A 168,709-nucleotide genomic window follows, 5' to 3' on the forward strand; every position below is an offset into this window, starting at 1 on the left:
GTTTTGTCTTTGTGGGCCGAAAGTTTCCTGCAAGGCGGGCATAAAAAAACCACCTTGGGAGGTGGTTTTCAGATATGTCACTGTCAGCTCAGTCGCCGTAATACTCGCAGCCACTGGTGCAGGTCTCATGGATACGCACCTTGCTCAGTTCTGGCAGCAATGGCTTGACCTGGTCCCAGATCCATTTGGCAATCACTTCGCTGGTCGGGTTCTCCAGGCCAGGGATGTCATTGAGGTAGTTGTGGTCTAGCTGCTCGTACAGCGGCTTGAAAATCGCCTTGATCTCCGAGAAGTCGCGAATCCAGCCGGTATGCGGATCCAGCTGGCCGGTCAGGTGCAAGGCAACCTTGAAGGAGTGGCCGTGCAGGCGCCCGCATTTGTGCCCGGCGGGCACATTCGGCAAGCGGTGGGCCGATTCGAAGGTGAACTCTTTGAAAATTTCCACGGTATCTTAGAACTCTGAAAACCAATGCTGACCGGCAGTTTAACAGCAAGCCTACTTCAACGGTTGCAGATGCTGGTGCAGCTTGCCGGTTTCCACCAGTTCCAGAAACTCGTCGCCCAGCCGCTGGCTTTCGCTCATGGCGGTACGCCAGTAACGTTGGCGGTTACCGGCATCGCCCATGAAGCGCTTGAAGTCGCTGCGATCCGGCAGCTTGCCGTAGGGCAGGCGGGCCAGGTACTGCGGCGAGGGTGCCAGCAACAGCACGTTCTGCAGGTACTGCGCATTGCTGCGCCGCCAGGGCAGGGCCTTGTCGAACCACCCCGGCACCACCTTGTGGGTGAAGTGAGGGTAAAGCACGATGTCCTCGCCGCTGTAGGGCAGGTCGAGGTGATAGTCGAGTAAGCCACCATCCCGGTAGGTGCCCGCCCCGACCCCCGGAATGTCCCGCACGCCTTCCATCACCATGGGAATGGAGCCTGAAGCGAGCAGGGCATGACGCAGGTTGTCGACCGCCAGCGGCAGGCAGCGCGAAGGGAAGTCCGTGAGGGGGTTCAACGGCGGTGCGCAGCGTGCGTCATGCAGGATCACGCGTTCGAAGTGCCGGGCCAGCCGCGAACGGCTCACGAGGTTGTCGGCAATCACCGACGACAGGCCTACGCCCAGTCGGCCTCGATGATCGTGCTGAAGCAGGCCGTGGCTTCTGACCAGCATGATGTTGAGCCGATAGTGGGGGTTGTCGAGAATGCGAGCATCCTGGCCCTCCAGCAGGTCATCGAGCATGCGACGACAGCTCTGGCTGACCTGGGCCTGGGTCACGCCCTTGGCGAAATCCTGCTCGGTATACAGATGGCCCAGGCGCAGCAGGGCCTGGGCGGGCTCGGGCAGGCAGGCACTGGCGAAGCGCCAGGAGCCGATCGATGCCCCGATCAGCGAGCGCGCGCGCGGTGCTGTGGGCAGCCACTGGCCGAACAGCGCCAGGTCGATACCCTGGATACCCAGCGCCTTGGGGCCGCCTGCAGCGCCCGGTAGCACCCCCACGTCTGCAGCCTGCAGACCGCGTTCGTGTACATGGGCGAACGCCCGCGTGCCGGCCTTGAGTGTCAGCGCTGGAAACTTGATCTGGATTGAGCTCATAAGGGCCTCGTTGTCCTGGATCAACGATTATAGAGAAGCGTGGACGGAACAGGGGCGCGCCTGAGCTATCATGGCGCCAGTTGTTTTCAGTTTCAGTTAAGTTCGGTTCGGTATTCTGAACCCGTAAGCAAGATTGATCCTAAATGGAGAGACACGATGAAAACATTGACTGCCCTGTTCGCCACCGCCGCCCTTGCCCTGAGCGCCAACGTTGCGCTGGCTAAAGACATCCCCACCAATGAAGTCGTGCAGCTGGTCCAGGCCAAGACCATCCTGTCGCTGGATGACCTCAACGCAAAAGCGCTGGCCAAGCATCCGGGTGCCACCATCAAGGACTCCGAGCTCGAGGACGTGTACGGCCGTTATGTGTACAAGGTCGAACTGCGTGACGCGCAGAACGTCGAATGGGACGTGGACCTTGATGCCAAGACCGGTGAAGTACTCAAGGACGCCAAGGACACCTGATGACTGCACGCAAGCGAACGGCACCGTGGCTGTTCCTCGCATTGCTGGTCTTCTGTACGCCGGCCCTGGCCCGCGACCTCGATCAGGATGAAGCCCTGGAGCTACGTCAGAAGGGCATCATCCTGCCGCTGGAGCAATTGTTGAACTCCGCCCTGGGGCGTTACCCCGGGGCGAAGTTGCTTGAGGCGGAGCTGGAAGAGAAGCACAACCGCTACGAGTACGAAGTCGAGCTGGTCACCCCGCAAGGGGTCGTGCGTGAAATCAAGTTCGATGCACGCACGGGTGTGCTGATCAAAGATGAGGAAGATGACTGATGCGCCTGTTACTGGTCGAGGACAACGTCCCGCTGGCCGATGAACTCACCCAGAGCCTGCAGCGCCAGGGCTACGCCATCGACTGGCTGGCCGACGGCCGAGATGCGGTGTACCAGGGTAGCAGCGAGCCCTATGACCTGATTATCCTGGACCTGGGGCTGCCCGGCCTGCCCGGCCTCGAGGTGCTGGCCCAATGGCGCGCCGGCGGGCTGTCGACCCCGGTGCTGATCCTGACCGCACGGGGTTCCTGGGCCGAGCGCATCGAGGGCCTCAAGGCCGGTGCCGACGATTACCTGAGCAAACCCTTTCACCCCGAAGAGCTGCAACTGCGCATCCAGTCGCTGCTGCGCCGCGCCCGTGGCCTGGCCAACCAGCCGACCCTGCAGGCCGCCGGCCTGCACCTGGACGAAGGCCGCCAGTGCGTGAGCCGCGACGGACAGGACGTGCAACTGACCGCCGCCGAGTTTCGCCTGCTGCGCTACTTCATGTTGCACCCGCAGCAGATCCTTTCCAAAAGCCACCTGGCCGAGCACCTCTACAACGGCGAAACCGAACGCGACTCGAATGTGCTCGAAGTACACGTCAACCACCTGCGCCGCAAGCTGGGGCGCAGCGTGATCGAAACCCATCGCGGCCAGGGCTATCGCTTTGGCGGAGTGGTCGAGTGAAGTCGATCCAGGCGCGCCTGAGCCTGGGGCTGGTCGGTGTACTGGTGGTGGTCGGCCTGGCCCTGGCGCAGATCAGCCTGTGGCTGTTCGAGGTCGGGTTGCAGCGCTACCTGGAGACGGGGTTGCGCAAGGAAAGCGAAAACCTGCTGGTGGCGCTGGTGCGCGGCCACAGCGGCCTCGAACTGGACGAGCGACGCCTGTCGTCGGCGTACCAGCGGCCGTTTTCCGGCTACTACTTCCGTATCGATTTCGAAGGGGGCAGTTGGCGTTCCCGCTCGCTCTGGGACATGGACATGCCCCGTCCGCCAACTCCCGGCCTGCACGCGGGCCTGGAGCTGGGCCCGGCTGGCCAGCAACTGCTGGTGCTGCGTGCCGACTACCGGCGCCTGGGCCAGGCGATCTCGATCAGCGTGGCGCAGGACTATACCCCCGTGCGCGACGGCTTCCGGCGCATGCAGCAGCTCGGCCTTGGCCTGGGGCTGGTGGCGCTGCTGTTGATTCTGGTGCTGCAACGCATCACGGTCACACGCTCCCTGCGCCCACTGGAACGCACGCGCGAACAGATCGCCCAACTGCAGCAGGGCAAGCGCTCGCAGCTCGACAGTGAGGTGCCTGTCGAACTTGAGCCCCTGGTGGCGCAGATCAACCACCTGCTGGCACACACCGAAGACAGCCTCAGGCGTTCACGCAACGCGCTGGGCAACCTGGGGCATGCCCTGAAGACCCCCCTGGCGGTGCTGATGAGCCTGGCGTCGAGCGAGCGCCTGAACGACCTGCCCGAGGTTCGCGCCCAGTTGCAGGCTCAGCTGGAGCAGATCCAGCAACGCCTGAGCCGCGAACTCAATCGCGCCCGGCTGGCCGGCGATGCCCTGCCGGGGGCGCATTTCGATTGCGCCACCGAACTGCCGGGCCTGCTATCGACCCTGGGCATGATTCACGGCGATCACCTGCTCATCCGCCATCAGGTGCCCGATGGGCTGTCCTTGCCCTGGGACCGCGAAGACCTGCTCGAGCTGCTGGGCAACCTGCTGGACAACGCCTGCAAGTGGGCCGACAGCGAGGTCTGCCTGAGCATCGAGCAAGAGGGCGGGGTGTATCGCTTGTGGGTGGACGATGATGGCCCGGGCATCCCCGAAAATGCCAGGGCCGGGGTGCTGGAGCGCGGTGCGCGGCTCGACGAACAGGTCGATGGCCATGGGCTTGGCCTGGGCATCGTTCGCGATATCGCCGAAGCCTGGGGTGGGCAGATGAGGTTGCTGGAAAGCCCGCTGGGCGGGCTGCGGGTGAGCATCGAGCTACCCCGCAGGGCAGCCCGATAACACCATCAGACGCGGAACTGGTCCATCAGCCCCTGCTGCTGGTTGGCCAGGCTGTTCAGCGACTGGCTGACCCGCGCCGACTCATTGGCCTGCTCCGAGAGTGACTCGGTCACATCGCGAATGGTCGCCACGTTGTTGTTGATTTCCTCGGCCACCGCGCTCTGCTCTTCGGCGGCACTGGCAATCTGCAGGTTCATGTCGCTGATCACGGTGACGGCCTCGCCGATCTGGCGCAGCGCAGTCACCGCCTGACCGACCTGGTCGACGCTACCCTGGGCCTGGCGGTGGCTGCTGTCCATGGCGCCCACCACCTCGCGGGTGCCGGCCTGCAGTTGCTCGATCACCTGACGGGTCTCCTCCACCGACTCCTGGGTGCGTCGGGCCAGGTTGCGCACCTCGTCGGCCACCACCGCAAAGCCGCGCCCGGCTTCCCCGGCACGGGCCGCCTCGATGGCGGCATTGAGCGCCAGCAGGTTGGTCTGCTCGGCGATGGAGCGGATCACTTCCAGTACCGAACCGATCTTCTCGCTGTTGTCGGCCAACCCTTCGACCTGGGCCATGGCGGTGTTCATGTCGGCTGCCAGGGTATCGATGCTGGTGGTGGTGCGGTCGATCACCGCCAGGCCCTGACGGGTCGCCTGGTCGGCGTCACGCGCCGCCTGGGCCGCTTGCGCAGCACTGCGCGCCACATCCTGGGCGGTGGCGCTCATTTCGTGGGACGCCGTGGCCACCTGGTCGACCTGACGGTACTGCTGCTCCATGCCGGCGCTGGTCTGCGAGGCAATCGCCGAAGACTGGTCGGCAGTGTCGCGCGCCGCCTGCACCGAGCGTTTGACCTCGGCGATGATCGGCTGCAGCTTGTCGAGGAAGCGGTTGAACCAGCCGGCCAGTTCCCCCAGCTCGTCGCGCTTGTCGTAGTTCAGGCGGCGGGTCAGGTCGCCTTCGCCGCTGGCGATGTCCTTGAGCATGGCGGCCACGCCCAGGATGGGGCGGGTCACACTGCGCGCCATCACCCAGATCAGCAGCAGCCCCACGATCGCGGCCAGCACACCCAGGCCCAGCTCGATCAGGGTGCCACTGGTATTGCGCTGGTCGAGCTCGTTCTTGAGGGTCTCGGCCGGGCCGGTCAGGGCGCTTTGCGGCACATCCAGCAGCACGCCCCAGGGCTTGCCCCCCGGAATCGGTGCAAACGATGCCAGCACCTTCAGGCGCTCGTCCTTGTGGAGGCTCTGCAGGGGCGTGCCGCTGCTCAGCAGGCCTATCAGCTCCTTGCCGCTGGTGCTGTCGACCTGGTCGAAGCGTTGCGCCAGCTTGCCCGCATCCGGGCTGTAGCCGGCCAGCAGGCCGACCGGGCTGATGATGCCGATGCGGGTCTGGCCCTGGTACAGGTTCTGGCTGGCCTGCTGGCTCAGCGCCTGCAGGCTGTTCAGGTTGATGTCGATCGACAGGGTGGCGACCACCTTGTCGGCCACGATCAGCGGGAACACGATGCTGGTCATCAGCACCCGCTGACCGGCGATGTCATAGAAGTAGGGTTCGATCACGCAGGTATTGCGCGTGGTACGCGGGCACACCGACCAGGTGTTGGCCGGCTCGCCGCTGGGGCCGATGCTGGTGTCGGTCATGTCCTTTTCGGGCAGCGCCATCGAGGTCAGCTTGCCGGGCGTGGGCTGCGACCAGTACAGGGCAAAGCGGCCGGCCTCGTTGCTGCCCAGCTCGGCCTGGTTGGCGAACAGGGCATCCTTGTTGTCCAGGGCGTTGGGCTCGAACACCAGCGACAGCCCCAGCAGGTCGGGGTTGGCCTGCAGCGCGGCGCGCACCTGGCGGGTCATGTCCTCGCGCAGGTCGAAGGCGTCCAGAAAGCGCTTTTCGGCCTGCTCGCGCAAAAACAGCACCTGGCGCGCAAAGCCTGCACCGTACTGGTAGGCATCCATGAACTGGCGGCGGATGCTCAAGGCCTGGACTTCGCCCTGGGACTCGATACGCGACTGGGCCGCTTCGGTCAGCATCTGCATGCTGCTGGCCTTGACCAGCTCGGAGTTGTGCTCCATGCGGTACAGCGAAAGGCCCACCAGCAGCGTAACGATGCTGGCCAGGCAGAGCCCGGCCAGCAGGGTGATTTTCCACTGGATGGAAAGTTGTCTCGACGACATGACGAAGTCCTTTGATCCAAAAAAAGATTGAGGCTGACGACTGTAACGGCCAGGCGCAGTTTTTCTTTATTCAAACGTTCAATTGAAATGCGTCGTTTTCAGTCATGCATGCGACCCGCGTGCAGCCGTCTAGCCCCGTACTTTGACAAGTGGCGGGTGCTGCTTCAGAGTGTGCGCCCTCCCATAAAAACACCTGTCGTTCGGCCACTGCGCTCGCAGTCTGTCGCCGCAGCGCAAGCTTTGTCTGGTTTCTAGAGGTCATGAAATGAATGCAGTAATTGCCGCGGTCGGCATCATGCTGATATTGAGCCTGGCCCGTGTGCACGTGGTCATCGCCCTCATCATCGGCGCGCTCGCCGGCGGCCTGGTGGGCGGCCTGGGTATCGAAGGCACGCTCAAGGCGTTCAACGGCGGCCTGGGTGGCGGTGCCACGGTGGCATTGTCGTATGCGCTGCTGGGCGCATTCGCCGTGGCCATCGCCAAGTCCGGGCTGGCCCATGCGCTGGCCGATCGCGCCCTGTCGATGTTCCATGGTCAGCGCAATGCCGAAGGCGGCAAGATCAAGTGGCTGCTGATCGGCCTGTTGCTGGTGGTGGCGATCTCGTCGCAGAACATCCTGCCCATTCATATCGCCTTCATTCCGCTGCTGGTGCCGCCACTGCTGTACGTGCTGACTCGCCTGCAGATCGATCGGCGCCTGGTGGCATGCGTGATGACTTTCGGCCTGATCACCCCCTACATGTTCCTGCCAGTGGGGTTCGGCAACATCTTCCTCAATCAGATCCTGCTGGCCAACGTCAGCCGTAGCGGGGTGGACGTCAGCGGCGTCAACGTGACCCAGGCCATGGCGATACCGGCGGCGGGCATGCTGTTCGGGTTGCTGCTGGCGGTGTTCTTCAGCTACCGCAAAAAGCGCGTGTACGACGTGGCAAAGATCGAGCAGGTCGAGCAGGTGGCTGTCAGCTACAACCCGTTGACGCTGATGGTGGCCGGCTGTGCGATCGCCGCGGCGTTCATCATCCAGCTGTGGCTGGACTCGATGATCATCGGTGCGATGGCGGGCTTTCTGATCTTCTCGCTGTCGGGCATCGTGCGCTGGAAGGACACCGATGACCTGTTCACCGAAGGCATGAAGATGATGGCCATGATCGGCTTCATCATGATCGCCGCGTCCGGCTTTGCCGAGGTCATGAAGGCCACCGGCGAAGTGAAGACCCTGGTGGAGGCCTCGGCCGGCTGGATCGACCACAGCAAGGCGGTCGGGGCGCTGCTGATGCTGCTGGTGGGCCTGCTGGTGACCATGGGTATCGGTTCGTCGTTCTCCACGGTGCCGATCCTGGCGGCGATCTTCGTGCCGCTGTGCGTGCAACTGGGCTTCGACCCGCTGGCCACCGTGTGCATCGTCGGCACTGCCGGCGCGTTGGGTGATGCCGGCTCACCGGCGTCGGACTCGACCCTGGGCCCGACCTCGGGCCTGAACGTCGATGGCCAGCACCATCACATCTGGGACACGGTGGTGCCGACCTTCCTGCATTACAACCTGCCGTTGCTGGCGTTCGGCTGGGTAGCGGCGATGGTGCTGTAGCGCGCCAGGGCGCAGGAGCTGGGCGCGAGGCTCAGCTTTTTCGCGGGGGCGGCGAGATGCGGTTGAGCACCGTATCGCCGTTCTTGTTGCGCGTCAGGTACACCGGCAGCACCTTGGGCATGTTGCTCACCAGGCGATTGACCTCGGTGGTGTTGTAGATGCCGCTGATGCGGATGCTGCCGGTACTGGCGTCCGCCAGCAGCAACGGCGTTTCCAGGTAGCGGTTGATCAGCGGCAGGGCCTGGTCCAGTGGCAGATTGTCGAGGATCAGCTTGCCGCCGCGCCAGGCCAGGCTGGTGTCGTGGGCATAGGTCTGGCTGAGGGCCGGCTCGTAGTCGCCGCGACGGTAGCTGGCCTGCATGCCGGGGCCCAGGCGATAGCCGCTGTCCGGGTCGCTGCTGTTGCTGCTGACCAGCACCGAACCTTCCACCAGGGTGACCTTCACCTGGTCCTGGTACTTCCACACGTTGAACTGGGTACCGGTCACCCGGGTCTGGCCCTTGCCGGCACGCACCACGAACGGGTGCTGGGTATCGTGCTGCACCTTGAAGAAGGCCTCGCCGTTGACCAGCGTCACCCGTCGTTCGTCCTTGTAGTTGGCGTAGCGCAGGGTGGTGTTGAGGTTCAACTCCACCTCGCTGCCATCCGGCAGCACCGCGCGGGCGATGGCATTGCCGCTTTCAACGCGCTCATAGCTGTTGGGCAGCCAGCCCTGTTCCCAGCCCACCCAGGCGCCAATCGGCAGCGCCACCAGCGCCACGGCCGCAGCCGAGGCCAGCCGACGCAAGGCGCGCCCGCGGGGCCTGGCTGACAGGGTGATTACCGGGGCAGCAGGGCGGGGCAGGTGGTCGGCGGTCTGCCAGATCTCCTGCATGGCCTGGAATTCCTGCTCGTGCAGTGGGTCGGCTGCGCGCCATTGCGCGCAGGCGGCACGTTCCTGTTCACTGCAGTCCTCAGCATGCAGGCGCATGCACCAGTGCGCAGCGGCATCGGTGATGGCATCAAGTTCGGCTGCGCTGAGGCTGGTTTGGTTCATTGATACTCCCGGTTTTGGCCATTCTACCCTTGGCAGGTGGCCAACGAGAACCGAGTTCATCGTGAATGACTATCAGTTGTAAGAAATATTTGAACGAAAAACCACGCAAATGCGTGGTTTTTATCGTTTAAGCACCCGCCTGGAGCGTTGCGCGGCTCAGAACAGCTCGGCTGGCAACTGGTACAGCGGCGCACTGCCTGCGCGGATGCTGGCCTGCAACGACAGTACCCTGGGCAGCAGACGCTCGAAGTAGAAGGTAGCCGTGGCCAGCTTGGCCTCGTAGAACGCCGGCTCCTGCTCGCGCCGTTCGCGGGCAGTGGCCGCCATGCGCGACCACATGTAGGCGTAGGCCACATAGCCGAACAGGTGCAGGTACTCCACCGACGCCGCGCCCACGGCATTGGCATCACCGGTGGCCTGCTCGCGTACCCAATGGCTCACGCTTTCCAGCTGCGCCAGGGCATGCAGCAGCGGTTCGCACAGGGGCGGACGGGTTTCACAGAAGCTGCGGATCTCGTTGGCGAACAGCGCCAGCGACTGTCCGCCATCGGCCACCACCTTGCGCCCCAGCAGGTCCAGCGCCTGGATGCCGTTGGTACCTTCGTAGATCTGCGCGATGCGAACATCGCGCACCAGCTGTTCCTGGCCCCATTCGCGAATGTAGCCATGCCCGCCGAACACCTGCTGGCCCAGCACGCAGCTTTCCAGGCCCATGTCGGTGAAAAACGCCTTGGCCACCGGTGTCAGCAAGGCCACCAGGCGCTGCGCGGCCTCGCGCTCCTCCGGCTGCTCGGCGTACTTGGCGATATCCAGCTGCAGGCCGACATAGGTGGCGAACGCCCGGCCGCCTTCGGTCAGGGCGCGCATGCTCAGCAGCATGCGCCGTACATCGGCATGTACGATGATCGGGTCGGCCACCTTGTCGCTGGCCAGCGGCCCGGTGGCGGCGCGGCTTTGCAGGCGGTCCCGGGCGTAGCGTACGGCGTTCTGGTACGACGCCTCGGCGCAGCCGATGCCCTGGATGCCGATGGACAGGCGCTCGTAGTTCATCATGGTGAACATCGCCGCCAGGCCGCGGTTGGGTTCGCCCACCAGGTAGCCCACGGCGCCATCGAAGTTCATCACGCAGGTGGCCGAGGCCTTGATGCCCATCTTGTGCTCGATCGATCCACAGCTCACCGCGTTGGTTTCACCCAGGCTGCCGTCCTCGCCCACCAGGCGCTTGGGCACCAGAAACAGCGAGATGCCCTTGGGCCCGGCCGGCGCGTCGGGCAGCTTGGCCAGCACCAGGTGCACGATGTTCTCGGTCAGGTCCTGGTCGCCGCCGGTGATGAAGATCTTGGTGCCGCTGACCCGGTAGCTGCCATCGGCCTGGGGTTCGGCCTTGCTGCGGATGATCCCCAGGTCGGTACCTGCATGCGGTTCGGTCAGGCACATGGTGCCGGCCCACTGCCCGCTGTACAGCGCCGGCAGGTACGTGGCCTTCAATGCATCGCTGGCGTGCGCGTCGATGGCCAGGCAGCAGCCGGCGCTCAGCGCCGAATACAGGCTGAAGCTGCAGTTGGCGGCGTAGAGCATTTCCTCGAACTGCACCGCGAGCATCTTGGGCATGCCCAGGCCGCCGTACTCGGGGTTGCCCGCCAGCCCGACCCAGCCGCCTTCGCGGTAGGTCTGCCAGGCCTGCACGAACCCCTGCGCAGTGGTGACCCGACCCTGCGCAAAGTGCACGCCTTCCTCATCGCCGCTGCGGTTGAGCGGGGCGATCAGCTGGCCGGTGATCTTGGCCGCCTCTTCCAGTATCGCATCGGCGGTATCGCCGTCGACGCTGGCCGCCAGCGCCGGCAGGCGTGCCCACAGGGCCGGGCCCTGGAACACTTCGTGAAGAACAAAACGCATGTCGCGCAGCGGTGCATTGAACTCAGGCATAACGGTTTCCGAATAAAGGTGAAAAAAGGTCAGAGCGCCTTGGCCCAGTCGCGCAACAGGTACTTCTGGATCTTGCCCGTGGAGGTTTTCGGCAGTTCGCTGAACACCACGGTCTTGGGCAGCTTGAAGCCGGCCAGATGCTCGCGGCAGAAGGCGATGATGTCCGCCTCGCGGGTACCTTCGAAACCGGCCTTGAGGGTGACGTAGGCACAGGGGGTTTCGCCCCATTTTTCATCCGGGCGGGCGACCACCGCAGCCTCGAGCACGGCCGGGTGGCGGTACAGCGTGTCTTCGACCTCGATGGTCGAGATGTTCTCGCCTCCGGAAATGATGATGTCCTTGAGCCGGTCCTTGATCTCCACATAGCCGTCGGCATGCCACACTGCCAGGTCGCCGGTATGGAACCAGCCGCCTCGGAAGGCTTCGGCGGTGGCCTCGGGGTTCTTCAGGTAGCCCTTCATCACGGTGTTGCCGCGCATGAAGATCTCGCCCAGCGTGTTGCCGTCGCGGGCCACCGGTTCAAGCGTTTGCGGGTCGGCCACCATCAGCCCCTCGAGGGTAGGGTAGCGCACGCCCTGGCGCGACTTGATGCGGGCCCGCTCCTCCAGCGGCTGCGCGTCCCATTCGGCATGCCAGGCACACACCGTCACCGGGCCGTAGACCTCGGTCAGGCCGTAGACGTGGGTCACCTTGATGCCCATTTCCTCCACCGCGCCGATCACCTTGGCGGGTGGCGCCGCCCCGGCCACCATCGCGTTCACGGGGTGGTCGATGGCGGCCTTGGCCGAGTCGGGCATGTTGATCAGCGCATTGAGCACGATCGGTGCGCCGCACAGGTGGGTGACCTGGTGCTCGCGAATCAGGGTCAGGATCTTCTGCGGGTCGACCCGGCGCAGGAACACATGGGTGCCGGCCAGGGCCGTCACGGTCCACGGGTAGCACCAGCCATTGCAGTGGAACATCGGCAGGGTCCACAGGTACACCGGGTGGTTGCCCATGGCCCAGGTCATCTGGTTGCCCAGTGCGTTCAGGTAGGCGCCGCGGTGGTGATAGACCACCCCCTTGGGGTTGCCGGTGGTGCCGGAGGTGTAGCTCAACGAGATCGCTTGCCACTCGTCCTCGGGCCAGTGCCACACGAACTCGGGGTCGCCCTCGGCCAGGAAGGCTTCGTAATCCAGGTCGCTGACGGCGCGGCCCTCGCCGTACTCCGGGTCGTCCACATCGATCACCAGCGGCGGGTGGGCCATCAGGCCCAGCGCTGCTTCGATCACCTTGTGGAATTCGCGGTCGGTGATCAGCACCTTGGCTTCCCCGTGCTCGAGCATGAACGCGATGGCTTCGGCATCCAGGCGCACGTTCAGGGCGTTGAGCACCGCACCGATCATCGGCACACCGAAATGCGCCTCGAGCATGGCCGGAATGTTGGGCAGCATCACCGCCACCGTATCGCCCAGCCCGATGCCGCGGCCGGCCAGGGCGCTGGCCAGGCGGCGGGAGCGCTGGTAGGTTTCCTGCCAGTTGCGGCGGATGGCACCATGGATCACCGCCGGGTAATCGCCATAGACCGCAGCCGTGCGTTCGATGAAACTCAGCGGGGAAAGGGCGACATGGTTGACGGGGGCGGGCTGCAGGCCCTGGGAGAAGATCGACATGAACGGTTCCTGTGCAGGAGGCAGCCGCGATCAGGCGCTGGCTGAAACCTCCGATGGCTGATTGTTAGCTCTGATCAGGTTTCTGGAAGGCGGTACGTATACCGACTTCGGTGTTTCATTTTTACGCTGTTCTCCATATTACTTGGAAGATAGACTATAGCAATATGGTATAAATACTATAAAAAGCCGGAGCCCCAAGTGACCTTTCCTCCCTCGGCCTTGCTCGACAAGGACCCGCAACCCACCGTGCTGCTCGATGCCGCCGCCCAGGTGGTGGCCGCCAACCCGGCGGTGCAGGGGTTGTTTGACACCTGGCCCAAGCCGCCCGTCGGCAGCCTGCTGCCTGCCAACTACAAGGCGCTGGTGAGCGCCTGCCTGCACCAGCAGCGGGCGATTGCCGAGGTCGAGGCCCTGGTGCAACAGCGTATCCTGTTGTGGACCTTCGTCCCGCTGGAGGGCGGCCTGCAGGTGCTGGCCCGCTGCCGCGACGCCACGGTTGAGCGCCTGGCCGAGCGCGAGGCCAGCCAGGCACGTCGGTTGTACCGCCTGATCACCGAAAACACCACCGACCTGATCTCGCGCCATACCCCCGACGGGTGTTTCCTGGATGCTTCGCCGGCCTCCTATCGCCTGCTGGGCTACTGGCCGGAAGAGTTGCGCGGGGTGGCGGTGCAGTCGCTGTTTCACCCCCAGGACCGCCAGCAATCGCTGCTGCAGGCCTCCCAGGCGCTGGAGCAGGACGGCTACCAGACCATGACCTGCCGCGTGCGCCATCGCGATGGCCGCGACCTGTGGTTCGAGATCGCCAGCCGCGCCATCCGCGAAACCTACACCGGTGCGGTGGTCGAGATCGTCAGCGTGTCACGCGACATCACCGTGCGCATCGAAGCCCAGGAAAACCGCCGGCGCCTGGCCGAGGTGGTCGAGGCCAACACCGACCTGGTGCTGTTCACCGACCCCGCCGGCCAGCTCACCTACCTCAACCGTTCGGCCCGGCGTGCACTGGGCCTGCTGGAGGTGCAGGCCGTGCCGCCCCTGCGCGAGCTGCTGGACGAAGAAGCCCTGCAACGCCTCGACGAAGAGGGCTGGGCCTGCGCCGAGCGCGAAGGGGTGTGGCAATGCGAGGCGCGGCTGGCGCCCTACAACGGCTCGGCGCCGTTCCCGGTGTCGCTGGTACTGCTGGCGCACCGGGCCGCAGGTGGCGAGCGCTACTACTCGCTGGTGGCTCGCGACATGACCGAGCGCGAGCTGCGTGAACGCCAGCAGCGCCGGCACCAGGATGAACTGGCGCACACCGCGCGGCTGGTCACCCTGGGCGAGCTGGCCTCCGGCATCGCCCACGAGATCAACCAACCGCTGGCAGCGGTGGTCAACTATGCCAGTGCCAGCCAGCGCTACCTGCTGGCGGTGGAGCGTGACCCGCAGGCGGCCGGGCGGGTCGCCCAGGGCCTGCAGCGCATCACCGAGCAGGCCACCCATGCCGCCGAAGTGATCAAGCGCCTGCGCTCGTTCCTGCGCAAGGAGCCGCGCCGCTTGCAGGCGCTCAACGTGGCCGATGTATCGCGCGAGGCCGTGCGCCTGTGTGCCTGGGAGGCGGCGCAGGCCCAGGTGACCATCGAGCAGCACATGGTGTACAACCTGCCGCCGGTATACGCCGACCGTGTCTTGCTCGAACAGGTCCTGCTCAACCTGTTGCGCAACGCCATCGACGCCAACCGCGAGCAGCATGCCGGGGCGCCTTCGCGCGTGCTGATCAGCGCCGACCAGCAGGCCGGTTGGCTGCGTATCCAGGTGGCCGACCAGGGCCCCGGGGTGGCCGCCGAGCAGCTGGACGGCATCTTCACCCCGTTTACCACCAGCAAGCCCGAAGGGCTGGGGCTGGGCTTGAGCATGAGCCGCAGCATCGTCGAAGGGTTCGGCGGTACCTTGCAGGCGCACCCGGGTGATACCGGCGGATTGATTTTGTGCTGTCGGCTGGCGCCGGTGGCCAGTGCATGAACAAGGGGATTTCCATGCAGGAACCGAAGGTCTACGTGGTCGACGACGATCAGGGCATGCTCGACTCCACCGTCTGGCTGCTGGAGTCGGTGGGCCTGCAGGCGCTGCCGTTCACCAGTGGCCAGGCTTTTCTGGAGGCCTGCGATGCGGCGTTGCCGGCGTGCGTGCTGCTGGATGTGCGCATGCCCGGCATGGGTGGGCTGAGCGTGCAGGAAGCCTTGCGCGCCCGGGGCGTGCAGGTGCCGGTGATCTTTGTCAGCGGGCATGCCGATGTGCCGATCGTGGTACGCGCCTTCAAGGCCGGGGCCATCGATTTCATCGAGAAGCCCTACAACGACCAGTTGCTGCTCGACAGCGTGCAGGATGCCTTGGGGCGCTCGTCACGGGTTCAGGTCAGCAGTCGCCAGCGCGATGAAGTGCAGGGGCGCATCGACAGCCTCACCCCGCGTGAGCGCGACGTGTTCGTGCCCCTGGTGCAGGGCTATACCAATCGGGAGATTGCCGAGCAGTTACAGGTCAGCGTGAAGACCGTGGACCTGTACCGTTCGCGGGTGATGAAGCGCATGCAGGCCGAACACCTGCCGGACCTGGTGGGGATGGCGATTGCGTGTGGGGTGGTGGACCCCTTGAAACTGCGTTGAATGCATCGCGGGTCAAGCCCGCTCCCACAGGTACAGTGCAAGCCTGTGGGAGCGGGCTTGACCCGCGATTGGGTGTCAGGAACGACGTCCCAGCAACAACCCGACCACCAGCCCGAAGCCGGCCGAAATCGCCACGGTCTGCCACGGGTGGCCGCCAATGTAATCCTCGGTGGCATCCACCGCCGGCTTGGCCTTTTCACGCACGCCGCCCACCGCATCCAGGGCCTGCTTGAGCTTGAGTCCCACCTGTGCGCGCAGGGTCTCGGCTTCTTCGCCCACCAGGGTGGAGCTGTCCTTGAGCAGCTTGTCAGACTCTTCGATCAGCGCCTGCAGTTCGCTGAAGGCCTGGTCCTTGATTTGTTCGGCATCGGCTTTAAGGGTGCTTTTCCTGGCCATGTACGCTTCCTCGTTGAATGATGGTCACTGTATCAATGGATGCCTGAGCGCGCCGAAAGTTGCAGCGCCTTGGCGGCGCTCGGTGGCTACAGTGTAAGATAGCCCCCATTTTCAAGTGGCAGGAATCCCCATGAGTTTCAATCTGGCCAACATGAGCTTCGCCGAGCGGGCACAGATCGAGGACGAGAAGTCGCGACTGTTCGAGCTCTGGCAATCGAACCTGGGCAAGGCCAAGGCCGAAGCCGCGCGGCTGATCAGCGAGAAGCCGCGGCGCAAGGGCAAATGGGCCGAGTGGGTGCGGGCCGAGCTCGACGGCATGTCGCCGCCGGAGTTCGCCAACATGGTGCGCAGCGAAGTCAACAAGCTGATGGCGGCTGCCAAGTAGCCGACCCCCAGCGCTACCACGCCGTATCGGTGGGCTTGGGCAGCGCCAGCCGCCCGCTGTCGGTGAAGCGCATCGTGCCGAAGGCGCCCCCGGCCAGCTTGCCGCGCAGCACATAGGGCATGCCATCCAGGTTGCTCACCCGGCTCAGGCCCACGGCCTGGCGCAGCATCGAGAAGGCGGTGATGCTCACCGGAATGCTCAGTACCGCTTCGTCATAGCGCCCGATGCTGCCGTGCTGATCGCTGACCCCGGTTGCCAGCGGCTGGCCATTGACCTCCAGGTTGAGCGCCACGCCGTTGTAGTCGATGGGCGTTTCATTGGGGTTCTGCACCCGCAGTTTCACCGCCATGCGCATTTCCAGGTCCTGGCCGGGCAGCGGCTCGATGCCGATCACGCTGATGGTCAACGGGTCGCGCCCCTGCAGCAACGCGCAGGCGCTCAGGCTCAGGGCCAGCAGCAGGCCCAGGCCGACACGCAGGGTATGACGCAGGAAACAGGGCATGGGGCTTGGCTCCGGACAAATGTCTCTGCAGTGTGGCAAATGCCCGGCGCGGTTGAAAGTGGCGCAAGCAGCGTAACAATCTGAATCATCTCCGGCCCGGCAACGGGTTTCGTCGCGAACCTCTCGCGCCGTAGGCTATCCAACGCCTGGGGCCACTGACGTTGTGCAGGAGATGAACGCGATGAACCGATGGTTGCCGGCACTGACCGGCGCAGCACTGAGCCTGATACTGGGCATGCCTGTTCAGGCCGCCGACGCAGGCAATCCCTACAACGACCCGGTACGCCGCGCCAACCCCAATTCCCAGCAGGGCACCGTGCGTTCCACGCCACCGCCGCGCGGGCCTTCCACCCAGCCGCTGCCGCGCCCACCCACCCTCGACAATGGCGGCATCGGCAACGGCCAGAACCTGCGCCGTGAACAGGTGCCGCCGCGCCTGGACCCCTCCCGCCCGCCGCGCGAATCGACGCGTACGCCCTGATCGCCGTTGGCCCACTGCAAGGAACCCTGCATGTCATCACGTACCTGGCTACTCTCCCTCTGCGCTGCGGCGCTGTTGCCGCTGACCGCCACCGCCGCCCCCGAGCGCACCTTCCCCAGCGAAGAAGGCCAGCTCACCGTCAGTACCCTGGCCGAGGGGCTGAAGAACCCATGGGCGCTGGCGTTCCTGCCCGACGGGCAGGGCATGCTGGTGACCGAGCGCCAGGGCAACCTGCGCATCATCAGTGCCGACGGCAAGGTCGGTTCGCCGTTGAGCGGCGTGCCGCAGGTGTGGGCCAAGGGGCAGGGCGGGTTGCTCGACGTGGCGCTGTCGCCGCAGTTCAAGCAGGACCGCATGGTCTACCTCTCGTATGCCGAAGGCGGGGGTGATGGCGACACGGCCGGTACTACCGTGGGGCGCGGCCGCCTGTCGAGCGACAACCTGCGCCTGGACGACTTCAACGTGATCTTCCGTCAGCAGCCCAAGCTGTCCAGCGGCAACCACTTCGGTTCGCGGCTGGTGTTCGACCGCGACGGCTACCTGTTCATCGCCCTGGGCGAGAACAACCAGCGGCCCACCGCCCAGGACCTGGACAAGCTGCAGGGCAAGGTGGTGCGCATCCTGCCCGACGGCCAGGTGCCCAAGGACAACCCCTTTGTCGGCCAGAGCAACGTGCGCCCCGAGATCTGGTCGTATGGCCATCGCAACCAGCAGGGCGCGGCATTGAACCCGTGGACAGGCGAACTGTGGACCAACGAGCACGGGCCTCGCGGCGGCGACGAGATCAACATTCCCAAGCCGGGCAAGAACTACGGCTGGCCCCTGGCGACCCACGGCATCAACTACTCGCTGCTGCCGATACCCGAGGCCAAGGGCAAGCGCGTCGAGGGCGCGGTGGACCCGCTGCACGTGTGGGAGAAGTCCCCGGCCATCAGCGGCATGGCGTTCTACGACAACCCGCGTTTCAAGGCCTGGGACCACAACCTGTTCATCGGCGCGCTGGCCGCCCAGGAGCTGATCCGCCTGCAACTGGATGGCGACAAGGTGGTGCATGAAGAGCGCCTGCTGGGGCAGTTGAATGCGCGTATTCGCGATGTGCGGGTGGGGCCGGACGGCTTTCTCTATGTGCTGACCGACGAGAGTGACGGTGCGCTGCTGAAGGTGGGCCTGACGCAGTAAGCGGCGGCGCGTCCTTCGCCGGCAAGGCCGGCTGCTGCAGGCGAAGCACGCCCCGCAAACCTCACTGATGCTACCCTTGGCCTTTTTCCGCACAGGCCCCCGGCATGTCCAGCCTCACCCCGCTGTCGTTGTACCAGCAATCCATCGAGCTCAATGGCTTTGTCCCCGACGCTGCGCAGCAGCATGCCGTCGACTGCCTTCAAGCCTGCTTCGAGGCTCTTGAGCGCGGCGAGGTGGCGCGTGGGGTATACCTGTGGGGCCCGGTCGGGCGCGGCAAGACCTGGCTCATGGACCAGTTCCACCGCTGCCTGCAGGTGCCCGCCCGCCGCCAGCACTTTCACCACTTCATGCGCTGGGTGCATCAGCGCCTGTTCCAGCTCAACGGCACCGCCGACCCCTTGCAGGCCCTTGCCCACGGCCTGGCCGAAGAGATCCGCGTGCTGTGCTTCGACGAACTGTTCGTCAACGACATCGGTGACGCCATCATTCTCGGTCGCCTGTTCCAGGTGCTGTTCGACAGCGGCGTGGTCATCGTCGCCACCTCCAACCAGCCGCCGGCGCAGCTCTACGCCGACGGTTTCAATCGCGAACGCTTCGTGCCGGCGATTGCCGCCATCGAGCGGCACATGCACGTAGTGGCGGTGGACGGCGGCCAGGACCATCGCCTGCATCCCGGTGCCGAACTGCAACGCTACTGGGTGCGCCAGCCGGGCCAGCCCAGCGCGCTGGCCCGGGTGTTCGAGCAGTCGAGCGCGGGTGAACCGGTCACCCGCGAGGACCTGAGCCTGGGCTACCGCACGGTCAAGGTGGTGCGACGCAGCACCTCGGCGGTGTGGTGCACTTACAACGAACTGTGCGAGCAGCCCCTGGCCGCCATGGACTTCATGGCCCTGTGTGATCGCTTCAAGGTCATTCTGCTGGGCGAAGTGCCTGCACTCGGGGCCCGGCAACGACCGGGCAGAATCGCCCGCGGCACCGAGGACGGCGCCGAGCGGGTAGTGGCGGGGGATCGCGAACTGCCGCAGCTGTCGATTCACGACGACAGCGTGCGGCGCTTCATCGCGCTGGTCGATGAATGCTATGACCGCCGCGTGGCGCTGTACGTGGAGGCCGAGGTGGCACTCGAGGCGCTGTATACCGAAGGCTACCTGGAGTTCCCGTTCCGTCGCACCCTCAGCCGGCTGCGCGAGATGCAACTGCAACGCTTCTGCTGAAGCCGCTCAGCTGTGCACCCAGCCCAGGGTCAACAGCACCAGCACCAGGTAACGCCCGGCCTTGGCCACGGTCACCAGCAGTATGAAACGCCAGAATGGCTCGCGCATGATCCCGGCGATCAGCGTCAGCGGGTCGCCGATCACCGGCATCCAGCTCAACAGCAGCGACCACTGGCCATAGCGCTGGTAGCGCTGCTGGGCCTTGTCCAGCTGGGCCTGGCTGAACGGAAACCAGCGCTTGTCGCGCAAGTGCTCGATACCCCGGCCCAGCAGCCAGTTGACCACCGAGCCCAGTACATTGCCGGCGGTGGCAATCGCCAGCAGCAGCAACCAGGCATCAGGTTCGTGCAGCAGCAGCCCGACCAATACCGCCTCGGACTGCAACGGCAGCAGGGTGGCGGCGCCAAAGGCGCTGAGGAACAGCCCCCAGTCGCTCAGCATGGCGCCGTGCTCACGGGTAGTTGGCGACCACTTCGTCGGTGCCGTCGCGGGTCAGGCCGATGACCTGGTAGGCATCCTTGTGATCGCCCATTTCCATGCCTGGCGAGCCCATCGGCATGCCCGGCACGGCCAGGCCGCGCAGGTCGGGACGCTTGGCCAGCAGCTGGATCTGCTCGGCCGGCACATGGCCCTCGACGAACTTGCCGTCGATCACCCCGGTGTGGCACGACGCCAGGCGCGGCGCCACGCCCAGGCGCTGCTTGACTGCACTCATGTTCGGCTCCACATGGTCATTCACGCTAAAGCCGTTGTCGCGCAGGTGGCTGATCCATTCCTTGCAGCAACCGCAGTTGGGGTCGCGGTACACATCGATGGTCTGGCCGGCCTGGGCCAGCGCACTCATGGCCAGCAGGCCGAAGGCAACGAAATTCTTTTTCAGCATCGTGGATCTCCGGGGCCGCCGTCAGGGCAACCCGCGTCTCGAATGATCGGTGGTCGGTCAGTGCAACAGGGTAACCGGGCTCATGGCTGGAGCATAGCCGGGTGAACCTGTCGCCAGACTGAGCGCTGCATTACAGATTTGTAAGGTAGGACACTGCCTGCGTGACCTGTGGGAGCACTCGCTCCTCTAACCCCAAACGATGGCGTCGTGCCTGGTCAGGGCGACCATCGGTGATGGAGTACCACAGTCAATCAAGGAAACATGACCCATGCAGGCACTCAAGGCCTACTTCAAGCGTCACGGGCACGAGCCGTTCCGGTTCGGTGAAGGGCGTATCAGCGGCTACCTGTCGGCCATGCTCGGCTTGCTCAGCCTGCTGGCGGTGCTGTGCTTTCTGTTCCCGCAGTGGCTGACCTTCGGCGAGTTCCGCAAGGTCTACAGCGAGCAGTTCGCCCGCACCCTGCTGCTGGCCGGGCTGGTGCTGGCGTTCAGCCTGGGCACCCTCAACATCCTGCTCAACCGGCGCAAGCGCCTGGGCGTCACCGGCATCAGCGCGGCGGGCCTGGCCGTGTTTCTGGGCGGCACCAACATTCAGACCGAAACCATCGGTCAAACCCCGTATTCCCTTGGCCTTGACTGGTTCGTGCTGGCGCTGCTGGTTTCGGCGATCATCTTCATCCCGCTGGAAAAGCTCTACGCCAAGGACCCACAGCAGAACATCCTGCGCCCGCAGTGGCGCACCGACCTGAGCTACTTCTTCGTCAGCCACATGCTGGTGCAGTTCATCCTGATCTTCGTCACCGCCTCGTCCACCTGGCTGGCCGGCTGGGTGGTGTCCGAAACGCTGCAGGCCAAGGTGCAGAGCCTGCCGATCGTGGTGCAGTTCGTGCTGGCGGTGTTCGTCGCCGACCTGGGGCAGTACTGGCTGCACCGCCTGTACCACGTGGTGCCGTGGATGTGGCGCTTCCATGCGGTGCACCATTCCAGCACCGCGATGGACTGGCTGGCCGGCTCGCGCATCCATTTCGCCGAAATCCTGCTGACCCGCACCGGTGTGCTGGTACCGCTGATCCTGCTGGGCTTCTCGCCGCAGGCGATGAATGCCTACGTGATCCTGGTGGGCGTGCAGGCGGTGCTGGCGCATGCCAACGTGCGAATCGACGGCGGGTGGCTGAACTACGTGCTGGTGATGCCGCGCTACCACCACTGGCACCATGCCCGGCACAAGGACTACATCTACAAGAACTACGCGATCCACCTGCCCTTGGTCGACATGCTGTTCGGCACCTTCAAGCTGCCGCGCAAGGAATGGCCGACCCGCTACGGCGTGTTCGGCAAGGACCTGCCCGAAGGCATCGTGCGCCAGCACCTGTACCCGCTGCAAAAGCCCGAGCCCAAGGCCTGATAGCCCTTTGCCCGCTGCCCCATGCTGCGTTAGCCTTGCCGGGTGAACGGCATTGGGGCCAGGAGTATCCATGGACAACGTGATCATCATTACCGGCGCCGGTCGCGGCATTGGCGCGGCCACTGCGCTGGCCGCTGCGCGGGCCGGCTACCGCATCTGCATCAACTACCTTGCCGATGACGCCTCGGCCCATCGCGTGCTGGAGCAGGTGCGCGCGCTGGGTGCCGAGGCGATCACGGTGCGCGCCGATGTCAGCGTCGAGGATGAAATCATCCAGCTGTTCCAGCGTGTCGACAAGGAACTGGGCCGGGTCACGGCGCTGGTCAACAACGCCGGCACCATCGGCCACCAGAGCCGGGTGGAAGAGATGTCCGAGTTTCGCCTGCTCAAGCTGATGAAAACCAACGTGGTGGGGCCGATGCTGTGCGCCAGGCATGCGCTGCAACGCATGTCGACCCGCCATGGCGGGCCGGGCGGTGCCATCGTCAACGTGTCATCGGTGGCCGCGCGGTTGGGTTCGCCCAACGAGTATGTCGACTACGCCGCCTCCAAGGGCGCGCTGGACACCTTCACCCTGGGCCTGGCCAAGGAAGTGGCGGGCGAGGGCGTGCGTGTCAATGGCGTACGGCCGGGCTACATCTTCACCGACTTCCATGCCCTCAGCGGCGATGCCGAGCGGGTCCGCAAGCTGGAACCGGGCATCCCCATGGGCCGTGGCGGGCAGGCGGCCGAAGTGGCCGAAGCGATCCTGTGGCTGCTGTCGGACAAGGCCTCCTACACCACCGGCAGCTTCATCGACCTGGGCGGTGGGCGCTGAGCGCGCAGCATGGCCAAGGATATCGACAACCCGTGCATCTCGGCGTGCAAGCTCAGCGGCGAGCTGTGCGTGAGCTGCGGGCGCAGCAAGGACGAGATCAAGCAGTGGAAGCGCATGAAGCGGCCCGAGAAAATGGCCACGGTGGAGCGGGCGGCCAAGCGCCTGAAGGCCCTGAAGAAGAAAAACAAGCGCTAGGCCGCAGGTAGCGCGCCATCCTGACGCGCCCCCAGCGGTGGTCAGTGGGTGTTGACCAGGTCCTCTTCCTCCAGCCCGCGCGAGGCGCGGCCGACCAGCAACGGGTCGGGCTGGTGGGCGACTTTCGGGTCCTTGTCGGGGTAGTCCAGCGTGTGCAGGAAGTGGCGGATGCAGTTCAGGCGCGCCCGCTTCTTGTCGTCCGACTTGATCACGGTCCACGGTGCATCGGCAGTATCGGTGTGGAAGTACATCGCCTCCTTGGCGGCGGTGTACTCGTCCCACTTGTCCAGCGACTTGATGTCGATGGGCGAGAGCTTCCAGTGCTTGAGCGGGTCGTCACGGCGCGAGATGAACCGGCGCAGTTGCTCTTCGCGGTTCACCGAGAACCAGAACTTGAACAGCAGGATGCCGCTGTTGCACAGCATGCGTTCAAGCTCCGGGGTCTGACGCATGAACTCCAGGTACTGCATCGGCGTGCAGAAGTCCATCACCCGCTCGACGCCGGCGCGGTTGTACCAGGAGCGGTCGAAGAAGACCATTTCACCGGCGGTGGGCAGGTGCTGGATATAGCGCTGGAAGTACCACTGGCCCTTCTCCTGGTCGGAAGGTTTTTCCAGGGCCACGATACGTGCGCCACGCGGGTTCAGGTGCTCCATGAAGCGCTTGATGGTGCCGCCCTTGCCGGCGGCATCGCGGCCTTCGAACAGCACCACGATGCGCTGGCCGGTGGCTTTTACCCAGTTCTGTACCTTCAGCAGCTCTATCTGCAGCTCATGCTTGGCCTTTTCGTACTCGGCGCGGCGCATGCGGTTGCGGTAGGGGTAATTGGCGGGCAGGGCGGCAGACACGCTGTCTTCGTTGGAGCCGCGACGCGGCGCACTGGCCACCTGCAGCGCGGCAGGCTCGTGGCTGATGGCACTGATTTCGATTTCGGCAGGGATCACCTGAGCAGGCTTGCGCGGGGCGCGTGGGCGGCGCGAACGAGTGACGGCCGCTTTGGGCGTGGCCGGCGAGCTGCTGTCGTTGGACGAGGCGGATGGCAGGGGCAGGGGGTGTACGGTGGATTCTTCGCTCATGGTGGGCCTGTTTTGCGTTCTGATTTCCTCTATCTAGTGTAGGAGTGTGATTTTGCGATCTGTTGATCCTGGTCAATAGCGTGGAGGCAAGTGGCCATATATCACGCGGTAACGGTGGTGCTGCAATCGCGGGTCAAGCCCGCTCCCACAGAAACCGTCGAACCTGTGGGAGCGGGCTTGACCCGCGATTGCAGACGGCACGGTCTCAGATCTGCACCAACCGCCCCGCATGCTCGGCCGGCAACCGATCCCCACGCCCGAACAGCTTGTGGCGCAAGGTGCCCGCCTCATACTCGGTGCGATAGCGCCCGCGCCGCTGCAGTTCCGGCACCACCGTGTCGACCACCGCCTGCAGGTCATCCGGCACCACCGCGTAGGTGAGGTTGAAGCCGTCGATGCCGGTGGCATCCAGCCACTGCTCCAGCTGGTCGGCAATCTCCACCGGCGACCCCAGCAGCACCGGGCCACGCCCGCCCAGGCTGACGAACTCCGCCGCCTCGCGCACGGTCCAGCGCCGGTTCGGGTCTGACCTGGTAAAGGCGGCCAGCGCCGTGCGCCCGGCATCGTTTTCGATGTACTCGATCAGCGCATCCGGCTCCAGGTTGGAAAAATCGATGCCGGTCCAGCCCGACAGCAAGGCCAGCGCCGCCTCGATATCCACGTACTGGCGGTACTCGTCCAGCCTGGCCTGGGCCGCTTCGCGCGTGTCACCCACGATCAGCAGCGCCTGCGCGTATATCAGCACCTCGCCTTCCTGGCGCCCGGCCTCGCGCGTGGCCTGGCGAATGCCGTCCACATAGCTGCGCAGTACCGTCTGGGTCGGGCCGCTGATGAACACGCATTCGGCATGGGTAGCGGCAAAGCGCTGCCCGCGTGCCGAGGCGCCGGCCTGGAACAGCACCGGGGTGCGTTGTGGCGATGGTTCGCTCAGGTGCACGCCAGGCACCTGGAAGTGCGCACCGGCATGCCCGATCGGGTGCACCCGCGCAGGCTCCACGAACACCCCGCGGGCCCGGTCGCGGACCACCGCATTGTCGTCCCAGCTCTTCTCCCACAGCTTGTAGAGCACCTGCAGGTACTCCTCGGCCAGCTCGTAACGCTCGTCGTGGGCCAGCTGCCGGGCCAGCCCCAGGTTGCGCGCGGCGCTGTCCAGGTAGCCGGTGACGATGTTCCAGCCCACCCGCCCGTCGCTCAGGTGATCGAGGGTCGACATGCGCCGGGCGAACGGGTACGGGTGCTCATAGGTGAGGCTGAAGGTGATGCCGAAGCCCAGGTGCTCGGTGACCCCGGCCATGGCCGGCACGATCAGCAACGGATCGTTCACCGGTACCTGCACGCCGCCGCGCAGGGCTGCGTCGTGGCTGCCCTGGTACACGTCGTACACGCCCAGCACATCCGCGATGAACAGCGCGTCGAAACGTCCGCGCTCCAGCAGCCTGGCCAGCCCGGTCCAGTAGCTCAGGCGATTGAAATCGCTGCTGGTGTTGCGTGGGTGGCGCCACAGCCCCGGCGACTGGTGCGTGGCGGCGTTCATGCTGAAGGCGTTGAAACGGATGGGCTTGGACATGCTCGAATCGCTCGCGGTCAAGGCAGTACGGAGACGGGGTACACGGCGTCGGCGACCTTGAGCGGCTTGGGAATCAGGCCCAGGCCCTGGAAGGTGTCCGCCAGCTTCTGCTGTTCGGCCGTGATCTCGGGGGTGATGGCCACTGCGTTGTAGTTGCGACGCTCGCTGGCCACTTCCAGCACGTCGGCGCCGATACCCAGTTGCGGAGCCAGCAGGGCCGCCACTTCCTTGGGTTTTGCGTTGGCCCAGTTGCTGACCTTGCCCAGCTCGGTGAAGAAGGTCTTGAGCACACCACGGTTCTCGTCGGCAAAGGCTGGCGAAGACAGGTAGAAGGTGCGGTTGTTGGTCAGCCCGGTGCCGTCGCGCAGGGTCTTGAGGCCGGGTTGTTTTTCCGCTGCGGCGAGGAAGGGGTCCCACAGGGTCACGGCCTTGACGCTGCCCGATTGCAGGGCGGCCACGGCATCGGCGGCGTTGTTGACGTAGGCCGGGTCGATGTCCTTGTAGCTCAGGCCGGTGTCCTGCAGGGCCACGGCCAGCAGATACTGGGCATTCCAGCCGCGACCGGTGGCCACGCGCTGGCCCTTGAGGGCGGCGATATCGGCGACCTTGTCCTGCTCGCGCACCACAATGCCGATGCCGCGCGGGTAGGGCTGTTCGGCGGCCAGGTACACCACCGACTTGCCCGATGCCTGGGCGAACACCGAGGGCGCATCGGCGGCGTGCCCCAGGTCGATGGCGCCGGTGCTCAGGGCCTCGAGCAACTGCGGGCCGGCGGCGAACTCGTACCAGCTGACCTTGATGCCTTGCGGTGCCAGGGCTTTTTCCAGGGCGCCGGAGCCCTTGAGAATGTTGACGCTGTTGAACTTCTGGTAGCCGATACGCAGGTTCTTGGTTGGCTCGGCGTAGGCGGCCGGGCCAGGCAGTACCAGGCTGGCGAGCGCGGCAAAGGCACCGCCAAGCAGCAGGCGGCGCAGGGTCGAAGGAGGTTTGTTGGACATGGTGAGGGCTCCGCAGGCGGGTTCGTCAGGTGTTTTCTGGTAGGGCCTGAAAGTAAAGGCTGATGCCCGCGGAGTGCAATTTTTTTATTACTTTTAGTTAGAACAAATAGTTATTTTTATATCCTTTTTGAATTTATCGGCCGTGCCAGTCGCCCACAAAAAAGCCCCCGACGGGTCGGGGGCTTTGTGTGTGCATCAATGCATGAACAAGGCGATCAGAATGATGATCGGGATAGGCACACCGAGGAAGAACAGCAGTATCGAGCGCATGGTGAATCTCCTGTCAGAGGGTACGGGCAGTGGTGGGGTCGACGCGCACCGGGTCGGCCGTCAGGAACACGGCGGCATCACGGCGACGGCCACCCCAGATGGCGAACAGGCTGGCGAAGAACGCGCCGCACAGCAGCGCCACGAACATCCACAGCGCAGAGGCGGCAGCGGCCTTGCGTGCGGCGTCGGCCAGTTGCTTGGCCTCTTCGATGGCCTGGCGGGCTTCGGCGAACACGGTGTCGATGCGCTGTTCGGCTTCTGCCTGGCTGATCTGGGTGCGCTGGGCAATCACGTTGGCCAGGTAGGCACGGTCTTCGGCGTTCAGCTGGCCGTCGGCCAGGCCACGCACGAAGATGCGCGCGGCAATGCCGTGGGCCGCGTCATCGGTGACCGCCACCGGGCGTTCGTCACGGAACAACATGTCGATGAAGTAGGCCGAATCGTCATTGCTCGCCTTGCTGCTGTTGGCAGCCGCGCCGGCACCGGCCGCAGCCACGCCAGAGGCCGCCATCGCGCCGGCCTGGACGCCGCCGCTCACCACCGAGCTCACCGAACCCACCACCAGCACCGCAGTTACCAGCGTGGCAAAGGCCCAGGCCAGGAAACCGTGGGCGGTATCGCGGAAATACACTTCATCGCCATGCAGGTTGGCCCATTTGACCCGCAGCCGCCCGGCGATGTAGCCGCCCAGGCCCGAGGCAATGATCTGCGTCAGCGCCAGCCACACGATGCTCGAAATACCCAGTTGCTTGGCCGTGGCGCCATCACCCGGCCACGGCGAGACAGCCGAGAACCCCAGGCCGAAGCCCAGCACGATAAGGATCAGCGACAGTGCGGCGGCACCGGTGGCACCGGCGAAGATGGCCGCCCAGGACACCCCTGAGTGGCTGGAGGTGTCCCCCGCGGGGACGGCGTAGGTATCGGCACTTGTAATCATTGTTGGTGCTCCAGTCATGAAATGGGTCTTCCCCCTCCTGTAGAGCAGTTGCTGTGCCAAATGCTACGAAATATTTATCCTTTCAAAATCAATCAGTTGTAAAACCGAACCGTCCTAAGGCCATGCAGCCTGCATGAGTGCCCGTTTTGCCTCATGCAAATTGCAACCTTGTGCCCGACGGGGATTCCCCACACCCCGCCTGGTGGCTTACCCTAGCCGCCGGTTGGCGCCAGTGGGCGTCACGCATTCCTGCCGTTGGAGCTCTAGCATGTATCAAGACACCGCCACCGTGACCGTCAGCGCCGAATACGCAGGCAAGGAGACCGAGGCCGTGGACAATGCCAATGTGTTGATCGGGTTGAAGGTCGATGGCGAAACCCGCTTCACGGTCGAGTTCAACGGCAAGCTGGACGCCCCGCAGGACCCCACCCACATCTGCGTCACCCTGAGCAACGGCCTGTCCTATCACGGCGAGATCACCGATGGCAGGGCCGATGAAGTGGGTGGCTACATCGCCTTCGACTGCGATGGCATCGACCCGGCACTGCTTGGCTGATTCGGCCGTTCAGGCCCGGTCAGCGGCAGGAGCGCAGCCTTGCGCTCCTGCCAGAACCCTCCCGCCGGCTCATCCAGCAAAATAATTGCACTCAAGCTGCATTTTTTTGCGTTGGAGCCCATCCCCGCTTTTGTTCAGACTGCGCGCATCCGAACCCCCGGATTTCCATCTCCAGGGACGGAGCCCTTTGCGTATTGCCCCCTCGCGATACAAAGCCCCCTCGTCTTGGGCGGGCTTCTTTTATTTCAACAGGTACCAGGTCGTCGCATGTCCACCCGCCGTCTGAACAACTGGCTCGATCGCTTCATCCCCGCCGCGTTGCATATCCCGCCCAAAGAGTGGCTGCGGGCCGGCCTTGGCGCCGTGCTCGGCCTGCTGGTGGCCGGCGGACTGTGCAGCGTGCTGTTCGGCAACGCCGTCACCCTGCACCTGATGGCCCCGCTGGCTGCGTCGGCGGTGCTGCTGTTCGGGGTGTCCTCGGGCGCACTGTCGCAGCCCTGGCCGCTGCTGGGCAGCTACAGCTGCGCGATGCTGGTGGGCCTGGTGCTGCACCACTGGCTGGGCGCGAGCCTGGTGGTGGTGTGCATGGCGCTGGTGCTGGTGGTGCTGCTGATGTGCCTGCTGCGCTGTCTGCACCCGCCGGGCGCGGCACTGGCGGTCAGCCTGGCGATGGCCGACCCGTCGCTGGCGAGCCTGGGCGCCCAGGTGGTCGAGCCGGTGCTGCTCAATGCCCTGTGCCTGCTGCTGGTGGCAGTGGTGTACAACCGCCTGACTGGCGTGCGCTACCCCAAGATCGTCGCCCCGCGGCCCGACCTGCACCGTACCCAGGATGCGCCCGTGAGCGAGCGGGTAGGGGTGAGTGCCGGCGACCTGGACCGCGCATTGAATGAACTGGGCGAGTTCGTCGACGTGACCCGTGATGACCTGGAGCGCATCATCCTGGCCACCGAGCGCCATGCCTTGCAGCGCAGCCTGGGCGGCATGACGGCTGCCCGGGTGATGTCGCGCGACGTGCAGTCCGCCAGCCCGGACACCACGCTTGAGCAAGCCTTCAAGATGCTGGGCGAGCATCGCCTGAAGATCCTCCCCGTGCTCGACGAGGCGCGCCAGCTGGTGGGTATCGTCAGCGTCGGCGACCTGCTCGATTCGGCAATGGCCGCACGCCGTTTCAGCTGGCGCGCGCTGTTCGGCCGGCGCCGCCCGGTGCGCCTGGAACAGGTCATGACCAAACCGGTACGCAGCGTGAACAGCGACGAACCGGCGGTGGCCCTGATCCCGCTGCTGTGCGACCAGGGCCTGCATTGCCTGCCGGTGCTCGAAGCCGGGCAACTGGTCGGGGTGGTCACCCAGACCGACCTGATCGGCGCGCTGCACCAGCAACTGCTGCAGCGCGAGCAGGCCGGTCTAGATCAGCGGGTCCCAGCGCTGGGACCAGTCACTGTCCCCCGCGACCACGCCGCGTAACAGGCCAAACGCCTGTTGCAGCGCTGCAGAGTCGCGCTCGCGGGCGTACACCAGGTAGGTCGGGTAGGTGAATTCCGGCGCCTGCAATACCCGTTCGAGCACGCCGCAGTCCAGGTAGCTCTGCACCACGCGGGCGCGAAAGTAGCCGCTGCCGCCGTGTTCGAGGATGTACTGCAAGGCCATCGGGCCGAGGTTGAAGCTCAAGGCAGGGCGCGCGTGCTCGGGCAGCGCCGCGTCATGCTGGCGGCGGAACGCCTCGCCCCAGTCGATGTAGATATACGGCTCGGGCTGGCCGGCACGGCGCACGCACACCAGCTTCTCTTCCAGCAATTGCTCCACCTGCACCCCCGGGCCGTACCCCGGCTGGTACACCAGCGCGGCATCCAGCAGGCCCATGTCCAGTTTGCGCAGCAGCGTGTCGCTGTCGCCCACCTCGCTGCGGATGGCATGGCTGGGCACCTCCTGATGCAGTACGCGAACCCAGTCCAGCAGCAGCGGGTTGCACAGGCTGACCTCGCCGCCGATGTGCAGCACCTGGTAGCCGCCGGCGGGCAACGGCAGGTCGCGGCGCGCCGCCTCCCAGGTGTGCACCAGCTGGTTGGCGTAGGCCACGAAGCCCTTGCCGTCGGCGGTCAGGCTGGCGCCGTTGCGGCTGCGCACGAACAATTGGCAGCCGAGCAACTGCTCGAGCTTCTGCACCCGCGCGCTGATTGCGGTCTGGGTCACGTGCAGGTGCTCTGCGGCGGCCACCAGGCTGCCGCTACGCACGATTTCGATGAAGGTACGCGCCAGGTCGATATCCATGGGGGCCTCGTGTTCTACCAGTGCACAGTCTAGAGCTTTCAGTGCCCTTGTAGGAGCCGGCCTTGCCGGCGAAGGCCACGCAACGGATTTTGCATCAGGTACAAAACCCCTTAGCCTAGGGCGACTACACCGCCGGAGCGCGCCTTGAACCCCACCTTCGCCTCGTTGAGCCTTGCGCACCTGCGTACCCTCGACACGCTGTTGCAGCTCAAGAACCTCAGCCATGCCGCCGAGCGCCTGGGCAGCAGCCAGTCGGTGCTCAGCCGCCAGCTGGCGCACATGCGCGAAGCCTTCGACGACCCGCTGCTGGTTCGCCAGGGCCGCGGCTATGTACTCAGCGAACGGGCCCAGGCGCTGGTGCTGCCCCTGCGCCAGGTACTGGGCGAGCTCGACGCCCTGCGCCAACCCGAGGCCTTCAGCCCGCAGCGCTGCGAGCGGCGCTTCTGTCTGGCCGCCTCCGACTACATCGCCGAACACATGCTGCCATTGCTGGTCAGCCGCCTGGCCGAGCAGGCGCCGGGGGTGTCGATCGACTACCGCAGCTGGTCGCCGGACCAGTTCGAACGCCTGGCCAGCGGTGAAATCGACCTGGCCACCACGCTGTTCGACAGCGCCCCGGCCAACCTGCACGGGCGCATGCTCGGCGAGGATCGCGCGGTGTGCCTGATGCACCGCGAACACCCGCTGGCCCGGCACGCCGAGCTGAGCCAGGACGACTACCTGGCCTGGGGGCACGTGCGCATCTGTGGCGGCGGCGACAAGGACAGCTTCATCGACCGCCACCTGCGCGGCCAGGGCCTTGCCCGGCGCATAACCCTGCAGGTGCCGTTCTTCTCGGCGGCGGTGCAGGTGGTGTGCGCCAGCCAGACACTGGTCACCGTGCCCGAACACATCGCCCGCCAGCTCAGCCGCCTGCACCCGGTGGTGTGGTGCCCGCTGGCGTTCGTCGAACACACCCAGCGCTACTGGGTGGTGTGGCACCAGCGCCTGCAGGCTTCGGCCGAGCACCGCTGGTTTCGTGCGCAGGTGTTCGAGCTGTGGCAGCAGTCGCAGTTCGGCGTCACCGGCAGCTATGTGGATTCGCCATAGCAGCTATGCGCGGCGCGGCGTGTTTCAGCGGCCAGCCAGCGCCTAGACTCGCTGGCACTGCAATCACCCCCACAGGAGCCAGCGCGTGAGCCCAGAAGAATTTCGCCAGCAAGGTCACCAACTGATCGACCGCATCGCCGATTACCGTGCCAATGTCGCCAGCCGGCCGGTCATGGCCCAGGTCGAGCCGGGCTACCTGAAGAATGCCTTGCCCCAGGCCGCGCCGCAGCAGGGCGAGCCCTTCGAGCAGATCCTCGCCGACGTGGACCAGCTGGTGATGCCCGGCCTGTCGCACTGGCAGCACCCGGACTTCTTCGGCTACTTCCCCTCCAACGGCACGCTGTCTTCGGTGCTGGGCGACTTTCTCAGCACCGGCCTGGGCGTGCTCGGCCTGTCGTGGCAGTCGAGCCCGGCGCTGAGCGAGCTGGAGGAAACCACGGTCGACTGGCTGCGCCAGATGATCGGCCTGTCCGGTGCCTGGAGTGGGGTGATCCAGGACACCGCCTCCAGCAGCACGCTGGTGGCGCTGATCTGCGCCCGCGAGCGCGCCAGCGACTACGCGCTGGTCAAGGGTGGCCTGCAAGCGCAGGCCCGGCCGCTGATGATCTACACCAGCGCCCAGGCTCACAGCTCGGTAGACAAGGCCGCGCTGCTGGCCGGCTTCGGCAAGGACAACATCCGCTACATCGAAGTCGACGAAGCCTTCGCCATGCGCCCTGAAGCGCTGGCAGCGGCCATCGAGCAGGACCTTGCCGCAGGGCTGCAACCGTGCGCGGTGGTCGCCACCACCGGCACCACGGCCACCACCGCCCTCGACCCGCTCGAACCGATCGGCCGCATCGCCCGCGCCCATGGCCTGTGGCTGCATGTGGACTCGGCCATGGCCGGTTCGGCGATGATCCTGCCCGAATGCCGCTGGATGTGGACCGGCATCGAGCAGGCCGACTCCATCGTGGTCAATGCGCACAAATGGCTGGGGGTGGCGTTCGACTGCTCGCTGTATTTCGTGCGTGACCCGCAGCACCTGATCCGTGTGATGAGCACCAACCCCAGCTACCTGCAGTCGGCGGTCGATGGCGAAGTGAAGAACCTGCGCGACTGGGGCATCCCGCTGGGGCGCAGGTTCCGTGCGTTGAAGCTGTGGTTCATGTTGCGCAGCGAAGGCGTGGAAGGCTTGCAGCAACGCCTGCGCCGCGACCTGGGCAATGCTCGCTGGCTTGAACAGCAGGTAGATGCGGCCCCGGGCTGGGAGGTGCTGGCGCCGGTGCAGTTGCAGACCCTGTGCATTCGTCACCAGCCTGGCGGGCTGGAAGGCGAGGCACTGGACCGCCACACCCGCGCCTGGGCCGACCGGCTCAATGCTTCGGGCGCGGCGTATGTGACCCCGGCGACGTTGAACGGGCAGTGGATGGTGCGGGTGTCGGTGGGCGCGTTGCCCACCGAGCGCGAGCATGTGGCAAGGCTGTGGGAGGGGTTGCAGCAGGTGGTCAAGGGCTGATCCCTGCGGCCCCTTCGCCGGCAAGGCCGGCTCTTACCGATAGCAGGCGCCTGCCTTGCTGGCGAAGAGGCCCATGAAAAGTACAACCTTGCCTCTGGAAGGTGCATTTTCCCCCCGTCACACCCATCCCATACTGGCCCTGCATCCGCCGCCAGCTGCCCACCTCGCAGCCCGGCCCGGACATCCAATAATAAGCAGGGCCCTCCATGAAAAAGCCAAACCCGCTGCTTGAAGACCTCAAGCCACTGTTGCCGACCATCGCTGCCAACGCCGCCCGTGCCGAGCAGGATCGCCAGGTACCCGCCGAAAACATCGCGCTGCTCAAGGGCATCGGCCTGCACCGCGCCTTCCAGCCCAAGCTGTATGGCGGCCTGGAAATTTCCCTGCCCGAATTCGCCGACTGCATCGCCGCGCTTGCCGGTGCCTGTGCCAGTACTGCCTGGGCCATGAGCCTGCTGTGCACCCACAGCCACCAGCTGGCGATGTTCCCGGCCCGGTTGCAGGAAGAGATCTGGGGCACCGACCGCGACGCCACTGCCAGCAGCAGCATCGCGCCGTTCGGGCGTATCGAGGAGGTCGAGGGCGGCCTGCTGTTCAGCGGCGAGATGGGCTGGAGCAGCGGCAGCGACCATGCCGAATGGGCCATCGTCGGCTGTCGCCGCGCCAACGCCGAAGGCACCCAGGACTACTGCTTCGCCGTGCTGCCGCGCAGCGACTACGTGATCCGCGACGACTGGCACGCTGCGGGCATGAAGGGCAGCGGCACCAAGACCCTGCTCATCGACAAGGCCTTCGTGCCCGAGTACCGCATCCAGAAAGCCAAGGACATGATGGAAGGCAAGTCCGCCGGCTTCGGCCTGTACCCGGACAGCAAGGTGTTCTATTCGCCGTACCGGCCGTACTTCGCCAGTGGCTTTTCCACGGTCAGCCTGGGGGTGGCCGAGCGCATGCTCCAGGCCTTCCGCGAGAAGACCGCCAACCGCGTGCGCGCCTACACCGGTGCCGCGGTTGGCGCAGCCACCCCCGCATTGATGCGCCTGGCCGAGTCCACCCACCAGGTGGCCGCCGCGCGGGCCTTTCTCGAAAAAACCTGGCAGGAGCACGCCGACCACAGCGCCCGCCACCAGTACCCCAGCCGCGAGACCCTGGCGTTCTGGCGCACCAACCAGGGCTACGCGGTGAAGATGTGCATCCAGGCCGTGGATCGCCTGTTCGAAGCCGCGGGTGGCACCGCCTGGTTCGAGGCCAACGAGATGCAGCGCCTGTGGCGCGACTCGCACATGACCGGCGCCCATGCCTACACCGACTACGACGTCTGCGCGCAGATCCTCGGTCGCGAGCTGATGGGCCTGGAGCCCGACCCGAGCATGGTGTGAACACCGCGCCCTGCCCATAACAACAACGTACGGCTGCCCTGGCGGCAGCCGGGGAGTCTTGCATGTCTACTGAACCTGCCGTGGCCTTCGACAGCCGCGCGTTCCGCCGCGCCCTGGGCAACTTCGCCACCGGCGTCACCGTGGTCACCGCCGCCGATGCCGCGGGCAACAAGGTCGGGGTCACGGCCAACAGCTTCAATTCGGTCTCGCTGGACCCGCCGCTGATCCTCTGGAGCCTGGACAAGCGCTCCAGCAGCCTCGCGGTGTTCGAGGCCGCCAGCCACTTTGCGGTGAACATCTTGGCCGCCGACCAGATCGAGCTGTCGAACAACTTCGCCAAGCCACGGGAGGACCGCTTTGCCGGCATCGAGCACCGGGCGGGCGAGGGGGGCGCACCGCTGCTGGCCGATTGCGCCGCGTGCTTCCAGTGCGAACGCCATCAACTGCTCGACGGCGGTGACCACTGGATCATGCTGGGCAAAGTGGTAGCGTTCGACGATGGCGGGCGTTCGCCGTTGCTCTACCACCAGGGTGCGTACTCGATGGTGCTGCCGCACACCCGCATGACCCGACGCGAAGAGGGGCAGGCCCCCAGCAGCCATTTTCAGGGGCGCCTGAGCCACAACCTGTACTACCTGATGACCCAGGCGCTGCGTGCCTACCAAGCCAGTTACCAGCCGCGCCAGCTGTCCAGTGGCTTGCGCACCAGCGAGGCGCGCATGCTGATGGTGCTGGAGAACGATGCGGGGTTGAACCTGGCCGACCTGCAGCGCGAGGTGGCGATGCCGGCGCGAGAGATCGACGAGGCGGTGGCCAACCTTAAGCGCAAGGGGCTGGTGTGCGACAGCGAGGCGGCCGGGCATGTGCGCCTGAGCGTGGCCGGCATCGACCAGACCGAGGCCCTGTGGACGATTGCGCGCGAGCAGCAGGACACGGTGTTTGCCGCGTTCAGCGACGAGCAGATCGAGACGTTCAAGACGGTGCTCAAGGCGGTGATTCGCGCGTGAGCCAAAGGCTTTGCCAGCAAGTACGGCCCCTGTAGGCGCCAGCCTTGCTGGCCAAGCGCTTTCAACCCATTGGCGAGCACAGCTCCACCAGCACCCCGGCCGGGCAGCGCAAGTAGGAAACCGTCTGGCCCCAGGGCTTGCTCTGCGGCGCCCTGATTTCCTCGGCGCCGTTGACCAGGGCATTGGCGTGGGCCGCCACGACCTTCTCGGTCACCAGCGCGATCTCCATGCCCAGGGGCTTGTGGCTGTTGCTGGCGGCAACGAAACCTTCCGGGAAATTCGACTCGCCCAGTTCCAGCGACGCGAAGGCCAGGGTGGTTGGCCCGGTGTCCAGCTCGCCGTAATCGCCGGACTCATGCAGAAAACGACGCTTCAGGCCGAAGGCATTCTCGAAGAAGCTCAACGATGCCTCGACATCGGGTACATAAACGATGGTGTAGCCCAGTTTCATACACATTCCTTGTCGGTGGTTTCTGTAGGGGCCGGCCTTGCCGGCGAAGCAGCCGGCATGGGCCTAAGCCCCGGTTTTTTTCGCTTTGGTGGCACGGGGTCGCTTGCCGGCCGTGGCGCTGCTCTTGCGCTTCTTCTTCCACGGCGCGCCGCCGCGTCCGGCCGGCACCGGCGGCCCTGAAATGCGCAGGCTCATGCCCGAGCAGCGCTCCACCTGCTTGCTCATCCACGCCGACTGCTTGGCCACGAACGCTTCCAGGCTCATTTCGCCGCTCTGCACCATGTCCAGCGCCTGCTCCCAGATCGCCGTGGTGCCAGGGTCGGCAATCGCCCTTGGCACCGCGTCGATCAGGCTGAACGCCGCCGGCGTGGCCGACAGCGCCTTGCCCTGCTTGACCAGGTAGCCCCGGTCGAGCAGGCCCTGGATGATCCCGGCGCGGGTCGCTTCGGTGCCGATGCCGGTGGTGTCCTTGAGCTTCTGTTTAAGGCGCGGGTCGTCCACCAGCTTGGCGACGTTCTTCATCGCCTTGATCAGGTCGCCTTCGGTGAAGGGCTTGGGCGGTTGGGTCCACAGGTCCTTGAGGTTGACCCCGGCCACCTCGCACAGCTGACCCTCGTGCAATGCCGGCAGCACTTGCGCCACCGGCGCCTCGCGGCCCTTGGGCGGGGTCAGGGCTTCGGGCAGCGCGCGGCGCCAGCCCGGCTCGACGATCTGCTTGCCCACCGCACGCAGCGCCTGCCCGGCGCAATCGAAGTCGGCCTGGGTGCGGTCGTATTCATGGTTGGGCAGAAACTGCGCCAGGTAACGTGCCCGAATCAGCACGTACACCGACTTGTGCTTGGGCGGCAGGCGCGCCGGGTCGAGCGCGGCGGCGGTGGGGATGATGCCGTGGTGGGCGCTGACCTTGGCGTCGTTCCACGCGCGTGAGCGGCGTTGCGCCTGCAGGTACGGCTGCAAGGGCGCCAGGCTCGGGTCGGCGCGCCCCAGCGCGGCAAGAATCGCCGGCGCCTCGGCGTGCTGGCTCAGGGGCAGGTAGCCACAGTCGCTGCGCGGATAGGTGATGACCTTGTGGGTTTCGTACAGCGCCTGGGCGATGTCGAGGGTTTCCTGGGCGCCCAGGCCGAATTTCTTCGAGCACAGCTCCTGCAGGGTGCCCAGGTCGAAGGGCAGCGGCGCTGCCTCGCGCACGCGCTCGGTGGTCAGCGTCAAAAGGCGCGCCGTGGGCGCCGCCTGGATGGCCGCAGCCGCCTGCTGCGCGAACGCCTGGTTCAGGCAGCGGCCCTGGTCGTCGCACAGCTCGTCGGGCGCACGCCACTGGGCATTGAACACCTCGCCGGCGCTGCGCAACTGCACATCGATGGCCCAGAACGGCACCGGCACGAAATCGGCGATGCTGCGGTCGCGGTCCACCACCAGGCGCAGTGTCGGGGTTTGCACCCGGCCCACCGGCAACACGCCCTGATAGCCGGACTGGCGGCCGAGCAGGGTGAACAGCCGGCTCATGTTCATGCCGATCAGCCAGTCGGCACGCGAGCGGCCCAGGGCCGAGTGGTACAGGTTGAAGGTGGCGGCGCCGGGCCTGAGGGCGGCCAGGGCCTTGCGGATCGAGGCGTCGTCCAGCGCCGACAGCCACAGGCGCTGGATCGGCCCGCGATAGCGGCAGTGCTCCACCAGCTCGCGGGCGATCATTTCGCCCTCGCGGTCGGCGTCGGTGGCAATCACCAGTTCGGCCGCCTCGCCGAGCAGGCGCTTGACCGCCTTGAACTGGGCGGCCGTCCTGGGTTTTACCAGCATTTTCCATTGCGCCGGGATGATCGGCAGGTCGGCCAGCGACCAGCGCTTGTAACGGGCATCGTAGGCGTCGGGCGGGGCGGTTTCGAGCAGGTGGCCGATGCACCAGGTCACCGTGACGCCCGTGCCGACCCAGCAACCGTCGCCGCGGCGGCTGGCGCCAAGGACCTTGGCGATGTCCTTGGCCTGGGAGGGTTTTTCGCAGAGGTACAGGCGCATGGCCGAGTGAGCTCTTGGTCGGGCTGTGATGAGCCCTAGAATGCGCAGGATTGGCGATGCAGGCAAGGTTTATCTGTATGGATATACAGATGAATGTGTAGCGCTTGCCTGCCCGCCGATGCCTCAGCCGCGCGACGCTTCCAGTGCCTGGGCCAGGTCGGCCAGGATGTCGTCGCTGTGTTCGATGCCGATCGACAGGCGCACCATGTCACGCGGCACGCCGGCCTTTTCCAGCTCTTCGTCGTTCAACTGGCGATGGGTGGTGGAGGCCGGGTGGCAGGCCAGCGACTTGGCATCGCCGATGTTCACCAGGCGCACCACCAGCTTGAGTGCGTCGATGAAGCGTGCACCGGCCTCCTGGCCGCCCTTGATCCCGAACGACAGGATCGACGCCGGCTTGCCCTCGGTGTAGCGCAGCGCCAGCGCGTGCTCGGGGTGGTCCGGCAGGCCGGCGTACTTGACCCACGCCACCTGCTCGTGACCCTGCAGGTAGTGGGCCACCTTCAGGGCGTTCTCGGTGTGACGCTCCATGCGCAGGGCCAGGGTCTCCAGTCCCTGCAGGATCAGGAAGGCGTTGAACGGCGACAGCGCCGCGCCGGTGTTGCGCAGCGGCACCACGCGGCAGCGCCCGATGAACGCCGCCGGGCCGAAGGCCTCGGTGTAGGTCACGCCGTGGTAGGACGGGTCGGGGGTGTTGAGCAGGGCGAAGCGCTGCTTGTGGTCGGCCCACGGAAAGTTGCCCGAGTCGATCACGATGCCGCCGATGCTGGTGCCGTGGCCGCCGATGTACTTGGTCAGCGAGTGCACCACCACGTCGGCGCCGTGCTCGAACGGGCGGCACAGGATCGGCGTGGCCACGGTGTTGTCGACGATCAGCGGCACGCCATGGCGGTGCGCGGCATCGGCCAGCGCGCGCAGGTCGACGATGTTGCCGGCCGGGTTGCCGATCGACTCGCAGAACACCGCCTTGGTCTTGTCGTCGATCAGTGCCTCGAGGGCGGCGATGTCGTCATGGGCGGCGAAGCGGGTCTGGATGCCGAAGCGCGGCAGGGTATGGGCCAGCAGGTTGTAGGTGCCGCCATACAGCTTGGCCACCGAGACGATGTTGTCGCCGGCCTCTGCCACGGTCTGGATGGCGTAGGTGATCGCCGCCATGCCCGAGGCCACCGCCAGTGCGCCCACGCCGCCTTCCAGCGCGGCCATGCGCTGTTCCAGCACATCGTTGGTGGGGTTCATGATGCGGCTGTAGATGTTGCCGGCCACCTTGAGGTCGAACAGGTCGGCACCATGCTGGGTGTCATCGAAGGCGAACGAGGTGGTCTGGTAGATCGGCACCGCAACCGCTTTGGTGGTCGGATCGGGGCTGAAGCCCGCATGGATCGCCAAGGTTTCCAGCTTCATGATGCAGTCGTTCCTTGAAAGTCGTGGAGGCCGAAGCATGCGCGGGGCGCAAACGCGGGGTCAAGCCTTGCCCCGCTGAACGATGACCTGCGCCAGCCGGTCGGATGGTCATTGCCTGCCACCCTGCAACGGAGTCGCCCATGCTGCCCCACCTGATTGCACCCGGTTTCGCCCTGCTGGCCCTGGCCAGCACCCTTGCCATCGCCGCCGAGCCCTTGCGCATCACCGGCCTGCAGCGCTGTGGCGATGTGCTGAGCGCGGTGCAGCAGCAGTGGTGCGTGAACACCCGCGGCCTGGCGCAGGGCACGCCCGGGGTGCATCTGGACGGGCACGTGCTGCCCGCCGCCCGTGTCACCCGCGATGGCGATACGCTGCGCCTGAACCTCGATACGGCGCGGTTGGACAGCGGCCCGTTGTGGCTGCAGGACGCGGGCGGCCAGGCCAGCAACCCGGTGTGGCTGTCGCTCAAGGCCAGCCATGTGGTGCCCGCCGGGCCGGGCGAGGTGGCGAAGAACATGGACGGCCTGACCACCTATGTCGACCTGGTCAGCCTGCTGATCGAAGAGCGCCACGACGGCCTGCAGGAGGCCCGGCGCCTGGCCGACAAGTACGGCGCCAAGGTGGTGGGTGCGATCGCGCCGCTGAACGTCTACCAGCTGCGCCTGCCGGTCAGTGACCTGGTGCAGCGCGATGCCATGGTGTTGCGCCTGGGCAGCGAGGTCAGCGTGGACGCCGTGGTGATCGAGGAGTCCGCGCCGGAAAAGGGCGAGGAGCGCGAACCCGCAGATGCGCAGGCCCGGCCCGGCGGCGAGGAGTGGGCCGCCAACCGTTTCATGGACGCGGTCAACTTCTACCAGCGGCGCATCCCTGCCCGCGATGCGGCGGTACCGGTCAGCCCGGTACGCATCGGCGTGATCGAGCGCGACGTGGATTTCGACGCCCCCGATTTCGCCGATTACCTGGGCCCGTGCCGTGGCGAGCGACCACGCACCTGCCTGTACGCGCGTGACGCCGACAAGCCCGACGGGCATGGCAGCACGGTGGCCGGGGTGCTCGCCGCGCGCTGGGAGCAGGGCGGCAACACCGGTTTTCTGCGCGGGCTCGACCCGGCCAGCCCCGGCTTCGAGGTGATCGTGGAGCGCAATTCCGACGCCGGCATCACCGCCAACATCGCCGCCTCGGTCAACCTGGTGGAGGACGGCGTGCGGGTGCTGAACTGGAGCTGGGGCATCCACCGGGTGGGGGCGAAGAACGTCGAGGGCGACGAGGTCGACTCGCTGGTGCGCTCGGGCCTGGCCATGAGCGGCTATGAAGAGCTGCTGGAGGAGTTCTTCCTGTGGCTGCGCAAGGAGCACCCGGACGTGGTGGTGATCAACTCGGCGGGCAATGGCGCGTCGTACTCGGGTACCGACGAATACCGCCTGCCGTCCTCGTTCGTCACCGAGCAGTTGCTGGTGGTGGGCGGGCACCAGCGCAGCGAGCGCCCGGTGGCGGTGGATGATCCGGCCTATGTGGTCAAGCGCGCCGCCTCCAACATCGACGCGCGCGTGGACATCACCGCCGCCGCCTGCGTGCAGGCGTCCACTGCGCAGGCCGACCAGCGCGGCGAGGTGCACTGCGGTACCTCCTATGCCACGCCGATGGTGGCCGGGGTGGTGGCGGCCATGCTCTCGATCAACCCGCACCTGCAGCCCGAGCAATTGCGCCTGTTGCTGCGCCGCAGCGCCATGACCCTGGGCGGCGAGGGCGACTTCGAGCCGATGGACGCCGAAGACCTGACCGCGCCGATCCTGCCGTCCGAGCGCAACTACCAGCTCAATGACAAGGACGTCGGCCGCTCGGCGCGGCTGGACATGCACAAGGCCCTGGACCTGGCGGTGCAGAGCCGCGACCGGGTGCGATGAGGGTGTCGCCTTCATCGCGGCTCCAGCCCGCTCTGCACAGTCCTGTGGGAGCGGGCTTGCCCCGCGATGGCTGCGACGCCGTTTGTGTTTGAGGTAAGCTAGCCAACCTTTTGCACCCCCTCGATGCCCTGTCACCCCCGCAGGCGATGCCCTGCCGATTGGAACCCCGATGCAGCCCACACGCAAACCCTTCCGCCTCGCCCCCGTGCGCGCCGACGTGCTCGCCGGCCTCACCACCGCCTTCGCCCTGGTGCCCGAGTGCATCGCCTTCGCCCTGGTTGCGCACCTGAACCCGCTGATGGGCCTGTACGGCGCCTTCATCATCTGCACCCTGACCGCACTGTTCGGTGGGCGCCCGGGCATGGTTTCCGGCGCCGCCGGCTCGATGGCGGTGGTGATCGTCGCGCTGGTGGTGCAGCACGGCGTGCAATACCTGCTGGCCACGGTGCTGCTGGGCGGGCTGGTGATGCTGCTGTTCGGCCTGCTGCGCCTGGGCAAGCTGGTGCGCCTGGTGCCGTACCCGGTGATGCTCGGCTTCGTCAACGGCCTGGCCATCGTGATTGCCCTGGCCCAGCTCGAACACTTCAAGTCCGGCCAGGCCTGGCTTGCCGGCAATGCGCTGTACCTGATGCTCGGCCTGGTGGCACTGACCATGGCCATCGTCTACGTGCTGCCACGCCTGACCCGCGCCGTGCCGCCGGCGCTGGTGGCGATTCTCGGCGTGGGCCTGCTGGTGTACCTGTTCGACCTGCCCACCCGCACCCTGGGCGACATGGCGCACATTGCCGGCGGCCTGCCGGGCCTGGCCCTGCCCGAGGTGCCATGGACCCTCGACACCCTGCGCATCATCGCGCCATATGCAGTACTGATGGCCATGGTCGGCCTGCTCGAAACCCTGCTCACCCTCAACCTCACCGACGAAATCACCGAGAGCCGCGGCCACCCCGACCGCGAATGCGTGGCGCTGGGCGCGGCCAACATGGTCTCGGGCCTATGCGGCGGCATGGGCGGCTGCGCGATGATCGGGCAGACCGTGATCAACCTCGGCTCCGGCGGGCGCGGTCGGCTGTCGGGCGTCGTGGCCGGGGTGATGATCCTGATGTTCGTGCTGTTTCTCGCGCCGCTGATCGAACGCATTCCGCTGGCGGCACTGGTGGGGGTGATGTTCGTGGTGGCGCAGCAGACCTTCGCCTGGGCATCGCTGCGGGTGCTGCACAAGGTGCCGGTGAACGACGTGCTGACCATCGTGGCGGTCACCGTGGTCACGGTGTTCACCGACCTGGCGGCTGCCGTGATGTTCGGCATCATCATCGCCGCCCTGAACTTTGCCTGGCAGCAGGCCCGCGAGCTGTACGCCGACAGCGACGTGCACGCCGACGGCAGCAAGCTGTACCGCGTGCACGGCACCCTGTTCTTTGCGTCGGTCACCACCTTTCTGAACCAGTTCACCCCGGCCGACGACCCGGCCGAGGTGACCCTGGACTGCGCCCACCTGCGGGTGGTCGACTACTCGGCGATCGCTGCCATCAAGACCCTGCGCGAGCGCTATGCCAAGGCCGGCAAGCACCTGCGCGTGGTGCACCTGACCGAGCGCTGCAAGCAACTGCTCAGGCGCGCGGGGGAGCAGCACACCGCCTGAGCCCACGCGCATTTTTAAGGATCTGCTGATGGTCCGCGCTGCGGCATGTGCCTGAACATTGGCCTGTCACGGGAGTGACGTTCTCTGACGGCAAGCCTGTTGATTGGAGGAGTCTTTCGAAGCGGTGGATGGGCTATGGCACGCCTGCGTGGGAGGGGTGAGTGATGAATCAGTCGGCGCTTTACGTGGTCTCGACGCCCGTCGCGAGTACGTCGTTGCAGTCGGACCTCGGAAGGGCCCTGGAGCGGGATCAGTTCGAACTGCATTATCAACCGCTCTACCGCGTCGATCAGGGCCGCCCCTACATCGCGGGTGTCGAGGCGCTGCTGCGCTGGCGATCTGCCGGGCAACTGGTGCCGCCGCTGGCGTTCATCCCCACCCTTGAAGCCACCGGGCAGATCGTACCGGTTGGCGAGTGGGTGCTGCAGCGCGCCTGTCGACAGGTCCGCGACTGGCAACTGGCCGGGCAGGGGCAGCTGCACTGTTCGGTCAACGTCTCCAGCCTGCAGCTGGAGCAGGTCGGCTTCGCCGCCTCGGTGCGGCGCGTTCTGCAGGCCTGCGGGCTGCCGCCGGCGAGCCTGATCCTGGAAATCACCGAAAGCCAGTGGGTCAGCGACAGTGCCCAGGTCAAGGCCTGCCTCGATGAACTGGTGAGCCTGGGCGTGCGGCTGGCGCTGGATGATTTTGGCACCGGCTACTCAGCCCTGAGTTGCCTGCTGCGTTTTCCATTGAGCATCCTCAAGGTCGACAGGAGCTTCGTCAGCGGCCAGCCCCAGAGCGGCAAGCTGCACGCCATCTGTCGTGCAATCATCGGGCTGGGGTGCGAGCTGGGCTTCGAAGTGGTTGCCGAAGGCGTCGAGGAGGCTGACCACCTGGACTTCATCGTGGGCCAGGGCTGCCATTACGCGCAGGGTTACCTGCTCAGTCGGCCCTTGCCGCCGACGGAGTTGCAACGCCTGTTCAACTAGCGGCTGCCACCGCCACGCAAGGGCGCCTGGCCGCTCGGAGTGTGGGCGTACCTCGATCGCCGATCATCGGAGGGCGGTGTGCAGGCCCGTTTTAAGGCTTGCCTGATAGGCTATTTCAAACGCCCTCATTAAAGTCCCCACCAGCAACGACGCGGAGTCGGGTGCCTCCGATTTTCTGCTTGTTTCTATGAGGGATTGAACATGCTGCTTAGAAATTTCAGGCTGGGCCATCGAGCAATACTGGTGTTTTTCGTATTGAACGTGCTGGTCATTGTCCTGGGTGTGGTTTCCATCATGCAAATGGGCCGGGTGCGTGCCGCTGCCCTGGAAATCGAGAAGAACTGGATGGAAAGTGTGCGCCAGGGAGGCGCGATCGACGCGCTGGTGCTGCGCCTGCGGCTTGAAAGCTATCGCCTCCTCAGTACCGATGACCCAGCGATCAGGAAGATGTCCATCGAGACCATCACCGGTGCACGCAGCGAGCTCGACAAGGCGGTCATCGACTATCGTCACCAGGTGTCCAGCCCGGACGAACAAGCGGCCTACGACGATGTCAAGACAGGGATCGCCAACTACATAGGGCAGCTGGACAGCTTTCTGGAGCGGGTGCAGGCCGACCACGCCGCCGAAGCCACCGAGTACCTCAACCAGACGACTCGGCCGCTGGCGAACAGCCTGCAGGTCGTTATCGGCAAGATGATGGACATCAACCGCGAAGGTGCCCGCCAATCGGGGATCGAGTCCGAGGCCATCTATCAGAGCTCGGTGAAGACCGTGATCGTGATCATCAGCGTGGTCGTGGTGTTGAGCATCCTGATGGGGGTTCTGTTTGCGCGCAGCATCACCGTGCCGTTGCTGGCGGTGCTGGGGATCAACCAGCGGATTGCCGAAGGCGACCTGCGCAGTGTCGTGCCGATGTCCGGCAAGGACGAGCTGACCGACCTGATGGCCTCGACCGCGAGCATGCAGGCCAGCCTGCGTGACACCATTCGTCTGATGGGCGACTCGTCGAACCAGTTGGCCGCAGCGGCCGAACAGATGCATTCGGTGGCCGAGGAATCGAGCCGCGGGCTGCAGCAGCAGAGCGATGAAATCGAACAGGCCGCCACCGCCGTGAACGAGATGACGGTTGCGGTCGAAGAGGTGGCGCGCAACGCAGCCTCCGCGTCGGAAGTCACCCAGCAGTCCGCCAGTTCGACCCGCACCGGTTCCGAGCGGGTGACCCAGGCGGTTGTCGCCATCCAGAACCTGACAACGATTGTCGAGTCCACCAGCGGGGAAGTCGAAGGCCTTGCGAACAGGGCACAGAACATCAGCAAGGTGCTGGACGTGATTCGCGCGATTGCCGAGCAGACCAACCTGCTGGCCCTCAATGCTGCCATCGAGGCTGCCAGGGCCGGTGACCAGGGGCGCGGGTTCGCCGTGGTGGCCGACGAGGTGAGGGCACTGGCCCACCGTACCCAGGAGTCCACCAAGGAAATCGAGACCATGATCGCCGACATCCAGGCGGGGGCCGAGCAGGCGGTAACGGCGATGTCGCAAAGCCGCGTCAATGCCCAGGACACCCTGGGGATCGCGCAGGAAGCCGGCGCCGCACTGGATGCGATTGCCCGTTCGATCACCGAGATCAACGACCGCAACTTCCTGATTGCAACCGCTTCCGAAGAGCAGGCGCAGGTGGCACGTTCGGTGGACCACAACCTGGTGAGCATTCGCGATCACTCGGTGCAGACCTCCGACGGCGCCAGCCAGACGGCCACTGCAAGCAACGAGCTGTCCAGGCTGGCGATTGCCATGGCCGACCTGACCCGGCGTTTCACCACGTGAAACCGCGCCCGTGCCCCAGCCACGGCATGCGCATTCGCGGCGGTACATCGAGCTGAGCCAAGCGCCCTGGCTGTGCTGGGGCGCATTTTTAAGGCTTGCCTGATAGTGCTGCGCAGCAAAGGGCACTTAAGCTGGCGCCATGAAATTGAAGCATTTCCTGCAACCCACCGACTCGTTCTTCTCCACCCCCAAGGCCGTGCGCCGGCTGCTGCGATTGTTCGCCCAGTTGCTGGTGCTGGGCATGGTGGTGGGTGCGATCATTTCCCTGAGCTCGATTCTCAGAAACGAAGTTTCCCGTCGTCAGGGGCTCATGAGCGATGCCATCGCCAATGCACGGGTGTTCTTCACCCAGCGCGAGGCGTTGCTCAAGAGCCTCTCGCTGTCGGCGGTGGCGAAGCCACCTGGGCAACAGTTCGCGGTGGCGCAACAGGTCGGCCACCGACAGCCCGGTGACGATCTCCGCTGGGACCTGCAGTTGTCCGGGCGCATGGTGGATTTCCTCACCACAAACCGCATCAACCTGCTGTACGTCGCCGATCAGGTGGCGGCCCGCGTGGTGTACCTGAACCGCACGGTCAGCTTCGATACGCCGATCCCTGGCGCGGTGCTGAGCCGCCTGCAGCGTATTGATCCCACCCTGCCCGAGGCGGACCAGGCGGTCTGGCTCAGCGATCAGCAGGCGTCGACGCCGCGGCTGTATCTGTTCGTGCGGGTGGATTTCCACCAGCCCCGATCGGGCTGGCTCGGCATGGAGATGGATGCCAGCGACGTGGCCAGCACGCTGCACGATGACGCGGCAGGGCAGTTCATGATGCTCAACCCCAGAGGCGATGTGATGATGCGCAGCGTGTCGAGCGTGTACCCGTCGCTGCCCTTGCCGAAGCTGGAGACAGGTCATGACTTCGGCTTCTCCGGGGAAGGCTTCTGGCCCGACCAGCTGGTGATGCGCAAGAAGCTGGGCTACTCGGATTGGAAGCTGTTCTATGCCATTGGGCTGGAGGCCTTGCTCAAGGTGTTGTGGTGGCCGTTGCTGGCTGCCAGCGCCCTGATCCTGCTGATCGGCGTGCTGGTGGGGCGCCTGGTGACGCGCGTCGAACGGCGCCTGATCACCCCGGCAACCCAGCGCATCGATGCACTGATCGAAAGTGAAGCGTTCAACCGCGCGATCATCCAGACCGCCCCGGTGGCGCTTTGCGTGCTGCGCCGCGCGGATGGCCAGGTGGTACTGGAGAACACCTTGTCGCAGCAGTGGCTGGGCGAGTGCAAGGAGCGCGAGCGCCTGTGCCACGGCTGGATCGAACAAGCCTTCAGCGACCGCGAACTCGTCCAGTCCGACGAGTTCCAGGCCGGCGACGGTCGCCACCTGCACCTGAGTTTCGTGCGCACCCGCTACAACGGCGAGGACGTGCTGTTCTGCGCCTTCAGCGATATCAGTACGCGCAAGCAGGCCGAGGCCGCGATGACCATGGCCAAGCAGATGGCCGATGCCGCCAATGAAGCCAAGACACTGTTCCTGGCGACCATGAGTCACGAGATACGCACGCCGTTGTATGGCGTGCTCGGAACCCTGGAGCTGCTGGCCCGTACCGAGCTGAGGGGGCCGCAGAAAGACTACCTGCACGCCATCGAGAGTTCCTCGGCAGCGCTGCTCAACCTGGTGTGCGATGTTCTCGATGTGGCCAAGATCGAAGCCGGTCAGTTGGCCCTGGAGGCCAGCGAGTTCTCGCCGCTGGAGCTGATCCACGACGTGACCCAGAGCTACGCCGGTGCTGCGCGCAGCAAGGGGTTGTATCTGTATGCCTTCGTCGACCCGTACATGCCGGCGCTGTTGCGTGGCGACATAACGCGCATTCGCCAGGTGCTGAACAACCTGCTCAACAATGCGGTGAAGTTCACCGAGAGCGGGCAGATCGTACTGCGTGCCAAGGTCGGCTCGATGACCGAGGAACGGGCCGACATCCTCTGGCAGGTCAGCGACAGCGGCCCGGGCATTGCCCCGGACGACCAGGCCTTGCTGTTCGAGCCGTTCTACCAGTCCTCGACCAAGACCAACGTGGTGCCCGGCACCGGTCTGGGCCTGTCCATCTGCCAGCGCCTGGCCGCCTTGATGAACGGCAGCATCCGCGTGGTCAGCGCCGTGGGCCTGGGCAGCAGCTTTACCTTGAGCATTCCGCTGGGGCGCTCGTACCCGATGCCGGCGAGCGATACGCCGCGCCTGGCCGACGAGATGATCTACGTGCATTCCCCGGTGCTGGAAATGGCCGAGTACGTGAGTGGCTGGCTGCGGCGCTGGGGCGCGCAGACCCATATCGGGCTGCCACCCGAGATCCAGGCCGCGCATGACGTGCTGCTGGTGGAGGCCCACCCGCACACCGCGCACCCCGTCCTGCTGGAGTGGAGCGGGCCGCGTGTAGTGATCTGCCCGCAGGAGTGCGAGCCGCCGTCGCAGCAACGCTACTGGCGGGTCAAGCTCAACGACCTGAACGGGCTGCTGGCGGCCGTCAGCCAGGCCCAGGGCATCGCCCCCCCGGCGCCTGGCCGGATCGAGCACGAGATCACCCGGCAACTGGACCTGAGGGTACTGGTCGCCGAAGACAATGTGATCAACCAGCTGATCGTCAAGGACCAGCTGGAGGAGCTGGGGTGCAGCGTGGGCCTGGCCCGCGATGGGCATGAAGCCCTGGCGCTGTGGCAGAACGAGGTGTTCGACGTGGTGCTCACCGACATCAACATGCCACGCATGAACGGCTATGACCTGGCCAAGGCCCTTCGTCGTCAAGGCTGCGTGGTGCCCATCATCGGTGCCACGGCCAATGCCATGCGCGACGAGGGCGATCGGTGCCTGGCGGTAGGCATGCAGCAGCTGCTGGTCAAACCCTTCGGCCTCGGTGCGCTGTTCACCTGCCTGCAGCACTGCCAGCGTGAAGAGAGGCGAGAGTGACGTCGTTGGCCAGAAGCTCCCTACGCCTCGGTATCGGCTTGCTGCTTGGCGTTGCCCTGATCTTCCTGCTGGCGATGACCCACGAGCAATGGGCGGCGCAGTACTGCGTCGACTGCGTCAGCTTCATCCGTGGGGCGAATTTACCGCTGCTGCGCATCGTGCTGGCATTCGCGTTGCTCAGCGCCCTGCTGGGGTGGCTGTACTACCACTATCGCCGGCAGGTCATCGCGCCGGCTCGCCAGGCCCGGAGCGAGCTGCTCGACAGCCAGGCGTTCAGCCTGGCGGTGATCGAAAGTGCACCTGCCGGGCTGATTGTCATCCGCCTGCACGACCACCAGGTGGTGGTGGAAAATCAGCGTGCCAAGGACAGTCGCGAAGTGGCGCAGTCCATCGTCGAGATGGCGCGCCAACCCGGCATCGAACTGTGCGGCGAGGCGAGCATGGTGCTGCAGGGTCGCTGTTACCGGCTCAGTTTCTCCTCGACCCGCTACCAGGACCAGCAGGTGCTGCTGTGCGCGTTCACCGACGTCACCGAACACCTGGAACGCGCGGTGGCCTTGAGCCAGGCCAAGTCCATGGCCGACAAGGCCAGTGAAGCCAAGACCCTCTTCCTGGCGACCATGAGCCACGAGATCCGCACCCCGCTGTACGGCGTATTGGGCACCCTGGAGCTGCTCGGCCTGACCGGCCTCGACCAGCGCCAGATGGATTACCTCAGCATCATCCAGCGCTCGTCCTCCACATTGTTGCAACTGATCAGCGATGTGCTGGACGTGTCCAGGATCGAGTCGGGTCAACTCACCCTTGAGTCGGTGGCCTTTTCGCCATTGGGCCTGATCGAGGACGTGATGTCCGCGCACATCGCCAACGCGCGCGCCAAGGGCCTGCAGATCTATGCCTGCGTGGCACCGGAAATACCCGACCAGCTGGTAGGGGACGAGGTGCGCATCTGGCAGATCCTCAACAACCTGCTGGGCAATGCGATCAAGTTCACCGACATCGGGCGGGTTGTGCTGCGCTGTCGCGTGGCCAGGGGCGAAGGGCAAGACATCACGCTGGAACTCCAGGTCACCGACACCGGCATCGGCATTTCTCCGGAGCAGCAGCTGCACCTGTTCGAGCCGTTCTACCAGGCCCGCGCGAACAACCTTGTCAGCGGCACCGGGCTTGGCCTGTCGATCTGCAGCCGCTTCAGTGCGTTGATGGGCGGCGAGGTGAAGGTGGTCAGCGAACAGGGGTTGGGCAGCAGTTTCACGGTGCGCCTGCCGTTCGTGCTGCCGGACACGCCGTTGCCGGCAGAACCTGGCATCGACCTCGGCGGCGTGCAGGTGTACGTGCGTGCGCCGGTGCTGGAGCTGGCCGAGAACATCGGCAGCTGGCTGCTGCGCTGGCATGCCACGGTTACGGTGCTCAGCGCCGCGCAGCACGAGGTGCACAGCGGGGCGCTGCTGGTCGAGGTACTGGGCAACGGCAAGTGGCTGCCGGACTGGAACGGCCGGCGCCTGTTGTGCGACTACGGCGGCCCGCAGGTTCCCGAGCCGATGGAGGCGGGCTGGCGCGTCAGCGCCAATCATGTGCGGGCGATTGCCGGCGCCGTGCTGATGGAAAAGAACGGCGTCACCGAGCCCGCGCCGCCTGGCGCAGCCCCTGCCTTGCCGGCGCTTGGCCTGCAGGTGCTGGTGGCCGAGGACAACCTGATCAACCAGGCCATTCTCAAGGAACAACTCGAAGCCCTGGGCTGCACCGTGGAACTGGCCAGCGATGGCCAGCAGGCGCTGCAGCAGTGGCGCAAGTACCGCTTCGACGTGCTGCTGACCGATGTCAACATGCCGGTCATGAACGGCTACGAGCTGGCGCGCGCGATACGCCTGCAGAACGCCAAGGCGCCGATCATCGGCGTTACCGCCAATGCCATGCGCGACGAGGGCGAGCGTTGCCAGGCAGCGGGCATGACCTGCTGGGTGGTCAAGCCGCTGAGCCTGACCACCTTGCGCAACCTGCTGCTCAATGTCACCCCGGCGCTGGCGCACGAGGAGGCCCGGCGCCAGCCGTCGCTAGAGCTGTCGGTGCAGTTGGCCGAGGGGGAGTCATCGGCAGCGGGCATCGTGTTGTCGCCGGCCATGCGCGACCTGTTTTTGAGTACCATGGAGAAGGACATCCGCGCCATTCGCCTGGCCCTGGCGGCCGGCGAGCAAACCGACGTCCTGCACAAAGTGCATGGTGTCAGTGGCGCACTGTCGGTGGTGCAGGCGCACGCTCTGGCCAGGCTGTTCGGTGAGCTTGAGCACCGCCTGCGCGCGCCCAGCCTGCAGCTCACCTTGATTGACGATATTCACCAGGCGCTCGACCGGCTCTGCGACATGATGAGGTCGGTATGACCCGGGCCGAGACTTGCCACACTTTGTGCACACCGGAGCGATCATGCATAAAATCACCGTAGTCATCGCCGATGACCACCCGATCGTGCTGTTTGGCGTACGCGAACTCATCAAGTCCGACCCGCGCTTCGAGGTGGTTGGCGAAGCGGGCAGCTCCACCGAACTGATCAACGTGCTGCACGACAAGCAGCCCCAGATCCTGATCACCGACTACAACATGCCGGAGAGTTCCCAGTATGGCGACGGCCTGCGGCTGATCACCTACCTGACGCGCAACTTCCCCGCGCTGCGCGTGCTGGTGCTGACGATGGTGTCCAACAGCCTCATCCTCACGCGGCTTTACAATCTGGGCGTGGCGGGCGTGATCGACAAGCGCACGGTGAACGAAGAGTTGCTGCGCGCACTGGAAGCCTTGAGCCAGAACCGCATCTACAAGCTGGCGCCGGCGAACCGGAACTCGGTGATCGACAACGGCTACCAGATCGACGAGCGCATGGCTTCGCTTTCCACCCGCGAAGTGGAGATCCTGCGTCTGTTCGTGGCGGGCATGAGCCTGCGCGACATCGCGATCAATCAGAATCGCAGCCCCAAGACCATCAGCACGCAAAAGATCGCGGCCATGCGCAAGCTGGATGTGCGCAGCGACCAGGAGCTGATCTCGTACTGCCTGGAGGCCAACCTGTTCCAGTAGGCGTGCCCGCGTTTTCAGGTTTGCCTGATGGCACGGGGCCCGGCTGTATCGTTCAATGGCGTCAAGCGACGGCAGCATTCCACAGGAGGCAATCATGGCGCCCGATCTTGAGCAGCGATGCCCCGACAGCGTGCGGACAATCTTCATTTCACACAGCGAGACAGCGGATGTTCGCCAGTTCATAGGGCAGTACATCGACAGCCGTTGCCTGCGTTCCAGCCCTGCGGTGCGGAACATGGTCCTCGCCGTACTGGCGGACTACCCGGGTGAAGCACCGGTGCGCCTGTACGAGCTCAATGCCTGGCTTGACCACACACTGAGCAGGCGCCCCTTTTACCGGCCAAGTGCACACCTGCTGCAGCTGGTGGTCAGCAATCAGCACATCCCTGCACCCAGCGACCGGGTCGGCGGGGCGTCGACCGTGCAGTAATCGCGCGACGACCTAGCCCTGCTTTTTGATGATGGCATCGGCCACGCTCGCCGGCGCCTCGGCATACTTGGTGAACTCCATGGTGTAGCTGGCGCGGCCCTGGGTCATCGAGCGCATCTGCGTCGAATAGCCGAACATCTCGCCCAGCGGCACGTCGGCGCGGATCACCTTGCCGGCCGGGGTGTCCTCGCCTTCCTGGATCAGCCCGCGGCGCCGGCTGAGGTCGCCGAGGATGTCGCCCTGGTACTCCTCGGGGGTCACCACCTCGACCTTCATCACCGGCTCCAGCAGCACCGCGCCGCCTTTCTGCGCCAGTTGCTTGGTGGCCATCGACGCCGCCACCTTGAACGCCATCTCGTTGGAGTCGACGTCGTGGTACGAGCCGTCGAACACCGTGGCCTTCAGGCCGATCAGCGGGTAGCCGGCCAGCACGCCGTTCTTCATCTGCTCCTCGATGCCTTTCTGGATCGCCGGGATGTACTCGCGCGGTATCACGCCGCCGACCACCTCGTTGACGAACTCCAGGCCTTCCTTGCCTTCCTCGGCCGGGGCGAAGCGGATCCAGCAGTGCCCGTACTGGCCGCGCCCGCCAGACTGGCGCACGAACTTGCCTTCGATCTCGCAGGTGTTGCGGATCTTCTCGCGGTAGGCCACCTGCGGCTTGCCCACATTGGCCTCGACGCCGAATTCGCGGCGCATGCGGTCGACGATGATGTCCAGGTGCAACTCGCCCATGCCGGAGATGATCGTCTGCGCGGTTTCTTCATCGGTGCGCACGCGAAATGACGGGTCTTCCTGGGCCAGCTTGCTCAGGGCGATGCCCATCTTCTCCTGGTCGGCCTTGGTCCTGGGTTCCACGGCCACCGAGATCACCGGGTCGGGGAAGTCCATGCGTTCGAGGATGATCGGCTGGTTGATGTCGCACAGGGTGTCGCCGGTGGTCACGTCCTTCATGCCGATCAGTGCGGCGATGTCGCCGGCGCACACCGCCTTGATCTCGGCGCGCTGGTTGGCGTGCATCTGCACCATGCGGCCCACGCGCTCCTTCTTGCCCTTGACCGAGTTGAGTACCGCATCGCCCGAGTTCAGTACCCCGGAGTACACCCGGGCGAAGGTCAGGGTGCCTACAAAGGGGTCGGTGGCAATCTTGAAGGCCAGCGCCGAGAACGGCTCGCTGTCGTCGGCATGGCGCTCCAGGTGCCGGTCTTCATGATCCGGGTCGGTGCCGTTGATGGAGGGGATCTCGGACGGGGCGGGCAGGTAGTCGATCACCGCGTCGAGCATCAGCGGCACGCCCTTGTTCTTGAACGACGACCCGCAGATGGCCGGCACGATCTCGTTGTTGAGGGTGCGCTGGCGCAGCCCGGCCTTGATCTGCTCGTTGTCGAGTTCGGTGCCGTTGAGGTACAGCTCCATGAACTCGTCGTTGGCCTCGGCGGCGGCCTCGATCATGTGTGCACGCCACTCGGTGGCCAGCTCCAGCATGTCGGCCGGTATCGCCTCTTCGCGGTAGCTGGTGCCGTTGTCGGCCTCGTTCCAGTAGATGGCCTTCATCTTCACCAGGTCGATCTGGCCGATGAAGTGTTCCTCGGCGCCGATGGCCAGCTGGATCGGCACCGGGTGGTGGCCCAGGCGCTTGTCGATCTGTTTGACCACGCGCAGGAAGTCCGCGCCCTGGCGGTCCATCTTGTTGACGTAGGCCAGGCGCGGCACATGGTACTTGTTGGCCTGGCGCCACACCGTCTCGGACTGCGGCTCGACCCCGTCGGCGCCGCTGAACACCACCACCGCGCCATCGAGCACGCGCAGCGAGCGCTCCACCTCGATGGTGAAGTCGACGTGGCCGGGGGTATCGATGATGTTGAAGCGGAATTTCTCGGGGAACTGCTTGGTCGAGCCCTGCCAGAAGGCGGTGGTGGCGGCGGAGGTGATGGTGATGCCGCGTTCCTGTTCCTGGGCCATCCAGTCCATGGTCGCGGCGCCGTCGTGCACTTCGCCCATCTTGTGGTTGACCCCGGTGTAGAACAGGATGCGTTCGGTGGTGGTGGTCTTGCCCGCGTCGACGTGGGCGACAATGCCGATATTGCGGTACAGCTCGATGGGGGTGGTGCGCGCCATGGTCGTTCACCTGTGCAAAAGGCGGGCAGCCTGTGGCCCGGGTTCTTCCAGTTAAGCAGAAGAATGCACGGCTGCTGCTACCGGTCGGCGCGTGTGTTCAGACCTCCACGGTGTAGTTCAGGCCCAGCTCGTCGCCGGGCAGGCCGCGTATGCCCCAGTTTTCGCGGGGGGTCTCGAACAGGGTGATCTCGATGTCCTGGGCGCCGATGCCGGTGTGCTCGCCGATGCGCTGGAACAGTTGGCGGATGAGGTCTTTCCTTGCGGCGCTGGAGCGGCCTTCGAACAGGCTGATCTCGATGATCAGGTAGTGTTCGCTGCGGTCGTCGGGGTAGAGGAAGTCGGCGGGGTCCAGGGCCAGGTAGCGCTGGAAGCGTTTTTCCGGCGGGTACTGCAGGGCGCTCATCACCGCGCCATGGATGGCTTCGGCAAGGGCAGGGCGGTGCTGGTCGAGGGTGGTGCGCAATCCATAGATCTTGATCTGGGCCATGCTGACGTTCCGTGTAGGGCGGGGGAGGTGCATCGTGGCCGATGGCCCTGGCGCCGGCAAGGCCCCCGCTATCATCAGGCCCCCGCCGCCAACCCTTCCAGCACCGCCATCGCCCGTTGCGCATCGGCCTGCGCGACGAAGATATGGTCATGGTAGAACGCGGCCACCACGTTGCAGCTGATGCCGGCCTGGCCCAGCGCCGTGGCGAACGCCGCGGTCAGGCCCACCGCCTCCAGCGACGAATGCACCGTCAGGGTGATCCACGCGGCCTCGTAGCTGAAAGGCAGTTTCAGCGCCTCGGCCCGCCCACGCGACACGATCACCGTCAGCCCCTCCTGCTCGCGAAAACTGCCGATCACCTCGTCAGGCTGCAGCCCCGACCAGTCGGCCAGCGTGCAGAACACGTAGCTGCCTTCATTCAACTGCGGCCGCATGCTGCGCAACAGCGCGGCCAGACTTGTTTCACCCGACATGATCGTGCCCCTGCAAAAGAAATCGGCCGCCAGTCTGGCAGCCGATTGTTGATCAGCAAAATCAATTCTGCTGGGCCTGCATAAGTGCAGCTTCTGGCGTTCAGGCCTGCGTCCAGCGCCCATCCGCCGCATCCGAGCGCACGCAGGCATCAATGAAGCGCATGCCGCGTACCCCATCCTCGGCCGTCGGGCACAGCAGCGACTGCGCGCTCGGCGCACGGTGCTCGCGGCGCGCCATGATCCGCTCGGCCGCCTCGCTGTAGATGTTGGCGAACGCCTCCAGCAGCCCCTCCGGCTGGCCCGCCTTGATTCGCGTCGACAACCTGGCCGACTCGCTCAGCCAGGCCTCGCCACGGCGCAGGATCTGGTGCGGCTGGTCCTGATGACGCAGCTCCAGCCGGTCGGGTTCCTCTTGATGCCAGTACAGCGAACCGGTGGAGCCGAACACACGCAACTGCAGGCCATGCCGGTGCCCGGCCGCCACGAAGCTGGCCCACAGCATGCCGCGCGCGCCATTCTGCAGGCGCAGCTTCACGTGTGCGTTGTCGTCCGACTGGCGCCCCGGCACCAGGGTGCTCAGCTCGGCCGACACTTCGCTGACCTCCTGCCCGGTGACAAAGCGCAGCAACTGGTGGGCATGCACGCCCACATCTGCCAGCACCGATGAGGCCCCGGCCTGAGCCGGATCGGTGCGCCAGGCCAGCGCCTTGACCCCTTGCTGCTCCAGCGGGTGGGTGCCGAAGGCGCTGGCGTGTTCCACCTGCACCAGGCGCACCTCGCCGATGGCGCCGCGCTCGATCAGCTCGCGGGCTTCGCGCACCAATGGGTAGCCACTGTAGTTGTGGGTCAGCAGGTGCAGCGCCGGGCCCTTGCGTGCGCGTTCAAGCAGTTGCTGCGCCTCGGGCAGGCTCGAGGCCAGCGGCTTGTCGCAGATCACGTCGATGCCCTGGTCGAGAAACGCCAGGCTGGCCGGCACGTGCACCGCGTTGGGCGCCATGATCGCCACCGCCTGCACGCCATCGGCGCGCGCGGCTTCGGCCACGGCCATGCGCTGGAAGTCCGGGTACACCCGCTCCGGCGCTACGCCGTAGGCCTGGGCAGCGGCGCGGTTGCGTGCCGGGTCGCGGGCGAAGACCCCGGCCACCAGTTCGAAGTGCCCGTCCAGTTGCGCGGCGTAGCGGTGGGTGGCGCCGATCGACGACTCCAGGCCGCCGCCGACAAAACCCAGGCGCAGGCGCTGGCTGGGGTTGGCTACGGTTTTCATTGCGCGGCTCCTTGCGCGGTGCGCTGCAGGTGGGCGAAGTGGTTGATGGCCAGCACGTAGCCATGGGTGCCGAACCCGGCCAGTACCGCCTGGGCCACCAGCGACACATAGGAGTGGTGGCGGAAGGCTTCACGCTTGTGCACGTTGGAAATGTGCACCTCGATCACCGGCACCTCGGCGGCGATCAGCGCGTCGTGGATCGCCACCGAGGTATGGGTCCAGGCACCGGGGTTGATCACGATGCCGGCCACGCGGCCACGGGCCTGGTGAATCCAGTCGATCATCTGGCCCTCGTGGTTGGTCTGGTGGAACTCGATGTCCAGGTCCAGGCGTTGGCCGGCGCTGTGGCACAGCGCCTGCACATCGGCCAGGGTTTCGCGGCCGTACACCTCGGGCTGGCGCAGGCCGAGCATGTTGAGGTTGGGGCCATTGAGCACGAGCAGGGTCTTCATTGGGCGGTTTCCGTAGCAGGGGTGGTGCGCAGGGCCTTGGCCCGCAGCGCGTCATACACGGGTTTGTCGAGGGCCACGGCGTCCGGCTTGCCGAGCTGGTCCAGGGGCGTGCGGTAGGTTTCCGGAGCGCTCCAGGCAGCCACGGCCGAAATGGCGGTGACCGCGCAGGTGATGGCGCCGATCAGCAGCGGCACGTTGTTCGAGCCGGGCGGGGCCACGGCGGTGAACAGCGCCGGAAGCAGGGCGGTGATCATGTAGCCGACGTTCTGCGCGATGGCCATGGCCGACACGCGGTAGTGGGTCTGGAACTGTTCGGGGAAGAAGCTGGGGAAGATCGCGTTGTAGCCCTGGTAGACCATGCCCCACATCAGCAGCGAGGCGCCGAACGCCAGCGGCAGGTTGTGCAGGCTGATGGCATACAGGTAGACGAACGACATCAGCCCGCAGCCCAGTGCGCTGCAGATGATCAGCGGGCGCCGCCCGATGCGGTCGGAGAGGTTGCCCACGAACGGGATCACCAGCACCGCGACGATGTTGCCCACCACCGGAATCCACAGGTACACGCTCTTGTCGAAGCCCACGCCATAGGCCGGCTGCACCGCGTAGGCGGCGCCGAAGATGGTGGTCACCACCGGGATCACGTTCATCAGCGACACGCCGAACACCACCAGCATGCCGCGCCAGCTGTAGGTGAAGGCATCGCGGATCGGCGAGCGCGCGGTCTGCTTGGCGGCCACCTTGAAGGCCTCGGGCTCCTTGACCTCGCGGCGAATGATGTAGGCGGCGATCAGCACCGCGGCGCTGAGCAGGAACGGGATGCGCCAGCCCCAGCTGTTGAAGGCGTCGCTGGGCATGAAGTACGCCAGCGGCAGGAACACCGCCGCTGCCATCACCTGGCCGGCCTGTACGCCCTGCAGGGTGAAGCTGGCAAAGAAGCCGCGGCGCCCGGGCGGTGCGTGTTCGAGAATCATCGAGCTGGCCCCGGCGATCTCGCCGGCCACCGCAAAGCCCTGCACCAGGCGCAGCACCACCAGCAGCGCCGGCGCCCAGTAGCCGATCTGCTCGAAGGTCGGCAGCAGGCCCACGGCCATGGTCGCGATGCCCATCAGAAACATGCACAGCAGCAACACGTTCTTGCGCCCGCGGGTGTCGCCCCAGTGGCCGAGCACGAAGGCCCCGACCGGGCGCGCCAGGTAGCCCACGCCATAGGTGGCCAGGGAGGCGAAGATGGCCAGCTTGGGGTCGGTGCTGGGGAAGAAGATCTGCGGGAAGATCAGCGCCGCGGCCTGGGCATAGATGAAGAAGTCGTAGTACTCCAGCGCAGAGCCGACCCAACCGCTGGCGGTGGCTTTGCGGGTTTGGCGCGCACTGTGCGCGGCGTCATGTGTGGCCATCGCAATTCTCCGTTTGTTGTTTTTATTGGGGGCACGCAGGCGTCCCGGCGCAGGGCCGGGGCACCGATGTTCAGAGGCTGTCGATCATTACCGTGTGGCCGCAGCGGGCGGCTTGGCCAATGGCGTCGATGACCTGCAGGTTGCGCAGGCCGTCGCGCACGCTCACCAGCGGCCGGGCCTGGCCACGGATCACCTGGCAGAAGTGCGCCAGCTGGCGGGCCAGCGGGTCGGCCTCGTCGAGGCTGGCGGTGGCGCACTGGAACGGCCGCCACCACGAGCGCTGTTCATCGCGGGCGTAGTACTTGAGGCGCATGGTCGGTATCGACAGCGAGCCCTGGGTGCCGGCCAGTACGTAGCAGTCCTCGTCGGCGTAGCTGGGGTAGTCGAGGTTCTCGCGGGCGGTCTGCTCCCAGCTGCGCGCGCAGGCGGCGGTGTCGGAGAGCATGAAGGTGCCCAGCGCGCCGCTGGCAAAGCGCAGGCTGATGGCGATGCTGTCTTCCACGGCAAAGCCGCGGGTGGCGTTGGACGCCTGGGCCTGCACCGCGACGATCTCGCCGCACAGCGAACGCAGGTTGCCGATCTCGTGGATCAGGTTGATCAGCACCGGGCCGCCGCCGGCCTCGCGGCGCCAGGGGGCGGCGTCGAAGTAGTCGTCGGGCTTGTAGAACAGCGCGCTGCCCATCACCGCCACCAGGTTGCCCAGTACCCCTTCGGCAATCACTTCGCGGGCCTTGTGCAGGATCGCACTGTGGGCGCGGTGGTGGCCCACCAGCAGGCGTGCGTCACGCTGCTCGGCGATGGCCAGCAGGCGCTTGCCGTCTTCCAGGGTATGCGCCACCGGCTTTTCGATCAGTGCCGGTATGCCGTGCTCCACGCAGGCCAGTGCGCCGTCGACATGCAGGTGGTTGGGCGTGGCCAGGATCACCCCGTCCGGGCGCTGCGTGCCGAACAGTTCGGCCAGCCCCGGGTACAACGGTACGCCGCAGGCGTTGGCCAGTTCGGCGGCGGCGGGCGAGGGGTCGACGATGGCGGCCAGCTGGCACTCGGCGCTGGCCTGGATCAGTTCGATATGGCGGCGGCCGATCAGGCCGGCCCCGGCCACGGCAAGGCGTAATGCAGTCATGGTTCTCACTTTCTTGTTCTGGGTCGAAGCGCGTTTGTGAGAGGCTAATAAAAAAGCGCCAGGAGATAATCGGGCCAGATGAAGAATCAGAATGCGCTGATAGCGAATAATGAGCCGTTGCTGCGTGACCTTCAGTTGTTCTGCGAGGTGGCGCGGCGCTCCAGCTTCATTGCGGCAGCCACCGAGACCGGGCTGTCGCCGGCGCATGTGAGCAAGCGCATCGCCACCCTGGAGACGATGCTCGGGGTCAAGCTGTTCAACCGCACCACGCGGCGGGTCAACATCACCAGCGATGGCGAGGCGACGTTCGTGTGGGCGCAGAAGATCCTCGAGGACGTGGGCGCGATGTTCGATGCGTTGTCCGGCGGGCAGCGCGAGCCGCAAGGCACCTTGCGCGTGTGCACCAGCCTGCGCCTGGGGCGCGAGCACGTGGCGCCGATCCTGTCGCTGCTGCGGCGCCAGTACCCGGCGCTGGAGGTGTGGGTGGAGCTGCTGGACCGGCGCGTGGACCTGATTGCCGACAACTTCGATATCGATGTGCGGGTGGGCGAGGTGCAGGAAAAACACCTGATCGCGCACCGCATCGCCAGCAGCTCGCGGGTGCTGGCGGCAGCCCCGGACTACCTGGCGCGGCGCGGCCAGCCGCGGGTGCCGGCCGACCTGGCGCAGCATGACTGCCTGCTGTTTCGCAGCCGCGACGACCGTTTCGGGGTATGGCGCCTGGTGGGGCCCAATGGCGCCGAGACGGTGAAGGTGACCGGGCCGATGGCCTCCAACCACAGCGACATCGTGCGCCAGTGGGCCCATGACGGGCACGGCATCATCATGGCTTCGCGCTGGGACGTGGCGGCCAGCCTGACCAGCGGGGCGCTGGTACAGGTGCTGCCGGGGTATCACCAGCCGGCGGACATCTGGGCGGTGACGGCGGTGCGCTCGTCAAGCTCGGCCAAGGTGCGCAGTTGCGTGGCGTTTCTGCGTGAGCAACTGGCGCAGGGGCCCTATGCGCTGGCTGGGGGAAGGGCGGGGCAATAGTGGGACGGCCTTCGCCAGCAAGGCTGGCGCCTGCACCCTGCGGGCGAAGGCCGGGGCCTCAGAACCAGCGGTCGCTGCGCTTGCGCCCGCGGCTGAGCATCGGCAGGATCAGCCCCGCCAGCAAGCCGGCCCCGGCAATCCCCCCGCCGTACACCATGTAGCGCATCAGCACCTGCTTGTTCTCGTCGCCCAGCTGCGCCTGGGTAGCGCGCAGTTGCGATTGCGCATCGCCCAGCTCGGCATTGAGCGCGGTGCTGCGCGCCTCCAGTTCTTCGATCAGGGCCTTGCGTGAATCCAGTGTCTCCTGCATGCCCTGCACCCGGGTCTTCCAGCTGTCGTCGATGGTCTTGAGCTGCTCGCTCAACTGGCTCACCTGTTCGCTCAGTTGCGGCACGCGCTCGGCCTGGCCGGGCACCGTCTGCAGGTCGCTGCTGTTGATCCACACGGTATCGCCCGACTCGCCACGTACCTGGCTGTAGTTGCCCTGGCTGGTCAGCAGGGTGACCTTCTGGCCGGATTTGAGGTTGCCGACGATCCGGTGCCCGTCGGTAGGGCCGCTGCGCACGTAGGTGCTGAGGCTGTCGCTGACCCAGCGTTCATTGCCGCTGCCTTCCTCGGCGTGGGCCGGGCCACACAGGATGACCAGGCTGCCGAGCAGGCCGGGGATAAGAGAGCGCCGTGCGCGAAGCTGAAAAGATGGGGGCATGGTGATCTTCTTGAAAACGGAAAAAATGAAACCCACAGACCATTTTTTGCCCGTCAGGTTCACTGCGCACTGACGAAGGGCAGGCACGAATCGTGGCAATGCCGGAGAAGTTTCCTACCTGACAGCAGGATGCCCCCTGATAGGGGCGGGGCATGACCGGGAATAGTCTTACGCGGCTTGAACAACGGTCTGTCTTTCTCATGTTATGGAGTCTTTCAATGGTTGCTAAACGCACCACGAACTACCTGGCCGCCAGCAGCCTGCTGATGGTGCTGGCCGGTTGTGCCGGCGTGCCCGTGCCCACCGAGCAGGTCGAACTGACCCGCAACGCGGTCAGCCGCGCCGTGACCGCCGACGCCACCCAGTACGCGCCAGCCGAAATGAAGGCCGCCCAGGACAAGCTGTACGCCGTCGAGCGCGCCCTGGGCGAACGGAACCTTGTCGCGGCCCGCACCCTGGCCGAGCAGGCCGAGGCCGATGCCAACTTGGCCGAGCGCAAGGCGCGTGCCGCCAAGGCCCAGCAGCAACTGCGCAGCGCGCAGCAGGGCATTGAAGTGCTGAAGCAGGAAATGCTCCAGTCGCCCGACGCCATCACCCCCACGATCACGCCGTAAGGATGCCCGTCATGTCCGTCAAATACCTGTTGCCTGCCGTTTCCGTGATGGGCCTGTTGCTCGCCGGTTGCAGCACTACCGCCGAAAACCCTGGCCTGCTGCAAGCCCGCGAGCACTTCAGCGTGCTGCAGAGCAAGCCGGAGTCCAGCCGCCTGGCGGCACTGGAAACCAAGGATGCGTTCAATGCCCTGGGCAAGGCCGAGCTGGCTTCGATCAAGGACCGCAAGGCCCCGCAGATCGAGCAGCTGGCCTACCTGGCCAACCAGAAGATCGCCGTCGCCGAGCAGACCATTGCCCTGCGCCAGGCCGAAGCCGGCCTGCAGGGCATCGAGGCGCAGCGCACCCAGGCCCGCCTGGACGTGCGTACCGCGCAGCTCAAGGCCCTGCAGCAGCTCAAGGCCAAGCAGACCGAGCGTGGCACCGTGGTGACCTTCGGCGATGTACTGTTCGACACCGGGCGTGCCGAACTCAAGGCTGGCAGCCAGCGCAACATCGACCAGTTGGCCGAGTACCTGCGTGCCAACCCGGAGCGCAAGGTGCGGGTCGAGGGCTTCACCGACTCGACCGGCAGCGACAGCCTCAACCAGCAGCTGTCAGAGCGTCGCGCAGCGGCTGTGACCAACGCCCTGCGCCGCAACGGGGTGGATGCCGGGCGCATCATCAGTGCCGGCTATGGCAAGGAGTACCCGGTGGCCTCCAACGCCGACGCGCAGTCGCGTCAGCTCAACCGCCGCGTCGAAGTGATCATCTCCCACGGCAATGCTGCCGTCGGCCAGCGCTGAGGCCTACAGCAGCCGGGTCAGCAGCCAGTACAGCCCGCCCGACAGCATGATCGCTGCGGGCAGGGTCAGTACCCAGGCCATCGCCAGGTTGGCGATGGTGCGCAATTGCAGGCCCGAACCGTTGGCCACCATGGTGCCGGCCACCCCGGACGACAGTACGTGGGTGGTCGACACCGGCAGCCCGTACATGTCCGCCGCACCGATGGTGCACATCGCCACCAGCTCCGCCGAAGCCCCCTGGGCGTAGGTGAGGTGGGTCTTGCCGATCTTTTCGCCCACCGTGACCACGATGCGCCGCCAGCCGACCATCGTGCCCAGCCCAAGGGCAATCGCCACCGCCACCTTGACCCACAACGGAATGAACCGGGTGGCGTCGTCGATGCGGCTCTTGAACAACTGCACCTGCGCGGTGGCGGCCGCGTCGAGCCCGCCGTGCTGGTGCTTTTGCATCAGGCGGATGGCTTCGCTGGTCAGGTACATGTCGTTGCGCACGTTGGCCATGGCCTCGGCCGGTACGTGGGTCAGCGAGCCGTAGCCTGCGACTTCCGCGCCGATCAGGCCGGCCAGTGCCGCCAGGGCCGGTACCAGCTCGGGGCTCGGTTGCCGCTCGCGCAGGTACAGGGTGAGGGTGGCGCGCGGGTCGCCGACGTGAGGCTGCGCCGACTGGCCGAGCAACTGCTGCTGGGTGGCCTGGGCCACGGCGGCAAACTGCAGCGACTGGTCGGCCGGCATGGTGCGGTTAAGCGCGTAGGCCATCGGCAGGGTACCCACCAGAATCAGCATGATCAGGCCCATGCCCTTCTGCCCGTCGTTGGAGCCGTGGGCGAACGACACCCCGGTGCAGGTGGCGATCAGCAGGCCGCGAATCCACCAGGGCGGCGGGGCGTCGCCGACCGGCGCCTGGTACAGCTCGCGGCGCTTGACCAGCATGCGCAGGCCCACCAGCAGCAGCGCCGCGCAGGCAAAGCCCACCAGGGGCGAGAACAGCAGCGCGTAGCCCACCTTGCTGGCCTGGGTCCAGTCCACGCCGCTGGTGCCGTCGCGCCCGTTCATCAGCGCATTGGCCACGCCCACGCCGATGATCGAGCCGATCAGGGTGTGCGAGGAGGAGGCCGGCAGCCCCAGCCACCAGGTGCCCAGGTTCCAGATGATCGCGGCCAGCAGCAGGGCGAAGACCATGGCAAAGCCGGTGGCCGAACCCACCTGCAGGATCAGCTCCACCGGCAGCAGGGCAATGATGCCGAAGGCCACCGCGCCGCTGGACAGCAGCACCCCGATGAAATTCCAGCACCCCGACCACACCACGGCGAACTGCGCCGGCAGCGAGTTGGTGTAGATCACGGTGGCCACGGCGTTGGCGGTGTCGTGGAAACCGTTGACGAATTCGAAACCCAGGGCAATCAGCAGTGCCAGGCCCAGTAGCAGGAAGGGCGTCCAGGTGGTGACCACGGTACCGGCGGCATCGATGTCGCGGAACAGGCTCCAGGCGGTGTACACCAGGCCCCCCAGCAACAGGCAGACGAACAGGGTGGCGGAGGCGCGGCCGGGGCGGGTGGCCAGTTGTGCAAGGGAGGGGCGGCCACCCGCGGAGTCAAGGGTGGTGCTGATCGGGGTTGTCATTAGACGGGTCCGGTAGGGTGGAAGTCGTGCCTGGCGCATCAAGGATAAAAACCCTGAGTGATGGCATAGTGACTTCGATCAACAAAAACGCGGGTTGCCCAGCTACGCTTACACCCAGGCAGTGGGAGGAACGTGCCGATGATTCAGTGCAAACGGGCCTATGAGGCGCCTGCGCCGCAGGATGGCGAGCGGGTGCTGGTGGATCGGATGTGGCCGCGCAACCGGCGCAAGGATCAGTTGCACCTGAGTGCCTGGCTACCGGAGGTGGCGCCGTCGTCGGCGTTGCGCCAGGCCTTTCACCGCGGTGAGGTGGACTACGACGGGTTCTGCCAGCGGTATCGCCAGGAGCTGGCCGACCGGCCGCAGCATTGGTGGGGGCTGCTGGACAAGGCCCGTGGCGGCACCCTGACCCTGGTGTATGCGTTCAAGGATGAACAGCACAACAATGCGCGAGTGCTGGCCCAGTGGCTGGAGGATGAGCTGGATCGCCAGGGGCCCGGGAGTTCGCCGGTTTGCTATGCCGATGAGCTGGGGCCTAAAGTGTGACTCTCTGAATCTGCGTTACGGCCATCGCGGGTCAAGCCCGCTCCCACAAGGCCCCCGCCTTACCTGTGGCAGCGGGCTTGACCCGCGATGGCCGCGCCGAAAATCCCCTGACGGGCACCCAAATGACCCCAACCCTGACCCCCGCCACCGACCTGCACCGAACCTTCGCCCGCGACCTCACGCGCCGCGCCATGCTGGCGTACTACCGCGAATTCGATCTGCTCTGGCTGGAAGAAGCCTTCGACCAGGCCTGGGGCTGGCGCGAGCAATGGCTGATTGTCGACGCCGGACAGCCCCTGGGCTTCTGCAGCCTCAGCCAGGACAGTCGTGCGCTGTACATCCGCGAACTGCACCTGGTCGAGGCCGCCCGCGGCAAGGGCATCGGCGGCTGGGTGCTGGAGCAACTGGCCGAATGGGCCGGCAGGCACCATCTGCCGCTGCTGCGCCTGACCGTGTTCAAGAGCAATCCGGCCCAGGCCCTGTACCTGCGCCACGGCTTCGTCGCGCAGGGTGAGGACGAATGCTTCGTGCGCATGCAGCGGGTTATCGGCTAGCACTCTGCACGCAGGTCAGCCCCGGCTGCGGGTTACCGGCGGCCACCCGGCGTACCTGCACCACGCAGCCCTGGCGCACGGTGGCGTCGAGCAACGGGCCCTGCACCGGCAGCAGGTCGCCGATCAGCAGGTTCTGCAGCAATGGCTTGCCCTCGAAACGGTTGCTGCCCAGCAGCACCTGGTCCATGCCTTCCACCCGAACCACCGCCTTGCCCACCCGGCCCAGGGTGTTGCCGCCCAGAATCAGCGGCCCGGCCAGCGGCTGGGTGTTGCGCAGGCTGATGGCGTACTCGGGGGTGTTGCCGATGTGGTTTTCCAGCATGACCGCGCCAGCCACGTCGCTGGCGTCCACCGCGCTGCCCTGGCTGTTGCCGATGAAGTTGCCTTCGATCAGCACCGGCATCTCGCCCTTGAGGTTGCGCAGCAGCACGCCGTTGCCGCGGCTGGCGCCGATGCGGTTGCCGCTCAGCAGCAGGGCGCCTTGCTGGTCGCTGACCTCGATGGCGGCCTTGTGCGTGCCCAGGATCAGGTTGTCGTCGAGCCAGGCGCGGGTCTGCCCGCGCAGGCGGATGCCGCTGTTGTTGTCGACCCCGCGAATCTGGTTGTGCGCCATGCGCATCTGGCTGTCGCGCACGTCCACGCCATACTGCTGGGCACTTTCGAAGCGGCTGCCCTCGATCACCCCACGGCTGTGCTGCAGCTCCACCGCCGACAGCTCGCTGAACTGGCTGTCGCGTATCAGCACGCTGGCCGGCCGGGTGGCCGGCGATTGCTGGCTGCTCAGGGCAGTGGTCAGGCCCCGCGACAGGTTGGCGTTGTAGCCCAGGCGGTTGAGGGTGGCGCCGATCAGCTGGGTATGGCTGCCGGCCCAGGCCACCACGAACGGGCGCCAGGCGCGCTCGGTGTTGCCGGCCTTGTCGCCGGCCACGCTTTCCAGGCGCGACTGGTTCAGGCCCAGCCAGCCCTGGTTGATCAGGGCCGTGCCCGAATAGCTGTAGAGGTACAGGCTGGTGCCCTCCAGCACCAGCCCACCATTGGCGGCGATCATCAGCGGGTAGCTGAGCAGGTAGCCGTCCTTGTAGCGCTTGAGTACCTGCGGGTTGTTCAGGGTGTCGGCCAATTGCGCCAGGGTGATGCTGCCACCCTGGATCAGCACCGCCTGCGGGTGGTGCGCCTGGTAGCCGGCCACGGCGCGGAACAGGCCGTTGTTGACGAACGGCTCGAACGGCCAGCTGCCGCCCTGGGCCGAGAACATCGGTTGCAGGCTGACAGTGGCACGCCCGCCGGGGCGCGGGCGTTCCTGCAGGGTGAAGCTCACCGCTTCGCGGGTGCTGGCCTGCACCTGTTGCACCTGCGCCTGGTAGTCGTTGGGGCTGACCACGCGCAGTGCCTGCTGCATCGGCAGGCCTTGGGGGGCGGCGTGGGCCACGCCGGCGAGGCCGGCCAGCAGCAGGCCGGCCAGTCGGGTAAAGCGGAAAATGCGGGCAGGCTGGGCCATGGCGATTCGTCCTTGGGTTACGGCAAAGGGGGGTAGAAGGGCTTGAGCGGGCCGCCGATCTGACTGTAGTTGTCGACGTTGCCGTCCTCGCTTTCGTACAGCTGGCGGGCCAGGCGGTTGTTGGGCGCGCGGTACAGGAACGGGATCAGCCAGGCCAGCTTGTAGGGGGCTACCTCGGTCTGGGCCTGGCCCATCAGTTCGGGCAGCGGGCCGGGGTCGAGCACCGTGCGTGCGGCGAAGTTGCCCAGCAGCTCCAGGGTCTGCTGGTCGTGTTCGCTCCAGGGCAGGCCATTGGCCCGCGCCGACTCGGCCAGCAGCACCAGCGGCACCAGCGCGTACTGGCTGTAGGTGGCGGCAAGCCGGGCCCGCGCCACTTCCAGCGGCAGGTAGGCATAGCTGCCGTCCCCGCTGCGCACCGCCTGCTGCAGGCCGCGACGCAGATTGCCGTCGGCCCAGCGGATGAAGTCGTCGCGCTGCACCAGCATGCCGCTGGCGGCCACGGCCCAGGCGGCCCAGTAGTCGTGGTTGTTGAACCAGGTGAAGCTGGCGGCCTGGCGTGGCTGGTACTCGCGGATGATCAGTTCGCCGAGCTGTTCGAACCAGCGCGTCTGGGCCGGCGACAGCTGCACCTGGCCGTTGCTGGCGGCCTGGGTCAGCAGCAGCGTCGAGGCCATGGCCGCCACCGCCCACTTGCGCGCCGCCATGCCGGTGCTGCTGGCATCCGGGTTGAGCAGGGCACCGGCCTGCGCCCAGTGCTCCAGCCACTGGTCCTGGCAGGCCAGGGCCATGTTGGCCTGCTGCGGGGTCTTGGCGCGCTGGAAGCGCTTGCTAGCGAAGATCAGCCCGGCGATGAACTGCTTGACCTGCTTGCTCGCCGCCTCGGTGTCGGCATCGGGGCGGCTGCGCAGGGTCGACTTGCTGGCATCGCGCTGGTCGTACTTGCTCTGCATGCGCAGGCTGGCGGTGTACGGTGGCGGCGGCTGTTTGCTGCACTGCAGGGTGCGGTAGTCGGCGATCATCGCCGACTGGGCGGTGGCCCGCGCCGGCCAGATCGATTGCGCGGCCAGGCTGCTGCCCAGCTGCAACCCGGCGCACAGGCCCAGGGTGGCGACCAGCCAGGGCTTCAGAGGCATAGACGGGTTTCCACCTGGGTGGCGGCCTGGCTCGGCTTGGTCGGCTCGAGGAACACCGAGAGCAGGTTGGCCCCGGCGAACTCCTTGGCCTTGCTCAGCTCCAGGTAGTACTGGCCACCGCTGACGGCCGCCTCGCGGCGAAACCACACCTTGTCGCGGGCACCGTTGTCGTAATACACGATCACGTAGAAGTCCTTGACGTTCTTGTCGCTGATGCGGATGTCCAGAAAGCCCTGGCCGCTGCCCAGTGCCTTGCGACTTTCGCCGGCGTTGCTCAGCAGTTCGATGCGGTCGTTGACGCGCAGCGCCGGGCGCTGCAGGCGGTTGCCCAGCACCGGTGTGGAGGTGCTGCAACCGCCCTTGACCGCCGGAATCAGCTGGCGGTACATCTGGTCGGACTCCAGCTGGTAGTTGGCCGGCAGCTCCCAGATGATCAGTCTGGGCGGTGCGTCGGGCTTGTAGTTCTCGGACAGCAGGTATTCGAGCAGCGAGCCGTCCTGGCCCACGCCGGGCAGGGCGTAGTTGAGGATGTCGACATCCAGGTACTGCTTGAGGTAGCCGTCGAAGTTGAACTGCTTGCTCTCGTCCTCACGGGCTGCGGCGTTACTGTCGCCCACCAGGATCACCTGCGGGTCGGGGGCTTCGTCGAACAGTGCGTCGGCATCGTCGGCCACCGGGATGGTCTGGTAGCCGCGCACATACTGGAAGCCGTAGTTGTTGCCGCAGATGCTGCTCAACGCCAGGTTCATGGTGCCGTCCTTGGGCACCATCACGCCGGGCTCGGTGCGGTAGTGCTTCTTGGTCAGGTCGGCATAGAACGGCTGGCGGCGCACCTCATCGGCCACCAGGCGTGCGGTGGCCTCGGCACCGCTGGGGGTCCAGTGGTGGTCGCGGCGAAAGAAGTACTCGCCCGCCGGCGGGGTGCGCACCAGTTGCATCAGGTCGGGCACCACCGCGCCGCCGCTGCGCAGCTGCTGCAGGTAGCTGGCCAGGTTGTTGCTGGCGCGCTCGAAGTCGAACCCGTGCAACTGCCCGGGGTAGAGCTTGTCGCGGTGCATCAGCCCGCGGGTGGGCTGCACGGCCATGGCCACGTGGATACCCTGCTGGCGGAACGCGGCCATCAGGCGCGCGAACTCCGGGCGCATGGGCGCGGGGATGCCGAAGTCGTTGGTCAGGTCGACGGCCGAACGGAACAGCCAGCGGTCCTTGCCCGGGACGATCTCGCGCATCAGTTTCATCCGCCCTTCGGCGTATTTCTGCGGATCGCTCAGGGCCGGGCAGACCATGCACTCAAGGCTGGTGCAGCCGGGGCTGGGCGCCTCGGCGGCCTGGCCGGCCTGGCTGGCGGCAGCGAGTACGGCCATCAGGCCGAGGGAGGTAAGGATCTTCATGCGCGGTTCATCATCCTGTGTTCAAGGCCAGCCTGCGGTTACAGCGTGGGGTCGATGCTGTTGGCCACGCTGATGCTCTTGTAGCCATTGGCGGCGGGCAGCAGCACGTAGCTGTACGAGCGGCCTTTCTTGAGGAACAGGTCGTCGAACTGGGCGACGTTGCGCTGATCGACATAGGCGGCGAAGCCGATCTTGATTTCGTTGACCAGGCGGCTGCCGGTCTGGTCCTTGCCCAGCGGGTCGATGACCGAGGTCTTGCCGTCGGAGGTCTTGAGGGCGGCCTGCGCGGGGGTCAGGTTGTAGAAGGCGATCTGGGCCTTTTTCGGTTCGTTGACGTATTTGTCGGCGATCAGGGTCAGGCCCTTGCCGTCATACACCACGGTGCTGGCGGCGTTGGCCTTGAGCTGCGGCTCGATGGCCTGCTTGTCGACCGCGATCTTGTGGCTGCCGGCAGGGGTGAAGCGGTAGCCGCTGAGCTGGCCGGGGGCGACCTTCTGTGGGTTGACCTTGCCGCTCAGGGTCACGTCGATGCTGCGATCGCTCAGGTTGAGCACGCGCACGAAGGCCGAGTCGGCCGGGGCCACGGCGTCGTAGAGGTCGGCATTGCCGTCGTTGGCGAGGCTGGCGGTGCTGACCAGCAGCAGGGCGGTGGCGGCGAGCAGTTGGCGTGGCGAACGGGTCATGGTGTATCTCCTTAGAAGTGTTGGGTCTGGTTCATCTGACGCTGGCCGCTGACCCGATGGGCCAGCAGGGTGCGCAGCGGGAATTCCCAGACCACGGTGTCGATGTCAGGGTTGCCCAGCTCATCGCTGGCCAGAAACTGGTTCATTGCCTCGAACGGCCCGCGGGCCTCCACGGCAATGCTCAGCAGGTCACGGTTGAGGGCTTCCTTGAGAAAACCGACGAAGTTCCAGTCGTCGATCTTGCTGTAGCTGGTACCTACCAGCAGCAGGCTTTGGGCCTGGTCGGCGAACAGCTCATCGCTGCTCTGTTCGGCCTTCAGGGTTTCGTACACGGCGATCTGGTTGGCGCCAAAGTCCGGCATCAGCCGGCTCTGGTCGAACTGGATGTAGTTCATCAGGTCGCCCTTGACGGTCTTTTGCGCGACCTGGTGCGACACATAGCGCTCCTGGCCCAGCAGCTCCGGGTGCTGGCGCGCCAGTTCGAAGGCGGCCAGGCGTGCGCCATCGGGGCTCCAGTGGGTGTCGGACTTGAGAAACAGCGGCGGGCCGCCGAGGTTGTCCAGAAACGCCGAGCGCAGCGGCGTCACGGTGACGTTGCGTGCCTGCAGCTGCGCCACGAAGCGGTCGTACAGGCTGATGGCGCGCGGATCGAACGGGTGCTCGGCATGCGCGGCATAGATGTCCAGCTTCATCGGCAACGGCAGCAGCACCAGGCGCTTGCCGTGCTGCGCCAGTTGCGCCTGCACGGCGTCGATCTGTGCCAGCTGGCCTTGCAGGTTGGCCTCCAGGTCATTGGGCACACGGTATTCCTGGGAGGTATAGAGCCAGCCGTCCTTGCCCAGTACCACGCCCTTGGTGCCCTCCCTGAACAGCAGGTACTGCGCGTCGGCCCACAGCTGCACCGAGGGCTCACGCAGGAAGAAGCGCTTGTCGTAGGCCTGCTCGAACTTGCGCAGCAGCTTGCCGTCGACGAACAGGTTCCAGGCGTCACTCTGGTTTTTCGCGAAACTGAAAACCGGCGGCAGGGAGTAGACGAACATCCCCGCCAGCACCAGGCAGAACAGAATGCCGTTGACCTTGCTTGCCGAGTTCATCACCGGGTACATGACAGTCTCCTAGAACTGGAAGTAGAGGAAGGGGGAGAACGAGTGCGCAGCCAGGCTGCTCAGCGCCAGCGCGAAGCCGGCCCACAGCAGCACGGCCTTGAGCCCGCCGACATGGGCCATGAAGAAGTGCTGCTTGTTGCCGGCGTAGTAGCGCACGTTGTTGCTGCCGGCCAGGATCAGCCAGCACAGCGCCACCGCCACGAACGACATGGCCATCTTCGAGGCGCCCAGCACGTAGAGCTCCAGCGAGCCCAGGCCGTTGAAGCCGAACAGCGCCTGGTAGATGTCCAGGCTATGGCGCAGGTCGTTGGTGAAGAACAGCGGCATGCTCAGGATGATCAGCAACCCGGTGCGCAGGTTGCGCCCCAGGCGGTAGGGCGTGGTGACCTTGGTGGCCAGGTTGAACTTGCGCTCGATCACCATGCCCAGGCCGAAGAACAGCCCCCAGCAGATGAAGGCGAAGCTTGCGCCGTGCCACAGCCCCGACAGCAGCATGGTGTACACCAGCGCCGGCATGGCCCCGGCGATGCGCTTGCGCACCAGCGGCATGTACACGTAGTCGCGCAGAAAGTGCGCCAGGGTCATGTGCCAGCGGCTCCAGAACTCGGTGATGCTCTGCGAGACGTAGGGCTGGTTGAAGTTCTCCGGGAAGCGAAAACCCATCATCAGCGCCAGGCCCAGGGCCATGTGGCTGTAGCCGGCGAAGTCGAAGTACAGCTGCAGGGTCGACACCACCAGGCCGAACCAGGCATCGCTCAGCTGCAGGCTGCCCTCGCTGATGAACAGCACGTTGATCGGCGCCAGCTGGTCGGCGATCAGCACCTTCATGATGAAACCGAGCATGAACCGGCATACCCCCAGCGAGAACATCTCCAGCGAGTGGGTACGCTGGCGCAGCTGCGGGGCCAGTTGGCTGTAGCGCAGGATCGGGCCGGCCACCAGGTGCGGGAACAGCGCGACGAATGCGGCGAAGTCGATGAAGTTGTTGGTGGGCGTGGCATCCTTGCGGTAGATGTCGACGATATAGCTCAGGGCATGGAACACGTAGAACGAGATGCCCAGCGGCAGGAAGATCGTCTCCAGGGTGAAGGTGTTGATGCCCAGCGGCGCCAGCAGTGCGCCCAGCACCTCGGCGCCGAAGTTGGCGTACTTGAAATAGCCCAGGGTCGACAGGTTGCCGATGATGCCGATCCACAGCAGGCGGAACGCCCAGCGCTTGTCGCCGGCGTCCAGGCGCGCCTTGATGCGCAGGCCGAACCAGTAGTTCCAGTAGGTGATGCCGACGAACAGCAGCAGGAAGTCCGGGCGCCACCAGGCATAGAAGATGTAGCTGGCGGCGACGATCACCGTGGAGCGCCACGGCGCACGCGCCAGGAAGTACACCGCCAGGAACAGCGGCAGGTAGAGGAACAGGAACACGTTTGAGGCGAAAATCATCGCGGGGCCCGCCCTTAGTAACTGATCACGACGCCGACCGTCAGCTGGTAGTCGTCACCGGTATCCAGCGCGTTGCCGGCATTGAGGTAGCTGGCGCTGACCAGGGTGTTGACGTCCAGGTGCTTGCCGTCGAGGGCGACCGGAAACATCTTCCAGTAGTAGTTGAGGTCGAGCATCTGCCCCACGTGCTTGCCGTTGCCGTTGCTGCCCTGGGCGATGGCCTGGTTGCGCGCGCTGCGTTGGTCGCCGTCGACGCGGATCGGCAGGGTGCCACTGGCATCGCGCAGCTTGAGTTCGGTGAGGCGAAAATCCAGGGCGCTGCGCGGCGTGGGCCGGGTTTCCACGGCAAAGCCGTAGTAGCTCAGGTTGCGCAGGTCGAGGCTGACGAACGAGCTGGCCAGGCGGGTGCTGTAGGAGCCCTGGCGGGTGATGCGGTCGGACTGGATGGTGTTGAGACGAAAGCCGTCGTTCTCGTTGCTCGGCTTGTCGGTCAGCCCGCCGCGCAAGGCCAGGCGCGGGATCCAGGGCAGGTCGTCGAAGCGTTTGCCGATCTCGCCCAGCGCCGCCCAGCCGCTGGCGTTGTGGCCGGTGGTGGTCAGGCCGTTGCCGTCGGTGTTGTCGACCTTGCCGTCGAGTGCGGCCAGCTCCAGGTGGTAGTCGCTGAACAGCGGGCTGACCTGCAGGTTGTCGGCCTTGAAGAACAGCCCGTAGCGCATGCCGGTGAAGTCGTAGCGGTCACGCGGGTCGTGCCCGCTGTGGTCGTCTTCGTACATCAGGCGCGTGCCGGCCCAGTTGTTCTCGCTCCAGCGGTAGGCGTACTCGCCCATCAGGTAGGTGGTGCGTTCTTCGCTGTCGGCCAGGCGGTTGACGTCGCTGTTGTAGTTGTAGAACTTCTGCGCCACGGCGAAGAAGCCCTTGGCGAAGGTGTCCTTGTAATCGAAACGCAGCGATTCGATGCTGTCGTCCCACCAGATGCCGTAGTCGTCGGCAAAGCGCTGGCGTCCGGCCGACAGCGAGAAGCGTGGGTCGTCGCCCAGCAGGTTGCGCTTGACGTACAGCTCGCGCAGCTCGGCGTACCAGCCTTCGGGCTGCTCGCGGTCGAAGGCGTTGGTGCTTTCGTTCTGGCTGTTGGCCGTCTGGCTGGAGTCGTAGTTGAGCCACAGGCGACCGTAGACCATCCACTTGGCCCAGCGTTTTTCCGGTGAGTACCAGGCGAACGAGGGTTCGTAGCGCAGGCTGTAGAAGCTCTCGCGGCTGCGCCCCACCTGGGAATCTTCGGGGCCGTAGCCGGTCTGCACGGTGAGCTTGTTGAAGAATTCGGAGGTGATCACCGGCGTGCTGGCGTCGGCGTCTACCCGCACCGGCTCGCTGCTGTCGGCCTCGGGGCCGGTGATTTCTTCGGCGGCGAACGCGGTGTACAGCGGCGCGAGCATGAGCAGGGCGCCAAACAGGGACGGATGCGCTTTCACAGGGTGGTCTCCTTGAGCAGGTCATTGCGTGCCGCCATGGCGCGCTCGATGTCAGCCGTTTTCAGGGTTTTGTCCAGGCGCTTGAGCAGCCCGCGGGCGCGGCGCTCGCCCAGGTCCAGGGCAAGGCGCGCGTAGGTGTAGGCCTTGACCGGGTCGTGGCAGATGGCGCGGCCGCTCGCGTAGATGGTCGCCATGCGGTACCAGGCGGCAGTGGCGCCGCGCTCGGCCTGTTCCTGGTAGATCGCCAGGGCACGCTCCTGGTCGGGCTGGTCGAGGCCGCCCTTGCTGTACAGGTCGGCCAGCAGCAGGTGCGCGTCGCGAAAGTTGCTGGCGATCAGTTCGTCGATCAGCACCTGGGCCTTTTGCGGGTCCAGGGTCAGCCAGTTGGTGACCATGTACAGCGAGGCATTGAGCGCCTTGGCCCGGGTCGGGTCCTTGGCCTGCACCTGGGCAATCAGCGCCTGTACCTGGTCGGCGTTGTGCTCGGTGGGGTTGGAGATCATGAAGTTGGCCTTGGACACCAGCGCCGGCACGAAACCGCGCTGCGCGGCGTTGTCGAACCAGCGCTGGACCTCGGCCATGGCGGCCGCCCATTCATCGGCCAGGGCCTTTGCACGGGCCTGCTGTTCGGGGGTGGGCGCGGGCCTTGGGGCACCCATGGCGTTGCCCAGCTGCTCATCCTGTTCGGCCTGCTGGTCGGCACGCTGCACGGTGCTGATGGTGTCGAGCAACGAGCCGATACGGTGCACGATCTCCACCGGCAACTGCGCCATCCGGGGCTCCAGGGTGCGGGCGAAGGCGGGGAACGCGGTGTCCTGGCGCTCGCCGAGGAAGGCGTAGTAGCGGTCGACGCCACGCGGGTCGACGCGTACCGCCTGCTGGTACCAGTGCTCGGCAGCGGCGCGGTCGCCCTGGCGCTCGGCGACCACCGCGCGGTACAGCTCGGGGTGGCAGTCGAGCAGGCAGGACTGCTCGTACAGCGCCAGCAGCTGCGCGGCCTCGGCGGTGGGCACCAGGTCCGGGTAGGTCAGGAACACTTCCAGCGTGGCATTGGTGTTGCGCGGGTCCAGGGTGGCCGGGTAGCGGGTCAGCGCCTGGGCCACCCAGGCGCGCTGCTGCTGGCGCAGGCCGGGGCTGCGGTCAAGCAGGCGGGCCAGCGAGGCCAGCGCCGGCACCAGGCCGCGACCCTCGGCAAACGCTTCCTGGTACAGGCGGATCGCCTCCTGGCGGTTGGCGCTGTCGCTGCTGGCCAGCACATCGCCCAGCAACTGCTTGGACGCCAGGTCACCGCGCTCGGCGAGCACGCGCAAATCGGCGCTCACATCGGCTTGCGGGTCCTTGTACAGCGCGTAGCGGATCTGCTCCAGGCTTTGCCCGGCAAGGGCAGGGCCGGTGCAGGCGAGGGCAGTGAACAGCAGCCAGGCGGGCGTCATCGGTTTCATCTGGGGGCCCTTCAGCGCGACAGCGACGGCAAGGCCGGCAGGCCCAGGTACAGGTCCACCGCCACCGGTTTCTGGTAGGCCGCCAGTGGCAGCGGACGGTCCGGCCGGATGGTCAGGGCGAGGTTCTTGTTCAGTGCGTCGACCCGCGAGTCCACCACGGTGCCGCCGAAGCGTTCGTCCAGGCCGAATACCTGCAGGTCCACGGATCTGACCCGGCTGATGTCGCTCAGCTTGTCGAACGGCACGTTGGCGCTGACGTACAGCGGCTGGTCCTTGGGCAGCAGGTGCAGCAGCGGCGCCTGCTTGTAGCCGTAACCGTTCATGGGCGTGCTGGGGAAGTACACCTGGCAGTCGCACGGGCTGTTGATCACGGTCTCGATGGTGGCGCGCCCCAGCAGGGTCTGCAGGTCGCCGGGCGCGAGGTCGGCCAGCGCCTTCATGTCGGCCGGGCTGGTGAAACTGGTGGCCAGCTGGGTGGAGATGTTGGCCAGCGGCTCGCCGGCCTTGACCTCGCTCTGCCCAGGCTGCAGCAGGAACTTCACGTAGCCGTTGTCGGGCATGCTGATGATCTGCGCATCGGCACTGACCTGGGCCTGCACGGCCGGAATGCGGAAGAACAGCAGGTAGCTCTTGTAGGCCACGAAGCTCAGCGCGGCGATGCCGGCGGCGGTGAACAGCAGGGTGCCGCCGATGGCGCGCAGGCGATCGCCTGCATTGCGTGCGCTGGCGTACTTGTGCTTGCGCTCCTTGATGTAGTTCTCGCGCTGCATCACGTTGAACAGGCCGTTGACGTCGGCAATTTCGCCCGACAGGTAGGCGCTGATGATGTAGCGCAGGATGTCGCGCTTCTGGGCGTCGAGGTCGACGAACTGCGCGCCGACTTCGGCGCCGCGCTGCGAGACGATCTTGATCTGGCTGTCGATGTTCAGGTCGACCTGGTTCAGGCGCAGCTGGATCGAGGCGTTGTACAGGCTGCCGATCTTCAGCGGGGCGCTGTGCACCAGGCCCAGGCCGCCCAGGGAGATGTCCTGCAGGGTGCTGTCGATGGGCGCCTGGCCGGGGGCGCTGAGCCTGACCCGGGCATTGAGCTTGGTGCGCACGTACTGGCGTTCGTCGATGGCCTCGTGGACCACGTTGGCTGCAGTGGTGCCGGGGGCTGCTGGGATGTTCGAGCTACTCATGGCAGGCGCCTTTCCTTAACGTTGCGTGAGTTCGAGAAGTACCGAGATGGCACCGAAGAAAATCGCGATGGATGAAAACAGCATCGCCTTCGATGACCAGCGGTTCAGGGCCGTGTCGAAATCGACAGTGCCGTTGCTTAGCGTGGTTTTTTGCCGGGTCCAGCTCTGCTGGTCCATGTGGAACAGTGCGTACACCTTCATCAGCGAGCCCACGATCTGGTTGTAATAGAGAACGAACGGGTACACCGGGCTGACCGGGTGACCGGCGAACAGGAACAGCACCGTCACCAGGCTGCGCGAGAGCAGTACCCAGAACAGGTACACCAGCAGGTACTCGATGCCGAACACCACGCCGGCCACTACCGAGGCGGTCAGGCCCATCAGACAGGTCCACATCGAGACGCGCTGGTCGAGCAGCACGTACAGGGTGAACAGGCCCAGGCGGGCGCGGCCCAGCAGGTGGGTGGCGCGAAAGTTCTGGCGCAGCGAGTTGCCGTACCAGCGGAACATCAGCTGGCGGGTGGCGCGCCAGAAGCTGTTGTCTGGTGGATGCTCCACGGTCAGGGTGTTGCTGTCGGGCACGTAGAAGGTGTCCCAGCCGGCGCGCATCAGGCTCAGCCACGAAGACTTGTCGTCGCCGGTGAGAAACTGGAAGCGGCCCAGGCGCCAGTGTTCGAGAAAGTCGGCTTCCACGTCGCGGATGAATTCGGGGTCGGTCATCACGCTGGCGCGAAAGAACGACAGCCGGCCGGTCAGGGTCAGCACCCGGTGCGACAGGGCCATCGAGCACATGTTGATGTGCCGCTGCACGAAGCGCATCGAGTGCCACTGGCGCATCAGCGGGCTGCCTTCGACCTCGCAGAACTCGTTGGTGGTCAGGCCACCGACATTGGGCAGGTAGGCGAACAGCTTGACCGCGCGCTCGACGCAGCCGGGCAGCATTATGGTGTCGCCGTCGACCACGCCGACCACCGCGTCCTGCAGCGGCATCTGCCGCGACAGGGCACGGAAGGCATGGGCCAGGCCGTCACGCTTGCCGGTGCCACGGGCGCGCACGATCACCAGCTTGATGTCGTCGCGATCGACCACCTCGTTGCGCATGATGGTCTTGATGAACTGCTCGTCGCCTTTTTCCACGATCGAGGCGATCACCGTGCACGGCACGTTCAGCCGCTGCACTTCCTGGAATACCGACTGGTACACCTTGAAGGTGGTGTGGGTGGGGATGCGAAAGCTGGTCACCACCATGAACATGTGCGAGGGCAGGGCATCGTCGCCCATGCGCTCGACCGCCTTGCGGATGCGCGGGAACTTCCAGTGCAGGAAGTACATGCCGCGGATGTAGTGGACGATGGCATTGCCGTAGCGCCACATGCCCAGGGTACCGATGATGAAGATGAACGTATGGTGGCTGGGGTCCAGGTACTGCGGCGCGATCATCTGCGACGCCAGCGCGACCAGGCCGAACAGGCAGGCCCAGGCACAGAAGCTGGCGCCTGCCTGCAGGTAGCCGGGTCGGCCCTCGGGCCGCTGTTGCTGTGGTTTCATGGTGCCGTTTCTCCTTGGTACGGGCAGCGCGCACCCGGCCGTTCACGCACATGAGGTTCGCCGGCGCTCCGAAGGAGGCGGCACTCAGGCAGGTAAACAGTCGGGTGACGCGTGGAGTCGAACGCCTTGGGCTCTCTTGACGGAGCCTGTGGCCTTACCAGCAGATCCCTTCCTGGGTGGCGTTGCTGGCGTTGGGCATGAAACCGACCAGGTCGACGATCTGCTTGTCGCCATTGCCTTCCAGGGCCTGGGCGAAACGCGGGTCGTTGTTGCCCAGCACGATGATCTCGGCGCCGTCGATCACCTGGTCGAGGTCGTTGCACAGCAGCGACGACACGTGCGGGATCTTCCACTCGATGTAGTCGCGGTTGGCGCCGAACACCCGGGCATACTCGACGTTGGCGTCGAAGATGCGCAGCTCGTAACCCTTGCCGATCAGCATTTCGGCCAGCTCCACCAGCGGGCTTTCGCGCAGGTCGTCGCTGCCGGCCTTGAAGCTCAGCCCCAGCAGGCCGATACGGCGCTTGTTGAAACCGCTGACCAGGTCGAATGCGTTCTGCACCTGGCTGCGGTTGCTGGACATGATCGAGGCCAGCAGCGGGTGCTCGACGTCCAGCTGGCCGGCGCGGTAGGTGAGGGCGCGCACGTCCTTGGGCAGGCACGAGCCGCCGAAGGCGAAGCCGGGGCGCAGGTAGTAGCGCGACAGATTGAGCTTGTGGTCCTGGCATACCACGTCCATTACCTCGCGTCCGTCCACCCCGGAGGCCTTGGCGATGTTGCCGATCTCGTTGGCGAAGCTCACCTTGGTGGCGTGCCACACGTTGCAGGTGTACTTGATCATCTCGGCCACTTCGATCGACTTGCGGATCACCGGGGCGTCCAGGCCCTCGTACAGCGATTGCAGGATGTCGCCCGACTGGGTGTCGAGTTCGCCGATCACGGTCATGGCCGGGAAGTCGTAGTCCTTGATGGCCGTGCTTTCACGCAGGAACTCGGGGTTGACCGCCACGCCGAAATCGACGCCGGCCTTCTTGCCCGAGGCTTGCTCGAGCAGCGGGATGACCACGTTGTTGACCGTGCCTGGCAGCACGGTGCTGCGCACCACCACGGTGTGACGGCCAGCCTTGTCGCGCAGGGCTTCGCCGATCTGGCGGCATACGGCCTCCATGTACACCAGGTCGAGGTCGCCGTTCTTCTTGCTGGGCGTGCCCACGCACAGCAGCGACAGTTCGGTGTCGAGCACGGCGCGTTGTACGTCGGTGGTGCCGTACAGGCGCCCTTGCTGCACGGCCTGTTGCAACAGCTGCTCGAGCCCCGGCTCGACGATGGGCGACTTGCCCTGGTTGATCATGTCGATCTTGGCCGGGGAGATATCCACCCCCACCACATTGTGGCCACGTGCCGAGAGGCACCCGGCGCACACGGCACCTACATATCCGAGCCCGAAAATACTGATGTTCATAGAGATCCCTTTAGCACTGTTCGCCTGAGCGAACCCTTGTGTAGTTGATAAATGTTCAGGCGGCAGGCGCAAACTGAAACGCGGCGAACGTTGATGTTCGTCGGCGGCTTATCTCTCTTTTTTTCATCCTATAGCGTTTAATTTTGGAACGGCAACACTTCATATCAAATTAACTAGAAAAAAATATAGTTTGTTTTGTGAAAGTTAAAAAACCGTTTAAAAACAATGACATATAGTTTGTAGAAAGTTCGACGTCAAAAAATTGATATGTGTATTGGGTGTGTTTTAATGGCGCCAAAAAAATGCTTCCACGGGGTTTTTACATAACTTTAAATAGTGGCCAATCGCCTTCATTTAATTAGATTAACCGTTTCAGCTTAATGTTTTGAAAGTTCCACTCGGGCGACGGGTTAGTTGTGTTGATGAGTGCGTCGTGAGCGTGAACAGCCTGTTTTATTGGCGTTGCTTTTTTTGCATTCGCCACCGCTTGTGCTCCGCGTGGCGAGCCGGGCATAGTTTCAGTTTCATGCGTGGCCTGTGCCTGTACAGGCAGGTCTGCTCATCCAGGCAGAAGCCAAGCTGCAGTGACGATGAGCCGCGTAGGAAGCCACGTAGGAAGGCTGGGAAATTGACGTCAGCCAGATGGCGTTTACAGTTAGCTCACCCGGTCGATTTTTTGCTAAGGTGGCCGGATACAATTCACACCGTAACGCGAGGTGTCTGCTTGATCAGGGTCCTGGTGGTCGATGACCACGATTTGGTGCGTACGGGCATTACCCGCATGCTGGCCGACATCGACGGCCTGCAGGTGGTAGGGGAAGCCGATTCCGGCGAGGCAGCACTGAAACTCACCCGCGAACTCAAGCCCGACGTGGTCCTGATGGACGTCAAGATGCCCGGCATCGGTGGCCTGGAGGCGACCCGCAAGCTGCTGCGCAGCCACCCCGACATCAAGGTGGTGGCCGTGACCGTGTGCGAGGAAGACCCGTTTCCCACCCGCCTGCTGCAGGCCGGTGCGGCCGGCTACCTGACCAAGGGCGCCGGGCTGGGTGAAATGGTCCAGGCCATTCGCCTGGTGTTTGCCGGGCAGCGCTACATCAGCCCGCAGATAGCCCAGCAGCTGGCACTCAAGTCGTTCGAACCGCAGAATGCCTCGCCGTTCGACAGCCTGTCGGAGCGGGAGATCCAGATCGCCCTGATGATCGTCGGTTGCCAGAAGGTGCAGATCATTTCCGACAAGCTGTGCTTGTCGCCGAAGACGGTGAATACGTACCGTTACCGGATCTTCGAGAAACTTTCCGTTACCAGTGACGTGGAACTGACGTTGCTGGCCGTGCGCCACGGTATGGTTGACGCCAACCTCTGATATGACCCCAGCGTTTGATTCAAGTGCCTTTCTGGCGACCTGCAGCGGACGTCCGGGTGTCTACCGGATGTTCGATGAAGGCGCGCGCCTGCTGTATGTCGGCAAGGCCAAAAACCTCAAGAAGCGCCTGGCGAGCTATTTTCGCAAGGCGGGCCTGGCGCCCAAGACAGCCGCGCTGGTGGCGCGCATCGCTCAGGTCGAGACCACCATTACCGCCAACGAGACCGAGGCGCTGCTGCTCGAGCAGACCCTGATCAAGGAATGGCGCCCGCCGTACAACATCCTGTTGCGCGACGACAAGTCCTACCCCTATGTGTTCCTCAGTGATGGCGACTACCCGCGCCTGGGCATCCATCGCGGGGCCAAGAAGGCCAAGGGCAGGTACTTCGGCCCTTACCCCAGTGCCGGTGCCATTCGCGAAAGCCTGAGCCTGCTGCAGAAGACCTTCTTCGTGCGCCAGTGCGAAGACAGCTATTACGCCAACCGCACCCGGCCGTGCCTGCAGTACCAGATCAAGCGCTGCAAGGCGCCGTGCGTCGGCCTGGTCGAACCACAGGAGTACGCCGCCGACGTGCGCCACTCGGTGATGTTCCTGGAGGGGCGCAGCCACCAGTTGACCAACGAGCTCAACGAAGAGATGGAGCGCGCCGCGATGGCCCTGGAGTTCGAGCGTGCCGCCGAGCTGCGCGACCAGATCGCCTTGCTGCGTCGCGTGCAGGATCAGCAGAGCATGGAGGGCGGCAGCGGCGACGTGGATGTGGTGGCCGCCTTCGTCAACCCGGGCGGGGCGTGCGTGCACCTTATCAGCGTGCGCGGCGGGCGGGTGCTGGGCAGCAAGAACTTCTTTCCGCAGGTGGGCATCGAGGAAGACGTGGCCGAGGTGCTGTCGGCGTTCCTGGCCCAGTACTACGTGGGCAACGCCGAGCGCGAACTGCCTGCCGAGCTGATCGTCAACGTGGTGCACGAAGACTTCGAAGCCCTGTGCGCCGCCGTCGAGGCCCTGCGGGGTCGCGAGCTGACCATCAGCCATCGGGTGCGCGGCACCCGCGCGCGCTGGCAGCAACTGGCCGTGACCAACGCCGAGCAGGCGCTGATGGCGCGCCTTGCCAACCGCCAGCACATGGCCGCGCGCTTCGATGCGCTGGCCCAGGTGCTGGACCTGGATGAAACCCCGCAGCGCCTGGAGTGCTACGACATCAGTCACTCCAGCGGCGAGGCCACCGTGGCCTCCTGCGTGGTGTTCGGCCCCGAGGGCCCGATCAAGTCCGACTACCGGCGCTACAACATCGAGGGCGTGACCGCCGGCGATGACTACGCGGCCATGCACCAGGCCCTGACCCGGCGCTTCTCGCGGATCAAGGACGGCGAGGGCAAGCTGCCGGACGTGCTGCTGGTGGATGGCGGCAAGGGCCAGCTGAACATGGCCCGCGACGTGCTGCAGGAACTGGCCGTGCCCGACCTGATTCTGCTGGGCGTGGCCAAGGGCACCACGCGCAAGGCCGGTTTCGAAACCTTGTACCTCAACGACGTGGCCCACGAGTTCACCCTCAAGGGCGACTCGCCGGCGCTGCACCTGATCCAGCAGATCCGCGACGAGGCGCACCGTTTCGCCATCACCGGTCACCGCGCGCGGCGCGGCAAGACGCGGCGCACCTCGACCCTGGAAGGCGTCGCCGGGGTAGGGCCCAAGCGCCGGCGCGACCTGCTAAAACACTTTGGCGGACTGCAGGAACTGAGCCGTGCCAGCGTCGAAGAAATCGCCAAAGCACCCGGAATCAGTAAAAAGCTTGCCGAGTCGATTTATGACAGCCTGCATAGCGAGTAGAATGCCCGCTCACCTCGCAGCCAGTTGTGCCGATGAATATCCCGAATCTGCTTACCGTACTACGCGTTCTGCTCATACCGATCTTCATACTGCTGTTCTATGTGCCGTATCACTGGAGCTACATAGCCGCCAGCAGCGTGTTTGCCGTTGCCGCCGCCACCGACTGGCTGGACGGTTACCTGGCTCGTCGGTGGCAGCAGAGCACTCCGTTTGGCGCCTTCCTCGACCCGGTCGCGGACAAGCTGATGGTGGCCGTGGCCCTGGTGCTGCTGGTGCAGGTGCATGCCAACCTGTGGCTCACGCTGCCGGCAGCGGTCATCATCGGTCGCGAGATCGTGGTGTCGGCGCTGCGTGAATGGATGGCCGAGATGGGCGCACGTGCCCATGTGGCGGTGTCCAACCTGGGCAAGTGGAAGACCGCGGCGCAGATGCTGGCGCTGGTGATCCTGCTGGGCAATCCGCCGGTGTGGGGGTTCTGGGTAGGCCTGGGTTATGCGCTGCTGCTGGTGGCGGCGGGGCTGACCCTGTGGTCGATGGTGCACTACCTGCGTGCAGCCTGGCCGCACCTGCGTGAAGGCTCTGAAATAAAATAAACTTTTTTGAATCAAGGGGTTGACGGCGTTTTTAAAATCGCTAGAATGGCCCCCATCAACACGACGCGGGAATAGCTCAGTTGGTAGAGCACGACCTTGCCAAGGTCGGGGTCGCGAGTTCGAGTCTCGTTTCCCGCTCCAGTTATAGATCTACAGAGTTCCATGGAAGTCTGTAAGTCGTTGAAAAAAGGGCCGAAAGGCCCTTTTTTCGTTCCAGCGAAAACCACCGAAAACCGGGGGTAGCCGGACAAAATGAGTCCAGAAATGAGTCCAGAATTGGAATTCGGCTCATTCGGTTTTCTGGTGGAGCAGCGCAGATAACGAGACGAGCATTTGGCCTCTGACAGATTCAGGAGGTCACCATGGCACTCACGGAAATGGCGATTCGGCATGCTCGAGTCACCGCAAAGGAGTACACGCTCGCTGACATTGACGGCTTGTTTCTCAATGTAACTGCCCAAGGCAGTAAGATCTGGCATTTCCGCTACTACTGGGAGGGCCGGCAGAAGCGCATGTCCTTCGGCAGTTACCCGCAGGTGGGGCTGCGTGACGCGCGGGAGCGGCGAGATGAGGCACGAGTGCTTCTAGCTCAGGGGTACAATCCCTGTGAACAGCGCAAGCAGCAGCGTGTAGCCGTGCGCCTTGCCAATGATCAGACCTTCGATGCTGTCTTTGGGCAATGGATTGCCTTTCGTAGGCTTAGTCTCAAAGAAGGGCGACAAAGCACGCTGTCGCAGATCCTGCGCATTTTTGCGAAAGACATACAGCCCTACATTGGCGAGCAATCGATCCATGAGATCAATCGGCATGTGCTTATGGATCTGCTCAGCCGTATCGAGTGCAGGAAAGCCTTCACTACGGCGGAGAAGTGCCGGACCTGGCTCAATCAGCTGTTCCGCTACGCACTGGTGCGCATAGCGGGCCTTGAGCACAATCCTGCCGCAGATCTCGATGTGGTGGCGGTGCCCAAGCCGCCGGTGGAGCACAATCCCTTCCTGCGCATGGAGGATCTTCCGCACTTCCTGGGCAGACTACGTGCGTTCCGCGGCTCGCAACAGACGCAACTCGGTATACGCCTGTTGTTGCTTACCGGAGTCCGTACCGGTGAGTTGCGCCTGGCGACTCCCGATCAGTTTGATCTGGAGCGCCGTCTTTGGACCATCCCGCCGGAAGTGGTCAAGCAGCTCCAGCTCAAGATGCGCAAAACGCGCCGTCAAACCGCCAAGGTGCCACCCTATATCGTTCCGCTCTCTATTCAAGCGACCGAAGTCGTGCGGCTGTTGCTAGATCAGGTGGTGCCGGCACAACGGCATCTACTCACCCATCGAAGCGATCTGAGCAAACGCATCAGCGAAAACACACTGAACAGCGCATTGCGACGTATGGGCTTTGCTGGCCGGCTTACGGGGCATGGTGTGAGGGCGACGATCTCAACGGCGCTCAACGAGATCGGGTACCCGAAGATTTGGATTGATGCGCAGCTTTCACATGCTGATCCGGACAAGGTCAGTTCGGCATACAACCATGCGGAGTACGTCGAGCAACGCCGTACCATGATGCAGGATTGGGCCAATCGGTTAGACCTTTGGGTGCTGGGGCATGCCAAGGCGGCGAGCTCACCGTTAACTATTCGGTTGGAGGGAGCGTCGCAGCTGTCGCTCGGGTTGCAGAGTTTACCCCTCACTCCCGTACGCAATGTCATGAAGCCAGAAATGAATCTAGTAGTCGTTGAAGGCAGTAAGGTTTTAGCGGATCGATTCGACACATCGGAAGCGTCTGGTGTTCGGCTGGTTTCTGATATTCAAAGAGAGCGGGCGGAGATGCTTGAGATCTACGAAGCAGCGACCAATTTACCTCTCCTCTCATTTGCACGGCTGGCCGGAAAATCGCGAGATCAAATCAACCGTGATATCAAGGCACGACGTCTGCTGTCACTTAGCTTGGGGAATCGAGGTCAGCGAATTCCTGACTGGCAGCTGGATCCTCTGAAGCACAAGCTAGTTCTTGCCATCTTCAAATCGTTGCCTCAGCTCGAAGCTTGGGGAGTATATCGTTTGCTAAGTGAACCCCACGATAGGCTGAGAGGACGTACACCGCTCGATGTTGTGCAACCAGGCAATTTTGAGAGAACCTTGTCCTTATTGATTCGGGGGCGACGATCGACGTAGCTGGTCTTATGTCCATGCTCTCCTTGCATGGGGTGCAAGGGGTCGAGTGTTCGAATCACTCCGTCCCGACCAAAAAACTCCAAAGAATCCAAGCACTTACGGGTGCTTGGATTTTTTTATGTCCGCTTTTTTTCATGGCTGATTTAAAATGATCGTTCTGGTTGCCAATTGGTTGCCAATTGAGATTGGCTTGAAAGCGCTGGAGGATTAGGATCGGTTAGGAAGGCGGAGTGCTATCAGTGTCCTGCGCGATGCGTGGATGCAAGAAAAGTCGGATCACAGCCTGTACCTTTGGTCCGAGGCTAGTGGAGTCTATATGGATGCTGCTGAGCTGGTGAAGAGGCAGGCAACCACCTGTAGAGAGACGATGGTCATTGTAATTCTAAATGGAGAATCTGGTATTCGATATAGAATTTTTTCCTATAAATTGCCAAGCTATAGGCCTCATCATTACAAGAAGAACGGTCATTGCTCATGCTCTTTGCACAGAAATGCTCCATAGGCGCTAAGCTTCTAGTGTTGCCCATCTTGTTCGTGCTTGGCTTACTGTTTGTCTCCACTATGGCCTATTACGGGCTGGCTAGGCAGCAGGCAGTGATCAAAGAAATTCAACAGTTGCGCTTTCAGCAATATCGACAGGTTTTGGACACTACGACTGCCTTGCAGGCGGCGATTGTAGGTGCCTATGCCACGGGCTCACGCATACTTGAATCAGGTGGGAGGACGGCACAGGAGGAACTGGAGTCCTACTTCGAGGACATACGATCTAGTGTCGACGATATGCGTGCCGGCCTTGCCAATGGGGCTCGTGAGACACGCTTGGGTGACGACGAAAAAGCACTCTATTAAGCGGTGCAGGAACAGGCTGCTGTTGTTACCCAGGGTCTGGATGAATTTCAGCGTACAGCCTTAAAAGATCAGACTCAGGCTACTTCGTTGTTAGGACGGATACGCGCCGACAGCGACGGCTTGCAAGCGAAGTTCAACCGCCTATTAGCGATGCAAGCGCAACTGACTTCTAATGCGTTTGCCGCGGCCGATGCTTCGCAGCGTCAGGTGTCAAAGATGCTAATAGTGGTGTCACTGGCCGCCAGTGTTCTGGCATTGCTGGTCAGTCTTTTGTTACGAGGGCAGATCTTGCGCCCCATCCGGGAAATCGAGCAGGCATCGATCAGGTTGCGAGACGGTGATCTGACGTACCGAGTGCGCTTGATCGGTGGCGACGAGATCGCTCACACTGCGCAGGCGTTCAATGAACTAATTGACAGTTTCCAGCAGGCGATGCGTCAGGTTGCCGTGGTAGCCGCCTCGGTCAGTGCATCGGCTGAGACGCTGGTAGGCGCCTCGGCGCAGGTGGCCGAGAGCTCCTCAGCACAGACCGGTGCGGTTGGGGTAGTATCGATGACCATCGAGCAGATGAGCGCCAGTATTGCCGCCATCTCCAACCATGCCCAGAGCCTGCGAGGTTCGGCCGAGGCTAGCTTGCGAGGCACGCAGGACGGACACTTGGCGCTGTCGCGTCTACTCGAAAACATCGACAGCGTACGGCTGGCATTCTTAGCGATTCGCGGCTCGGTAGGTGCTTTTGTCGAAAGCACCTCGGCGATTACCGCCAGTATCACCCAGGTCAAGGATCTCTCTGCACACACCAACTTGCTGGCGCTCAATGCGGCGATCGAGGCGGCGCGGGCAGGTGAAAGTGGGCGCGGCTTCAGTGTGGTAGCAGATGAAGTGCGTCAGTTAGCGCAACGCTCGGCCCAAGCGGCCAATTCAATCAATGATTTGACAGTTAACCTTGAAGGCCAGTCCGAGGCGGTTGGCGACGCTCTGCATGCAGGCACTGTGGCACTGGATGACAGTGGCAGGCTATTGAGCGAACTGGAGAGCACTTTGCAGCAAGCTGCGGACCTAGTTGGGAACTCGACTAAAGGTGTAGACCAGATCGCTGATGCGGTGAGTGTGCAAAGCGAGGGCGGGCGAGGGATCGCGGAGCACATCGAGCACATTGCCCGTATGGCTGGGGAAGGAGATGCGATTACACGTCAAGTTTCTGGAGCGGTGGTATCACTGCGTGAGTTTTCGGAGGAACTGAGCCTGGCGGTGAGTCGCTTCCGCTTCTAAATCTGATTTTGTGGGGAGCGGCGCATGCGCCGCTCCCCACAAAATCAGTGAGAGCTAACGGTTACGAATCAGTTGTAGGAACTCTTGGCGAGTGTTATACGAGTCGCGCATGCATCCGAGCATGACCGAGGTGCTCATTACCGAGTTTTGCTTTTCCACACCGCGCATCATCATGCACATATGTTTCGCCTCGATCACTACCGCCACACCGGCGGCATGGGTAACTTGGGCAATCGCTTCGGCAACCTGGCGGGTCAGGTTTTCCTGAATCTGCAGTCTGCGAGCAAACATATCGACTATACGCGCCACTTTCGACAGCCCCAGCACTTTGCCTGTGGGGATATAGGCAACGTGCGCCTTGCCAATGAACGGCAACAGGTGGTGCTCGCACAGCGAATACAATTCGATATCACGGACGATGACCATCTCGTCGTTGTCCGAGTCGAACAGTGCGCCGTTGACGATCTGCTCAAGGCTTTGCTGATAGCCATGGCACAGGTACTGCATGGCTTTAGCGGCGCGTCTTGGAGTGTCCAACAAGCCCTCGCGCTGCGGGTTTTCGCCAATGCCCTGCAGTATTTCGCGATAGTTTCGGGTCAGTTCCTCGTTCATTGTTGTCCCTGTTTAGAGTTGAATTATAGAAATTTTGTCGGTGGCTTGGCTGGCGTCGTGAAACTGTGCAGTCGAGCCATTACGCCATTGCTCCAGTAACAGCGCTTGACGCTGGTGGGCATGATGTAGAAAGCGCTCTTTCACTGGCCCGTAACCGCGCACGCTGTTTGGCAGCTCCAGCAGCTCGCGGGCTAGTTGCAGGTTGTCGCTGCGCAGGCCTGCGAACACTTCATCCAGAATGCTTTCATAGTTACGCAACCAGTTACGCTCGACCCTGCGCTCATGGGTATGGCCGAACGGATCGAGCCAGCTGTTGCGCAGTATCTTGAGTTTGGCCAGCAGCTTGAAGCCTTGCAGCATCCAAGGCCCGTAGCAGCGTTTTTTGGGTTCTTTGCTAATGCTGTTATCGTTGAGCAGCGGCGGTGCCAGGTGGAAACGCAGGCGGTAGTTGCCTTCGAACGTTGACTGGATCTTTGTCAGAAAGTCGCCGTTGCTGAACAGTCGGGCTACTTCGTATTCATCTTTGATTGCCAGGACCTTGAAGTAGTGGCGGGCAACGCTTTTGGACAGCTCGTCCGGCTGGCCCAGCAGCCGAGTTTCGGCCTCCATAAACTGCTCTACGCGTTGCCGGTAACGCTGGGCATAGGCTTTATTCTGATATTGCGTCAGGACGCTCATACGCCGCTTAACCATTTCTTCCAGGTTTTGCGAAAGTATGCGGTCGGCGCTTTGCTTTTTGCCGGCTTCCACAATGCTAAGTACCCGTGGCAAATCGTGGGCACTGCGTCGGCCCCAGGCGAAGGCTGCCAGGTTGAAGGCTACCGCGGTGCCATTCAACTCGATGGCCTGTTCCAGCGCCTCTTCGCCGACCGGCAACCAGCCTTTCTGATAGGCATAGCCCAGCATGAAGGTATTTGTAGCGATTGAATCGCCCATCAGAGTCGTGGCAATTTTGCTTGCGTCGACAAAGTCCGCCCGCGCTGCGCCAACGGTTTCGGCTATTTGCGCTGACATGCCTTGCGTATGGAATTGCGGGTCAGGGTGGCTGGCCAGATCACCGCTTTGCGCCTGCAGAGCAAAGGTACGCACGAACGCACTGGTAATGCTTTGCTCGCTGTTGACCAGAGCGTGCGTCACACCTTGGCGCAACTTGGATAACGTTTCGGTGTTGGCACTGACAACCAGATCGCAACCCAACAACAAGGCTGCTTCACCTTCGGCGATCCGCGGGGCGAACAACTGATCCTGGCGGGCAGCGATGCGAATGTGGGACCAGACGGCGCCGCCTTTTTGTGCCATGCCAGCCATGTCGAGGTTAAGCGTTCCCTTACCTTCGATAAATGCCGCCATGCCCAGTAAGGCACCTATGGTTACTACACCAGTGCCGCCCACACCGGTCACCAGAATGCTGTATGGCTCTTCGAGGGCGACGACCGACGGAGCGGGCAAGTCCCAGTCATCGTCGGCCTTGGCTGCCAGGGCCTGTGGCTTGCGCAGCGTTCCGCCTTCGACGGTGACAAAGCTTGGGCAAAAGCCGTTCAGGCAAGTGAAGTCCTTGTTGCACGAAGATTGGTCGATCTCGCGCTTGCGGCCGTACTCTGTGTCCACCGCCACCACCGACATGCAGTTGGACTTGCTGCTGCAGTCGCCACAGCCTTCACATACCGCTTCGTTGATCACCACTCGACGTGCCGGGTCGGGGAACTTGCCGCGCTTTCGACGCCTGCGCTTCTCCGCTGCGCAGGTCTGGTCATAGATGATTGCCGACACTCCCTGGAACTGGCGCAATTGCTCCTGGACCTCGTCCATCTTGTCGCGGCGTACTACCGAGACACTTTGGGCCAGATCATCAGTGCCCTTGTACTTCTCAACATCGTCACTGACCACCACTAAGCGCTGAACGCCCTCTGCAGCCAGTTGGCGGCTGATTTGTGCCACGCTGAGGCTGCCGTCCACTGGCTGCCCGCCTGTCATGGCAACGGCATCGTTGTAGAGAATCTTGTAGGTAATTTGCGCCTTTGCCGCGATGGCGGCACGAATAGCGAGAATACCGGAGTGGAAGTAAGTACCGTCACCCAAGTTGGCGAAGACGTGTTGGGTGGTGGTAAACGGCGCTTGGCCGATCCAGGCCACACCTTCGCCACCCATTTGGCTGAAAGTTTGGGTTTGCGGGTAGATCCAGGCGGCCATGTAATGGCAGCCGATACCGGCCAGCGCGCGGCTACCTTGCGGCACCTTGGTCGAGTTGTTGTGCGGACAGCCAGAGCAGTAGTGCGGCACGCGTTCCATCAGGTTGCTGAACTGGCCTTTGCACGCCAGCTGCGCTTCCAAAAGGGCTAGGCGCATTTGAAGCGAACCGCCTGGGTGCAGGCGCAGGATTCGCTTGGCCAGGGCTCGTGCGATCATCGCCGGCGTCAGGTCATTTATAGCCGGCAGCAGCCAAGCGGTGTGCGGCAGGCTCCATTCACCCTTGTCGTCGAACTTGCCAACGATACGCGGACGTACGTCCTCACGCCAGTTGTAGAGCTCTTCCTTGAGTTGGTACTCGATCATGTGGCGCTTTTCTTCCACCACCACAATCTCTTCCAGACCTTCGGCGAACTGTCGCACACCTTCAGCTTCCAGCGGCCAGACCATGCCGACCTTGTAAAGGCGCAGACCGATTTTTTGCGCTTGTGTTTCGTCGATCCCAAGGATGCGCAGGGCCTGGCATACGTCGAGATAGGACTTTCCCGAAGTGACAATGCCAATTCGTGCATTCGGCGAATCCATGACAATGCGATCGAGGCGGTTGGCTCGGGCATACGCCAGGGCGGCATACAGCTTATGCTCCAGCAGGCGCTGTTCCTGGGCCAGTGGTGGGTCGGGCCAGCGGATGTTCAGACCCCCTTCAGGCAACGCAATGGTCGGGATTACAGGCTGTACGCGATGAATGTCGATATCGACGACGGCCGCGCTTTCAACAGTGTCCGCCACAGCCTTGAGGGCGACCCAGCAGCCTGAGTAGCGCGACATGGCCCAACCATGCATGCCATAGTCGAGGTACTCCTGTACGCCGGAGGGCGCCAACACCGGCATCATCACTGCCTTGAAAATGTGCTCGGTCTGGTGGGGAAGGGAAGAGGAGCGGGCGCCATGGTCATCGCCTGCAATGGCCAATACACCCCCAAATTTTGATGTGCCAGCTGCGTTCGCGTGGCGGAAAACATCACCGCAACGGTCTACGCCGGGGCCCTTGCCGTACCACATGCCGAATACGCCATCATACATGGCACCTTCGAACAAATTGACCTGCTGCGTACCCCAGATCGAGGTTGCGGCAAGGTCTTCGTTCATACCAGGGTGGAACACTGTGTGGTGTGCTTTGAGGTAGTCACGTGCTTTCCACAGGGCCTGATCGAGTCCCCCTAGCGGCGAGCCGCGATATCCGGAAATGAACCCGGCGGTATTCAGACCGTTGGCCTGATCGCGTAGCCGTTGCATCAGGGGCAGGCGCACTAGCGCCTGAATCCCCGTGAGCAGTACATGTCCACTGTGTTGTACGTACTTATCTTCCAGAGAAACCGGGGTACTCATGTTCATCCTCCAGGCGTTGTTCTTGTATGGCTGCACCGGTAAGGCCGATGCCTTGTAGAGGCCGACTCTAGAAAGCAGGGGCGCGATCGTAAAATCACAAAAACAGCCGTGAGGTATTGGTGTTTCAAATACCTGCATGCGTCGGCATTGGCGGTGTTGCAGCTCAAACCGGGACTGTCGGGCCTAGATGCTAATTAAATATGGACAAATAATCAAAAAATGTTCAATTATTGGTCTTGAAGACGCTTGAGAACAAAACAGACAAGGGAGAAAGCCATGCGTGCAGCCATCATTTCCGAACGCAATGCGTTGCCACAGGTACGTGAGTTCAATGAGCCGCAAGCGCAAGACGGTGCGGTGCTGATCGACGTGGACACGGCCGGCCTTGGGGGGTGGGATGTGCTCGGGGCCTACCGTCTGGGTGTCGAATACCCTTGCGTCATCCGTGGTGAGGGCGTGGGACGAGCGCCGGATGGGCGGCGGGTATACTTCGGTGAGCGTTCGGTGCTGCCCTACGGTGCCTGGGCCGAGCGCACTTTGGTGCCGCAAGCCGAAGTGTGGAATGTGCCGGATGATGTGGACGACAAAACCGCGATCAGCATGGGTATTGCCGCTACCGGGGCCATCGTGCCGCTGGAAAAGGCTGAGATTCAGAAGGGCGAAAAGGTCTTGGTCCTCGGCGCCACCGGCACCCTGGGACAGATTGCCTTGCAGCTTGCGCGTGGCATGGGTGCTGGCAAGGTCGTTGGTGCTGCGCGTTCACAGGAAGCGCTTGGCCGTCTGAAGTCGCGCGGAATCGCCGACGAGGTCGTTACCCTGGGTGGCAGCGATGATGTTGACGCACTTAAGGAGGCAGCGGCCGGTGGCTTCGATGTGGTACTCGACCTGGTGTGCGGACAACCCTTGCTGACGTCTCTGAAGGCCACCAATTGGGGGGCACGCATTATGACCATTGGCACTGGTGCTGGCCGCCAGCTCAACCTGGATATCGCCGACCTGCTGTTTCGCAGCTTGTCGTGCATCGGGACCGGCCAGCGTCCCCCTGCGGACCGTGAACAGATCTGGCTGCGACTGTTGAAGATCGCCAGGGAACAGCAGATACACGTGGACTACTTGGATTTCACCCTTGACCAGGCCGCAGAGGCTTGGGCTGCTCAGATAGATGGACCGCACGCCAAGATCACGGCCACGATCCGCCGCTGAAGGCCGCAGCGGCAAGCGGTTTCATTGGTTCTGGCGGCGGGCTCGGCATAGCAGATGATCAAGGGCAAAGACGTTTCCATGCGCCAGCTTCGGTACTTCGTGGCGGCGGCTGATGCGGGTCAGTTCTCCCAGGCGGCTCTGAAGGTGCACGTGTCGCAGTCGGCCATCACCGCCGCGGTGCAGCACCTGGAAGAGACTATGGGTGTTAGCCTTTTCGACCGTTTGCCCTATGGCGTGACACTGACAGCCGAAGGCAATAAGTTTGCCCAGCATGCGCGGCATATCCTCGAAACGTTGCAGGACGCCCTGAGCGAGCCGCTGTTCCTCAGCCACTCGACACGGGGAAGCGTGCGTGTGGGGGCTTCCTACACGCTGCTGGGCTACTTCCTGCCAGCGCTGCTTGCACGATTCAAGCGCAACTATCCGCAGGTGGAGATCGAACTCGTCGACATAGATCGCCACAGCATCGAGCAGGCCGTTAACAATGGCGATCTCGACCTAGGCTTGGTGATAGTGTCCAACACCCCCAGCCTGAATGTGTTCTCCCATCAGGTGTTGATTCGGTCCCGCCGGCAACTCTGGTTGGCCATCCAGCACCCCTTAATGACTGCCTCCTCAATCAACCTCGAAGACGTGGCGCAGCACGCCTACATCCTTGCCACCGTGGATGAAGGTGACAGCTCGACGTTTCGCTACTGGGCGTCTCGTGGGTTGGCTCCCAACGTGGCTTTTCGTACTTCTTCCATGGAGGCGCTGCGCGGCATGGTCGGCCATGGCTTTGGCGTCGCCATTCTTTCCGACATGCTTTACCGACCTTGGTCCCTGGAGGGTAAGAGGATCGAGGCTCGGCCATTGACGGATGTCATTCCGCCCATGGAATTGGGACTGATTTGGCGACCCGACAAGCAGTTATCGATATCGGCCCAAGCGTTTCGACAGTTCCTGATCATGGCGTGTACGTCGTGAAACCTTGCTGGCCTTGCGTTGTTCCTCAGGGTGCTATGCGCAACACAGATAAAAATGAACAAAAATAAAATAAATGTCTATATTTTAATTGGTTCCGAAATTGCCGAACGGTGACCGTTCGGCCTGCTGGCCGATTACAACAAGGAGAACGCCATGCTGATCGATGTACACGCCCACCTGCTGACAGAGGGTATGCTGAACCGCCACGAATTTTGGGGCCCGTTCATGAAGGTGCAGGGGTTGACTGTCGGCCATTTTTCCCTAGGCACCAAGCAGCCGGCCAAAGCCACTAGCGACGCTGAGGCGCAAGTCAACCTATTGGCACGCATGACCCACGCCAGTCGTCGCAAGTTGATGGCCGAGCGGGGTGTCGACAAGCTGGTGGTCTCCACGCCTTCGCATTGCTTCATGTATTGGGCTGGTGATTTTGCCAACGAATACGCGCGTATTTGCAACGACGAGATGTCAGAGTTCTGTCGCGCCGACCCGGACCATTTCGACTTCTGGTGCCATGCCAATCTGGCCGATCCGCGCAACGCAGCCAAGGAAATCGAGCGAGCGGTAACCCAATTGGGGGCCAAGGGTGTATGCGTAGGCGGTGCCAACTTCAACGGATTGCAAGCTCATGACGAGCAGTTGTTCCCAGTGTGGGAGAAGCTCACACAGCTGGATGTACCAATCATGGTGCATGGCTTCAATCAGTCGATCTACTGGGGCGAAAAACATACCGACGACAAGTTCGAAACCACGTCCATTGTGGGCGATTGCGTCGATGAGACCCTGTTTTTCTGGTACCTAATCTGTGGAGGTGCCCTGGATGTCTTTCCAACCCTGAAAACCTACATCACCCATGCGGGGGGCATGGCGATCTTCCAACTGGGCCGACTCAGCGAACTCAACCAAGCTATGGCGCCCGATACGCGCAACCAGCGGCCGCTGCTGGACTATCTGCAGAACTTCTACTTCGATCTTGACGTACACGCACCTGGTTTGCGTCGTGGTGTCGCTGAAGTGGTGGGTTCTGAACGCTTGCTGTACGGTACAAACTTCGGTGGTGCCTATGACCACGGTGACCTGACGGCCGGGCTAGGACTATCGGTTGCGGATCGTGAGCGGATCCGCAGTGGTAACGCAATTGAACTGCTCAAACTGAAAGTGCCAGCTCACGCGGCGCGTGCTGTGACGCCGTGACGGGCAGTTTGCTGGCGATGAGTGCTGGGCGGCCGTATCCTCAACGTGTCGGGCGGCTGCCGCGACAACTCGGCGACCTCAGCGCCGCTTGGCTGACGGAGCTGCTGCAGCCGCGTTACCCCGGCATCGAAGTGCAGGCGTTGGCGGTGGTGGAGGTCCGCAATGGGCACACTACCAAGCTGCGCGCCAGGCTCGAGCTGAACGAGGTCGGTCAGCGCGCAGGGATACCGTCCCATGTCTGCCTGAAATCGAACTGGTCAGAAGGCTTCGAGAGCGGCGATATCTGCGAATTGGAGTCGCGTTTCTATCATCTGACCCGCGCGTGGTCCGGCGCGCCATTGCCTGCCACGTATTTCACTGATTGGGACGCCGATGGTGGTGGGCGCGGCGTAGTGGTAATGGAGGATCTTGGGCTGGCAGCCGGGAAGTTCGGCCACAGCACTGATCACCTGGGCGTGGATGGAGTCGCGCAGGGGCTGGAGTCTTTAGCCGCGTTGCATGCCGTGACCTGGGCCCACCCACGGCTGCACCGTCAGGTCTGGCTTCCGGTGTCGATGGCCAACCCGGTAGACAACGACGGCCTGCTGCGTATGTACAACTACATCAAGGTCAACCTGGGCAAGGATGACTACCGGCAGCGTCTACCTCGTTGGATCTATGAGACGCCAGAGCTCTTCAGCCATGCTTTCGATGAGTTGGCTGCCTTCGAGCGGGCACAGGTTTCGCCCTCTTGCTTGATCCATGGCGATTCGCACCAAGGGAACAGTTTTCAGCGTGACAATGGACAACGCATCTGGCTCGACTGGCAGTTGGCAAGACGCGGGCGGCCATGGCGCGATGTGGCGTACTTCATGCTCGGCGCGTTGACGATAGAAGAACGCCGCGCCGAGGGGCAACGGCTTCTGCAGGTGTACCGCGAAAAGTTGATCAGTCTGGGAGCGGCTGGTGTACTCGACCAGCACGCCGCCTGGGAGCAACTGCGGCGTTGGCCGGTGTGGGGCATGCAGACATGGATGTCGAACATGGATGACTGGGGGCAGTCAGGATTGCCGATGGTGGAGCGATTTTTTACCGCCGCCGAAGACTTCGACACGCTTCGCCTGCTGACACGAGGACGCAAGCCACGGCGTACTCCGGTGCTGGGCGAGGGCGCTCGTCCGCTGACGCCAGCCTATGCACACCTCTTGAAGGATTGAACATGGTCAAAACGCACGTGCATGGAGGTAAGCGAGGCTGAGTATGGCGGACTGGAGTACTACCTGGCGCGCTTGAGCGGTATAGATCGTTACGGCTTGGACGCGCTCCGCAATCGACTCCTAGTGGCTTAGGGCAGGGTACTTGCGGTGACCCGTACGGGTTGCCATTGGGCCAATGCAATTCCCAGCAGAATCAGTCCGCCGCCTACCGCGTGATACAGGTGCAATGGCTCACCGAGCAGCCCAATCGCCAAGGCTGCGGTGAAGAGAGGGACCAGATTCATCAGTGCCGCGGTTTTTTCCGGGCCCAGGCGTTGCAGGCCTTGCATCCACAGGCCCGGTGCCAACGCCGAAGCGAATAGACCAGCAAACAGAACCAGCGGCAGGCTCTGAGCGCTCAGGGCCATCGATGATGTAAGCAAAAATGGCGGTACCAGCATTAACGTGCCGCAGAGTATCTGTACATAAAGGCTTTCCCAGGTGGGCAGGGGGATTTGCCAGCGCTTCACCAGCACGCAATACAGGGCGTAGGACAGTGACGCCAGCAGCATCAGCCATTCACCCAGACCCACCCCGCGCTGCCAGAGCGATGGCAGGTGGCCCGCGGTCAGCAACCATGCCAACCCTGCGAATGAAACTGCCGTGCCTGTCAGTAACGGCAGGGTGGGGCGTGTGTTCAGCAGCGGGAAGGCTACCAGTACCGTCAGCAAGGGCATGGTCGCCAGGATCAATCCCATTGAGGTGGCACTGACCGTATGTGCAGCAAAGTAGGCCAGAGACTGATACAGCGACATGCCGAGCAATCCCAGTAGCCATAGTTTGGGCAGGTATGGCCGTATCCTCTGGCGCATTCTCCAGACCCTGGGCAGCATGACTGGTGACAACACCAGCAATGCGGTCAACCAGCGATAGAACGAAATGGCCGCGGGATCTATCACCCCCACCGACAGGCGATTGACCACGGTACTGGCAGCCCAGATCAGTGTGGCAAGCACTGGAAACAGCAGCTTCATTACGGGCGCTCTAGTGGCTGTCGGTGTTTCGAGCGGCCAGTGCCGCGGCAAAATCACGCTTGAGTGTCGGGAAGTAGGCAATCTGGCCACCCATGCCCCCGGCAATGTCTATCGAAGCCGCGCTGATGAAACTGGCGTATTCGCTGGAAAGGAACAACACCATGCCTGCAACATCTTCCGGTTTGCCATAACGGCCGATCGGCACCACCTTCATAACCATCGCATCGAACTCCTCACGGCTGACCCCGGGGCCCATCTCCTTGTAGTGGCGGTCCCACTGGCCAGTGTCGATCCAGCCCATGTTCAGGCTATTGACGAGAATATTGTCCTTGGCCAGCGACATGCCCAGCGAGCGCGAAAGCGCTACACATGATGCACGGTTGATCACCGAAGGGATCCCGTCGGGGGTCGGCACGGTGCCGGCCAGGGCATTGATCTCGATGATCCGCCCCCAGCGCTGTTGCCGCATGAACGGCACCACAGCCTGGACGAAGCGAAAATGCCCCATCTGCAACACATTGGCGTGTTCAAGGATGGCTTCCGGCGTGAGGGTCTCTAGGTTGCCCCCACGCCCCTGGCCCGCGTTATTTACCAAAATGTCCACGCCTCCCCAGGTCTGCACCACCTCACCGACGAAATGTTGAACACCCTGAGTGTCCGTGACATCCACGGCTCGGGCCAGTACCGCCTGCGCATGTTCCTGCAGTTGTGCTTCCGCTTCGCGGACGGCCGCCAAGCTACGTGCGCAGATGGCCACACGGGCACCTTCCAGTGCGAAGGCACGGGCTATCGCAAGGCCTATACCGCGTGAAGCACCAGTGACAATCACGCGTTTTCCGCTCAGATCGATGTTCATGCGGGGCAAGCTCCTTGTGATACTTGTTGGATTGACGCAGGCACGTTGCGGGTGTCTTCAGTGGCTTGTTTACCGGAAAAAAGCCGGTTGAGCAAAACATAATTGAACAGTTAGCATTTTTGTGTGCAGTATTGACCATGCTTTTCTCCATGCCCTCTCACACCGGGGGCGATCAGCGGCAACAAAAAAATCGACTGAGATTCTAAATGCAGAATTGAAATCTTTATATGGAATTATTTGTTTTTCTCGGTTAATTTGAAATCAAGCCATGGGCGCGCTTCACCGGTGAAACCTGCCGACAAGCTCACCCGAGCTGCTTAGGCAGGTGAGGTAGCAGTACGTCAGCACGGCTGTAGCCAGTACTTGGCCTTATACAAACGACTGAAAATAAAAATAAAAGGTGCCGTATGAAAGACATGACCAAGCAGGGAAGGCATGTGTTTAGCCGCAGCGCGATAGCGCTGGCAGTGCTCGGCGGGATGAGTGGAGCGCACGCTGTTTCGTTTGACCTGAGCAACCCTGACTACCGCCTGCGTTGGGACAATACCGTCCGCTACAACTTGGGCGTGCGCATGGAAGACCAAGACCACCGCATCATGCGGACCCCGACCTACGACGAGTCCGACAGCAAATTCGACAAAGGCGATATCGTTACAAATCGACTCGATGTGTTGAGCGAAGTGGATTTCTCCTACCTGAACGAATGGGGGGCACGCCTGAGTGCTGCTGGCTGGTACGACAATGCCTACCGTGACACCAAGGTCCACAGCCAGGTGGGTGGCCAGACCAGCTACGAAAATGGTCACTACAGCGATGAGGTCAAGCGCTATGTCAGAGGACCTTCTGGTGAAATCCTCGATGCGTTCGTGTGGAAAAACTTTCAGGTAGGCGATACACCGCTTAACGTCAAGATCGGTCGCCATACCAACTACTGGGGCGAGGGCCTGCTGTTCGGTGCACACTCAGTTTCCTACTCTCAGGCCCCGAGCGACGGTGTAAAAGCCGCTACCAGCCCGGGTATCGAGACAAAAGAAGTATTTCTGCCCATCGGCCAGATATCTGCCAAGGCCCAGGTCACTGATCATCTTTCCATCGCCGGCCAGTACTTCTATGAGTGGGACTACACCCGTATTCCCTACGGCGGGACCTACTTCGGCGGTGCAGACTTCCTGTTCGAAGGTCCGGATCAGATGCCAGCCGGTGCTGGGGCACTCAAGCGCGCCTCCTCCAAGTATGGTCGCGACAGTAATGCCAACTGGGGCGTGATGGCCAAATACAACGTTGAGGCGATCGAATCGACCTTCGGCTTCTACTACCGCCAGTTCGACGACTATCAGCCTTGGCTCGCACCGCAGGTCAAGGCGAACCTGGGTGAGTACCGCGTCGTGTACCCCCGCGGGGTCAAGCTTGCCGGTATCAGTTTTGCTCGTGTGTTCGATTCGGTGGCCGTGGGCACGGAGCTGTCATACCGCAAGAACGGCGCATTGAACGCCACTGGTGTCAGCACGCTGGATGACGAGGGGCCGCGTGGTGACACCATCCACTTTATCGCTAACGCCGTGTATGGCATGCCACGCAACTTCATTGCCAATAACGCGACCTTGGTTGGCGAGTTTGCCTACAGTCACCTGGTCAAGGTGACCGAGCATGACGAGTTGTTCAAGTACAAGGGCAATGCCGCCTGTACGGACGCCCGTACACCCGGTGTCGCCGGCTCCGGCGACGCGTCCGATGGTTGCTCGACGCGCGACTACTACGCGGTGGCAGTCAACTACACGCCGCAATACCTGAGCATCTTCCCATCTTGGGACATGGACGTACCTCTGACCATCAACTATGGCATTCATGGTAACGCTGCCTCGGCTGGTGGCGGCAGTGAAGGTGCGATGTCCTGGTCGGCTGGTGTGAAGTTCACCTATCAGCAACAGTATGAATTCGGCCTACGTTACGCCGATACCCGCGCCCAACCCAAGAACCTGGCAAATGGCACCGTCGGCGGCAATGGCGGCGTTGGTAACACAGACCGGGGCTGGTTGGCATTCACATTCAAAACCTCCTTCTGAACAAATCCAATAAAAACGGAGACTGCCCGAATGAAAAGACAATTGGCCTTGTCCCTGGCGCTGTTCGGCATCGCTACCTGCAGCGTGGCCGCGGTCAGCCCGGAGGAAGCGGCGCAGCTAGGTAAAACCCTGACCCTTTTCGGTGCGATCAAAGAGGGAAATGCAGAGGGCACGATCCCTGCCTACGATGGCGGGTTGCGTACTGCACCGCCAGATTTCAAACCAGACAGCGGGTTCTGGGCCGATCCATTCCGCAATGAGAAACCCTTGTTCCGCATCACTTCGCAGAATATGGCCCAATACGCTGACAAGCTCAGTGAAGGACAAAAGGAAATCCTCAAGAAATACCCGGAGTACTACTTCGATATCTATCCGAGCCACCGCACCACGGCATATCCAAAGGAGGTGTTGGATGCCACGGTACGCAACGCCACCACTTGTAACACACAGAGAGACGGGCTGGCAGTCGACCCGGCCTGCCGTGGAGGGTTGCCATTCCCGATTCCGAAGACTGGCAACGAGGTTATCTGGAACCAGCAACTGCGATACAAGATCGGCCCCGGGTACTCCACCACCAGCTCCTCTAATAGCTGGGTGATGGATGCGAATGGTCAGCGGACCAAGGCTGCCGAGCAAGCCACGTTCGAAGAGCAGCCCTACTATCAGCCTACGCAGGCCGACCGCGATCCAATGATGTATGCCCGTGTGTATTCACTGAACAACTATCCGGCACGCCGTTCGGGTGAAGTCACCGTACTCAACGATTATCTGGACCCTGCGGCCAAAGCGCGTCGAGCCTTCAGTTATTCGCCTGGCCAGCGGCGGGTGAAGCTGGCGCCGGAGTTTGCTTTCGATACGCCAGTCGCTAGCCAAGGCGGGGTTACGCTGTTCGATGAGCTGCAAATGTTCTCGGGCAGTCAGGACCGTTTCGATTACAAGCTGGTGGGCCGAAAGGAGATGTTCATTCCTTACAACGCCTACAAGTTCTACTTCGAGTGCAACCAGGACGAGCAATTCCTTAAGCACCATGCCAATCCGGCGTGCGAGCGTTGGGAGTTGCACCGTGTATGGGTTGTCGAGGCCACGCTCAAGCCGGGCAAGCGACACGTCTACAGCAAGCGAACTTATTACCTAGACGAGGACACCTTTGGGATTGGGCTGTACGACGCCTGGGACCAAAGCGGTGCCTTGTATCGCGCGATCTTCCTCAGTGGTGTGCAGTTGTACGACAAAAACTTGCCGTACAACGTGAAAAACGTCGTGTATGACTTCAACAAAGGCATGTGGGCGCTGCTCAACGACGGGTTGAAGGGCGGCTACAAGTTCGTCGATACACCACGAACCGAACGGGACATGAACCCCGAGGCAATTGTCGCTCGGGAGACCCAGCGCTAAGCCCTCCGGGCTGGTTGTGAGCTGCGCGCGTGCAAAGTGGTTCGCAGTTGAAAACGTTGTTCCTGAGCCCGGCAATGAGTGGCGCTTGTTGTCGGGTAGCAGGGCGACTCTGGCATGGTGAGGATAAAAACAATGATTAGCCAAGGCCTAGCAAGACCTAATTCTTTGAGTGTGCACTTGTTGAGTGCGGCTCTGATTTCTTTGTGGCTGGCCATGATGGGGACAACCCAGGCTGGCACGCCCACCATTGATCCGCTTGAAATGCAGGCGCCGACACTCGCACAGCCGCTGGCCGCACCGTTGATCAGCGTGGCCCGCGCCGGCGACGTGCTGGTCGGTGTCGGCCTGCACGGCCTGATTCAACGCTCCCACGACAATGGCACCAGCTGGGAGCAAGTCCCCAGTCCGGTGTCCAGTGACTTCGTTCAAGTGCGCTTCAGCGATGCGCGAAACGGCTGGATTGTCGGCCACGACTCAGTGGTGTTGCACAGCAGTGACGGCGGCGCCACATGGGTCGTGCAGATGGATGGGCGCAAGTTGTTCAGCCTGCTTGGCAGTGTCTATGGCCGGCGGGCCGAACAGGGCGACCAGGAAGCCGGCGATCTGGTCCAGGAGGTAAACCGCGCGGTGGCTACGTCCGCGACACCCGCTGTGATACCGGCGCCCTTGCTGGACGTGTTATTCGACGCCAGCGGTCGCGGCTTCGTCGTAGGTGCCTTTGGCATGATCCTTCGAAGTGAGGATGCCGGCAGCACCTGGCAACCCTGGCTCGAGCGCGCAGACAACCCACGCAGAATGCATTTGTATGGACTGGCGGAGCGCAATGGCACGTTCTACATCAGCGGAGAACAGGGTGTATTGCTGCGCCTTGAGCCTGGCCAACAGCGCTTTGAAAAAATCGAGACGCCCTACACCGGCACCTATTTTGGCATCGCCGCCTTTGAAAACCTGCTGCTGGCCTACGGGCTGCGCGGCAATTTGTTCGCAAGTGTTGATGATGGCCAGCAGTGGCAGCAGATAGAAACCGGGATCGACACCAGCCTGGTCAGCATTGTGGAGCAAGGACCGGCGCTAGTGATGGTGAGCCAGGGCGGGCAACTGGTCAGTCTGGATCTCCACAGTCTCAAGGTCACTCCGCTGGTACAAACGCGCGTGGGCGAGGTGTATGCAGCAAGCGACACGAAGCAGGCCGGGCGGCTAGTGGTGGCACGCTTTGCCGGTGCCAAGGTCATCGATATCGCCCGGGCTAACTGACGCCGTCGGCACGATTCCCTAACGAGAAAGAAAACATGGTCGAGCAAAAATTCAACAGCGGGATGCCAGTGATCACCCACCTGGAGGACTTCGATAAAAGCTCCGGCGGCTGGTTTGAGCGGGTGATCTTCCGTAACCGCATGTTGGTCATCGTTGCCTGCCTGCTCGCCACCGTGGTGCTGGGCTTCTTCGCTGCACAGCTGCAGGTGAACGCCAGCTTTGAAAAGATGATTCCAAGCTCCAGCCCGTACATCAAGAACTACCTGGCTTACAAGAACCAGTTGCCGGGCCTGGGGAACAGCGTTCGTGTGGTGGTCGAGAACAAGACGGGCGATATCTACGACGCCGACTATCTGCTGGCCCTGCAGAAGGTCAACGACATGTTGTACCTGATTCCTGGCGTAGACCGCTCATGGATGAAGTCGTTGTGGATGCCCATCGTACGCTGGAAGGAGGTCACGGAGGAGGGCATCGATGGCGGGGCGGTGATGCCATCGGACTACGACGGCAGCGAACAATCCATCCAGGCCTTGCGTCGTAACATCACACGCGCCGGCATCATCGGCAATCTGGTGGCCAACGACAGCAAGTCGAGCATGCTAGTGGCACCGCTGCTCGATACCAACCCGCAAACCGGCGAGCCGCTGGACTACGGCGTGTTCTCCAAACAGCTCGAAGAGAAGATTCGCGCGTTAGAGAGCGACAAGATCGGCATCCACATCGTTGGCTTCAGCAAGCTGGTGGGCGACCTGATCGATGGTCTGTATTCGGTCATGCTGTTCTTTGGTGCCTCGGTAGTGATTGCAGGGGTGTTCGTGTACTTCTACACCCGTTGCCTGCGCAGTACGCTGCTGCTGGTAGGCGTAGCGGTGGCTGGCGTGGTCTGGCTGCTGGGGCTGATGCAACTGCTGGGTTACGATCTGGACCCTTACTCGATTCTGGTGCCGTTCCTGATCTTCGCCATTGGCATCTCCCATGGCACCCAGAAAATGAACGGCATTCTCCAGGACATCGGCCGCGGTACACACAAGTACGTGGCGGCGCGTTACACGTTCCGTCGCCTGTTCCTGACCGGGCTCACCGCGCTGTTGACCAATATCGTCGGTTTTGCAGTGCTGGTCATCATCGACATCCCAGTGATCCGCGATCTGGCCCTGACCACGAGCATCGGTGTGGCGGTACTCATCTTCACCAAGTTGCTGTTGATTCCGGTGGCGTTGTCGTACCTGGGCGTGAGTGCCAAAGCCGCGCGCATCGCAATCGCCAAGGACCAGGCGGGGGAGGCCGGACAAGGTATTTTGGGGCGTGTTTGGCGTGGCCTGGACCGTTTTACGGAGCGCCCGATGGCCACCGCGATCATTGCTTTGTCGCTGGTGGTGACACTGCTGGGCAGCATGGTGATGATGCACCTGAAGGTGGGCGACCTGGATCCAGGGGCTCCCGAGCTGCGCCCGGACTCGCGCTACAACCGCGACAATGCCTTCATTACCCAGAATTACGGGCTCTCCAGTGACCAGTTCGTGGTCATCATGAAAACCGACGAAGACAGTTGCAGGCTTTACCAGGCTTTGCAACGCATGGACAAGTTGGCCTGGCAGCTTAACCGGACTCCGGGGGTGCAGACCACCCAGTCTCTGGCCGAAACCGTGCGCATGATCAGTTCGGGCATGGCCGAGGGCAGCCCGAAATGGCTCAGTATCAGTCGCGACCAGGCCATTACCAACGCGGCGGTGGATGCGGCAATGATTTCCGCCCCTGGAATCACCAATCAGCAGTGTTCGGTTACCCCAATGATCGCCTACCTGGCCGATCACAAGGCAGACACCTTGAGCCGGGTTCTGAAAGTATCGGAAGCGTTCGCCAAGGAAAACAACACCAGTGCGGACGCCGATAACCCAGTGGAGTTCCTGCTGGCAGCGGGCAATGCCGGCATCGAGGCCGCAACCAACATCGAGGTCGAGAAGGGCATCATCACCATGTACCTGGCGGTGTACGGCGCAACGGCGCTGCTGTGCCTGCTGACGTTCCGCAGCTGGCGCGCGACGGTGGTTGCGCTGATCCCTCTGCTGATGACCACGATCATCTGCAAGGCGCTGATGGTGTGGTTGGGCATCGGTCTGAAGGTCGCGACGTTGCCGGTCATTGCGGTGGGCGTCGGTGTCGGCGTGGACTATGCGCTGTACCTACTCAGCGTACAGCTGGCGGTGCAAGAGCGCGGCGCCAGCCTGGCAGTCGCCTACCGTCGTTCGCTGGACTTCACCGGCCGCGTGGTCGCGCTGGTCGGCCTGACTATGGCGGCCGGGGTGATTACCTGGGCCTGGTCACCCATCAAGTTCCAAGCCGACATGGGCATCCTGCTGACCTTCATGTTCCTGTGGAACATGCTCGGGGCGCTGGTCCTGATCCCGGCACTGTCACATTACCTGCTCAACCCCAGACGCAACGCCAAGGCCGGGACCACCCTGGATCTTGACGAGGCCCGCGTGCAGCAGCGCCCCGACAAGCCTGCAAGCGTGGCCAAACGCCATGCATTGCCCGCGCCCACCGTACGCGGCGTGCCCGCTGACTGAAAAGGCCGGGTATAGGCCTTGCCAACCCCTTTGAGGAGAGAGAAATGTTCGAATTACTGATGAGTGCCGACATGATGGTGCCGGACCCGGACGCCATGACGGAAATACTGGTCGACAAGCTCGGTATCTACAAGCATGAACGCTGGCGCCAGGCGTTCGACAATCACCCGTACATTGCGCACTTTCTGCGGGTGCACAAGTCTCTGGCAGTGTCTCCCACGCGCATTGAGCCGCAGTGGCACCTGGATCGCCCCAATCCGGGCGACCCGCTGTTCCATGAGTTCCTGGAGAGTCTAAAGGACTACCAGGGCCGCCATCGGCCCATGCTGACCCACTCCATCGTGCTGGCGCTGCATGGTGACAAGTTCGATGCGCTGGTGGACAAGCTGATGCGCCGTCGCCTGCCTTTTCGCATGGCGCAGCGTACCCCGGAAATGCCATTCGATCGTCTATGGCTCGGTGCGACCCCCGAGAAGCCCTGTTACCAGCCGTCCGTGGATGGGGGCCTGTGCATCGAGATCATGCCGACCGAGCCATTGCAGATGCCGGCCGAAACCTACCAACTGCCGCCGGTCAAGCCGCGAGATCTCAAGCCCGGCGACATGGTGCGCGTGACCGCCCGTGGGTTCCTGGTGCGAGACCTGGATGAAACTCTGCGCAAGATTTCCACCAACCTGGACTGGGAACCGAGCGGGCCGGTAGAGCATATCGCCGGTGAAGGATATCGCCGTGCACGCATGGGGTTCAGCGTGCCCAACAGCGCCACCCTCGATGTACTGGAGGCCACTTATTGGAACACTGATGCCGGCCATTACCTCAACAACTGGGGGCCGGGCCCTTACTACATCCGCATCGGCGTCAACGACTTGGCCGCCAAGGCCGAGGACCTGCGCGCCCGCGGCACCCGTTTTGAGTGGGTTGAGTCATCGCAGGCGGTGGACGGCCGGGCGCTGATCAAGGTCGACCCGCAAGAGCTCAATGGTCAGGTGTTCGAGTTTGAGGAGTGCCCTGCATGAGCACAGCGCTGAGCGAGCAGGTGATCAACGAGGCGGTGCGCGTGGAGTGTGACGCACGGGTCGGCTGGGTGGTACTGACTCGCCCCAACCAGATCAACGCCATCAATGACGCGATTCGTCAGGGGGTACCGCAGGCGCTGACCCTGCTGCAGCAAGATCCCGAGATTCGCGTGATCGTGATTCGTGGTGAAGGCGAGCGCGGCTTCTGCGCCGGCGCCGACATCAAGGAACGCCGTGGCCCTGAATCCAGCCTTCAGGTTCGCCAGCGCATGGAAAAGGTGCGCTGGATCGAAGCTCTGGACGGTATCGCCAAGCCGGTGATCGCGGCCATCCACGGCTACTGCATGGGCGGCGGGCTGGAGCTGGCGTTGGCCTGCGACATTCGCTTCGCGGCGCCCAATGCGGTGTTTGCGCTGCCGGAAACCGGCCTGGGGCTGATCCCCGGTGGCGGCGGCACGCAACGTCTGTCGCGTGTGGTCGCACCGGGCCAGGCACTGGACATGCTGCTTTCTGGTGATCGCATGAATGCAGCACAAGCGCAGCGCATCGGGCTGGTAAGTCGGGTGGCCAGCGACAACCACGGCCTGCTGGAGGAGGTCACGACCTTTGCCCGGCGTATCGCCGCCAAGCCGCCCACCGCATCGGCCTTCGTCAAGCAGGCGGCCCGTGCCGCGCTGGAGTTGGACCTCAAGAGCGGACTGAACCTGGAGCTCGACTTGTTCGCGCTGCTGGCACCTACCCACGACGCGCGCGAGGCTGCCCAGGCCTTTAGCGAACGGCGTGAGCCGCGTTTCACCGGCGAGTGACGGGCTCACTTACAACAAGGAAATCCACATGAGTACAGGCAAGCTGGCAGGACGGGTGGCCATCATCACGGGCGCCGGTGGCGGGTTGGGGGCAGAATGCGCCCGCGTGCTCGCCTCCCATGGGGCGAGCATCGCCGTGGTCGACATCAACCTGGACGGGGCCACGACGGTTGCCCAATCGTTGCTCGACGAAGGGCACCAGGCGTTGGCGATTCGCACCGACGTGTCGTCGGAGGCCGACGTCCAGGCGATGGTTGCCCAGGTCAGGCAGCGGTTTGGTCGTATCGACGTACTGCACAACAATGCGGCAATCCTCAATGCTGAGCAGCGCCAGGCAGACCGCGATTTCGTCAATCTCGACATGGCGGCCTGGGACCGCGCCATCGCCGTTAACCTGCGCGGCGCGGTGTTGTGCACCAAGCACGTGATCCCGGCCATGCTGGAACTGGGCAAGGGCTCGATCATTTTCGCCACCTCGGGGCTCGGTATGCAGGGTGACATGTCCCTGACCGGATACGCTACCTCCAAGGCCGGCCTGATGATGTTACCGCGCATGGTGGCCTCGCAGTACGGCAAGCAGGGCATTCGCGGCAATGCCGTACAGATCGGTTTGGCGCCCTCCGAGCACGCCATGCCGCCGGCGTTGCTAGACATCCTGCGCGACAACCACTGTACCGCCGAACTAGGCACCCCGCGCCAGATCGCCGATGTCGTGGCGTTCCTGGCGAGCGACGAGTCGTCCTTCGTTACCGGCAGCACACTGGTGGCCGATGGCGGGTTCAGTACCCACACCCCTTCATTGGTGGCCATGCGCTCGCTATTCGCGCAGATGGGCAGAACTGGCATGTGACCCCCGCGGCGACGCGTACCTGCGTCGCCGCAGCTGACCTTCGACTTGGAAGCATGTGATGAACCAGACGCAATCCGCAGTAAACCCTGATTTTGATGTGATCGTGGTCGGCGGGGGCACCAATGGCCTATCTGCTGGCTGCTACCTGGGCATGGAGGGCAAGAAAGTGCTGGTGCTCGAAGCCCTGGACAAGGTGGGTGGCATGGCCTCCTCGGGCTACCTGATACCTGAGGCGCCGCAGCACTTGGTTCACCCCTGCGCGCTGGACATGATGTCGATGCGCGTGCACGCCCACGTGCCGGCGGAGCTTGGCCTGGAGCAACACGGCTTCAAATCGGTGGAACTGGCGCCGGGGTATGTGTATCTGCACCCGGACGGCCAATCGCTGATCTTCTGGCGTGACCGCGAGCGTACCGCTGCCGAGATCCGCCGCTTCAGCACCCGCGACGCCGACGCGTTTCTTGAATTCATGAAGGTCATCGACCTGTTCCTGGAGATCGCGCTGCCGATAATGCGGGTCGATCCGGCCAAGGCCAACCTGGGGGTCAAGCTGCGGATGGTCGCCACAGCAATCAGGCATAGGGCCCTGAAGCCCGAACTGATGGCGCTGATGACTGGGTCGGCTCTGCAGGCGGCGCGCGAACGATTCGAGCATCCGATCACCCGCTCGGCGATGTGCGCGCTTACCGGGCTTGCGGGCGACATCACAGCCGACGGCGGTGGCATCTACTACGCCCTGCTAGGGTTCCTGCACCGCTTCGGTGTGGGGCGGGTGATGGGCGGCATGCAGCAGTTGAGCAATGCCATGCGGGCCCGCCTGGAGGCGTTGGGCGGCCAGGTGCTGGTGTCGGCCAGCGTCAGTGAAATCGTGGCCAGTGACGGCGTGGTCAAAGGCGTGAAATTGGCCGATGGCCGTACCTTCTCTGCCCGCGCCGTGATTGCCGGCTGCCACCCCCGGCCGGCGCTGGAGATGGTCACTGCCGGTCAGCTTCCCAAGCATCTGCTGACCCGCATCGCCATGGCCCCGGCCAACGCCAAGGGCTCGGGCCCGTTGAAGGTGGATGTGGCCCTACGCGGGCAGATTTCGCTGCCACGCTTCGAGGCGGTGCGCGGCGATGGTGTCGACTTGCGCAACACCTGTCTGCTGATCGGCACCGAAGAGGCCGTGCTGGAGAACTTTGCCGCCTGTGCGCGGGCCGAAGTGCCGACCTTGCCCTACATCACCATGGCCGTACCCAGCGCCGCCGACCCGTCACAGGCGCCTGAGGGCCAGGATGTGCTGTACATCTACCCACCGGTGATGCCGGTCAACCCGAATGAAGGGTGGGATGCCCTGCGTGAGCGAGTGGCTGATCAGGTGATCGAGCAGTTGTACGCCTATGTCGACGGTATCGAGGGGCAAATCATCGGCCGACGCATCGAGGCTGCCCCGGACTTCACCGCGCGCCTGAATACCGTGAATGGTTGCGTGGTGCATATCGATACCACTTCGATGCGCTCCAGCACCATGCGCCCGGCGCACGGCCTGGGTGGCGATACGCTGCCGGTGGCGGGGTTGTACTTGGGCAGTGCGGGCATCCATCCTGGGGGTGGAGTCAATGGCATGGCAGGCCGGCTGGCGGCCAGGCGGGTCAGCCGCTACCTGAGCAAGTCGCGGCGCTGAAAAGCGCCCCGTCTACAGGGGCCGCAGACAGACGAAACCGGCAGCCGTCAGAGGCTGCCGTTTTTCTTTTCTGCGTTCAGAGACAGGCTCGCAATGACGAAGTCGGCCGAGTATTGGCGCCAGGTAATCATGCCTTCGGCAGAGTCGGTATCCAGGCCAGCGAGGGTCGACATCGAATAGCGGTTGGTGAACCAGCCCGTGGTCACCAGCGAGGCACAGGCCAGTAGCAGGCGTGGGTTGATGTCGGCGCGAAAATCCCCGCTGGCGGCGCCCCTGCGTAGGATGGCGTCGAGCTTGGCAATCAGTGCCGGCGCCATTTCTTGGAAATGATTACGAGGTGTTTCGTGGGCGTCGTGATAGCGAATGCCCTCCAGCGCCAGGCTGCCGAGGAAGGGGTCGAGCCGGTACTGGTCGAAGAAGTGATTGAGGACGGCACGCAGCGCAACAGGCGGTGGCAGTTGCTCGACCTCCAGGTTCACCAGCTCGGACATGATGTGGCTCGACGACTCGTCCAGTACCGCTACGAACAGGCCTTCCTTGGAACCGTAGTAGTGGTAGACCAGCTGTTTGGTGACGCCGGCCTCCCGAGCTATTTCTTCCACCCGTGCCCCAGCCAGGCCTTTCTTGGCGAACTCGACACGTGCAGCCGCGAGCAGCCGTTTCATCGTGCTGCGCTTGCCCTGTTCGACACCGTCTGTTGCTTTGACTATCACCCTGGACTCCTCATGCCGGTGTTGGCCCTTGTTGTTCACACCTTGAAGCATTTACCCGGCTGCCTTCGTTTGACCCCGAGTCAAACGAATCGGAGCCGCCCCTTACAGACAAGGGCATACCATAGGTTGGCAGGCGATACATCCTACGTAAAGCGCAGAAATATCGGTGCGCAGGCAAGAATAAAAACAACACAGGAGATCCTGATGAGCAACGAAAGTGCAGCCCTGGACCTGGCAACGGCGTACAACGCCGTGTCGGAAATGTACCGCGGTACCGATCTGGACATTCACGCGGTGTGCCGCGAGCAACGATTGAAATCACCCATCTACGAAGGCGATTTCATCACCCAGTTCGGCGTGCCGACCAATGCGGGCACTCAGCAGGGCACGCGCCCGACCTTCGCGTTGTTCAAGTACCAGGACGTGATGAGCGTGCTGCGCGACGGCGCCACCTACACCAACGGTTTCATCGCTGAGGGCCTTGGTGCGTTTTTTGATGGACTGATCATCCTGGCTATGGACGGTGACGAGCACCGCAAGGTGCGCGCCTTGTTGCAACCGGCGTTCATGCCCGAAACGGTCAACAAGTGGCGTCCGCAGATCGACCAGGTGATCCGCGAGGAATATATCCATCCGATGCTGCCGGCGAAAAAGGCCGACCTGATGAAGTTCGGCCTGGAGCTGCCGATTCGCATCATGTACGCACTGATGGGGTTTCCCTCCGACGACCCGTCCAAATACAAGCAGTACGCGGCCTGGGCACTGGCCATCGTGGGGGGCAACCAGATCGACCCGAGCAAGATGGTCGAGGCGCGCCGCCAGGCCGGGATCGCGGTTAAAGGGCTATACGACGCGCTGGCCGAAGTGGTGGTGCAACGCCGTCAGGCGGGCAGCCAGGGCGACGACGTGGTGGGCCGCCTACTACGCGCCGAATACGAGGGGCGCACGCTGAACGACCATGAGGTCATCACCTTTACTCGCTCGTTGCTGCCGGCGGCAGGTGAAACCACCACGCGCATGTTCGGCTCGGTCATGACCCTGCTGCTGACCACGCCGGGCCTGCTGGAGCGGGTCAAGGCCGACCGCAGCCTGATTGCCAAGCTGATGGACGAAACCACGCGCTTCGAGCCGGTGGCCACCTTCAAGGTGCGCGAGACGGCCAAGGACGTCGAATTCCATGGCGTAAAAATCCCCAAGGGTTCGTTCGTGCAGTGCATGGTGGTATCGGCCAACCGCGACGAAGACGCCTTCGAAAACCCTGACGTGTTCGACATCGACCGCAAGCCCAAGCCTTCCTTCGGCTTCGGTTTCGGTCCGCACATGTGTATCGGCCAGTTTGTCGCCAAGGTCGAGATCAGTTGCGCGGTCAACGCCATCCTCGACCTGTTGCCCAACCTGCGCCTGGACCCCAGCCAACCGCTGCCGATGATTAGCGGCGCGCAGCTGCGCGGCGTATCCAGGTTGCCAGTGATCTGGGACTGAGCCTACCTCGGATACCACATTTAGCTTTACGGCCTTACAAAAACAACAGAGGGCACTATGAGAACGTTCAAGACCATTCCAGAGCGCGGCGACTTCGGCTTCCAGCAACTGGTGGGCCCGCACAAGGTAAGCGGCGCCTCGATGTCGGCCGAGCGCGGCTTTTTCGGCCTGCACCTGAGCAAGAGCTCACCCTTCGGATCGGTGCGCGATGAGCAAGGCAACATCTATTCCTTCGTTCGCTCGCTGATGGCCCCCAACGGCACGCCGAACCCGACCAAGTTCTTTTACCTGAACAACCATGTCGACAAGGTCAACCTGCGCATGGACCACGAGAAGATGGCCAAACAGGCGCTAACGCCCATGCCCGTGCACAGCCTCGACGGTGATACCGCGCGCTGGGCCAGCCAACCGGGGGAACCGGGCAATGCCTGGGAAATCACTGCCAGCAGCGAACGCCTGACCTGGAAGGAGGAGGGCCTGTTCGCTATCGAGGGTCGCCTGCTCGGGCCGGGTTTGCAATGGTACTTGCCGGGCGTGGAGTGGGGTACGTTCTATGTTTCGCAGTTGTGGGATGTGGCGGGCGTATGCGAGGGTCGGCCGGTCAAAGGTGCGCTGGCGCTGGACCAGTTCTACATGGCTGAAGGCGGCGCCATCCATTTCAAGAAAGACCTGGTGGTGAACAACAACAAGCACGTGATCTGGTGGTCGTTCGTCACCGTGTACAAGGACGGCACCTGGGATACCGGCTCGTTCATGGTCGGCCACGACCATCTCGGCTATGCCTTCTTCAACAATGAAAAAGGCGAAGTGCGGGTGACCACCGACATCGAAGGCCAGACCGAGCACAAGGACGGTAGCTACTTCCTGAAGTCGGCGCGGATCGTGCTGGAAGGCAAGGAAGAATGGGAGTTCCTGCCGGACGAGCGGGGCGAGATGATCGATTTTGTCGGCGGCTTCCCGATCACTGCCCAGCAGGAAGGGCGCTGGCGTCGGGTAGGCGATACCCGTGAGCCGTCGCACTGGCTGGGCTGGGGTGAATCTGACCGGCGCAACGGTTCGGCGCGTAATGTGCCTGGCAAGGATCTGTAACGCTGCACTGTGCGCCTGCCTCGGTGGGCAGGCGTATGCATAAAGCAAAACCCTCAACCAATAACAACAACGGGGAACCGCGATGAAGTTTCGCGACAAAGTAGTACTGGTAACCGGTGCGGGTCGTGGCATGGGTCGGGCGATTGCACTGGCCTACGCGCGCGAAGGGGCGCGGGTGGTGGTCTCGGCACGTACTGCGCGCTACGGTGAAGACACCGTCGAGCAGATCCGCACACTGGGCGCCCAGGCATGCCTGGTGGGCGGCGACATTGCCGACCGCGATGCCATCAGGTCGATGGTCGAGGGCGGCGTGGCGCAGTTCGGCGGCCTGGATATCGTGGTGCACTGTGCCGCCGACACCCGTCACGGGTTGATCGCCGAGATGCCGGACGACGCGTTCGATCACATCGTGCGCAGCAATATCCAGTCGCTGTTCTGGCTGGCCAAGGACAGCGCGCCGTACCTGTCCAAGGCCCCCGACAAGGGCCGGCTGATCTTTATCTCCTCCGGTGAAGCCAACCGCAAATACACCCCGCGGCTGATCGCCTATGGTTCCAGCAAAGCTTTCATGAATGCCTTCGCCCGTGGGCTGGCGGTGGAATTCGGCGCCATGAACATTCTGGTTAACGTGGTCGAGCCCGGCCTTATTGGCACTGATCACATGCTCGAAACCCTGGGCGAGGAGCTGCCCCACAAGCTGGCGGCGCATTTTCCGGTCGGGCGTCTGGGCGAGTCTGCCGACATTGCCAATGCGGTGCTGTTCCTGACCTCCAACGAGGCGTCGTATATCACTGGCACCTCGTTGCTGGTGGACGGGGGCGCCACCATGGTGGCGTTGCCCAAGGTCGAAGAAATCCTCAAGGGCCAGTAACGCGCCGCGCTGCTACGGGAGTGAAAATGCATGACTACAGACACACGTGAGCGCCAACGCGCTGGCAACGATTTTTCCGAATTCAGGCGCGGCTGGCGCGTGGTGCTGTTGGGGCTGTTCGGCATCTGCACCAGCATCACCGCCGCCTTGCTGTATGCGTTCGGCACCCTGGTGATTCCGCTGGAACAGGCCTTCGGCTGGAGCCGGGGCGACTTGCAGGCCTCGATTTCCTTTCTGTTCGCCGGGGTGGCCATCTCCACCCAGATGGTCGGTTGGCTGTATCGGCGCTACGGCCTGCGTCGGGTCGCCATCGTCTCGATCATGCTGCAGATCGTCGGCTACTTCGCCATCACCCAGATCCAGGGGGCAATCGCCTGGTTGTACCTGGCGTTCTTCAGCATGCCGATCGTCTGTGCCGGTACCATCGCCATCACCTGGACGCAGCTGGTCAACCTGTGGTTCGAGCGTAACCGGGGGCTGGCCCTGGCGGTGATCCTGTGCGGCACCGGTCTGATGGCGATGATCCTGCCTCCGTTATTGTCCCGGCTGATAGGTGCCTATGGCTGGCAGGCCGGTTTCATTGCCCTGGGGGCGATGCCGCTGCTGTTCACGCTGCCGCTGGCGTTGATGTGGTTGCGCATGCCGGTCGAGGTCGCCGCGGCCGACCCTTTGACGGCGCAGCCGCAACCGTCGTTGTCGGGCATGAGCTTCAGACAGGCGCTGCGCTCGGGCAAGTACTGGGGTTTCAATATCGCGTTGATCCTATCAGTATCATTGACAGTGGGCATGGTCACCAACATTGTGCCGATGCTGCAAAGCAAGGGCCTGAGCGCGCAGCAGGCCAGCCAGATCTTCAGTACGTTCGGCATTTCGATCATTGGCGGGCGCCTGCTGGTGGGGTACCTGCTGGACCGCTACTCGCCGTCGCTGGTGGCGGCGGTGAGCCTTGCGTTACCGGCACTGGGGTGCGCAATCTTCTTTTTTGGCGGCTCGCAGCACGTACCGCTGTTGATGCTGGCGACCCTGTGCATCGGTGCCAGTGCCGGCGCCGAGTTTGACCTGGCGGCGTTTCTGATGGCGCGCTACTTCGGCCTGAAGGACTACGCGCGCATCTTTGGCCTGCACCTGTGCCTGATCACCATCGTGTCCGGCCTGGTGCCGATGCTTTTCGGCCACCTGTTCGATGTGTACGGCAGCTATTCGGCAGTACTGGTGAGCTGCTTCTTCTGCGCCATCATCGGCCCGATCATTCTGCTGTGGCTGAGAATGGAACCGGCATTTCAAGCGCTGCAGCGTCAGCTCAAACAACAAACTGCCTAGGGACGACCCTTACATGACAATGGACAAACACGTGATCGAAGACTTTCTGCACGGCCAGGTCGACTGCTGGAACCGCGGCGACAAGGAAGGCTTTTTTGCCCACTACCGCAGCGTGTCACCCAATGGCTTGAGTATCGAGTATGTTGGCAAGCCGCAGCATGACGCTTGGCAGGTGCTGGAGGGCATGTGGGCGCAACAGCAACCCAAAGTTCGGGTCGAGGTACGCCAGTGCATCATCAATGGCAATGAAGTGGCGTGCCACCACTTGAACGCTTTTCGCGAGCAGGACGGTGGCATAGAGACGATCGAGCTGTACCGGTTCGAAGGGGGGCGGTTGTCCGTGCGTTACTTCATCAACCAGTAGAACCATCGGTAGAACAGGAGAGCTCGCGCCAGGCTTCTATCTGAGCGAGCATTCCGGTGAGCTTGACGCTGATCTGGCCGTAGGCGTCGGAACCGGCCAGGTAGCGCAATGGTGGCTGGTCGGTGTTGGCCAGGCGCACCAGGGCTTCGCCCAGCTTCGCCGGGTTGCCGCCCTGTTGATGATTGCCGGCAGCCGACGCAGCCTTGACCTTGGCCGTGAACGCGGCGTAGTCCTGCAGCCCGCGTTCACCGAACATTGCGGAGCTGGCATCGAGAAAGTCGGTGCGAAACACCCCGGGTTCCACCAGCGTGACCTTGATGCCGAACTGCGCTACCTCCTGGGCCAGGGATTCGGAGAACCCCTCCACCGCGAATTTGGAGGCGCAGTATAGTGCGGCGCCTCCCATGCCTAACACGCCGGCCATGGACGACACATTGAACAGGTGGCCGCTACGTTGTGCGCGCATCACCGGCAGCACGGCGCGGCACACGTTGAACAGACCGAACACATTGGTGGCGAACTGCTTTTCGGCATCGCTCGGCAGGTTGTCCTCGAAGGGTGCCAGTTGGCCATACCCGGCGTTGTTGACCAGCACGTCGATTCGACCGAAGCGGGCCACTGCCTGCTCCACGGCGGCCAATGCCTGCGTTTGATTGCTGACTTCGAGGGGCACCGCCAGCACCCGGTCGCCGTACTCGGCAAACATGCCTTGCAGGTGCGCCAGGCGCCGGCCACTGATCACCACGCAGTCACCGTCCGCCAATGCCGCCCTGGCAATGGCGGCGCCCAACCCGCGGCCCGCACCGGTAACAAACCAGACCTTGTTCATTGCATCGCTCCATCAGGTTGCGCAAACGCCGCGCTGGGCCCTTGGGGGTACAGTGCGGCGAGATGTGGGTGAGGGCTGTCAGTCGCGGTTAGCCGCTTCCCAAGTCTTGAGGTCGAAACCTTCGGCTGCTGCTTGAGCCGCCGTCAGCCTGGGCGCGCGGGCGAGAATCTTGCGCGCGGCCATGTGGTCGCCCAGGCGGTTGCAAGACTCCACAGCCACCAAGCGCTCATTGCGAAAGCACAGCACCGAAAGTTGCCGGTCATGGGCAGAACCGAGCACAACCGTGCTGTCGTAGCCGCTGGACAGCCCGGCGATCTGCAGCTTTAGGTCGCCTTGATCGGTCCAGAACCAGGGTAGGGCGGCATAGGGCGAGGGCTTACCCATCAGGCGCGCGGCCACGGTACGCGCCTGGTCGATGGCGTTCTGCACCGACTCGAGTCGGGTGTGCTGCTCTTCGTTCTGTACACATGGAAAGCTGGCCACATCACCGAGTGCGGAAATCTGTGGGTCAGAGGTGAGTAGGTGGGCGTCCACCTTGATGCCGTTCTCGATGTCCAGGCCGGCCTCGGTGGCCAGTTGCGTATTGGGGATAACGCCGATGCCGAATACCACCAGGTCAGCCGGCAGGGTGCGGCCATCTGCGGTTTGCACGCCGCACACCTTGCCGTTGTCGTCGAGAATGCGGGCAAGGCCTTGGCGGAAATCGAAGTGCACGCCCCACTGCTCATGCGCCTGGCGAAACAACTCGGACATTTCCCGCGACACCGCACGCGCCATGGGGCGCTCGCCTAGCTCCAGCACATGCACCTGCGCACCCTGGGCGGCGGCTACCGCGGCAAACTCGAGGCCGATAAAGCCTGCGCCGACCACCACCACGTTGCGCGCCTGCCTGGCCAGCGGCGCCAGGGCGTCGGCATCGGCCTTGGTCTTGATGCCGAACACCTGAGGCAGCTCCGCGCCAGGCACTGGCAGCGGGCGGTTGTGCGCGCCGGTCGCCAGTATCAGGTGGTCATAGCTCAGGGCGGTGCCGGAAGCCAGCACCACGCGGCGGTTGAGCCGGTCGATGGCGGTGGCCGGGTCGTGCAGCAGCTCGATGCGCTGGGTGGCGTAGAACTCGGCCGGGCGGAATAGCAGGTTGTTTTCCTGGATCTTGCCAAGCAGGTAGGCCTTGGACAGTGGTGGGCGTTGGTAGGGCAGGCCGGGTTCATTGCCGATCAGGGTGATACGGCCTTCATAGCCTTCCTGGCGCAGCGATGCGGCCACTTGGAATCCGGCTTGGCCGGCACCGACGATAACGACTGAGGCGAGGGTCATGAGTACTCCTTGCAACGCATTCAGAATTGCGAAGAGGGCAGGTGCAGTACCATGCCTTCCATGTCTTCACTGATAATCAGTTGGCAGCTCAGGCGGCTGTTGTCACGACGCTCGAAGGCGTACTCGAGCATGTCACTCTCCATGCTTTCCGGTGCCTGCACCTTGTGCAGCCACGCTTCGTCTACGTAGGTGTGGCATGTGGCGCAGCTGCAGGCGCCGCCGCAATCGGCGGGCAGGCCCGGCACGCTAGCGAACGTGGCGGCCTGCATGACCGACTGGCCGACTTCGCCGTTGACCTGATGGTGGGTGCCGTTATGTTCGATAAAGGTCAGTGTGGGCATGTTCTGCTCCGTTTCTTGTGGGCTCAGGAGTGGCTGGGCAAGGGCTGCGCGTCGAAGCGCGGCACTCGTCCAAGGGTCAGTAGCAACAGCGGGCCGACCACGCAACATGCGGCGCTGTACACCAGCATGGCGGTGTATGAGCCGGTACGTGCGAGTAGGAAGGCGAACAGCAGCGGCGCCAAGGCCGATGCCACGGTATTGAGGCCCTGGTGCACACCGAATAACCGGCCGTATTCACGCAGGCCGAAGTAGCGCGCAATCAGGAACGCGGCGATATCAAACTCTGCCCCGGCGCCGAACCCGACCAGCACGGCTGCCAGCATCAGGGGCATGAACTCGGTGGTGCCACTCAGGTATACCAGGCAGCCGACAGCGGGCAGCAGCAGGCTGCACGCTGAGACCACCGGCGGCCACAGGCGGTCGAGCAGATAGCCGATGACCATACGCCCCAGGATCAGCGAAATACCGAAGCCGCTGAAAATGGTGGCCGCATCTGCCGCCGATAGCCCCTTGGCTTGGAGCATCGGCACCGTGCTGGTGACCATGCCGACAATCGACGAAATTACCAGGCCCAGCGCCAGGTTGCAGGTCCAGAATTTCAGCGAGCCCATGCCTTCGCGAAAGCTCATGCCCGGCAATTGCTCCAGGGCGTCCTGCCGGGTGGTATCGGCGGCCTTGGGCAGCTTGAACCACAGCAGGATCAGCGGCAGCAGCACCAGCAGGTTGAGCAGCGCAAGGATCACGAAGGCCGCACGCCAGTCCCACTGCTCTATGCCCCACGTCATCAGCCGGGGAACGGTGGCGGCGGTGACGCCGGTACCTGACAGGCCAATGGCCAGCGCCAGGCCGCGATTTCGGTCGTACCAAAGGCTGATCAGTTGGGTCCAGGTCACGGCCAGTGCGCCCATGCCCACGATCGGCAGCAGCGCAAAGGCCAGGTACATCGACCAGATCGAAGAGCTGACCTGGGTGGTGGCCAGGTAGCCGACCGACAGCAGCAACAGGGACACCACGGTGACGCGCCTCATGCCAAAGCGCAGGTTGAACCAGCCCACTAGTTGCAGCGACACCACCGCGCCGCCAAACAGGAAGGTGATGCACGCCTGCAATTCGCTTTTGCCCCAGCCAAAGGCATCGCCCAGCGGTACCACTAGCGTGCCAAAACCGTACAGAAGCGCGGCATTGATGCTGATGGCCACGCCGGCAACTGACAGAAGCAGGATTCTCCAGCTGTGCCGGAACTCGTGCAGGTCGATGGCCGCCTGGTTTTTCGAAGGGTTCATGAGTTGGCTTCCTTGTAGGTTTTGTTGAGCCAAACACTGCATTTTTTGTGTGAAAACCGTGATTTCCGGTTTGTCCAGCACAGCCGTATGACTCACAGACAAACGAATGTGCTGCGCTGCGCACCCAGTTGAATCACCCTCGGTCACGCCATGTTCAACATCGCGCTGACCGCAGAGCGTTTGCCAGGGCGCAACCGTGGTTCACTGCTGCAACTGAGGCCGAGCATATCCTCGCTAAAAATAAATTGCACATAAAATAAATAAGTGTTCATAATTTGCTGGGACTGAACCTGATAAGGAGAAAAAAATGAGTTCAGAAAAAGCGCAGTTCAAAGCTGTTGCCGACCGTAGCCGCTGCTGTGGTTACGGCCTGTGCGCCACCATTTGCCCCAGTGTGTACAAGCTCGATGCCGACGGCCTGGTGTACTTCGATGACGCTCGGGTGCCCCCCGAACTTGAAGAAGATGCCCGCGAGGGCGCTGCTGCTTGCCCGGCCGAAGCAGTATGGCTGGAGCCCATCGACGCCCAAGACTGCCCCGCTTGAGTACACACTCACTTGAGAGGGTGTCATTACCAACGAGTTGAGGAGGTGCTGATGGGACGTTTACACAACAAGGTGGCCCTGATTACCGGCACCGGAGGCGGCCAAGGCCGTGCGGCAGCGCTGCGCTTTGCCCGTGAAGGGGCGATCGTGGTCGGGTGCGACTTCAATGCCGAGGGCCACGAACAGACCCGTGCCCTGATGAGCGACGAGGGGTTTACCTTGTATGGCACTGCCCCCGTGGACCTGGGCGATCACGAGCAGGCCAGGGCGTGGATCGAGGCGGCCGTCGCCCAGCACGGGCGCATTGATGTTCTCTACAACAACGCTTCAGCAGCGCGCTTCGGCCTGGTGAGTGAGCTGTCGATCGAAGACTGGCAGTACACCCTGCGTAATGAAATCGACCTGCTGTTCTATACCACCAAGTACGCCTGGGCATACCTGGCCGAGCAGCGCGGAGTGATTATCAACGTTTCTTCCACTGCGGCGTGGGGCGGTTCGAAGGTGGCCGGTATCAGTGCCCACGCGGCAGCCAAAGGCGCGGTAGTGTCGTTTACCCGGCAATTGGCCGTGGAGGGAGCAGCCGTCGGTATTCGTGCCATCAGCCTGAGTCCTGGCTTCGTCGCCACGCCTGGCACTCAAGCGTTTCTGGAAAACCCCAAGGCCCGCGCCATGCTGCTCGACGGTGTGCTGATGGATCGCCCCGGCGAACCTGAAGAGGTGGTGGCGCTGGCGGTGTTCGTGGCTTCCGAAGAGGCCTCCTTCATTACCGGTTCGGACTTTGTCATAGACGGCGGGCTGCTGGCGGTCTAGCCCTGCTGCGACAGCGCGAGCGATAGTTGGCATCGTTTCATCTCGAACAAGAACAAGGTGAACAAATTGGACATCATTGGTATCGGTTATATGGGCTTCGAAACCCCTGATCTTGACGCCTGGCGCGAGTATGGCCCGCAGGTGATGGGCTTTGGTATCGGCAAAAATCCGCCCGGCGACCCGGCGTCGCTGTATTTCAGAATCGATGATCGCCGTCACCGCTTCGCATTCCATCCGGGTAAGGTGGACCGCATCGCGTATATCGGCTGGGAAGCCATCGGGCGCATGGCGTTCGAGGATGGGATCAGGAAGCTCGAGGCCGCCAACGTGGCCTACACCCGTGGTGACGCGCAGCTGTGCGAGACCCGCGGCGTGCGTGAGGTGGTGCGTTTTCGTGACCCGGTCGGCTACCAACATGAGTTGTTTTACGGACAGAAATGGCTGCCGCGTTCATTTCAGCCAGGGCGCCCCCACAGCGGCTTTCTGGCCGACGAGCGCGGTGCAGGGCACGTCGTGCTGATCACTCCGGAGTACACCCCGGAACTTGAAGACTTCCTGCTCAATGTCATGGGCTTCAGCTGGTATGGCGCGGGAGCGGGCAAGGGGCGTACCGGCTTCTTCCGCTCCCGGCTCAACCATCACACCAGCCACGACATCGCCTATGGCCATGGGCCCGGGCGAATGGGCGTCCAGCACGTCGGGCTGTTCGTTCGCAACGTGCGTGATGTAGGCGAGACCTACGATATCGTGCGCCAGCGCGAACTGCCGATGATGATGACGCTCGGCCAGCATGCGCAAGACCCGCACCTGTCCTTCTATCACTACAACCCCTCGGGTTTTGCCTTCGAAACCATTGCTGAAATCGAGCCGTGGCAAGGCGACCCCTACGAGCTGAACCCCGAAAAACTGAGCCTGTGGGGCCACGAGATGGTGGGGCCCATCCTGGGACCGAGTGTCAAGACTCCCGAAGAGGTCCATGACGCCGAGTATCTGCCTACCTACCTGGCCCGGCAGTGACATGCGCCTGGCGCGGATCGAGCTGGGCGGGCAGGCGTTCTGGGCATTGGTAGACGCCAGCAGCGAGCACTGCAGGCGGGTTCGGGCGCCGTTCGCGTGCTGGGCGCGGCTGGGCGCGGGGCTGCACCTGGACGCTCTGGACCTGGCTGGCGAACGCCTGCCGTTGGCCCGGGCACGTTTGCTGCCGCCATTGGAACCGGGCAGCCGCGTGTTCGGCGTGGGCCTGAACTACCTGAGCCACCTCGAACGCCTGGGCAGTCAGGCCCCGGCACACCCACTGGCCTACCTCAAGCCCGAGTCGGCCTTGGTCGGGGCCAATGACCCGATCAGGTATTCGCCGCTGACCAGGCAACTGGATTACGAGGTGGAGCTGGTGGCGGTAGTGGGGCGAGCGCTGCAGGATGAACCCCGCGCCAGCGCCTGCCTTCTGGGTTTCACTGTGGGTAACGACATCAGTGCACGCGATGCGGGCCAGCAGATCGGGCGGCTCGACCTACTGACCCAGAAGGCCATGGACTGCACCACGCCCGCAGGGCCGTGGATCGTGACGGCTGACGAGCTGGGCGGCGAGCAGCAGCCTGCGCTGGAGATGCGCCTGAGCGTCAATGACGAAGTATGCCAACACGACAATACCCAGCACATGATCTTCCCCCTGGACGAGCTGCTCAATTACCTGGATGCACGGATCAAGCTGCGCCCCGGCGACCTGGTGTTCACTGGCTCCACGCACGGGGTGGGCCTGGAAAGCGGGCGCTTCCTGCAACCGGGTGACCAGGTGGTGGCGCAAATCTCCGGCATCGGCCAGCTGCGCAATACCATTGCTGCGCCGTGCCCGCTCGGCCCGGCCCGCGCGGTGGGGCGCCTGGGGCTGCCGCTGGATCACTAAACCCTGATGGGCTAGACGTTCTAAGGAGCAATGATGAGCGAGGGTTCGGCGTGGGCGCCATTTCGCAACCGGGCCTTTCGGGGCTTGTGGCTGGCCGGTGCGGTGGTGAATCTGGCGATCTGGATGCAGACGGTCGGCGCAGCGTGGATCATGACCACGCTCACCGCCTCACCAATCATGGTGTCGCTGGTGCAAAGCGCGGTGACACTGCCGGTCTTTCTATTCGCACTGCCGGGCGGGGTGCTCGCCGACCTGGTCGACCGACGTCGCTGGCTGATCGTCACCCAGTGCCTGATGGTGTTCGCGGCCATCATGCTCAGCCTGTTGGCCGGGTTCGAGCGCCTCGAAGCCTGGGGGCTGCTGGCTTTCACCTTCGTGCTGGGCACCGGCAGCGCGCTGGGTATGGCGGCGTGGATGGTGACCATGATCAGCGTGCTGTCGCGTGATCAGGTACCGGCAGCGGTCGCCCTGAATGGCATTGCGGTCAACGCCACCCGTGCCCTGGGGCCGGCCGTGGCCGGGGCGTTGATTGCCTACTGGAACAACACGTCTGTGTTCGTGCTGATCGCGCTGTGCATGGCCGCCGTGATGTTCTTTCTGTTGCGCCTGGCGCCGGCACCGCCTGTCCACGGGCTTCCGCCGGAAACCCTGATAGGCGGTATGCGCAGCGGGCTGCGCTACATTCGCCATTCGGCGGTACTGTCCAGCGCAATGCAGCAGGTGCTGGTGTTCACTGCCAGCGCCAGTGCTCTGTGGGCGCTGATGCCCCTGGTTGCGCGCCAGCAACTGGGCATGGGCGCCGGTGGCTACGGCCTGCTGATGGCATTCCTGGGGGCGGGGGCGGTACTGGCTGCACTGAACTCACCTCGCCTGCATCGCAGGCTCGGCCTGCGTCAACTGATTGCCTGCGGTACCGCCGCCTTTGCCGCCGCCGCGCTGGCCGCTGCGTTGTCGAGCAACCGCTACCTAGTGTGCGTCATGATGCTGTGTGCCGGGTTCGGCTGGATGGCGGTCAACGCCACGCTCTCTTCGGTGGTGCAGACTTATGCCGCCAACTGGGTGCGCGCCCGCGTAGCGTCGATGTACGTATTGACCCTGATGGGCGCGATGGCCTTCGGTGGCGCCGCCTGGGGGGCGCTGGCCGAGTATGCGGGGCTGCAGGCAAGCCTGCTGGTGTCGACGCTGTGCCTGTTCGCCGGGGTGCTACTGACGCGTAACGGCCGTGTGGAACTGGGCCAAGAAGCCGACTTTGCACAGGCGCCGCTGACCGACAACCTTCAATTGCAGGCCCCAGTGGCGCACGCCGACGGGCCGGTTTCGGTGGAGGTGATATACGAGGTGCCTGCGCCGCAGCGAGATGATTTTCTGTTGGCGGTGTATGCGGTAGGCAAGGCGCGGCGGCGCAATGGCGCGCAGAACTGGCGGCTCTACCGCGACATGGCCGAGACGCAACGCTACAGCGAACGGTTCATCGTCGAGTCCTGGCTCGACTACTTGCGCCAGCAGGTGCGGGTGACCCAGGCCGACCTGGCTCTGGAAGGGCTTTTGCAGCAGTTTCGCCGCGAAGACCTGCAAACCCGCCGGCTGATCTACCAGCCGCCGCTGAACCCATAGGCTCCGGATCGCGGTAAATTCCCATGTAAAACTTTACGGGGCGAGTAATTCTCAGGCTAGAATGTTGGTAACAACTAGTTACCGGACGCAGTATGGACACTTCAGACATGAGCGACACCGCCAAATCGGCCAATGCAACCCTCGTCAAGCCGGTATCCAACGCCATACGCATCCTGCGTCATCTGAGCCAGGTCGGCAAACCTGAACGCTCCTTGGATATCGCCCGGCAGCTTTCCATCAACCCCAGTACCTGCTTCAACATCCTGCGTACCCTGGTGCAGGAGGATGTGGTCGATTTCAGCCCGCTGTCCAAACGCTACTCAGTGGGCTCCGGCCTGGCGCGCCTGGTGGAGCAACTGGTGACCCAGGGTCATCGCGTGCAGATGGCCAAGCCGTTGTTACAGAACCTTGCGTCGCGGCTGCGGGTGACCATCACGCTGTGGCGCAAGATGAGTCCGGACCGGATCGTGATCGTCAGCTCCGCGGCCAGCCCCACCGATGTGCGCATCGACATGGCCGAAGGCCAACGACTGCCGATCCTGATGGGCGCAAGCGGGCGACTGTTCGCCACTCAGCTCGACATGCACGACCCGCTGGTGGAAAGTAATTTCGAGAAGATCCGCTGGGCCCGGCCGTTGTCTCTGGAAAATTACCGCGAGGACGTCAAAGTGGCTGCCGAGCGCGGCTGGGCGATGGACGATGGGCATTTTTCCGGCGGTATCCTGGCCGTGGCAGCGCCGATCTATTCTCCTTCCAACAGCATCGAGTTCACCGTTTCGGCGGTGATGTTCCGCGGCCAGCGCGACGAAGAGGGCCTTGCCGAGATGGGCAAGGCGCTGATCGAGTTCTGCAACGAAGTGGCCTGCGTACTCTACTGAACCCCGTCGCTATTCGCGTACCAACAGTAAGCTGCCCCCCAGCGGGCCGCCGCCTGCGGCCACCGTACTGACGCCATGGTCGCGGGTTTGCCGGCCTTCGGCGCGCCCCCACAGTTGCAGGCACGCCTCGTGCACGTAGCCCAGCCCGTGGGTGCGCCCGCCTGACAACTGCCCGCCATTGGTGTTGATCGGCAAGCTGCCTTGCAGCGCGATACGCCCTCCACCTTCGACAAAGGACCCGCTTTCACCCACCGGGCACAGACCCAGGGCTTCCAGCCAGATCAGGGTCAGGATTGAGAAGCCGTCGTACAGCTGCGCTGAGCCGACGTCCTGCGGGATGTAGTCGGTGCGCGCCCACATCATCTGGCCGACATCGAAGGCGGCCATCCGGGTCAGTGAAATCTGGTCCCACGACCAGGGCTGGTTCAGCGCGGCGCCCATCGCCTCGATGCGGATCGGCCTGTTCGGCAGATCCTGGGCGACATCGCGATGCGACAGGATGATCGCGGTAGAGGCATCGCAGTGCACATCGCAGTCGAACAGGCGCAGGGGCGAGGAGATCATCCGCGCGTTCATGTAGTCGTCCATCGTCATGGGCGTGCGGTACACCGCCTTGGGGTTGCGCATGGCATTGCGTCGGCAGGTGAGGGCGATCTGTGCCAGTTGCTCGGGGCGGGTGCCGTACTCGTGAAAATGGCGCTGGGCATACAGGGCCATCAGGTTGATTCCCGAATGCACATTGAATGGGGTGAACCATTGCCAGGCGTAGCTGTTGTCGCGGCCCTGGGTTTTGGCGGTCAAGGCGCCGGCCTGGCGGTTGACTGCGCGTGCCGAGGCTTCGGTGATGGTGCGGAACACCAGCACATGCTTGCATAACCCGGCGGCGATCGCCATCGCCCCGTTGATCACCCCAGCCAGGGGACCCGGTCCTTCGTAGCCTGCGCCAAACCAGTTGACGTTGAGCCCCAGTGCACTCTTCAGTGCGCTGGGCCCCACCGGGGAAAACGGGTCGCCATTGTTGTTGTCGCCGGGCCAGCAGGCCACCCCGTCGATATCGCTGCGTTGCAGCCCAGCGTCGGCAATCGCTTGCAGGCACGCATCGAGGGTCAGACGCATGGCTGATTTGTCCGACGGCCGGCCGACTTCTGACTGGCCGATGCCGGTGATGGCCACGTCTTTTTCGTAACGGTGATCGAACATCATTGAGCCCTCTCGAACAGGGGCAGCCACACGTCCTCGACATTGAGGAAACTGACCCGAACCGGCATGTCGATATGCACATCCGTGACCGGCATGCCCACTACGTTGCTGATGAACTGCAAGCCGGCCTGTTCGGCGAGTTCGATGATCGCCACCACGTAGGGCACCTCTAGGTCGGGCGTCCAACCCTGATAGTTGATGGTGAAGCTGAGCACCTTGCCCCGGCCAGACACCACTTCGGGGCCCACCTCAAAGCTGGCGCACTGCGGGCAGAGCGGAGCAGGCGGGTGAAAGTAGCGGCTGCACGCGGCGCAGCGGTGGATCAGTAACTGGCCCGTTTCACCGCCTTGCCAGAAGGCGCGGTTGTCGGCGTTCAGTGCAGGGAGTTTTCTAGGCATCAGCAGTCCGTGGTGAATGTTTGACATGGAGCCACACAGTATCATTTGCACATATTTTGGAAAAGTGTCATATATTGGCTCAGGCGAAAGCACGAATCGACCGTTCGCGCGGTAAAACAACAAGAGGATTTGGCTATGTCCCAGTCATTACTGGACAAAAGGGTAGTCGTCACGGGCGGTTTCGGTGTCTTGGGCAGCGCGCTGGGCAAGTACTTGCTGGCGCAGGGCGCGCGAGTGGCCCTTCTGGACCGCAGCGAGGCACCTGCCGACCTGCTCGATACGCACAACCTGCTGCGGCTGGGCGGCGTCGATCTGACCTCGACCGAGTCGGCCGCTGCCGCCTTCGAACAGGTGGCAGCGCACTGGGGCGGCGTCGATGGCCTGGTCAATGTCGCCGGCGGGTTTGCCTGGGAAACCCTCGAGGGTGGCAGCCTGAACACCTGGGACCGTCTGTACCAGATGAACGTGCGCACCGCCGTGGTAAGCGCCCAGTCGGCGCTGGCTTACCTGCTGCAGTCCGGCGCCGGGCGAATCGTCAATGTCGGCGCGCTGGCATCGGTCAAGGCCGCTGCCGGCATGGGCGCCTATGCTGCTTCCAAGGCGGGGGTGGCCCGGCTGACCGAAGCCCTGGCCGAGGAGCTGAAAGACCGTGGCGTGACGGTGAACGCGGTATTGCCCAGCATCATCGACACCCCAGCCAACCGCGCTGACATGCCTGACGCCGACAGCAGCCGCTGGGTGACCCCGCAGGCACTGTCGGGGGTGGTCGCGTTCCTATTGTCCGATGAAGCGGCCGTCGTGACCGGCGCGTTATTGCCTGTGAGCGGTCGGGTATGAGGCTGGTCACTTATACGGACGCCAATGGCGTTGACCGTGCCGGTGCACTGCTCGACCAGGACCGCCAGGTGCTCGATCTGCAATCGGCCTATCGGGTGATGCAAGGGGGCGACAGCGCCGCTCTGGGTAGCATCCTTGCGTTGGTCGAAGGCGGTGATGCGGCGCTGGAGCTGGCCCGCGCCCTGGTAGCCAAGGCGCCCTCGGCGGCTGTGCTGGAGCGCTCTGCGGTCAAGTTGCGAGCACCAATCCAGCCACCACCGCAAATGCGCGATTGCTCCTGTTTCGAACTGCACCTGCGCCAGAGTTTTGCCGCCGCCCGGCGTGCCCGAGCGCTGCGTACCGACGATCCCGAAGCGACCTTCAAGGCCATGAATACGCGTGCCGACGACCGAGTGATTGAGACCTTTAACAAGCAGCCCATCTACTACAAGGGCAACCGCTTTGCCGTGGTGGGCATCGACGACGAGTTCCAGTGGCCCAGCTTCAGCTGCGCGATGGATTTTGAGCTGGAGTTCGGCTGTTACATTGGCAAGCGAGGCAAGGACATCAGTCGTGAGGCCGCTGGCGCGCACATCGTCGGTTACACCATTTTCAACGACATGAGCGCCCGCGATGCCCAGGCTCTGGAAATGCCCGGCATGCTCGGCCCAGCCAAGAGCAAGGACTTCGACACTGCCAACATCATGGGCCCATGCCTGGTGACTGTGGATGAACTGGGAGACCCCTACGACCTTAACATGGTGGCGCGGGTCAACGGCGAGGAGTGGGGGCGTGGCAACACCCGGGACATGCGCTGGCGATTTGAAGACGTGATCGCCCATGTTTCGCGCTCCGAGACTCTATACCCCGGCGAGTTCCTGGGCTCGGGCACGGTGGGTAACGGCTGTGGCCTGGAGCAGTTGCGTTACCTCAAGCCTGGCGATGTGGTCGAGCTGGAAATCGACGGTATCGGCATGCTGCGCACCCAGGTTGGCCGCAAGGCGGCTACTGAGGCCTGACACTGAACCGCCAAGGGTCTACTTTTTTGAACGTGAATTAAGTGTACAAAAATTAATAAAGTGTCTTATATTTCGTTGCGGGCCCGCCGTGACACCCTGAGCAGGAGGCAATCATGCTAACAAGAACAAGCCCCGTATTGTCTGATGGAACCAAGGTCTCGGACCTCATTTATCCCAACACTCGCGAAGTGCAGATGCGCGTGCTGTCCGACCGTGAAATCTACGAGCTGGAGATGGAAAAGATCTTCGGCAAGATCTGGGTACTGCTGGGCCATGAAACGGAGATCCCTAACGCCGGGGACTTCATGGTTCGCGACCTGGGTTCTGACTCGGTGATCGTCGCCCGTGGCAAACAAGGCGAGGTGTTCGTCACCTTAAACGTGTGCCCGCACCGCGGCATGCGCATCACCACCGCCGATTGCGGCAACACCCAGATCCATAAATGCATCTACCATGGTTGGGCATTCCGTCCGAACGGGGATTTCATCGGTTCGCCGGTGGAGCGCGAGTGCATGCACGGCAAGATGATGCCTAAAGAGGAGCTGGGGCTGAAAAAGGCGCGGGTCACGTTGTATGGCGGCCTGGTGTTTGCCACCTGGAACACCGAGGGGCCGTCCTTCGAGGAGTTTCTGGGCGACGCTAAGTGGTACTACGACATGCTGTTCTGTCGTTCCGACAAGGGCATGGAAGTGCTCGGTCCGCCTCAGCGCTTCATCGTCAACGCCAACTGGAAAACCGCTGGCGAGCAGTCCGCCGCGGACGGCTTCCACACCCTGACCCTGCACCGCTGGCTGGGCGAGGTGGGCAACTATGCGAAGAAGGGCGAGGGTGAAGCCGCCGACCTGAGCCCGGAAATGATCGGTGTCGAGATCAGCTCGCCGCATGGCCATGCCCTGCGTTGCATCGACCTAGCCCGCAAGATCAAGCGCCTTACCGGCCTGGACCCGGCCGAGCTGAGCGTGCAGCAGAAGCTTGAAGCACTGCCACCTGCCGGCATGACCGCCGGGATGGTCGAGCAGCTGGCACGCAACCTGAGCGACGAGCAGTTGCAGGTGCTCACCAGCATGCCTCCACAAGTGGGTGGAATGTTCCCGAATATTCTTTTTGGGTTTGTCTACATTCCACAGCCCGACGGCAGCGTCGTCGGTTCCATGACCCTGCACGCCTATGTGCCGCAAGGCCCTGACAAGTTGGAGTTCGTCAACTGGGTGTTCGCCGAGAAGGACGCGCCACCAGAGCTGCGAGACAAGATGCTCAAGCAGACCATTCAACTATTCGGCACCTCCGGCATGGTCGAGCAGGATGACTCCGATACCTGGCCGCACATGACGTTGGCCGCCAAGGGCGCGATGGGGCGTAAGAGCACCCTCAAGTATCAGGCCTGCTACGAGACGGGTGCGCCTGAAGGCTGGCCCGGCCCGGGCATTGTCAACGAAGGCTTTACCAAGGACGACACGCAGTGGCACTGGTGGCTGTACTGGCACGAACTGATGACCGCCGCGGATGAGGCATGAGCATGGGGGTGGCTCGCTTTTCGAAGCGGCCCTTGTGCTGTCGCCTCAACTCGTCACCCTTCAAGTAGAAGAACAACAATGAGGAATTGCTCATGACGCAGGTTCAGCAACGCGGCGTGGAGGAGATCCAGCCTGGCTCCCCGGTCGGCACACGGCGAGTACCGGTGGGGTCGGCGCTCTACAACGACGTGGTGACCTTCCTTTTCGAGGAGGCCACCTTGCTCGACCAGATTCGCCTTCAGGAATGGGCCGAGCGCCTGGACACCGACCTGGTTTACACCGTGCCGCTGCGCCAAACGCGCCTGGCCTCGGAACTTAAGACCACGATCGTGCGCAGCGTGCAGCACTACCACGACGACTACCGCTCGATGATGGGGCGCATCCTGCGCTTGTCCGGCAAGAGCGCCTGGGCAGAAGACCCGCCTTCGCGTACCCGCCGGCTGGTGACCAACGTGTTCGTGGAGGAAACGCAGAAGCCTGACGAGTTCGTGGTCACCAGTTACCTGTTGCTCACGCGCAGCCGTTTCAAAGACCACCACGTGGACATCATCAGCGGTGAGCGGCGCGATGTGCTGCGCCTGGGGGCGGCCGGGTTCAAGCTGGCGCGGCGCGAGGTGATTCTGGACCAGGCGGTGCTGGGCACCCCCAACCTGGCCATCTTCCTCTAAAGCGTCGTGTAAAGGCCACGCGGCGTGTCACGCCGCGTGGTCACCGGGCATGGCACGCAGCCACGCCTGGTCCTGGGCGCACAATGCCTGTGGGTTGTTGCTGAAATCCAAGGTCGAGCCCTGCATACGCAGTGCCTGTTCGGCGCGGGCCGGTTGCTGGCTGTAGCAGCGACCGCTGCTGACGGCGTGGGCTTGTTCGTCGAGGTTGTAGGCGCGCCCCATCGATATAAGCGTGCAACGGCGCAGAAGCAGCGACGCTTCGGCGGTGTCTTCGCTGAGTGTGCCCAGCGCCCAGCGCGCCATCCCTTCGCGAAGGTTGACCCCTGCAAAGGGTGGCGGCCCTTCGATCATCGTACCGTTCACTTCCCAGCTCAGGACCTGCCCGCTGTTGCAGCTCAGACTGGCGCGGGTATGCCCGTCGATACGTGCGCCGACCTGGATCTCGTAGCGCCGCTCGCCGGCGCCGCGGGCGGCGCGCGCAATAGCCAGGCCGGCCAGGTCGAGCAGGTGGGTGCATTGATGGCTGGCGTCAGTGTGCCGGGTGACCGAATGCGCAATGCGCGCCAGTGGCATGCCTACCAGTGCCTGCAGTTGGTCGCCAGCCTGCGGGCACAGCGAATAGGGGTAGCGCAGCGCTTCGCCACCGACGGCCGTGACATGGCCGGCTGTGTGGCTGGCCCATACGCGAAAGTGGTGAAAATCATCTTCCAGGGCCGCACGAACGTGGTCTGCGTGGGCAATGATGTCTACGCGGCGTCGAAATACAGTCATCCTGGTGTCCTTTTGCAAAGGGTGTAAGGGGTCGCTGAAATCGGCTATATTTGAACACTAAATACTTTAATGTTCACTAAAAACAAGAAAAGGAGCGGTTATGGCCCTGCTGAACGAACAGGTCGCGCTGATTACCGGCGCAGGGGGCGGAATCGGCCGAGGCATCGCGCTGAACTTCGTCAGAGAGGGAGCTGCGGTGGTGGTCGCAGAACTGGATGAAGCCAGCGGGGAAGCGGTGGTAGCGGATCTCAAGGCGCTTGGCGCCAGGGCGGTGTTCATTCGCACGGACGTCTGCAGCAAGGCCGATATCGAAGCCGCGGTGCAACTGGCTGTAGACGAGTTCGGTGGCCTGGACATACTGGTTAACAACGCGTTTGCGCCCACGCCCAACGTGTTGCTGGAAGACAAGACCGATGCGATGCTCGCGCAGACACTGGGTTCGACCGTGTGGGCAGCCTGGTGGGCGATGAAGGCGGCGCTCCCGCACATGAAGGCGCGCGGGGGCGGCAAGATCATCAACTTCTACTCGATCGATATCGAGATCGGTGCCTGGCTGCATGGCGACTACAACACAGCAAAATCGGCCATCGTGGGGCTGACCCGCAGCGCGGCCTCTGAATGGGGGCGCTTCAACATTCGCACCAACGCCATCGCGCCCACCGCGATGGGCGCCACTTTCCACAAGCTGGCGGCAGAGAACCCGGGGTTCGCTGAAATGTCTGCTTCCATGCGCCCGCTGGGGCGTTGTGGCGAGCCTGAGGCCGATATCGGTCCGGTGGTGGTGTTCCTGGCCAGCGAGATGTCGCGCTTCATTACCGGCGAAACCATTCACGTCGACGGCGGTCTGCACCTGCCTGGCTACAACTCTCGGCCCAAAGGCATCCCCGTGCGCGAATACTGAAACCAAAAAAAAGCGCGGCTAGTGCCGCGCTTTTCGCGTGCTGGGTGAAGCGGCTACTTCTTGGCAACGCTGATCGAGGTAGTCTCGAGGTCCCAGGTAGTAGAGGTTTTGCCTTCGTCGCGCAGCAGGTATTTCAAAACACGGCCCTGTGGGTTCTTCGGCAAGCTGGGGCGAAACTCGATGTAGCGGGGTAGGGCGTAGTAGGGCACCGTCTCCACGGCCCAGTGAAACAGGTCTTCGGGGTGCAGCGTGGCGCCTTCATGCAAAACTGCAGTGACCTTCACGTCATCTTCGCCTTTGTCGGACGGCACCGCATGTACCGCCACTTCGGCCAGGGCAGGATGCACGCCGAAGGCCGCCTCCATCTCGAAACTGGAGATGTTTTCTCCACGGCGTCGCAGATAGTCCTTTTTGCGGTCGACAAAGTAGAAGAAGCCGTCATGATCGAACTTGCCGATGTCGCCAGTATGGAACCACATGTTGCGCATCAGCTTCTGGGTGTCTTCCGGCCGGCGCCAGTAGCCCTGGAACATGATGTCCGGGCGCAGTGGGCGTACCACGATTTCACCGGCGGTATCAGGGGGGACTTCCTGGTCAAGGTCGTCGACAATGCGTACATCGAAGTCGGCAATGCGTTTGCCCGAGGAGCCGGGCGCTGCATATTCGCCGGCTGCCAGCGAGGTGATCACGCAGGCTTCGGTCAGGCCATAGCCGTTGCCACCCACCAGCGGCGTGCCGAAGCGTTCGCGCCAGATCTTCTTGGTTTCTTCGGTATAGGGGTTGCCGCGAGCGGTGTGTATCTGCCCGACGCAGCGCAACATGGCCTCGTTGTCTGGCGCCTGTGCGAGGAGCCCTCCCATGCCGCCGAGAATCGAGGCGATAGTGGCGCCCGAGCGTTCCACTTCCGGCCAGAAGCCGGACACCGAAAAGCGCGGCAGGATGGCGGCACGTGCACCCACCAGAATGCTGGCGATGATCGACACGCACAGGGCATTCATGTGGAATAGCGGCAGCGGTGTGATGGTGACGTCATCGGCACTAGCAGGTCCGGCACGCAATTGCAGGCGGGCCAGGTTACACATGAAGTTGTAGCTGATCATGCAGCCTTTGGACGGGCCGGTGGTGCCCGAGGTGTAGATCAGGCAGGCGAGATCGGAAGGTTGCGGCTTAGTGGCCAGCGGGGTGGCGTCCTGGCCGCGATAGCTGTCCAGCGCGGTAATGCGGATCGCGCACTCGGGCACGCTGTCGGGGGTACCGCGGTGCAAAATGTGGCGCACGTCATGCAGCTGTTCTGCCAGCGGTGTGATGCGCTGCAGGTAGGCAGCTTCGCAGATCACCAGCGAGGTGCCAGTGTCAGCGATCTGGTGGCGCAGAAACTCGCCCTTAAGTGCCGTGTTGATCGGCACGCTTACCGCGCGCAGCTTGTTGATGGCCAGCCAGGTGATGACCGCATCGATATTATTGTCGAGCATGGTCAGTACAGTTTCACCCGGCTTAATGCCGAGCGACGCCAGGGCGTTGGCCATTCTTGTCGAAAGTGAATCAACATCACCGTATGTGTATAACTCTCCGCTGAAATCCAGCAGGATTCGCTCCGGATGCCTTGCCACTGCACGGTCTAGCGCATCAATGACAGTGTCTCGTTCTCCTACCGCCCAAGTGTCTGGATTCCCACTGCTACCCATGAATTTTCTCCGTTTAGGCCCCGAAACTGCTGGTCTGCCTGGTTTTTGTTTTAAATAGAGAACCTGATTCTAAATGCAAAATCCAAAATTGTCTTTAGCATAAAGTTGAACATATACGATTATTTGTGCGCAGATTCTGTGCTAACGTTGCCTCATCATTACTCTCCACGAGCCTGCAAGTCCATGCCAAAAAATGTAACTCAGGTGGCTGAAGCGCCTAAGGCCGCTGCCAAAACCAGGAAAAAAGCCGCACCTGACGCCCCTGCGAGCGGCCCCAAGGCCGTCAACACCGTCGAGCGGCGCAATGGCCCGGCAGCGGCAGTCAATAAGGTCAAGCCCAACCGCCGTTCGGAAGAAACCATCGCCAACATCCTAAAGGCGACCGAAGAAGTGGTGCTGATGTCGGGCGCCGATCGCATTTCCATTCTCGATGTGTGCCAGGTCGCGGGTGTATCGCGCGGGACCTTTTACCGCTATTTCTCTTCCCAGGAAGACCTGCTGGACACCTTCTCACGGCACAAGCGTGAAAGCTTCCACACCTCGTTGTCGCAGGAGCTGGGCCACACCAGTGATCCGGAAGCGCGGCTGAACGCATTGTTCGCCTACCTCGACAACTACCTTGAGCAAAGCCGTGCGCGGCGCCTGCTGGTGGTGGCGCCAGACTATGCGCTGGGATTCTTTCGGCGGATTTTCCACGACTCGATCGTGCGTTTTCAGGATGGCCTTGGCATTGTCTTTGATGACTGGGACGACCGCCTAGGCGTACGCCTGGATCGGGAGCTGATCTGCGAAATGATCATTCGCTATGTGTTGAGTGAAATCTTGGTGCCGGAGGCGGCGGGGCGCCGACTATTCCCGGTACGCGTGAAAAAGCTGCTTGGCGCACTGATCATGGGGTCTACCTCGCGCACCCGCCGCTGATACCTTCTTTCGACATTCTGTACACCTAAGCCCCCGTCAGTCGGGGGTTTTTTGTGGGTTGTCGAAATTCCTCTTCCTCATTTTTGCGCTTGTTGGTCAGTTCAAGCCCTCTTTCCTAGGTTGGGGGCAGGCTCTGCCTCGAGGGTTTCAGGATGGCTTGAAAATAATGTGAACAGAATTTTGATTTCTGCTCAAATTAATTTTAAGCTCTGGCCTAGTAGCGAGCCTTGCTGTTCCCCTTCCCGCGTCGGTTGACCGTGACCACGCAAAGGCACCCCGCTGCAAACCAACAAAAAAGTGCCAACTTCGAGGTACCTGCACATGCTTATCGATCTGCACGCTCACGCACCCCATCCGGGTTACTACAACCAGCACCCGCACTGGGGGCCGTTCTTCGAACAGCACGCCGATGGCGATATCAAGCTGCGGGTGGGGGAATGGATTCTGGGGCTCGGTTCGCCTGAGCGTAAGGCGGCCGTGCGTTCTGGCAACGGCCCCAAGCTTGAAGAGTACTTCGCGCGCTGGGCGGATCCGAAAGTCCGCCTGGCCGGGATGGATGCGGCAGGGCAGAACCTGCAGGTAATCTCGGTGCCGTCGCACTGCTACATGTACTGGACCGAGGCCGAGTTCGCCGTACCATTTGCACGTACCGTCAACACGACGCTGGCTGAGTACTGCTCGGCGGCCCCGGACCGTCTGATGTTCTGGGCCCACGTGCCGTTGAACGCGCCCGAGGCGGCCGCCGCCGAACTGAGCTATGCCTGTACCGAGCTGGGGGCCAAGGGCATGGTGGCAGGTGGTGCCAACTTCGGCGGCCTGGAGTTCGATTCTCCGGAGCTTGACGTGGTGTGGCGCACCCTCTGCGACCTGGACCTGCCGATGTTCATCCACGGCTACAATCAGTCGGTCACCTGGGGCAAGAACGCCAACGACGACCGTTACGAAACCACCGCCATCGTCGGCATGCAGTACGACGAAAGTCGCTGCTTCTGGAACCTGATCTGCGGTGGCGTGCTGGACCGCTTCCCCGACCTCAAGGTTTACATCACCCACGGCGGCGGCTACGTGCCGTATCAGCTTGGGCGTCTGGCCAAGACCAACGAGAACCTGGACGTCAAATACAACAAGAAGCCGTTGCTCGACTACATGAAGAACTTCTACTTCGATGTCGAATTGCACGAAGTGCCGATGCGCCAGGCGTTGGTCGATATCATCGGTGCCGACCATGTGCTGTACGGCAGCAACTTTGGCGGCAGCGATGCGGTGCGTCATGACCTGACCCATGGCCTGAAGCTTTCGGATGCCGATCTGCGCAAGATCCGCTATGAGAACGCCTGCCGCCTGCTGCATCTGGATCCCACCAAGCTGGGCAAGGTAGGTGCCTGATGAAGCTGGCACGCTGTGAGCACCCAGCAGTCGGTATTTTCTGGGCTGTGGTAGATGTCGCCCAGGATCAGGTAACTCCTATTTCCGGCGACTTCAGGGACTGGGCGCCGGGCGTGGCGGCTGGGCGGGGTATCAGCTCCGTCCGGCTCGCCGGCCCGGCGCTGGCGCTGTCGAAAGTGCGTTTGCTTCCACCGATCGAACCGATCAATCGGGTAGTGGTGGCGGGCGCCAACTATGCCAAGCACCTGGTGGAGTTCGGATTGAACGCACCGGCGCAGCCGGTCGCATTCCTCAAGGCCTACGGTGCGTTAATCGGCGCCAGGGATCCAATACGCTTTCCACCCTTGACCGAAGAACTCGACCACGAGGTTGAACTGGTGGCGGTGATCGGCACGGGCGAGATCGACCTTGAAAACCCGCTGGCCTGCGTGCTCGGCTACACCGTCGGCAACGACGTGAGTGCGCGTGACCTGCAGCGCAGCGGGCCGCCCGGCATCGGCATGGACCTGTTCGCCGCCAAGAGCCAGGACCAGACCACGGGCCTCGGCCCGTGGATCGTCACTAAGGACGAGTTTGCGCAAGGCTCCCCGCGGTTACGCCTGACCTTGAAAGTGAATGGCGAGATTCGCCAGGACGGGTCCACCGCGGAGATGACCTGGGACGTGGGGCAGTTGATCCGCTTCGTGCAGCAACGCTCCAGCTTTGCCACGGGCGACGTCCTGTTCACCGGCTCGCCGGCGGGCGTCGGCATGGGTACTGGCCTGTATCTCAAGGAGGGCGACGTGGTTGAGGCCAGCGTCGAAGGCATCGGCACATTGCGAAATGTAGTCGGCAAAAAACCGCAGCTAATCGAGAACCACACATGAACGCCAACAACAAAGAGAAAGTAGTGGTCGTGGGTGCAGGGCTGATGGGCACCGGCATCGCACATGCGTTCGCCAATTCCGGTTTCGTCACCGTTCTGGTCGATACCAATGCGGCTTCGTTGACCCAGGCGCGGGCCAGTATCGAAAAAATCCTTGGCGATGGAGTGCGCCTGGGCAAGGTCGGCGAGGAACACGCACAGCGCTCGCTGGTCAACCTACTGACCACCAGTGACCTGGACGAAGCTGCCAGCGGTGCGAACTGGCTGGTGGAAACTGTCTCCGAGCAATTGGCGGTGAAGCAGGCGGTCATCCGCCAGGCTGCTCCGCTGCTGGCCGCCGACGCCATCATTGCCACTAACACCTCAGCTCTGAGTGTGACCGAGATCGCCACGTCGGTAGATGTCGCCGAGCGGGTCATCGGCATGCATTTCTTCAACCCGGTGCACAAGATGAAACTGGTGGAGCTGGTGCGTGGCCTGGCCACCAGCGACGAGGTGGTGGTGCGCACCCGCGCATTGTGCGATCAGATCGGCAAAACCTCGATCATTGTCAATGAATCGCCGGGGCTGACCACCAGCCGGATGTCGGCGCTGTTGGGCAACGAAGCGATGTGGATGCTGCAGGAAGGCACCGCTACCGCAGAGGACATCGATACCGCATTACGGTTGGGCTTCAATCACCCGATGGGACCGTTGGAGCTGGGTGACCTGACTGGCTGGGACACGCGGCTTTCGGTATTGCGCTATTTGCACCAGACGTTGGGCGAGAAGTTCCGTCCCTGCCCCCTGATCATCAAGATGGTTGCGGCCGGCCGCCTCGGACGCAAGACAGGGCAGGGCGTGTATCGCTATGTTGATGGCAAGCAGGTCCCGGGGTCCGGGCTCAAGGCGAGTGCACTATGAGCGACGTCGTCATCGTTGATGCGGTGCGTACTGCCATTGGCAGGTTTCGCGGCAGCCTGGCGGGCGTGCGCGCCGACCATCTAGGCTCGCTGGTAATCAGTCGCTTGCTCGAGCGTGTCGATGTTGCTCCCGAAAAAGTCGAAGATGTGATCTTCGGCTGCGTGACCCAGATAGGCGAGCAGTCGGCCAATATTGCTCGCACCGCGCTGTTGGGGGCTGGCTGGCCGGTCGGCATTCCCGGCCTGACTATCGACCGCAAATGCGGCTCTGGTGAAGTGGCGGTGCATCTGGCCGCTGGCGCAATTGCCAGCGGTGCGGCGCAGGTTGTCGTGGCAGGTGGCGCGGAAAACATGAGCCGCGTACCTATGGGCAGCAACCGTGACCTACATGGTGAGGCCTTCGGCTGGATGGCGGCGCAGCACTATGAGTTGACCAGCCAAGGTGAAGCGGCCGAGCGGATCGTCGACAAATGGTCGCTCACCCGCGATGCCCTGGATGATTTTGCCTTTGCTAGCCACCAGCGCGCCGCCGCTGCGTGCGACGCCGGGTATTTCGACAATGAAATCATTCCGGTCGTGGTCGATGATCTGAAGGAGCGATCCCTGATCGAGCCTGATGGTGTGTTGCGCCGGGATGAAACCATTCGGCGGGATACTTCGCGGGAAAAGCTGTCGACCCTCAAGACCAGTTTTCGTCCAGAGACGGGGCGCATCACCGCCGGCAATTCGTCGCAGATTTCCGACGGCGCCGCCGCGCTTCTGCTGATGAATGCGGACACGGCGAAAAAGCTTGGGCTCAGGGCAAGGGCACGCATCCGTGCTTTCACCACGGTCGGCTCCGATCCCACCTTGATGCTAACCGGGCCGATCGCCGCCACTCACAAGGTGCTGGCAAAGGCGGGGTTGAACCTCGATGACATCGACCTGTTCGAGGTCAACGAAGCCTTCGCCTCAGTGCCGCTGGCCTGGATGTTGGAAACCGGCGTGCCTCACGACAAGTTGAACGTCAACGGCGGTGCCATTGCCCTGGGGCACCCTCTGGGGGCCAGTGGCGCGCGTCTGATGACCACTTTGCTCAATGAGCTCGAGCGCCGCGGTGACCGCTTCGGCCTGCAGGCCATCTGCTGCGCTGGCGGCATGGGCACCGCCACAATCATTGAACGGCTCGATTGAAGTGGCCCGCCTGCCTCTGGTTGCCCTGAGCGACATGCCGCCCGCGTTGCGGGACGCCGTCGACCGCGGGCAGCGCAGCCGCATGCTCAGTTCCATCACCCCGGTTCAGGTCTGGGCGCACCGCCCGGCGGCTGCCCTGGCCTGGCTGGGGCTGATGGAGTGCCTGCATAGCGACAGCCAGCTATCCGAGCGCTTACGCGAGTTGGTACGCCTGAAGATCGCCAGCATCACCACCTGCCGGGCCTGCCAACTGGCGCGTAAGTCGGACACCGTCACCGAACAGGACATCGCCTGCATGGCGAGCGACGACGCCCGGTTCAGCCCCGAGGAAAGGGCGGCGTTGACTTACGCCGAGTTGTTTGCCAGCGATTACCTGGCGATCGACGACCGGCATTTTAGCCAGCTCGCTGCGTATTTTTCTGCCGCACAGATAGCTGAATTGGGTATGTACTGCGCTCTGATGCTGGCGGGCGGGCGTATGACGCTGGTGCAGCAAGCGTATTAAAGGCGGACATGAATCAATTTTAGTATCCATAAAACCAGTATTTGTTCATTTGTACTCGAGTAGGGCCTGGCATCAAACCCCATAGAGGGCCCATACCAAAAACTCATTAAAAATAATGACAATAAAACCGGAGATGATCATGTCCACACCGGCACAAAGCGATCTGACCAAGGCATTTTCCGACGTAGCCAGCAATTACCGTGGTACCAATGATATCGACCTGCATGCGACCTATCGCGACATGCGCGCCAATTCCCCTGTACTGCAAGACAACTTCATGGCGCGCCTCGGGGTGCCATCCATCGCCGGGCTGGACGCCGCACGGCCTACCTTCACATTGTTCAAGTACGACGACGTGATGGCTGTGATGCGCGATGCTGGCAACTTCACCAGCGGCTTTATCGCCGAGGGTCTGGGCGCCTTTTTCGACGGTTTGATACTGACCGCGATGGATGGCGAGGCGCACAAGAACATCCGCAGCCTGCTGCAACCGGTGTTCATGCCCGATACCGTCAATCGCTGGAAAGAAACCAGGATTGACCGGGTGATTCGTGAGGAGTACCTCAAGCCCATGGTGCCGGCAAAGTCGGCCGACTTGATGGACTTCGCGCTGTATTTCCCCATCCGTGTGATCTATTCGCTGATCGGTTTCCCGGAAGACCGGCCGGAGCAGATCGAGCAGTACGCGGCCTGGGCGTTGGCGATCCTGGCGGGTCCTCAGGTTGACCCGGAGAAGGCCGCGGCGGCGCGTGGCGCGGCGATGCACGCCGCACAGGCGTTGTATGACGTGGTCAAGGACGTAGTAGCCGATCGCCGCGCGCAGGGCGGTACGGGCGACGACCTCATCAGTCGCCTGATCCAGGCCGAGTACCAGGGCCGATCCCTGGACGATCATGAAATCGCGACCTTCGTGCGTTCGCTGCTGCCGGCGGCCAGTGAAACCACCACCCGTACCTTCGGCACCCTGATGTCGCTCCTGCTCCAGCACCCTGAAGTACTGGAGCGGGTGCGCAATGACCGCAGCCTGGTGAACAAGGCCATCGATGAAGCAGTGCGCTTCGAGCCCGTGGCTACCTTCAAGGTGCGCCAGGCCGCCAAAGACCTGCAGATCCGCGGTGTACCTATCCCGCAAGGGGCGATGGTGCAGTGCATTGTCAGCTCCGCAAACCGCGACGAAGACGCCTTCGAACACCCCGACGTATTCGACATCGATCGCAAACCGAAGCCTTCGTTCGGCTTCGGCTTCGGTCCGCATATGTGCATCGGCCAATTCGTGGCCAAGACCGAGATCAACTGCGCGCTGAACGCGATTCTCGACCTGATGCCCAACATCCGCCTAGACCCGAGCAAGCCCGCGCCGCAGATAATAGGCGCGCAGCTGCGCGGTCCGCATTACCTGCATGTGCTGTGGGATTGAAGCAGCCCCTGGTCGTCGCTGATAGCCTTGCATTCGACTAAATATGAACACAAACAAAAAAAGTGTTTAATTTTAGTCGAATCTGCTCTATGCTTCATTCACAACAACAAGCCCGAATGCGAAGGGGATAGCCATGAAAGTTGAAGATCTGATTCTCGTCAGTGTCGATGACCACGCGATTGAGCCGCCCAATGCCTTTGCCCGCCATATGCCGGCCCGCTTCAAGGGGCGCGAGCCGCATGTGGTCAAGAAAGGCGAGCGCGACGTCTGGGTGTTCGAGGAGCAGGCCACCGGCTACATGGGCTTGAACTCGGTAGTCGGCCGGCCGAAAGAGGAATACGGCATGGAGCCGCTGGGCTACGACCAGATGCGTCGTGGCACCTGGAACATCAAGGACCGTGTCGACGACATGAACGCTAACGGCGTACTGGGCTCCTTGTGCTTCCCCACCTTCCCGGGCTTTGCCGGCCAGCGCTTTCAAGTGCACGGCGACCGCGCCGTGTCGCTGGCTGCAATCCAGGCCTATAACGACTGGCACCTGCACGACTGGTGCAACGCCGCTCCGGGCCGTTTCATCCCGCTGATGATCGTACCGTGGTGGGACATGAAGGCCGCCGCCGCTGAAGTCGAGCGCCTGGCACGGCAAGGCGTGCATGCCATTTCGCTGTCGGATAACCCGGCCATCCATGGTTACCCGTCGATTCACAGCGACTATTGGGACCCACTGTGGAAGGCCTGTAGCGACAACAAGGTGGTCATCTGCTGCCATATCGGTACTGGCGTGAAAGCGAATCATGCGTCTGACATGTCGCCTATTGATGCCTGGATCACGTCCATGCCTATCTCCATCGCCAATTCGGCGGCCGACTGGATCTGGGCGCCAATGTGGAAGAAATTCCCCGACCTGCGCATGGCCCTGTCCGAAGGGGGCATCGGCTGGGTCCCCTATCTGCTAGAGCGTGCTGACTTCACTCACCGCCATCACAACGCCTGGACCAACTCCAACTTCGGCGGGAAGATGCCTAGCGATATCTTCAACAAGCACTTCATCACCTGTTTCATTGAGGACAATTTCGGCCTCAAAAACCTGGATTTCCTCAACGCCGACATGGTTACCTGGGAAAGCGATTACCCACACTCCGACTGCACATGGCCCAACTCGCCGGAAACCGCCTGGGAAGGGCTGCAACACCTCTCCAAGGACGTCATCGACAAAGTCACCCATCTGAATGCGATGCGCGAGTTTTCCTTCGACCCATTCTCCATCCACGGTCGCGAAAACTGCACGGTGGGTGCGCTGCGGGCCCAGGCCACACACGTCAGCATCGAGCCCGCCCTAGGCCTGGGCGGCGCCGACCATGGACGCCATGACAACAAGCCTGTCACCTCCGGCGACATCAATGCGATGTTCGCCCAGGCTGACGCGCAAACCGCGTTGTAAGTCGCCCACCTTGCTTCAGGTGTCGCGCATCGGCGGCTGAAGCAAGGGGGCGGTTCTGTGGTCGCCTCAAGCGGGGCGATTGCGCCTGTGTTCAGCGTTAGAGAGCGCATATGGCCATCAGTCAATTCAGCTACAACTCCATCCCTCCCGAGGCCGAGGCGCTTCGCGCCGACGTCCGGGCATTCATTCAGGCCCATCTGGCCGATTATCCACCGACCTTGCGTGCCCATTCCTGGATGGGCTTCGATACCGAATTCAGTAGGCAGCTGGGCGCCCGTGGCTGGGTCGGCATGGCATTGCCCAAAGCCTACGGTGGCGCGGCGGCGGGGCCATTTGCGCGTTATGTGGTCATCGAGGAACTGCTGGCTGCCGGTGCGCCGGTCTCGGCCCATTGGATTGCCGACCGCCAGAGCGGGCCGCTTATCAACCGCTTCGGTACCGAGCAGCAGAAGCAGCGCTATCTGCCTGCCATCTGCCGGGGTGAAAGCTACTTCTGCATCGGCATGAGCGAGCCCAATTCCGGCTCGGACCTGGCCTCGATCAAGAGCAATGCGCTACGCGAGGGCGACAGCTGGCTGCTCAATGGGCAGAAGGTCTGGACCACCAACGCGCACCATTCGCAATACATGATTGCGCTGGTGCGCACCGGCGAAAAACAGGCCGCGCGTCACGAGGGTATGTCGCAATTCATCGTCGACCTGAGCCTGCCAGGGATTACCATCCGGCCAATCCGCGACCTGGCCGGGGGTGAGCATTTCAACGAAGTATTCTTCGACAACGTTCGCCTACCCGCCGACGCGCTGATCGGCAGCGAAGGCAAGGGCTGGGAGCAGGTAACTGCGGAACTGGCGTTCGAGCGCAGCGGCCCAGAGCGCTTTCTCAGTTGCATGGCGCTGCTCACCAGCCTGATCGACGCGTTGGGCAAGGTGCCCGATGCCCTGCAGGCACGGGAGATCGGGCGCCTATCGGCCAGGCTACTGACGTTGCGCAACATGTCGCTGTCGGTCACCGCACAACTGGCTGCAGGGGAGCATCCGGCCTGGGCCGCCTCGTGCGTGAAAGACCTGGGCAACGTGTTCGAACAGGAACTGCCGGAAATCGCGCAGTTGCTGCTGGACACCGAGCCGCGCCAGGTCGGTGGCAGCGAATACGCACGGGTGCTGGCCTACCTGACGCAAATGGCGCCGTCTTTTTCACTGCGTGGCGGTACGCGCGAGATTCTACGCGGCATCATTGCCCGTGGCCTGGAGTTGCGATAATGCGCGAATTATTTGAGACGATGATCGAACGCCTTTTTGCCGATCTGTCCACCCCGGCCTATGTGCTTGGTTGCGAGGGCGGCGAGTGGCCAGCCGAGCTCTGGTCTGCACTCGATGAGTCAGGCTTTACCCTAGCGGGCGCCGCCGAAGCGCTAGGCGGCGCGGGCGCCAGTTGGGCGGATATCTATGTAATGGTCCGAGCCGCCGGGCGCTATTCGGTGCCGGCCCCGCTGGGCGAGGCCTTGTTGGCCAACTGGCTGCTGAGCAAGGCGGGCCTTGAAGGGCACGAAGGCGCTTTGAGCATCGCCGCCCATGCCGATTTGGCCCTGATCGATGGGCACGTCAGCGGCACCGCCCGCGCCGTACCCTGGGGGCGCAATGTAGATGCCGTGGTGGCCGTCGCCACCACCGATGCAGGTACACCGCAGGTGGTGTTGCTGCGACGCAGCATGGCCTGCGAACTCACCCCCAGCCTCAACGTGGCGGGAGAGCCGCGCGATGACCTGGTCTTCCGTGGTGCGCGCGTAGTTGCCCACGCACAGCTGCCTGATGGCCTCGGTGTCGATGTCCTGGAACTTGGCGGCGCGATGCTCCGCTCGGCGCAGACCGCCGGTGCGCTGCATGCGTTGCTGGACATGACCGCCAACTATGCGCGAGAGCGCAAGCAGTTCGGCAAGGCTATCGGGTCGTTCCAGGCGATCCAGCAACAGCTGGCGGTACTGGCCGAACAGACGGCCGCTGCCAGTATTGCCGCTGAAGCAGCCTTTTGCAAGTCCGACGACGGGCTCGCGGCATTGACCATCGCCGTAGCGAAAATCAGTACCGCCGACGCCGCGAGTGTCGGCGCCAGCATCGCCCATTCGGTACACGGCGCCATTGGCTTCACCGAGGAATACCCGCTTCACCTGCTCAGCCGACGGCTGTGGGCATGGCGCAGCGAGTTTGGCTCGGCCAGCCTCTGGAGCCAACGCCTGGGCGCACAAATCTGCCAGGGTGGCAGCGACGGGTTCTGGCCATTGTTGACCCACCACGGCAAGCAACCATTGACCGGCCTTGCGAGCAATTGACTATGACCCCTTTTCTTCAGATCGAGCGCGAGGGCGGTATCGTCACTGTGCGCATGAACCACCCGGACACCCGCAATGCCCTGACCACACCGGAGCAGATCCAGGAGTTTGTCGATCTGTGCGCCGCGTTGCGTCGCGACAAGTCCGTCAGGGTCATGGTGCTGACCGGCAATGGCAGCGCCTTTTGCGCCGGCGGCAATGTCAAGGATATGCACGAGCGTGCTGGTATCTTCGCAGGCTCGCCCTATGAGCTGCGTAACACTTACCGTGATGGCATTCAGCGCATTCCGCTGGCGCTGTACGACCTGGACATTCCGGTTATCGCCGCCGTCAACGGGCCCGCGATTGGAGCGGGCCTGGACCTTGCCTGCATGTGTGATATCCGCTTGGCATCCACCTCGGCGGTATTCGCCGAGAGCTTCGTACGCCTGGGTATCGTGCCGGGCGATGGCGGTGCCTGGTTGCTGCCGCGAATCATCGGCGTTCCCAAGGCGAGTCTGATGTCCTTTACCGGCGATACCATCAATGCGGTCAAGGCCCTGGAATGGGGGCTGGTTGAGCAGGTGTGCGCGCACGAGACCTTGATGGCCGAAGCGCGTTCGTTGGCAGGGCGCATCGCTAGCAACCCGGGGCACTCGCTGCGACTGTGCAAGCGCTTGCTGCGCGAAGGGCAGCACATGCGCCTGGACTCATTGCTCGAGCTGTCGGCGGCTTACCAATCGCTGGCCCACCACACTGAAGATCATCAAGAAGCCGTTTCGGCGTTTGTCGAAAAGCGAAATCCCGACTACCTCGATCGGTGACCGCATAAAGGCACAACCGACGGAATTTTGGAGTATTGAAGATGCGTGGCGTTTTCCGTGAAGACCACAATATGTTCCGCGAACAAGCGCGCCGGTTCGTCGATCGTGAGATCGTGCCCTACCTGCATGAGTGGGAAAAGAACGGCATTGTGCCCAAGGAGGTCTGGCTCAAGGCGGGGGAGACCGGACTTTTGTGTTCTACGGTACCCGAGGAGTACGGCGGGCCTGGCGGGGACTTCGGCCACTCGGCGGTGATGATCGAAGAACTGGCGCGTGCCAATGCAACCGCGGTGGGGTTTACTACCCACTCCGAGATCGTTGCCCCATACATTGTCGCCTACGGGAGCGAGGAGCAGAAACAGCGTTGGCTGCCCCGGATGGTCAGCGGCGAGCTGATTGGTGTGATCGCCATGAGCGAGCCAGGTATCGGCAGCGACCTGCGCTCGATGCGGACCTTGGCGCGCCGGGAGGGCGATGATTATATCGTTTCCGGGCAGAAGACCTTCATCACCAATGGGGGTAATGCAGGCCTGACGGTGACCGCGACCAAACTCGACCTCAGCGCCAAGGAGCTCACCCTTATTTGCGTCGAAGAGGGGTGCCAGGGGTTCTCCAAGGGACGGTTGCTAGAGAAGATTGGCTTGAAGGGCCAGGACACCGCCGAATTATTCTTCGACGATGTGCGGGTGCCTTCCAGCAATCGGCTCGGAGAGGAGGGGCAGGGCTTCAAGTACCTGACTCATCAATTGGCATGGGAGCGCCTGATCATCGCGATTCGCGCCGCCCAGTCGATCCAGACGCTACTGGAAGAGACGATCGAGTACACCCGGGAGCGGAAGGTATTCGGCAAGCCGGTGCTGGATTTCCAGAACACCCGGTTCAAGCTCGCCGAAGCAAAGGCTCAGTTCACCATGCTGAGAGTATTTGTCGATGATTGCCTGGCCAAGGTCATGCGCGGTGAGCTGCCCGCGGATGTGGCGGCCATGGCCAAACTGCTGGGCTCGGAGATGCAGGGCAAGCTACTTGACGAATTCCTGCAACTGCACGGCGGCTATGGGTTCATGAGCGAGTACAAGATCAGCCGAGCCTGGGTCGATGCGCGTGTTGCGAGGATCTACGGCGGTACCTCGGAAATCATGAAAGAGATTATCGGTCGCACGCTTTAGGCGCCGACGGGCAGGGCGTGGCAGTGCTACCAGTAAGGTCACCGGAGAAATGAAAACAATGAGCCTTTATCGAGCGTTCACAGGTGTTTGCTTGTGTCTTGCTTGCTTGTTCGCCATGGCGCAGCCGCCGTTGAGTGACGTCTACGATGCTGAAAGCCAGCGCGCTCGTGCACTGCTGGCGAAGGCGGTGGCCCGTTATCAGGCCAGCGGCGATAACGCCCTGGCCGAGTTCAGCCGCCAGGGTGAGTTCGTCGATGGCGAGTTGTACATCTACGTGGTCGATACCTCTGGGGTGATGCTGGCCAGCGGCGGGCCATCGGTGTCGCTGGTCGGCAAACCGGTGGTGAGCGTGCTGGACGACGACCTCAAGGCCGCGTTTCGTCAAGCTATCGAGCAGCCCGCTGATGGCACCGTGCGCAGCGCCGAGTATCGCTGGTGGAACTGGCAACATGCCAAGGTAGAGCGCAAGCGCGTGTTCTATCAACGGGTGGGCGAGCGGGTGATCTCCGTGGGCTATTACATGCCGCGCTCCAGCTTTGAACAGGCCCGTGAGCTGCTGCAGCGGGTCGTGGACCAAGTGCACAAGGACCCAAACGCGGCCTTTGCCCTCATCAACCAGCACGACAAAGAGCTCACTCAGGGTGACCTGTATGCCTTCGTGGTGGACATCAAGAGCCAGCGCTTCGTTGCCCATGGCTTCCTGCCGCGCCTGATCGGTACGGATTTCAAGTCGCTGCGTTCCACCGATGGCCAGCCGATTGGCGAGGCTATGTTGCGGCAAATGCAACAGCATGAAACCGGTGAACTCGACTACCTGTGGCGCAACCCCATCACTGGGCAGAACGAGTTCAAGAAAACCTTATTGCAGCGGGTAAACGGGTATGTGGTTGCGCTGGGATACTACAGCGGTCAGTAGGCCGGCGCATCCTAATGCGCAGATCCTTTCGATCATCTGCTTCAACTTCATCGGGTACATATGCAGCGGCTTGCCGCTGGCGGTGCTGCCGGGCTTCGTGCTTCATGACCTCGGCTTGGGCGCGGTGCTGGCCGGCGCTGTGATCGGGGTGCAGTACGTTGCTACATTGCTTGCACGGCCGCTGGCTGGCAGCGTGGCGGACCGCTTTGGGGCCAGGTGCTCGGTGCTGTGCGGGCTCGGTGGCCTGATCGCTAGCGGCCTGTTGACCTGGCTTGCGCTTACGCTGCTGGCTCCAGTGTCGCTGTGCCTGGTGCTTCTGGTGCTGGGCAGGATCATCTTAGGTCTGTGTACCGCCATGATCTCCACGCCCTGCTGTACCTGGGCGATTGGCCTGAACGGTGTGCCCAGCACCGCCAAGGTGATGTCTTGGAACGGCATCGCGGCCTATGGCGGTGTGGCGGTTGGCGCGCCGTTGGGAAGTTTACTGGGCAATACGTTCGGCATTGCCAGTGTCGGGTTGTGCAGTGCTCTGCTGGCCTTGGTATTTGTGTTCATGGCGTTGGTCAAGCGCCCAGCGCCGATAGTGGCTGGGGTACGACTGGCCTTTCATCGGGTACTGCTGGCGGTGCTGCCCAATGGGATGGTGCTCATGTGCAGCTCGGTTGGATACGGTGGGCTCATGGCATTCGTCGCACTGTATTTCGACAGCCTGGGTTGGCAGGGTGCGGCGTTTTGTCTGAGCGGGTTTGGTGCGGGTTTCATCGTGGCGCGGCTGGCATTGCCGGGCATTCTGCACCGGTTGCGCGGCTACGCGGTGGTTGCTGGCTGCCTGCTGGTACAGACGAGCGGCCTGCTGCTGGTCGGGCTGGCACCGTCGCCGACACTGGTGATCGCAGGGGGCACCCTAACTGGCATCGGCGTGTCGTGGGTCTATCCAGGGCTAGGCATGGAAATGCTGGCGATGATCCCGGCGGCTAACCGAACCTTGGCGCTCAGTGCACTTTCATTGTTTTTTGACGTCGCAGTCGGGGTGGCAGGGCCGGCGCTGGGCCTGGTTGCTGCAGGCTACGGCTACGCTTGGGTGTTCCTTTGGTCTGCACTGTTGTCAGGGAGCGCTGGGGGGCTAGTTCTTCACCTGTATTGGAAATCCAGTTCTTTCCACCGTTGAACTCAATCTTTAGGGGCAGTAGTCATGAGCAATTCCATTTACGATATTTCCTTGCAGCAGATCGATGGCACAGCCAGCACCCTTGGCCGTTATCGCGGCAAAGTTCTATTGCTGGTCAATGTGGCTTCGAAGTGCGGGCTAACCCCACAGTATGAAGGTTTGGAAAAACTCTATCAGCGCAAGAAAGACCAAGGGCTGCAGGTGTTGGGTTTCCCAGCTAACAATTTCAAGGAGCAGGAACCCGGCAGCGACACTGAAATCGCCGAGTTCTGCTCGTTGAACTACGGTATACAATTCCCGCTGTTCTCGAAGCTGTCGGTCAACGGCGAAGATCGGCACCCGCTATACGCCGAGCTCACGGCTGCGCAACCCGAGACGATTGGTGAAGGCCCATTCAGGGAGCTGCTCAAGGGCTATGGCATCGTGGCTAATAACCGCACGGACGTGCTGTGGAATTTCGAGAAATTCCTAGTAGACCGGATGGGAAAGGTTGTCGCCCGTTTCGCTCCCGATGTGGCGGCTGACGACCCACGCTTGCTCGAAGCAATCGACGCTCAGTTGGCCAGAGGGGTATAAATCTGTGCTGACAATAGGTACGGTCAAGGCGCTTCACACACACCTTGGGCACCTGCGTGCCGAGCACAGCAAGATAGCGCTGGTGGCCACCATGGGCAACTTGCACGACGGGCATATCGCGTTGGTTGAGCTGGCCAGGCAGAAGGCCGACGTCGTGGTGGTCAGTATCTTCGTCAACCCCCTTCAGTTCGGGCTTGGCGAAGATCTGGCCAATTACCCCAGAACGCTGCAAGCCGACAAGGACCGCTTGGCGGCTGTAGGATGCGATGTGCTGTTTGCACCCACCGTCGAACAGATGTACCCGGATGGAATGCAGGATGTCACTCTCGTCAGGGTGCCACGAGTTTCTCAAGGGTTGTGTGGCGCCTCGCGCTCTGGCCATTTTGATGGCATGGCGACGGTGGTCATCAAGCTGCTGAATGTTGTCCAGCCGGACGTTGCGATCTTTGGTGAAAAGGACTACCAGCAGTTAGCGGTCATCCGTGCAATGGTGCGAGACCTCAACATAGGGACGCAGATCGTGGGGGCGCCGACAGTTCGTGCCCAGGACGGCTTGGCACTCTCTTCCCGAAATGGCTATCTGAGTGAGGAGCAACGTTCGATGGCGCCGTTGCTGCACAAGTGCCTGGTGGACCTAGCGTCATTGCTAAAGCTAGGGCAGGAGGTCGGCCCCTCATTGAATGGTTGCCGACGGCGGTTAGAGGCTGCAGGGTTCGAGCTTGAGTACCTGGAGGTCAGAAACGCGCAGAGCTTGGAACCGGCGACACACGATGACGACCACTGGGTGATTCTGGTTGCGGCTCGTCTAGGTAAGACGCGGCTTATCGACAACCTTGTGGTCGATGTTCTCTTTCCAGCGGTCGTTTCCACCTTGAAGTGAGAGGCGGATTTTCTTCTACAGGAGCTACCTACCGCGTGATTACCCCTTCGATTGTACAGCTCTCTACGGGTTCAGTTGCAATTACAATCTGCGAGCGGAGAAAACGAATCATCCAGAAGATCAACCAACCAGCCTGTTCGACCTGGCTTCCTGTTTGGGAAAGAACGTATCCTTTGCGTGCTTTTGTCTTTCGCACCCAAACAGTCCAGCAGGTGTCTCCAGCGCTTACAAGCAGCGATTGCTAGCTGATCGCGAACGAAAAGTGGTTCTTCAAAGTTCTTGGTGCTGTACAAATGAAGCGAGGCATGAGTGCGTGGCCCGCTGTTGGATAGTGTTCGGTCATTTATTACATAAGCTGCTGTTCTGATGTTAGTTACCCCCTGTTCGTCTCTAGCCGATTGCTGCCCTCCCTGTAGAGGATCCTACGCTTGAAACTTTGCGTGGAAATTTGCGGTGATCGAAGCAACGCAGAATACGAAGGTTGAGGTGACCAAAAAATAATATTGCATTGAAATAAATAAGGGGCGCATGCCCCTTATCTTGAGATTAGCCAATCGGCTGAGTATTCGCTGGTTCAGCAGAGCTCAGAATAGCTATCGCAATAAATAACCCATCGGTTGGCCGTTTTTATCGAAGCAGAGAATTGCTTCACAATATCCGCCCAGCTGATCGGCATTCGATTCGCTGATCTCGGGCAACCATTTACCCAGCTCCGCTATAGGCACCTTATTGTTGTTGATGTGGCAGTCGTCATCCAGACGTGGATTACACCAAGCGGTTTTGACTTCTGGCCATTCGGACCGAGGCGTGGAAGGGCCGTTTGAAGCGGCTGATGCAGCTCCGTCTTTTTCCAGATTCCATGCTGCCCAACCACCGTTGTACCGTTTGTCGAAGGTCGAAACCAGTTCATTATTCGGGACACCGGAATCCATGTAGAACTTCATAAGCAGGCTGCCTGCTTTTGCGTAGGAAACTTGGTGGGTTGTATTGATGTGGTATGCGACTGGCTTGCCATCAGTACTGCTACCTATGCGATACCATATCGAGAGCTGGAACGGTGTATCCTCTTTCCAGTTGCCAACCTCCGCACCTCGAACTCGACAACTGCCACGTTGACACATGCCATTGACTTTATTAGTTAAACGCACATTATGTTGACGTTGCGCATCCCAGAGTTCCACGTAACGGGTACTGGTAAGCCACGTGCAGAACAGCATAGGTTGACCCGTGTGAGCTGGTCTGGTGACACAGGGGATTGCGTCGGGTAAGCCGCTCGGTGACGTTTCATCAGGAAAGAAAGCCGCAGTACCTTGGTATGCGGAAATTTCAGCGTTAGCCTGAGCACAGGACGCAAGAAGAAAAATGCCAAAGATACGTTTCATGGTTTATTTCTGACTATGGCGGGGAGAGTGGAGTAAGCAAAACGACTATTTCTTGTAAACAATCTTGAGCTTTTTGTTGACGTAGTCCTTGATGATTTCGTAGTCGGGGTTGTATGTAACCAGCGTATGGCCTACACCTGCCGCGGCCGTTAGTGTTGCAATGGTCAATGTCGCAGGTGTTGTCAGCACGCTGAATACAGCACCGAGGGTGCCGCCCTGTACCACGGTACTTTTCACATCGCTTCTGACTCGACACTTCAGTCCCTGGCTTTCAATCTTGGTTTCAACCAGTTTGATGCCTGCCATGAATTGGCCTCTGAGGCCGTGAATCTGGAAGGATGCTTTGCTTTTCACAAGAGCCTCAATCTGCGCTTCATTCAGACCGGTTACGACGATCATGGTATTTCTCAGCTCCCTGCAAGGTATGGAGATCTTCAAGAGGTCGGAAATCGACCTTTTGAGTTGGGTCTCATCTTGCAAGGCCCTTCATGTCAACAGGTTGATGCTCAACCATCCAGGTTGATCTGGAGGGTGGCATGTCAAAAATTGATTCCAAGCAGTTGGCTGAGGTCGTGGGGCAGGCGATAGCTCGCCAACGAATGCGATGCAAGCTGAGTCAAGAGCAGGTCGCGGAGCGATTAGGAATAGGCAGTGAAGCTGTTTCCCGGATCGAGCGCGGGGTCGTGATGCCTAATGTTGAGCGTCTGGTGGAACTGGCGGCGATCTTTGGCTGCGAGACAGCCGATCTACTCACCGAGGGCAGCTCGCGTCCTGAGGATCAGGCACGTCGATTACAGGCGCTGCTGACCCCGTTGAATCTGGATGATCGGGCGATGGTGCTGGAGTTCGTGGAGCGTTTGGTGGCGCGTCTAAGTCGGGGCTAAGAGCTTTTCATAATGAAAGCCCGAGCTTTCACGCTCCTGCTGGGTTGGAGCTGCCAGGGCCGCTGGCAGCTTACGTATTGCGTCTAGTTCGATGGAGCCGAGGAATCTGCTCCGCTGGGCGCCAATGTATTTACCAGGCGGCAGAAAACCCAGCACGCCAACAGCATGGCAATTAGTAGTGGCGGAAACCGCACTATTAGAAGTACCAGCAGCAGAAGAGCCACGCTACCTGCGAGGATGCCAGCGAAAAAGAGCATGGCAAGGAAGACCCGTAGCAGTTTCATCAATATGTTCTCCTCAAAATTATCCCTGTTCAGCCAGCGGTAGGGATAAGTATCAGTCGATTCATTGCGCTTCAGCTTGTACATCCAGCTTCTCGGCTAGGCTGATTTTCGACGTACGTTGAGGAAGAACGGCTGGTGCCTGGTTTTCTTCGATAGGGTAGAACTCCTCGGCGATGGCCCTAACGTCTTCCTCGCTGTCCTCGAAGGCACCATTGTCGAAGCCACGCTGTGCCGCCTTATCCAAGGCTGTCTGATCGAAACCTGCTGTTTGCCGCTGCGATTCGAGCTCGCAGGCAGCCTTTAGCGCCTCCTTCATGTCCATGCCGGCCCGTACCGTCAGGTCGACATAGAAGATCGGGGTGCCGAGGCTTTGGCGAGTCGATTTGCCACGCAGACGCAACTCCAGCGGTAGGCAGGCTAGCCGATTACCCGAGATCGCCTGGAAGTAATGCAGGCGAGCCGCCAAGGTCCGGATGCTATTGAAACCCGTGGTGCGGAACACGAAGCTGCCCAGCGGATCGTCGTCGCCAATGACCACGTTCAGCCGGCCGTAGGGCTTGCACGCTCTACCCTGGGACAGCGGACAGGCGTCGGGCGAAGGGCAAGGAAACGACTGTATGCCGTCTTGGGTGACCCGTTTGCAGGTCTCGCCATTACCGACACATAGCGGCCGTCCAGACTGTCGATCGAACAAGGTGTAGTCGGCACGGAAATTCAACTCCGGCTCGTTGAATAGCATTCGCACCGGGATGTTGCGCAGCTTGTCTCCATGGCTCTGACGCAGTTCGTCGTTGAGCGGGTGCAACAGCCAACCGTCCTTGCTCTGTACCTGAGAGGTAATGGTGAACTGATCATCTTTTTCCGGCAGGCGCTTGCCGTTTTTCTCGATGACCTTGCCGATGGAGATGCGCCCGAGAACAGGGGGCGTCAGGGCTAAGCCTTTGAGCATCGTGATTCTCCTGGAAATGAAAAAAAGCCAGCCATGCAGAGCGAACTGCATGGACTGGCCAAGGGGAGGGAAGGGTGAAGAAAATGGAATCAGCCGACCAGAAAACGCCGCGCGCCGGGTTTCAGCAGCGGGTATTTGGCCTGCAGGTAGGGCTTGTCCTGAAGCAGTTGAGCGACATCGAGGGCGACACTGTCCTTGGCTTTGCGCCAGCTGACGTAGCCGCTAGAGAACTCAGCTCGACTGGCATTACCCATGGCCTGCTGCAGAATTTGCTTGAGCTCAGCCTCGCGCTTTTCTTTATCGGCAATCGACTGGCGTACGGCTTTGAGCTCGATGAAGACGGCGCTCAGTCCGGCGTGGTTGCTGAAGTCGATGATCTGGCCGTCATCCTTCGGGTAGAGACAACGTAATGCCGCTTCGGAAGAAGCGGTGCCATTGGCTGGCGGTGGCGTATCGGTCTCCACGTGCTGCCAGAACTTACGCTCCAGTTCGATCAGGCGCGCGATGAGTTGTTCGTCCCTCTCAATTCGATGGACCTCCAGCGTCTGACCGCCAAGCAGCACCGCTACATCTGCAGCCTGCTTGCCCGTGACGGCGAGCTGGTGCATGACCTGCAACACCACATACTCGGGCACGCCTTCCTTCCAAAGGCGTGCCCCGTTTATGCCGGCTGTCTTGCATTCGAGGATCTGTACCTCGTCGGTACCGACGACCTCGCGGTCGATGTTGGCGAGCATCCAAGGCAACTCCGGATCCGGATGCTGCAGTACGGCGTTGGTGCGACGGACCTTGTGTTTGGTGCGCTTGCTGTAGTGCCAGGCCACGATGGGCTCCAGGACATTGCCCCAGTACATCGGGCTTTCTTCATCCTGGGGATCGGCCTTCGGCAGTCCGGTGTCGCGACCGGTCTTCTCCAGCCACAGCTCCAGCTGCGACTTGTATGGATTCAGCCCCACCGCAGCGGCGGCATCAGAACTGCCGATGCCTTGCTTGCGGATCTGCAGCCAGTCCAAGCGCGGCAGCTCCTTGGTGCTGACCAGGCGCAGGGCTGGGCGTTTCTTGCGAGTACTGCCGTTCAATGACATTGCTTTCATGCGGTTCACCTTGAAGACGGAAAAACGCCCGACCAGCACAACACTGACCGAGCGCGAGGGGAGGTGAGGGCGGCTTTAAGCCGCGAGTCGCAGCGCGGCATCCAAGGCGCGTTGCTTGATCTGAGCGCCTTGGCCGAACCACGCCGAGTCCATGCGGTATTCGTTGTTGCGCGCACGGCGCTCGTGGTCGACGTATTCCGTCACAGCGTTGAGCAGACCCCAAGCAGTGCCGCGGGCCGATTCGAGCTGGCTACCGCGACCACGACCTTCATACAGCTCCTGGACTTTGCGCAGGGCGCGCTCGTTCGGTAATACCTCCGGTATTGCACCGGTTGGGCTGGTTTCGCACAGCACGGACATGAAGAATCCCAAAGCCTCGTGCCACTGCACCTTGCGTTCGGCCAGCGTGCGCATTCGGTACATGAAGTCGTCCCATTGCGAGACGGCAATGCCGAGTTGTCTCTTCACGACCTTCGGGTCGAAGCGGGTGTTGTGCGGTACCTTAATCGCCCGGCTGGTGCCATCCAGGGCTATGGTCAGAGTGTTATTGCACACCACCCGCACGGTGGTCGGGGTTGCCGTGGTGGCAAGGGTGCCGTCGCACGCCGTGGCAAGCAGCAGATACCCATTGACTTGGTCGTTGCCCCTGAGCGCGGCGCCTTGTCCGGTACGCGCCAGTGCCCAGAACTTGCGACCACCTTTGAGTACGCCAGCTGTTTCCAGCTCGTATCCGGAAACTTCGGTGAGGTCGCGGTAGAACTCCAAAACTTCCCGAGGCTGCACGGTGTGGTAACGCTGCGATACCACTGATAGCGGCGCCTTGGTGTCTGAGCGGTAGAGCACCTTCTGCTCCGGGAAAGAGTGGATCGCGCCCAGGTGGCCCGTGACCTCTGATTTGAAATGCACGGGGCTTTCGAGGATCTGCCAGTCCATGCCCGCTTCACGTTGCCAAACTTCGATGGGTTGTTTTTGAGTGAGTTGATTGCCCAGACCGTGCCATGGAGTGGCGCTGGCATAGGCCATGGTTTCGACGAGATGTGCCATGTGAATGATTCCTTTGGGAGCAAGAGGGCATAAAGTGCTGCGCGAGGCGCAGCACCGTCCGGACGTTATGAGATGAGGAGAGAGGAGCCGGATCAGGTCGGTAGGTTGAAGCGATGACCGCAGAGCAGACAGAGGTTGTGAGCCAGGACGTGGCGGTCGAGCGACTCTCCGAGCTGAGCGCCGAGCGCGCAGCCGCCTACGCCGCCGGCCAGTCCGCCGAGGATGGCGCCCGACACGGTACCGAGGGTGACGCCGACAGGGCCGAGTTCTCCGCCCGGCAATCGGTAGCGCTGGGACATACCTAGTTACTCGAGTAGGTGGTAGTTACGGCAGCTGAGCGGGTCTTTTGTCGGCCCGCGACAGTTCATGCCCTTGAGTGGTGGATGGCCAGGAAAGAAAACCAGGCCCTCAGCCTCTATCGCAAATGCCAGCCTTGTATGCTCACTTTGTTTAGCTGTGCACCCCACTCAAGCCGCTGGATGGCCTGTGGCGTAACCTTGGATGCTGAGTTGAGGTCGTTGATGCCCCCAAAGCTTAACCCTGGTATCAATCAAGATTAGTGAGAGAAGATTTATGGCCAGGGGCCTCATAGGGACTTTCATGGAGGAGCTTCCGGCCGTATGTCGCGATCGAACCCATTAATAAATCGTAACAATTTGCGTGAGGCGATTACCAACAGGCCAGAGGCGTTTTTTAAGGAGGCAGATCATAATGATGTCCCTCTTGAAGCCGCCGGCTCAACCGTTACCATCACGCCCAAGGTCGGGATCCTAGATCCAATTTCCATTGCACTAAATTAAGGTGGTTTTAATGATCTGGTTTCTACAGGGTCAGGCTTCTCAGCGCGACATCATTCTGGGCGCCTTAGAGGCACTCCCTGCCGGCGTGCGCGTATTCGCATCCCATGGTGGTGACCGGCCGGAAATCACCGGTTTGGCTCACGGCAGCTTCAAGGAGCCTGAAAGCCGCGAAGAGCGCATTGACTGGGTGCTCCGCACTGCAGTCGAGAACTCGATTAAGGTGGTCTTAGCTGGTCGCGTTGGGGGCGCGTATGAGAGCCGTCGTGCGGATTTTGAGCGCGAAGGCATAACGCTTGTTACCGGCGGAATGAGCAAGCGCACTTTTGAGCTGGTTGACGACAAGGCCAATTTTACGGCCGAGGCAGAACGCGCTGGGTTGGCTTGCATCCCCGCTATCACGGTTGGAAACCCAGAGCAGCTGCGCGCGGCTTACGAAACCTTGAGTCCGACTTCAGAGGTTTGCATCAAGCCAGTTGTTGGCATCTATGGACAGGGATTCTGGCGGTTCAAGGCCGGGGTTGACCCACTCCGCTGCTTTGCGAACCCAGATGCTCGCGAAGTCGACTTCGAGACTTATCATCGGATCTACTCGGCCGGGCCAGCTCGTGAGCCGATGCTGGTGATGCCTTACCTCCCAGGGCCAGAGTGCTCTGTAGATATGGTTTGTGAGGGCGGCAAGGCAGTGGCGTATGTCGGTCGCCGGAAAGCCGGAGCGCACCAAACTTTCGAGCGAGACACGCCTGCAACCGATCTGGCTGTCGCCGCGGCTCAGCATTTCGGTTGTGACGGCATCATCAACGTCCAGACCCGCGATGGCGCCGATGGGGTGGCAAGGCTTCTTGAGATCAACCCACGATATTCAGGTGGTGTTGGCTACACCCGTGAAGCTGGTGTCAACCTGGCGGGTATCTTCGCTGCGCGCCGGCTTGGCCTCCCAGAGCCAGAGATTTCTTGGAAGGAAGGGGTGCGAATTCGGGCGATCACTGTTGCCGTTACGACCCCGGCTGGGTGATAGAATGGCCATCATTCTGGTGCCACGTGTACCAGATTCTAGATTTAAAGTTTCTGTCTACTCAGGGAGCGAGACATGCTGACGCCAGGCGCCAATATTGCACTTTCTTCACAAAAAGCATCGTGGACGCTGGAGTCTTCGCAGCAGAATGCTTTTGGCTCGACCGCAGCTGTCGCGCTGATCCCTGTTGATGACAAACGATCCCCAAGGGGGGCTGCCGCGCTCTTTCACATTGAGCAGCCCGCCTGGATGCAATGGAGTGGCAGTCGGGAGCAGGTCGGCTGCTCGCTTCAGCTCGGGAGCCTGCCTGCCGACAGTGATCGCGTTCTGCTGATCGTATACAGATATTCCAACCTCGGGCCGGTTAGCTCTCTTGGCAACCTCAAGCTCAAGGTTGATCAAACGATTTCCTACGACCTGGATACCAGCGCGTTTGGCGAGAGCGCGTTGATATTGGGCGAGTTCTATTCCCGCGGTGGACAATGGAAATTCCGGGCCATGGCAGAAGGCTCACCCTATGGCCTGGCGGCGTTTGGCCGCAGGCTCGGGGTGGAGATTGACGAAGCCAACCCTGACCATCCAGAGGTTGGGAGTCGTGACTCTCGCCCTAATGGCGGTGCAACGGCCGCCACTGGCACTGGCTTTGCTGTGTCCAGCAACGTGCTGCTGACCTGCGCCCATGTGATCGAGGGGATGTCGTCGATTGAGATCAGTTCCTTCAATGGGCGGTACCGAGCTGAGCCAGTGATGGTCGACACTTCAAACGACATTGCATTGCTCCGAGTAGATGGTGTGCCATTGACGCCCGTCCAGTTCGCCGCAACCGGCGGCTGCTCCCTGGGCGACGCAGTGACAGCGATTGGCTTCCCAATGTCGGGATTTGCTGGCGGTGGTGCGCATGTCACTCAGGGCGGCGTCTCCGCCCTGTTCGGACTGCGTAACGACTCGAGCCTCTTGCAGTTCACAGCGGCAATTCAGCCAGGGTCGAGTGGTAGTCCACTGTTCGACTCGCGGGGGAGTGTGGTCGGCATGGTTACTTCAACCGTGCCAGATGCGCAGAACATGAACTTTGCGGTCAAGTCCCATTTGCTCGGCGCCTTCTTAGAAGCATGCCATATCCACATCACAGTCAATGACTCTCATGCAGCGCAGACACCTGCCGATATAACGAGGGGTGTTCAACCGTCGCTTTGGAAAATCGAAGCGCGAAATTAAATGCTGCAGGCCATTGAAATTAAAAGTGCGCACGTTAGGTTCACTACTATCGTCCACGGAACTCCAACATGGAGCATAGTTTAGTGAATCAAGCGTCTACAAAGTTGAGCGTCACGCTGAAACGCGGCGTTCTCGAAGTTGATGTGCATCAGGCTACCATTTCGCCTGAGTCGCTTTTTGGCTTTGCCGAGCGCCGCAATCCGAAACGAGCATTTTTGTTTGTTTCTCGGGTGCTGGGTAAGCACATTCCCGTCAAGCCATCGGTGATGCAGCAATCCTATAAGGCCTTGGCTGCACAAATCCCATCCGACCTGCCAGGCCCTGTACTGGTCATCGGTATGGCAGAGACAGCCGTCGGCCTGGGGGCGGGCGTTCATCGCGCCCTCAGCGAGTCACTAGCTGACACCATGTACATCGTCAGCACCCGCCACCCGGTGGGCGATCAGATCTTTGCTCGTTTTGAAGAAGAGCACAGCCATGCCAGTGCACACTTGATTCATGAGCCGTCCGAACCTCAACTCTCGGAAATGATGCGCAGCGCCAAGTCGCTGGTGCTCGTTGATGATGAGGCCTCGACCGGCCGCACGTTCATCAATCTACACCGCGCCCTTGTGGACGCTGGCCTCAACCAGATCGAGCGCGTTGTCACCTGCGTGCTGACTGACTGGTCTGCAGGCGCTGTATCGAGCAGCATCGGCGAAGCGGCCGCACAGGTATCCCTGCTGAGTGGCGCTTACATCTTCACTGAAGATCCTGAAGCTCCGCTTCCTGAAATGCCGGACACTGGCACCGTGGCCGCTGGAGATTGGGCTGTGAACCCCGAAAACGATTGGGGCCGACTGGGTACCCGTGGGGTAGCAGACACCCTGGGGCTCAACATCGCTGTCCAGCCGGGTGAGCGGGTCATCGTCCTCGGTACCGGTGAGTTCGTTTGGAAGCCCTTCCTGCTGGCTGAACGCCTTGAGCGCGCTGGCGCCGATGTGCATTTCAGCTCGACTACCCGTTCGCCAATTGCACTTGGTCATTCGATTGGGCACGCGCTGAATTTCTCGGACAACTACGGTCTGGGCATCGTCAACTTCCTCTACAACGTGGCACCCGGGCAATTCGATCGAGTGCTGATATGCAGCGAGACGGACGCACAGGCTGTGCCGGCTGCGTTGATTGAAGCTTTGAACGCGGAGGTTATCGTCGATGGCAAATAAGCGCCCGCTGGCCTTGGTCGACCTGGACGACACGCTCTTCCAAACCGCTCGAAAAATGCCTGAGGCCACTTCGCGCTATCCGGCGTCCTTTGACGTTAACGGTGAAGTGAGCGGTTACCAGACCGAGATGCAGAAGCAGTTCCTTGGGTGGCTCCTGGCAACGACTGATGTGGTACCCGTTACTGCGCGCAGTGCCGAGGCCTTCAATCGTGTTCGTCTGGATTTCACTGGCCCTGCTATTTGCTCCCATGGCGGCCTGATTCTTAATCCCGATCGCTCCGTCAATATGGACTGGCGTGGCGTGATGAATGGAATTCTCTCGGCGTTCCAGGACCGCTTGCCCGTGCTGTGTGAGACGGCGTTGCGTATTGGGGACGAGCAAGGTGTATCGCTTCGTGGCTGGGTTGTGGAAGAGGCCGATCAGCGTCACTACGTTGTGGTCAAGCACAACAACGGTTCTGACGCTGACCTGATTCTGGTGCGCAACAAGCTGAGTGAAGCTGGCCTGATTGAAGGCATGCACACTCATTCCAACGGCAACAACCTTGCCCTGTTACCTGCAGGTCTGTCCAAGCGCGTCGCTGTTGAGCACTTCCTCAAGCAGGATCGTGAGTTGAACGGGGAGCGCCCTGTGCTCGGCTTCGGCGACAGCATCACCGATCTGGGCTACATGAACCTCTGCGATTTCTGGTCGACTCCGGCGCGGAGCCAGCTTGCCGCATTGGTGGAGGGCAGCATCCATGCTTAACCCGATCCTGACCTCGATGACTGTTGGTAGCGGTAGTTACTTGCCTGAGGATGTTCATTTCCTGCTGCAGCCAGTGAACATTGGCCTGACCGATGTGCTGGAAAAGGAGCGGCTGATCCAGTCCAAGCAAAAGCACTACTCGGAAATGATCAGCCAGGAAGATGCGCCGTCACAGACTCACATGCAGTTGTTCGAGCGAGCGATGACTCAGAACGGCCTGCGCATGGCGGCGGACGTTCAATCCCTGGCTCTGGCCTTGGAAGAAAGCTATCAGGGTCCGACAATTGCGCTCGTGTCTTTCGTGCGCGCCGGGCTTCCGCTTGGGGTTCTGTTACGCCGTGCATTGATTGACCTGGGCCGCGACGCACATCACTACGGCATCAGCATCGTCCGCGATCGTGGTATCGACACTGTTGCGCTTGAATCTATCATCGCTGCACATGGCGCTGAGAACATCGTCTTCGTCGATGGGTGGACAGGCAAAGGCGCGATCTCCGGTGAGATCAAGAGCAGCCTTGCAGGTGACAGCCGTTTCCCTGAAGACCCGCGATTGGTCGTACTGGCAGACCCGTGCGGCCGAGCCTGGCTCGCAGCCTCGGCCGAAGACTGGATCATCCCATCCGGTATTCTGGGTGCGACCGTATCCGGTTTGGTTTCCCGCTCGATCTGGCCGAGTGATGGTGGGCTGCATGGTTGCGTCGTATACGACCACCTGCGAGAGCACGACGTGACCCGAGCATTCATTGATCGGATCGAAGCAGCTCGAGCTGCCGTCGAGGTAAGTCCGGCTCTGCCGTGGACACCAGATGAGGCAGAGAACCTGCAGATCGATGCACTTGGCGTCGTCAGCCGTCTTTCTGAACGATTTGGTGTGACCAATTTAAATCGCATCAAGCCAGGTATCGCCGAAGCGACTCGCGCTGTGCTGCGCCGTGTCCCAGATCAGGTACTGGTGCGGGACCGCAACGACGCAGACGTCCAACTGCTGATCCATCTGACTGACCGTGCCGGCATCCAGGTACAGCAAGCTGGTGAAGACTTGGGGCCATACCGTGCCGTTACCATCATCCGGGAGGTGAGCTAATGGACCGCATCTCGCCGTGGGCCCTGGGCGCGACGCTCTACATGCCTGCAACTCGAGCCGATATCGTCGATGTGATTTGCGCAGATAAGCAGCCTGGCCTTCGCTCGCTCGTTATCTGCCTAGAGGATGCGGTTGCCTCTACCGATGTTGAGCATGCACTGCAGTCGCTGCGGGCGATCTTGACTGCTATCGGGCCACGAGCTTGCCGCTCTCCGAGAAGTCCGTTGGTTTTCGTACGTCCGCGTGATTCGAAGATGGCGGCTCTACTGAACGAGTGGCCTGAGATCACCGCAGCGCATGGGTTTGTAGTGCCGAAGTTGTCCCTTGCCACCTTGGGTGAGTGGGTCCGAGCAGTTACCAACCCCAACCTGCTGTTGATGCCCACGCTTGAAACCAGCGACGTATACAACCCTGGGGCGATGGGCGAGTTGGGTTGCGCGCTTCGCGCAGAGCTGGGGGATCGAATCCTTGCGTTGCGCATCGGTGGAAATGATCTTATGAGTTGCCTGGGGCTGCGCCGCAACCCGGCAACGACCTTGTATCAGACCCCAATGGGATACGTGATCCCAATGCTGTGCGGGGTCCTTGGGGCAAAAGGTTTTGCTCTTACCGCCCCTGTCTTCGAACAGCTCGCAACACCTCAGCTGCTCGCTGAAGAGCTGGACCTGGACATTGCTCATGGGCTGGTCGGTAAGACAGCGATTCACCCGACTCAGATTGCGCAGATTCATGACGGCTTCCGCGTTCCTCTTGAGGACTACAACTGCGCCAAGCTCATCGTCGATGGTTCTGCGCCTGCTGTCTTCAAGCACAACGATGCGATGGTTGAACCAGCGACCCACTACAACTGGGCCATCAACATCATCGAACGGGTGAAATGGCACGGAGTGAAACCCGCAGAAGCAGGTACAGCGGAGCCAGTTCGCCTGGCTGAGGCAGTTCGATGACCCAGGAAATGATTGAAGCTGGCCCGGCCTCCGGCCAGGTCCTGTCGGTTTTTGACTTCGACGGCACCCTGACGCGGCGAGACAGTTTCGTCCCATTCCTGCTGTTTGCGTTCGGTAAGCGGAAGTTTGCCGCCCGGGTGATACGCATGCTTCCTGCATGCATTCGCTACCTCGGCAAGGGAATGAGTCGCGACGAGCTTAAAGCTGTGCTTGTCGCCACCTTCCTGACTGGTGTTGAGGAGGCTTGGGTAAAGCGGAAGGCTGCGGAATTCAGAAGGGCGTTTTGGGTACGGCTCATGCGGCCGGCCGGCGTACAATCCGTCGCGGCCGAGGTTGCTAGCGGTGCCCTGGTAACAATCTGTTCAGCTTCTCCGCGGATAGTGCTCATGCCATTCGCTCAGGAGCTGGGTATCAGCTTGATTGGGACTGAGCTTGAAGTAGTTGAAGGCAAGCTCACCGGCGCGCTTAGCGGGAGTAACTGCCGCTGCGAAGCAAAGGTACTTCGTCTGGAAGCTGTTTATGGCCCGCTGGCCCAGTACAAGCTACGAGCTTGGGGTGACACCCGCGGGGATCAAGAGCTACTTGCTGCAGCGCAAGAGCCGCACTGGCGGCACTTTCACCCGCGCTGGCAGCGTGGCCGGATGAAGATTGAGAAAATTGGAGCGCGTGTGAACTCGTCGGACGCGACCACAAATTCAGTTACGGGTGTCTCCTCTGGCACCCAGCAGCACGATGACCAACAAGGAGCGTAACGATGGCACTTACCCTTTCGAAGAATCAGTCCATTTCTCTGGAGAAGACCGCAGGCTCGGGTCTGTCCAAGGTAACCCTGGGTCTGGGTTGGGATCCAGTGAAAGCTACTGGTCTTTTCGGCAAGATTTTCGGTGGTGGCGGTGGAGAGATCGACCTCGACGCGTCGTGCATCATGCTGGATGGCGACCTGAAGCCGGTCGACCTGGTGTGGTTCCGCCAGTTGACATCCAAAGATGGTTCAATCCAGCATTCTGGTGACAACCGCACTGGTGAAGGTGAGGGTGATGATGAGTCGATCACCGTAAACCTGAGCAACGTTCCTGCATCGGTTAAGCACCTGGTGTTTACGACTAACAGCTTCACTGGGCAGAACTTCTCTCGCATCCAGAATGCGTACTGCCGCATCGTCAATGACGGAAATAAACAGGAGTTGGCGCGTTTCAACCTCAGTGACCAGGGTGAGCACACTGGCGTGGTCATGGCCAACCTGTCGCGCGGCGCTTCTGGTTGGGAGTTCAAAGCAATCGGTAAGACTACCCATGGCCGTACTGCTGACGACTTGGTGAACCTGGCCGTTCAGGCGGTGCGCGCATGACAACCTTGGTCCCAGGTGGTAACGCACCGGTAGCGACCGGGAGCCTGCGGGTGGAGGTGGGCTATTCGCCCATTCCAGGTGCAGACATTGATGTGTCTGCATTTGCACTGACCGCAACTGGAAAAGTCCGTGGCGACAATGACATGTGCTTCTACGGCCAGCCCAGTGTACTGGGTGGGTCGGTGCAGCTAGTTGATACGGCTGCTGGCCGCGCCGTGTTCACCGTTGACCTCAGCCGGCTGGACGCAGCTATCGAAAAGATCGCGCTGACGGCGACCATCTACGAGAACAAAGCCAGCTTCGACCGTGTACCGATGCTTGTGGTCACTGTGTCTGGCGGCATTGAGACCCAGATCCCGACTTCGGGTATGAAGGAAACCGCGCTCATTCTTGGCGAGTTCTACCGTCGCCAGGGTGCGTGGAAATTCCGATGTGTCGCTCAAGGTTTTGCCGGTGGCCTTGCACCACTGGCAACCCACTTTGGTGTCGACATTGCGGCCCCGGCCCCGACCCCGACGCCAGCTCCAAGTGCTGCGCCGGCACCTGCTCCAGCGCCTACGCCAGCCCCGCCCCCAGCTCCAAAGTCGACTATCAGCCTGAGTAAGGTAACCCTCGACAAGACTCGCTCCTCGATCAGTCTGGAAAAAACAGCTGCTGGGTTCGGTGAAATCCGAGTGAACCTGAACTGGAACCAAGGCAAGTCTGGCGGCTTCTTCAGTCGTAGCAAGTCTATCGACCTCGACGTTGGTTGTTTGTTTGAGTTGCAGGACGGTCACAAGGGCGTGGTTCAGGCGTTGGGCAATGCTTTTGGCGACCTTGAAGACGAACCCTACATTCAACTCATGGGTGATGACCGAACTGGCTCCGTATCCGGCGGCGAGTGGATTCACATCAACGGTAAGAAGTGGAGCCAGATCAAGCGTATCTTGGTTTACGCCTTTATCTACGAAGGTGCTCCTAACTGGGGACAGACCGATGGTGTGGTGACCATCTTCATCCCTGGCCAGCCAGAGATCGAAGTGCGGTTGAACGAGGAGGGAGGGAACCTAGGATGTTGCGCCATCGCTCTCCTTGAAAACGACAACGGCGCCGTTAAGGTGTCTCGCAGGGTTGACTTCCATAGAAGCCAGGAGCCCATGGATAAGGCCTACCGCTGGGGCATGCGTTGGAGCGCAGGGTCCAAGTAATCCACCACTGGCGGGGCCTAAGGCTCCGCCATTTTTGAGGTATGAACATGCTCAGTTGGTTGAAAGCAAAAGGTGCGCAAGCACGCGAGACACTTACTGCCGAGGTCGGCAAGCATAAGAATCGCAAGTTCATGGAAGCCACTGCCAACGGTTGCGCCATGGTAGCTGTGGCCAGCAACGGCGCAGGTCCAGAAGAAAAGCAGAAGATGATCGGCTTCATCAACAACTCTCCCGAGTTGAAGGTGTTCAGCCTGACTGACGTTCTCGCGGTCTTTAACGACGCGATGAGCAAATTCGAGTTTGACCCTCAGATCGGTCAAGCCGAGGCGCTGAAGGTCATTGGCCGGATCAAAGACAACGAAGGGGCGGCACGCCTTCTCGTTCGCGTTACCTGCTCCGTCGGCGCATCCGATGGTGACTTTGATGAAAAGGAAAAGGCGGCTTGCCGTCTGATCTGCCTGGAGCTGGGTCTGTCCCCAGCTGATTTCGAACTTTAAGGTATTGACCTGTGGAAGTTACCCATATCGGTTTCCCCCCGCTGACCATGATGGTTTTCGTCGGCATCGCCGTAGGCGCTCTGCTGCTCGACATGGTTACACATCGCGGCGACAAGCCGGTCTCGCTGGCAAAAGCGTCCGTCTGGTCCGTCTTCTGGATAGCAATATCCCTCACGTTTGCAGGGTTCTTGTACGTCCAGCACGGCCCTGAAGTCGCCAGTCTGTTCGTCACCGGCTATGCCCTTGAGAAGGTTCTCAGCGTCGACAACCTGTTCGTGTTCATGGCCATCTTTGCTTGGTTCAAAGTGCCTGATGGTCTGCGCCACCGCGTGCTCTACTGGGGCATCATCGGCGCTATCGTCTTCCGCGGTATTTTTGTTGCGATCGGTACCGGCCTTCTGGCGTTCGGCCCTTGGGTGGAAATCGTATTCGCACTGATCGTGGCCTGGACCGCCGTCATGATGCTCCGTAGCGGTGGTGATGATGAGGAGGAGGAAGACTACTCCAAGCACATTGCCTATCGATTCGCCAAGAAGCTGTTCCCGGTATGGCCAAAGCTGCACGGCAATCAGTTCTTCGTTAGCCGTAAGGTTCTCGAAGGCGAGCTGCTCAAGCCTGAGAACAAGGGCATGAGCCTGGCTGCAAAGGGTGGTCTGTTTGCAACGCCGCTCTTCCTGTGCCTGGTCGTGGCTGAAGTGTCCGATGTGCTTTTCGCCTTCGACTCCGTGCCGGCCGTAATCGCAGTAAGCCGTGAGCCCCTGATCGTGTACTCCGCTATGCTGTTCGCCATTCTGGGCCTGCGTACCATGTACTTCGTACTCGAGGCCCTGAAGCGCTACCTGGTGCACCTGGAGAAAGCTGTCATTGCGCTGCTGTTCTTCATCGCGGTAAAACTGGGCCTCAACGCCACAGACCATATGTTCCACCATGGCTTCAAGATCGATCCTAACACCAGCCTCCTCATTGTGATGGTGGTGTTGGTCATCGGCATCGTTGCAAGTGTGATTTTCCCCGAAAAGGAAGACACTCAAGCAGAATCCAACTGAATCACTCGTACCCTAACAAGGAGTTTAAGAAATGGCTTTGACCCTGCAGAAAGGCGGCAACCTGTCCCTGACCAAAACTGACCCGTCGCTGACCAAGATCATCGTCGGCCTGGGCTGGGACCCGCGTTCGACCGATGGCACCGAGTTCGACCTCGACGCCAGTGCATTCCTGCTGGCTGCCAATGGCAAGGTTCGCGGTGAAGCAGACTTCATCTTCTACAACCAGCTGAAAAGCCAAGACGGGTCGATCGAGCACACCGGCGACAACCGTACTGGCGCTGGCGACGGCGATGACGAAGTACTGAAGGTCGACCTGAGCCGCGTGCCAGCGGACATCGACAAGATCGCGTTCACCGTTACCATCCATGATGCCGATGCTCGCAAGCAGAACTTCGGCCAGGTTGGCGGTTCGTTCATCCGTATCGCCAACGATGTGACCGGTGCTGAGGTCGTACGTTACGACCTGGCCGAAGACGCATCGACCGAAACCGCGATGATCTTCGCTGAGCTGTACCGTAACAACGGCGAGTGGAAATTCCGTGCTGTTGGCCAGGGTTACTCTGGTGGCCTGAAGGCGCTCGCCAACTCGTATGGCATGAACTTCTAAGATCCGTTGCCTCTCGTTAGCAGCAATCTTTCTGCTAACGAGATTAACTTACAAATAGGAATAGCTCTCATGGCAGTGTCGTTGACCAAAGGTAGCAACGTATCTCTTTCTAAAGAAGCACCAGGCCTCACCGAAGTAGTCGTAGGTCTGGGCTGGGACCCTCGCGTGACTGACGGCACCGAGTTCGACCTCGATGCCTCGATCTTCATCACCGGCGAAAACGGCAAAGTCCTGAACGACTCCAGCTTCATCTTCTACAACAACAAAACCTCGCAAGACGGTTCTGTTGAGCACCTGGGCGACAACCGTTCCGGCGCTGGTGAAGGCGACGACGAGCAGGTCAACGTCAAACTGACCGGCCTGGCTGCAGATGTCAAAAAGCTGGTCTTCGCGGTCACCATCCACGATGCCGAAAGCCGCAAGCAGAGCTTCGGCCAAGTGGGCAACGCCTACATCCGCGTCGTCAACAAGGCTGACGGTAAAGAGCTGGCGCGCTACGACCTGAGCGAAGATGCCTCGACTGAAACCGCGATGATCTTCGGCGAGCTGTACCGTCACAACGACGAGTTCAAGTTCAAGGCGATCGGCCAAGGTTTTGCCGGCGGCCTGAAGCCGTTGGCTGAGTCCCATGGCGTTTCGATCGGCTAATTTGAGCCTGTTGGAAAAGCCCCTGCTTACACGGCAGGGGCTTTTTTTGTGTGCGCCAGGCAT

At 62.6% G+C, this 168,709-nt stretch carries 154 protein-coding genes, 2 tRNA genes and 2 pseudogenes; 100 read left to right on the plus strand and 58 right to left on the minus strand.

The features are described 5' to 3' along the window. Nucleotides 1–88: 88 nt before the first annotated feature. On the minus strand, nt 89–445 hold the full coding sequence (queD, locus tag B4I46_RS09250) for a 6-carboxytetrahydropterin synthase QueD (protein ID WP_043861143.1): 357 nt from the start codon (nt 443–445) through the stop codon (nt 89–91). 51 nt (nt 446–496) lie between these two features. Continuing rightward, complete coding sequence (locus B4I46_RS09255) at nt 497–1,579, minus strand: patatin-like phospholipase family protein (RefSeq protein ID WP_123753242.1); 1,083 nt, start codon at nt 1,577–1,579, stop codon at nt 497–499. 156 nt (nt 1,580–1,735) lie between these two features. Between B4I46_RS09255 and B4I46_RS09260 the strand changes: the two genes are divergently transcribed. From B4I46_RS09260 to B4I46_RS09275, 4 genes are read left to right on the plus strand one after another with little or no spacing between them, the layout of a single operon-like run. Continuing rightward, nucleotides 1,736–2,044, plus strand: a complete 309-nt coding sequence (locus B4I46_RS09260; protein ID WP_043861141.1) for a PepSY domain-containing protein — start codon at nt 1,736–1,738, stop codon at nt 2,042–2,044. Continuing rightward, complete coding sequence (locus tag B4I46_RS09265; protein ID WP_043861140.1) at nt 2,044–2,358, plus strand: PepSY domain-containing protein; 315 nt, start codon at nt 2,044–2,046, stop codon at nt 2,356–2,358. The genes B4I46_RS09260 and B4I46_RS09265 overlap by 1 nt, the downstream gene beginning before the upstream one ends. Continuing rightward, nucleotides 2,358–3,026: a response regulator transcription factor gene (locus B4I46_RS09270; RefSeq protein ID WP_043861139.1), complete on the plus strand. Its 669-nt coding sequence runs from the start codon at nt 2,358–2,360 to the stop codon at nt 3,024–3,026. The genes B4I46_RS09265 and B4I46_RS09270 overlap by 1 nt, the downstream gene beginning before the upstream one ends. Then, on the plus strand, nt 3,023–4,345 hold the full coding sequence (locus B4I46_RS09275) for a sensor histidine kinase (protein WP_043861138.1): 1,323 nt from the start codon (nt 3,023–3,025) through the stop codon (nt 4,343–4,345). Before B4I46_RS09270 ends, B4I46_RS09275 begins: the two co-directional genes overlap by 4 nt. Nucleotides 4,346–4,350: 5 nt before the next feature. On the opposite strand, the gene B4I46_RS09280 is transcribed toward B4I46_RS09275, so the two are convergent. Next, nucleotides 4,351–6,498, minus strand: a complete 2,148-nt coding sequence (locus B4I46_RS09280; protein WP_286899816.1) for a methyl-accepting chemotaxis protein — start codon at nt 6,496–6,498, stop codon at nt 4,351–4,353. Nucleotides 6,499–6,763: 265 nt separating this feature from the next. On the opposite strand from B4I46_RS09280, the gene B4I46_RS09285 reads away from it, so the two are divergent. Next, nucleotides 6,764–8,083: a Na+/H+ antiporter family protein gene (locus B4I46_RS09285; protein ID WP_054916515.1), complete on the plus strand. Its 1,320-nt coding sequence runs from the start codon at nt 6,764–6,766 to the stop codon at nt 8,081–8,083. 31 nt (nt 8,084–8,114) lie between these two features. Here B4I46_RS09285 and B4I46_RS09290 read toward each other — a convergent pair whose 3' ends face one another. From B4I46_RS09290 to B4I46_RS09300, 3 genes are all read right to left on the minus strand, one after another. Continuing rightward, nucleotides 8,115–9,119, minus strand: coding sequence for a FecR family protein (locus B4I46_RS09290; protein WP_043861136.1), 1,005 nt, complete (start codon nt 9,117–9,119; stop codon nt 8,115–8,117). Between the two features lie 156 nt (nt 9,120–9,275). Further along, nucleotides 9,276–11,045, minus strand: coding sequence for an acyl-CoA dehydrogenase C-terminal domain-containing protein (locus B4I46_RS09295; RefSeq protein ID WP_286899817.1), 1,770 nt, complete (start codon nt 11,043–11,045; stop codon nt 9,276–9,278). Nucleotides 11,046–11,074: 29 nt separating this feature from the next. Then, on the minus strand, nt 11,075–12,697 hold the full coding sequence (locus tag B4I46_RS09300; protein WP_088514884.1) for an acyl-CoA synthetase: 1,623 nt from the start codon (nt 12,695–12,697) through the stop codon (nt 11,075–11,077). Between the two features lie 198 nt (nt 12,698–12,895). Between B4I46_RS09300 and B4I46_RS09305 the strand changes: the two genes are divergently transcribed. Both B4I46_RS09305 and B4I46_RS09310 read left to right on the plus strand, forming a co-directional pair. Further along, complete coding sequence (locus B4I46_RS09305; RefSeq protein ID WP_104572615.1) at nt 12,896–14,695, plus strand: PAS domain-containing sensor histidine kinase; 1,800 nt, start codon at nt 12,896–12,898, stop codon at nt 14,693–14,695. A gap of 14 nt (nt 14,696–14,709) precedes the next feature. Continuing rightward, on the plus strand, nt 14,710–15,336 hold the full coding sequence (locus tag B4I46_RS09310) for a response regulator transcription factor (protein WP_088514900.1): 627 nt from the start codon (nt 14,710–14,712) through the stop codon (nt 15,334–15,336). Nucleotides 15,337–15,411: 75 nt separating this feature from the next. Here B4I46_RS09310 and B4I46_RS09315 read toward each other — a convergent pair whose 3' ends face one another. Continuing rightward, the gene (locus B4I46_RS09315; RefSeq protein WP_043861132.1) at nt 15,412–15,732 is read right to left on the minus strand and encodes a DUF883 family protein; all 321 of its coding nucleotides are present in this window, start codon (nt 15,730–15,732) and stop codon (nt 15,412–15,414) included. 130 nt (nt 15,733–15,862) lie between these two features. On the opposite strand from B4I46_RS09315, the gene B4I46_RS09320 reads away from it, so the two are divergent. After that, nucleotides 15,863–16,117: a hypothetical protein gene (locus B4I46_RS09320; protein WP_043861131.1), complete on the plus strand. Its 255-nt coding sequence runs from the start codon at nt 15,863–15,865 to the stop codon at nt 16,115–16,117. Nucleotides 16,118–16,130: 13 nt separating this feature from the next. On the opposite strand, the gene B4I46_RS09325 is transcribed toward B4I46_RS09320, so the two are convergent. Next, nucleotides 16,131–16,619: an LEA type 2 family protein gene (locus B4I46_RS09325; protein ID WP_043861130.1), complete on the minus strand. Its 489-nt coding sequence runs from the start codon at nt 16,617–16,619 to the stop codon at nt 16,131–16,133. A gap of 181 nt (nt 16,620–16,800) precedes the next feature. Here B4I46_RS09325 and B4I46_RS09330 point away from each other — a divergent pair, with 181 nt between their 5' ends. From B4I46_RS09330 to zapE, 3 genes are all read left to right on the plus strand, one after another. Continuing rightward, the gene (locus tag B4I46_RS09330; protein ID WP_043861129.1) at nt 16,801–17,100 is read left to right on the plus strand and encodes a hypothetical protein; all 300 of its coding nucleotides are present in this window, start codon (nt 16,801–16,803) and stop codon (nt 17,098–17,100) included. 30 nt (nt 17,101–17,130) lie between these two features. Continuing rightward, a complete protein-coding gene (locus tag B4I46_RS09335; RefSeq protein WP_088514882.1) occupies nt 17,131–18,279 on the plus strand; it encodes a PQQ-dependent sugar dehydrogenase in 1,149 nt (382 codons plus the stop codon). Between the two features lie 104 nt (nt 18,280–18,383). Next, on the plus strand, nt 18,384–19,493 hold the full coding sequence (gene zapE / locus B4I46_RS09340) for a cell division protein ZapE (protein ID WP_282362676.1): 1,110 nt from the start codon (nt 18,384–18,386) through the stop codon (nt 19,491–19,493). 6 nt (nt 19,494–19,499) lie between these two features. Here the strand turns inward: zapE and B4I46_RS09345 are convergent, their stop codons facing one another. Next, the gene (locus tag B4I46_RS09345; RefSeq protein WP_286899823.1) at nt 19,500–19,934 is read right to left on the minus strand and encodes a YqaA family protein; all 435 of its coding nucleotides are present in this window, start codon (nt 19,932–19,934) and stop codon (nt 19,500–19,502) included. Nucleotides 19,935–19,944: 10 nt separating this feature from the next. Next, nucleotides 19,945–20,376 (minus strand): DUF411 domain-containing protein, encoded by a 432-nt coding sequence (locus tag B4I46_RS09350; RefSeq protein WP_043861125.1) that lies wholly within the window; start codon nt 20,374–20,376, stop codon nt 19,945–19,947. Between the two features lie 268 nt (nt 20,377–20,644). Between B4I46_RS09350 and B4I46_RS09355 the strand changes: the two genes are divergently transcribed. The 3 genes from B4I46_RS09355 to B4I46_RS09365 all read left to right on the plus strand — a co-directional run bounded on the left by B4I46_RS09355 (nt 20,645) and on the right by B4I46_RS09365 (nt 22,793). Beyond that, the gene (locus B4I46_RS09355) at nt 20,645–21,781 is read left to right on the plus strand and encodes a sterol desaturase family protein (protein WP_286899825.1); all 1,137 of its coding nucleotides are present in this window, start codon (nt 20,645–20,647) and stop codon (nt 21,779–21,781) included. 70 nt (nt 21,782–21,851) lie between these two features. After that, complete coding sequence (locus tag B4I46_RS09360) at nt 21,852–22,598, plus strand: SDR family oxidoreductase (RefSeq protein ID WP_043861123.1); 747 nt, start codon at nt 21,852–21,854, stop codon at nt 22,596–22,598. Nucleotides 22,599–22,607: 9 nt separating this feature from the next. After that, nucleotides 22,608–22,793 (plus strand): DUF1289 domain-containing protein, encoded by a 186-nt coding sequence (locus B4I46_RS09365; RefSeq protein ID WP_043861122.1) that lies wholly within the window; start codon nt 22,608–22,610, stop codon nt 22,791–22,793. A 41-nt stretch (nt 22,794–22,834) separates the two neighbouring features. Here B4I46_RS09365 and ppk2 read toward each other — a convergent pair whose 3' ends face one another. From ppk2 to B4I46_RS09385, 4 genes are all read right to left on the minus strand, one after another. Next, entirely contained in the window at nt 22,835–23,869 is a 1,035-nt protein-coding gene (gene ppk2 / locus B4I46_RS09370) for a polyphosphate kinase 2 (RefSeq protein ID WP_043861121.1), read from the minus strand. 205 nt (nt 23,870–24,074) lie between these two features. Further along, nucleotides 24,075–25,436: an LLM class flavin-dependent oxidoreductase gene (locus B4I46_RS09375; RefSeq protein WP_286899827.1), complete on the minus strand. Its 1,362-nt coding sequence runs from the start codon at nt 25,434–25,436 to the stop codon at nt 24,075–24,077. Nucleotides 25,437–25,453: 17 nt separating this feature from the next. Next, nucleotides 25,454–26,434 (minus strand): aliphatic sulfonate ABC transporter substrate-binding protein, encoded by a 981-nt coding sequence (locus B4I46_RS09380; protein ID WP_078481093.1) that lies wholly within the window; start codon nt 26,432–26,434, stop codon nt 25,454–25,456. 283 nt (nt 26,435–26,717) lie between these two features. Beyond that, nucleotides 26,718–27,641: a membrane protein gene (locus tag B4I46_RS09385; RefSeq protein ID WP_043861118.1), complete on the minus strand. Its 924-nt coding sequence runs from the start codon at nt 27,639–27,641 to the stop codon at nt 26,718–26,720. A gap of 268 nt (nt 27,642–27,909) precedes the next feature. Between B4I46_RS09385 and B4I46_RS09390 the strand changes: the two genes are divergently transcribed. Together B4I46_RS09390 and B4I46_RS09395 are read left to right on the plus strand one after the other, a co-directional pair. Continuing rightward, entirely contained in the window at nt 27,910–28,197 is a 288-nt protein-coding gene (locus B4I46_RS09390) for a hypothetical protein (RefSeq protein ID WP_043861117.1), read from the plus strand. Nucleotides 28,198–28,464: 267 nt separating this feature from the next. Further along, nucleotides 28,465–29,661 carry an HPP family protein gene (locus B4I46_RS09395; RefSeq protein ID WP_043861116.1) on the plus strand — a complete coding sequence of 399 codons (1,197 nt, stop codon included), beginning with the start codon at nt 28,465–28,467 and terminating at the stop codon, nt 29,659–29,661. Here B4I46_RS09395 and B4I46_RS09400 read toward each other — a convergent pair. Continuing rightward, a complete protein-coding gene (locus B4I46_RS09400) occupies nt 29,602–30,465 on the minus strand; it encodes a LysR family transcriptional regulator (protein WP_054916507.1) in 864 nt (287 codons plus the stop codon). The genes B4I46_RS09395 and B4I46_RS09400 overlap by 60 nt on opposite strands. 144 nt (nt 30,466–30,609) lie before the next feature. On the opposite strand from B4I46_RS09400, the gene B4I46_RS09405 reads away from it, so the two are divergent. The 4 genes from B4I46_RS09405 (at nt 30,610) to B4I46_RS09420 (ending at nt 35,435) form a co-directional block, all read left to right on the plus strand. After that, nucleotides 30,610–31,554: a LysR family transcriptional regulator gene (locus tag B4I46_RS09405; RefSeq protein ID WP_043861114.1), complete on the plus strand. Its 945-nt coding sequence runs from the start codon at nt 30,610–30,612 to the stop codon at nt 31,552–31,554. Nucleotides 31,555–31,639: 85 nt separating this feature from the next. Further along, nucleotides 31,640–33,052 (plus strand): DOPA decarboxylase, encoded by a 1,413-nt coding sequence (locus B4I46_RS09410; protein ID WP_286899830.1) that lies wholly within the window; start codon nt 31,640–31,642, stop codon nt 33,050–33,052. A 206-nt stretch (nt 33,053–33,258) separates the two neighbouring features. Then, a complete protein-coding gene (locus tag B4I46_RS09415; protein ID WP_043861112.1) occupies nt 33,259–34,428 on the plus strand; it encodes a p-hydroxyphenylacetate 3-hydroxylase oxygenase component in 1,170 nt (389 codons plus the stop codon). Nucleotides 34,429–34,490: 62 nt separating this feature from the next. Next, nucleotides 34,491–35,435, plus strand: coding sequence for a p-hydroxyphenylacetate 3-hydroxylase reductase component (locus B4I46_RS09420; protein ID WP_043861111.1), 945 nt, complete (start codon nt 34,491–34,493; stop codon nt 35,433–35,435). A gap of 61 nt (nt 35,436–35,496) precedes the next feature. Here the strand turns inward: B4I46_RS09420 and B4I46_RS09425 are convergent, their stop codons facing one another. The 3 genes from B4I46_RS09425 to B4I46_RS09435 form a co-directional block, all read right to left on the minus strand. Beyond that, nucleotides 35,497–35,886, minus strand: a complete 390-nt coding sequence (locus B4I46_RS09425) for a VOC family protein (protein ID WP_088514873.1) — start codon at nt 35,884–35,886, stop codon at nt 35,497–35,499. Nucleotides 35,887–35,949: 63 nt separating this feature from the next. Continuing rightward, nucleotides 35,950–37,896 (minus strand): DNA topoisomerase III, encoded by a 1,947-nt coding sequence (locus B4I46_RS09430; protein WP_286899834.1) that lies wholly within the window; start codon nt 37,894–37,896, stop codon nt 35,950–35,952. Nucleotides 37,897–38,019: 123 nt separating this feature from the next. Further along, nucleotides 38,020–39,297, minus strand: coding sequence for a bifunctional O-acetylhomoserine aminocarboxypropyltransferase/cysteine synthase (locus tag B4I46_RS09435; protein ID WP_054916502.1), 1,278 nt, complete (start codon nt 39,295–39,297; stop codon nt 38,020–38,022). Nucleotides 39,298–39,437: 140 nt separating this feature from the next. Between B4I46_RS09435 and B4I46_RS09440 the strand changes: the two genes are divergently transcribed. The 9 genes and pseudogenes from B4I46_RS09440 to B4I46_RS09475 all read left to right on the plus strand — a co-directional run bounded on the left by B4I46_RS09440 (nt 39,438) and on the right by B4I46_RS09475 (nt 52,075). Then, a complete protein-coding gene (locus B4I46_RS09440) occupies nt 39,438–41,201 on the plus strand; it encodes a S8/S53 family peptidase (RefSeq protein WP_286899835.1) in 1,764 nt (587 codons plus the stop codon). Nucleotides 41,202–41,370: 169 nt separating this feature from the next. Further along, entirely contained in the window at nt 41,371–42,840 is a 1,470-nt protein-coding gene (locus B4I46_RS09445; RefSeq protein ID WP_043861106.1) for a SulP family inorganic anion transporter, read from the plus strand. A 164-nt stretch (nt 42,841–43,004) separates the two neighbouring features. Continuing rightward, nucleotides 43,005–43,808 (plus strand): putative bifunctional diguanylate cyclase/phosphodiesterase, encoded by an 804-nt coding sequence (locus tag B4I46_RS09450; RefSeq protein ID WP_100632481.1) that lies wholly within the window; start codon nt 43,005–43,007, stop codon nt 43,806–43,808. A gap of 201 nt (nt 43,809–44,009) precedes the next feature. Further along, nucleotides 44,010–44,777 (plus strand): annotated as a pseudogene (locus B4I46_RS25615) (MCP four helix bundle domain-containing protein); the annotation flags it as partial. A gap of 69 nt (nt 44,778–44,846) precedes the next feature. After that, nucleotides 44,847–45,635, plus strand: coding sequence for a methyl-accepting chemotaxis protein (locus tag B4I46_RS25620; RefSeq protein WP_404702909.1), 789 nt, complete (start codon nt 44,847–44,849; stop codon nt 45,633–45,635). 139 nt (nt 45,636–45,774) lie between these two features. Further along, nucleotides 45,775–48,576 (plus strand): ATP-binding protein, encoded by a 2,802-nt coding sequence (locus B4I46_RS09460; protein WP_286899837.1) that lies wholly within the window; start codon nt 45,775–45,777, stop codon nt 48,574–48,576. Then, the gene (locus tag B4I46_RS09465) at nt 48,573–50,954 is read left to right on the plus strand and encodes an ATP-binding protein (protein ID WP_286899838.1); all 2,382 of its coding nucleotides are present in this window, start codon (nt 48,573–48,575) and stop codon (nt 50,952–50,954) included. The genes B4I46_RS09460 and B4I46_RS09465 overlap by 4 nt, the downstream gene beginning before the upstream one ends. A gap of 43 nt (nt 50,955–50,997) precedes the next feature. Continuing rightward, nucleotides 50,998–51,645 (plus strand): response regulator, encoded by a 648-nt coding sequence (locus B4I46_RS09470; protein ID WP_043861102.1) that lies wholly within the window; start codon nt 50,998–51,000, stop codon nt 51,643–51,645. 94 nt (nt 51,646–51,739) lie between these two features. Continuing rightward, complete coding sequence (locus B4I46_RS09475) at nt 51,740–52,075, plus strand: hypothetical protein (protein ID WP_078481079.1); 336 nt, start codon at nt 51,740–51,742, stop codon at nt 52,073–52,075. A gap of 12 nt (nt 52,076–52,087) precedes the next feature. Here the strand turns inward: B4I46_RS09475 and fusA are convergent, their stop codons facing one another. From fusA to B4I46_RS09510, 7 genes are all read right to left on the minus strand, one after another. Continuing rightward, nucleotides 52,088–54,193, minus strand: a complete 2,106-nt coding sequence (fusA, locus tag B4I46_RS09480; protein ID WP_078481078.1) for an elongation factor G — start codon at nt 54,191–54,193, stop codon at nt 52,088–52,090. Nucleotides 54,194–54,290: 97 nt separating this feature from the next. Next, nucleotides 54,291–54,680 (minus strand): tautomerase family protein, encoded by a 390-nt coding sequence (locus B4I46_RS09485; protein ID WP_078481076.1) that lies wholly within the window; start codon nt 54,678–54,680, stop codon nt 54,291–54,293. 74 nt (nt 54,681–54,754) lie between these two features. Continuing rightward, complete coding sequence (locus tag B4I46_RS09490; RefSeq protein WP_054916498.1) at nt 54,755–55,153, minus strand: ACT domain-containing protein; 399 nt, start codon at nt 55,151–55,153, stop codon at nt 54,755–54,757. A gap of 100 nt (nt 55,154–55,253) precedes the next feature. Then, nucleotides 55,254–56,417: a Gfo/Idh/MocA family protein gene (locus B4I46_RS09495; RefSeq protein ID WP_286899840.1), complete on the minus strand. Its 1,164-nt coding sequence runs from the start codon at nt 56,415–56,417 to the stop codon at nt 55,254–55,256. Next, nucleotides 56,414–56,869, minus strand: coding sequence for a type II 3-dehydroquinate dehydratase (gene aroQ, locus B4I46_RS09500; protein ID WP_043861097.1), 456 nt, complete (start codon nt 56,867–56,869; stop codon nt 56,414–56,416). Before aroQ ends, B4I46_RS09495 begins: the two co-directional genes overlap by 4 nt. Further along, nucleotides 56,866–58,263, minus strand: a complete 1,398-nt coding sequence (locus tag B4I46_RS09505) for an MFS transporter (protein ID WP_078481072.1) — start codon at nt 58,261–58,263, stop codon at nt 56,866–56,868. Before B4I46_RS09505 ends, aroQ begins: the two co-directional genes overlap by 4 nt. 70 nt (nt 58,264–58,333) lie before the next feature. Further along, the gene (locus B4I46_RS09510) at nt 58,334–59,386 is read right to left on the minus strand and encodes a Gfo/Idh/MocA family protein (RefSeq protein WP_282361352.1); all 1,053 of its coding nucleotides are present in this window, start codon (nt 59,384–59,386) and stop codon (nt 58,334–58,336) included. A 78-nt stretch (nt 59,387–59,464) separates the two neighbouring features. Between B4I46_RS09510 and B4I46_RS09515 the strand changes: the two genes are divergently transcribed. Next, the gene (locus B4I46_RS09515; RefSeq protein ID WP_043861094.1) at nt 59,465–60,418 is read left to right on the plus strand and encodes a LysR family transcriptional regulator; all 954 of its coding nucleotides are present in this window, start codon (nt 59,465–59,467) and stop codon (nt 60,416–60,418) included. A gap of 58 nt (nt 60,419–60,476) precedes the next feature. Here the strand turns inward: B4I46_RS09515 and B4I46_RS09520 are convergent, their stop codons facing one another. Then, complete coding sequence (locus B4I46_RS09520) at nt 60,477–61,124, minus strand: TIGR04211 family SH3 domain-containing protein (protein ID WP_286899843.1); 648 nt, start codon at nt 61,122–61,124, stop codon at nt 60,477–60,479. A gap of 218 nt (nt 61,125–61,342) precedes the next feature. On the opposite strand from B4I46_RS09520, the gene B4I46_RS09525 reads away from it, so the two are divergent. Next, complete coding sequence (locus B4I46_RS09525; RefSeq protein WP_052504235.1) at nt 61,343–61,738, plus strand: DUF4398 domain-containing protein; 396 nt, start codon at nt 61,343–61,345, stop codon at nt 61,736–61,738. A gap of 11 nt (nt 61,739–61,749) precedes the next feature. Next, nucleotides 61,750–62,520 (plus strand): OmpA family protein, encoded by a 771-nt coding sequence (locus B4I46_RS09530; protein ID WP_043861092.1) that lies wholly within the window; start codon nt 61,750–61,752, stop codon nt 62,518–62,520. A 3-nt stretch (nt 62,521–62,523) separates the two neighbouring features. Here the strand turns inward: B4I46_RS09530 and B4I46_RS09535 are convergent, their stop codons facing one another. After that, nucleotides 62,524–64,140 (minus strand): inorganic phosphate transporter, encoded by a 1,617-nt coding sequence (locus B4I46_RS09535; protein ID WP_286899848.1) that lies wholly within the window; start codon nt 64,138–64,140, stop codon nt 62,524–62,526. 138 nt (nt 64,141–64,278) lie between these two features. Between B4I46_RS09535 and B4I46_RS09540 the strand changes: the two genes are divergently transcribed. Beyond that, a complete protein-coding gene (locus B4I46_RS09540) occupies nt 64,279–64,686 on the plus strand; it encodes a DUF488 domain-containing protein (protein WP_054916493.1) in 408 nt (135 codons plus the stop codon). A gap of 122 nt (nt 64,687–64,808) precedes the next feature. Continuing rightward, the gene (locus B4I46_RS09545) at nt 64,809–65,240 is read left to right on the plus strand and encodes a GNAT family N-acetyltransferase (protein ID WP_286899851.1); all 432 of its coding nucleotides are present in this window, start codon (nt 64,809–64,811) and stop codon (nt 65,238–65,240) included. On the opposite strand, the gene B4I46_RS09550 is transcribed toward B4I46_RS09545, so the two are convergent. The 11 genes from B4I46_RS09550 to B4I46_RS09600 all read right to left on the minus strand — a co-directional run bounded on the left by B4I46_RS09550 (nt 65,230) and on the right by B4I46_RS09600 (nt 79,590). Next, complete coding sequence (locus tag B4I46_RS09550; RefSeq protein ID WP_286899853.1) at nt 65,230–66,738, minus strand: right-handed parallel beta-helix repeat-containing protein; 1,509 nt, start codon at nt 66,736–66,738, stop codon at nt 65,230–65,232. The genes B4I46_RS09545 and B4I46_RS09550 overlap by 11 nt on opposite strands. Before the next feature lie 17 nt (nt 66,739–66,755). After that, nucleotides 66,756–67,871, minus strand: a complete 1,116-nt coding sequence (locus B4I46_RS09555) for a polysaccharide lyase (RefSeq protein WP_043860256.1) — start codon at nt 67,869–67,871, stop codon at nt 66,756–66,758. After that, nucleotides 67,862–69,262, minus strand: coding sequence for an alginate O-acetyltransferase AlgX-related protein (locus B4I46_RS09560; RefSeq protein ID WP_286899857.1), 1,401 nt, complete (start codon nt 69,260–69,262; stop codon nt 67,862–67,864). Before B4I46_RS09560 ends, B4I46_RS09555 begins: the two co-directional genes overlap by 10 nt. A gap of 38 nt (nt 69,263–69,300) precedes the next feature. Continuing rightward, on the minus strand, nt 69,301–69,945 hold the full coding sequence (locus B4I46_RS09565) for an alginate O-acetyltransferase AlgF (protein WP_043860258.1): 645 nt from the start codon (nt 69,943–69,945) through the stop codon (nt 69,301–69,303). Between the two features lie 11 nt (nt 69,946–69,956). Further along, nucleotides 69,957–71,051 (minus strand): alginate O-acetyltransferase, encoded by a 1,095-nt coding sequence (locus B4I46_RS09570; protein WP_043860259.1) that lies wholly within the window; start codon nt 71,049–71,051, stop codon nt 69,957–69,959. A 9-nt stretch (nt 71,052–71,060) separates the two neighbouring features. Beyond that, complete coding sequence (locus B4I46_RS09575) at nt 71,061–72,488, minus strand: MBOAT family O-acyltransferase (RefSeq protein WP_043860260.1); 1,428 nt, start codon at nt 72,486–72,488, stop codon at nt 71,061–71,063. A 14-nt stretch (nt 72,489–72,502) separates the two neighbouring features. After that, a complete protein-coding gene (locus B4I46_RS09580; RefSeq protein ID WP_286899860.1) occupies nt 72,503–73,957 on the minus strand; it encodes an ion channel protein AlgE in 1,455 nt (484 codons plus the stop codon). Next, the gene (locus B4I46_RS09585; protein ID WP_052504205.1) at nt 73,954–75,399 is read right to left on the minus strand and encodes a sel1 repeat family protein; all 1,446 of its coding nucleotides are present in this window, start codon (nt 75,397–75,399) and stop codon (nt 73,954–73,956) included. The genes B4I46_RS09580 and B4I46_RS09585 overlap by 4 nt, the downstream gene beginning before the upstream one ends. Before the next feature lie 11 nt (nt 75,400–75,410). Next, nucleotides 75,411–76,580 (minus strand): PilZ domain-containing protein, encoded by a 1,170-nt coding sequence (locus B4I46_RS09590; protein ID WP_043860263.1) that lies wholly within the window; start codon nt 76,578–76,580, stop codon nt 75,411–75,413. Nucleotides 76,581–76,595: 15 nt separating this feature from the next. Continuing rightward, a complete protein-coding gene (locus B4I46_RS09595) occupies nt 76,596–78,128 on the minus strand; it encodes a glycosyltransferase (RefSeq protein WP_286899865.1) in 1,533 nt (510 codons plus the stop codon). Nucleotides 78,129–78,282: 154 nt separating this feature from the next. Continuing rightward, entirely contained in the window at nt 78,283–79,590 is a 1,308-nt protein-coding gene (locus tag B4I46_RS09600) for a nucleotide sugar dehydrogenase (RefSeq protein WP_286899867.1), read from the minus strand. A 724-nt stretch (nt 79,591–80,314) separates the two neighbouring features. Here B4I46_RS09600 and gacA point away from each other — a divergent pair. From gacA to B4I46_RS25630, 8 genes are all read left to right on the plus strand, one after another. Next, nucleotides 80,315–80,956 carry a response regulator transcription factor GacA gene (gene gacA, locus B4I46_RS09605; RefSeq protein WP_043860265.1) on the plus strand — a complete coding sequence of 214 codons (642 nt, stop codon included), beginning with the start codon at nt 80,315–80,317 and terminating at the stop codon, nt 80,954–80,956. A gap of 1 nt (nt 80,957) precedes the next feature. Next, nucleotides 80,958–82,781, plus strand: a complete 1,824-nt coding sequence (gene uvrC, locus B4I46_RS09610) for an excinuclease ABC subunit UvrC (RefSeq protein ID WP_043860266.1) — start codon at nt 80,958–80,960, stop codon at nt 82,779–82,781. A gap of 32 nt (nt 82,782–82,813) precedes the next feature. Further along, nucleotides 82,814–83,374: a CDP-diacylglycerol--glycerol-3-phosphate 3-phosphatidyltransferase gene (gene pgsA, locus B4I46_RS09615; RefSeq protein ID WP_043860267.1), complete on the plus strand. Its 561-nt coding sequence runs from the start codon at nt 82,814–82,816 to the stop codon at nt 83,372–83,374. A 65-nt stretch (nt 83,375–83,439) separates the two neighbouring features. Beyond that, nucleotides 83,440–83,515, plus strand: a tRNA-Gly gene (locus tag B4I46_RS09620). Between the two features lie 221 nt (nt 83,516–83,736). Next, nucleotides 83,737–85,542 carry a tyrosine-type recombinase/integrase gene (locus tag B4I46_RS09625; RefSeq protein WP_286899872.1) on the plus strand — a complete coding sequence of 602 codons (1,806 nt, stop codon included), beginning with the start codon at nt 83,737–83,739 and terminating at the stop codon, nt 85,540–85,542. Beyond that, nucleotides 85,523–85,614: transfer RNA gene (locus B4I46_RS09630), tRNA-OTHER, on the plus strand. Before B4I46_RS09625 ends, B4I46_RS09630 begins: the two co-directional genes overlap by 20 nt. Nucleotides 85,615–86,016: 402 nt before the next feature. After that, nucleotides 86,017–86,391 (plus strand): Tar ligand binding domain-containing protein, encoded by a 375-nt coding sequence (locus B4I46_RS25625; protein ID WP_376787188.1) that lies wholly within the window; start codon nt 86,017–86,019, stop codon nt 86,389–86,391. Nucleotides 86,392–86,607: 216 nt separating this feature from the next. Beyond that, nucleotides 86,608–87,663, plus strand: a complete 1,056-nt coding sequence (locus tag B4I46_RS25630; protein WP_414708929.1) for a methyl-accepting chemotaxis protein — start codon at nt 86,608–86,610, stop codon at nt 87,661–87,663. A gap of 54 nt (nt 87,664–87,717) precedes the next feature. Here the strand turns inward: B4I46_RS25630 and folE are convergent, their stop codons facing one another. Next, nucleotides 87,718–88,275, minus strand: coding sequence for a GTP cyclohydrolase I FolE (gene folE / locus B4I46_RS09640; RefSeq protein WP_046785888.1), 558 nt, complete (start codon nt 88,273–88,275; stop codon nt 87,718–87,720). Nucleotides 88,276–88,287: 12 nt separating this feature from the next. Then, on the minus strand, nt 88,288–91,851 hold the full coding sequence (locus tag B4I46_RS09645) for an indolepyruvate ferredoxin oxidoreductase family protein (protein ID WP_286899877.1): 3,564 nt from the start codon (nt 91,849–91,851) through the stop codon (nt 88,288–88,290). Between the two features lie 276 nt (nt 91,852–92,127). Here B4I46_RS09645 and B4I46_RS09650 point away from each other — a divergent pair, with 276 nt between their 5' ends. From B4I46_RS09650 to B4I46_RS09665, 4 genes are all read left to right on the plus strand, one after another. Next, on the plus strand, nt 92,128–93,054 hold the full coding sequence (locus B4I46_RS09650) for a quinone oxidoreductase family protein (protein ID WP_054573037.1): 927 nt from the start codon (nt 92,128–92,130) through the stop codon (nt 93,052–93,054). A 54-nt stretch (nt 93,055–93,108) separates the two neighbouring features. Continuing rightward, entirely contained in the window at nt 93,109–94,020 is a 912-nt protein-coding gene (locus B4I46_RS09655; RefSeq protein ID WP_046785890.1) for a LysR family transcriptional regulator, read from the plus strand. A gap of 153 nt (nt 94,021–94,173) precedes the next feature. After that, nucleotides 94,174–95,211: an amidohydrolase family protein gene (locus B4I46_RS09660; protein ID WP_046785891.1), complete on the plus strand. Its 1,038-nt coding sequence runs from the start codon at nt 94,174–94,176 to the stop codon at nt 95,209–95,211. Continuing rightward, a complete protein-coding gene (locus B4I46_RS09665) occupies nt 95,208–96,407 on the plus strand; it encodes a phosphotransferase (protein ID WP_052750419.1) in 1,200 nt (399 codons plus the stop codon). Before B4I46_RS09660 ends, B4I46_RS09665 begins: the two co-directional genes overlap by 4 nt. 128 nt (nt 96,408–96,535) lie before the next feature. On the opposite strand, the gene B4I46_RS09670 is transcribed toward B4I46_RS09665, so the two are convergent. Together B4I46_RS09670 and B4I46_RS09675 are read right to left on the minus strand one after the other, a co-directional pair. Further along, nucleotides 96,536–97,420, minus strand: a complete 885-nt coding sequence (locus B4I46_RS09670; protein ID WP_046785892.1) for a DMT family transporter — start codon at nt 97,418–97,420, stop codon at nt 96,536–96,538. A 10-nt stretch (nt 97,421–97,430) separates the two neighbouring features. Continuing rightward, nucleotides 97,431–98,276, minus strand: a complete 846-nt coding sequence (locus B4I46_RS09675) for an SDR family oxidoreductase (RefSeq protein ID WP_046785893.1) — start codon at nt 98,274–98,276, stop codon at nt 97,431–97,433. Nucleotides 98,277–98,683: 407 nt separating this feature from the next. Here B4I46_RS09675 and B4I46_RS09680 point away from each other — a divergent pair, with 407 nt between their 5' ends. From B4I46_RS09680 to B4I46_RS09715, 8 genes are all read left to right on the plus strand, one after another. Continuing rightward, complete coding sequence (locus B4I46_RS09680) at nt 98,684–100,339, plus strand: DUF1302 domain-containing protein (protein ID WP_046785894.1); 1,656 nt, start codon at nt 98,684–98,686, stop codon at nt 100,337–100,339. Between the two features lie 30 nt (nt 100,340–100,369). After that, complete coding sequence (locus B4I46_RS09685; RefSeq protein WP_046785895.1) at nt 100,370–101,734, plus strand: DUF1329 domain-containing protein; 1,365 nt, start codon at nt 100,370–100,372, stop codon at nt 101,732–101,734. 132 nt (nt 101,735–101,866) lie between these two features. Next, nucleotides 101,867–102,988 (plus strand): WD40/YVTN/BNR-like repeat-containing protein, encoded by a 1,122-nt coding sequence (locus B4I46_RS09690; protein WP_286899889.1) that lies wholly within the window; start codon nt 101,867–101,869, stop codon nt 102,986–102,988. A 35-nt stretch (nt 102,989–103,023) separates the two neighbouring features. Beyond that, the gene (locus B4I46_RS09695) at nt 103,024–105,558 is read left to right on the plus strand and encodes an efflux RND transporter permease subunit (protein WP_075045770.1); all 2,535 of its coding nucleotides are present in this window, start codon (nt 103,024–103,026) and stop codon (nt 105,556–105,558) included. Between the two features lie 44 nt (nt 105,559–105,602). Beyond that, nucleotides 105,603–106,574 (plus strand): lactoylglutathione lyase, encoded by a 972-nt coding sequence (locus B4I46_RS09700; protein WP_046785898.1) that lies wholly within the window; start codon nt 105,603–105,605, stop codon nt 106,572–106,574. Next, nucleotides 106,571–107,380 carry an enoyl-CoA hydratase/isomerase family protein gene (locus B4I46_RS09705; RefSeq protein ID WP_046785899.1) on the plus strand — a complete coding sequence of 270 codons (810 nt, stop codon included), beginning with the start codon at nt 106,571–106,573 and terminating at the stop codon, nt 107,378–107,380. Before B4I46_RS09700 ends, B4I46_RS09705 begins: the two co-directional genes overlap by 4 nt. A gap of 28 nt (nt 107,381–107,408) precedes the next feature. Continuing rightward, nucleotides 107,409–108,230 carry an SDR family NAD(P)-dependent oxidoreductase gene (locus tag B4I46_RS09710; protein ID WP_046785900.1) on the plus strand — a complete coding sequence of 274 codons (822 nt, stop codon included), beginning with the start codon at nt 107,409–107,411 and terminating at the stop codon, nt 108,228–108,230. 58 nt (nt 108,231–108,288) lie between these two features. Further along, nucleotides 108,289–109,893, plus strand: a complete 1,605-nt coding sequence (locus tag B4I46_RS09715; protein WP_286899896.1) for a phytoene desaturase family protein — start codon at nt 108,289–108,291, stop codon at nt 109,891–109,893. A gap of 47 nt (nt 109,894–109,940) precedes the next feature. Here the strand turns inward: B4I46_RS09715 and B4I46_RS09720 are convergent, their stop codons facing one another. Continuing rightward, on the minus strand, nt 109,941–110,606 hold the full coding sequence (locus tag B4I46_RS09720; RefSeq protein ID WP_046786386.1) for a TetR/AcrR family transcriptional regulator: 666 nt from the start codon (nt 110,604–110,606) through the stop codon (nt 109,941–109,943). A 204-nt stretch (nt 110,607–110,810) separates the two neighbouring features. On the opposite strand from B4I46_RS09720, the gene B4I46_RS09725 reads away from it, so the two are divergent. The 5 genes from B4I46_RS09725 (at nt 110,811) to B4I46_RS09745 (ending at nt 115,732) form a co-directional block, all read left to right on the plus strand. Continuing rightward, nucleotides 110,811–112,088, plus strand: a complete 1,278-nt coding sequence (locus tag B4I46_RS09725) for a cytochrome P450 (protein ID WP_169774697.1) — start codon at nt 110,811–110,813, stop codon at nt 112,086–112,088. 57 nt (nt 112,089–112,145) lie between these two features. Then, on the plus strand, nt 112,146–113,177 hold the full coding sequence (locus B4I46_RS09730; protein ID WP_041505808.1) for a hypothetical protein: 1,032 nt from the start codon (nt 112,146–112,148) through the stop codon (nt 113,175–113,177). 82 nt (nt 113,178–113,259) lie between these two features. After that, on the plus strand, nt 113,260–114,048 hold the full coding sequence (locus tag B4I46_RS09735; protein ID WP_046785902.1) for an SDR family NAD(P)-dependent oxidoreductase: 789 nt from the start codon (nt 113,260–113,262) through the stop codon (nt 114,046–114,048). 30 nt (nt 114,049–114,078) lie between these two features. Continuing rightward, complete coding sequence (locus tag B4I46_RS09740) at nt 114,079–115,368, plus strand: MFS transporter (RefSeq protein ID WP_046785903.1); 1,290 nt, start codon at nt 114,079–114,081, stop codon at nt 115,366–115,368. Nucleotides 115,369–115,381: 13 nt separating this feature from the next. Then, nucleotides 115,382–115,732 carry a nuclear transport factor 2 family protein gene (locus B4I46_RS09745; RefSeq protein WP_046785904.1) on the plus strand — a complete coding sequence of 117 codons (351 nt, stop codon included), beginning with the start codon at nt 115,382–115,384 and terminating at the stop codon, nt 115,730–115,732. Here the strand turns inward: B4I46_RS09745 and B4I46_RS09750 are convergent. From B4I46_RS09750 to B4I46_RS09765, 4 genes are all read right to left on the minus strand, one after another. Next, the gene (locus B4I46_RS09750; RefSeq protein ID WP_286899904.1) at nt 115,722–116,561 is read right to left on the minus strand and encodes an SDR family NAD(P)-dependent oxidoreductase; all 840 of its coding nucleotides are present in this window, start codon (nt 116,559–116,561) and stop codon (nt 115,722–115,724) included. The two genes, B4I46_RS09745 and B4I46_RS09750, sit on opposite strands and share 11 nt — an antisense overlap. A 78-nt stretch (nt 116,562–116,639) precedes the next feature. Further along, nucleotides 116,640–117,875 carry an NAD(P)/FAD-dependent oxidoreductase gene (locus tag B4I46_RS09755; protein ID WP_046785906.1) on the minus strand — a complete coding sequence of 412 codons (1,236 nt, stop codon included), beginning with the start codon at nt 117,873–117,875 and terminating at the stop codon, nt 116,640–116,642. A gap of 20 nt (nt 117,876–117,895) precedes the next feature. Continuing rightward, the gene (locus tag B4I46_RS09760; RefSeq protein WP_046785907.1) at nt 117,896–118,216 is read right to left on the minus strand and encodes a 2Fe-2S iron-sulfur cluster-binding protein; all 321 of its coding nucleotides are present in this window, start codon (nt 118,214–118,216) and stop codon (nt 117,896–117,898) included. A 23-nt stretch (nt 118,217–118,239) separates the two neighbouring features. Continuing rightward, nucleotides 118,240–119,499: an MFS transporter gene (locus tag B4I46_RS09765; RefSeq protein ID WP_046785908.1), complete on the minus strand. Its 1,260-nt coding sequence runs from the start codon at nt 119,497–119,499 to the stop codon at nt 118,240–118,242. 307 nt (nt 119,500–119,806) lie between these two features. On the opposite strand from B4I46_RS09765, the gene B4I46_RS09770 reads away from it, so the two are divergent. The 6 genes from B4I46_RS09770 (at nt 119,807) to B4I46_RS09795 (ending at nt 125,248) form a co-directional block, all read left to right on the plus strand. Further along, nucleotides 119,807–120,043: a ferredoxin gene (locus B4I46_RS09770; protein ID WP_046785909.1), complete on the plus strand. Its 237-nt coding sequence runs from the start codon at nt 119,807–119,809 to the stop codon at nt 120,041–120,043. A gap of 51 nt (nt 120,044–120,094) precedes the next feature. Then, entirely contained in the window at nt 120,095–120,853 is a 759-nt protein-coding gene (locus B4I46_RS09775) for an SDR family NAD(P)-dependent oxidoreductase (RefSeq protein ID WP_286899908.1), read from the plus strand. A 66-nt stretch (nt 120,854–120,919) separates the two neighbouring features. Continuing rightward, complete coding sequence (locus tag B4I46_RS09780; protein ID WP_046786388.1) at nt 120,920–121,870, plus strand: VOC family protein; 951 nt, start codon at nt 120,920–120,922, stop codon at nt 121,868–121,870. A gap of 1 nt (nt 121,871) precedes the next feature. Then, a complete protein-coding gene (locus tag B4I46_RS09785; RefSeq protein ID WP_046785911.1) occupies nt 121,872–122,756 on the plus strand; it encodes a fumarylacetoacetate hydrolase family protein in 885 nt (294 codons plus the stop codon). Between the two features lie 33 nt (nt 122,757–122,789). Then, on the plus strand, nt 122,790–124,370 hold the full coding sequence (locus B4I46_RS09790; RefSeq protein ID WP_286899910.1) for an MFS transporter: 1,581 nt from the start codon (nt 122,790–122,792) through the stop codon (nt 124,368–124,370). Between the two features lie 92 nt (nt 124,371–124,462). Further along, a complete protein-coding gene (locus B4I46_RS09795; RefSeq protein WP_046785913.1) occupies nt 124,463–125,248 on the plus strand; it encodes an IclR family transcriptional regulator in 786 nt (261 codons plus the stop codon). Between the two features lie 9 nt (nt 125,249–125,257). Here B4I46_RS09795 and B4I46_RS09800 read toward each other — a convergent pair whose 3' ends face one another. After that, complete coding sequence (locus B4I46_RS09800; protein WP_177010240.1) at nt 125,258–126,448, minus strand: thiolase family protein; 1,191 nt, start codon at nt 126,446–126,448, stop codon at nt 125,258–125,260. After that, a complete protein-coding gene (locus B4I46_RS09805; RefSeq protein ID WP_046786390.1) occupies nt 126,448–126,846 on the minus strand; it encodes a Zn-ribbon domain-containing OB-fold protein in 399 nt (132 codons plus the stop codon). Before B4I46_RS09805 ends, B4I46_RS09800 begins: the two co-directional genes overlap by 1 nt. Before the next feature lie 135 nt (nt 126,847–126,981). On the opposite strand from B4I46_RS09805, the gene B4I46_RS09810 reads away from it, so the two are divergent. From B4I46_RS09810 to B4I46_RS09825, 4 genes are all read left to right on the plus strand, one after another. After that, on the plus strand, nt 126,982–127,683 hold the full coding sequence (locus B4I46_RS09810; RefSeq protein WP_046785914.1) for an SDR family NAD(P)-dependent oxidoreductase: 702 nt from the start codon (nt 126,982–126,984) through the stop codon (nt 127,681–127,683). After that, nucleotides 127,680–128,681, plus strand: coding sequence for a fumarylacetoacetate hydrolase family protein (locus B4I46_RS09815; RefSeq protein ID WP_046785915.1), 1,002 nt, complete (start codon nt 127,680–127,682; stop codon nt 128,679–128,681). The genes B4I46_RS09810 and B4I46_RS09815 overlap by 4 nt, the downstream gene beginning before the upstream one ends. A gap of 113 nt (nt 128,682–128,794) precedes the next feature. After that, complete coding sequence (locus B4I46_RS09820) at nt 128,795–130,195, plus strand: aromatic ring-hydroxylating dioxygenase subunit alpha (RefSeq protein WP_046785916.1); 1,401 nt, start codon at nt 128,795–128,797, stop codon at nt 130,193–130,195. Nucleotides 130,196–130,287: 92 nt separating this feature from the next. After that, the gene (locus B4I46_RS09825) at nt 130,288–130,863 is read left to right on the plus strand and encodes an aromatic-ring-hydroxylating dioxygenase subunit beta (RefSeq protein WP_046785917.1); all 576 of its coding nucleotides are present in this window, start codon (nt 130,288–130,290) and stop codon (nt 130,861–130,863) included. 27 nt (nt 130,864–130,890) lie between these two features. On the opposite strand, the gene B4I46_RS09830 is transcribed toward B4I46_RS09825, so the two are convergent. Then, nucleotides 130,891–131,634, minus strand: coding sequence for a DUF2889 domain-containing protein (locus tag B4I46_RS09830; RefSeq protein ID WP_046785918.1), 744 nt, complete (start codon nt 131,632–131,634; stop codon nt 130,891–130,893). Nucleotides 131,635–131,734: 100 nt separating this feature from the next. Here B4I46_RS09830 and B4I46_RS09835 point away from each other — a divergent pair, with 100 nt between their 5' ends. Next, a complete protein-coding gene (locus B4I46_RS09835; RefSeq protein ID WP_286899918.1) occupies nt 131,735–132,535 on the plus strand; it encodes an SDR family NAD(P)-dependent oxidoreductase in 801 nt (266 codons plus the stop codon). 53 nt (nt 132,536–132,588) lie between these two features. On the opposite strand, the gene B4I46_RS09840 is transcribed toward B4I46_RS09835, so the two are convergent. After that, nucleotides 132,589–134,220, minus strand: a complete 1,632-nt coding sequence (locus B4I46_RS09840) for an ATP-dependent acyl-CoA ligase (protein WP_054573049.1) — start codon at nt 134,218–134,220, stop codon at nt 132,589–132,591. A 183-nt stretch (nt 134,221–134,403) separates the two neighbouring features. Between B4I46_RS09840 and B4I46_RS09845 the strand changes: the two genes are divergently transcribed. The 16 genes from B4I46_RS09845 (at nt 134,404) to panC (ending at nt 150,665) form a co-directional block, all read left to right on the plus strand. After that, nucleotides 134,404–135,141 (plus strand): TetR/AcrR family transcriptional regulator, encoded by a 738-nt coding sequence (locus tag B4I46_RS09845; RefSeq protein ID WP_046785921.1) that lies wholly within the window; start codon nt 134,404–134,406, stop codon nt 135,139–135,141. A gap of 321 nt (nt 135,142–135,462) precedes the next feature. Next, nucleotides 135,463–136,527: an amidohydrolase family protein gene (locus B4I46_RS09850; RefSeq protein ID WP_046785922.1), complete on the plus strand. Its 1,065-nt coding sequence runs from the start codon at nt 135,463–135,465 to the stop codon at nt 136,525–136,527. Continuing rightward, the gene (locus B4I46_RS09855) at nt 136,527–137,393 is read left to right on the plus strand and encodes a fumarylacetoacetate hydrolase family protein (protein WP_060494221.1); all 867 of its coding nucleotides are present in this window, start codon (nt 136,527–136,529) and stop codon (nt 137,391–137,393) included. Before B4I46_RS09850 ends, B4I46_RS09855 begins: the two co-directional genes overlap by 1 nt. Continuing rightward, a complete protein-coding gene (locus B4I46_RS09860; protein ID WP_046785924.1) occupies nt 137,390–138,295 on the plus strand; it encodes a 3-hydroxyacyl-CoA dehydrogenase in 906 nt (301 codons plus the stop codon). Before B4I46_RS09855 ends, B4I46_RS09860 begins: the two co-directional genes overlap by 4 nt. Beyond that, entirely contained in the window at nt 138,292–139,467 is a 1,176-nt protein-coding gene (locus B4I46_RS09865; protein ID WP_046785925.1) for a thiolase family protein, read from the plus strand. The genes B4I46_RS09860 and B4I46_RS09865 overlap by 4 nt, the downstream gene beginning before the upstream one ends. Beyond that, the gene (locus tag B4I46_RS09870; RefSeq protein ID WP_236248415.1) at nt 139,451–139,972 is read left to right on the plus strand and encodes a carboxymuconolactone decarboxylase family protein; all 522 of its coding nucleotides are present in this window, start codon (nt 139,451–139,453) and stop codon (nt 139,970–139,972) included. The genes B4I46_RS09865 and B4I46_RS09870 overlap by 17 nt, the downstream gene beginning before the upstream one ends. A 139-nt stretch (nt 139,973–140,111) precedes the next feature. After that, nucleotides 140,112–141,389 (plus strand): cytochrome P450, encoded by a 1,278-nt coding sequence (locus tag B4I46_RS09875; RefSeq protein ID WP_046786392.1) that lies wholly within the window; start codon nt 140,112–140,114, stop codon nt 141,387–141,389. 133 nt (nt 141,390–141,522) lie between these two features. Then, entirely contained in the window at nt 141,523–142,830 is a 1,308-nt protein-coding gene (locus B4I46_RS09880; RefSeq protein WP_046785926.1) for an amidohydrolase family protein, read from the plus strand. Between the two features lie 110 nt (nt 142,831–142,940). Next, nucleotides 142,941–144,089 carry an acyl-CoA dehydrogenase family protein gene (locus B4I46_RS09885; protein ID WP_046785927.1) on the plus strand — a complete coding sequence of 383 codons (1,149 nt, stop codon included), beginning with the start codon at nt 142,941–142,943 and terminating at the stop codon, nt 144,087–144,089. Further along, nucleotides 144,089–145,156, plus strand: a complete 1,068-nt coding sequence (locus tag B4I46_RS09890) for an acyl-CoA dehydrogenase family protein (RefSeq protein ID WP_286899933.1) — start codon at nt 144,089–144,091, stop codon at nt 145,154–145,156. Before B4I46_RS09885 ends, B4I46_RS09890 begins: the two co-directional genes overlap by 1 nt. Before the next feature lie 2 nt (nt 145,157–145,158). Next, complete coding sequence (locus B4I46_RS09895) at nt 145,159–145,959, plus strand: crotonase/enoyl-CoA hydratase family protein (RefSeq protein WP_046785929.1); 801 nt, start codon at nt 145,159–145,161, stop codon at nt 145,957–145,959. Between the two features lie 41 nt (nt 145,960–146,000). Next, nucleotides 146,001–147,125: an acyl-CoA dehydrogenase family protein gene (locus B4I46_RS09900; RefSeq protein WP_046785930.1), complete on the plus strand. Its 1,125-nt coding sequence runs from the start codon at nt 146,001–146,003 to the stop codon at nt 147,123–147,125. Between the two features lie 58 nt (nt 147,126–147,183). Next, nucleotides 147,184–148,041, plus strand: coding sequence for a cache domain-containing protein (locus B4I46_RS09905; protein WP_286899935.1), 858 nt, complete (start codon nt 147,184–147,186; stop codon nt 148,039–148,041). Further along, nucleotides 148,007–149,209 carry an MFS transporter gene (locus B4I46_RS09910; protein WP_286899936.1) on the plus strand — a complete coding sequence of 401 codons (1,203 nt, stop codon included), beginning with the start codon at nt 148,007–148,009 and terminating at the stop codon, nt 149,207–149,209. Before B4I46_RS09905 ends, B4I46_RS09910 begins: the two co-directional genes overlap by 35 nt. Nucleotides 149,210–149,233: 24 nt before the next feature. After that, on the plus strand, nt 149,234–149,785 hold the full coding sequence (locus tag B4I46_RS09915) for a glutathione peroxidase (RefSeq protein WP_286899937.1): 552 nt from the start codon (nt 149,234–149,236) through the stop codon (nt 149,783–149,785). A 4-nt stretch (nt 149,786–149,789) separates the two neighbouring features. Next, nucleotides 149,790–150,665, plus strand: coding sequence for a pantoate--beta-alanine ligase (panC, locus tag B4I46_RS09920; protein ID WP_286899938.1), 876 nt, complete (start codon nt 149,790–149,792; stop codon nt 150,663–150,665). A 593-nt stretch (nt 150,666–151,258) separates the two neighbouring features. Here panC and B4I46_RS09925 read toward each other — a convergent pair. Beyond that, nucleotides 151,259–152,047 (minus strand): hypothetical protein, encoded by a 789-nt coding sequence (locus tag B4I46_RS09925; protein ID WP_080952103.1) that lies wholly within the window; start codon nt 152,045–152,047, stop codon nt 151,259–151,261. Nucleotides 152,048–152,092: 45 nt separating this feature from the next. Further along, on the minus strand, nt 152,093–152,446 hold the full coding sequence (locus B4I46_RS09930; protein WP_060494217.1) for a hypothetical protein: 354 nt from the start codon (nt 152,444–152,446) through the stop codon (nt 152,093–152,095). A gap of 137 nt (nt 152,447–152,583) precedes the next feature. Here B4I46_RS09930 and B4I46_RS09935 point away from each other — a divergent pair, with 137 nt between their 5' ends. Then, nucleotides 152,584–152,931: a helix-turn-helix domain-containing protein gene (locus B4I46_RS09935; RefSeq protein WP_086974741.1), complete on the plus strand. Its 348-nt coding sequence runs from the start codon at nt 152,584–152,586 to the stop codon at nt 152,929–152,931. Nucleotides 152,932–153,014: 83 nt separating this feature from the next. On the opposite strand, the gene B4I46_RS09940 is transcribed toward B4I46_RS09935, so the two are convergent. The 5 genes and pseudogenes from B4I46_RS09940 to B4I46_RS09960 all read right to left on the minus strand — a co-directional run. Continuing rightward, a complete protein-coding gene (locus B4I46_RS09940) occupies nt 153,015–153,299 on the minus strand; it encodes a hypothetical protein (protein WP_196996659.1) in 285 nt (94 codons plus the stop codon). After that, entirely contained in the window at nt 153,277–154,164 is an 888-nt protein-coding gene (locus tag B4I46_RS09945) for a hypothetical protein (RefSeq protein WP_046785937.1), read from the minus strand. Before B4I46_RS09945 ends, B4I46_RS09940 begins: the two co-directional genes overlap by 23 nt. 89 nt (nt 154,165–154,253) lie before the next feature. Then, nucleotides 154,254–155,258 carry a YqaJ viral recombinase family protein gene (locus tag B4I46_RS09950; protein WP_046785938.1) on the minus strand — a complete coding sequence of 335 codons (1,005 nt, stop codon included), beginning with the start codon at nt 155,256–155,258 and terminating at the stop codon, nt 154,254–154,256. A gap of 75 nt (nt 155,259–155,333) precedes the next feature. Further along, complete coding sequence (locus tag B4I46_RS09955; RefSeq protein ID WP_286899943.1) at nt 155,334–156,302, minus strand: DUF932 domain-containing protein; 969 nt, start codon at nt 156,300–156,302, stop codon at nt 155,334–155,336. Between the two features lie 92 nt (nt 156,303–156,394). After that, a pseudogene (locus B4I46_RS09960) lies at nt 156,395–156,577 on the minus strand (hypothetical protein); the annotation flags it as partial. A gap of 535 nt (nt 156,578–157,112) precedes the next feature. On the opposite strand from B4I46_RS09960, the gene B4I46_RS09965 reads away from it, so the two are divergent. The 13 genes from B4I46_RS09965 to B4I46_RS10025 all read left to right on the plus strand — a co-directional run bounded on the left by B4I46_RS09965 (nt 157,113) and on the right by B4I46_RS10025 (nt 168,646). Beyond that, nucleotides 157,113–158,114: an ATP-grasp domain-containing protein gene (locus tag B4I46_RS09965; RefSeq protein WP_286899945.1), complete on the plus strand. Its 1,002-nt coding sequence runs from the start codon at nt 157,113–157,115 to the stop codon at nt 158,112–158,114. Between the two features lie 75 nt (nt 158,115–158,189). Further along, nucleotides 158,190–159,329, plus strand: coding sequence for a trypsin-like peptidase domain-containing protein (locus B4I46_RS09970; protein WP_286899946.1), 1,140 nt, complete (start codon nt 158,190–158,192; stop codon nt 159,327–159,329). A 68-nt stretch (nt 159,330–159,397) separates the two neighbouring features. After that, nucleotides 159,398–160,534 carry a phosphoribosyltransferase domain-containing protein gene (locus tag B4I46_RS09975; RefSeq protein ID WP_286899949.1) on the plus strand — a complete coding sequence of 379 codons (1,137 nt, stop codon included), beginning with the start codon at nt 159,398–159,400 and terminating at the stop codon, nt 160,532–160,534. Further along, entirely contained in the window at nt 160,524–161,282 is a 759-nt protein-coding gene (locus B4I46_RS09980; RefSeq protein WP_286899951.1) for a trehalose phosphatase, read from the plus strand. The genes B4I46_RS09975 and B4I46_RS09980 overlap by 11 nt, the downstream gene beginning before the upstream one ends. Further along, on the plus strand, nt 161,275–162,366 hold the full coding sequence (locus B4I46_RS09985) for a cysteine protease StiP domain-containing protein (RefSeq protein WP_286899952.1): 1,092 nt from the start codon (nt 161,275–161,277) through the stop codon (nt 162,364–162,366). Before B4I46_RS09980 ends, B4I46_RS09985 begins: the two co-directional genes overlap by 8 nt. Further along, nucleotides 162,366–163,313 (plus strand): HpcH/HpaI aldolase/citrate lyase family protein, encoded by a 948-nt coding sequence (locus tag B4I46_RS09990; protein WP_286899954.1) that lies wholly within the window; start codon nt 162,366–162,368, stop codon nt 163,311–163,313. Before B4I46_RS09985 ends, B4I46_RS09990 begins: the two co-directional genes overlap by 1 nt. Further along, entirely contained in the window at nt 163,310–164,065 is a 756-nt protein-coding gene (locus tag B4I46_RS09995; RefSeq protein WP_084858334.1) for an HAD-IB family hydrolase, read from the plus strand. Before B4I46_RS09990 ends, B4I46_RS09995 begins: the two co-directional genes overlap by 4 nt. Nucleotides 164,066–164,067: 2 nt before the next feature. Continuing rightward, nucleotides 164,068–164,661 (plus strand): TerD family protein, encoded by a 594-nt coding sequence (locus B4I46_RS10000; protein ID WP_286899958.1) that lies wholly within the window; start codon nt 164,068–164,070, stop codon nt 164,659–164,661. Next, nucleotides 164,658–165,848 carry a TerD family protein gene (locus B4I46_RS10005; RefSeq protein ID WP_286899960.1) on the plus strand — a complete coding sequence of 397 codons (1,191 nt, stop codon included), beginning with the start codon at nt 164,658–164,660 and terminating at the stop codon, nt 165,846–165,848. Before B4I46_RS10000 ends, B4I46_RS10005 begins: the two co-directional genes overlap by 4 nt. Before the next feature lie 47 nt (nt 165,849–165,895). Then, the gene (locus tag B4I46_RS10010; protein ID WP_084851956.1) at nt 165,896–166,345 is read left to right on the plus strand and encodes a tellurite resistance TerB family protein; all 450 of its coding nucleotides are present in this window, start codon (nt 165,896–165,898) and stop codon (nt 166,343–166,345) included. Nucleotides 166,346–166,356: 11 nt separating this feature from the next. Continuing rightward, nucleotides 166,357–167,391 (plus strand): TerC/Alx family metal homeostasis membrane protein, encoded by a 1,035-nt coding sequence (locus B4I46_RS10015; protein WP_286899964.1) that lies wholly within the window; start codon nt 166,357–166,359, stop codon nt 167,389–167,391. A 31-nt stretch (nt 167,392–167,422) separates the two neighbouring features. Beyond that, complete coding sequence (locus B4I46_RS10020; RefSeq protein WP_286899965.1) at nt 167,423–167,998, plus strand: TerD family protein; 576 nt, start codon at nt 167,423–167,425, stop codon at nt 167,996–167,998. A 69-nt stretch (nt 167,999–168,067) separates the two neighbouring features. Continuing rightward, nucleotides 168,068–168,646, plus strand: coding sequence for a TerD family protein (locus B4I46_RS10025; protein WP_286899967.1), 579 nt, complete (start codon nt 168,068–168,070; stop codon nt 168,644–168,646). Nucleotides 168,647–168,709 lie beyond the last annotated feature (63 nt).

Origin of the sequence: Pseudomonas sp. UBA7500, from assembly GCF_002478435.1 — a bacterium.
GTDB classification, from domain to species: Bacteria; Pseudomonadota; Gammaproteobacteria; order Pseudomonadales; family Pseudomonadaceae; genus Aquipseudomonas; species Aquipseudomonas palmensis.

Coding starts and splice junctions, on each gene's coding strand:
- B4I46_RS09360 (WP_043861123.1), top strand. CDS start 21,852: ATGGACAACGTGATCATCATTACCGGCGCCGGTCGCGGCATTGGCGCG.
- B4I46_RS09420 (WP_043861111.1), top strand. CDS start 34,491: ATGTCTACTGAACCTGCCGTGGCCTTCGACAGCCGCGCGTTCCGCCGC.
- B4I46_RS09435 (WP_054916502.1), bottom strand. CDS start 39,297: ATGAAGCTGGAAACCTTGGCGATCCATGCGGGCTTCAGCCCCGATCCG.
- B4I46_RS10000 (WP_286899958.1), top strand. CDS start 164,068: ATGGCACTTACCCTTTCGAAGAATCAGTCCATTTCTCTGGAGAAGACC.
- B4I46_RS09860 (WP_046785924.1), top strand. CDS start 137,390: ATGAACGCCAACAACAAAGAGAAAGTAGTGGTCGTGGGTGCAGGGCTG.
- B4I46_RS09885 (WP_046785927.1), top strand. CDS start 142,941: ATGGCCATCAGTCAATTCAGCTACAACTCCATCCCTCCCGAGGCCGAG.
- B4I46_RS09975 (WP_286899949.1), top strand. CDS start 159,398: ATGGAGCATAGTTTAGTGAATCAAGCGTCTACAAAGTTGAGCGTCACG.
- B4I46_RS09935 (WP_086974741.1), top strand. CDS start 152,584: ATGTCAAAAATTGATTCCAAGCAGTTGGCTGAGGTCGTGGGGCAGGCG.
- B4I46_RS09300 (WP_088514884.1), bottom strand. CDS start 12,697: ATGTCGATCTTCTCCCAGGGCCTGCAGCCCGCCCCCGTCAACCATGTC.
- pgsA (WP_043860267.1), top strand. CDS start 82,814: ATGAATATCCCGAATCTGCTTACCGTACTACGCGTTCTGCTCATACCG.
- B4I46_RS09825 (WP_046785917.1), top strand. CDS start 130,288: ATGACGCAGGTTCAGCAACGCGGCGTGGAGGAGATCCAGCCTGGCTCC.
- B4I46_RS09715 (WP_286899896.1), top strand. CDS start 108,289: ATGAACCAGACGCAATCCGCAGTAAACCCTGATTTTGATGTGATCGTG.
- B4I46_RS09385 (WP_043861118.1), bottom strand. CDS start 27,641: ATGATTACAAGTGCCGATACCTACGCCGTCCCCGCGGGGGACACCTCC.
- B4I46_RS09285 (WP_054916515.1), top strand. CDS start 6,764: ATGAATGCAGTAATTGCCGCGGTCGGCATCATGCTGATATTGAGCCTG.
- B4I46_RS09945 (WP_046785937.1), bottom strand. CDS start 154,164: ATGCTCAAAGGCTTAGCCCTGACGCCCCCTGTTCTCGGGCGCATCTCC.
- B4I46_RS09775 (WP_286899908.1), top strand. CDS start 120,095: ATGGGACGTTTACACAACAAGGTGGCCCTGATTACCGGCACCGGAGGC.
- B4I46_RS09365 (WP_043861122.1), top strand. CDS start 22,608: ATGGCCAAGGATATCGACAACCCGTGCATCTCGGCGTGCAAGCTCAGC.
- B4I46_RS09415 (WP_043861112.1), top strand. CDS start 33,259: ATGAAAAAGCCAAACCCGCTGCTTGAAGACCTCAAGCCACTGTTGCCG.
- B4I46_RS09650 (WP_054573037.1), top strand. CDS start 92,128: ATGCGTGCAGCCATCATTTCCGAACGCAATGCGTTGCCACAGGTACGT.
- B4I46_RS09795 (WP_046785913.1), top strand. CDS start 124,463: ATGGACACTTCAGACATGAGCGACACCGCCAAATCGGCCAATGCAACC.
- B4I46_RS09585 (WP_052504205.1), bottom strand. CDS start 75,399: ATGAAACCGATGACGCCCGCCTGGCTGCTGTTCACTGCCCTCGCCTGC.
- B4I46_RS09805 (WP_046786390.1), bottom strand. CDS start 126,846: ATGCCTAGAAAACTCCCTGCACTGAACGCCGACAACCGCGCCTTCTGG.
- B4I46_RS09900 (WP_046785930.1), top strand. CDS start 146,001: ATGCGTGGCGTTTTCCGTGAAGACCACAATATGTTCCGCGAACAAGCG.
- B4I46_RS09740 (WP_046785903.1), top strand. CDS start 114,079: ATGACTACAGACACACGTGAGCGCCAACGCGCTGGCAACGATTTTTCC.
- B4I46_RS09570 (WP_043860259.1), bottom strand. CDS start 71,051: ATGTACCCGGTGATGAACTCGGCAAGCAAGGTCAACGGCATTCTGTTC.
- B4I46_RS10020 (WP_286899965.1), top strand. CDS start 167,423: ATGGCTTTGACCCTGCAGAAAGGCGGCAACCTGTCCCTGACCAAAACT.
- B4I46_RS09505 (WP_078481072.1), bottom strand. CDS start 58,263: ATGGCCACACATGACGCCGCGCACAGTGCGCGCCAAACCCGCAAAGCC.
- B4I46_RS09915 (WP_286899937.1), top strand. CDS start 149,234: ATGAGCAATTCCATTTACGATATTTCCTTGCAGCAGATCGATGGCACA.
- B4I46_RS09950 (WP_046785938.1), bottom strand. CDS start 155,258: ATGAAAGCAATGTCATTGAACGGCAGTACTCGCAAGAAACGCCCAGCC.
- B4I46_RS09850 (WP_046785922.1), top strand. CDS start 135,463: ATGCTTATCGATCTGCACGCTCACGCACCCCATCCGGGTTACTACAAC.
- B4I46_RS09350 (WP_043861125.1), bottom strand. CDS start 20,376: ATGCTGAAAAAGAATTTCGTTGCCTTCGGCCTGCTGGCCATGAGTGCG.
- B4I46_RS09280 (WP_286899816.1), bottom strand. CDS start 6,498: ATGTCGTCGAGACAACTTTCCATCCAGTGGAAAATCACCCTGCTGGCC.
- B4I46_RS09845 (WP_046785921.1), top strand. CDS start 134,404: ATGCCAAAAAATGTAACTCAGGTGGCTGAAGCGCCTAAGGCCGCTGCC.
- B4I46_RS09345 (WP_286899823.1), bottom strand. CDS start 19,934: ATGCTGAGCGACTGGGGGCTGTTCCTCAGCGCCTTTGGCGCCGCCACC.
- B4I46_RS09355 (WP_286899825.1), top strand. CDS start 20,645: ATGCAGGCACTCAAGGCCTACTTCAAGCGTCACGGGCACGAGCCGTTC.
- B4I46_RS09260 (WP_043861141.1), top strand. CDS start 1,736: ATGAAAACATTGACTGCCCTGTTCGCCACCGCCGCCCTTGCCCTGAGC.
- B4I46_RS09750 (WP_286899904.1), bottom strand. CDS start 116,561: ATGAACAAGGTCTGGTTTGTTACCGGTGCGGGCCGCGGGTTGGGCGCC.
- B4I46_RS09265 (WP_043861140.1), top strand. CDS start 2,044: ATGACTGCACGCAAGCGAACGGCACCGTGGCTGTTCCTCGCATTGCTG.
- B4I46_RS09475 (WP_078481079.1), top strand. CDS start 51,740: ATGGCGCCCGATCTTGAGCAGCGATGCCCCGACAGCGTGCGGACAATC.
- B4I46_RS09660 (WP_046785891.1), top strand. CDS start 94,174: ATGCTGATCGATGTACACGCCCACCTGCTGACAGAGGGTATGCTGAAC.
- B4I46_RS09325 (WP_043861130.1), bottom strand. CDS start 16,619: ATGCCCTGTTTCCTGCGTCATACCCTGCGTGTCGGCCTGGGCCTGCTG.
- B4I46_RS09645 (WP_286899877.1), bottom strand. CDS start 91,851: ATGAGTACCCCGGTTTCTCTGGAAGATAAGTACGTACAACACAGTGGA.
- B4I46_RS09790 (WP_286899910.1), top strand. CDS start 122,790: ATGAGCGAGGGTTCGGCGTGGGCGCCATTTCGCAACCGGGCCTTTCGG.
- B4I46_RS09470 (WP_043861102.1), top strand. CDS start 50,998: ATGCATAAAATCACCGTAGTCATCGCCGATGACCACCCGATCGTGCTG.
- B4I46_RS09485 (WP_078481076.1), bottom strand. CDS start 54,680: ATGGCCCAGATCAAGATCTATGGATTGCGCACCACCCTCGACCAGCAC.
- B4I46_RS25620 (WP_404702909.1), top strand. CDS start 44,847: ATGCATTCGGTGGCCGAGGAATCGAGCCGCGGGCTGCAGCAGCAGAGC.
- B4I46_RS09725 (WP_169774697.1), top strand. CDS start 110,811: ATGAGCAACGAAAGTGCAGCCCTGGACCTGGCAACGGCGTACAACGCC.
- B4I46_RS09930 (WP_060494217.1), bottom strand. CDS start 152,446: ATGATCGTCGTAACCGGTCTGAATGAAGCGCAGATTGAGGCTCTTGTG.
- B4I46_RS09600 (WP_286899867.1), bottom strand. CDS start 79,590: ATGAACATCAGTATTTTCGGGCTCGGATATGTAGGTGCCGTGTGCGCC.
- B4I46_RS09910 (WP_286899936.1), top strand. CDS start 148,007: ATGTGGTTGCGCTGGGATACTACAGCGGTCAGTAGGCCGGCGCATCCT.
- B4I46_RS10025 (WP_286899967.1), top strand. CDS start 168,068: ATGGCAGTGTCGTTGACCAAAGGTAGCAACGTATCTCTTTCTAAAGAA.
- B4I46_RS10010 (WP_084851956.1), top strand. CDS start 165,896: ATGCTCAGTTGGTTGAAAGCAAAAGGTGCGCAAGCACGCGAGACACTT.
- B4I46_RS09560 (WP_286899857.1), bottom strand. CDS start 69,262: ATGAAGATCCTTACCTCCCTCGGCCTGATGGCCGTACTCGCTGCCGCC.
- B4I46_RS09835 (WP_286899918.1), top strand. CDS start 131,735: ATGGCCCTGCTGAACGAACAGGTCGCGCTGATTACCGGCGCAGGGGGC.
- B4I46_RS09685 (WP_046785895.1), top strand. CDS start 100,370: ATGAAAAGACAATTGGCCTTGTCCCTGGCGCTGTTCGGCATCGCTACC.
- B4I46_RS09905 (WP_286899935.1), top strand. CDS start 147,184: ATGAGCCTTTATCGAGCGTTCACAGGTGTTTGCTTGTGTCTTGCTTGC.
- B4I46_RS09565 (WP_043860258.1), bottom strand. CDS start 69,945: ATGACCCGTTCGCCACGCCAACTGCTCGCCGCCACCGCCCTGCTGCTG.
- B4I46_RS09575 (WP_043860260.1), bottom strand. CDS start 72,488: ATGATTTTCGCCTCAAACGTGTTCCTGTTCCTCTACCTGCCGCTGTTC.
- B4I46_RS09770 (WP_046785909.1), top strand. CDS start 119,807: ATGAGTTCAGAAAAAGCGCAGTTCAAAGCTGTTGCCGACCGTAGCCGC.
- B4I46_RS09925 (WP_080952103.1), bottom strand. CDS start 152,047: ATGAAACGTATCTTTGGCATTTTTCTTCTTGCGTCCTGTGCTCAGGCT.
- B4I46_RS25625 (WP_376787188.1), top strand. CDS start 86,017: ATGCTCTTTGCACAGAAATGCTCCATAGGCGCTAAGCTTCTAGTGTTG.
- B4I46_RS09525 (WP_052504235.1), top strand. CDS start 61,343: ATGGTTGCTAAACGCACCACGAACTACCTGGCCGCCAGCAGCCTGCTG.
- B4I46_RS09745 (WP_046785904.1), top strand. CDS start 115,382: ATGACAATGGACAAACACGTGATCGAAGACTTTCTGCACGGCCAGGTC.
- B4I46_RS09840 (WP_054573049.1), bottom strand. CDS start 134,220: ATGGGTAGCAGTGGGAATCCAGACACTTGGGCGGTAGGAGAACGAGAC.
- B4I46_RS09430 (WP_286899834.1), bottom strand. CDS start 37,896: ATGCGCCTGTACCTCTGCGAAAAACCCTCCCAGGCCAAGGACATCGCC.
- B4I46_RS09970 (WP_286899946.1), top strand. CDS start 158,190: ATGCTGACGCCAGGCGCCAATATTGCACTTTCTTCACAAAAAGCATCG.
- B4I46_RS09985 (WP_286899952.1), top strand. CDS start 161,275: ATGCTTAACCCGATCCTGACCTCGATGACTGTTGGTAGCGGTAGTTAC.
- B4I46_RS09540 (WP_054916493.1), top strand. CDS start 64,279: ATGATTCAGTGCAAACGGGCCTATGAGGCGCCTGCGCCGCAGGATGGC.
- B4I46_RS09730 (WP_041505808.1), top strand. CDS start 112,146: ATGAGAACGTTCAAGACCATTCCAGAGCGCGGCGACTTCGGCTTCCAG.
- B4I46_RS09695 (WP_075045770.1), top strand. CDS start 103,024: ATGGTCGAGCAAAAATTCAACAGCGGGATGCCAGTGATCACCCACCTG.
- B4I46_RS09400 (WP_054916507.1), bottom strand. CDS start 30,465: ATGGATATCGACCTGGCGCGTACCTTCATCGAAATCGTGCGTAGCGGC.
- B4I46_RS09460 (WP_286899837.1), top strand. CDS start 45,775: ATGAAATTGAAGCATTTCCTGCAACCCACCGACTCGTTCTTCTCCACC.
- B4I46_RS09655 (WP_046785890.1), top strand. CDS start 93,109: ATGATCAAGGGCAAAGACGTTTCCATGCGCCAGCTTCGGTACTTCGTG.
- B4I46_RS09550 (WP_286899853.1), bottom strand. CDS start 66,738: ATGGCCCAGCCTGCCCGCATTTTCCGCTTTACCCGACTGGCCGGCCTG.
- B4I46_RS09785 (WP_046785911.1), top strand. CDS start 121,872: ATGCGCCTGGCGCGGATCGAGCTGGGCGGGCAGGCGTTCTGGGCATTG.
- B4I46_RS09395 (WP_043861116.1), top strand. CDS start 28,465: ATGTCCACCCGCCGTCTGAACAACTGGCTCGATCGCTTCATCCCCGCC.
- B4I46_RS09875 (WP_046786392.1), top strand. CDS start 140,112: ATGTCCACACCGGCACAAAGCGATCTGACCAAGGCATTTTCCGACGTA.
- B4I46_RS09515 (WP_043861094.1), top strand. CDS start 59,465: ATGAAGAATCAGAATGCGCTGATAGCGAATAATGAGCCGTTGCTGCGT.
- B4I46_RS09555 (WP_043860256.1), bottom strand. CDS start 67,871: ATGCCTCTGAAGCCCTGGCTGGTCGCCACCCTGGGCCTGTGCGCCGGG.
- B4I46_RS09335 (WP_088514882.1), top strand. CDS start 17,131: ATGTCATCACGTACCTGGCTACTCTCCCTCTGCGCTGCGGCGCTGTTG.
- zapE (WP_282362676.1), top strand. CDS start 18,384: ATGTCCAGCCTCACCCCGCTGTCGTTGTACCAGCAATCCATCGAGCTC.
- B4I46_RS09425 (WP_088514873.1), bottom strand. CDS start 35,886: ATGAAACTGGGCTACACCATCGTTTATGTACCCGATGTCGAGGCATCG.
- B4I46_RS09535 (WP_286899848.1), bottom strand. CDS start 64,140: ATGACAACCCCGATCAGCACCACCCTTGACTCCGCGGGTGGCCGCCCC.
- B4I46_RS09310 (WP_088514900.1), top strand. CDS start 14,710: ATGCAGGAACCGAAGGTCTACGTGGTCGACGACGATCAGGGCATGCTC.
- B4I46_RS09295 (WP_286899817.1), bottom strand. CDS start 11,045: ATGCCTGAGTTCAATGCACCGCTGCGCGACATGCGTTTTGTTCTTCAC.
- B4I46_RS09330 (WP_043861129.1), top strand. CDS start 16,801: ATGAACCGATGGTTGCCGGCACTGACCGGCGCAGCACTGAGCCTGATA.
- B4I46_RS09445 (WP_043861106.1), top strand. CDS start 41,371: ATGCAGCCCACACGCAAACCCTTCCGCCTCGCCCCCGTGCGCGCCGAC.
- B4I46_RS09940 (WP_196996659.1), bottom strand. CDS start 153,299: ATGTACAAGCTGAAGCGCAATGAATCGACTGATACTTATCCCTACCGC.
- B4I46_RS09890 (WP_286899933.1), top strand. CDS start 144,089: ATGCGCGAATTATTTGAGACGATGATCGAACGCCTTTTTGCCGATCTG.
- B4I46_RS10005 (WP_286899960.1), top strand. CDS start 164,658: ATGACAACCTTGGTCCCAGGTGGTAACGCACCGGTAGCGACCGGGAGC.
- B4I46_RS09670 (WP_046785892.1), bottom strand. CDS start 97,420: ATGAAGCTGCTGTTTCCAGTGCTTGCCACACTGATCTGGGCTGCCAGT.
- B4I46_RS09980 (WP_286899951.1), top strand. CDS start 160,524: ATGGCAAATAAGCGCCCGCTGGCCTTGGTCGACCTGGACGACACGCTC.
- B4I46_RS25630 (WP_414708929.1), top strand. CDS start 86,608: ATGCTAATAGTGGTGTCACTGGCCGCCAGTGTTCTGGCATTGCTGGTC.
- B4I46_RS09590 (WP_043860263.1), bottom strand. CDS start 76,580: ATGAGTAGCTCGAACATCCCAGCAGCCCCCGGCACCACTGCAGCCAAC.
- B4I46_RS09760 (WP_046785907.1), bottom strand. CDS start 118,216: ATGCCCACACTGACCTTTATCGAACATAACGGCACCCACCATCAGGTC.
- B4I46_RS09810 (WP_046785914.1), top strand. CDS start 126,982: ATGTCCCAGTCATTACTGGACAAAAGGGTAGTCGTCACGGGCGGTTTC.
- B4I46_RS09595 (WP_286899865.1), bottom strand. CDS start 78,128: ATGAAACCACAGCAACAGCGGCCCGAGGGCCGACCCGGCTACCTGCAG.
- ppk2 (WP_043861121.1), bottom strand. CDS start 23,869: ATGAGCGAAGAATCCACCGTACACCCCCTGCCCCTGCCATCCGCCTCG.
- aroQ (WP_043861097.1), bottom strand. CDS start 56,869: ATGAAGACCCTGCTCGTGCTCAATGGCCCCAACCTCAACATGCTCGGC.
- B4I46_RS09375 (WP_286899827.1), bottom strand. CDS start 25,436: ATGTCCAAGCCCATCCGTTTCAACGCCTTCAGCATGAACGCCGCCACG.
- B4I46_RS09490 (WP_054916498.1), bottom strand. CDS start 55,153: ATGTCGGGTGAAACAAGTCTGGCCGCGCTGTTGCGCAGCATGCGGCCG.
- B4I46_RS09955 (WP_286899943.1), bottom strand. CDS start 156,302: ATGGCACATCTCGTCGAAACCATGGCCTATGCCAGCGCCACTCCATGG.
- B4I46_RS09815 (WP_046785915.1), top strand. CDS start 127,680: ATGAGGCTGGTCACTTATACGGACGCCAATGGCGTTGACCGTGCCGGT.
- uvrC (WP_043860266.1), top strand. CDS start 80,958: ATGACCCCAGCGTTTGATTCAAGTGCCTTTCTGGCGACCTGCAGCGGA.
- B4I46_RS09700 (WP_046785898.1), top strand. CDS start 105,603: ATGTTCGAATTACTGATGAGTGCCGACATGATGGTGCCGGACCCGGAC.
- B4I46_RS09440 (WP_286899835.1), top strand. CDS start 39,438: ATGCTGCCCCACCTGATTGCACCCGGTTTCGCCCTGCTGGCCCTGGCC.
- B4I46_RS09990 (WP_286899954.1), top strand. CDS start 162,366: ATGGACCGCATCTCGCCGTGGGCCCTGGGCGCGACGCTCTACATGCCT.
- B4I46_RS09320 (WP_043861131.1), top strand. CDS start 15,863: ATGAGTTTCAATCTGGCCAACATGAGCTTCGCCGAGCGGGCACAGATC.
- B4I46_RS09495 (WP_286899840.1), bottom strand. CDS start 56,417: ATGAAAACCGTAGCCAACCCCAGCCAGCGCCTGCGCCTGGGTTTTGTC.
- B4I46_RS09255 (WP_123753242.1), bottom strand. CDS start 1,579: ATGAGCTCAATCCAGATCAAGTTTCCAGCGCTGACACTCAAGGCCGGC.
- fusA (WP_078481078.1), bottom strand. CDS start 54,193: ATGGCGCGCACCACCCCCATCGAGCTGTACCGCAATATCGGCATTGTC.
- B4I46_RS09530 (WP_043861092.1), top strand. CDS start 61,750: ATGTCCGTCAAATACCTGTTGCCTGCCGTTTCCGTGATGGGCCTGTTG.
- B4I46_RS09880 (WP_046785926.1), top strand. CDS start 141,523: ATGAAAGTTGAAGATCTGATTCTCGTCAGTGTCGATGACCACGCGATT.
- B4I46_RS09270 (WP_043861139.1), top strand. CDS start 2,358: ATGCGCCTGTTACTGGTCGAGGACAACGTCCCGCTGGCCGATGAACTC.
- B4I46_RS09800 (WP_177010240.1), bottom strand. CDS start 126,448: ATGTTCGATCACCGTTACGAAAAAGACGTGGCCATCACCGGCATCGGC.
- B4I46_RS09690 (WP_286899889.1), top strand. CDS start 101,867: ATGATTAGCCAAGGCCTAGCAAGACCTAATTCTTTGAGTGTGCACTTG.
- B4I46_RS09995 (WP_084858334.1), top strand. CDS start 163,310: ATGACCCAGGAAATGATTGAAGCTGGCCCGGCCTCCGGCCAGGTCCTG.
- B4I46_RS09545 (WP_286899851.1), top strand. CDS start 64,809: ATGACCCCAACCCTGACCCCCGCCACCGACCTGCACCGAACCTTCGCC.
- B4I46_RS09705 (WP_046785899.1), top strand. CDS start 106,571: ATGAGCACAGCGCTGAGCGAGCAGGTGATCAACGAGGCGGTGCGCGTG.
- B4I46_RS09390 (WP_043861117.1), top strand. CDS start 27,910: ATGTATCAAGACACCGCCACCGTGACCGTCAGCGCCGAATACGCAGGC.
- B4I46_RS09520 (WP_286899843.1), bottom strand. CDS start 61,124: ATGCCCCCATCTTTTCAGCTTCGCGCACGGCGCTCTCTTATCCCCGGC.
- B4I46_RS09680 (WP_046785894.1), top strand. CDS start 98,684: ATGAAAGACATGACCAAGCAGGGAAGGCATGTGTTTAGCCGCAGCGCG.
- B4I46_RS09865 (WP_046785925.1), top strand. CDS start 138,292: ATGAGCGACGTCGTCATCGTTGATGCGGTGCGTACTGCCATTGGCAGG.
- B4I46_RS09675 (WP_046785893.1), bottom strand. CDS start 98,276: ATGAACATCGATCTGAGCGGAAAACGCGTGATTGTCACTGGTGCTTCA.
- B4I46_RS09315 (WP_043861132.1), bottom strand. CDS start 15,732: ATGGCCAGGAAAAGCACCCTTAAAGCCGATGCCGAACAAATCAAGGAC.
- B4I46_RS09710 (WP_046785900.1), top strand. CDS start 107,409: ATGAGTACAGGCAAGCTGGCAGGACGGGTGGCCATCATCACGGGCGCC.
- B4I46_RS09290 (WP_043861136.1), bottom strand. CDS start 9,119: ATGAACCAAACCAGCCTCAGCGCAGCCGAACTTGATGCCATCACCGAT.
- B4I46_RS09450 (WP_100632481.1), top strand. CDS start 43,005: ATGAATCAGTCGGCGCTTTACGTGGTCTCGACGCCCGTCGCGAGTACG.
- B4I46_RS09830 (WP_046785918.1), bottom strand. CDS start 131,634: ATGACTGTATTTCGACGCCGCGTAGACATCATTGCCCACGCAGACCAC.
- B4I46_RS09765 (WP_046785908.1), bottom strand. CDS start 119,499: ATGAACCCTTCGAAAAACCAGGCGGCCATCGACCTGCACGAGTTCCGG.
- B4I46_RS09735 (WP_046785902.1), top strand. CDS start 113,260: ATGAAGTTTCGCGACAAAGTAGTACTGGTAACCGGTGCGGGTCGTGGC.
- B4I46_RS09895 (WP_046785929.1), top strand. CDS start 145,159: ATGACCCCTTTTCTTCAGATCGAGCGCGAGGGCGGTATCGTCACTGTG.
- B4I46_RS09625 (WP_286899872.1), top strand. CDS start 83,737: ATGGCACTCACGGAAATGGCGATTCGGCATGCTCGAGTCACCGCAAAG.
- B4I46_RS09965 (WP_286899945.1), top strand. CDS start 157,113: ATGATCTGGTTTCTACAGGGTCAGGCTTCTCAGCGCGACATCATTCTG.
- B4I46_RS09510 (WP_282361352.1), bottom strand. CDS start 59,386: ATGACTGCATTACGCCTTGCCGTGGCCGGGGCCGGCCTGATCGGCCGC.
- B4I46_RS09755 (WP_046785906.1), bottom strand. CDS start 117,875: ATGACCCTCGCCTCAGTCGTTATCGTCGGTGCCGGCCAAGCCGGATTC.
- B4I46_RS09855 (WP_060494221.1), top strand. CDS start 136,527: ATGAAGCTGGCACGCTGTGAGCACCCAGCAGTCGGTATTTTCTGGGCT.
- B4I46_RS09820 (WP_046785916.1), top strand. CDS start 128,795: ATGCTAACAAGAACAAGCCCCGTATTGTCTGATGGAACCAAGGTCTCG.
- B4I46_RS09380 (WP_078481093.1), bottom strand. CDS start 26,434: ATGTCCAACAAACCTCCTTCGACCCTGCGCCGCCTGCTGCTTGGCGGT.
- folE (WP_046785888.1), bottom strand. CDS start 88,275: ATGAACGAGGAACTGACCCGAAACTATCGCGAAATACTGCAGGGCATT.